Annotated in this window: 215 protein-coding genes, 7 tRNA genes and 3 pseudogenes (1 of these 225 cut by a window edge); 105 read left to right on the forward strand and 120 right to left on the reverse strand. The window is 36.4% G+C overall.

The window, feature by feature from the left end; genetic code table 11:
• Nucleotides 1-183: pseudogene (locus C8D70_RS11170) on the forward strand (IS256 family transposase); the annotation flags it as partial.
• Between the two features lie 64 nt (nt 184-247).
• Here the strand turns inward: C8D70_RS11170 and C8D70_RS20810 are convergent.
• The 16 genes and pseudogenes from C8D70_RS20810 to C8D70_RS11240 all read right to left on the reverse strand — a co-directional run bounded on the left by C8D70_RS20810 (nt 248) and on the right by C8D70_RS11240 (nt 25,159).
• Nucleotides 248-397 (reverse strand): hypothetical protein, encoded by a 150-nt coding sequence (locus tag C8D70_RS20810; protein ID WP_181416124.1) that lies wholly within the window; start codon nt 395-397, stop codon nt 248-250.
• Nucleotides 398-484: 87 nt separating this feature from the next.
• Nucleotides 485-691: a hypothetical protein gene (locus C8D70_RS11175; RefSeq protein ID WP_262509787.1), complete on the reverse strand. Its 207-nt coding sequence runs from the start codon at nt 689-691 to the stop codon at nt 485-487.
• 244 nt (nt 692-935) lie between these two features.
• A complete protein-coding gene (locus C8D70_RS11180) occupies nt 936-1,433 on the reverse strand; it encodes a hypothetical protein (protein ID WP_146212879.1) in 498 nt (165 codons plus the stop codon).
• 64 nt (nt 1,434-1,497) lie between these two features.
• Nucleotides 1,498-2,268: pseudogene (locus tag C8D70_RS11185) on the reverse strand (RHS repeat-associated core domain-containing protein); the annotation flags it as partial.
• A complete protein-coding gene (locus C8D70_RS21060) occupies nt 2,226-2,669 on the reverse strand; it encodes a hypothetical protein (RefSeq protein ID WP_228408018.1) in 444 nt (147 codons plus the stop codon). The gene C8D70_RS21060 and the pseudogene C8D70_RS11185, both read right to left, overlap by 43 nt.
• A gap of 137 nt (nt 2,670-2,806) precedes the next feature.
• Nucleotides 2,807-3,217, reverse strand: a complete 411-nt coding sequence (locus C8D70_RS11190; protein ID WP_146212880.1) for a hypothetical protein — start codon at nt 3,215-3,217, stop codon at nt 2,807-2,809.
• An 8-nt stretch (nt 3,218-3,225) separates the two neighbouring features.
• On the reverse strand, nt 3,226-4,746 hold the full coding sequence (locus tag C8D70_RS11195) for a polymorphic toxin-type HINT domain-containing protein (RefSeq protein ID WP_317047794.1): 1,521 nt from the start codon (nt 4,744-4,746) through the stop codon (nt 3,226-3,228).
• Between the two features lie 106 nt (nt 4,747-4,852).
• A complete protein-coding gene (locus C8D70_RS11200; protein ID WP_110367372.1) occupies nt 4,853-5,248 on the reverse strand; it encodes a hypothetical protein in 396 nt (131 codons plus the stop codon).
• A gap of 11 nt (nt 5,249-5,259) precedes the next feature.
• Complete coding sequence (locus tag C8D70_RS11205; RefSeq protein ID WP_110367373.1) at nt 5,260-15,222, reverse strand: SpvB/TcaC N-terminal domain-containing protein; 9,963 nt, start codon at nt 15,220-15,222, stop codon at nt 5,260-5,262.
• 64 nt (nt 15,223-15,286) lie between these two features.
• Nucleotides 15,287-17,254 carry a T9SS type A sorting domain-containing protein gene (locus C8D70_RS11210; RefSeq protein ID WP_110367374.1) on the reverse strand — a complete coding sequence of 656 codons (1,968 nt, stop codon included), beginning with the start codon at nt 17,252-17,254 and terminating at the stop codon, nt 15,287-15,289.
• 14 nt (nt 17,255-17,268) lie between these two features.
• On the reverse strand, nt 17,269-19,509 hold the full coding sequence (locus C8D70_RS11215; RefSeq protein WP_110367375.1) for a S8 family serine peptidase: 2,241 nt from the start codon (nt 19,507-19,509) through the stop codon (nt 17,269-17,271).
• A gap of 108 nt (nt 19,510-19,617) precedes the next feature.
• Nucleotides 19,618-20,457, reverse strand: coding sequence for a cell wall anchor protein (locus C8D70_RS11220; protein WP_110367376.1), 840 nt, complete (start codon nt 20,455-20,457; stop codon nt 19,618-19,620).
• Nucleotides 20,458-21,236: 779 nt separating this feature from the next.
• Nucleotides 21,237-22,436, reverse strand: coding sequence for a multidrug effflux MFS transporter (locus tag C8D70_RS11225; protein WP_110367377.1), 1,200 nt, complete (start codon nt 22,434-22,436; stop codon nt 21,237-21,239).
• 167 nt (nt 22,437-22,603) lie between these two features.
• Nucleotides 22,604-23,425, reverse strand: coding sequence for a helix-turn-helix domain-containing protein (locus C8D70_RS11230; RefSeq protein WP_110367378.1), 822 nt, complete (start codon nt 23,423-23,425; stop codon nt 22,604-22,606).
• A 97-nt stretch (nt 23,426-23,522) separates the two neighbouring features.
• On the reverse strand, nt 23,523-24,575 hold the full coding sequence (gene thiL / locus C8D70_RS11235; RefSeq protein WP_076595306.1) for a thiamine-phosphate kinase: 1,053 nt from the start codon (nt 24,573-24,575) through the stop codon (nt 23,523-23,525).
• Between the two features lie 89 nt (nt 24,576-24,664).
• Nucleotides 24,665-25,159, reverse strand: coding sequence for an acyl-CoA thioesterase (locus tag C8D70_RS11240; RefSeq protein ID WP_110367379.1), 495 nt, complete (start codon nt 25,157-25,159; stop codon nt 24,665-24,667).
• Between the two features lie 114 nt (nt 25,160-25,273).
• Between C8D70_RS11240 and C8D70_RS11245 the strand changes: the two genes are divergently transcribed.
• From C8D70_RS11245 to C8D70_RS11260, 4 genes are read left to right on the forward strand one after another with little or no spacing between them, the layout of a single operon-like run.
• Nucleotides 25,274-26,476, forward strand: coding sequence for an NAD(P)/FAD-dependent oxidoreductase (locus tag C8D70_RS11245; RefSeq protein WP_110367380.1), 1,203 nt, complete (start codon nt 25,274-25,276; stop codon nt 26,474-26,476).
• Between the two features lie 32 nt (nt 26,477-26,508).
• Nucleotides 26,509-27,810: an alpha/beta fold hydrolase gene (locus tag C8D70_RS11250; protein ID WP_110367381.1), complete on the forward strand. Its 1,302-nt coding sequence runs from the start codon at nt 26,509-26,511 to the stop codon at nt 27,808-27,810.
• A 36-nt stretch (nt 27,811-27,846) separates the two neighbouring features.
• A complete protein-coding gene (locus tag C8D70_RS11255) occupies nt 27,847-28,485 on the forward strand; it encodes a DUF2306 domain-containing protein (RefSeq protein WP_110367382.1) in 639 nt (212 codons plus the stop codon).
• The gene (locus tag C8D70_RS11260) at nt 28,482-29,402 is read left to right on the forward strand and encodes a YARHG domain-containing protein (RefSeq protein ID WP_110367383.1); all 921 of its coding nucleotides are present in this window, start codon (nt 28,482-28,484) and stop codon (nt 29,400-29,402) included. The genes C8D70_RS11255 and C8D70_RS11260 overlap by 4 nt, the downstream gene beginning before the upstream one ends.
• A 17-nt stretch (nt 29,403-29,419) precedes the next feature.
• On the opposite strand, the gene C8D70_RS11265 is transcribed toward C8D70_RS11260, so the two are convergent.
• Nucleotides 29,420-29,821, reverse strand: a complete 402-nt coding sequence (locus C8D70_RS11265; protein WP_110367384.1) for a DUF2809 domain-containing protein — start codon at nt 29,819-29,821, stop codon at nt 29,420-29,422.
• A 466-nt stretch (nt 29,822-30,287) separates the two neighbouring features.
• Here C8D70_RS11265 and C8D70_RS20820 point away from each other — a divergent pair, with 466 nt between their 5' ends.
• Complete coding sequence (locus C8D70_RS20820; protein WP_181416125.1) at nt 30,288-30,455, forward strand: hypothetical protein; 168 nt, start codon at nt 30,288-30,290, stop codon at nt 30,453-30,455.
• Nucleotides 30,456-30,484: 29 nt separating this feature from the next.
• Here the strand turns inward: C8D70_RS20820 and mutS are convergent, their stop codons facing one another.
• The gene (mutS, locus tag C8D70_RS11270; protein WP_110367385.1) at nt 30,485-33,076 is read right to left on the reverse strand and encodes a DNA mismatch repair protein MutS; all 2,592 of its coding nucleotides are present in this window, start codon (nt 33,074-33,076) and stop codon (nt 30,485-30,487) included.
• Nucleotides 33,077-33,202: 126 nt separating this feature from the next.
• Between mutS and C8D70_RS11275 the strand changes: the two genes are divergently transcribed.
• Nucleotides 33,203-33,733 carry a GNAT family N-acetyltransferase gene (locus tag C8D70_RS11275; RefSeq protein ID WP_076595122.1) on the forward strand — a complete coding sequence of 177 codons (531 nt, stop codon included), beginning with the start codon at nt 33,203-33,205 and terminating at the stop codon, nt 33,731-33,733.
• A gap of 132 nt (nt 33,734-33,865) precedes the next feature.
• Here C8D70_RS11275 and C8D70_RS11280 read toward each other — a convergent pair whose 3' ends face one another.
• Complete coding sequence (locus C8D70_RS11280; RefSeq protein ID WP_076595123.1) at nt 33,866-34,744, reverse strand: cupin-like domain-containing protein; 879 nt, start codon at nt 34,742-34,744, stop codon at nt 33,866-33,868.
• 245 nt (nt 34,745-34,989) lie between these two features.
• Here C8D70_RS11280 and C8D70_RS11285 point away from each other — a divergent pair, with 245 nt between their 5' ends.
• From C8D70_RS11285 to C8D70_RS11330, 10 genes are all read left to right on the forward strand, one after another.
• Nucleotides 34,990-35,868 (forward strand): bestrophin family protein, encoded by an 879-nt coding sequence (locus tag C8D70_RS11285; protein ID WP_110367386.1) that lies wholly within the window; start codon nt 34,990-34,992, stop codon nt 35,866-35,868.
• A 153-nt stretch (nt 35,869-36,021) separates the two neighbouring features.
• Nucleotides 36,022-36,552 carry an RNA methyltransferase gene (locus tag C8D70_RS11290; protein ID WP_110367387.1) on the forward strand — a complete coding sequence of 177 codons (531 nt, stop codon included), beginning with the start codon at nt 36,022-36,024 and terminating at the stop codon, nt 36,550-36,552.
• A 187-nt stretch (nt 36,553-36,739) separates the two neighbouring features.
• Complete coding sequence (locus C8D70_RS11295) at nt 36,740-37,393, forward strand: CBS domain-containing protein (RefSeq protein WP_047426603.1); 654 nt, start codon at nt 36,740-36,742, stop codon at nt 37,391-37,393.
• Nucleotide 37,394: 1 nt separating this feature from the next.
• Nucleotides 37,395-38,261: an NAD kinase gene (locus C8D70_RS11300; RefSeq protein WP_076595126.1), complete on the forward strand. Its 867-nt coding sequence runs from the start codon at nt 37,395-37,397 to the stop codon at nt 38,259-38,261.
• Nucleotides 38,262-38,331: 70 nt separating this feature from the next.
• Nucleotides 38,332-39,402, forward strand: coding sequence for a class II fructose-bisphosphate aldolase (gene fbaA / locus C8D70_RS11305; protein WP_076595127.1), 1,071 nt, complete (start codon nt 38,332-38,334; stop codon nt 39,400-39,402).
• Between the two features lie 89 nt (nt 39,403-39,491).
• Nucleotides 39,492-40,346 carry an acetyl-CoA carboxylase, carboxyltransferase subunit beta gene (gene accD, locus C8D70_RS11310; RefSeq protein ID WP_047095043.1) on the forward strand — a complete coding sequence of 285 codons (855 nt, stop codon included), beginning with the start codon at nt 39,492-39,494 and terminating at the stop codon, nt 40,344-40,346.
• 54 nt (nt 40,347-40,400) lie between these two features.
• Complete coding sequence (locus tag C8D70_RS11315) at nt 40,401-40,910, forward strand: DUF6973 domain-containing protein (protein ID WP_110367388.1); 510 nt, start codon at nt 40,401-40,403, stop codon at nt 40,908-40,910.
• Nucleotides 40,911-41,201: 291 nt separating this feature from the next.
• Nucleotides 41,202-42,605, forward strand: coding sequence for a nucleoside recognition domain-containing protein (locus C8D70_RS11320; protein ID WP_110367389.1), 1,404 nt, complete (start codon nt 41,202-41,204; stop codon nt 42,603-42,605).
• A 55-nt stretch (nt 42,606-42,660) separates the two neighbouring features.
• Entirely contained in the window at nt 42,661-43,026 is a 366-nt protein-coding gene (locus tag C8D70_RS11325) for a four helix bundle protein (RefSeq protein WP_110367390.1), read from the forward strand.
• Between the two features lie 62 nt (nt 43,027-43,088).
• Nucleotides 43,089-43,481: a hypothetical protein gene (locus C8D70_RS11330; RefSeq protein WP_110367391.1), complete on the forward strand. Its 393-nt coding sequence runs from the start codon at nt 43,089-43,091 to the stop codon at nt 43,479-43,481.
• 15 nt (nt 43,482-43,496) lie between these two features.
• On the opposite strand, the gene C8D70_RS11335 is transcribed toward C8D70_RS11330, so the two are convergent.
• The 4 genes from C8D70_RS11335 to C8D70_RS11350 form a co-directional block, all read right to left on the reverse strand.
• Nucleotides 43,497-44,387 (reverse strand): ferric siderophore ABC transporter substrate-binding protein, encoded by an 891-nt coding sequence (locus C8D70_RS11335; RefSeq protein WP_110367392.1) that lies wholly within the window; start codon nt 44,385-44,387, stop codon nt 43,497-43,499.
• Nucleotides 44,388-44,422: 35 nt separating this feature from the next.
• On the reverse strand, nt 44,423-44,821 hold the full coding sequence (locus C8D70_RS11340; RefSeq protein ID WP_076595132.1) for an ExbD/TolR family protein: 399 nt from the start codon (nt 44,819-44,821) through the stop codon (nt 44,423-44,425).
• A gap of 11 nt (nt 44,822-44,832) precedes the next feature.
• Entirely contained in the window at nt 44,833-45,537 is a 705-nt protein-coding gene (locus tag C8D70_RS11345; protein ID WP_047426580.1) for a MotA/TolQ/ExbB proton channel family protein, read from the reverse strand.
• A 168-nt stretch (nt 45,538-45,705) separates the two neighbouring features.
• On the reverse strand, nt 45,706-46,167 hold the full coding sequence (locus C8D70_RS11350; protein WP_076595133.1) for a hypothetical protein: 462 nt from the start codon (nt 46,165-46,167) through the stop codon (nt 45,706-45,708).
• 169 nt (nt 46,168-46,336) lie between these two features.
• Here C8D70_RS11350 and C8D70_RS11355 point away from each other — a divergent pair, with 169 nt between their 5' ends.
• Genes C8D70_RS11355 through C8D70_RS11365 form a run of 3 tightly spaced genes read left to right on the forward strand, consistent with a single transcriptional unit; the run spans nt 46,337 to nt 49,152 of the window.
• Nucleotides 46,337-48,133, forward strand: coding sequence for a DUF885 domain-containing protein (locus C8D70_RS11355; protein ID WP_110367393.1), 1,797 nt, complete (start codon nt 46,337-46,339; stop codon nt 48,131-48,133).
• Between the two features lie 7 nt (nt 48,134-48,140).
• A complete protein-coding gene (locus C8D70_RS11360) occupies nt 48,141-48,698 on the forward strand; it encodes a hypothetical protein (RefSeq protein WP_146212882.1) in 558 nt (185 codons plus the stop codon).
• 7 nt (nt 48,699-48,705) lie between these two features.
• The gene (locus C8D70_RS11365) at nt 48,706-49,152 is read left to right on the forward strand and encodes a DinB family protein (protein ID WP_110367395.1); all 447 of its coding nucleotides are present in this window, start codon (nt 48,706-48,708) and stop codon (nt 49,150-49,152) included.
• Between the two features lie 151 nt (nt 49,153-49,303).
• On the opposite strand, the gene C8D70_RS11370 is transcribed toward C8D70_RS11365, so the two are convergent.
• Nucleotides 49,304-49,924 (reverse strand): endonuclease III domain-containing protein, encoded by a 621-nt coding sequence (locus tag C8D70_RS11370; RefSeq protein WP_076595135.1) that lies wholly within the window; start codon nt 49,922-49,924, stop codon nt 49,304-49,306.
• 33 nt (nt 49,925-49,957) lie between these two features.
• Between C8D70_RS11370 and bcp the strand changes: the two genes are divergently transcribed.
• The gene (gene bcp / locus C8D70_RS11375) at nt 49,958-50,407 is read left to right on the forward strand and encodes a thioredoxin-dependent thiol peroxidase (RefSeq protein ID WP_076595136.1); all 450 of its coding nucleotides are present in this window, start codon (nt 49,958-49,960) and stop codon (nt 50,405-50,407) included.
• 92 nt (nt 50,408-50,499) lie between these two features.
• On the opposite strand, the gene C8D70_RS11380 is transcribed toward bcp, so the two are convergent.
• Genes C8D70_RS11380 through C8D70_RS11400 form a run of 5 tightly spaced genes read right to left on the reverse strand, consistent with a single transcriptional unit; the run spans nt 50,500 to nt 54,696 of the window.
• Nucleotides 50,500-51,033 carry a GNAT family N-acetyltransferase gene (locus C8D70_RS11380; protein ID WP_110367396.1) on the reverse strand — a complete coding sequence of 178 codons (534 nt, stop codon included), beginning with the start codon at nt 51,031-51,033 and terminating at the stop codon, nt 50,500-50,502.
• A complete protein-coding gene (locus C8D70_RS11385) occupies nt 51,002-51,664 on the reverse strand; it encodes a hypothetical protein (protein ID WP_110367397.1) in 663 nt (220 codons plus the stop codon). Before C8D70_RS11385 ends, C8D70_RS11380 begins: the two co-directional genes overlap by 32 nt.
• Before the next feature lie 32 nt (nt 51,665-51,696).
• Nucleotides 51,697-52,779 (reverse strand): mannose-1-phosphate guanylyltransferase, encoded by a 1,083-nt coding sequence (locus C8D70_RS11390; RefSeq protein WP_228408019.1) that lies wholly within the window; start codon nt 52,777-52,779, stop codon nt 51,697-51,699.
• Nucleotides 52,780-52,781: 2 nt separating this feature from the next.
• Complete coding sequence (locus C8D70_RS11395) at nt 52,782-53,372, reverse strand: SprT-like domain-containing protein (protein ID WP_076595139.1); 591 nt, start codon at nt 53,370-53,372, stop codon at nt 52,782-52,784.
• Nucleotide 53,373: 1 nt separating this feature from the next.
• Nucleotides 53,374-54,696 (reverse strand): TolC family protein, encoded by a 1,323-nt coding sequence (locus C8D70_RS11400; RefSeq protein WP_110367398.1) that lies wholly within the window; start codon nt 54,694-54,696, stop codon nt 53,374-53,376.
• 183 nt (nt 54,697-54,879) lie between these two features.
• Here C8D70_RS11400 and C8D70_RS11405 point away from each other — a divergent pair, with 183 nt between their 5' ends.
• The 4 genes from C8D70_RS11405 (at nt 54,880) to C8D70_RS11420 (ending at nt 57,586) form a co-directional block, all read left to right on the forward strand.
• Complete coding sequence (locus tag C8D70_RS11405; protein WP_110367399.1) at nt 54,880-56,124, forward strand: bifunctional folylpolyglutamate synthase/dihydrofolate synthase; 1,245 nt, start codon at nt 54,880-54,882, stop codon at nt 56,122-56,124.
• Between the two features lie 42 nt (nt 56,125-56,166).
• Nucleotides 56,167-56,241 (forward strand) — tRNA-Val (locus tag C8D70_RS11410).
• 33 nt (nt 56,242-56,274) lie between these two features.
• Nucleotides 56,275-56,349: transfer RNA gene (locus C8D70_RS11415), tRNA-Val, on the forward strand.
• 115 nt (nt 56,350-56,464) lie between these two features.
• Entirely contained in the window at nt 56,465-57,586 is a 1,122-nt protein-coding gene (locus C8D70_RS11420) for a hypothetical protein (RefSeq protein ID WP_076595142.1), read from the forward strand.
• Here C8D70_RS11420 and C8D70_RS11425 read toward each other — a convergent pair.
• The 4 genes from C8D70_RS11425 to C8D70_RS21065 are packed head-to-tail and all read right to left on the reverse strand — an operon-like array spanning nt 57,576 to nt 60,335.
• The gene (locus C8D70_RS11425; protein WP_110367506.1) at nt 57,576-58,499 is read right to left on the reverse strand and encodes a glycosyltransferase family 9 protein; all 924 of its coding nucleotides are present in this window, start codon (nt 58,497-58,499) and stop codon (nt 57,576-57,578) included. The two genes, C8D70_RS11420 and C8D70_RS11425, sit on opposite strands and share 11 nt — an antisense overlap.
• Before the next feature lie 50 nt (nt 58,500-58,549).
• Complete coding sequence (locus C8D70_RS11430) at nt 58,550-58,969, reverse strand: SufE family protein (RefSeq protein WP_076595143.1); 420 nt, start codon at nt 58,967-58,969, stop codon at nt 58,550-58,552.
• 44 nt (nt 58,970-59,013) lie between these two features.
• A complete protein-coding gene (locus C8D70_RS11435) occupies nt 59,014-60,111 on the reverse strand; it encodes a glycosyltransferase (protein ID WP_076595144.1) in 1,098 nt (365 codons plus the stop codon).
• Nucleotides 60,111-60,335 (reverse strand): uroporphyrinogen decarboxylase, encoded by a 225-nt coding sequence (locus tag C8D70_RS21065; RefSeq protein WP_076595145.1) that lies wholly within the window; start codon nt 60,333-60,335, stop codon nt 60,111-60,113. Before C8D70_RS21065 ends, C8D70_RS11435 begins: the two co-directional genes overlap by 1 nt.
• 151 nt (nt 60,336-60,486) lie before the next feature.
• Between C8D70_RS21065 and C8D70_RS11445 the strand changes: the two genes are divergently transcribed.
• A complete protein-coding gene (locus tag C8D70_RS11445; RefSeq protein ID WP_076595146.1) occupies nt 60,487-63,024 on the forward strand; it encodes an ATP-dependent Clp protease ATP-binding subunit in 2,538 nt (845 codons plus the stop codon).
• A gap of 113 nt (nt 63,025-63,137) precedes the next feature.
• Here C8D70_RS11445 and C8D70_RS11450 read toward each other — a convergent pair whose 3' ends face one another.
• Nucleotides 63,138-63,665 carry a hypothetical protein gene (locus C8D70_RS11450; protein WP_076595147.1) on the reverse strand — a complete coding sequence of 176 codons (528 nt, stop codon included), beginning with the start codon at nt 63,663-63,665 and terminating at the stop codon, nt 63,138-63,140.
• Between the two features lie 192 nt (nt 63,666-63,857).
• Here C8D70_RS11450 and mnmA point away from each other — a divergent pair, with 192 nt between their 5' ends.
• Both mnmA and C8D70_RS11460 read left to right on the forward strand, forming a co-directional pair.
• Nucleotides 63,858-65,045 (forward strand): tRNA 2-thiouridine(34) synthase MnmA, encoded by a 1,188-nt coding sequence (gene mnmA / locus C8D70_RS11455; RefSeq protein ID WP_110367400.1) that lies wholly within the window; start codon nt 63,858-63,860, stop codon nt 65,043-65,045.
• A gap of 123 nt (nt 65,046-65,168) precedes the next feature.
• On the forward strand, nt 65,169-65,378 hold the full coding sequence (locus tag C8D70_RS11460) for a hypothetical protein (RefSeq protein ID WP_076595149.1): 210 nt from the start codon (nt 65,169-65,171) through the stop codon (nt 65,376-65,378).
• Between the two features lie 63 nt (nt 65,379-65,441).
• Here C8D70_RS11460 and C8D70_RS11465 read toward each other — a convergent pair whose 3' ends face one another.
• Entirely contained in the window at nt 65,442-65,792 is a 351-nt protein-coding gene (locus C8D70_RS11465; protein WP_076595150.1) for a hypothetical protein, read from the reverse strand.
• A 14-nt stretch (nt 65,793-65,806) separates the two neighbouring features.
• Nucleotides 65,807-66,535, reverse strand: coding sequence for a glycine-rich domain-containing protein (locus C8D70_RS11470; RefSeq protein WP_110367401.1), 729 nt, complete (start codon nt 66,533-66,535; stop codon nt 65,807-65,809).
• Between the two features lie 113 nt (nt 66,536-66,648).
• Here C8D70_RS11470 and C8D70_RS11475 point away from each other — a divergent pair, with 113 nt between their 5' ends.
• Nucleotides 66,649-67,545, forward strand: a complete 897-nt coding sequence (locus C8D70_RS11475) for a hypothetical protein (RefSeq protein WP_110367402.1) — start codon at nt 66,649-66,651, stop codon at nt 67,543-67,545.
• 188 nt (nt 67,546-67,733) lie between these two features.
• Nucleotides 67,734-68,960: a DUF6051 family protein gene (locus tag C8D70_RS11480; RefSeq protein WP_110367403.1), complete on the forward strand. Its 1,227-nt coding sequence runs from the start codon at nt 67,734-67,736 to the stop codon at nt 68,958-68,960.
• A gap of 91 nt (nt 68,961-69,051) precedes the next feature.
• On the opposite strand, the gene C8D70_RS11485 is transcribed toward C8D70_RS11480, so the two are convergent.
• The 10 genes from C8D70_RS11485 to C8D70_RS11530 all read right to left on the reverse strand — a co-directional run bounded on the left by C8D70_RS11485 (nt 69,052) and on the right by C8D70_RS11530 (nt 76,548).
• Nucleotides 69,052-69,795, reverse strand: coding sequence for a LytR/AlgR family response regulator transcription factor (locus tag C8D70_RS11485; protein WP_110367404.1), 744 nt, complete (start codon nt 69,793-69,795; stop codon nt 69,052-69,054).
• 60 nt (nt 69,796-69,855) lie between these two features.
• Nucleotides 69,856-70,131 carry a 2TM domain-containing protein gene (locus C8D70_RS11490; protein ID WP_110367405.1) on the reverse strand — a complete coding sequence of 92 codons (276 nt, stop codon included), beginning with the start codon at nt 70,129-70,131 and terminating at the stop codon, nt 69,856-69,858.
• Nucleotides 70,132-70,162: 31 nt separating this feature from the next.
• Nucleotides 70,163-70,459: a 2TM domain-containing protein gene (locus C8D70_RS11495; protein ID WP_110367406.1), complete on the reverse strand. Its 297-nt coding sequence runs from the start codon at nt 70,457-70,459 to the stop codon at nt 70,163-70,165.
• Between the two features lie 122 nt (nt 70,460-70,581).
• A complete protein-coding gene (locus tag C8D70_RS11500) occupies nt 70,582-71,151 on the reverse strand; it encodes a methyltransferase family protein (protein ID WP_110367407.1) in 570 nt (189 codons plus the stop codon).
• A gap of 45 nt (nt 71,152-71,196) precedes the next feature.
• Nucleotides 71,197-71,502, reverse strand: coding sequence for a 2TM domain-containing protein (locus tag C8D70_RS11505; RefSeq protein WP_076595156.1), 306 nt, complete (start codon nt 71,500-71,502; stop codon nt 71,197-71,199).
• Nucleotides 71,503-71,506: 4 nt separating this feature from the next.
• The gene (locus C8D70_RS11510; RefSeq protein WP_076595157.1) at nt 71,507-72,820 is read right to left on the reverse strand and encodes a 2TM domain-containing protein; all 1,314 of its coding nucleotides are present in this window, start codon (nt 72,818-72,820) and stop codon (nt 71,507-71,509) included.
• Nucleotides 72,821-72,963: 143 nt separating this feature from the next.
• On the reverse strand, nt 72,964-73,623 hold the full coding sequence (locus C8D70_RS11515; protein ID WP_110367408.1) for a hypothetical protein: 660 nt from the start codon (nt 73,621-73,623) through the stop codon (nt 72,964-72,966).
• Nucleotides 73,624-73,672: 49 nt separating this feature from the next.
• Nucleotides 73,673-75,919: a TonB-dependent receptor gene (locus C8D70_RS11520; RefSeq protein WP_110367409.1), complete on the reverse strand. Its 2,247-nt coding sequence runs from the start codon at nt 75,917-75,919 to the stop codon at nt 73,673-73,675.
• A gap of 92 nt (nt 75,920-76,011) precedes the next feature.
• The gene (locus tag C8D70_RS11525) at nt 76,012-76,290 is read right to left on the reverse strand and encodes an AraC family transcriptional regulator (RefSeq protein WP_110367410.1); all 279 of its coding nucleotides are present in this window, start codon (nt 76,288-76,290) and stop codon (nt 76,012-76,014) included.
• Nucleotides 76,291-76,323: 33 nt separating this feature from the next.
• Nucleotides 76,324-76,548 (reverse strand): hypothetical protein, encoded by a 225-nt coding sequence (locus C8D70_RS11530; protein ID WP_110367411.1) that lies wholly within the window; start codon nt 76,546-76,548, stop codon nt 76,324-76,326.
• A 244-nt stretch (nt 76,549-76,792) separates the two neighbouring features.
• Between C8D70_RS11530 and C8D70_RS11535 the strand changes: the two genes are divergently transcribed.
• Nucleotides 76,793-77,296: a superoxide dismutase family protein gene (locus tag C8D70_RS11535; protein WP_076595161.1), complete on the forward strand. Its 504-nt coding sequence runs from the start codon at nt 76,793-76,795 to the stop codon at nt 77,294-77,296.
• Nucleotides 77,297-77,351: 55 nt separating this feature from the next.
• Here C8D70_RS11535 and C8D70_RS11540 read toward each other — a convergent pair whose 3' ends face one another.
• The gene (locus tag C8D70_RS11540; RefSeq protein ID WP_110367412.1) at nt 77,352-79,481 is read right to left on the reverse strand and encodes a carboxy terminal-processing peptidase; all 2,130 of its coding nucleotides are present in this window, start codon (nt 79,479-79,481) and stop codon (nt 77,352-77,354) included.
• Between the two features lie 342 nt (nt 79,482-79,823).
• On the opposite strand from C8D70_RS11540, the gene C8D70_RS11545 reads away from it, so the two are divergent.
• Both C8D70_RS11545 and surE read left to right on the forward strand, forming a co-directional pair.
• On the forward strand, nt 79,824-79,994 hold the full coding sequence (locus C8D70_RS11545; protein WP_047426491.1) for a lmo0937 family membrane protein: 171 nt from the start codon (nt 79,824-79,826) through the stop codon (nt 79,992-79,994).
• 288 nt (nt 79,995-80,282) lie between these two features.
• Nucleotides 80,283-81,071, forward strand: a complete 789-nt coding sequence (surE, locus tag C8D70_RS11550; RefSeq protein ID WP_076595163.1) for a 5'/3'-nucleotidase SurE — start codon at nt 80,283-80,285, stop codon at nt 81,069-81,071.
• A gap of 53 nt (nt 81,072-81,124) precedes the next feature.
• Here surE and C8D70_RS11555 read toward each other — a convergent pair whose 3' ends face one another.
• Genes C8D70_RS11555 through C8D70_RS11565 form a run of 3 tightly spaced genes read right to left on the reverse strand, consistent with a single transcriptional unit; the run spans nt 81,125 to nt 83,512 of the window.
• Nucleotides 81,125-82,528, reverse strand: a complete 1,404-nt coding sequence (locus C8D70_RS11555) for a radical SAM protein (RefSeq protein ID WP_110367413.1) — start codon at nt 82,526-82,528, stop codon at nt 81,125-81,127.
• Nucleotides 82,529-82,538: 10 nt separating this feature from the next.
• A complete protein-coding gene (locus C8D70_RS11560) occupies nt 82,539-82,772 on the reverse strand; it encodes a hypothetical protein (RefSeq protein WP_110367414.1) in 234 nt (77 codons plus the stop codon).
• Nucleotides 82,769-83,512 (reverse strand): prolipoprotein diacylglyceryl transferase, encoded by a 744-nt coding sequence (locus tag C8D70_RS11565; RefSeq protein ID WP_181416126.1) that lies wholly within the window; start codon nt 83,510-83,512, stop codon nt 82,769-82,771. Before C8D70_RS11565 ends, C8D70_RS11560 begins: the two co-directional genes overlap by 4 nt.
• A gap of 61 nt (nt 83,513-83,573) precedes the next feature.
• On the opposite strand from C8D70_RS11565, the gene C8D70_RS11570 reads away from it, so the two are divergent.
• Nucleotides 83,574-84,614: a GMP reductase gene (locus C8D70_RS11570; protein ID WP_076595167.1), complete on the forward strand. Its 1,041-nt coding sequence runs from the start codon at nt 83,574-83,576 to the stop codon at nt 84,612-84,614.
• A gap of 34 nt (nt 84,615-84,648) precedes the next feature.
• Here C8D70_RS11570 and C8D70_RS11575 read toward each other — a convergent pair whose 3' ends face one another.
• The 5 genes from C8D70_RS11575 to C8D70_RS11590 all read right to left on the reverse strand — a co-directional run bounded on the left by C8D70_RS11575 (nt 84,649) and on the right by C8D70_RS11590 (nt 89,668).
• Nucleotides 84,649-85,968 (reverse strand): DUF6056 family protein, encoded by a 1,320-nt coding sequence (locus C8D70_RS11575; protein ID WP_110367416.1) that lies wholly within the window; start codon nt 85,966-85,968, stop codon nt 84,649-84,651.
• 3 nt (nt 85,969-85,971) lie between these two features.
• Nucleotides 85,972-86,715 carry a 3-oxoacyl-[acyl-carrier-protein] reductase gene (fabG, locus tag C8D70_RS11580; protein ID WP_076595169.1) on the reverse strand — a complete coding sequence of 248 codons (744 nt, stop codon included), beginning with the start codon at nt 86,713-86,715 and terminating at the stop codon, nt 85,972-85,974.
• Nucleotides 86,716-86,991: 276 nt separating this feature from the next.
• The gene (locus tag C8D70_RS21205; protein ID WP_262509788.1) at nt 86,992-87,123 is read right to left on the reverse strand and encodes a hypothetical protein; all 132 of its coding nucleotides are present in this window, start codon (nt 87,121-87,123) and stop codon (nt 86,992-86,994) included.
• A 389-nt stretch (nt 87,124-87,512) separates the two neighbouring features.
• Nucleotides 87,513-88,187, reverse strand: coding sequence for a 16S rRNA (cytidine(1402)-2'-O)-methyltransferase (gene rsmI, locus C8D70_RS11585; RefSeq protein WP_110367417.1), 675 nt, complete (start codon nt 88,185-88,187; stop codon nt 87,513-87,515).
• Nucleotides 88,188-88,189: 2 nt separating this feature from the next.
• The gene (locus tag C8D70_RS11590; protein ID WP_110367418.1) at nt 88,190-89,668 is read right to left on the reverse strand and encodes a hypothetical protein; all 1,479 of its coding nucleotides are present in this window, start codon (nt 89,666-89,668) and stop codon (nt 88,190-88,192) included.
• Between the two features lie 61 nt (nt 89,669-89,729).
• Between C8D70_RS11590 and C8D70_RS11595 the strand changes: the two genes are divergently transcribed.
• The 6 genes from C8D70_RS11595 to C8D70_RS11620 all read left to right on the forward strand — a co-directional run bounded on the left by C8D70_RS11595 (nt 89,730) and on the right by C8D70_RS11620 (nt 98,490).
• The gene (locus C8D70_RS11595; protein WP_062672824.1) at nt 89,730-90,317 is read left to right on the forward strand and encodes a thymidine kinase; all 588 of its coding nucleotides are present in this window, start codon (nt 89,730-89,732) and stop codon (nt 90,315-90,317) included.
• A 194-nt stretch (nt 90,318-90,511) separates the two neighbouring features.
• On the forward strand, nt 90,512-92,959 hold the full coding sequence (locus C8D70_RS11600; protein WP_110367419.1) for a bifunctional UDP-N-acetylmuramoyl-tripeptide:D-alanyl-D-alanine ligase/alanine racemase: 2,448 nt from the start codon (nt 90,512-90,514) through the stop codon (nt 92,957-92,959).
• A 2-nt stretch (nt 92,960-92,961) separates the two neighbouring features.
• Complete coding sequence (locus C8D70_RS11605; protein ID WP_110367420.1) at nt 92,962-95,121, forward strand: patatin-like phospholipase family protein; 2,160 nt, start codon at nt 92,962-92,964, stop codon at nt 95,119-95,121.
• Between the two features lie 4 nt (nt 95,122-95,125).
• Nucleotides 95,126-95,545 (forward strand): rRNA maturation RNase YbeY, encoded by a 420-nt coding sequence (gene ybeY / locus C8D70_RS11610; RefSeq protein WP_110367421.1) that lies wholly within the window; start codon nt 95,126-95,128, stop codon nt 95,543-95,545.
• A 147-nt stretch (nt 95,546-95,692) separates the two neighbouring features.
• Nucleotides 95,693-97,555 carry a tRNA uridine-5-carboxymethylaminomethyl(34) synthesis enzyme MnmG gene (gene mnmG / locus C8D70_RS11615; RefSeq protein WP_110367422.1) on the forward strand — a complete coding sequence of 621 codons (1,863 nt, stop codon included), beginning with the start codon at nt 95,693-95,695 and terminating at the stop codon, nt 97,553-97,555.
• Between the two features lie 113 nt (nt 97,556-97,668).
• Complete coding sequence (locus tag C8D70_RS11620; protein WP_076595176.1) at nt 97,669-98,490, forward strand: class I SAM-dependent methyltransferase; 822 nt, start codon at nt 97,669-97,671, stop codon at nt 98,488-98,490.
• 1,559 nt (nt 98,491-100,049) lie between these two features.
• Here C8D70_RS11620 and C8D70_RS11625 read toward each other — a convergent pair.
• On the reverse strand, nt 100,050-101,240 hold the full coding sequence (locus tag C8D70_RS11625; RefSeq protein WP_076595177.1) for a phosphoglycerate kinase: 1,191 nt from the start codon (nt 101,238-101,240) through the stop codon (nt 100,050-100,052).
• Between the two features lie 643 nt (nt 101,241-101,883).
• Between C8D70_RS11625 and rpiB the strand changes: the two genes are divergently transcribed.
• From rpiB to tsaB, 8 genes and pseudogenes are all read left to right on the forward strand, one after another.
• Complete coding sequence (rpiB, locus tag C8D70_RS11630) at nt 101,884-102,318, forward strand: ribose 5-phosphate isomerase B (protein WP_034694035.1); 435 nt, start codon at nt 101,884-101,886, stop codon at nt 102,316-102,318.
• Between the two features lie 339 nt (nt 102,319-102,657).
• A complete protein-coding gene (gene rnr / locus C8D70_RS11635; RefSeq protein ID WP_110367423.1) occupies nt 102,658-104,811 on the forward strand; it encodes a ribonuclease R in 2,154 nt (717 codons plus the stop codon).
• A gap of 244 nt (nt 104,812-105,055) precedes the next feature.
• On the forward strand, nt 105,056-105,322 hold the full coding sequence (locus tag C8D70_RS20665; protein ID WP_146212883.1) for a hypothetical protein: 267 nt from the start codon (nt 105,056-105,058) through the stop codon (nt 105,320-105,322).
• A 245-nt stretch (nt 105,323-105,567) separates the two neighbouring features.
• Nucleotides 105,568-106,254: a LysE family translocator gene (locus tag C8D70_RS11645; RefSeq protein ID WP_076595182.1), complete on the forward strand. Its 687-nt coding sequence runs from the start codon at nt 105,568-105,570 to the stop codon at nt 106,252-106,254.
• Nucleotides 106,251-107,180 carry an LD-carboxypeptidase gene (locus tag C8D70_RS11650; protein ID WP_110367425.1) on the forward strand — a complete coding sequence of 310 codons (930 nt, stop codon included), beginning with the start codon at nt 106,251-106,253 and terminating at the stop codon, nt 107,178-107,180. Before C8D70_RS11645 ends, C8D70_RS11650 begins: the two co-directional genes overlap by 4 nt.
• Nucleotides 107,181-107,209: 29 nt before the next feature.
• Nucleotides 107,210-107,587, forward strand: a pseudogene (locus tag C8D70_RS11655) (YraN family protein); the annotation flags it as partial.
• A gap of 82 nt (nt 107,588-107,669) precedes the next feature.
• The gene (locus C8D70_RS11660) at nt 107,670-108,419 is read left to right on the forward strand and encodes an SDR family NAD(P)-dependent oxidoreductase (RefSeq protein ID WP_110367427.1); all 750 of its coding nucleotides are present in this window, start codon (nt 107,670-107,672) and stop codon (nt 108,417-108,419) included.
• 81 nt (nt 108,420-108,500) lie between these two features.
• Nucleotides 108,501-109,181: a tRNA (adenosine(37)-N6)-threonylcarbamoyltransferase complex dimerization subunit type 1 TsaB gene (gene tsaB / locus C8D70_RS11665; protein WP_110367428.1), complete on the forward strand. Its 681-nt coding sequence runs from the start codon at nt 108,501-108,503 to the stop codon at nt 109,179-109,181.
• 17 nt (nt 109,182-109,198) lie between these two features.
• Here tsaB and C8D70_RS11670 read toward each other — a convergent pair whose 3' ends face one another.
• The 4 genes from C8D70_RS11670 to C8D70_RS11685 form a co-directional block, all read right to left on the reverse strand.
• Entirely contained in the window at nt 109,199-111,778 is a 2,580-nt protein-coding gene (locus tag C8D70_RS11670) for a tetratricopeptide repeat protein (protein ID WP_110367429.1), read from the reverse strand.
• A 148-nt stretch (nt 111,779-111,926) separates the two neighbouring features.
• Nucleotides 111,927-112,490, reverse strand: a complete 564-nt coding sequence (locus tag C8D70_RS11675; RefSeq protein ID WP_110367430.1) for a Maf family nucleotide pyrophosphatase — start codon at nt 112,488-112,490, stop codon at nt 111,927-111,929.
• Between the two features lie 8 nt (nt 112,491-112,498).
• Nucleotides 112,499-113,017 carry a KdsC family phosphatase gene (locus C8D70_RS11680; protein ID WP_034694018.1) on the reverse strand — a complete coding sequence of 173 codons (519 nt, stop codon included), beginning with the start codon at nt 113,015-113,017 and terminating at the stop codon, nt 112,499-112,501.
• Entirely contained in the window at nt 113,007-113,756 is a 750-nt protein-coding gene (locus C8D70_RS11685) for a Rossmann-like and DUF2520 domain-containing protein (protein WP_110367431.1), read from the reverse strand. The genes C8D70_RS11680 and C8D70_RS11685 overlap by 11 nt, the downstream gene beginning before the upstream one ends.
• A 181-nt stretch (nt 113,757-113,937) precedes the next feature.
• Here C8D70_RS11685 and C8D70_RS11690 point away from each other — a divergent pair, with 181 nt between their 5' ends.
• From C8D70_RS11690 to lepA, 5 genes are all read left to right on the forward strand, one after another.
• Entirely contained in the window at nt 113,938-114,489 is a 552-nt protein-coding gene (locus C8D70_RS11690) for an RNA polymerase sigma factor (protein WP_076595191.1), read from the forward strand.
• Nucleotides 114,490-114,505: 16 nt separating this feature from the next.
• On the forward strand, nt 114,506-115,048 hold the full coding sequence (locus C8D70_RS11695; RefSeq protein WP_110367432.1) for a hypothetical protein: 543 nt from the start codon (nt 114,506-114,508) through the stop codon (nt 115,046-115,048).
• 6 nt (nt 115,049-115,054) lie between these two features.
• Complete coding sequence (locus tag C8D70_RS11700; RefSeq protein WP_076595193.1) at nt 115,055-115,564, forward strand: hypothetical protein; 510 nt, start codon at nt 115,055-115,057, stop codon at nt 115,562-115,564.
• A gap of 97 nt (nt 115,565-115,661) precedes the next feature.
• A complete protein-coding gene (locus C8D70_RS11705) occupies nt 115,662-116,699 on the forward strand; it encodes a hypothetical protein (RefSeq protein ID WP_076595194.1) in 1,038 nt (345 codons plus the stop codon).
• A gap of 130 nt (nt 116,700-116,829) precedes the next feature.
• Entirely contained in the window at nt 116,830-118,626 is a 1,797-nt protein-coding gene (lepA, locus tag C8D70_RS11710; protein WP_076595195.1) for a translation elongation factor 4, read from the forward strand.
• Nucleotides 118,627-118,682: 56 nt separating this feature from the next.
• On the opposite strand, the gene C8D70_RS11715 is transcribed toward lepA, so the two are convergent.
• Entirely contained in the window at nt 118,683-119,327 is a 645-nt protein-coding gene (locus tag C8D70_RS11715) for a DUF1579 domain-containing protein (protein ID WP_110367433.1), read from the reverse strand.
• Nucleotides 119,328-119,450: 123 nt separating this feature from the next.
• Here C8D70_RS11715 and C8D70_RS11720 point away from each other — a divergent pair, with 123 nt between their 5' ends.
• The 16 genes from C8D70_RS11720 (at nt 119,451) to C8D70_RS11795 (ending at nt 131,568) form a co-directional block, all read left to right on the forward strand.
• On the forward strand, nt 119,451-120,146 hold the full coding sequence (locus tag C8D70_RS11720) for an NUDIX hydrolase (RefSeq protein ID WP_076595197.1): 696 nt from the start codon (nt 119,451-119,453) through the stop codon (nt 120,144-120,146).
• 436 nt (nt 120,147-120,582) lie between these two features.
• Nucleotides 120,583-121,125: an NADAR family protein gene (locus C8D70_RS11725; RefSeq protein ID WP_110367434.1), complete on the forward strand. Its 543-nt coding sequence runs from the start codon at nt 120,583-120,585 to the stop codon at nt 121,123-121,125.
• Between the two features lie 29 nt (nt 121,126-121,154).
• Nucleotides 121,155-121,703, forward strand: a complete 549-nt coding sequence (locus tag C8D70_RS11730; RefSeq protein ID WP_076595199.1) for a 2OG-Fe(II) oxygenase — start codon at nt 121,155-121,157, stop codon at nt 121,701-121,703.
• 77 nt (nt 121,704-121,780) lie between these two features.
• Entirely contained in the window at nt 121,781-122,116 is a 336-nt protein-coding gene (locus C8D70_RS11735; protein ID WP_076595200.1) for a hypothetical protein, read from the forward strand.
• 2 nt (nt 122,117-122,118) lie between these two features.
• On the forward strand, nt 122,119-122,973 hold the full coding sequence (locus tag C8D70_RS11740) for a hypothetical protein (RefSeq protein WP_110367435.1): 855 nt from the start codon (nt 122,119-122,121) through the stop codon (nt 122,971-122,973).
• A 63-nt stretch (nt 122,974-123,036) separates the two neighbouring features.
• A complete protein-coding gene (locus C8D70_RS11745; RefSeq protein WP_110367436.1) occupies nt 123,037-124,167 on the forward strand; it encodes an adenylosuccinate synthetase in 1,131 nt (376 codons plus the stop codon).
• Between the two features lie 32 nt (nt 124,168-124,199).
• Nucleotides 124,200-124,628 (forward strand): ADP-ribosylation/crystallin J1, encoded by a 429-nt coding sequence (locus tag C8D70_RS11750; RefSeq protein ID WP_110367507.1) that lies wholly within the window; start codon nt 124,200-124,202, stop codon nt 124,626-124,628.
• Nucleotides 124,618-125,433: a TIGR02452 family protein gene (locus C8D70_RS11755; RefSeq protein WP_110367437.1), complete on the forward strand. Its 816-nt coding sequence runs from the start codon at nt 124,618-124,620 to the stop codon at nt 125,431-125,433. The genes C8D70_RS11750 and C8D70_RS11755 overlap by 11 nt, the downstream gene beginning before the upstream one ends.
• A complete protein-coding gene (locus C8D70_RS11760) occupies nt 125,430-126,065 on the forward strand; it encodes a DUF4291 domain-containing protein (RefSeq protein WP_110367438.1) in 636 nt (211 codons plus the stop codon). The genes C8D70_RS11755 and C8D70_RS11760 overlap by 4 nt, the downstream gene beginning before the upstream one ends.
• Complete coding sequence (locus C8D70_RS11765; protein WP_110367439.1) at nt 126,062-126,568, forward strand: O-acetyl-ADP-ribose deacetylase; 507 nt, start codon at nt 126,062-126,064, stop codon at nt 126,566-126,568. The genes C8D70_RS11760 and C8D70_RS11765 overlap by 4 nt, the downstream gene beginning before the upstream one ends.
• A 5-nt stretch (nt 126,569-126,573) precedes the next feature.
• Nucleotides 126,574-127,260: a Sir2 family NAD-dependent protein deacetylase gene (locus C8D70_RS11770; protein WP_110367440.1), complete on the forward strand. Its 687-nt coding sequence runs from the start codon at nt 126,574-126,576 to the stop codon at nt 127,258-127,260.
• A complete protein-coding gene (locus C8D70_RS11775) occupies nt 127,260-128,201 on the forward strand; it encodes an ADP-ribosylglycohydrolase family protein (protein ID WP_110367441.1) in 942 nt (313 codons plus the stop codon). The genes C8D70_RS11770 and C8D70_RS11775 overlap by 1 nt, the downstream gene beginning before the upstream one ends.
• A gap of 10 nt (nt 128,202-128,211) precedes the next feature.
• Nucleotides 128,212-128,754 carry an RNA 2'-phosphotransferase gene (locus C8D70_RS11780; protein WP_110367442.1) on the forward strand — a complete coding sequence of 181 codons (543 nt, stop codon included), beginning with the start codon at nt 128,212-128,214 and terminating at the stop codon, nt 128,752-128,754.
• Nucleotides 128,751-128,963 carry a hypothetical protein gene (locus tag C8D70_RS11785; protein ID WP_110367443.1) on the forward strand — a complete coding sequence of 71 codons (213 nt, stop codon included), beginning with the start codon at nt 128,751-128,753 and terminating at the stop codon, nt 128,961-128,963. Before C8D70_RS11780 ends, C8D70_RS11785 begins: the two co-directional genes overlap by 4 nt.
• Nucleotides 128,963-129,691: a metallophosphoesterase family protein gene (locus tag C8D70_RS11790; protein ID WP_110367444.1), complete on the forward strand. Its 729-nt coding sequence runs from the start codon at nt 128,963-128,965 to the stop codon at nt 129,689-129,691. Before C8D70_RS11785 ends, C8D70_RS11790 begins: the two co-directional genes overlap by 1 nt.
• A 152-nt stretch (nt 129,692-129,843) precedes the next feature.
• A complete protein-coding gene (locus tag C8D70_RS11795) occupies nt 129,844-131,568 on the forward strand; it encodes a hypothetical protein (protein WP_110367508.1) in 1,725 nt (574 codons plus the stop codon).
• A gap of 61 nt (nt 131,569-131,629) precedes the next feature.
• On the opposite strand, the gene C8D70_RS11800 is transcribed toward C8D70_RS11795, so the two are convergent.
• Nucleotides 131,630-132,511, reverse strand: a complete 882-nt coding sequence (locus C8D70_RS11800) for a cupin-like domain-containing protein (RefSeq protein WP_076595207.1) — start codon at nt 132,509-132,511, stop codon at nt 131,630-131,632.
• Nucleotides 132,512-132,959: 448 nt separating this feature from the next.
• Here C8D70_RS11800 and C8D70_RS11805 point away from each other — a divergent pair, with 448 nt between their 5' ends.
• Nucleotides 132,960-135,662, forward strand: coding sequence for a TonB-dependent receptor (locus C8D70_RS11805; protein WP_110367445.1), 2,703 nt, complete (start codon nt 132,960-132,962; stop codon nt 135,660-135,662).
• 56 nt (nt 135,663-135,718) lie between these two features.
• On the opposite strand, the gene C8D70_RS11810 is transcribed toward C8D70_RS11805, so the two are convergent.
• Nucleotides 135,719-136,216 carry a DinB family protein gene (locus tag C8D70_RS11810; protein ID WP_110367446.1) on the reverse strand — a complete coding sequence of 166 codons (498 nt, stop codon included), beginning with the start codon at nt 136,214-136,216 and terminating at the stop codon, nt 135,719-135,721.
• Between the two features lie 170 nt (nt 136,217-136,386).
• Here C8D70_RS11810 and C8D70_RS11815 point away from each other — a divergent pair, with 170 nt between their 5' ends.
• The 4 genes from C8D70_RS11815 (at nt 136,387) to feoB (ending at nt 140,673) form a co-directional block, all read left to right on the forward strand.
• Nucleotides 136,387-137,286 (forward strand): GLPGLI family protein, encoded by a 900-nt coding sequence (locus tag C8D70_RS11815; protein WP_110367447.1) that lies wholly within the window; start codon nt 136,387-136,389, stop codon nt 137,284-137,286.
• Between the two features lie 678 nt (nt 137,287-137,964).
• The gene (locus C8D70_RS11820) at nt 137,965-138,279 is read left to right on the forward strand and encodes a hypothetical protein (protein ID WP_110367448.1); all 315 of its coding nucleotides are present in this window, start codon (nt 137,965-137,967) and stop codon (nt 138,277-138,279) included.
• A 106-nt stretch (nt 138,280-138,385) separates the two neighbouring features.
• Nucleotides 138,386-138,640 carry a ferrous iron transport protein A gene (locus tag C8D70_RS11825; RefSeq protein ID WP_110367449.1) on the forward strand — a complete coding sequence of 85 codons (255 nt, stop codon included), beginning with the start codon at nt 138,386-138,388 and terminating at the stop codon, nt 138,638-138,640.
• The gene (gene feoB, locus C8D70_RS11830; protein WP_110367450.1) at nt 138,640-140,673 is read left to right on the forward strand and encodes a ferrous iron transport protein B; all 2,034 of its coding nucleotides are present in this window, start codon (nt 138,640-138,642) and stop codon (nt 140,671-140,673) included. Before C8D70_RS11825 ends, feoB begins: the two co-directional genes overlap by 1 nt.
• Before the next feature lie 165 nt (nt 140,674-140,838).
• Here the strand turns inward: feoB and C8D70_RS11835 are convergent, their stop codons facing one another.
• Nucleotides 140,839-141,630 (reverse strand): hypothetical protein, encoded by a 792-nt coding sequence (locus C8D70_RS11835; protein ID WP_110367451.1) that lies wholly within the window; start codon nt 141,628-141,630, stop codon nt 140,839-140,841.
• A 3-nt stretch (nt 141,631-141,633) separates the two neighbouring features.
• Nucleotides 141,634-142,437, reverse strand: coding sequence for a hypothetical protein (locus C8D70_RS11840; RefSeq protein WP_110367452.1), 804 nt, complete (start codon nt 142,435-142,437; stop codon nt 141,634-141,636).
• Between the two features lie 242 nt (nt 142,438-142,679).
• Here C8D70_RS11840 and C8D70_RS11845 point away from each other — a divergent pair, with 242 nt between their 5' ends.
• From C8D70_RS11845 to C8D70_RS11855, 3 genes are all read left to right on the forward strand, one after another.
• Nucleotides 142,680-143,675 (forward strand): DUF4421 family protein, encoded by a 996-nt coding sequence (locus C8D70_RS11845; protein WP_110367453.1) that lies wholly within the window; start codon nt 142,680-142,682, stop codon nt 143,673-143,675.
• A 66-nt stretch (nt 143,676-143,741) separates the two neighbouring features.
• Nucleotides 143,742-145,124 carry a phosphoglucosamine mutase gene (glmM, locus tag C8D70_RS11850; protein ID WP_110367454.1) on the forward strand — a complete coding sequence of 461 codons (1,383 nt, stop codon included), beginning with the start codon at nt 143,742-143,744 and terminating at the stop codon, nt 145,122-145,124.
• Nucleotides 145,125-145,502: 378 nt separating this feature from the next.
• Nucleotides 145,503-146,885 carry a tetratricopeptide repeat protein gene (locus C8D70_RS11855; protein WP_076595218.1) on the forward strand — a complete coding sequence of 461 codons (1,383 nt, stop codon included), beginning with the start codon at nt 145,503-145,505 and terminating at the stop codon, nt 146,883-146,885.
• Nucleotides 146,886-146,931: 46 nt separating this feature from the next.
• Here the strand turns inward: C8D70_RS11855 and C8D70_RS11860 are convergent, their stop codons facing one another.
• The 4 genes from C8D70_RS11860 to C8D70_RS11875 are packed head-to-tail and all read right to left on the reverse strand — an operon-like array spanning nt 146,932 to nt 149,802.
• Nucleotides 146,932-147,798, reverse strand: coding sequence for a hypothetical protein (locus C8D70_RS11860; RefSeq protein ID WP_110367455.1), 867 nt, complete (start codon nt 147,796-147,798; stop codon nt 146,932-146,934).
• 48 nt (nt 147,799-147,846) lie between these two features.
• Nucleotides 147,847-148,725, reverse strand: coding sequence for a DMT family transporter (locus tag C8D70_RS11865; RefSeq protein WP_076595220.1), 879 nt, complete (start codon nt 148,723-148,725; stop codon nt 147,847-147,849).
• Nucleotides 148,712-149,365 (reverse strand): leucyl/phenylalanyl-tRNA--protein transferase, encoded by a 654-nt coding sequence (gene aat / locus C8D70_RS11870; protein ID WP_110367456.1) that lies wholly within the window; start codon nt 149,363-149,365, stop codon nt 148,712-148,714. Before aat ends, C8D70_RS11865 begins: the two co-directional genes overlap by 14 nt.
• A 59-nt stretch (nt 149,366-149,424) precedes the next feature.
• On the reverse strand, nt 149,425-149,802 hold the full coding sequence (locus C8D70_RS11875) for a DUF3127 domain-containing protein (protein WP_110367509.1): 378 nt from the start codon (nt 149,800-149,802) through the stop codon (nt 149,425-149,427).
• A 178-nt stretch (nt 149,803-149,980) separates the two neighbouring features.
• On the opposite strand from C8D70_RS11875, the gene C8D70_RS11880 reads away from it, so the two are divergent.
• The 6 genes from C8D70_RS11880 (at nt 149,981) to C8D70_RS11905 (ending at nt 151,460) form a co-directional block, all read left to right on the forward strand.
• Nucleotides 149,981-150,062, forward strand: a tRNA-Leu gene (locus C8D70_RS11880).
• A gap of 4 nt (nt 150,063-150,066) precedes the next feature.
• Nucleotides 150,067-150,142: transfer RNA gene (locus tag C8D70_RS11885), tRNA-Gly, on the forward strand.
• Between the two features lie 6 nt (nt 150,143-150,148).
• Nucleotides 150,149-150,232 (forward strand) — tRNA-Leu (locus tag C8D70_RS11890).
• 121 nt (nt 150,233-150,353) lie between these two features.
• Nucleotides 150,354-150,435 (forward strand) — tRNA-Leu (locus C8D70_RS11895).
• A 76-nt stretch (nt 150,436-150,511) separates the two neighbouring features.
• Nucleotides 150,512-150,595: transfer RNA gene (locus C8D70_RS11900), tRNA-Leu, on the forward strand.
• A 160-nt stretch (nt 150,596-150,755) separates the two neighbouring features.
• Nucleotides 150,756-151,460: a hypothetical protein gene (locus tag C8D70_RS11905; protein WP_076595222.1), complete on the forward strand. Its 705-nt coding sequence runs from the start codon at nt 150,756-150,758 to the stop codon at nt 151,458-151,460.
• Nucleotides 151,461-151,589: 129 nt separating this feature from the next.
• On the opposite strand, the gene C8D70_RS11910 is transcribed toward C8D70_RS11905, so the two are convergent.
• From C8D70_RS11910 to C8D70_RS11960, 11 genes are all read right to left on the reverse strand, one after another.
• Entirely contained in the window at nt 151,590-153,797 is a 2,208-nt protein-coding gene (locus C8D70_RS11910; RefSeq protein WP_110367457.1) for a peptidase domain-containing ABC transporter, read from the reverse strand.
• Complete coding sequence (locus C8D70_RS11915) at nt 153,794-156,895, reverse strand: lantibiotic dehydratase (RefSeq protein ID WP_110367458.1); 3,102 nt, start codon at nt 156,893-156,895, stop codon at nt 153,794-153,796. Before C8D70_RS11915 ends, C8D70_RS11910 begins: the two co-directional genes overlap by 4 nt.
• Complete coding sequence (locus C8D70_RS11920) at nt 156,876-157,823, reverse strand: LLM class flavin-dependent oxidoreductase (protein ID WP_110367459.1); 948 nt, start codon at nt 157,821-157,823, stop codon at nt 156,876-156,878. Before C8D70_RS11920 ends, C8D70_RS11915 begins: the two co-directional genes overlap by 20 nt.
• 1 nt (nt 157,824) lies before the next feature.
• The gene (locus C8D70_RS11925) at nt 157,825-158,982 is read right to left on the reverse strand and encodes a lanthionine synthetase LanC family protein (RefSeq protein ID WP_110367460.1); all 1,158 of its coding nucleotides are present in this window, start codon (nt 158,980-158,982) and stop codon (nt 157,825-157,827) included.
• Nucleotides 158,982-160,154 (reverse strand): lanthionine synthetase LanC family protein, encoded by a 1,173-nt coding sequence (locus C8D70_RS11930; RefSeq protein WP_110367461.1) that lies wholly within the window; start codon nt 160,152-160,154, stop codon nt 158,982-158,984. Before C8D70_RS11930 ends, C8D70_RS11925 begins: the two co-directional genes overlap by 1 nt.
• Before the next feature lie 81 nt (nt 160,155-160,235).
• A complete protein-coding gene (locus C8D70_RS11935; protein WP_174774463.1) occupies nt 160,236-160,406 on the reverse strand; it encodes a class I lanthipeptide in 171 nt (56 codons plus the stop codon).
• A 62-nt stretch (nt 160,407-160,468) separates the two neighbouring features.
• Nucleotides 160,469-160,648 carry a class I lanthipeptide gene (locus C8D70_RS11940; RefSeq protein WP_076595229.1) on the reverse strand — a complete coding sequence of 60 codons (180 nt, stop codon included), beginning with the start codon at nt 160,646-160,648 and terminating at the stop codon, nt 160,469-160,471.
• Between the two features lie 53 nt (nt 160,649-160,701).
• Nucleotides 160,702-160,881, reverse strand: coding sequence for a class I lanthipeptide (locus tag C8D70_RS11945; RefSeq protein WP_076595231.1), 180 nt, complete (start codon nt 160,879-160,881; stop codon nt 160,702-160,704).
• A 53-nt stretch (nt 160,882-160,934) separates the two neighbouring features.
• On the reverse strand, nt 160,935-161,114 hold the full coding sequence (locus C8D70_RS11950) for a class I lanthipeptide (protein WP_076595230.1): 180 nt from the start codon (nt 161,112-161,114) through the stop codon (nt 160,935-160,937).
• Nucleotides 161,115-161,202: 88 nt separating this feature from the next.
• Nucleotides 161,203-163,599, reverse strand: coding sequence for an outer membrane beta-barrel family protein (locus C8D70_RS11955; protein ID WP_228408021.1), 2,397 nt, complete (start codon nt 163,597-163,599; stop codon nt 161,203-161,205).
• A gap of 66 nt (nt 163,600-163,665) precedes the next feature.
• Nucleotides 163,666-164,310 carry a hypothetical protein gene (locus tag C8D70_RS11960; RefSeq protein WP_076595233.1) on the reverse strand — a complete coding sequence of 215 codons (645 nt, stop codon included), beginning with the start codon at nt 164,308-164,310 and terminating at the stop codon, nt 163,666-163,668.
• Nucleotides 164,311-164,436: 126 nt separating this feature from the next.
• On the opposite strand from C8D70_RS11960, the gene C8D70_RS11965 reads away from it, so the two are divergent.
• Nucleotides 164,437-165,195 carry a response regulator transcription factor gene (locus tag C8D70_RS11965; RefSeq protein WP_076595234.1) on the forward strand — a complete coding sequence of 253 codons (759 nt, stop codon included), beginning with the start codon at nt 164,437-164,439 and terminating at the stop codon, nt 165,193-165,195.
• A 19-nt stretch (nt 165,196-165,214) separates the two neighbouring features.
• Here C8D70_RS11965 and C8D70_RS11970 read toward each other — a convergent pair whose 3' ends face one another.
• Together C8D70_RS11970 and C8D70_RS11975 are read right to left on the reverse strand one after the other, a co-directional pair.
• Nucleotides 165,215-165,961 carry a ThiF family adenylyltransferase gene (locus C8D70_RS11970; protein WP_110367462.1) on the reverse strand — a complete coding sequence of 249 codons (747 nt, stop codon included), beginning with the start codon at nt 165,959-165,961 and terminating at the stop codon, nt 165,215-165,217.
• A 195-nt stretch (nt 165,962-166,156) separates the two neighbouring features.
• Nucleotides 166,157-166,789, reverse strand: a complete 633-nt coding sequence (locus C8D70_RS11975; protein WP_110367463.1) for a helix-turn-helix domain-containing protein — start codon at nt 166,787-166,789, stop codon at nt 166,157-166,159.
• A 123-nt stretch (nt 166,790-166,912) separates the two neighbouring features.
• On the opposite strand from C8D70_RS11975, the gene C8D70_RS11980 reads away from it, so the two are divergent.
• From C8D70_RS11980 to C8D70_RS12000, 5 genes are all read left to right on the forward strand, one after another.
• Nucleotides 166,913-167,308 carry a molecular chaperone Tir gene (locus tag C8D70_RS11980; RefSeq protein WP_076595237.1) on the forward strand — a complete coding sequence of 132 codons (396 nt, stop codon included), beginning with the start codon at nt 166,913-166,915 and terminating at the stop codon, nt 167,306-167,308.
• Between the two features lie 19 nt (nt 167,309-167,327).
• Nucleotides 167,328-168,029, forward strand: coding sequence for a PspA/IM30 family protein (locus C8D70_RS11985; RefSeq protein ID WP_110367464.1), 702 nt, complete (start codon nt 167,328-167,330; stop codon nt 168,027-168,029).
• Nucleotides 168,030-168,032: 3 nt separating this feature from the next.
• Nucleotides 168,033-168,689, forward strand: coding sequence for a hypothetical protein (locus tag C8D70_RS11990; RefSeq protein WP_076595239.1), 657 nt, complete (start codon nt 168,033-168,035; stop codon nt 168,687-168,689).
• A gap of 126 nt (nt 168,690-168,815) precedes the next feature.
• Entirely contained in the window at nt 168,816-170,837 is a 2,022-nt protein-coding gene (locus C8D70_RS11995; RefSeq protein WP_076595240.1) for a flotillin family protein, read from the forward strand.
• A 154-nt stretch (nt 170,838-170,991) separates the two neighbouring features.
• Entirely contained in the window at nt 170,992-175,791 is a 4,800-nt protein-coding gene (locus C8D70_RS12000) for a DNA repair ATPase (protein ID WP_110367465.1), read from the forward strand.
• 53 nt (nt 175,792-175,844) lie between these two features.
• Here C8D70_RS12000 and C8D70_RS12005 read toward each other — a convergent pair whose 3' ends face one another.
• Nucleotides 175,845-177,137 carry a DUF389 domain-containing protein gene (locus C8D70_RS12005; protein WP_083688786.1) on the reverse strand — a complete coding sequence of 431 codons (1,293 nt, stop codon included), beginning with the start codon at nt 177,135-177,137 and terminating at the stop codon, nt 175,845-175,847.
• A 204-nt stretch (nt 177,138-177,341) separates the two neighbouring features.
• Here C8D70_RS12005 and C8D70_RS12010 point away from each other — a divergent pair, with 204 nt between their 5' ends.
• The 3 genes from C8D70_RS12010 to C8D70_RS12020 are packed head-to-tail and all read left to right on the forward strand — an operon-like array spanning nt 177,342 to nt 179,668.
• Complete coding sequence (locus C8D70_RS12010) at nt 177,342-177,710, forward strand: hypothetical protein (RefSeq protein ID WP_110367466.1); 369 nt, start codon at nt 177,342-177,344, stop codon at nt 177,708-177,710.
• 42 nt (nt 177,711-177,752) lie between these two features.
• Entirely contained in the window at nt 177,753-179,168 is a 1,416-nt protein-coding gene (locus C8D70_RS12015) for a PLP-dependent aminotransferase family protein (protein WP_110367467.1), read from the forward strand.
• A 14-nt stretch (nt 179,169-179,182) separates the two neighbouring features.
• Complete coding sequence (locus C8D70_RS12020; RefSeq protein ID WP_110367468.1) at nt 179,183-179,668, forward strand: GNAT family N-acetyltransferase; 486 nt, start codon at nt 179,183-179,185, stop codon at nt 179,666-179,668.
• A gap of 76 nt (nt 179,669-179,744) precedes the next feature.
• Here C8D70_RS12020 and C8D70_RS12025 read toward each other — a convergent pair whose 3' ends face one another.
• The 6 genes from C8D70_RS12025 to C8D70_RS12050 all read right to left on the reverse strand — a co-directional run bounded on the left by C8D70_RS12025 (nt 179,745) and on the right by C8D70_RS12050 (nt 189,068).
• Nucleotides 179,745-181,598 carry an alkaline phosphatase family protein gene (locus C8D70_RS12025; protein WP_110367469.1) on the reverse strand — a complete coding sequence of 618 codons (1,854 nt, stop codon included), beginning with the start codon at nt 181,596-181,598 and terminating at the stop codon, nt 179,745-179,747.
• Between the two features lie 410 nt (nt 181,599-182,008).
• Complete coding sequence (locus C8D70_RS12030) at nt 182,009-182,677, reverse strand: phosphonatase-like hydrolase (protein WP_110367470.1); 669 nt, start codon at nt 182,675-182,677, stop codon at nt 182,009-182,011.
• 7 nt (nt 182,678-182,684) lie between these two features.
• Nucleotides 182,685-183,839 carry a TIGR03364 family FAD-dependent oxidoreductase gene (locus C8D70_RS12035; protein WP_110367471.1) on the reverse strand — a complete coding sequence of 385 codons (1,155 nt, stop codon included), beginning with the start codon at nt 183,837-183,839 and terminating at the stop codon, nt 182,685-182,687.
• Between the two features lie 11 nt (nt 183,840-183,850).
• The gene (locus C8D70_RS12040; RefSeq protein WP_076595248.1) at nt 183,851-185,155 is read right to left on the reverse strand and encodes a DUF5690 family protein; all 1,305 of its coding nucleotides are present in this window, start codon (nt 185,153-185,155) and stop codon (nt 183,851-183,853) included.
• 9 nt (nt 185,156-185,164) lie between these two features.
• The gene (locus C8D70_RS12045) at nt 185,165-187,990 is read right to left on the reverse strand and encodes a TonB-dependent receptor (RefSeq protein ID WP_110367472.1); all 2,826 of its coding nucleotides are present in this window, start codon (nt 187,988-187,990) and stop codon (nt 185,165-185,167) included.
• Nucleotides 187,991-188,498: 508 nt separating this feature from the next.
• Nucleotides 188,499-189,068, reverse strand: a complete 570-nt coding sequence (locus C8D70_RS12050; RefSeq protein ID WP_110367473.1) for a helix-turn-helix domain-containing protein — start codon at nt 189,066-189,068, stop codon at nt 188,499-188,501.
• 195 nt (nt 189,069-189,263) lie between these two features.
• On the opposite strand from C8D70_RS12050, the gene C8D70_RS12055 reads away from it, so the two are divergent.
• From C8D70_RS12055 to C8D70_RS12100, 10 genes are all read left to right on the forward strand, one after another.
• Complete coding sequence (locus C8D70_RS12055) at nt 189,264-189,971, forward strand: response regulator transcription factor (RefSeq protein ID WP_076595250.1); 708 nt, start codon at nt 189,264-189,266, stop codon at nt 189,969-189,971.
• 3 nt (nt 189,972-189,974) lie between these two features.
• Complete coding sequence (locus C8D70_RS12060; protein WP_110367474.1) at nt 189,975-191,387, forward strand: sensor histidine kinase; 1,413 nt, start codon at nt 189,975-189,977, stop codon at nt 191,385-191,387.
• Nucleotides 191,388-191,633: 246 nt separating this feature from the next.
• The gene (locus C8D70_RS12065) at nt 191,634-192,128 is read left to right on the forward strand and encodes a hypothetical protein (RefSeq protein WP_076595252.1); all 495 of its coding nucleotides are present in this window, start codon (nt 191,634-191,636) and stop codon (nt 192,126-192,128) included.
• A gap of 30 nt (nt 192,129-192,158) precedes the next feature.
• A complete protein-coding gene (locus C8D70_RS12070) occupies nt 192,159-192,986 on the forward strand; it encodes a YoaK family protein (protein WP_076595253.1) in 828 nt (275 codons plus the stop codon).
• A gap of 314 nt (nt 192,987-193,300) precedes the next feature.
• Complete coding sequence (gene mutL, locus C8D70_RS12075) at nt 193,301-195,097, forward strand: DNA mismatch repair endonuclease MutL (RefSeq protein ID WP_076595254.1); 1,797 nt, start codon at nt 193,301-193,303, stop codon at nt 195,095-195,097.
• Between the two features lie 5 nt (nt 195,098-195,102).
• A complete protein-coding gene (locus C8D70_RS12080) occupies nt 195,103-195,858 on the forward strand; it encodes a rhomboid family intramembrane serine protease (protein ID WP_110367475.1) in 756 nt (251 codons plus the stop codon).
• Between the two features lie 213 nt (nt 195,859-196,071).
• On the forward strand, nt 196,072-196,860 hold the full coding sequence (locus tag C8D70_RS12085) for an endonuclease/exonuclease/phosphatase family protein (RefSeq protein WP_083688790.1): 789 nt from the start codon (nt 196,072-196,074) through the stop codon (nt 196,858-196,860).
• A 73-nt stretch (nt 196,861-196,933) separates the two neighbouring features.
• Nucleotides 196,934-197,905: an endonuclease/exonuclease/phosphatase family protein gene (locus tag C8D70_RS12090; protein ID WP_076595257.1), complete on the forward strand. Its 972-nt coding sequence runs from the start codon at nt 196,934-196,936 to the stop codon at nt 197,903-197,905.
• A gap of 4 nt (nt 197,906-197,909) precedes the next feature.
• Nucleotides 197,910-198,272, forward strand: coding sequence for a hypothetical protein (locus C8D70_RS12095; protein ID WP_110367476.1), 363 nt, complete (start codon nt 197,910-197,912; stop codon nt 198,270-198,272).
• 28 nt (nt 198,273-198,300) lie between these two features.
• Complete coding sequence (locus C8D70_RS12100; RefSeq protein ID WP_110367477.1) at nt 198,301-198,711, forward strand: hypothetical protein; 411 nt, start codon at nt 198,301-198,303, stop codon at nt 198,709-198,711.
• A 70-nt stretch (nt 198,712-198,781) separates the two neighbouring features.
• Here the strand turns inward: C8D70_RS12100 and C8D70_RS12105 are convergent, their stop codons facing one another.
• The 18 genes from C8D70_RS12105 to mraZ form a co-directional block, all read right to left on the reverse strand.
• Nucleotides 198,782-200,296 (reverse strand): GH3 auxin-responsive promoter family protein, encoded by a 1,515-nt coding sequence (locus C8D70_RS12105; protein WP_110367478.1) that lies wholly within the window; start codon nt 200,294-200,296, stop codon nt 198,782-198,784.
• 105 nt (nt 200,297-200,401) lie between these two features.
• Nucleotides 200,402-200,812, reverse strand: coding sequence for a BrxA/BrxB family bacilliredoxin (locus C8D70_RS12110; RefSeq protein ID WP_027372869.1), 411 nt, complete (start codon nt 200,810-200,812; stop codon nt 200,402-200,404).
• 456 nt (nt 200,813-201,268) lie between these two features.
• The gene (locus C8D70_RS12115) at nt 201,269-201,715 is read right to left on the reverse strand and encodes a GatB/YqeY domain-containing protein (RefSeq protein ID WP_076595261.1); all 447 of its coding nucleotides are present in this window, start codon (nt 201,713-201,715) and stop codon (nt 201,269-201,271) included.
• Nucleotides 201,716-201,805: 90 nt separating this feature from the next.
• Nucleotides 201,806-203,713, reverse strand: a complete 1,908-nt coding sequence (gene ftsZ / locus C8D70_RS12120; RefSeq protein WP_076595262.1) for a cell division protein FtsZ — start codon at nt 203,711-203,713, stop codon at nt 201,806-201,808.
• A gap of 122 nt (nt 203,714-203,835) precedes the next feature.
• The gene (gene ftsA, locus C8D70_RS12125; RefSeq protein WP_110367479.1) at nt 203,836-205,221 is read right to left on the reverse strand and encodes a cell division protein FtsA; all 1,386 of its coding nucleotides are present in this window, start codon (nt 205,219-205,221) and stop codon (nt 203,836-203,838) included.
• 64 nt (nt 205,222-205,285) lie between these two features.
• On the reverse strand, nt 205,286-206,254 hold the full coding sequence (locus tag C8D70_RS12130; protein WP_110367480.1) for a cell division protein FtsQ/DivIB: 969 nt from the start codon (nt 206,252-206,254) through the stop codon (nt 205,286-205,288).
• A 43-nt stretch (nt 206,255-206,297) separates the two neighbouring features.
• Entirely contained in the window at nt 206,298-206,675 is a 378-nt protein-coding gene (locus tag C8D70_RS12135) for a GxxExxY protein (protein WP_076595265.1), read from the reverse strand.
• Nucleotides 206,676-206,868: 193 nt separating this feature from the next.
• Nucleotides 206,869-208,227 (reverse strand): UDP-N-acetylmuramate--L-alanine ligase, encoded by a 1,359-nt coding sequence (murC, locus tag C8D70_RS12140; protein ID WP_076595266.1) that lies wholly within the window; start codon nt 208,225-208,227, stop codon nt 206,869-206,871.
• A 133-nt stretch (nt 208,228-208,360) separates the two neighbouring features.
• Nucleotides 208,361-208,654: a GIY-YIG nuclease family protein gene (locus tag C8D70_RS12145; RefSeq protein ID WP_076595267.1), complete on the reverse strand. Its 294-nt coding sequence runs from the start codon at nt 208,652-208,654 to the stop codon at nt 208,361-208,363.
• A 107-nt stretch (nt 208,655-208,761) separates the two neighbouring features.
• The gene (murG, locus tag C8D70_RS12150) at nt 208,762-209,862 is read right to left on the reverse strand and encodes an undecaprenyldiphospho-muramoylpentapeptide beta-N-acetylglucosaminyltransferase (RefSeq protein WP_110367481.1); all 1,101 of its coding nucleotides are present in this window, start codon (nt 209,860-209,862) and stop codon (nt 208,762-208,764) included.
• A 1-nt stretch (nt 209,863) separates the two neighbouring features.
• A complete protein-coding gene (locus C8D70_RS12155) occupies nt 209,864-211,102 on the reverse strand; it encodes an FtsW/RodA/SpoVE family cell cycle protein (RefSeq protein ID WP_076595269.1) in 1,239 nt (412 codons plus the stop codon).
• A gap of 64 nt (nt 211,103-211,166) precedes the next feature.
• Entirely contained in the window at nt 211,167-212,492 is a 1,326-nt protein-coding gene (gene murD, locus C8D70_RS12160; RefSeq protein WP_110367482.1) for a UDP-N-acetylmuramoyl-L-alanine--D-glutamate ligase, read from the reverse strand.
• Between the two features lie 62 nt (nt 212,493-212,554).
• Nucleotides 212,555-213,796, reverse strand: a complete 1,242-nt coding sequence (gene mraY / locus C8D70_RS12165; protein WP_076595271.1) for a phospho-N-acetylmuramoyl-pentapeptide-transferase — start codon at nt 213,794-213,796, stop codon at nt 212,555-212,557.
• Between the two features lie 77 nt (nt 213,797-213,873).
• Nucleotides 213,874-215,334 carry a UDP-N-acetylmuramoyl-L-alanyl-D-glutamate--2,6-diaminopimelate ligase gene (locus tag C8D70_RS12170; RefSeq protein WP_110367483.1) on the reverse strand — a complete coding sequence of 487 codons (1,461 nt, stop codon included), beginning with the start codon at nt 215,332-215,334 and terminating at the stop codon, nt 213,874-213,876.
• A gap of 58 nt (nt 215,335-215,392) precedes the next feature.
• A complete protein-coding gene (locus C8D70_RS12175) occupies nt 215,393-217,384 on the reverse strand; it encodes a penicillin-binding transpeptidase domain-containing protein (protein ID WP_110367484.1) in 1,992 nt (663 codons plus the stop codon).
• Nucleotides 217,368-217,733, reverse strand: a complete 366-nt coding sequence (locus C8D70_RS12180; protein WP_002981890.1) for an FtsL-like putative cell division protein — start codon at nt 217,731-217,733, stop codon at nt 217,368-217,370. Before C8D70_RS12180 ends, C8D70_RS12175 begins: the two co-directional genes overlap by 17 nt.
• Nucleotides 217,734-217,807: 74 nt before the next feature.
• Nucleotides 217,808-218,701, reverse strand: a complete 894-nt coding sequence (gene rsmH, locus C8D70_RS12185; protein ID WP_076595275.1) for a 16S rRNA (cytosine(1402)-N(4))-methyltransferase RsmH — start codon at nt 218,699-218,701, stop codon at nt 217,808-217,810.
• Between the two features lie 51 nt (nt 218,702-218,752).
• On the reverse strand, nt 218,753-219,211 hold the full coding sequence (gene mraZ / locus C8D70_RS12190; protein ID WP_041461948.1) for a division/cell wall cluster transcriptional repressor MraZ: 459 nt from the start codon (nt 219,209-219,211) through the stop codon (nt 218,753-218,755).
• A 272-nt stretch (nt 219,212-219,483) separates the two neighbouring features.
• Here mraZ and C8D70_RS12195 point away from each other — a divergent pair, with 272 nt between their 5' ends.
• The 3 genes from C8D70_RS12195 to C8D70_RS12205 all read left to right on the forward strand — a co-directional run bounded on the left by C8D70_RS12195 (nt 219,484) and on the right by C8D70_RS12205 (nt 221,377).
• The gene (locus C8D70_RS12195; protein WP_076595276.1) at nt 219,484-220,245 is read left to right on the forward strand and encodes an alpha/beta fold hydrolase; all 762 of its coding nucleotides are present in this window, start codon (nt 219,484-219,486) and stop codon (nt 220,243-220,245) included.
• 63 nt (nt 220,246-220,308) lie between these two features.
• Nucleotides 220,309-220,932, forward strand: a complete 624-nt coding sequence (yihA, locus tag C8D70_RS12200) for a ribosome biogenesis GTP-binding protein YihA/YsxC (RefSeq protein ID WP_076595277.1) — start codon at nt 220,309-220,311, stop codon at nt 220,930-220,932.
• Complete coding sequence (locus C8D70_RS12205; RefSeq protein ID WP_110367485.1) at nt 220,925-221,377, forward strand: GNAT family N-acetyltransferase; 453 nt, start codon at nt 220,925-220,927, stop codon at nt 221,375-221,377. The genes yihA and C8D70_RS12205 overlap by 8 nt, the downstream gene beginning before the upstream one ends.
• 56 nt (nt 221,378-221,433) lie before the next feature.
• Here C8D70_RS12205 and C8D70_RS12210 read toward each other — a convergent pair whose 3' ends face one another.
• From C8D70_RS12210 to C8D70_RS12270, 13 genes are all read right to left on the reverse strand, one after another.
• A complete protein-coding gene (locus C8D70_RS12210; protein WP_076595279.1) occupies nt 221,434-222,333 on the reverse strand; it encodes a hypothetical protein in 900 nt (299 codons plus the stop codon).
• A 10-nt stretch (nt 222,334-222,343) separates the two neighbouring features.
• The gene (locus C8D70_RS12215; RefSeq protein WP_110367486.1) at nt 222,344-223,684 is read right to left on the reverse strand and encodes a DUF4200 domain-containing protein; all 1,341 of its coding nucleotides are present in this window, start codon (nt 223,682-223,684) and stop codon (nt 222,344-222,346) included.
• A gap of 6 nt (nt 223,685-223,690) precedes the next feature.
• Entirely contained in the window at nt 223,691-224,098 is a 408-nt protein-coding gene (locus C8D70_RS12220) for a hypothetical protein (RefSeq protein WP_110367487.1), read from the reverse strand.
• Between the two features lie 7 nt (nt 224,099-224,105).
• Nucleotides 224,106-224,504: a DUF6804 family protein gene (locus tag C8D70_RS12225; RefSeq protein ID WP_110367488.1), complete on the reverse strand. Its 399-nt coding sequence runs from the start codon at nt 224,502-224,504 to the stop codon at nt 224,106-224,108.
• An 11-nt stretch (nt 224,505-224,515) separates the two neighbouring features.
• Nucleotides 224,516-224,731, reverse strand: a complete 216-nt coding sequence (locus C8D70_RS12230) for a TM2 domain-containing protein (protein WP_076595283.1) — start codon at nt 224,729-224,731, stop codon at nt 224,516-224,518.
• A gap of 3 nt (nt 224,732-224,734) precedes the next feature.
• On the reverse strand, nt 224,735-225,361 hold the full coding sequence (locus tag C8D70_RS12235) for a PH domain-containing protein (protein ID WP_110367489.1): 627 nt from the start codon (nt 225,359-225,361) through the stop codon (nt 224,735-224,737).
• A gap of 15 nt (nt 225,362-225,376) precedes the next feature.
• Nucleotides 225,377-225,913 (reverse strand): SH3 domain-containing protein, encoded by a 537-nt coding sequence (locus C8D70_RS12240; protein ID WP_110367490.1) that lies wholly within the window; start codon nt 225,911-225,913, stop codon nt 225,377-225,379.
• Between the two features lie 11 nt (nt 225,914-225,924).
• A complete protein-coding gene (locus tag C8D70_RS12245; RefSeq protein ID WP_110367491.1) occupies nt 225,925-226,995 on the reverse strand; it encodes a type I restriction endonuclease in 1,071 nt (356 codons plus the stop codon).
• A gap of 4 nt (nt 226,996-226,999) precedes the next feature.
• Nucleotides 227,000-227,338, reverse strand: coding sequence for a YegP family protein (locus C8D70_RS12250; protein ID WP_110367492.1), 339 nt, complete (start codon nt 227,336-227,338; stop codon nt 227,000-227,002).
• Between the two features lie 10 nt (nt 227,339-227,348).
• A complete protein-coding gene (locus tag C8D70_RS12255) occupies nt 227,349-227,555 on the reverse strand; it encodes a hypothetical protein (RefSeq protein WP_047426254.1) in 207 nt (68 codons plus the stop codon).
• A 139-nt stretch (nt 227,556-227,694) separates the two neighbouring features.
• Entirely contained in the window at nt 227,695-228,360 is a 666-nt protein-coding gene (locus C8D70_RS12260; protein ID WP_076595287.1) for a response regulator, read from the reverse strand.
• A 114-nt stretch (nt 228,361-228,474) separates the two neighbouring features.
• The gene (locus C8D70_RS12265) at nt 228,475-229,137 is read right to left on the reverse strand and encodes a DUF5932 domain-containing protein (RefSeq protein ID WP_076595288.1); all 663 of its coding nucleotides are present in this window, start codon (nt 229,135-229,137) and stop codon (nt 228,475-228,477) included.
• 10 nt (nt 229,138-229,147) lie between these two features.
• Nucleotides 229,148-230,686, reverse strand: partial view of a tetratricopeptide repeat-containing sensor histidine kinase gene (locus C8D70_RS12270; RefSeq protein ID WP_110367493.1) — the 3' portion only. It continues 99 nt past the right edge of the window; 1,539 of the gene's 1,638 nt are visible here — the last part of the coding sequence; its start codon lies beyond the right edge, outside the window; it ends in the stop codon at nt 229,148-229,150.

The raw sequence follows: 230,686 nt of genomic DNA on the forward strand, positions 1-230,686 counted from the left end.
CTCAACGGAAAAATCAGAAAATACACCAAAAACAAAATGTCTTTTCCTACAGATGATGCCGTCATGAAATCAGTGTATCTCGCTTTAAAAGAAGCGACTAAAAAATGGACAATGCCAATTCAAAATTGGGGTATTGTTCTTAACCAGTTTATGCTTATTTTTGAACAAAGGCTCAGATTATAAAATCCAAGCCCTAACTTTTTAACTTACACACTTTGTGGGATAGTGTCCATTCATCAAATAAAATTTAATTCCATCCATCATAGTTGTTGCTTTGCACCAGATTTTTAACAATAATAAAATTATGAAGCAGCAATTTAGTTAACGTCCCTATTCCGGCATCTATTGAGCCTTCTATAGCTCCTACTCCTGCAGCAACAGTAATCAATTGCATCATCCCATCCTAGTCTTTATTGGCTTGTGTAAATGTCATATGTTCAAATAACATTTTTGAACCTACAATTCCAATATATTCAGTAATTGCTCATATAGCTGCACCCGAAGCAAGCTGAGCAACTGTCTGTTTTCCATTTGGATCTACATACTTAGCTGGACTCTGGTAACAATAAATATAAGGATTCAGGTTTCCTGCATTGTATACTCCTCCATTATGTTGCCCATCAATATAATGCTCTGAGTTATAGAAAGGATTATAGTCCGCCAGTGGATCCACATTCAACCATAAACTCACCCTAGGATTATAATATCTAGCTCCATAGTAATAATATCCTGTTTCACCATCCAGCTCCTTGCGTTAAATTTATAAGGACTATTATTACTTGCCTTATTATGATTCTCTACAAATACCTCGCCACTTGGGAAATATTCTATTAAATAAGTTGTCTTTATAAAAGAACCGCTACAATGTTGTGGCGGTTCTTTTTTATTGCTTAAAATTTATAAACGTCTCATATTAAATACGTCTTTCTAACACATCAATGCTCGTTAACATCAACTATTTTGTATTTTCCATATTTTGATAAAATAGATGTTTGAAAATCGTCAACATTAAAATTAGAATAATTTACAAAAATTGCAGATCTAGGATCTAGCTCATATATTTTATTAATTTTAATATTATAGGGATCAATACAATTTTTAATTTTAATTTGTTCTATCACATAGTTCATTTTTATAGAATTTTTGAACCTTACTAATTCACAATAAAAAACATTATCCTTTTTATCGTTGAATAAATTAACCTCCTTCTCCAAATAATAATCATCTTCTCTACAATCAATTTTACAATATTCTGTATATATTTTAACAAAATTTAAAGGGTCTACATTACTTGAGTCAACAAAGTAATTCTTATGATATTTCTTATAAATGTTAAAACTAAAATCTTTATACTCTACTTTTTGAAAGCTATTCTCTTTTACATCTTTACAAGACATAAGACAGACAAAAATTAGTAAAACGTATTTAATCATTATTTTGTTTTTTTATACTCTAAGTTATCAATTCTTGCTCCCATATCTTTCGCACCTGTATTGCTTACACTCTTTCCATCGATCTTTTTTGACCTGAATAGTATTTAGCGGCACTAATATAGAATTCTTGAAATTTAGCCTCTAATCCCCTAGCTGTAAAAACTCTAGCACCCCCAATATCTTCAATAAAAACAAAAATTGGGTTTGTTTCACTGGAAGTATATGTTATATTATTTGCGTTGTCTCTTATTTTTGTTCCATCATTATATGCTGTTACTATCGTACTGTGATAACCATTCGCTATACCAACACCAAAAACATAAACTCCTTTGTTTCCCTTAAGCTGATCCATAAGGTTATCAACAATTCCGGTATTAAAATTTTTGGATGAAAAGTCTGCAACAGAATTATTACTATTAAGTATTTTTCCGTTTAAAGAAGGATGTGCAATTTCTCTATCACCTTGATATCCTAATTTACCTATTTGCTGAATCATTTTATCATAATTATCCAATCTCTTAAACCCAGAACTATATAATCTTCCTAAATTTGTTTCCAAAGCATTAATGCAACACATGCTGCAATTATATCCAGACTTATCTTTCTTATCACTATAAAGTTTATTATTCATAGCGAAATAATATAACGTGTTAAATATTGTATGTCCAGCTTTTGCCCAATTAGAAGAAGGTTTGATTCTTCTACCATCAGGATCTATATATTTGATTGGATTATTTGCCACATAAATATATGGTGATAAAGAGGGGTAATCTTCCGCAAGCGGATCCACATTCAACCACAATGAAAGCCTAGGATTATAATATCTAGCTCCATAATAGTAGTACCCTGTTTCAGCATCAAGTTCCTTGCCATTAAACTTATACGGACTGTTATTACTTGCTTATTATGATTCTCTACAAAAACCTCGCCATTTGGAAAGTATTCTATATTCTGGGTTACTTCACCATCTGCTCCGGTAATATAGCTGCTGGAGCCTAAGTGATCCGGGTGGAACCAATAGATCTGCTCTTCTTTCGGTCCTGTGTAATTATTGACACAATTTCCAGTGTACCCTCCATTTTGTCCATAGTTAGGCGGTGGAGTAATGCTGTTCAGCTGCATGACATTCAGGCTGCTTTGGGTAGCGGTTTGCAGAATAGTATTGGATACATTTACCGGGTTTATTGGTGGAGTGGTTCCTCCTAACGGAATGATCAGCCAATAACAATCAAACATCCCGATATTCTGGCTGGTTCCCCTGCTACCGCACTTGCTGTAGTAAAACAAAAGCCACCGCTATTGCAGTGGCTTTTGTTTTACTACAGCTCAAAGTCACAGACTTTGCGTAGCGGGCAATCAGTAAATTTATTATTTTATTTATACCTTTCTTTTAATTCTTCAGAATATTTTCTATCAAAAATTAAATTAACTTCATCAAATCCAAGAACCAAACCCAATAAAAAAGTATCTTCATTCCCTAAATATTCTATCAAATAATTATAATTCTGATCTTGATAATATTTTTTTTCAGAGATAATCTCGCCATAATGACCTTCACAAATAACTTTAATTCCTATTGAATATTCCTTATCAGAATCCCAAATTAGATCTATATCTTTTAAAAAATTAATCTTTTTTATCTTTAATTTATTATCTTCAATTTTTAAATGATAATAGTTCTTTTCATGATCTAATAATATAAAATCATCTGTTTGAAAACATTCTTCTTCAAATACATATACTTTATATATCCCTTTTAGTTTTAAACCTATCAATGTATTCATTTGCATAATTAATGTGTTAAAGGTATTGCTTTTGTTGATTTAGAAACTACTTGCTCATAATGTTCCAACAATTTTTTCCCTTGCGTTGTTCCAGTTGTAAGGTGTGTAACAAATTCTCCGTTTGCTTTTCTTATAACAATAGATTCACCAAGCTTGGACCAAATTGCGTCTTGTACTGTCATATAATCACTAACATAAGATTCACCATTTTTAACCACATGCTGCATGTATCCTTTAAAGGCGTTTTGTGTTTCAATGGATGAGACTCCCTTTGGTAAAGCTATGCCATTTTTTCTAGCAGCCCCAATAATTTCTGCAGAATGTTTCTTAAATTTAGTAAGCATGTTACTACCGTAGGAAACAGCACAAGGATTTCCATTATGTACTAAAATTTTATTCTTACCTACAAAATATGAATGATAATCCTCTACCTCAAAATTGTAAACATTAAAATTCCCTTTAGAAATAAAATTTATTCTGTCAATTCTTTTGGTAGTATTATCATATAGTGTTACATAATCTCCTTCTTTTAACTGATCTGCATTAAGCCACTTTCCTCCTATAAAGAATGGATGTTCATGAGTTGCTTCTATTACTTCATCACCAATATAAATTTTGAAGATTTGAGAAAAATTTAAAGCATAAGTTTTTATTACTCTTTTAGCTTTTAGATCACTAGTTTTTTCATCATATGCCCAAACTAAGTCACCCTCTCTAATATCTTCAATATTTTTATATCCATCCTCTGTCAAAACTTGAGTTCCTGAAATAAAACATCCACAAGGTTTATATTTCAGTAAGCCTCCTGCTGCTGCTGAAACTCCATAAATAGACAAATTCTTAGTAGCATCAGCACCTTCTTCTTCATATTTTTTAGCCTCCGTTGTTTTCCCTTTGCTTCTCCAATAAGACTGCATTTCCATGCTATGATAGGCACTTCCTGCCTCATAAGCAACTAGAGATCTAGTTGCCCACCCTTTTGTCACATAAACATCTAATATTACTGCTCCAAGATAAACTGTAGCTTGTCCATAAGGCTTATACGTTTGGTTCATCCCCCTTACTACATTTTGTCTCTGATTGGCAGGAACACTACTCATACCATACCCCCATGTTTGCTTACCGTTTGGATCAATTAATACTACAGGACTGTGGTAGCAATAAATATATGGATTAGTATTGTAAGAATTATAAACACCATCATTATGTTCACCGTCTATATAATGCTCAGAATTATAGAAAGGATTATAGTCCGCCAGTGGATCCACATTCAACCATAAACTCACCCTAGGATTATAATACCTAGCTCCATAATAGTAATACCCTGTCTCTGCATCGAGTTCTTTAGCATTAAACTTATAAGGACTGTTATTACTCGCCTTATTATGATTCTCTACAAATACCTCGCCACTTGGGAAGTATTCTATATTCTGGGTTACTTCACCATCTGCTCCGGTGATATAGCTGCTGGAGCCTAAGTGATCCGGATGGAACCAATAGACTTCCTGCTCTTTTGTTCCTGTGATGATACAAAATTTAAAATTTTTCTAGAAAAAAAGCCACTGCAATATGCAGTAGCTTTTACGTCTACTCAAAGTCGCAGACTTTGCATAGCGGGTTTATTATAGCTCAAAGTCATAAAATTTTTGTGTCGCGGGGATAGTTTTTTACTATATAAAGTGCTTTATTACTAAAACTATTTAAAATAACTTCCATTACTTCGATATAATGATCAATAGAACTATATGAAAGCCCAGCTGTAAATATTATTAATTTATCTTTTATTTTCAATAAATAATAAGTGAAGACTAAAAAATTTTCTATCGCCTCTTTAGAATCTAAATTTGGATCTGAAAAACCTAGAATCTCTTCAATTTCCGATTTTAGTTTTAATTTTTCTTTATACTTAATTTTATCATAGTCTGAAAAAATTTTCATTGACTTTTTTATAGGAAAATTTACCGCGACTATATCCTGCCTTTCGAGGAACTGTTGATAATTGTCATCTACATACATCACTGATATTTTCATATTTACATTTATTATTTTGTATGAAAGTTTTTTATTTTAATATTATATGTTTTCAAATCAACATTACGTGTAAAGTTACCACTCAGAATCCGTTTTATGTATTTAACATCTCCTGTTTCGAGTGCATATCTAATAGCAGCATTCATGCTATGATTTCCCTCTGTCAAAACTATTTTTCCATCTTTAGTAACAAACCCTGCACCTTGTTTATTAAATTTTCCCGCCTTCATTTCCTGATAATAAGCTTCAATTATTGCTTTCCCATTTTTCTTATCTAATCCTAACTGTCCACTATAAATATTCGCTTTTTGTGCAAAAGTTGCAATTTTACTTTCCATAGAAAGATTTTTTGTCGTACTATTAAAAAGCTTAATGGATTTGAAAGCATTAGCATTACCCAAAAACATTGTAGACAAATCAATGCCACTTGCTAATAGCTCAGCATTTTTCTCGCCTGCACCTGCTTTCTTTGCTACATATTTTGTACCCTGATGCAATGCTGTTTGAGTAGACTCACCCGTCCATAATTGTGTTGCTCCTGCTACTGTGTTATCGATACCGTTTATTAATACTGCGTAACCAACAACCGCCCCAACTCCTGTTTCTGCGGTAACAACACCTCCAACACCTCCAATAACTGCTTCTACAGCACCACCTACCATTTGAACTCCTCCCCAAGTTCTAGTCCAGAATTTAGATTGTTTCCCATTTGGATCGTAATATACGATAGGACTCTGGTAACAATAAATATAAGGGTTGTTATTCCCAGAATTATAAACCCCTCCATTGTGCTCACCATCAATATAATGCTCTGAGTTATAGAAAGGATTATAGTCCGCCAGTGGATCCACATTCAACCATAAACTCACCCTAGGATTGTAATATCTCGCTCCATAGTAATAATATCCTGTTTCACCATCCAGCTCCTTGCCATTAAATTTATACGGACTATTATTACTTGTCTTATTATGATTCTCTACAAAAACCTCGCCACTTGGGAAGTATTCTATATTCTGGGTTACTTCTCCATCTGCTCCGGTGATATAGCTGCTGGAGCCTAAGTGATCCGGGTGGAACCAATAGATCTGTTCTTCTTTTGGTCCTGTGTAATTATTGACACAGTTTCCATTGTATCCTGCATTTTGCCCATAATTGGGTGGTGGGGTAATATTGTTCTGCTGCATTACTATCAGGCTGCTTTGTGTTGCCGTCTGCAGAATAGTATTGGATACGGTGACAGGATTAATAGGCGGCGTACTTCCTCCAAACGGAATGATCAGCCAATTACAATCAAAAACTCCAATATTATCGCTTGTTCCATTTTTAGTAACTATTCTCTGGCTTCCTGCATAATAATGTTTGGTATAACGGGGTTTTAAAACCGTTCCTAAATCATCAAATGATACACTCATAGTCAGCAATCCATTTGGATATATAGTCGCAGCATGAGAAACGAGAGGTGGTGGAAGAGGCTGTGCATCTCCATTAGTTCTCAGTACGACTCCGGAATACATGACATCTTTAATAATTCTTTCACCTCCTGCATCATAAGTATAGATTGCAGCACCATCAACTTCAGGTGTAGATGGGTTGGTATCTACGAAACGAAGACGGTTTTCCTCATCCCACTTATATCTTGCTTTTTTCTCAGTATAAGTACATGTCTCCTGATTAATCGCAGTAGGGTTCCCTTTTGCATCATATACATAATGCTGGAATTTTACTCCCGGATCATCAGGATTACAACATGTAGAGGATGGTACTAAGTTCGGTTCATCAATAATTCTTGATGGTGCATGCGGATGTGCAGCATCTTCATACTTATAGTTCAGTCTGTACGACGTTGGTTCCATTGCTGTCCAGTTATTATTGGTTGCACCGGTAGTCCATTCGTGCTTCTGGGTTTTGCTCATGATATTATGCATATTATCATAAGACATGGTAACCGTATAGCGGTGGCGTTCTTCCTGCGCCTGGGTATTGATTCCTCTCCAGTTTCCTGAAGCAGAGGTAAGACGGTACAGGTCATCATAGCCATAAGCATAGTTTGTGCCTCCTCCTAATAATCCGTTGACAATAGGTGCGTTATTATGCACCTGCATCACATTGGAAATCACATCATACTGATAGGTATTCTGCATAAAGTACCTGCTGCTGTTTTTCGCATACATTTTAAGCAGCCTTCTGCGGTTGGTTTCATATTCGTAAGTGGTTTCCGTTCCGTTTCCGTTAGCCAGGTATACTCTTTGCTCAAATTTATCATAGCCAATTCCATTGATCATTTTATAATGATTACCATCCTTATCAGAAGAAACATTATTCAGGTTACCGGCTTTGTTGTATTTATAATTCACCACTTCACCATCCGGATAGATAATAGACTTCACACGGTTCCATGTATCGTACTTCCATTCGGTTCCAAACCAATACACTCCTGCTCCCGGCACCGCCACTGAACGTCTCTGGTAAGTAAGCTCGCCCAGTCTTCCGTATTTCAGGTACTGTGTTCCTGTAGCGTCTGTCTGATACCATAATCTTCCTACCGCATTATTATCCATTGCTGAAGCATCCAATGCATTTCCGTAGTAATATTTTACATTATTTTCAGGATATAAAGGATATGTAACTTCTTTGAGCCTTGAATAATCATATTTATATTCTACGGTTTCATTAGCCGCATTGGTTTTGGAAGTCATATTATTGGCCGGATCATACTTATAAGTGGTAACTCCACTGTCCGGATGGGTATAAGAAATTCTTCTTCCCAAATCATCATAAACTGATGTTGTAATATTATTATTTACATCTTTTACCTGAAGGATCTCTCCTATAGCATCATGGGTGAATTGGGTTTTAATATCTCCGGTATTGGAAACTTCATGAACAGAGGTTGTTCTGCCTTTGATATCTGTAAAGGTTTTCTTAACACCTCCCAATTCATCTGTGAAAATAGTTTCAAACATATTTCTCCCCTGAACATCCGTTCCGAAACCATACTTAATGGTTGAGAACAGGTTTTCTCCCGGCAGTTTTGTATACACTACCCTGTCTAAAATATCATACTGACTGATGGTTGGCTCAATAGTATCTACGCCAGCATTATACAGCATATTAGATGAGCTGACATCTTCCACCGTTGGGTAGTATGTTTTTATTGCTCTTCCGAACGCATCCTCTTCTACTTTACCTGTTACAATATATTTCAATCCCTGATTATGAACATCTCCGGTTTTCTTCACCTGAACGGCTCCCCCGAAACCATCTGCAATGGTAATGGTATTGATGGTGCTGTCCGTATATTCCGGGTCATAATGTTTCGTAACGGCAAAAGACTGTGCATTGGAAGCATTAAGCGGTGCATTGGTAATCGGGCTGTACTCGAACTTAATCGTCCACGGAATATTGTTAAAGAGTTCATATGGCCCGGTAATTTCCGTAGTTCTTGCTTTGGCGTCATATACATACTTCATAGGCTGAAGGTTCATATCTTCAGTATAGGTAGGTACTCCGAAACGGAAGTCATACTTCGTTTTGCTGCTGTACCCAAAGGCGTCCTGAACTTTTACCGGATACGTTTTCACATTATCATCATAGGTATACTGATGGAAGAATCTTTGGTTCTGAGCATTTGCAGGCCCTGTAGATTTTGTTATATTTCCATAGGCATCATATTCAAAATCGTAAACTGAATAATTAGTCCCCTGGCTAAGAATGGTCATTTTTGAAAGATTTCCTTTGGAATCATATTCTGCTTTTTTCTCTCTGGTAACCCCTTGTGCTGTATTTTTCACTGATGTAGGCATCATAATGTATAGAGATGGGTTAACTAATGTATAGGTGACTTTACTTGTTACGATTTCTGATGCTCCTATATCTGGATCTCCAGAATCTTCTACTTCCACAGCATTCCCCCATTGGTCATAGGTTTTCATCTTCGTAAGGGTAGTTTTCAAACCAATCTCTCCTTCTGTAAACTGAGAATTGGTATTATCTAATGCTACAAAACAAGCATAATTCTGATATGTTTTTTCATCTTCTTTTTCTTTATATACAAATGCATCGTTCGTACTTTGTATCTTTCTTAATGAATAGTTATTGACTTTAATCGTCCATGCTTTATCATTAACATCCATCAGCCTTTCAGTAAGCAATGCCCCTTTCAGGTAATAATTACTGTTATTAAATCTTTGGATTGTTTTTCTATACACTACATTTGAAGAAACTCCCCCTTGCTTTGTGTCAATCTGATTGACTGTAACTTGCCTAAATCCATAGAATGCTCTTTCTCTTCTGCTGTGGTAAGGCTCTTCATAGTTTACTGTAATTTTAGATACATCCGGACTATACGCATTATCTCCTGTGAAACCGTCATTGTTAATAACACTTTTTAATACATATTTGCTCTGAGGCATATCATAGGTGTTTCCAACTCTCTCATAAGAAACTTCCCATGAGCCACCCATTGGGGTTGTTACTTTTTTCAGGAGGTTGGTGGCACCTATGGTAGAATATTTTACGAGTGCGGAATTGTTAATAAAATTCCCGTTTCCGTCTACCTGTGATTTTACTAAATCCGGATAGCCATCTCCGTTCATATCCATTATCTGCTGCTGAACGTTGCTGTCTCCTTCTCCAAAGCTCGCACTTGGATTTATAGAAATTTTAAAAGAATTTCCTGTAGTTCCAATAGGGATAAGAATGGATGCCGTAGCTCCTATATTCATATTATATCCTCTGGAAACATCCTGCTGGATTGCTGAAGAAGCATTCCACGGTGTAGCAACAAATCTGTTCCCCGTATTCAGCTGTACGCTAAGGTTTCCTCCGGAGCTGCTGACTAAATCTGCTAATCCGTCATTATTTATATCTACCAGTGATGTTTTCTGATCAGAAAGGGTTTCAGATTTTCCAGCTCCAAAAGATATACTTGCATTAAACATGCTCAGCCCTTTAGGTAAATTATCTGTTATTGTCCCTCCTATCGAAGCTCCTATTCCAAGGTTAGAAGAAGTAGTTTTTCCTTCTCTGAATTTATCGTATGAAAGGGTTTCCGGAGCAGCATAAGAATATCCTAAATTAAGTAGAACCTGTCCGTTCACAGCAACTTTATCCAGCAAGCCGTCTCCGTTAATATCTATATAGCTGTAGTCTGAATGGTCTGTTCCGTTAGACGTACCCGCAGAGAAATTAATTCCTGCTTCGGCAGCCTGTTGTGCATTCTTATTGCTAGTATTATTAGATTTTCCTGATAGCGGATAATTTTGCCCCATTCCAAACCCAGAATTAGAATGTTCTGTTCTATGTGAATTATCATTAGCTCCGGGAAGTGTATTGCCTGAAAGCATGCCGATCATATTGGTAAACTGAATACTATTCCCGTTCAATACATCCGGATATCCATCTCCGTTCATATCGAAATAGTCCAGTACATTGATTGTTTCACCTGTAGATGTTGTTTTGTTCAATGAAAAAATGAAGCCCCCCCCCGAAGTTCCTGTATTCCCATTCTTGGCTTTTGACTGTTTAACAGGTGCATTAAAAATTCCTGGAGTGCTTGCCGGAGTACTTTGTGAAAGAATTCCCATATCAGCCATTCCCATCCTGGAAGCAGAAACATCCTGGCCTTCTACATAGGCTGATTTACTGATTCCGATCAGCCTCTGCACATAATCCGTGTTGGTCTGGGCATTAAAATCTTTTCCATTGTAGGCGTTCATCATGATAAACATCCTTTCATTTAAAGGGGTGGAATCATTGGGATTATTCGGAGGCACTAATTTGCTTTGGTCTATTGCCTGGCTTCCATAATCTGTCAACTGGCTCTGTAACTGGCTGCAGGCAGTGGGTAAAGTTCCATATCCGCCATGATAAATAAATTGTCCCCAGTTTCTATACATTGTCCCAAATCTTGCATCATCTTTGGAAAGATTAGTAGATCCTTCCTGATATATATTATCTTTGTCTCTCCCATAGACATTGATACCAAAAGTACTAAATACGTTAGGAGCAGAAGGATTTGACGCTGCAGACTCACGAATTTCTACCTGCATACCCGGAATAGGCCCTTCCAATCCTTCATCAGAAATAAGATCCGAGTAGCATTCTACATAATAATCCATGTAAGAGCCCATATTCTGATAAATAGAAAGGTCTTGAATAGAGTTAACACTCCCGGTCCAATTTATAGTCGTAATCGTCTTGTCAAAAAAGTTCCCCTGCTGTCTTGCGCTTTTTCTTACTACATAGGTGTACTTTCCTGCCGGCTTGCCTGTAAGCTTTGCATAGATGCCATAAGGACTTCCATAATTTCCCCAAAAGTAATATCCCTTAAATGTGGAGGCTGTATTTGTTCTTAAATTGAAAAACTGAAAATCAGGGATGACGGGCAGCTCTATATCACTTCCACTATAATTGATAGTAAGTTTTAAATTATTAAATTTTAAATTTTCCCACGTCTCATTAACATCCGATTTTACCCGGAAATACAGAATATCTCCTTCGCCCAAAACTCCTGTATTAAAAACAACAGGCAGGTTTCCCGTATTAGCCGCCGCATACAGCTGACTACCTATCGTGGTTACGGTACCATTTGATTGTTTTCTTACAACATCAACCTGAATGTCTCTTACTGTTACCGGCTTAATGAATGTTCCTGAAATTATTCCCGAGTTTACATTTACAGGGATTCCTGTTCCTCCTTTAGAGCTTACAAGATTCACATTACTATACTGCCCCAGTGAAGTCTCGGATGAGTCTTTATACCATTGGGTACCGCCCGGATATGGATATAATAAATCAATATATGTGTATTTAATATTTATTGGTAACTCCACTATGTCTCCAACACCATTATCTATCGAATTAACTCTAAAATAAATATAGTCACCTGCCTTCACTGCTACTGTCGGCTGGTAAACTGAATAGCTGCTGCTTACACCATTAAGTATAGTAAACGGAACTAAAACAGAAGATGTATTTGTTTGAGATTTATATTGCTGTATACTTATCTTTACTCCATCAGGACTTAATGATGGATTCTTTAATTTGATGATTCCGCTTAAAGAAACCGTCCCGTCAAAAGGAGCTTTCCATGCCTTCACCACATCATGAAGCGGTGAGTTTTTATAGTCTTCCAATATATCATTACAATCCACACTTGGAGTACTTACAGCAGCTCCTTTTTGAATAGGGTTTGGGGTAAGTGATACATCTGTCGTATATTTTAAAACTCCGTTGTCTACCCTTCCAAAATATACCTGTCCGTTATTTACAATATCCTGTATACCATCACTATTGGCATCCGTAAAATAATTATAGGTAAAGTCTTTGGTTTTAGAAGTTCCAGATGAAAATGATGCACTAACCAAATCACCTGCTGTAGCCTGGAATCCCACAGCATTTGTATAGTTTTTTGAATAAGAAAATGCTTTTGAGTTTTCAGGGGTTATTAAGCTGCCTCCAAAAGGACTGACATCCGGTCCTTTCTTTCTATACTTGAAAACCGTATCCGGTGAGTTCCAGTCATTCTTTAAAATTTTATCCGGCAAGCCGTCTCCATCAATATCTGTGATAGAGAGTCTTCCTCCACCTTGTCCCTCAGTATATTGATAATCTCCACCTAGAGTAGCGCTTTTAATTAAAGGGTTATATCCTTTCGTATCTCCTGCCAGAGCAATTCCAAATGTAAGAGCTCCTCCTACCGTTGTATTTTTAGAGTCTCCGTGTCCTAATAAAGATGAACTGTTAATTCCGGCATCATTCGCAACGGCATCAATAGTGGTCTCAGGAGCATATTGGGAGGTTTCTATATTATTAAAATATTCTATTTTATTGGTATAAAAAATATTATCAGCAGCATCTTTTTCGGTAATACTTTCCAAAAGAGATTTAGAAAAGGCTCCGGTTTTATACTGAAAATCATAGCTTCTTACCTTTGCCCCATCATACAAAACCTGAAGATTTCCTAGTCGTTTTGAAGTTACCTGTACAAATCCTAACCTTGCATTTACCTGTACGTCTTCTCTCTGTTGAGCATCATAGCCAAAATTAACTGTGTATTTTTTTAAAGAAGGATTAGCATCATTAATAGTATATTCTATTTTGCTGGGATACATTTCTTTTCCCCCGTTTCCAAGTGCTCCGGAAGAGCTGTATGCGTTCTTATTATATTCATACTTTACATAGTTTCCATTGGTATCAATAGTTTTATACAATGCCCAATATCCGATATTTCCGGAATTATCTGGAATAGGTGTATCTCTTAATACCGCATTCTCAATCACATTTCCATTTTCATCACCTCCGAAACAAGAACGAGTTCCGTCTTTAAAAGTTACAATCCACACATAATTTGTAGGGTTAGTTCCTTTTCTTATAATCCTGTTATAAGCGCCCTCGATTCTAGGATAAAACTGTCTGTCTGACAACCTTCCTTTTTCAAAGCCTTCGTTTCTGTTCGGCATCGCAAAAACACCAGGACTTACTTCAAAAGTCAGTTGTTCTCCTCCTAAAGAATAAATTTCAGTTTCCTTTCCGCTATCATATCTTGGCACTCCCCATCGGGTATCAATAGAAACGGCAGGTATTGACATATCCCATCCCATCCCCATCCAGCCATTTCCGCTTTCACTACTATAACTTACATTTAATGAGGGCTGTATTCCTGCTCTTCCCGCAGGAAGTTTAATGGGAAAATTTGTTGTTACGCTTCCCATACTGTTGGGTGCAGGAGGAGCAATGCTTACAATTCCTTCTGAAGGGTTTGCCGCTTTTATATCTTTAATAGAATTGGGAGCATAGCTTCCTGTTTCAGGAGACTCAGGAACTTTCAGAATTCCGTTTACCATATCGGTGAAATGGGTGGTCTTTGAAATTAAAGCACTTTGCTGGTGATTCAAAGTATCTTTTTCCAAAGCAATCCATTTTTTTTGCTGCTTGTCAAAATAATAGGTTCGTACATCCTGCTCAGTATATCCTGTCGGGATCTTACTTTTATCATATCCTATTGCCACTTTTGCAGGAGCCGAGAAATGCTCACCATGAGGAAGAAACCGATATCCTGCATTTTGTGAGGTTACATTCACCATTTCCGGTGATAAGGCGGGCATATCTATATCTCTGAGGGCAGTAATAGAAAAGCTTTCCGAACTCTTCAACGATCCTTGAGGAATGACAAGCTCTGCCGAACCCAAGCTTATTTTTTCTATGCCTCCGATATTCGCTATAAACTTTGAAACAGTGGCAGCATTATATTTTTCATCAATACTTCCAAGATTTTGTTTTTTTTCAGAAACTCCTATTTGAAGATTTCTTACTTTATAGCTGTATTTCGACAGATGAGGTATGGTAAAGATAATTGTGTTAATCCCCTGATGAATACAACTTACCGATATAGGTTCGGATTGACGCATCCATCCTTCAGCCTTTTGAAGGTGATTTCCGCCTGCCGCTAATTCATCATTGACAACTTTACTTACTTCTTTATAACTCGCTGCTCCATATAAATCATATTCCAAGGTATATTGGTAAGCTGGATTGATTTTTTCATTTAGCGAAATGGTGAAGATATTATCATACACCTGGTCTATCGGATGATCTGCATCTGTTCCAATAATTCCTTCTTTAATATCTGAAGGGTAATATCTTGTTTTCCCGGATGTTCCTGCATGAACAAAATCATTTTCATATAATGTAGTAATTGCAGGAGCTATATTGGCTGGTTGAATTTTATTTCCGTGTCCCGTTTTTCTCTTTGGATTAGAAGAGTCTGGTATATCTTTGCTTTTTTCCGGCTCTTTATTTTTAATCTTTCTATCCGGAGAGGATGAACCCCCCATAATAGGAGCTACATTGTCTCCTTTATTCAGAAAAATTGAATTGGCATGAGCGTGTAATTGAGACCAACAGGTAAAAAATATAATTGAATTAAGCAATTTTGTGTTTTGTCTCAAAACACTTAATAGTGGCTTTCTCATTATTTGTGTGTTTTTTAAAACCCAAGGATTTCCTGATGATTTTCAGGAAACCTCAGATGGCTATTTAGCTTGTTACGATCAGTTTGAAAACTTTGATTTCAGAAGAGGTTTTTACGATAATCAGATATACTCCTTCTGTTGGTAAAGTATCCTGGATTTCATAATAATCTTTCCCTTTATCCTGAATGGCTTTTACCAGCCTTCCGGAAGCATCATGTATTTTGATATCGATGTTTTCCTTTTTATCGGAGATAATTCTAATGGTAAACGGCTGCCCTTTTGGTACAGGGTTAGGATAAATCACAATACCGTTTTCTCTTTTTCTCGTCACTTTCACTGTATCTTTTTTAGTACAGTTATCCGAAGTGGTCACAGTTACAGTATACTCTCCCGGTTCATACACAGATATTGACGGAGAATTACTTGTAAAGCCGTTATCAGAAGTCCATGAATAGGTTGCATTCGGATCTGTAATCTGTGAAGATGCATTAAACTGTGCGGGATTTCCTGAGGAAAGGGTCACATCAGGTCCCAGATCTAAGTTGATCGAATTGAAATCATTTACGGTAAAGTCATAAGAAGTCACATTATTATCCGCATCCTTAATATTAAGATGATAGTTACCAATTGTTAAATTAGGAAATGATATTTGTGACGTTTGCACCGTAATGTTCTGTGATGTTCCATTTCCGGAAAGCACTACATTAAACGGAGCTCTTCCTCCTTTTATATTTAAATCAAGTGTTCCTTTTAAAATGGTACAAGTAGGCTGAATCAAATCATAAATTGAGAGAATTTTGTCTCCTAAAGCAAATGAAAACACATCAGTTCCGGAAAGATCTTTGTCAAAAATCACATCTTTGAAATATACATTCTGCTGTCCGTCAATGTGATCCATCGGATAAGCATCCATATTGGCAGAACTGAAATTTCCCTGTCCGGTTTTATCCACCAAAAGCCACAGCTTTTTATCTGCGGGGATCTGCGCAATGATATTTTTAATAGAGAAAACCACTTCTGTAGGAATGGTCTGAGAGGTTTCAGAAGTATATCTTACTTTCCATTTTCTTTTCAAAAGTCTATACCCCAAAGTAATATTATCCAATTCCAGCGGCTTTTTATTATCCCCCCAAATCAAAAAGCTCTGATCCGGGAACTGCGCATCATTGGATCTGTTATCAACAGCTAATTTTTTGGCTGCAATGACCAGTCTTTTTTCTTCTGATGAACTGGTAGCCTGCTTCTGATATAAATCTGAATATCCATCTCTGGCAATTCCTGTAACTCTTGCAGGATAATCTGTAAAATCCTCCTGTTTCCAGATTTTTTTATTTTTAGAACTTAAATATTCTGTATAAGGCATCGTAATGGCATATTTAACAGCCATATAGGAATTTACCCTGTTTCTTTCGTTCTGGGTAAGTATTTTTTTATATACAAAAAACTCAGGAAGCTTTCCTTTGAAATTCTGCCATTGATGACTTCCGGCATCTTTGCCAACATACATAGATGAAAGCCCTGTTTTTCCGATCACTTTTGTAATCTTACTTGAAGGCATTCCGAATTTAGAATATAGGCTGAATGAGGCCAATGTATCAATGGTAGCAGTATTGATGTAATTGATCTGATCATTATTATATCTGAACACATTTTTCGTTCCGTAAAACAGTTCTTTTTCATCAGTATTATCAGTTGTAAACAGTGCTGTTTCAACATTTGCTGTCTTGTTTTGATAAGCGGTAAAAAAGTTCAGCTTATCCATTGTTTCTATGACAAAAGGGAACTTCAAAAAATCATCTGTCCCGTCAAAATTTAAACATTCATTATAATTAAGTAATGAATAGGTGGGCTTATTAACTGCTGTTAAGGCCTGTATTTGATGCTGATTACCGCTATAATCCTGATACAGTAAAGAAGGAGTCTGAAGAGAATTGGTTTTATACCAGACTCTTATACCACCTACCCCGCCGGGAGACTGAGCATTTGATATGCAGGCCAGTAAAACGCTGAGGACTGTAAATATTTTTTTCATGTATTGAGCGTTTTTTATTTTATAATGAGTTTTTTGGTTTCCTTATATTCATCAGTGTCTATTGAAATCATATAAATTCCTTTAGAATAATTCCTTGTATCTATTGTCTTTATAAACTCTCCTTTGGGAAATTTAGTTGAACTCTGTCTAGTGAATATCAGCTTACCTGAAGCGTCATACACAGAAATTGTAATTGCTGATTCATTCTTTAAGAAGAATCTGATATTCACTTCTTCTTTTGCTGGATTTGGAAATAGAGTAAAATGATCAATTGCCGAAGAATTTTCTAACACCGAAAGAACCTCTGTCCCAACCCTTTGCTGTGCCCTGTATGTAAAGGCAGAAATAACATCAAAACATGGTGTTATAAAAGCATGAAAGTCCGTTCCCTGCTCAGCATGAAAGCCAGGAATTAAAACAATATCCTTTGAGGCAATATATTCAACATTCTGTACTGGTGCTATAACCTTATTACTTGCAACAATTTGTTTTGCTAGAATTGTTTGAGTTGTCGTGATATTATGTGTTGGATTTACTAATGTTTTCAAATCTTCTTTGTAACAGAAATCCACATTTGAAACTACAATTGAAAACACCTGATTTCCATTTGGTAACAAAGGAGTTGTATTTGTCTTTGGTGAAACAATGATTTTATAAGTTACTTTTTCAGGATTTATAATATCAACTCTTTCTATAGTATCTACATTGTTTGTTGATGTATTGGTAGCGGCTCCCGTCAGATTGCTCATTCCTCCTAATTTCCATGGGTAGTAAGTACTTTCCGTTCCATTAGCATTTATTTTTACGATCTTTAAATCCAGATCATTAACTACGTCTGGATTGCTGAAATCTACTATATTATTTACAATATTTCCCTGAGGGTCTGTCCATGAAATGGTAGCAGATAAAGGCTGAGAAGTTTCATAAGGAACTACATAAAGAGTATATTTATTTCCCTGATTTAAAGTAACTTCTTTTATTAAAGTCGATTTTTTTTCATTATTGATAATTCCCTCAATATTATCATGAATGGCTTCAGATGCTCTTTTTGCATCCACCAGTCCCCAGCCATATATATAATCCGGTCCTTCAGAACCTTTATCATTTGCAGTATGAGCAAGCAATGCGCGTACTGTGGAAGAACGCATATAACTTTGGGAAGCACTTACAGATTTATAATACTGTTGAAGCAGTGTGATAATACCTGAAACTACAGCCGCTGAAGAGGAGGTTCCTCTATAAGTACCATATGCAGCGTCATAAGTTTCAATGGATGAATACATATTTTCTCCGGGAGCACAGATATCTGGTTTTATTCTTCCATCATCCGTAGGTCCATAGCTGCTGAATGATGAAACATCAAATGCTTCATCAGAATTCATATTCACATTTTTCTTTGCTGATGCAACAACCAAAACATTTTTGGCAATTCCTGCTCCTTCAAGTAAATCATATCCGTTTTTGATAGAAACCTGAGGCACAATGGCAGGATCTATCTCTCTTGCATTTCCCGCTGCTTTTACTATTTGCAGATAAGGTTTCAGATACATCAGATTATCCCAGGATTGTGCAGTCATATTATATTTACCAAACTGATACGGCTGAAGATACATAGGATCAAAACCATAGCTGTTATTGGCCACTAATACCCCATTGTTTCCCGGCACATAAGCCTCTGACAGCATTTCATTAACATCATTATTCCAGTCATAAGCATTGATGACAGCCCCATAAGCAATTCCCCTTGCATCCGGATCTCCGTTATTTCCCGCAAGTGTTCCTGCTATATTCGTACTGTGCCTCGAAATAGTTTGATTTTGTAAAGCATCATAACTTATTTTTCCTGCCAATAATTCGTGTGATGTTCTTGGCTTTGAATAATCCCACTGTCCTATTTTCATACCACTTCCGGTGATATTGAGTCCTAAACCACCACCGGTATAAAGATTGTCTGCTTTTGTCATCTTTGCAGCACCCGCATTAAGAGTAGTGTAATACATGGGTCTCTTATTTTCATCTGACCCTATAAGTTGTTTTTCATTCCCGTTTGCGGAGATGAATTCTTTATGTCCTAAGCTTTTAAGTCTTTGAACTTCTTTTTTTTGATAGTCTTCATATTGACTGATTTTATTTTTAAAAGCCAATAGGTCTCTTTCTTTTTGTTTTGCCTTTATAGTATCTCTTATTTGAGCTTGGGATAACAGAAAGAAAAAAACAGAAGCTGCCAATATAGATTTATGATAGATTTTCTGCATTTGATATAAAATGTTTCAGTTGGATTAAAGATTCTGTATTATGAAAAAATACGCAGTGCTCTAGTCGGCAAAATGTATCCTCATAATTTCATCAACGTTCCGGATCTCTTATCTGGTTACCGTTCCAATTTTTGCCTTAAGATCTGCATTCTCGGCTCTAAGTTCTTTCACTTCTTTGTTTAATTGAATGACGTATAACGTAAGCTCTTCAATTTTCTCCAGAAGCTTTGCATCCATTTCTCCCAGATTAATACCGTTTTCCTCCACTTCTTTAGCAGACGGAATATTGGGTAAGTGCCCTTTTTCTTCAATATGCTTTTCAACTGTTTCCAAACTATTAAGTTTATAATCTTTGTTGAATACATAGTCGGCCCAGCCATTTGCAGCAGGATTTTCAACTTTGACTTGTTCTGCCTTTATCCCTTTTCTTACATAGAAAATATAATTAGGGTCATTATCATACTGATCTGTACCTACTGTTACTTTTCCTGTATTGAATACAACAAGATTACTTTTATGAACACTATCTGAAAATTTTATTTTTGTAATTCCCGATGAGTTAGGAGTAGTTACATCCGAATTAGGATCAACTGCATTATTGTTTGGCATATGGAACTCCATATTTCTACTGTTCAGATTCCTGATTACAATATCAGACGCTGTAGACCAGTTAGATGCACAATGATCACAAAGCACACTCGAAATTTCCAATCTTCCACTTGCCGTCCCTGTTGCATTAATATTTCCTATCAAAATACCGTTACCATAGGGACCTGAAAGAAACCTCAGCCTTTCCATGTTATTAGTTTTAAAGACAAGGTCTTTATCATCAATTGTGCCTATAAAATTGGTCGGAGGATTTGTGCCCGAATTTCCGGTTATATTCCAGGATTGGGAAAAATAAAAATTGTAAAAAGAGGCTAAAGCCAATAATAGCATTTTTTTCATTATATGTGTTTTTGTTGATAATTAAATTATAATATGTATTTTTCTCTTAGAGAATTAAGTAGTAATTCAGATGGTTTTTTTTACTAGTAATAATTCAAATTGGTTACAATCTGAACACTAAAAAGAAAAAGTTTCTATTAAATAAATGATAAAAGTCTCTCCACTAATATTGATCATTAGGGATGAAACAAGAAGAGTCAACAATTCTCTATTTTTAGACTGATACGCATTATCTGATTTCGGAACAGCTATCCTATGTGTATAAAATGTCTGAAATCTTCAAAGTTAAGGCTTCATTAATGGCTTCAACTCATAAGATCTGCAGAATATTTTAAATTTACATCATTGTCGAATTTCATGGCAATTCTAATTTAAAATATCCTTATTCTTTGGTATTATTTATTTTTATTACCAAAATTATAAGTATCTTGTCCCGAAAAATTCGTGAAATCTGTGGATATGAAAATCCTGAAAAATTCCCACTATGAGATTTGTTGGTGGAGATAGTAATTTGTTTTCATCTGTTGGTTTTATTTTATTTGTGTTTTTATATCGTGAAATTAAATAAAAATATCTTATAGGAGGGAAATATTTTCAAAATAATATATGCGTAGCATAATACGTGAAAATACTAAAACCTCCTCTTCTTCCGGCGGCTCATGAAAACATCTCTTTCATCAATTCCTGTAACCTCATATGACAATAAAGTTCGTTTGAATGAAAGTCATCAAACATCATTTATTACTAATACATTTTTTTTATTTCTTTATATTTTCAATTTATTTTTTACTCTTATTTGTTTTCTTAACAATATGATACCCAAACCACACTGCAATCAATGCCATTGCAGAACGGGTTATCACCATCGGAATAATAGAATCTGCTTCCAAAAAACCTAGCAGTGCTGACATTAAAAATGTAACCATCAGCTGCATAAAACCAAGTAATGCCGCAGCTGTTCCCCTTCCTTCCTTGAAGGGTGATAAGGCATGGGCTGACGTGATGGGAAACAAAATACCAATAGCCAGTAATGACAGATACAGCATAGCAATTTCCAATCCTACAGAAAGGTTTTCAGCAGCAATCAGAATATGAAGTGTACATACGATCAGTAAAACAATGGTAGCAGCGAATAAAAGGGTGGCATTGCTTATTCTTTTGATCAGTTTGGGCGTAATATAAGCAGCCGTTATCAAGGCCAATGAGTTGAAGGCAAAAATGAAACTGAATGTACTGCTCGAAAACCCATGGATCTCCATGAATAAAAACGGAGCATTGGAGATGTAAATAATCAAAGAAGCAAACGCAATACTTCCTACCATCGTACTGTTGATAAAATCTCTGTTGGAGATGATCATTTTCAACTGGTCTTTTAATCCTTTTTCATCCAGTATCTCATCATCAGAAAGGTTAATTCTGGTATTGGTTTCCGGTACATATTTGTAGACCATGAAAAATGTGATCAGTCCCATGATGCATAAAAAAGCAAAAGAACTGTTCCAGCCCCAGAATTTAAGAAATACACTTCCCAGTAATGGGGCTGCAATGGGTGCAATTCCACTGATCTGCGACTGTTGCGAAAAGATAGTGACTGCTTTATGCTTATCATACAGGTCTATAATGATTGCTCTTCCTATCACAATCCCGGCGCTTCCTCCGAACGCCTGCAGAAAACGCATCGCCCATAATACATAAATATCCGATGTAAAATAGATGGCTGTAGCTCCTATAATGAAAAGTAAAAGCCCACAGTACAACATGGGTTTCCTTCCTTTTTTGTCCGATAAAGGTCCCCATAAAAGCTGTCCGAAAGCAAATCCGGCAAAGAATACCGAAATAGATATCTGAATATGCCCGATATCCGTCTTAAAGATTTCGGCCATACTTGGGAAAGCGGGAAGATAAAGATCTATACTTAACGACTCCAGCGTGTTGAGCAGTGCAAGAATAAACACTACAATACTTAAATTCTTCTTCATAAATCACAATAAGCCTTTGCAGGCGTTTTTTCAGCTGCAAAATTGCTGTAAAAACAATCGTATTTCAATAAAAGAATTGAAGAAAGTATAGGACAAACTGAAGATTAAAAATGCAATAAAAGATGAAAATATTAATTTAACCCTATTATTATGGTAAATATTGAGGATTATCTTTTTTCATTATTCTTAAAATTATCAGGATTCTGACCCGTATGTTTCTTAAAAAACCTTGAAAAATATGAAGCATCGTTAAACCCGAGTTTAAAAGCAATTTCCTTCACCGTGAGCGCTCCAAAGCTAAGCTCTCTTTTAGCCTCAAGGGTAATACGCTGAGAAATCAACTTTTTTACAGTTGTTCCTCTCAGATGGCGCACAATATCATTAAGATGATGGGTACTTATCTTTAACTGATCAGCATAGAAACCCGTCTCTTTATGCACTATATAGTGTCTGTCAATAAGTCCTACCAGTTCCTGAATACGCTGGCGGTCATTCAGTAAAGGTTCCTGAGGGATAATCTGCTCTCCGATGATGATGCAAAATGCCTTCAGATAGGCCTTTAAAAGGTCTGTCCTGGAAGCGGCTTTATATTCCTGCTCCATCAGTGATATGATGGTACTGCAGGTTTTTTCATTTTCCGGATTTAAAAAAAAGGGAATCTCACCTCCGTTAAGTACTGATTCGATTTCACATGCTTCGTTGAAAATTTCTCTGCTTATTGCCATTGCATAGCCTTCCTCTCCTTCCAGTTTCATATTGAATGCCTGTCCGGGTGCAATGATGCAGATCTGATTGTTTTCAAGTTGATAGCTTTCAAAATCCAGTTCTAAGCAGCTGTTTTCATACACTTGTCTGAACCAGATAATTTCAAAAAAATTATGCCGGTGAACATCATGAAAGTTTTCAGGACCTGCTGCACTCAGTGTACTCATCTGAAATTCTTCAGAGGTCAGATGGTGAACAGGAATTTCTTTTTCAGGCGTAGTCATCACTAAAGTGTAAAATAATTAACTGGAAACAAAAACCACAGCAAAAAAATGCTGCGGTTCTCTTACAATATTTAAAATTAAATATAATTTTTCGGATTTATTGGTTTAAAAAAGCATCCCATCCCTGAGCGGTGAGCGCTACCAGCTGGTTGGATCCTCTTGCCACCATAAAGTTTCCATCTTCTTTTTCTACGGCATGTCCTATAATGGTAAAATCCGGATGGTTTTTAATTTTATCAAAATCATTCGGTGAAATAGTGAACAGAAGTTCATAATCTTCACCACCGCTTAAAGCAGTCATTACCGGATTTAAATTCATTTCATCTGCCGTAGAGATGGTAAGATTATCCAATGGAACTTTCTCTTCATACAATCTGAAACCTACCTTTGACTGATCTGAAAGGTGAAGGATTTCGGAAGCCAGACCATCTGAAATATCAATCATAGACGTTGGTTTAATATCCAACTCTTCCAGAATTGTTTTAACATCGGTTCTGGCTTCAGGCTTCAGCTGCCTTTCAAGGATATAATCATAGCCTTCCATTTCAGGCTGCATATTCGGATCAGCAAGATAAACAGCGTGCTCTCTTTCCAGAATCTGTAAACCCATATAGGCTCCGCCTAAATCTCCTGTTACTACAAGAAGATCGTTTGGTTTTGCTCCGCTTCTTTTTACGATATTTTCTTCATTTTCAATTCCTACAGCCGTAATGCTCATGACCAGCCCAGAATTGGAACTTGTGGTATCTCCTCCTATCAGATCTACTTTATATCTTCCACATGCTGCCTGAATTCCGGAATAAATTTCCTCTAAAGCTTCTACCGGAAAACGGTTGGATACCGCAAGGGAAACCAATATCTGTGTAGGTGTTGCATTCATCGCAGCAATATCGCTTAGGTTCACAACCACCGCTTTATAACCTAAATGCTTTAAAGGAACATACCCCAGGTTAAAATGTACTCCTTCCGCCAGTACATCTGTTGTAAGAACTACTTTTTTGTTGCCGGGATTAATGACTGCCGCATCATCTCCTACTCCAAGTTCTGAAGATTCATTGGATAACGGAAAATACTCTGTCAAATGTTTAATAAGACCAAACTCTCCTAATTTTGAAATGGGCGTCAGCTCCTGTGATTTATCTTCAAACATAAATTTCTTTTTATAAGTGATGATTGATAAATGATAATCGATATTCATGAATACAGATTTTTATTCTGCATCAACCATCATTCATCATTTTATATATTAATTTCTGCCGGGTCAATATTGTGTGGGTGGAAAGGAAACTTCTTGAAGTCTTCTTTCGATAATATAACAGTGTCCGGGGTTTTATATTTATTCATTGCTTCCACTACATCATCCGGTGGAGTGGTCATTTTTCTAAGCATCATATCAATCCATACCCCTGTAGCTTCCGCTGTAGCGCAGTGCATTCCGTCCGGAGTATAGAATTTGTGTACGAAACGGTAGATGGAAGAATCCTCTGCACATCCGTCTATTTCAACACTTACAATAACAATCTGATCTGCATAGATTTCTTTGAAGAAAGAATATCTTTCATGCAGGATTACCGGGCCTATTCCCCATCTGCTCAGCTGGGTAACTCCCATTTTTTCTTTAGTCATAAAAGCCATTCTGGCTTGTGCACAATATTGTACATATGATGAATTGGCTAAGTGCTTGTTGGCATCAAGATCGCTCCATCTTACTTCAAATTTATGGTAGAAAATCATTTGAAAATCGTTTTTGGGTATTATAAAATAATAATCTTCAAAAATACTCAAATAAGATGGTTTATAAAAATTGTACTTTTGAAAAAATAATCTTCCGCATAGGATTACATATACATGAAACAGATCATCATTATCGGAGGCGGTGCTGCGGGCTTTTTCTGCGCATCTAATCTTGACGAAAAGAAATATACAATTACGATTTTAGAGCAGAACTCAGATGTCCTTCAGAAAGTTAAAATTTCCGGAGGCGGACGATGCAATGTGACTCACGCATGCTTTGATCCAAGGGAACTTGTTCAGTTTTATCCCCGTGGAAACAAGGAACTGCTAAGTGTCTTTACTAAATTTCAGCCCGGTGATACAATGGAATGGTTCGATCAGCGTAACGTTCCTTTGAAAATTGAAAATGATAACAGAACTTTTCCTGAAAGTAATTCTTCCCAGACCATCATCAATACTTTTCTGAACGAAACTCAAAAGAAAAATATATCAGTAAAGACAAAATGTACGGTAAAAGAGATTGAAAAACAGGATACAAAGTATATTGTGAAAACCAATTCCGGAGATTTGGAAGCAGATTATATTGTTTACACAACCGGAAGTTCTCCAAAATCGTTGAAAATTATCGAAAATCTGGGTCATAAGATTGTAGACCTTGTTCCTTCCCTTTTTACATTCAATATTAAAGATGAATTGCTGAAAGATCTTCCTGGAACCAGTTTTGAAAACGCTGGTATTTCAATTCCAAAGCTTAAAACAGAAGAAAGCGGACCCTTGCTTATTACGCATTGGGGTCTTTCCGGACCGGCTGTTCTGAAAATCTCTGCGTGGGAAGCGATAAGCCTGGCAAAGCTGAAATACAACTTTGAAATTGAAGTTAATTTTATTTCCATAGATATAGATGAAGCGGAAGAAATGTTCCAGAATTTCAAGCAAAGCAATCCTAAAAAAACGATCGGGCAATCTAAGATCTTTGATATTACCAACCGATTCTGGCAGAAAATTTTAGAGATCTCAAAGGTCGATCTCAACAAACAGGTAGCTAATATTTCCGGAAAAGAAATGCAGAAAGTTCTGGAAAATCTTTGCCAAAAGAAGTTTCAGGTAACCGGGAAATCGACATTTAAAGACGAGTTTGTAACCGCCGGAGGCGTTGATTTAAAGGAAATTAACTTTAAAAACATGTCTTCCAAATTACTTCCTAATTTCTATATTGCCGGAGAAGTTTTGAATATCGATGCCGTGACGGGAGGATTCAATTTCCAGGCTTGCTGGAGTGAAGGATGGCTGATTGCACAGGATCTCAACAGCTTGTAAAAAAATTATTACTTTTAATAAAAACTAAATACATGAAAAAAAATTTCGGTTTCTTTCTTTTACTCTGGTTCTTTTTAGGATACAGCCAGGAAAAAACAATTGTCTCTGACTGGACATCATTCACACAAGCTGTCAATATAGAGCATAAACAGAATTGGAACTTCCGTATAACTGCAAAAATCAGAAAAGATAATGAGGATAATGGTTCCAATTGCGGGCTATGGTGCAGAATAGACAATAAAGACGAGTCTACTAGTTTCTTTGAAAACCAATATTATGGAATCCAAGTAACCCATGAATGGAAGACCTACGAAATAAAGGGAACCATCAATTCATCTGCGAAAACCATGAATATTGGAGCTTTTGCACAAAGTAACGGGGATTTCTATTTTGACGATTTTAAGCTGGAAGTCAATGATGGAAAGTCAAAAAAATGGACTGAAGTTCCGCTGGAAAACTCAGATTTTGAAAAAGAGATTGCCTCTTCAAATGGCTGGTTTGAAGGAATCCATTTTCAGAACATAAAGCACGTAAAGCATTTTACCATTGAAACTTCGGATTACAAACCATTCAGTGGCAGAAAGTCCTTGTTGATCAAAGGTCGTGGTATTATCGGAGCAATGCCGGAAGGAAAATTTATGGATGTTAATGGCATTAAATTATACTATGAAGTATATGGAGAAGGCGAGCCGGTTCTTATGCTTCATGGCAATGGCCAGTCTATCAGTGCCTTTATGAACCAGAAGGATACATTTGCTAAAAAATATAAAGTGATTATTGTCGATTGCCGCGAAAGAGGAAGATCTACGTATGACAAAACAAAAGAACTTACTTTTGACATTCAGACAGAGGATCTTAAGCAATTTTTAGAGAAACTGAACATCAAAAAAACAAAAATTCTGGGTTGGAGTGACGGAGGAATTCTCGCACTGTCTATGGCCATGAAATACCCCGAAATGGTAGACAAAATTGCCTGTTCAGGAGCCAATATTTATCCGGAAGGAGTTAAAGATGATGAGTTAAAATCCATAAAAGAAATGCTCTTAAGTCTTATTAAAGAGAATAAAGACCATAAAAATGATGTTTTTATAGACCTTTTGAATCTTGATTTGAAATATCCAAACTGGCAATATGAAGATCTTAAAAAAATTCAGTGCCCATCATTGATTATTGCGGGTGATAAAGACCTTATAAAAACAGAGCATACTGTAAAAATAGCAGAATCGATACCCAATGGGCAATTGGCTATTATACCTAATTCAAGCCATTATGTTCCTGAAGAAAAACCGGAATTGTTTAATGAATTAGTGATTGATTTCTTTGAAAATAAATAATACTCTAAAGCGTCAGTATTTAAATTAAAACAGACAATGCTCTCTGCCAAAAGAAATATCTCTTCTTTTTTTAAAACCCTTTTAGTTTTAGGGTTCGGATATTTCTTTTGGCTGATGCTGAAAATCACCTTAGAATATATTCCCTTTAATCCTGAAGTGAGTTTTCTGATGATCAAACAGACGGAAGTAACAGAAAAGCCGGAATATCTTTCGTTTTTCTATACTCATGTTTATACGGGTATTTTTGTACTTCTTTCGGGCTTTCTGGCTATATTGAGAAAAGATTTTGGACTCAAAAACTTCCATCGGAATATGGGAAAAGTATATATTATTCTCATTCTGATCTTTGCTGCACCTTCAGGTATTTATATGGGTATTTTTGCCAACGGAGGCCTTCTGTCAAAGATTTCCTTCGTTATTTTAGGCTTTTTATGGTGGTTTTCAACGTTGAAAGCTTATCAGCTGGCCAGACAGAAAATGTTCAAAGAACACAAACAATGGATGTGGCGGAGCTTTGCTTTTACATTATCTGCTATTACCCTGAGAATGTGGAAGGTAATTATTGTATATTTATTTCATCCCAACCCGATGGACGTTTATCAGATCATTGCCTGGCTGGGCTGGATTCCCAACATCCTTATTATTGAATATTTAATCACAAAAAAACTTATATGAAAATTCTAAATTATACCCTGATTTCATTGCTGACAGTTTCTCTGTTAAGCTGTAAAAAAGAGGGAAAGATTACTGAATCGGGAAAAGATTCTCTGACCGCAAAGAAGGACTCTCTGGTAATCCCCGAGGTTCACAAAGAATATTACGGAATTTATACCGGTGAATTTGCCGGAATGGAAAAGGTTGTTGACCCAACCGATGGCTCAGAATATGATGTCAGTAACTACAAAAGAATTTCTTTAAAGATCAACAGAATCACCAAAGACAGTGTTTACGGACAAAGTATCGTTAATGGTAACCAGCGTCCGTTCAGAGGAGTTTTCAATGAATCAACCGCTTCTTTTGTTCTGGATGAACCCGGCAATGACAAAACAGACGGAAGGTTTGAAGTAAAACTAAAAGGTGACAGCTTAACCGGAAAGTGGAATGCCTTTGATAAAACAAGTGTTAAAGCTCCTTCAAAAACACTTAAACTGACTAAAAAAGAGTTTGTTTACAATCCGAATTTCATGCTGGATAAGGATTCTGATCTGGTAGACTGGTCAAATTCCAAAGAATTTACCGAAAAATATACAGATGAAGAAACCGGAAAAACGGAAAGCTATAAAACGACTAAAAACCGTTTCGCATCGGAAGCCATCTTTAAACTGAATGCATCGAAGCAAAAGCTTACGGAAAAAGACCTTAAAAACTTAAGAAAGCTGGATCTTGAGATCATCAAAAACTCAGTATTTGCAAGACATGGATATTCCTTTAAAAAAGAAACCTACAGGAATTTCTTTGAGCAAACAGACTGGTATATTCCTGTTTCCAGCAATGTGGATAATGATCTTTCGCCTATGGAAAAGGAAAATGTGGCTTTACTGAACCGTTTTACCAAATATGCGGAAGATAAATATGATAGTTTTGGGAGATAGAGAATAGGTTTTAGGGATCAGGGATTAGGGGTTGAGGTTAAGCCATCACGGTTTGTCATTCTTACGATAAGATAGAGAATCAGACATCCTACAGCGTAGCACAGATTATCTATCCACGAGAAAGAATTTCCAATAACAATATAAATCAGGCTTCCAGGACGGAAGCCTAGTTTTTCTGCAATATTGAAATACTGAGCAAATTCTACCATTAATGAAAAAATCAGAATTCCCAGAATCAGTTTCTGATCATTCATTTTTACAAAACTCTTTACAAACGTGTAAAGAAGCATCACCACAATCACATCTCCGAGATAAGCTCTCACGAAAAAAATATTACTTAGTTTGGTGGCAATCAGCACTTCTACAAGAAAAATAAATAGAGAAAAAATAAGATATTTCAGACTGAATTGGAGTTTCATTTCAAGTTGGGATTAAGGCATAAAAAATTGGTATTTAAGGAACGCTAATTTTATTTTTATAAGAGCAAATATATTATTTCTTTACTTTGATTGTACACCTTATGCCTGCAGTTTCCGTCGTTTTACATTTCTCCCTTCATCAGACAGAGCATTTAAGACATCCTGTACATAATATTCTGATCCATCATTCGGATAGATAGCTACTACCGGAGCCGGAAGTACTGAATGGGGAACCTTTATATATTTTTATGAATAAACACAAACAATTTCAAAACGTGCTGTAATAAAGGCAGGAACGGGTATTACAAATATTGAAATGTATACTTACGAAATAATCATTGTAATACAGGTAAACGCTTAAAGCACTCTTTTTATTTCCATTAATATATTGTGTTAATTTTATCACGATGAATAGAATTATATGAATGATTTTGTATATTTGGGTTGAATCAAAAACTAAATTACCATGAAAAAATCAAACATTCAGAAAAGAAAATTAAACAAAATGGAGCTGAAAAAAATCAGCGGCGGCGCTAACAGGCCTGTCTGCCCAAGAGTAATAAGCTGTACAGATCCTCATACCGGAGAAGAACGGTATGGAGTTCCGGGGATGCAGGATGGATTTTGCTGCTAATACAGAATAACCGTAAAAAAATGATTGGATTATCCTCCAATCATTTTTTTTATCGCATTCAGCTTCATTAAAGCTTCAATGGGTGTCAAAGTATTGATATCTATTTTCGTCAGTTCTTCACGGATATTCTCCAGAACAGGATCATCCAGCTGAAAGAATGAAAGCTGCATATTTTCCTCAGTCACTCTTTTGATACTCTCAGAAGTACTACCGCTTCCCTGCGTTCTGCTTGCTTCAAGAGTTTTAAGAATCTCATTCGCTCTGTTGACCACTTTGGCAGGCATTCCGGCCAGTTTTGCCACATGAATACCAAAGCTGTGCTCGCTTCCACCCGGAACTAATTTTCTCAGGAAAATAATATTCCCTTTGTTTTCCTGAATAGAAACGTGGAAATTTTTCACCCTTTCGAAATTCACTGTCATTTCATTCAGTTCATGATAATGCGTTGCAAATAGAGTTTTAGCCTGCGTTGGATGCTGGTGAAGATATTCTGCAATGGCCCATGCAATAGAAACCCCGTCATACGTGGAAGTTCCACGGCCGATTTCATCCAATAAGATCAGGCTTCGTTCTGAAATATTATTCAAAATATTGGCTGCCTCGTTCATTTCCACCATAAAAGTAGATTCTCCGGCAGAGATATTATCGGTAGCTCCTACCCTTGTAAAGATTTTATCCAGCAATCCGATCTCCGCATGTTTTGCAGGCACAAAACTTCCGATCTGAGCCAAAAGGCATACAATAGCTGTCTGACGCAGGATTGCCGATTTACCCGCCATGTTAGGTCCTGTTACCATGATAATCTGCTGGGAATCTTTATCCAGGAATATGTCATTCGGGATGTATTTTTCTCCTAGCGGAAGGGCATTTTCTATAATCGGGTGTCTGGCTTCTTTTAAATCTATAGCATAGCCGTCATTCAGAACAGGCTTTGTATAACTCTCAGAAACAGCCAGTTCAGACAATCCTGCAGCCACATCAAGTTGGGCAATGATATTGGAATTCCCTTGAATCTGATCAATATAAACCATGGTTTCCGCACATACATTTCTATATAGGGAAGTTTCCAGAACGCCTATTTTTTCTTCGGCTCCTAAGATCTGATTTTCGTATTCCTTCAGTTCTTCGGTAATGTATCTTTCAGCATTTACTAAGGTCTGCTTTCTCACCCAGTCATCAGGGACTTTATCTTTATGGGTATTCCTGACTTCAATATAGTAACCGAAAACATTGTTAAAATCAATTTTAAGGCTGGTGATCCCTGTTCTTTCAATCTCTCTCTGGCACATTTCATCCAGGAAACCCCGTCCTTTGCTCTGAAGGTTTCTCAATTTGTCAAGCTCTTCAGAAACCCCTTCTTTAATGATATTTCCTTTCGCAATACTTACCGGAAGCTCTTCATTAAGGTGATTCTGCAAAAATTTAATCAGTTCTTCAAGATCAAATAAAGGATCTAACCAAGCCAGCACATCTGCATAAGGGTGCAATAACGCCTTGATTTTATGAATATTAATTAAACTTTGGCGTAAATATCCCAGTTCTTTAGGTGAAATTTTCTCTGCAGCCAGTTTTCCCATCAATCTGTCAAGATCAGAAATGGATTTTAAAAGCTGGCAGATTTCATATTTAAGAGCATCATTTTCGTTTAAAAAGTCAATCAGGGAAAGTCTTCTCATAATCTCGTACACAGATTTTAAAGGAAGAATGATTCTCCTTCTCAATAATCTTCCTCCCATTGGAGTAGAAGTCTTATCAATGATATCCAGCAGAGATTTCCCTTGTGGATTGCTTGGATAAACGATTTCAAGATTTCTCAGGGTGAAATTATCCATCATCAGATAATCTTCCTGCGGAATGATCTGCAGTTTGGTAATATGGGCAAGCAGATTATGATGGGTATCTTCTACGAGATACGCAAAAATAGCTCCTGCAGCTGTAATCGCCAAGGGAAGATTTTCCACACCAAAACCTTTTAAAGAATTGGTTTTAAAGTGATTGGTCAGTTTTTCGCAGGCAAAATTATACTGGAAAGCCCAGTCTTCAAGCTTAAAGGCATTTTTATTTTTGATCTGTTCCGGAATCTGTGTGCTTCTCTGGAAAATAATCTCACTCGGATCAAAGGTATTGATAATATGCAGAAGCTTTTCCAGGTTTCCTTCACTTACCAGAAACTCTCCTGTAGAAATATCCACTAAAGCAATCCCATACTTCTCTTTTTCTTTGTGTAATGATAGAAGGAAGTTGTTCTTTTTAGAATTCAAAACCTGATCATTGAAAGTAACTCCCGGAGTAACCAGCTCAGTGACACCACGTTTCACAATTCCTTTCACCATCTTAGGGTCCTCCAGCTGATCGCAGATGGCTACCCTCATTCCTGCTCTTACCAGCTTGGGAAGATAAGAATCTATGGAATGATGTGGAAATCCTGCAAGTTCTACACTGCCTTCTCCATTATTTCTTTTGGTAAGAACAATACCCAGAATCTGGGATGTTTTCACGGCATCCTGCCCAAAAGTTTCATAAAAGTCTCCCACTCTGAAAAGTAAAAGCGCATCCGGATATTTACCCTTGATGGTATTATACTGAGTCATTAGCGGAGTTTCCTTCTTCGTTTTTGCCATAGTAAAAAATGAACCCCAAATTTAAAAAAATAAATTCAGGGTGAGGGAATTGTTTGCAGGTTAATCTTCCCGGCTTTTCTTTATCAGTAATTAATTGTATTTTTCACCCATCAAATCACATTATTTATGGAATTTCCTGTCTTAGAGACTGAAAGGCTTATTTTACGCCAGCTAACTTTTAATGATACCCAGGACCTGTTTGAATATTTTTCTCTGGATGAAGTTATGGAATATTATGATCTGGAAACCTTCAAAACAGAAGAAGACTCAATACATATTATCAGGCATTTTAACAGTGAATTCGAGCAAGGAAAGGGTTTAAGATGGGCTCTGGAGCTGAAATCCAATGGAAAAGTTATCGGAACCTGCGGCTATCACAACTGGCACAAAGAGCATTTCCGCGCTGAAATTGGTTATGAACTTAATCCCAAATTCTGGCAGCAATCCTATATGAAAGAAGCCATTCTTCCCATTTTAACCTATGGATTTGAAGCCCTGCGGCTTCACCGTGTAGATGCTTTCATAGACCCTTCCAATATTTCTTCCGAAAGGCTGCTGTCTTCTTTAAATTTCAGCAAAGAAGGAACGTTGAAAGATTATTTTTTTGAAAAAGGAAAATTCGTGGATGCAACGATCTTCGGGCTTATTAATAAATAGGCGTGAAGTTTGAAGATGGGTGATGGAAGTTTATATTGGTCGTTTAACTACTGATCACCTTTAAATAAAAGGTAATCTGTTGATAATAGGCCGTAAACAATCTTCCAGCTTCCAGCCTCCTTCTTCCTTCCTTTATTTTCCTGCTTTCATATGTTTTTCCAAAGCCTCTGAACTTTTCCTATAGGCCCATTTCTGTTTGTAATTTACCCATTTGGCTTTGAAAAGTTTTCGCATCAGCTTATCCGTATACCTCATAATAAAGACATGGTACAGCATACTGGCAAAAACATTGGGTTTATTGGGAAGCGCTCTTAGTGAAAGAGAAAAGCCAGGCTCCAGATATCTGTTGAAATGCCAGAATGCACCTGGAATAAAGAGGGCGTCGCCATGCTCCATGAAAATTTCGTATCCCCTGGCATATTTCAGTGCCGGAAACTTTTCGTAATCCGGATTTTCATAATCGATCTCGTAAACGGTGTGTACAGACAAAGGCACTTTATATAAAAACGAAGACTGTTTCTGGTCAAATAATAAAATTCGTTTCTTTCCTTCGAAATGAATATGCATAAAATCACCAAGATCCACATCATAATGCATTAAAACATGTGCCTCACTTCCCCCGAAAAATAATGTAGGAAGCCTTTTAAAGAACTTTATTCCAAGATCAGGATAAGTGAAGTTTTTAAGCAGCTCAGGAAGCCTGTCCGTAATGATATAAAAGAAAATTCGCAGATCTGAAGGTTTGCTTTTGATGGTATCAATATAGTCCTTCATTTTCATACGGGTAACCGGAGCATCGGAACTTTTGGAAGCATCAGCCGGTTTGTTGTCATACAACGGAACTTCCTGATCTCCTGCCTTTTCTTTGATATAGGCAAGATTCCATTTATCAAAAGCGTCCCATCGGCTGGCAAAATTCTTAATCAAAAGAGGTTTCTGCTTTTTAAAATAATTTTTCTGAAAATCTTCTTTACTGATATCATTTACAATATCTACGTTTTCGAGGATCATGTATTTTGTATTTAATGCGAAATAAAAATAGTGTTTTTTTAAAACCTGAGAAAATAAGATTAAAAGAGCCGGAAGCTGGGGGAACGATGCCGGGAGTTAAGATTTGCCTGCAAACGCCTGTAGATCAATCCATAAAATCTTTTTACAGAAAACTTAGACATCATCTGCTTCAATAGCTTCAGACTTCCATACTTTATTAGCAAAGCTCAGATGAAAAATTTATATTTGTGGTAATAAGTGAATTTATGAGAGTCTACAATACCAAACATTTCATTAAAATCCTTTTCAGTTTACACAAAAGTGATACCTTAAAAATTCTTTTCCCGAGTATGATTCTTGTGGGATTGTACTCCTGGGGAATTCAGTATCTGGAAGTCGAATATCTGCACCTTACAACAAAATCAGGGGTAAGTAATGTAGGGATGATTCATTCTCTGCTGGGCTTTGTTCTTTCGCTTTTATTGGTTTTCAGGACCAATACCGCTTATGACAGATGGTGGGAAGGACGAAAACTTTGGGGAAAACTGGTCAACGATACCAGAAACTTTGCCATAAAAATCAATACAATTCTTGGTGACAACCGTCAGGATATGGAGCAGATTTCCAGATATTTAAAATTCTTCCCCCACTTTTTGGCCAAACATCTTTCCAAAGAGTCTACAAGGCTCGCTTTGGATGAAGATTTTTCTGAAATTGAACGTTCTTTAAAAAACCATGGTCCAAGCGAAATAATTATCCTGTTAAGCCATAAACTGAATCAATTAAAAAAAGAAGGGAAAATTTCTGAAGTGGAAATGCTGTATTTAGATACCCAGCTTTCAGGCTTTCTGGATGTTTGTGGAGGCTGTGAAAGAATCAAAAACACTCCGATTCCTTATTCTTATTCTTCTTTCATCAAGAAATTCATTATTCTGTATGTTTTTGCGCTGCCCATTGCTTACGTTATTACGATTGGGCTTTTTATGATTCCGCTTACTGTTTTTGTCTATTATGTTTTGATGAGTCTTGAGCTTATTGCAGAAGAAATTGAAGACCCTTTCAACAATGATGAAAATGATATTCCAATGGAGGCCTTAGCTCAGAATATTGAGAAGAATGTTCATCAGATTACGAGCAGAAAATAAAACCTTGTCTAAATGTTTTTGTCTATATTTTGAACCCAAAAAACTATTTACTACTTTTGAATTAAGATAACGGAAAATGTCTTAATACTTATAAAAATAGCAAAGACAAACATCAGCAAAAAGAAAAAAAATAATCTCACAAATAATATACAATTGGTACAGAAACTAAAACTGGAAGAACTGAACAGAATAGATGTAGAAACATTTAAGAAGGCTGAAAAAATTCCGTTGGTCATCATTTTAGATAATATCAGAAGCATGCACAATGTGGGGGCAGCCTTCAGAACGGCAGACGCTTTTTTAGTTGAAAAAATAATCCTTTGCGGAATTACACCACAGCCACCCCACCGTGAAATTCATAAAGCGGCATTGGGAGCAACGGAAAGCGTAGACTGGTCTCATGAAACTGAAACCAATACAGCCATTGCTGATCTGAAAAGCAACGGGTACGAAATCATCGGGATTGAGCAGACTACCGGCAGCCAGCTTATTACGGATTTTACCATTGAGCGGTCAAAAAAATATGCTTTGATTTTAGGAAACGAAGTAGAGGGAATCAGTGATGAGGTGCTTCCAAATATTGATGTATTTTTAGAAATTCCACAGCTTGGAACAAAACATTCTCTTAATGTAAGTGTGTGCGCCGGAATTGTGATGTGGGAATTTGCAAAAGCATTAAAATAAAAAAACTGCATATGTCCTTAGTAGACAGTGCAGTTTGAAATAAATCTAATAAAAAGTAAAAATGAAAGGCGACAAAGGTACTTTATTTTTTTTTACAAACAAATTTTGACGGCATTTTTTTTGTTTCATCTTAAAAAAAGTCGGGTTTTCAGAAAAAGTTTCGTTTAATTTTTTATAAATTAGCACAATGTTTATCAAGGACTATATCTCAAAAGACTTTCCATGTTTTAGCCTTTCTGACTCCATAGAGTCGGCCAGAAACATATTGGAAGATTTCGGATATTCCCATGTTTTCATCAAAAAATCTCATCACTTCTACGGAGCTATTGCAATGGACTTTCTGTATGAGGAAGATGGCGGAACACTGAAGGATCTGGAGCACCAGATTGAACGGTTTGCGATTCTGGAGGACAACAATGTTATGGACAGCATCCGTCTGTTTTATACTTTCAGCTCCAATGTGATTCCTGTGATTAATAAAAATGAAAAATATCTGGGGTATATTACCTGTGAAGATGTTTTTCAGGACCTTTCCCGTTATCCTTTGTTTTCAGAAACAGGAGCTATTCTTACCGTAGAAACTCCGGCCAGAAAATATTCAATGACGGAAATTACCAATATTGTAGAAAGCAACAACTCAAAGTTTTACGGAGGGTTTATCAGCTTTATGTCTGAGGAGGTAGTTCAGGTCACAATAAAGATCAGTAATGAAAATCTGGCCTCGATAGATGCTACATTTGACCGGTACGATTACAGAATTGTTGAAAAATATTATTCTGATGAGAAATCCGATCTGTTTAAAGACCGTTATGGTTTTTTACAAAAATTCATAGAAATATAACATGAAGGCAGCCATATATTCTCAGAAAAAAGATCTTGATACTTTTTTATATTTAAGTAAGTTTATCTCTGAACTTGAAGCAAGAGATGTAAAATCTGTTCTGTATGATGAAATGGCTGAAGCACTTCAGTTTTCAAAAATATTCGAAACTTTCAATTCTAAGCAGGATCTTCTGGATAAAAAAGTGGATCTTTTCTTCACTTTCGGTGGAGACGGAACAATTGTAAATTCTTTAACCTTCATTGAGGATCTTGAAATTCCGGTGGTAGGAGTAAATACAGGAAGACTTGGATTTTTGGCCTTTTTCACAAAAGAAGAAGCTTTTAAAGAACTGGATTCCATTCTAAAAGGCGATGTAAAAACAAGCCGCCGTGCTGTAATTGAAGTGGTTTCGCCCAAACTGGAAGGAGCTTTCCCTTATGCGCTAAACGACGTTACTGTTTCCAGAAAAGAAACAACATCAATGATTACAGTAGATTCTTATATCAATGATGAGTTTCTGAATGTATTCTGGGGTGACGGTGTGATTATTTCAACCCCTACAGGTTCTACTGCTTACTCTCTGAGCTGCGGAGGACCAATCATTTCTCCCAATAACGAAAATTTTGTCATTACTCCCATCGCTCCACACAATCTGAATGTGAGACCTTTAGTAGTAAATGATAAAGTAGAAATAAAATTCAGGGTGGAAAGCCGTGTACCACAATACTCTCTTTCTTTAGACTCCCGGCTGATACACATAGAAACCGACAAGGAAATCATCATTAAAAAGGCAAAATTCCAGCTTCTTCTGGTGCAGCCCAACAGTTTGAGTTTCTATGAAACCATCCGTCAGAAGCTTCTTTGGGGCCGAGATAAAAGAAACTAGTAATTTCTTAAAAATGATTACCTTTACACGAAATTAAAACACCTAATAAATTTATAATAAAAAGTAAAACATGAGCAGAATTTTTCCGGCAGGAGTTGCCACAGGTCAGTTAGTTACTGATATCTTTCAGTATGCTAAAGAAAACAAATTTGCATTACCTGCAGTAAACGTAATTGGATCCAGCAACGTAAATGCTACAATGGAAACTGCAGCAAAATTAAACGCTCCTGTCATTATTCAGTTTTCAAATGGAGGAGCTGCTTTTAATGCAGGGAAAGGATTAAACAATGACGGGCAAAAGTCTGCAATCTTAGGAGCAATTGCCGGTGCAAAGCATATTCACACTCTGGCTGAAGCTTACGGAGCAACGGTAATTCTACACACAGACCACTGTGCAAAGAAATTACTTCCCTGGATTGACGGATTGATGGATGCTAACGAAGAATTCTTCAAGCAGACAGGAAAATCTCTTTACTCTTCTCACATGTTAGACCTTTCTGAAGAATCTTTAGAAGAAAATCTTGAGATTTCAGCTCAGTATTTCGAGAGAATGGCAAAGCTTCAGATGACTCTTGAAGTAGAAATCGGGGTTACAGGAGGGGAAGAAGATGGTGTTGACAACTCAGACGTTGATAATTCTAAATTATATACCCAGCCTGAAGACGTAGCTTATACTTATGAAAAATTAAAAGCTATTTCTGATAACTTCACAATCGCTGCTGCCTTCGGTAACGTACACGGAGTTTACAAGCCTGGTAACGTAGTTCTTACCCCGAAAATCCTTGACAATTCTCAGAAATATGTTCAGGAAAAATTCGGAACATCTGCTAAACCTATCAACTTCGTATTCCACGGAGGCTCAGGATCTACTTTAGAAGAGATCAGAGAAGCTATCGACTATGGAGTAATCAAAATGAATATCGACACCGACCTTCAGTTTGCTTACACAGAAGGGGTAAGAGATTATATGGTTAACAATATTGAATATTTAAGAGCTCAAATCGGAAACCCTGAAGGAGAAGAAAAACCTAACAAGAAATTCTACGACCCAAGAGTTTGGGTAAGAAAAGGTGAAGAAACATTCTCTACAAGATTGGTGAAAGCATTTGAAGATTTAAATAACGTAAATACTTTAAAATAAGAACTGTAAATTTGTATCAATGTAAAAAGTATTCATAGAAATACATTTACATTGGTGCATTTTACATTTATACATTAATACAAACAAAAATGGCATTCGACTGGTTTAAAAGAAAAGCAAAAAACATTACCACTTCTACTGATGAGAAAAAGGACGTTCCCAAAGGGCTTTGGCATCAGACTCCATCCGGAAAAGTAGTGGAACATGATGAACTAAAGAGGAATAACTATGTTTCTCCTGAAGATGGATTTCATGTGAGAATAGGAAGTGCAGAATTTTTTGACATCCTTTTTGACGGTGGTAAATTTACCGAACTGGATGCCAATGTTGAAAGTATTGATATCTTAAACTTCAAAGATACAAAGCCTTACAAAGACCGTTTGAAAGAAGTAAAAGCTAAAACTAAGCTTACAGATTCTATCAGAAATGCTGTAGGAACCGTAAAAGGAACTGAAATGGTAGTTTCTTGTATGGATTTTGCGTTCATCGGTGGATCTTTGGGTTCTGTAATGGGAGAAAAGATCAGACGAGCAGTAGACTACTGTATCAAGCATAAACTTCCGTATATGATTATCTGTCAGTCCGGAGGAGCAAGAATGCAGGAAGCCACTTACTCGTTGATGCAGCTTGCAAAAGTTCAGGCTAAATTGGCTCAGCTTTCTGAAGCAGGCCTTTTATACATCGCTTACCTTTGTGATCCTACATTCGGAGGAATTACAGCTTCTTTCGCAATGACTGCCGATATCATTATGGCAGAGCCGGGAGCACTGATCGGTTTCGCAGGACCAAGAGTCATCCGTGAAACAATCGGTAGAGATTTACCGGAAGGATTCCAGACATCAGAATTCTTACAGGAAAAAGGATTTGTAGATTTCATCGTAAAAAGAACTGAAATTCAGGATACTGTTGCCAAAACAGTCAATTTATTAGCTGTAAAAGCATAGTATCTGTAACAAAAACAATACAATCTCTCTCTAATTAGGGAGAGATTTTTATTTATGAGGACTTTTAAGATATTTTTCAATACCATCAGAAGTATGAGTTTTAAAAAGATTATCCGTCTTTTATCACTTGTCCTTCCCCATCCTCTTTTCGCTTTACTCAGTTTTTATGCCACGGTAAAGGCATTTACCATTGCACAGAAAAAATTTCCTGAAACAGCCTCCAATAACGGAATTGGAAATGCTTTCAGACACGCGCTTTGGTGCTGCTTCATTATGATGTACTGCTGCAAAATCTCTTCCCCTAAAAAAGCGCTGGATTTCTGCAAAAGAATAACAGATATGCACGAAGAACTTTTCCCTAATGAACCCTTGGAAACCAAAATGGATCTCCATAACAACAAAATCGGAATGGATTATTTTATGGAAATTCTCCCCGGAATTCACCGCCAGTTTTTTGAAAAGAGTTTCTTTGTTAATGCATTAATCAAAAAAATGGATGACGCAAAGGTTCTGAAAAATCTTGATGATGATTTTGAAGGGCATCTTGTTTATCTGGAAGAGTAATTTTATTCTTTAACGCAACGAATACGCTAAGAAAATATAAAAACTCAATGCCTATTTTCGTCCGCAAGGGCATTTCATTCAGCAATGTTTTCTGAGTGTAGCTGTTTGCTTATTGCTAACGCCTTCGTGAACGAAAAAAGCTTCACTATTAGAATCCTTGCGGACTCTGCGTTATAAACTCTAAAATCAGAAGTTATCATTACTTTTCCTTCACATCGGATAAACAAAAGACTTTAGTTATTTTTGTGGTTTAAAGTATTTTTGATAAGTTTAAACAATTAAATCAATCAGATGGTTCTCAGCAGAATTTGGTCGGCTTTCATTATCATTGCCATTGCCATTGCCAGTATAAAATACGTATCGTCAGGTCACTACAAAACCATCTTCAATGATATGGTCGTAGGAAAAGGAGGTGATACAGTGAAGATTGCATCCCAGCGTATGAACAGCCTCTCTCCTCTTGTAAGAGACAGCCTGATGAAAAAGAATGATTTCGCAGACAGCAGAATTCACTATAAAACAGATTCTTTAAAACAGAATGTAAATGTTTATCGCATTCAGGAAGCTGACGGAGTCATCGGAACCTCTGAAACTGCGGTGAAGATCTGTCTTGGTCTTATCGGAATCATGACCCTTTTTATGGGATTCATGAGTATTGCTGAAAAAGCAGGAGGTATTAACCTTCTAAGCCGTCTGATTCAGCCCTTTTTCTCCAAATTATTTCCCGATATTCCCAAGAATCACCCTGCTTTCGGGCATATGCTGATGAATTTCAGCGCTAACCTTCTGGGACTGGATAATGCTGCTACTCCTTTTGGACTTAAGGCAATGGAAAGTCTCCAGACCTTAAATCCCAATAAAGATACCGCCAGCAATTCACAGATTATGTTCCTGTGTCTTCATGCCGGAGGAATGACGTTAATCCCGGTCTCTATTATCGCCATCAGAGCCTCTATGGGATCAAAGACCCCTACAGATATTTTCCTGCCCTGTATGATTGCCACTTTTGCCGCTACACTGGCTGCAATGATCATCGTTTCTTTGTATCAGAAAATCAATCTTCTTCGTCCGGTAGTAATCGCTTATGTAGGTGGAATTTCAGCCCTTATTGCTTTATTGGTATTGTATCTGGTACAATTGAGTAAAGATGAATTGGATGATTTCAGTAAAGTATTAAGCAATGGCCTTATTCTATTTATTTTCCTTGCGATTGTATTGGGAGCTGTTTATAAAAAGATCAACGTTTTTGATGCTTTTATTGAGGGTGCAAAAGAAGGTTTCACCACCTGTGTTAAGATTATTCCTTATCTGGTTGGAATGCTGATCGCGATTTCGTTATTAAGAACTTCCGGTGTATTCGATGTAATCATTGACGGTATGAAATGGGTGGCCAACGTTGCCAATATGGACCCGAGATTTGTGGACGGACTTCCGACAGCCCTAATCAAGCCTTTATCTGGTTCAGGAGCCAGAGGAATGATGGTGGATACGATGTCAACATTTGGGGCAGATAGTTTCCAGGGAAAACTGGCAGCGGTACTTCAGGGAAGTTCAGATACGACATTTTACGTAATTGCAGTATACTTTGGTGCCGTAGCCGTTAAGAATACAAGATACACGGTAATTGCTATGCTTCTGGCCGATTTAGTCGGTGTTATCACTGCAATTGCATTAGCATATTTATTCTTTGCTTAATAATAAAGTTGCTGGTTGACAGTTGCTGGTTTTTTAATCGTTAAAAAAGATATTAATGAGCTACGAAAAACTTGATATTTATAATATTGCTTTTGAGTTGTTTATTGAAACACATGCACTTTCACTCAAACTGCCAAACTACGAATTATATGAATTGGGCAGTCAGTTGAGACGATCTGCCGATTCCATTGTTACAAACATTGCAGAAGGTTATGGAAGAAACAATTACAAAGGTGACTTTATCAGATTTCTTACTTACTCTCAGGCAAGTTGTGATGAAACAGTTTGCCACTTATCAAAAATCAATCGCCTCTATCCGGATTTAAGCTTAGGCTTTAAAGAAAAATCAGAACAATATAAACTCCTAGGAGGAAAAATCAATAACTTTATAAAATACGTCCAATTAAACTGGAGAACATAAACGCAACCAGCAACTAGCAACTAGCAACTAGCAACTAGCAACTAGCAACAAAACTATTCATTATGATCACAGATAAAGAATTTACCCTAAGACTCATCCGCCAATTAACCCAGGCATTGGAAAAACTTATTCTGGATAAACCTGAAGAAAGTTTAATGCAGAAAGAACTGGATTTTGATACGTTGATGAGAGATATCTTTAAGATGAGTTTCACAGAGGTTGCTTCCAAAACCAAGGAACAGATGATTGCCATCGTTAATGAAAGACAGGAAAGAGATCACAAAGATTATTATGAAATGTTGGGAAATCTTTTCTATTTCAACAGCAAACATGAAAATAACAAAGATTTTAAGGATAAAGCAAAGACATTCTATGAGCTATATCTTCAGACCAGTGGAATCTTTGCTCTCCCAATTATCAACAGAATAAATGAATTAAAAAAAGCACTTGAATAAAGTGCTTTTGTATTTTTAGAATGTAATTTTATAAGTTCCGGTGGAAGAAGTATTGGCTTTCTCTGCCTTTACATACTTCTTAACCCAGGCAACAGATGTAGATGCTACACAAGGATCTGAAATTCCTCCGGCTCTTCTTGCGGAAACCACATTTCCTGCTTTATCTACAGTATAAGCAATGGTAATTGATCCGCTTGCCGTGCAGCTGTGAGAAGGCTGTGCTCCTCCTCTTCCCATTGTTCCGGGAATATAGCCTACCAGTTTTCTATCGATTCCTACTTTACTGTCTCCGTTTCCGTCACCACCTAAAGGATCTCCTGCATTTCCAATTCCTTCACCTGTTCCCTGGCTTCCTGCTTTGGTTCCTCTTCCTTTGATCAGGTTTCCGATAGCAGCATTTCCTTTTCCGTCTCCATTCCCTGTTTTTGAGTTTGCCGTAGCTGCTCCTGATTTTTTTGTGTTTTTTGAAGCACTCGTGCTGGTGGCTTCTTTTTTCTCAGCTTTTTTAGATTCCTCTTTTTTAGGAAAAGCAGCTTTTGAATTATTTCCTGTAATGACCTTCTCTTTAACCTCAGTTTTCTTTGGTTCCGGAGTAGGAGCTGGTTCTGGTTTTATAACTGTTTTTGTTTCCGAAACCGGAGTTTCTGCAGGCACTGGTGTTACTTCTTCTGTTGCAGCAGCAAGACTTCCAGGCTGTTCAGCTGGCTCTTCAATCCCCTTTCCATTTCTGTTGTCTCCGAAGTTCACCAGCATGGTAGTAACCACTTCAGGATCTTTGTCCAGTTCAGGTTTTAATTTATACAAAAAAACAAAAAGCAAAATAGCAGCCCAGATAAGAATAGAAAGCAGTGCGCTCTTTACTCTATCTTTATTTTCTTCGTTTCTGTTTGCTGTATAGCTTTTCATCTTAAAACGTAATTGTTTCCGGAAATCCGGATCTGTTATTTATCTTTAACGGTTGCAATGGCAATGTTAAATTTATATTTCTCAGCAATTTCCATTACAAAAACTACATCTTTATGTAATGTGTTCTCGTCTGCTCTTATCGTGAATGATTTATTGGTCTGGCTGGCCAATTTATCTACAATAATCCTCTCCAGTTCTCCTTTATTTACAGGATTGTCATCCACAAAGAATGAACCATCCGGTTTGATACTTACTGTCACAGGATTCGGAATATTATCATCAACGGCTCCGGCTTTCGGCAGATTCACATCAATAGCGCTTTGATTGGCTGCTGAAGAGGTGATCATAAAGAAAATCAGCATCAACAGGATAACGTCTGTCATCGCTGCTAAACTGAATTCCGGATTTGCTTTATTTCTTCTTTGAATTTTCATCGTAAGAAAATTTATAAAGGTTTGTTGATAAGGTCTAAAAATTCTCCTGACATATTCTGAGCTTTAAGGACAAATTTATCAATCCTTGTCAATAGAATATTATAGCAGAAGTTAGCCGGAATTGCCACAGCAAGACCTACAGCGGTCTGCCCCAAAGCAGTATAGATACCTTCAGAAAGTGTTTTCGGAGAGAAAGATCCTGTGGCATGGGAAAGATTAAAGAAGGCAATAATCATCCCGATTACCGTACCTAAAAGGCCCAACATGGGTGCTATACTTGGCACTACAGCCAAAAGGTTCAGATTTTTTTCCATATTGGCAACCTCTACCTGTGCCTGCGATTCCATAGCACTTACAATATCAGAAACAGGACGTCCTAATCTTGAAATTCCTTTTTCTAAAATTCTTCCTTCAGGAGAGTTCTGGGTTTTGCAGTAATCTGCCGCTGCCTCTATTTTCCCAGCCTTGATGAAGTCTTCGATATTGTTCATGAAGTTGGAATCGGTTTTTGATGTCAGCCTTTTGATAAAGAAAAATCTTTCAAAAAACAGATATAGAGAAAACACTCCCAACAGCAACACAGTGACCATCACTATTTTAGCAAAAGCTCCTCCGTGGAACATAATCTTCCAGAATGAGAACTCTAAGTTGTCCGCAGCAACTGCAGGAGTAGCGATTTGTGCAAATAAAATCTGAGAAAGTTCCGTTAACAGCATTAAATGTAAATTTTATTAAATTTCAACGACAAATGTAGGAGAATATTATGAATTGAACTCTTAAAAATTGCTTAAAAACAACTTAAATTTTGTTACAATTTTACAAACAGCAAATTTCTTTCCAAAATTATTTGAAAAGAAATCCGGTACTAAGAATGAAGGTATCGGCTAATCTTCGTCTACCTCAATATCATCCTGCTTAAATTCGCATTTTAATCTAAAAGGAATCGGTGTATCTGATCCGGTATAGAAATCATCAATGGTTCCTTTCCAGATCACCTGAAGCTCCCCTTCTTCATTTTTTTCAAAAAGAAGCTCATTGTCATAGATATAGGCATCTTCGTCATCGAAAAGGTCTACTTCTGTATAAGTTTCTTCTTCAGAATCATTGATTTTGATAGTTTTTCCTTCTATTTCCGGCGACTCGATAGGGAAATCGAAAATTTCAAGTGAAAGCTGCGGAAAGTTGTATTGTAATGAATCATCCTCTACGTGATCCAAGCTGTCATCCGTAATCACTTCAACCTCTAAAAGGTGTTGTTGGTTGCTGTAAACTGCCTTACAATAAGTATTTCTGATATTGTATTTTAGCGTTTCGTCCGGATGGTAAATTTTTAAAATCCCTTTCATTTTTTCTTAAAAAAGAACTGTAATAATATGATTGCTAAATGTTTTAGACAAAGATAAAAAATTGATTCAAAGTTGAAAGGATTTTGAAAATAATTTTTTAAAATCAATGCAAACAATAAGTCTGAATCTCCCAATAATACTTACTTTTGCTTTCATAAAGATTCTGAAAATGAAAAACATTGTATCAAAAAGTATTCTGGGATTAGGACTGATGATTGGTCTTGCATCCTGCAAAAAATCGGATTCTCCCCTTACAAAAGTAACGCCCAGCAACCTGGATTCTATTGCTTCCAATTATTACGAGCAGTATCTGAAGCTATACCCGTTAGATGCTACAGCACAGGGAGATACAAGATATAATGACCAGCTTCCTATCAATATTGATAAAGATTTTATCTCAGGAGAAATAGCATTCTACAATTCTGTGCAAAAACAGCTGGAACATGTAGATTATAAATCTCTTTCTGATGAAGATAAGGTAGTGTATGATGTTTTGGATTATACTTTAAAAGATAAAACTGAGGCCTATGCCTACCATCCGGAATATATTCCTTTTACTCAATTTGGAGGACTTCCGCTTACTTTTCCTCTGTATGGGAGCGGACAGGGCAATCAACCTTTTAAAACAGAAAAAGACTACAGCGACTGGCTGAAAAGAATGGAAAAATTCCCGGAATGGATGAATGCCGCGGCAGACAATTTCCGCGAAGGAATCAACAATAAGATTGTACTTCCTAAAAAACTGGTTGTCAAGATGATTCCTCAGATGAAAGCAGAGGAAATCACCACTTCTGACATGGAAAAGAATATTTTCTATGGTCCGATAAGAAATTTTCCGAAAAGCTTCTCTCAGGCTCAGAAAGAAAAATTCTCGGCACTTTATAAAGAGGCTATTACCAAAAAAATTATCCCTGCTTATACTAAAATGGGAATATTTTTAGAAAAAGAGTACCTTCCGAAAGCAAGAGATACAGACGGATACAACAGTCTTCCAAACGGAAACGAGATCTACAACTATTATGTAAAAAGCTGGACAACCACTAAAAAGTCTCCTGAAGAAATTAATAAGATCGGACTTCAGCAAGTAGCTATGCTTCGTGCAGAAATGGAAAAAGTAAAGCAGCAGGTAGGTTTTACAGGAACTCTTGAAGATTTTATCACTTTTGTTAAAACGGATCCAAAGGCAATGCCTTATAAAACGTCTAAAGAGGTTTTAAATGCATTTAACGGGATCTTAACTAAAATCACTCCGAAGCTGAAAACCATGTTTAATGTAACACCTAAAACAAAGTTTGAGATCAGACAGACGGAGAAATTCAGAGAAGCAAGTGCCAGTGCAGAATATATGCCGGGAACTCCGGATGGTAAAAGAGCTGGAATATTTTATGTCCCGTTACCGGACCCTGCCAAATTTAATGTTACTTCAGGAATGGAGTCTCTTTTCCTTCACGAAGCCATTCCGGGGCATCACTATCAGATGTCTCTTCAACAGGAAAATACTAAACTCCCTAAATTCATGAGATTCGGATGGTTCGGAGCTTACGGCGAAGGATGGGCTCATTATTGTGAGACTTTAGGCCCTGAGTTTGGTTTATATACAGATCCTTATCAGAAAATGGGTTACCTGAGCGATCAGATGCTGAGAGCGGTAAGACTTGTAGTAGATACGGGACTTCATACCGGAAAAATGACAAGAGAAGAAGCGATCAGATATTTCTTAAGCAATATTTCTTATGATGAAGGCGCTGCCACTGCAGAAGTAGAAAGATATATGGCGATGCCGGGTCAGGCTTTAGGGTATAAGATAGGGTCTTTAAGAATCCGTGAGCTGAGAGAAAAATATCAGAAAGAACTTGGGAACAAATTCAATCTGGCAAGCTTCCACGATGAAGTGTTAAGCCAGGGGTGTCTTCCTCTGGATGTTCTGAACAGAAAAATGGAGCTTTGGGCTCAAAAACAAAAATAGTTTCTTTATGAGACTATTTTTGTTTTTTACCTGTATTTCATTGGTGTTATTGAGCTGTCAAAAGAATCAAAATTTTGAAAAATTCACGGTTAATAAAGACTTACCACATTATGACACGATTCAACTTCTCACAAAATATCCGGAGCTGAAGCTCTATAACAGTGAAATTGTTGAAAGCCGGACCAGAACAGCTTGTATTGTTCAGAAAGCATTTTATTATGAGGGTCTTCTTAAAAGATCATTTCTTTTCGAGGACTATAAATGTAAAGCTCAATATCAAAAAGATACTTTAAACATTCTATTAAACAATTATAATGGGTATTTTGGTAATGGAGTTTTGGTAAAGGTATTTGACAATAGATTTTATATAAAAGATATTGATCCCAAAACATTAAAGGGTGAGCTGAAATTTATAAAATCAAAAATCTCGGAACAGAAGTTTGTTTTAAACACTAATATATTCAAAAAAAACGACAGCATTTATGGTTTCGTAGATTATAAATGCAGTATTGACAGTTTGGTTTACAAGAATTTCAGGGGATATTTTAGAACTAAAATACAGTAAAATTAATATGATCACAGAAAGCCTCAGATCTCTTTTTAACAGAGATTTAAATAAATTAAAAACAGAGATAGAAGCCTATCAAAACGAAGAAAACCTTTGGAAGATTGATAAAAACATTGCTAATTCTGCGGGTAATCTAACCCTTCACTTGGTGGGAAATATCAATCATTTTATAGGAGCACAGCTTGGAAACACCGGATATGTAAGGCATCGTGAGCTGGAATTTTCATTAAATGATGTTCCTAGAGCTGAACTTATTGAAAAACTTGAAGCCACCATAGCAATGATAGATTCCGTTCTGCCGCAATTGTCTGAAGAAGATCTTAAAAAAGAATACCCATTGGTTGTTTTTGAGAGAGCCATGACAACAGATTACTTTCTGATCCATCTGGTTGCTCATCTTGATTATCATTTGGGACAGATTAATTACCACAGAAGGTTATTGGACATTTAATCCATCAATTAACAACTAAAATAACGCAACGATCACAAAGTAATTGTTGCGTTTTCTTTTTCGTTCGCAAGGCCTTTTCACTCAGCTAAGAAAACATTGTCCTGGCCAAACGAAGTACCTCTTTGCGATATTTGCATTAAAATACAACGGGTTACTTCTCAAACATCATTTTCGTAATAAAATCCTTTTCTCCTTTTCCTCTTGCCGGAGAATATTCTCTTCCATAGAAAATGATCTGAAGGTGAAGCTTATTCCATACTTCTTCAGGGAATAATTTCTTGGCATCACGCTCCGTTTCCACCACATTTTTTCCGGAGGTAAGTTTCCACTGTGTCATCAGCCGATGAATGTGAGTATCTACAGGAAAAGCAGGAAATCCGAAACCCTGGCTCATCACTACTGATGCAGTCTTGTGCCCTACGCCCGGAAGCGCTTCCAATTCTTCATAAGTTTGCGGAACAATACCGTTATGTCTTTCCAGCAGAAGTTCTGCCATCCTTTTAAGGTTTTTGGCTTTGGTATTGGATAGTCCGATTTCTTTAATTAATTCCTTGATCTCAAATTCTTCAAGTTTAGCCATTCTTTGTGGCGTTCCTGCTACCGCAAAAAGATCTGGGGTCACCTGGTTAACTTTTTTATCTGTGGTCTGTGCGGAAAGTGCTACAGCTACCATTAATGTATAGGGATCGGTATGATCTAACGGAATAGGTGTGGTGGGATATAATTTATCCAGTTCTATCTGAACAAGCTCAGCTCTTTGTTTTTTTGTCATGTATGCCTTAAATTTGAACAAAATTAAATCATTATGCTGAAAGTTGGAGATAAATTACCTGAATTTGAAGGATTCAATCAAGACGGAGAAACGGTAACCTCATCAAAGTTAATAGGAAAAAAACTGGTGGTTTTCTTCTATCCGCAAGCGAATACACCAACCTGTACTGTGGAAGCCTGCAACCTGAGTGATAATTATTCCAGGCTTGAAAAAGCAGGATACCAATTACTGGGAGTAAGTGGCGACACTGTAAAGAAACAGAAGAACTTCCACAGTAAATTTGCATTTCCCTATGATCTTATTGCAGATGAAAACCGCAATATCATTGAGAAATTCGGGGTATGGCAGGAGAAAAAAACGTTTGGAAAAACGTATATGGGAATTGTAAGAACCACTTTTATTTTCGATGAAAATGGTATTTGTACAAGAGTGATTGAAAAAGTAACGTCAAAGACTGCTGCTGAGCAGATTCTGGAGGGATAGCTTTTTTTTAAAACACAGATATCACAAATATTTTCACAAATAACACAGATATATTATTGTGCTATTTGTGAAAATATTTTTTTATAGATTTATTATTCTGTTTCGTAATAATTTAACTCTTCTGTTTCACCAGGAAGTGTAACGTGCTTTTTAAACCTTAATCCCAGCTTTTCAATGAGCTTTTGGGAAGAAACATTATCTTTTGAAATGATGGCGGATATTTTTGTTAATCCAAACTCATCCATTCCAATAGATTTAACCTTCTGAGCAGCTTCAAAAGCATATCCTTTACCTTCGAACTCTTCCAGTAGAGAATATCCTATATCCACAATATCCAGCCCTTCTCTTTCGAAGATTCCTACTGCCCCTACTTTTTTATTTCCCTCTTTAGTTACTAAAAGATAGTTTCCAAATCCAAGTCTTTCAATTTGGGGAGCAAATCTATTGAGGATATAATTTTCGGCGTCTTCCACAGAATTAACATTCCGGTTTCCGATATGTTGAATGAATTTGGGTCTGTTGTAAAGCTCAAAGACGAAATCTTTGTCTTCACTGGACATGGGACGAAGGATTAATCGCTCTGTCTCATAGGTATTATCTGCGTTTGGGTGTTTTTTGGGGTTCATCTTTCTTTGGTTCTTCCTTTTTTTCGATTTTTAAAAGTCTCGGGTTATTAGCGCATTTTTTATTGTAAAGCTCAATATAGGTTCCATTGTCTTTGACATTGCTTACAGCACCTGTAGATTTATTTACTGTAACTGTATAATGCGTTTTCTGGTATGGACATTCCTTTGAGGTGAGTTTTCCAAGGTCCAGATAGTAATTCGACTTGTCTTCATGATAATTACCTGCAAGGTCCTTAAACTCCTCATCTATCATATATCCGTCAGCAGCTAATACAACAGCAGCTTCCTGGGCATTATCAATTCTGTCTACAAACTTCTTCAGTCCTTCGACATCCGTAACGTAATTTACTTTACCTCCTTCTGAATAAGCGATATAATAAAAGCTGTCTTCACTGGGAAAAAGATTAAATCCAGAGAATTGAGGAGTATAATTTACCTTACCCGAAATCTTTATTTCCTGACCTTTACCATAGCTGTTGTAGACCAACACCCATGAATCTACCCTGCTACCCGGGTTGATTTGCTGTAAAACAGCAGGAATGCTTGAAAACTTTTTCTTCTCCTGGGCAAATCCTAAGATTCCCAAAAGTAAAAATGTAAGAATTGTAAATCGGGTTGCGGTTTTAATCATAATTTAAAAATCAGCAGAAAATATAACAAATATTACATGAACTTCTCGCCCTTCTTAAAGCTCTTCAAATCAAGAACATAATCTTTAATGAGCTGATCATTATCCCGGGGACAGATAAGAAGTGCCTTATCTGTGTCTACAACAATGTAGTTTTCAAGGCCATCAATGATCACAGCCTTATTATTATTCTTTAACCGGATGATATTCCCTTTTGAATTATAAGAAAGTAAATGTTTCAGTTTTACAGCGTTTCCGTCTTTATCTTTTTCCGTATTTTCATATACAGAGGTCCATGTCCCAAGATCACTCCATCCTAAATCTGAAGGAATTACATATACATTCTTGGCTTTTTCCAAAATCCCGTTATCAATGGAAATTTTCTGTACCTTCGGATAGATGGTTTCAATACAACTGTTTTCTTTTTCTGAGTTGTACTCACAAGCCATAAAATGCTGCATCATCTCAGGAAGATAAAGATTAAATGCGTGGTGAATGCTTTTTACATTCCAAACAAAAATCCCTGCATTCCAAAGGAAATCACCACTTTCCAAGAAGCTTTGGGCTATTTCAAGAATAGGTTTTTCAGTGAATGTTTTCACTTTAAAATATTCAGATCCCTTTTTTTCTACAAACTGAATATAGCCATAACCTGTATCAGGTCTTGTAGGAGTGATTCCTAATGTTACAAGATAATCATTTTTTGAAGCCACCTCAAACGCAAGCTCTACTTTTTCCAGAAATGTATCCTCTTTAAGAATAAGATGATCAGCCGGCAATACAATCATGGTGGCATCCGGATTAATCTCAGCAATTTTGTTCGCCATATACAGATTACAAGCTGCTGTATTCTTCATAAGCGGCTCACCCACAATATTCTCTTCAGGAATCTCCGGAAGCTGCTGATGGGAAACATGAACATATTCTTTATTCGTAATCACGAATATCTGCTCTTTAGGAATTACCTTGCTGATTCGGTCATAGGTCTGCTGAATCATAGTACGCCCGGTTCCTAAAATATCCTGAAACTGTTTTGGAAATTTCTGCGTGCTCATAGGCCAGAACCGGCTTCCGATTCCTCCAGCCATGATAACACAATATCTATCTGATTTTGACATTCTTAGCTACATTTTTCTACCCTCGCTAAAGGCTTAAAAGAATACTTCCTTCCAGTAGCCAGGTTCCTACAAAGATAGTTTTTTTTAACCAGACCTTCTAATAAATACTTTTCGTTGCGATAGATAAAAAATTCGCCCTTTTTAAGTTCCTCGATAAATTGCAGAGTATCATCCTGCTTCTCAGTATGGAAATATCTTACCAGATCAGGGCTTGCCATAAAATTGGCTTTGGGTGATTTTGAAAATTTTATGATGATAGGCTTCAGCTCTTCATCATAAATTTCAAGACTTTCCAGAAGCATATTTCTGAAAGTTTCTTTCCATTCGTTGCCATGAGGCGAGATTCTTCTTCCATATTTTTCGAAAGCAATCAGATGTGCCAGCTCGTGCGTAAGCACAAAGAAAAAAAGCTGCGGAGTAAGAGTAGAATTTACCGTAATTTCATGAGAATTGTCCGGAAGCTTTCTGTAATCCCCAAGTTTTGAATTTCTGTTCCTTGTAACTTTTATATGTATATAGTAATCTGCAAACCAGATTCTTAAATATTTAAGTGTATTTTGAGGTAAGTATTTTTCTAATGATTGAATTGGCATTTTACAAACTTAATGGAATTCCTGCATAGAAATTCAATAGTTTAAGACTAAAAAGATAATTATATTTTGCCTGCGCTACTGATCCCCGTGCATTTGCATAATTATTTCTCGCCACGTTGACGTCATAGATAGTGGTTTTACCGGCAGCATAACTTTTATCTGCAAAATCAAGAGCCAGTTTAGAGCTTTTTTCAGCTTCCACTGCCGCCAGATAAGTTTCATAATTGGCATCAGCATCAAACTGAGCTTTCTGAACATTTTGTCTTACCGTCTGTTTCTGTTGCTCTAAGGTATTTTTGGCTATGCTTTCGTTGATTTTGGACTGCTCTACCTGAAGTTTTGTTTTCCCTTTATTGAAGATAGGAATATTAAGTGATACCCCTACATTTTGTCCGAACTGATCTTTATATTGTTCAAAAAAAGTTCCCTGCACAACACCCGGCATAGCATCAAACTGCCTGTTATAAAAAGTATTAAGACCAGCATTGGCTGTCAACGTAGGCCAGAATGCCGTTTTACTTACCTCAGTTTGCGCTTCTGCAGATCTTATCCGGCTTTCGGCCGCTTTGATCTGGGGTTGTATATCATACGCCGTTGCAAGCACTTCATCTACAGTATTAAGCTGTAAATCAAGTTTTTCCGGAACATTCACATCTTCAACATCAAAACCCTTATAATCTGACAGTTGTAATAGCTGAGCAATAGCAAACAAAGCGCGTCCAACATTTACTTCTGCTGTTTTAAGGTTTTGTTTTTCTCTTGCCAATGCCGCTTCAGCCTCTGCCAGAACCGTCTGCGCAGTTGTTCCAACCTGAGTTGTGATCTTAGCTCTGTCAAACTGTTTCTGAGCATTATCCACGGCACTCTGAGAAATTTTAACGATCTCTTTATTCAATAAGGTGTTCAGGTATTGTTGAGCGATCTGAAGAGAGATATCATTTTTAATGGTTTCAATGTCATATTGACTTGCTTCTACATCAAACTGGGCTTTTCTTACATTTTTCTCTAATCTCCCATTATTATAGAGCAGAATATCGGCTCCCAGACCAACATTGTTATTGAATCTATCGTTTCTAAAGCTTCCTGCTCCTAATGAGCCTTGCCCAAAACTTACTCCATTTGTAACACTAGCTGATACAGAAGGTAAATACTCTTTTTGGGCTGCTTTAAGATTATATTCCTGGTTTTGTTTGTTATACTGATTTTGGATAACCTGAAGATTATGCTCCACTGCATAGCTTACACATTCTTTTAAGGACCATTTCTTCTGAGCACTTAAACCCAGATAACCTAATCCAAAAACGATGATCCAAACTTTTTTCATATTGTATATGTTTATTTGTTTTTAATGGCCATATGGAATCGCATCATATTAAGCAATATTTGTATTTACAAATCAGAGCGATTTCATATTAAGATTTTTCAATATTAGACGAATTAAATATAAAAAAGTTACAGATTGAAAAATTATATTTTATTTTAAAAAAACTTTTGGGAATTTTGTACCATGACAAATGAACAATATCAGGAAGCTATCGATTGGCTTTTCGTACAGATGCCCAACTATCAGATAGATGGACAGAAAGCTTATAAACCTGGGCTTGACAACATAACAAAGCTTTGTGCTTTTTTTGGAAATCCTCAGGATAAAATAAAGTGTATTCACATTGGCGGCACCAATGGAAAGGGTTCTTCAAGCAATATGCTGGCATCGGTTCTTCAGGAAGCTGGTTATAAAACCGGATTGTACAATTCCCCACACCTTATAGACTTCACAGAGCGCATTAAAGTGAATGGAAGAAATTGTAATAAAGAATTTGTCTTTGATTTTATTCAAAAGCTGAAAACGATTCCGGAATATATCCGTCCCTCTTTCTTCGAATTTACAACCATCATGGCTTTTGAATATTTTTATCAGCAGCAGGTAGATTTTGCCATTATTGAAGTAGGATTGGGAGGAAGACTGGATTCTACCAATATTATTAAACCATTGATTTCGGCTATTACCAATGTTCAGCTGGATCATCAGAATATTCTTGGAGATACCATCGAAGAAATTGCCACGGAGAAAGCTGGGATAATTAAAAGCAATATCCCAATTGTTTCCGGGGACGAGAACGAAGCCGTTAAAAATATCCTTCAGGAAAAAGCAACGAAAGAAAATGCTCCATTTGTAGATGCTACTCTTATTAATACAGATCTGGAATCTGATCTGAAAGGAAACTATCAGAAAAAGAACATCAGAGTTGTAATGGCCGCGGTAGAAGAATTAAGAAAACAAGAAATAGAGATTGCTGACGGAGCATTGGAAAAAGGACTTCTCCATGTGCATCAGAATACAGGATTTATTGGCCGTTGGTTTGAATTTTCACAACATCCGCTTACGATTTGTGATACGGGGCACAATCAGGCAGGTTTGGAGTATGTTTTTTCACAATTAAATTCAATTGAGAGGCACAAGCATGTCATTTTGGGATTTGTGAATGACAAAAAAATAGATGATGTAATGAAAATACTTCCTGAAAATTCTGAGTTCTATTTTGCAAAACCGTCTGTCCACAGGGGAAGACACCCGGAAGATTATGAAAACATGCTTCAGGAGGCGAAAATTTTTTATAAAATTTTCGATTCCGTGCAGGAAGCGTATCTCGCTGCAAAAGAACAATGTACAAATGAAGAAATGATTTTTATTGGCGGAAGCAACTTTGTAGTGGGAGATTTTTTGGAAAAAAATTTGGAGATTAAAGAATAAGTCGTATATTTGCACCACTCTAAACAAGAGAACAAGTATAGAGGGTTCTTAGCTCAGTTGGTTCAGAGCATCTGGTTTACACCCAGAGGGTCGGGGGTTCGAATCCCTCAGGACCCACAGAAAAGGAAACGAAACCTTTCAAAAAAATTCGGGTTCTTAGCTCAGTTGGTTCAGAGCATCTGGTTTACACCCAGAGGGTCGGGGGTTCGAATCCCTCAGGACCCACAGAAATCTCTCTTTTTTAAGGGAGATTTTTTTATTTTTATCCCTAAGCATTTAAAAGCGTCCTGCGCTTTCCTTATATTTATTTACCTTTGTCTGCATTTGAATTTCGCCTGACGTGAAGGAACTCCATCTCATATCATTCAATTATCCCTACCCTCCTTCTTATGGTGGGATCATTGATGTATTTTATAAGATTAAGGCCTTGTCTGATCTGGGAATAAAAATTCACCTTCACTGTTTTGTAGATCAAATCCCTCATAAGATTGATCCGGAGGTCAAAGCGATTACGGAAAATCTGTTTTTTTATCAAAAGAGAAAGAATCCACTCCTCTATTTTTCAGGAACACCTTTCGCAGCAGCTATCAGAGATTCTAAAGCCCTTCTTAAAAACCTGGAAAAGAATAAAGCTCCGATCTTGTTCGAGGGTTTACAGACAACGCATATTATCCGGTTTCTGAAAGAGAATAACCAAAAACTCTATCTTCGCCTTCACAACAACGAAGCTGAATATTATAAAGGCCTTTCCGGGTCAGAAAAAAATCTATTCAAAAAGATCATCTACACCATTGAATCTTTAAAATATACAGGATATCAGAAAAAGCTTTTAAAGAAATTCGAAGCCGTATTCTGCTTGTCTGAAAAAGAGTATCATGAAGTTGAATCCTATTCAAAGAATGCACATTTGATTCATATTTTCCACGGCAACCCATCCGTAAAGCAACTGGATAAAAAAGGAAGTTATTTTCTTTTTCACGGAGATCTCACCACTGCGGACAATAAAAGAGCATTGAATGAGACTATTGAGTTATTTAAAACGCTTCCCCAATATAAACTGGTTGTCGCCTCAGATCGGGCCAGTGAAGATATTAAAAGCAAGATTTCGGCAGTTGAGAATATCAGCCTCACTCCTATTGAAACTACAGAAAACCTTTATCGTCTTCTGGAAGCTGCTCATGCCAATATTTTGATTTCTTACCAGAATTCAGGAACAAAGGTGAAGCTTTTCAATACGCTTTACAACAGCCGTTTTGTAATTATTAATGGTAATATTACGGATGATCCTGTTTTAACAAATTTATGCCTGTATGGTACTGATATGAGGCAAATCCGCCAGCATATTATTACCTCAGCTGAAAAAGACTATCATGAAACGGAAAAAAGAAAGAATATTTTAGAAACAAGCCACTCTGATAAAGCTAAAGCCGAAGAAATAATAAAGCTGATTTTTAAAAATTAACCCTGTCCACAACTTTCTGAATATTAAATTCTTCAAGACAGGCCCAGTCGCCTCTGTAACATTCTTTATCTCCAAAAACGGAACATGGCCTGCAGCTCAGATCTTTCACCTGAACCGCATCTTCTTCGCTCTGTCCAAATCCTAAAAATCCGGCATAAGGGTGAGTTGCTCCCCAAATAGAAACACATCGCGTTCCTACAAGACTTGCAAGGTGCATATTGGCAGAATCCATGGAAATCATCAGTTCTAATCCGGCAATATAATTAAGTTCTTCTGTAAGATTTAATTTTCCGGCAAGGTTTTTTGTATTAGGAATCTCTTCTTCCCATTTTTCAAGGGTTTCGGTTTCTTTTTTACCTCCTCCAAAGAAGTACACCGTATGTTTCCGAGCCAGAATTCTTACCAGCTCATACGACTTCTCCAAAGGAAGCATTTTTCCCTTATGCTGGGCAAAAGGAGCGAACCCTATTCCTGATTTCTGCTCCGAAACCGGCCTTAATTGATGAGAAAGTTCAATCCTGAATCCCATTTCACGAAAAACATCAGCGTAACGTTCCACCGTTTTTTTAAGCTGAACCTTTTCCAGATTCCATACATCCGTAAGATGTTCTTTTTCCTCTTTCCCTTTATTTATTTTGAAAACCTTAAGTCCTTTCCGTCTGTATATTCTGTCTAAAACCTTGGTTCGGATTACATCATGGAGGTTGGCAATACAATCAGGATTAAATTCACGGATCAGTTCATTACTCAGTTTTCTCAATCCAAAAAGACCTTTGTAATCATCCAGATCAATTCCCTTAAAAGTTACATTGGAAATTCCCGCAAACAGAGACTCAAAGTTTTTCCTGGAAACCATAATAATTTCCACACCGGGATTCTGCTCCAGAAATTCTCTGAAAACAGGTACTGTCATTGCAACATCTCCGAATGCGGAAAAACGATATGCTAAAATTCTGGTCACGATTATGATTTCAGCTGGTAAGCAACTGCATAAAACTTGATCTGCTTTGTCATCGCCATCAGCCCGTTAGCTCTTGAAGGTGAAAGAAATTCCTGTAGTCCTATTTCTCCGATAAAATCAAAATCAGAATCCAGGATTTCCTGAGTGGAATGTCCACTGTAAATACTCACTAATAGAGAAACGATACCTTTGGGTAAAATACCATCAGAATCTGCATTAAAGAAAAGTTTCCCTTCTTTAAATTCAGCATCAATCCAAACTTTGCTCTGGCAGCCTTTAATAAGATTTTCTTCTGTTTTCTTATCATCCGGTAAGCCTTTCAGTTCTTTTCCAAGATCAATGATGTACTCATACTTTTGCTCCCAATCGTCAAGAAAAGCGAATTCGTCTATTATTTCCTGCTGTTTTTCTTTAATGGTCATTTTAAATCAAATTTCTTTTGCAAAGATAACCAATTTTGTAAAAATTATTTACCGGATGCTTTTTCAAAAAGCTGCAGGATTTTTGTTTCTTCATTCTCCCAGCAAAAAACATCTGCTGCCTTATTTAATTCACTTTGATAATACTGTCTTCCCCTATGAAGAACAAGATTAATTGCTTTCTCAATGGTTTCAGGCTGATGATCCGGAATAATTTCTCCTACATTAAATTGATTTTTTATCCTTTGCATCTCCGGAAAATTAATCATCACAAGCGGTACTCTAGACTGTATGTAATCACAAACCTTATTGGGAAGCGAATAATAGTAGCTTACCCCGTTGTTTTCTTCAAGACTGAATCCCGCATCAGCAGTTTTGGTTATTTCCCTAAGATTTTCCGGTTTCAGCTTACCCAGGAAAAATACTTTATCCTGCAGTTTTTCCTGAATAACAAGTTCCTCATATTCTTTTTTCTTTGGTCCGTCACCTGCAATTTTCAGGACAGCATCTTTAATATGATGCATTGCCAAAATCATTTTTTCTATACCTCTGGATTGATTAATTGCTCCCTGATACAGAATAATTTTAGGCTTATTATCGGGAATTTCCGGTGCAGAAAGAATTTTTCTCGGAATATTTCTAACCACTACCGGATTCACATTGTATTGTTCATGAAACCATTCTGCGTAGCTTTCACTTTCTGTCATCATCAAATCCATGTGAGGAACGAGCTTTCTCTCTAGCACTCTCCAGAATTTTTGCGAAAATCTGTTCTGAACCGATGGCATTTCCGTGAAAATTTCATGGCTGTCAAAGACTAGCGGAATGTTCAGTTTTCTGGCAATGAGATAATTTGGCAGAAGTGCATCAATGTCATTGGCATGAAGGATCGTATCTTTGTCCGCTTTTTTCTTCAGCTCTTTATATAATTTCCAGTTGAATTCAAAATAAGCGGTCTTTAAACTTTTAGACTTTAAGCTGATCCTTGAAAAAGAGTAAGGACGCTCCATTTTTTCATTTCCTTCCCAGTCGTTACCGATCAGTTCTATAGAATATCCGTTGTCAAAAAGGGTTTTGCATACCTTCTCTATCCGTTGGTCAGTATACAGATTACTAAAAGCAGAAGTAATTATTTTTTTCCTCATCAATCTTTCTTATCTAGCATTAAATAATAGATTTGAATGAAACAAATAAGCCCGTTTGGTATAATAACCGGCCAAAGCATTCCATTAAAGATACCATAAATGACAAAACAAATACAGCCAATCATATTGACCACTCTTATTTTTCTTACATCTTTCAGTATGAAACTCAATACGATAAAAAGAGAAGCAGAATAGCCGATGTAATTAGTAATTTCAGTATTCATGGGGGAAATTTAGGGAGAACAAACTTAATCATTTTCAATAAGATAATAAAATTTTTTCTGCCATAAAGTCATTAATTGTTTTTTGGTAAAATATTTGTAATTTAGATAATGAATAAAAGGTAATGCTGCCTTTGTTCTAATGAGATATATTATGGATTATAAGTTTTCACAAGGTTTGAGCCAGGTGTTCAAACAAAGCAAAAGCGAAGCTAAAAGGCTGAAAAGTGAATTTCTTAATACAGAACATCTACTTTTAGGTATTATAAAAACGGAAAACTCTGCAAAAGAAATCCTTCAAAACCTTAATGCGGATTTAACACAAATCAGAAGAAAAATTGAAACTTTAAATACAGCAAGTCTAAATCCTATTTCTGAAGAGGTTACCAATATTTCTTTCACCAAGATGGCAGATCATGCCATTAAACGTGCAGAGTTAGAATGCCGCCAATATAAAAGCAATGAAATTAATACCGTTCACCTGCTTTTAGGTATTCTTTATAAATATGAGGACCCTACTTCAAATATTCTGGGAGCTTATGACATCGACTACGAAGGAGTTTCAAGAGAATACCAGACTATGCTTAAAAATTCAGGCCAGTCTCCTCAGATGAGTGCTTATGACGATGATGATGAGAGAGAAGAATTTGAGCAAATGAGAAAGCCTACAGGAAATCTAGGTTCTGCAAAAAGTAAAACGCCTACTTTGGATAACTTTGGTAGAGACCTTACTTCTTTGGCCAGAGATGGAAAACTGGACCCGGTGATCGGGCGTGAAAAAGAAATTGAGAGAGTTTCTCAGATCTTATCGCGTAGAAAGAAGAACAACCCTCTTCTTATCGGGGAGCCGGGAGTTGGTAAATCTGCCATTGCTGAAGGTTTAGCATTAAGAATTCAACAGAAAAAAGTGTCCAGAGTTCTTTACGGAAAACGTGTGATCACTTTAGATCTGGCAAGTTTAGTGGCCGGAACTAAATATCGTGGTCAGTTTGAGGAAAGAATGAAGGCCATTATGACGGAGCTGGAGAAAAACAGAGATGTCATCTTATTTATTGATGAGCTACATACCATTGTAGGTGCGGGAAGTTCTACAGGAAGTTTAGATGCTTCCAATATGTTCAAACCGGCTTTGGCAAGAGGAGAAATTCAATGCATCGGGGCCACTACACTGGATGAATACCGTCAGTATATTGAAAAAGACGGAGCTTTGGAAAGAAGATTCCAGAAAGTAATGGTGGAACCTACTTCTATTGATGAAACTGTTCAGATCCTGAACCAGATCAAAGATAAATATGAAGAACATCATAATGTAATCTATACTCCGGAAGCAATTCTGGCTTGTGTCAATCTGACATCGAGATATATTACAGACCGTTTCTTACCAGACAAAGCGATTGATGCAATGGACGAAGCCGGATCACGTGTTTATATCAAAAACATGAAAGTTCCTACAGAAATCATTGATTTTGAAAAGAAAATCGAAGATATCAAAGAACTGAAACAAAAAGCAGTAAAAGCTCAGGACTATCTGGAAGCCAGAAAGCTGAAAGATGAGGAAGAACGTCTTCAGATGGAACTGAATTCGGCGCAGGAAAAATGGGATAAGGATGTAAAAGAGAAAAAAGAAACCGTAACAGAAGAAAATGTAGCGGAAGTGGTTTCTATGATGAGCGGTGTTCCGGTAACGAAAGTTGGTAAGAACGAGCTTGACAAATTGGCCCAAATGGATGAGAAGCTGAACGGAAAAGTAATCGGTCAGGAAGATGCTGTGAAGAAAGTCGTTAAGGCTATCCAAAGAAACAGAGCAGGTCTTAAAGATCCTAACCGCCCTATAGGTACCTTTATTTTCCTTGGAACAACAGGGGTTGGTAAGACCGAATTGGCTAAGGTAATGGCAAGAGAGCTTTTTGAATCCGATGAATCTCTGATCAGAATTGACATGAGTGAATACATGGAGAAATTCGCGGTTTCGAGATTAGTAGGTGCGCCTCCGGGATACGTTGGATACGAAGAAGGTGGTCAGCTGACAGAAGCAGTAAGAAGAAAGCCTTACGCAGTGGTTCTTTTGGATGAGATTGAAAAAGCTCACCCGGATGTATTCAATATTCTGTTACAGATTCTGGATGAAGGACACGTTACAGACAGCTTAGGAAGAAAAATTGATTTTAGAAATACCATCATTATTCTGACCTCAAACATCGGAACAAGAGATCTTAAAGATTTCGGAGACGGTGTAGGATTCGGAACTTCTGCGAAGAAAACCACTTCAGACTCAAGAGCGAGAAGTACTATTGAAAATGCCCTTAAAAAAGCATTTGCACCAGAATTCTTAAACAGAATTGATGATATTGTGATCTTCAACTCTCTTGTACAGGATGATATCAAGAAAATTATTGATATTGAACTGAATAAACTTTATGGCAGACTTGAAAAACTAGGATATAAAGTAGATCTTACTGAAGAAGCAAAAGACTTTATTTCTGAAAAAGGATGGGATAAAGATTTCGGAGCAAGACCATTGAAACGTGCCATCCAGAAGTATATTGAAGACTTATTGGCAGAAATGCTGGTAAACAAGCAATTGAGCGAAGGAGAAACCGTAGTTCTTGACCTTAATGAAGCAAAAGACGGATTGATCGGGAAAACGCAGAAAACGAAAAAATCAGCTGCGGAGAAATCTTCTCAATCTTAATTAAATAAGAAAGTAAATTTCAAATAGAAAATCCCTGGGAAATTTTCCCGGGGATTTTTGTTTTTCTAAGTTTAGGCTAAAGCCGAATGAATTTTGGTTTCTGATTAAACGGGCTAAAGCCCTACCACAAAACCAATATTCGGGATCAGGCCGCTGGAAAATACGCTGGAATTCTGCTTCCATAGCACGTTATACATTAAACCCAGCTGCATAAAAGAGTTATTTCCAATTCGCTGCATATATCCTCCGCCCAAATACAAGGCATTCTCTTCTGTATTATATTTATAATCGTAGTATTTATCTTTATAATCAACAAAATAATGCTGATAGTTGGCTCCTACATAAAATGATCTGGCGAAGTAGTAATTCACAAAAGGACCTACTCCAAACATGGTGGATTTATAATAATCAGAAGTCTGCCACGAAACACTCCCTAAGACTCCGCCTTCAAAATCATTCGTAAACCTGTAACCTACTCTTGGTGATGCGGACAGATTAAACGCGCTGTTGCTTCCAAATCCTAATCCAATGCCACCTCCAAATGTCCACTTACTGTTTTCCTGCATCGGCGTACCTGCTGAAATTTGGGAAAAAACTGACCCTGAAGATATCAGCATCATAGAAATAATAAACTTTTTCATATGTTATATTTTTGGTCTTACAATTATGCTCTCGTCTGTTTCCGGCTGCAGAGAGGTTGATAAAAAAGGGCTTAAGACGCTATCGTTTTTATCAATGTTTAAAATTATGGTTTTTTTACGAATCTATTTAGTTGTATTTTTGCCGCATCAAACTAAGAACTCCCGTTAAGAGTTTCGTAAAATTGAAATACAATGAAAATAGTAGTAGGCCTCTCCGGAGGTGTAGATTCTAGTGTTACAGCATATTTGCTGCAGCAGCAAGGCCATGAGGTAGTGGCTTTATTCATGAGAAACTGGAACGATGCTTCCGTCACATTAGAAGATGAGTGTCCATGGATTGAGGACAGTAATGATGCTCTCATGGTAGCACAAAAGCTTGGAATTCCTTTCCAGGTGATCGACATGAGTGAACTTTACAAGGAACGCATTGTTGACTATATGTTTGCAGAATATGAAAAAGGCAGAACTCCCAACCCTGATGTATTGTGTAACAGAGAAGTAAAATTTGATGTTTTTATGAAGACCGCAATGTCTTTAGGAGCAGATAAAGTAGCAACAGGACATTATGCAAGGGTAAATTCTACTTTTGATGAAAACGGTAAAGAAATCTTCCACCTTCTGGCAGGAAAAGACAACAATAAAGACCAGTCTTATTTCCTTTGTCAGCTAAGTCAGGATCAGCTTTCAAAAGCGTTATTCCCGATTGGAGAACTTACAAAACCTCAGGTAAGAGAAATTGCAAAAGAAATCGGGCTGGTAACAGCAGATAAAAAAGATTCTCAGGGGTTATGTTTTATCGGAAAAGTCAGTCTTCCTCAGTTTTTACAACAGCAATTAAAACCTAACGAAGGGGAAATTGTAGAAATTTTCAAAGATTCTCCTTTATTTTCGGAAGAAAAACCTGAATTCACCTCCAAAGAAGAAGAACTTGAGTTTTTATCAAGAAAAATCAATTATAAAAAATCTGACGGAAAAGTTATCGGGAAACATCAGGGAGCCCAGTTTTTCACGATCGGACAAAGTAAAGGTCTTGGTATAGGCGGGCACAAAGAAAGCTGTTTTATCATCTCCAGAGATATGGAAAACAACATTCTTTTCGTAGGAGAAGGAAGCCATTTTCCTGGACTTCATAAAAAAGCTTTGAAAATTGACAATTCTGAACTGCACTGGGTTCGTGAAGATATGAGACTTCAGAACGGAGGATCTATGGAAGTAATGGCAAGATTCAGATACAGACAGCCTTTGCAGAAAGCGACGTTATATCAGTTTGAGAATGCTTTTTATATTGAATTTGATGAGCTTCAGTCTGCTATTGCCGAAGGACAATTTGCTTCATGGTATATCGATGAGGAATTGATCGGTAGCGGCGTGATTTCATAAGAGGTTTTGAATGAAGAGGTTTTAACTACATCGAAATTGTTTTTTAAAGAAAATAATTTTTTTAAAAATTTTCTGTAACGTTTTTTTTGTTCTCATACTTACTGAGTAAATAAAAATACTACTATGAAAACATCTGCAAAAAACCAGTATGCTTATGTAAACAATATTCTGATTGCACTTGTATCCGCTATTTTCGGTTATAATTTTTATCAGGCCATTGTGCATCCGGAAAAATCCAATATCGCGATCAGTCTTATTTTAGTAGTCCTGACTTCCGTTATGGTTCGAAAATATGGCTATCAGCAGGTAAAAGAAGAAAAGAAAGATATTTAATATCAAACAAACATTATAAAGCCCGGAACATTTTTGTTTCGGGTTTGTTTTTAATAATGAATTTTACTTTATCTTTTCATTGACATGACTTGAGATAAAAATCAATGTAACAATACATTCTGTTATTAAGATCATCAAAAGAAATCCAACAGGCCTTCCCAGCATAACTCCTCTGATAAGCTTGATAATTCCTAAGAGGAAAATAAATCCTGCGAAATAATGTGTCGTACCTGAAATAGCTCCTTTCAAAGTTTTTAGAATGAAAAGCGAAGCATAAAATCCTGGAACCAGAATGAGATAGAACTTCAAAAAATCAGGTCCTTTAAGAATAACCGGATTAAATGTCTGATGGACTGCCATAAGCCATATAAAGCCTATCACAACCGGAACTGAATGAATGATGAATTTTTTCATAATGGTTAGTTTTATTATCCTCCACAACCACCGCAACCAACGCAGCCGCCTCCACAAACATCTCCTCCGCTGCAGCTTGAGCCACCACAACTTCCTCCGTCATTATTTTGCTTATCTTTTCTGTTAGCGTCAGAAAACTCCTGATCTCCTATAATTGAAACAATAGTTCCCAGAATGAAAATAATCCCGAATACAACTCCAATAACCATTAACCCTGAAAAGTTATCTCCTTCTGTACACGACAATAAAAGCAGTGACACAAATATTGGGGCTAAGAAGGCCATTTTTCTCAGCCAGGATTGTACTTTAGATTTTTTCTTAATTTCTTTCCAGATTTCTTGGGGCGCTTCTTGCCGGAAAACCTGCCGATAACTTGCTAAAGTATCTTCAAACCATTTCTGATGTTTTTCTTTCTCTGCGAATCCACCTTTCGAAGGATGATGATGAAGCGGTCTTTTTAAGATGTGGGGACAAAATTCCTCCCAATAATTCTGGGTGTAGATCAGATGCATATGCCATACTTTATCCACAATTTTACTGGGAGAAGCTCCATGGGGAAGAATACAGCAGAGATACAGGAACTTTTTGTATTCTTCAATTGCTTTTCTTGCGAAATCAAGACTCCAGCGTTCTTCTTTGGCCAGCTTTTTTGAAAAAGGGAAATCAGCCCCGGGAGCATCAAGGGAAAATGCCTGTATCCGGCTCCAGAGGCACTCATCTTTTACTATCATTTTTGTTTCCATTGTTTTGATTTTTGTTTTTCTATTCAAATATCAATGGATTATACAATATAAAAGTCTCTCAAAAGTCTTTTTTGGTTTGATAAAAATCTTAAATTAGTCTTATAATACATACCATGAAAAAGGAAGATATTCTGCATCTTGAGAAGCTCATGAATTTCTTAAGCCGGCAATTTTTAAAGAAAAACCATTGGGAAGATGTTACAAAAACTGAATGGTCTTATATCAGTGCTGAACTGAATGATCTGATTATCAAGGATCATTCAGAAAAAGAGATCAAAAAAGAGCCAGATCTTCTGGGAACAAATTATCTGTATGAGCATCTGATCATCAATAAACTGAAAAAATTCAGACAGAACGAAAATGCAGTTCTGAGCAGGCCCAATCTCGCCAAGCTGAGTTTAATTGTGAAAGTTCTGGGGTATTCCAATTATATCGATTTCATCAATTCTAATACAGAAGCATTCAATTTTAACGATCTCAGAATTGACATGAATAAGATTAATCTGAACACCGCTCTTTTAGACCGTTTAGTAGGCTGCTGGTATTCTTATAACAGAAATCTGCCCGATAATCCTTTGATGGCAAAAGAAGACCGTATATGGCGTTCTGCGATGGAAATTTACAAGTCTGAAACCACCGGAGAATATTTTATTGAAAGAAGCGGTGGTGATCACCATAAGTATTTCGGAAAGGTAACCGCTTATTCAGATTATGTTTTTATCATAATGAACAGCAATACATTTATCCGCCAGAGACATTTCATTTCAAGGATAAAGGATAGTAAAGAAAAACTTAAGAACCCGGATTATAAACTCCACGAAATCCACTTTATAAGCACCTGCATTAGCTTCAATCAGGAGCCGATTGCCTTGTTTGAAATTTTCAGAAAAGCCGACAGAAAAAGCTTTATTTCTGATTCCATCAGTTTTCCTATTGACAGTGATGAAATCCCTGAATCTATCATTAAACAACTTGAAGATACGGAATCTAACCGGATTGATTACAGATAGTTTTTAAAAAAAACTCAACAATAAACATCATCATCAATCTATATATAACGCCCCTGAAATATTTTTATTTCGGGGTTAATTATAATTCTTCTATGTCTAGAATACATTTAACTCTTAAAAATCAATTGATTACCGCAATTTTTATCTAAATTGATAGTTCTAAATATGAACCTTTCAATCGCAGTGCTATGGAATATTATGAATTGTATGAAGTTTTGAAAAAGCATTTTGATTCCGGAAAAAGCAGTCCTAAACTCAAAGAACTGAATGTAAGCATTGAATCAGTCCCTTTTGAATCCAAGGTTTGTGACCTTCTTTATGGCTCAGAAAATCAGCATTGCAGCAAACATCAGCAAACCCTCGAAATCAACAAAAACGGCTATCTCTTTTACAACCAACCTGCTGTAGACATCAAAGATTATGATATTGAATGCAATAAAAGGTTTGAGTATCATATTCTGAAGCGGGCAGATACTGAAACAGCCGAGGAAGCTCTGTTTTTCTTTCATGGACTGAATGAAAAGAAGTGGGATAAATACCTGCCATGGGCATATGAACTGGCTCAAAGAACACAAAAGGCTATCATTTTGTTCCCCATTGCATTTCATATGGACCGTGCAGACCCTATCTGGAGTGACCGCCATCATATGATGGAAGTGGTTAATTTCAGAAAGAAAAAATATCCGGAAAACATGAATTACTCTTACGTGAATGCAGCCATAAGTTCCAGACTGGAAGCGCATCCTCAAAGAATTTTCTGGTCCGGACTTCAGACATATTCGGATATTACTGAGGTGGTAAAAAGTATTAAAAACGGTAAAATCAAAAGTATTTCTCCAGAAGCAAATCTGGATTTATTTGGCTATTCTATAGGATCATTTCTTTCTTTAATTATCAAAATGGCTGATCCGAATCAGTATTTTACCCGTTCAAAAGTGTTTTGTTTTTGTGGAGGAATGACGATCGACAGGATGTTTCCGATCTCAAAATATATCATGGATACCCAGGCAACCGTTAAAATGCAGTCTGTTTTTACGGAATTGCTGAGCGCTGATTTTAAATCGGATCCACGTCTTAAACATTATCAGAATGAATCGTTGCATCCACAGGAAAGCTGGTTTAAAAAAATGCTGCGCTACAATTATTTTCAGAAAGAAAGAGAAGAAAGAATTCAGGAAATCCAATCTCAGATCAAAGCTTATGTTTTGGAAAAAGACAGTGTTGCTCCTCCTATAGAAGCTCTCAATACGCTGCGGGGCGGCTACAGGAATATCAATGTAGACATTGAAATCAAAGATTTTCCGTTTGAGTATTCCCATATGGTTCCGTTTCCGCTTACCCATAAACATTCAAAAGAAGTTACGAAAGCATTTCACCAGTTTGTACAGTCCGTCAGTGATTTTTATAATTCCTGATGATGGATTTTTCAGGGATAAAAGAGGGTAAGGAATAGTTTAAAGAATAATAATATGAGATCCATGGTGTATGTTTTTAGGTTAATACTTATCAACTGACCAGCCAGTCTTTAAAATCCTTCACACGGTCTCTGCTGACCGTAATTTCCTCTTCCGGCTGAAATTCAAGATCCACTTTGTAGTACGGTGAAGTATGAATATTTTTGATATAATCCGAACTGATAATGAACTGTCTGTTCACCCGGAAAAACTTTTTCGTATCCAGAACATCTTCCAACTCATCAAGCGTAAAATCTGATGGATAAGTACGGTCTTCCGTCTGAAGATAAACGATTTTATTTTCACTGAAAAAGCAGCTTATTTCGTGAGTCTGTACAATTTTAAGGTTATATCCTATTTTAACCAGAACTCTGGAAAGGGTAGATTTTTCTTTTCGGATTAACTGTTTGATATCCTGAGAACCATTGGTGTCATTGGCAGGAATGAAGGATTTAAATTTCTCCACTGCTCCTTCCAGGTCTTCATCAAGAATGGGTTTTAAGAGATAATCAATGCTGTTCAGCTTAAAAGCTTTCAGGGTATATTGGTCAAAGGCTGTCGTATAGATGATGAAACCTTTGGTAGGAGCTTTTTCAAAGATATCAAAAGACAATCCGTCACCTAAAACAATATCGGAAAAGATCAGCTGTGGATGTTCGTTTTCAGAAAACCAGGCAACTCCTTCTTCCACTGATTCTATTTTAGCAACTATCTCTATTTCAGGAAAGTTATTCAGCATTCTCTCCAGTTTCCTTGAAGCAGGTTTTTCGTCTTCTATAATGACAGTTTTGATCATTGAGTTTAAATTTTGGTTTTCAGATTTTGGAAAATAAAGGTAGATAAAAGTGGATACATTTTAATACTTTATCGTTCTTTTATCTTTCCTGAGTTCTTTTTCAATCATATTATTTTCCCATTCAGAATCAAAAAGAAATAGTTTTGCTGCTTTTACGAGAATAATAAATGCCCAGATTGCAAGGATGGTATACCTGTCAAATAAACTCAAATGAATAATTTTTTCACCAAAAATATCATCAGGAATGATCAGAACGGCAAACAGGGCAAATATAAAAATGCTTTTATAGAATTTTCTGATACTATTCGTTCTTTCAGAGGCTGTTTCGTAATCCATGATTGTATATGTTTTTAGTTATGATTATTGTTTATAGTGTTTTTATTTTCTGTTTTTCATCTTTCTCCATAAGCTCTCTTATTTTTCTTTCTTCCCAGCTTTTACCAATTCCGAATACGCTTATGGCATGAAATGCAATTCCTACTCCCCATCCCAGTGCAGGCCATAAAAACCATAAATATCCGGGAGCAGTTATAATGTTCAGTATTGCTAAAAAAGGAATAATGATGCAGTAAGAGGTAAGATTTCCATAAAATTCTTTCAGATCTTTCACTCTTCTTGAAGCTTTTCTGTAAGCAATTGTTTCTTTGTCAGGTAAAATTTCCATAATGTTTTTTTTAGAGGTTGATTTGTTTTTTCTTGAGTCAAAGGTAGCTCAGGAAAGTACCACAAATCAATTTTATATGACCGAACGGTAGATTATCCTATCTGAACTGTAAAAACCTGTCATTAATAGATAAACGGAATTAATTTTTTAGTACTTTTTCTGTATTCAATATACTCATCTCCAAACTGTTCTGTCAAAGCCTGTTCTTCAATCTTAATCCTGTAGGCGAAGGCCAAAAACGGAGGTAAAAAAGCAAAGATCAATGAAAGCCAGTTATTTAAATACAAACCGAGACCCAAAGAAGTCAGTAGAGAAAAAGCATAGGAAGGATGTCTCAGATATTTATAAAATCCCTCTTTTTTAATTTTATGATCCTGTCTGATGGTAACATCTACTGTAAAATATTTTCCCAAAGATCTGATGATCACATATCTGACAAGAATCCCGATAAGAATAAAAAGTTCACCCAGATAAAGAATCCAGACCCCATCAGCCATCGGAAAATGAAAATTATAAGACATGAAAATTGCGCTTACAATGGAAAAAGGAATGGCCAGCCATAAGATATTCAGTGTAGATTTATCTTTGTTTTTCTGATCTTCTTTACCGGATTTCAACATGTTCTTGTAAAGGAATTCCGTGATAAACCAAGCGGCCATTGAAATGTAGAATAGAATTGATAAAGCATTCATTTCAACAAATTTAAAGTTAAAAGTATTTTGAAAAAGATAATTTATTTAGTGATCTTTCTGTTTATCCATCAGTTCCTTGATCTTCTTATCTTCCCATTTTTTAATAAAATTAACACGGGGCAGAAAAACGGTAACCGCATGTGCAGCAAGCCCTATTCCCCAGAAAGTTGCCGTAAAAAAGTTTTTAAACTGAAAATAGCTTTCGCCGGGCTTCAGATGCATACAATTATAGACAACAATCAGGGCATTCACTGCGATATAAGCGAATAAATGTCCGTAAAATCCACGCAGTCTTTCTACCTGTCTTCTTGCCCGTTGATAATCCATATCGTTTTCGTCAAATGTTTCCATAAGCCTATTTTTTTTGTTTGTTCATAATTTCACGAATCTTCTTTTCCTGCCATGATTCTCCTACTCCAAACACCTGAAATGCATGAGAAGCAACACCTATTCCCCATCCCAGTACAGGAAACCAGAACCAGTGATTTCTACTGCTTGTAAAAAGGTTAATAAAGATTAAAAAAGCGCTTACCGTACAGTAAGAAATCAGGTTCATATAAAAACTCTTAATCTCTTTTACTCTCTTTTGTGCCCGTTTATAAGCAGCTGAATCATCCTCTGGTTTCGAGCTGGAAATATGCGGCTTAGTTATCAGCATTGGAAGTTTTACTTTAAAATGATCTTCGGATTTTTCGATGAAGACATTTCGTTCTGTAAGAAGGGAATAACGCTGTACGATATTAGCAAGACCAATTCCCGAGCTTTCCTTGATCTGTTCTCTTGCCTGAAGATTATTTTCAATACAGAGGGTATTTCCATCTGAAAAAATTCTAATGATCAAAGGTCTTGATGATGTTGCAAAATTGTGCTTGATACAGTTCTCCAACAATAGCTGCAAAGCTAATGGAACAACGTATTTCTGATAGTCTTCTTTGGCAACATCAAAACTAAAGTCCACACTGTCTTCAAACCTTGTTTTCAAAAGATCGCAATAGGTTTTTGCAAATTCTATTTCATCTTCTGCCGTTACCAGTTCTTTATCTTTTTGTTCAAGTACATATCGGTAAATCTTTGACATTGAAGCCGTAAACTTTTGTGCCTGTTTTGGATTTTCATCAATCAGAGAGCTTAAAACATTCAATGAATTGAAAAGGAAATGGGGATCCAGCTGGTTCTTTAAACTTTCAAACTGGGCATTAGCAGATTTGGCGATAAGCTTCTGTTCCACTACTTCTTTTTTGGAAGTCTTTTTCAGTTCTTCCATGAAACTTCTGGCATGAAGAAATGCGGATATCAGCAATGCAATATTGATGGTAAACCAATTCAGGAAATTATATTTTCCAAGGAAAAACTCTTCTGTAGTAGCCGCTTTCTGAATAAGTACAAAATTGACATAATTGCAAAAATAGACCAGCACAAAATTGGCCACAATAATTGAAATGATACTGATAACGGCCCTTTTGGTGGTAGCTTCAGACCACGGAATTTTCTTATTCAGAAAACTGTTCAGCAATCCATTTCCTCCTCCCAGCACAAAGGAATAAATAAAAGAAATGAGTATTGTATACAAAAAGTTTTCAAGGTTCTTTTCTTCTGTAAAGACAAAAAAGAAAAACATGGAGACTGCAAGTGATATCCAGAATAGTACGATAAAGTTTTTCCGTTTCATGATCTGTTTTCTTGACTCAAAATTAGTTTTTATTAAAGGTATCAAAAATTAATTGTTACCGAAGGGCTGATTTTCCTTTCCGAATGGTATTAAAAAACCTTCACGCGAATGAAGGTTGGTTTGTAAGTGAAATATGGAGAAAACTATTTTGCTTTTTCTACCGGTAAGCTTAAGAAATAATCAGCTTCTCCCTTTCCCCAGTTTGGATCTAAAGCCGTTTTGGGTTTATAGGTGTTAAATTTTGCCTGAGCCGCTTTAAACATCTCCAATCCTTTGGTTTTGCTGCCTCCGTACTGTTCGGGAGTAAAATAGACATCTTCTGCTTTGATCAGCGCAATTCTCGGATTCGAAGGATCTAATTTCTCTGCAATATTCATTTCCTCAGCAGCTCTTGCGCCATCTGTCATATAACGCTGTGCTGGATTCACCATCATTCTCAGAGAATAAGACATTTTTCTCAGCAGGTGAATTTCGGCATTATCAGTTCCTGCAAGATTCTGAGCCATTGAAAGATGCTTCTCTGCCTGGTCCGCAATACCATCCAATTCCTGCATTTTTCCGTCTCTCATCAGGGTTCTTCCTTTTTGGATATAAGAAAATGCAGCATAGTAAGCCGGAAGCCATTTTGTACTTTCTTTACTGCCTATTCTCTGAAAATCATTCGCCAGAGTCTGGAAATCTTCTGAGGTTTTGCAGGTTTCAATTCTGGCTATTTTTTCAGACATTATTTTGTCATAATCTGCCTGTGCAAAAGCAGTTAAACTTACAAAAGCTAAAGCAAAGCTTAAAAGGTATTTTTTCATGATATTAAATTTTAAAAGTGAGTTATATTTTTTGTTCTAAGGTATGTTTTTATAAATTATTATTGATGGCATCATCTGTTTTATCTACTCCGAAGCTTATAAATGCTCCTATGAATACAAACGTATTGACTGGCGGAACAATGGCAGAACTTCTGGAACCATTGGCTGAGAAATTATAGCCATATATATTCTTTGATCCTAAGATATTACTGATACTCAATACAAATACCGGAAAAGCTTTCGCATCTTTTTTACCGATATTCGGAAGATAATTAACACTGAAGTTTAATGCGTTATAATCTTTTAATCTTCCTTCATTTCTGGTATAATTAATCACTTCCCCATTTTCAATTTTAGAAGCTATGTCATAATAAGGGCGTCCTTTTGCATACGTGTAAGATAAATTTACCCCAAGTTTCCATTCCGGAATAAATCTTTTTGCGACTGCTGAAAGCGTATGTTCTGCTGCAAAACTCGGCTGCAGGCTTACCGGATAATTCAGAAAATCTCTTTTTGAATCCAGATAGGAGTAGCTGATCCAATAGTCAATATTTTCAAATGTTTTTTTATTGTCTCTCCAGAAAAATTCCAGCCCTTTTGCATATCCGTATCCATCATTGTTTAAAGCCGTCTGAATCTGCTGATTTTGCTCTTTATTCTGGGTAATATTGAACGTCTTAATCAACTGGTCATATTTCTTGTAAAACGCCTCAAAACGTAAAGTTCTGCCCTCTGAAGCTCTCTGAACCTGGAAAATATAATGTTGTGATTTCTGGAAACCAAGATTTGCAGGGCCATTGATGTATTTACTTTCCGGATTCTGATAAAAAAGTCCGTAAGCCAAGGAAGTGGTCCAGTCTTTTGCAAGACGATAGGCAATAGCAAAACGAGGCGCAATATTATCCTTTCCTAAAAAAGAAGAATGCTCTGCTCTTACTCCTATTTTTGCTGATAAAGCATTGCTGAAGCCAAGATCTGTTTCCACGAAAGCAGAGGAGATCAAATCTTTATAATGTTTCTGTACTGCTTCAAAATTCAGATTTTCATCGGTATTATTCAATTCAATTCCTCCTCGTACTGCACTGATTCTGTTGATTTTTCTTTCAAGAACAGCTTTGAAATTCAGATAATTTCCATCGGTAAGAAGCTGGCTTCTGTTGGATTCAACATTATTGGTTTCTGTAGAAAAATGAAGATCCGATCTGTTGTAAGAGTAAGAACCTCCTACATTCAAAAGATACTTCCCGAATTTCTGTTTAAAAGAGAGGTTATGAAATGTATTTTTACCGTTAAGCTTTACCAGACTGAATTCGGGTCCGGGTTCAAGACTTTCTGATCTTACCCCCATTTTATTGGAATTGAACATTCCGTAATATTTGAAAAAGCCTCCTGATTTTGTTTTAAATCTGAAATTCAGATCTCCGTTAAGACCTTGCGGAGCTTCTATAAAGTCTGTATTAAAATTAAAGACTTTCTGCATCAGGCTTAAAAGAGAATATCCTGCTGTAGCTCCGTAGGAATAGTTTTTATTATCTCCTAACTTTTGAAATCCCGCACTCAGAAAAATGGGTGAAATACCAAAATTATAGGAAGTTTCATCCGGAAGATCAACGCTTTCCAGCATTAAAGCACCGGAAAGAGCCTGCCCGTACAATGCAGAATAACCACCACTTGAGAAGATATTTCCTTTAAAAAGAGAGGTATTGAACTGGTCTCTTCCTGCAATCCCCGGAACAGAATTAGAAAAATAATTGTTGATAAGACTTCCGTCCATAAAGATTTTAGACTCCGTTCCTGTTCCTCCTCTGATGAAAAGACCTTCAGTTCCTCCTACTTTTTGAACTCCAGGAAGGTAGGTCAAAGCGGAAGAAATCTGTCCGTCTGCTCCTGCTGTGGTATAAATATCAATGGGGGTAAGCAATGCTGTTGCTCTTTTTTTATCGCTGGCTTCAATAGATCCTGCAGAAACTACTACTGCATCTATCTCACTGATCTGTTCTTTAAGATCAACATTCAAAGAAACATCCTGATTCTCAATAGTAACAGTTCTTTCAATATTTTCATATTTTGGATGGCTAAATGTTATGATGTGAGTCCCTTTTTCTGAAGTTTCGAAGGTAAAATTCCCCTGAGCATCTGTTGTAGTGCCATCATAGGTATCTTTCAGCGTTACATTTACTTCAGTTACTCCTTTGTTTTTGTAGAATACTTTTCCTGATATTTTCACCTGGGAATATCCCATGATGGAAGTGAGAAGGAGAATCAGAAACAGTATGTTTTGTCCTTGTGTTTTCATTTTTATTGTTTTCTGGATCAAAAATAGCACAAGAAATGCCTTTCTGTAAAAAATTTATTACCGAAGGGCATTCTTTTGCTACCGAATGGTAATTAATGAATCGGAATGCAAAAATCCACGACCATCTTCCCTTCCGGATGTTCCTTAAAATTGGTGTGATAGATTTCATAGGTAAAGGTTCTTCTTGTAGAATACGCAATGCTTTTTGAAAGTTTTGCAGAAAGCCGAGTGACTGGAAAACCCGAGATCCCAGTAGTAACAAGCTTAAATATTCTGTGGAAATGAAACGGAGAATAGGCACTTACCTCTGAAACTTTTTCCAGAGAAAGATCCTCATCAATATGACTATCAATATATTGAATTGTTTTCACAATCCGCTTTTATACTCTTCCAAATTACATGTGTTAGCTCACAAAGATATTTTTCCATGCTGAAATTCTGTTGTCTATTATTGTTATTGTAAGAAAGTCATTCCGTTTTTTGTCACAGGATATCCTCTTCAAAATGGTATAATAAGTCTTCAAACCATATTGCAGAAGAACTTTTCCCAGTAAAGAAAGCAGGCAGATATTGGTGTCAACGAGACTGATGTTTTTCTTTTTGCTGATGGAGGTATACAGAATAATCATTTTCTATTTGTTTGCTGCCTTCGGGATTTGATCTATGAATGGCTTTCTATCCACTAAAAATAAGTTTTTTCACCTCGTTTTAAATACATTTAGCCTCCAGAGCTAAGTTTCAGAATTTAAGGCTAAAACAAGCTGTATTACAGTTGTTACTCAAGCTTGTTTTTTTAAAAAAGAGTGAGATCATAAAGCGCTTTGGAAAATCTTTTTTAAATTTATCCTAAAATCACTATAAATCATTTAAAAAATGAAAGTACAAACATTAGCATTATTGGCGGGATTTGCCGTTTTTGCAGTTTCATGCGGAACCACAAAAACGTACTCCGTAAATGCCAAAAGCGGAACACAGACAGGAGGAACGGCGAAGTTTACTCAAAATGGAAATGAAGTAACAATGAAGCTTGACATCACCAACCTTACTCCTGGAATCCATGCAGTACACATTCATGAAAAAGGAGACTGCTCTGCAGCAGACGGAACCTCTACGGGAGGCCACTGGAATCCTTCCAAGAATGATCATGGTAAATGGGGTGCCGAACATTTCCATATGGGAGATATAGGAAACCTGGTTGCTGATCAGACCGGAACGGCAACATTGACTTTCAAGACAGATAAATGGTGTCTGGGTTGTACAGATGAGTCTAAAAACATCATTGGAAAAGGTCTTATTGTACATGCCGCTGCAGATGATTTCCATACCCAGCCTACCGGAAATGCCGGAGGAAGAGTGGGATGTGTAGAAATTAAGTAATCTACTTTATTCAATAAAAAAACCGCTAATCTTTTAATTAGCGGTTTTTTTATGTTTAGGATTTAGCTCCCATATCTGATACAATATTCATTGCTTCCTGCAGGTAAAGATCTTTTTTCAGATTCTTGATCCACATTTCAGATTTCTTCCTGAAAGCTTCGTCTTTTTTCTCTCTTTCAATTTCACTTGGATACATGATAAACTGAAGTCCGTTTTCAAATTTTGTCAAAGCCTTGAACTTTTCAATCTGAGATTTTCTGTTCTTCATCAGTTCATTAAACTTCGTAATATTCAACGTGATATTTTCTTCTTTATCCAGTTTTTCTCTCCATTGAGCAGATTCTAATAACAACTGATAATTGCTGTTTTTAGCCATTCTTTCTGCACTTGCTTTTTCCAGTGCCTGAATATTGAAGTAATTCAGCTTCTGGAATTTTGTAGGTGGAATTTTATCCCAGGCCAGGGCATAATCATCATATCGCTCTCCTACTTCAGCATACGTAAAGAAATCTTTCATCTGAATATCAGAAACAATTCCTTTTCTCTGTGTAGATTCTCCTGTAATTCTGTAGAATTTCTGGATTGTCAGTTTTAAAGATCCAAAATCATCTTCCGTGTTCAGGAATCTGTTCAGATCCACAAAAGTCTGAACGGTTCCTTTCCCGAAAGACTGTGGAGATCCAATGATCATCGCTCTGCCATAATCCTGCATTACTCCTGCAAGGATTTCTGAAGCTGAAGCTGAAAGTTCATTTTGCATAATAACAAGCGGGCCTGTCCAGATTGGCGTTTCATTTTTGTTCTTAAGCGTCTGAATTTTTCCGTTTCCGTCTTTCACCTGAACGTAAGGACCAGCTTCCATGAAAAGCCCCATGATATCTCCTACTTCAGTTAAAGAACCTCCACCATTATTCCTAAGGTCCAGAATGATTCCCTGAATATTCTGTTCTTTAAGCTTAATGATTTCATTTTTGATATCATCAGAAGCATTTCTTCCTTTTGCGTTTTCAAAATCAGCATTAAAGCTTGGAAGGTTGATAAAGCCGTATTTCTTCCCATTTGGAGCGTTCACTACAATACTTCTTGCAAAAGTATCTTCAATAGCAACCTCTTCACGGATCATGGTTACATCTTTAATGGTACCATCTTTTTTCTGAACCGTTAATGTTACGGGCGTTCCTTTTTCTCCTCTGATGAGTCTTACCGCTTCGTCAGAAAGCATTCCCACCACATTTACAGCATCTTCTTTCGGTTTTGATCTTACTTTCAGGATTTTATCTCCTTCTGAAAGCTGCTTGGATTTCCATGCCGGTGCACCAATGGTAAGAGCTCCTAAGTAAAGGTTTCCTTTTTTCTCCTGGATCAGTGCTCCGATACCAATTACTTTTCCGGTGAACTGGGTATCAAAATCTTCTTTATCTTTTGGAGAATAATAGTTGGTATGCGGATCGAATACTTCGGTATACGCATTCATATACACGGTAAACCAATCCATTTTCTTTCTCTTTTTGAATCTTGTAAAGGTATCTTTTACAAGGTCTTTTACTTCATCAGTTGCTTTTTTGATTTTTTCGTCCTGAGTAAGGGGCTTAAACTTAATGGTATCTTTCAGTTTGTATTTCTGAACAGAGTCTTTCTTTTCTTTCTGAGCTTCTTCTTTGCTGTTCATCGACTCAACTTCCTGAAGGATATTGTATTTGATGAATTTTTTCCACTCATTATACTGTTCCTGTTTGTTGGCAGGTACTTTTTTAAGTTTTGGCTCAAGAGTAAGTGTTTCATCTTCCTGAAGATTGATGGGCTTACTGAAAATATCCTGAGTGATTTTATCAATCTCATCCACTCTTTGGTAGAGTCTGTCGATTGTAAGCTTATAGAATGTAAGATCACCTTGTCCGATATAGTCATCCAGTTTGGTTTCATGCTTGCTGAATTCATCCATATCAGATTGCAGAAAATATCTTTTTGCCGGATCTACCAACTCGAAATAATGCTTATAAACGTCCTTTGAATAGGCATCATTGATAGATTTCGGGCTATAATGCAGATAAGAAAGTGTATTTTTTACGCTCACCATTATCGTCTGCATCTTTTCATCGTCATTCTGTGGCGAGTTGAAACAAAACATTAGACTGGTTAATGGAATCAGGAGTAAAAATTTATTCAGTTTGAAATTTTTCCACATAAACTGTCTTTATTTATTAATTTTTTTAAAATAAGTATACTATTAGTAGCAGTAAGTTTGGTACTGTTACAAATGATCAAATTTAATACCTTATTTACAAATATCGTCAGTTTTGGCCATTTTTATTTAAAGAGATTTGCAAATAATCAAAACAATGTTAGTCATTTCCTATTATCAGGCTGTTTCATTACAAAATTATACAGATCAGTCTTTTTTCTGACGTATCCTAAGTTTTATTTTTTTAATTAAAAAATAAAAAACACATACCACAAAAACTAATTTTCAGACATAAAGGCATAAAATATGCAGAGAATTAACCATACAAATTCAAAATATTAAGTTATGAAAAGTTTACTATGGTTAGTAGCAGTCATCTGCATCGTTGTTTGGCTATTGGGGATGTTAGGAATAGTTCCCGGAATGAGCACAGGTTATTTAATTCACGTTTTACTGGTCATTGCCATTATTGTTATTCTTTATAATATCATATCCGGCAGAAAACCTCTCGACTAGTTTAATAGTTGTACAACCACTTCAATTAAAACTGAAATGAAATTCATATTAAATTTCCTTCATTTCAGTTTTATTTTTTCTCCTATGTACTTTTCCTTATCTACACTTGGTTCTTCATTCTATAAGTCAAAGTACAAGAATCTTATTTATCTTTTCGCAACAGCCAATCCCAATCTGGTATTTTATTGCGTCTGATTTTTACCTACATTTGATGTGTTGAAAATCTATTGGTTCAATTCTGAAAATGAACAAACTCACTCTATTTAAATAAAAAATTAAAGATAATTTATGGAAAGACCACTTATTCTGGTGACTAATGATGACGGAATTACAGCTCCAGGTATTAGAAATCTTGTCAGTTTTATGAATGAAATCGGAGAAGTAGTGGTTGTAGCCCCCAACTCTCCTCAAAGTGGAAAAGGCCACGCTATTACCATCAATTCAACCCTAAGTTACGAAGAAGTTACGCTGGACGGCCCGCAGACAGATTTTTCCTGCAGCGGAACTCCTGTTGACTGTGTAAAAATGGCTCTTGATAAAATTCTGACCAGAAGACCTGATATTGTGGTTTCAGGAATCAATCACGGAGCAAATTCTTCTATCAATGTAATCTATTCAGGTACCATGTCGGCAGCTGTAGAAGCCGGTGTAGAAGGAATTCCTGCGATTGGATTCTCTTTACTGGATTTCAGCTGGGAAGCAGATTTTACCCAAGCTAAGGAATTTATTCAGAATATTGTAAGAAGAACATTGGAAAATCCAATGCCTAAAGGTGTTGTACTAAATGTCAATATTCCTAAACTTCCTGCATCAGAAATAAAAGGAGTAAAAGTCTGTAAACAGGCCAATGCAAAATGGGAAGAAAGCTTTGATGAAAGGATTAATCCACATGGTAAAAAATATTACTGGCTTACGGGTTATTTCAACAATATGGATGATTCTGAAGATGCTGATGAAACGGCATTAGCTAACGGATATATTTCTATCGTTCCGGTGAAGTTTGACCTTACAGCTTATGAATACATGAAAACATTGGAAGATGTAATGACTTTTGAAGATGTAAAAGAAGTAAAATAACAAGGAGATAATAAAAGCGTGAAATCAGATTTCACGCTTTGCTTTTTATATGGCTAAAATAATACTTTATCTTCTTTTCTGAGTTCTTCCAGATAAGCCCTTTTTTCATCTCTGTAAAAAAGGTTCATCGTTTCAAAAGGGATTAACTTCAGGTCTTTATTGACAATATGTACGCACGACTTCTTCACTGCCCGTACATCAAAATCATGAGCATCCATAAAGTTCATGATAATTATTCTGAAAAGGTTATCATAGTCGAGATCCGGGGCACACACTTCCGGCAGACAGCACAGTAACTGATTGACTTTAGGCTGAACTTTATCTACTGAAATTCCGGTACTGAAAATATCCAGCAGCTGCATATGCAAACCCTTATCCTGTTCGTAAACAATGGTATTCCTTGATTCATTATTCAGAAGATCAGCAGGATTGATATATCGGGTCAAAGGAATTGTTTCCCCCTGAAGTTTTAAAATATATCCCATAGCCAGGGAATCCGGGTTACATGGAACCGGAATGATATCATCAGAGTTTAACAAAGGAAACTGATTGATTATTTCCTGTCTTACCTCAGTTAAGGTAATTTTTTCATGAGCAGAATCTTCCCGGTTTCTTCCGGCGATTTCAACGGGCTGGAAGGTAATGCCTCTCACACATTTCTGTTTCAGGGCAAACTCTATAATTTTTCCAATTTCATCAATATTTTTATCTTTTTGAAGGACGATAACCAATGTAGTAGAAAGGTTAAGCTCATTGAGCTTTTCCAGTGCTTTCATTCTGACTGCAGTAAGATCCTTGCCTCTGAAATCTTCCAGTATTGCAGGTTTAAATGAATCAAACTGGAGGTATATTTCAAACTCAGGAGCATAGGTTGCCAACTGTTCAGCAAATCCAGGATCATTGCCTATTCTGATTCCGTTGGTATTCAGCATCAGATGTTTGATAGGTTTTGACTTGGCAATATCCATAATTTTGAAAAAATCCGGATGAATGGTAGGTTCTCCCCCACTGATCTGGACAACGTCCGGCTCCCCTTCATTTTTCACAATAACATCAAACATAGCTTCAATCTCTTCCAGACTTCTGTGACTTCCATAATGAGGTGAGGACATCGCATAACAGGTTGGACAGGTCAGGTTACAACGATCTGTAACTTCTACGATAGAAAGACAACTATGCTGTTCATGATCTACACAAAGCCCACAATCATAAGGACAGCCATATTCCACATCGGTCCCGAAATGGAGCGGCATTTCAGAGGCTTTATTATAGTTTCTTATATTTTTATAATAATGTACATCAGAAGCTATTTTTGTTTTAAAAAATCCATGATCCGGACATCTTTTTGTCATAAAAACAGCTTCATCCTCTATGATAATCTTTGCTCCCACCCTTTTCAGACATTCCGGGCAGAGACTTATTGTATAATCGTAATAAGTATAGTTTCTTACTGGCATAGCAAAATTTTTAAAGTCCTCCGCAAATATAGCCGCTGATCAATCCACAGATCAGAAGGGATATAAGCATTGTTTGAATAAATTGTTTTTTGCTGAATTTCCGGGCTCCTTTCCTTTCATAAATAAGTTTTGTAATAAAAGCGACGATGAGGGAAAAAACCAGTGCAACCAAAATAATCGCACCTACAATCATTACAACTACCCCAGCCAGATTTCCTACTTCCAAAATAGTTAAGGTTTTCATTTTAAATATAAAATTTTGGTGTTTATAGTATAAATATAGTAAATAATTACACAGATACAGACCATTTGAATCATACCAAGATTTCCTATGAGCTCAACTCTTGGTTTTATAAAATCTAAAAAGAATCTGAAAATAAAATAGCCAAGCATAAACAATTGAAAAATAAAACCGGAAGGATATTTCTTAAGGTTCTGAATATATTTTAGTCCTATCCAAAGAACAATTAAAAAAGCTATTTCATACAAAGCAACAGGATGCCTGAGGTATTGATCTCCCAAATGCATTCCAAAAACAGAATCAGTAGGAATGCCATATGTTTCTTCATCAATCCCTGTAAGAAAACACCCTATTCTGCCTATAATCATGGCCAATATCAGGGGAAAAACAATAAGATCTCCCGTACTTTCTTTGTGATGCACTATCTTTTTTGCCATCTCTACTCCCAATAAGCCAAAAGCCAGCCCTCCCACAATGGTGTTGTTTGACCAGAACTTTCTGATAGAAAAGTTTTCAAATAATGCATAAGGGTTTTCAAGATTACCGATTAGCTTGGAACCTATCAAAGCTCCGGCAGTAGCTCCTATTAAAACCGCGGCAGAAGTATTGAAAGAAAGCTTTTCTGTTGACTTACGCTTCAGATAAAAATAATATCTCATTCCCAAAAACATTCCAACCGCCTCAAAGAGAGGATGTGCAAGGATTGTTTTGCCAAAAATGTTAAAAGTTACAGGAAAATCCATTATTTCAAAAATACACTATTTCATATTATTCACTACCTTTATTCTGACAAATAATTACAAAATGCGTATAGAATATGACATAAAACTGGGGTTCAAGGATGTAATGTTCCGCCCTAAACGTTCTACTTTAAAATCCCGTTCGGAGGTTGATTTGAAAAGAGAGTTTACTTTTAAGCATACTAAGAAAAAATGGACTGGAATTCCCGTAATTGCCGCCAATATGGACACCGTAGGAACTTTTGAAATGGCGGTAGAACTAGCCAAAGAAAAAATCATTACTGCTATTCATAAACATTATACTCCTGAAGAATGGAGTAAGTTTCTGGAAAGCCAGCCCGAAAGTATTTATCAATATATTGCATTAAGCACAGGAACGGGAAAGCCAGACGAAGAAAAGATAAAACAGATTCTCGAAAAGCACCCCAAAATTGAGTTTCTCTGTATAGATGTAGCCAATGGTTACTCTGAGCATTTTGTCGATTTTGTGAAAAGAGCAAGAGCGAATTTTCCAGAGAAAGTTATTATAGCCGGAAATGTAGTAACCGGAGAAATGGTAGAAGAACTTCTTTTGGTAGGTGCAGATATCATAAAAGTAGGTATTGGCCCGGGATCAGTTTGTACTACCAGAGTAAAAACAGGAGTAGGATATCCTCAGCTTTCTGCGATTATTGAATGTGCGGATGCTGCGCATGGGCTGGGCGGACAAATCATTGCTGATGGAGGATGTAAAGTACCCGGAGATGTAGCAAAAGCCTTTGGTGGCGGCGCAGATTTTGTAATGCTGGGCGGAATGTTTGCCGGACATGACGAAAGTGGTGGCGAAATGATAGAAGAAAACGGTAAAAAATATCGCCTTTTCTATGGTATGAGTTCTAAAACAGCAATGGATAAACATTCCGGAGGCGTAGCAGAGTATCGTGCTTCTGAAGGAAAAACCGTGAAAGTGCCCTATAAAGGCCCGGTAGCAGATACTGTAAAGGATATATTGGGAGGTGTAAGATCTACCTGTACTTATGTAGGTGCTTCGAAGCTTAAAGAGCTGTCCAAAAGAACAACCTTTATCAGGGTTCAGGAACAGGAAAACCAGATTTTTAAGGAATAGAAATAAAAGGCTTTAGAACATTTATCTAAAGCCTTTATTCTTTTGTTCTGATATATTTTTTATTGAAATATTTTTGAAGCTGATCATTTACATAAGTCTCCTGTTCTTTTACAGAAGCCATTTCATCCATATATAAAACTCTTGGAACTTCTTTTATTTTGTCTACTACCACAGAGTCCTGAGAGGAGTTTTTAATATTATCTATTCTTTCATTCATCTCTCTTTCATATTCGTTAAGATCTGTAGTCAGAAGCTCCTTGACTATATTTTCACCGTTGAAATCAATATTAAAATAAGAATATTTTGCCGGGAAAACCTTTAGTTCAGGTAGAAAAACAATGAGCAGAGAAACCCACCAGAATCTTTTAATTCTTTCAAATTTAAAATATAATAACAGTGAAGAAGTAAGCAGAAAATAAAAGAGTATACTTTCAAACTGTCTTGCGATAGAGGTAAGAATATAACTTGTAAACAGTAAAGGAAGAAAGGAAACGTACCAGAATAAAGCTGATTTTTTACATGTTATCTGAGTGGTGATTTTTTTCAGATCTTCTTCAAAAACCTTAATAAACAATGGAAGTACGGCAATAACCTTAAGTCCCACATAGGCAGTATCAGCACCCAAAAGAGCAATTCTCTTCAACCATTTTACCATTCCATTTTCCACTTCTCCCATCCTGTTAAAATTTCCTGGTGCAAGAAAACATACAAGTAAAAAAGCTGTTCCCAACATCATCAAAAAGAGATTTTCTCTATTCCGTTTCTGATAATAAGAGAGTACTAAAATTCCTTCAATTATCAATGCCAGAATTTCATTAGACCCCATGAGAATAATAATAAGCAAAGATGAAAGATAAAACCATATTTTCTGCTTTGAATCCTCATATTTTTTGAAAAACCAGAGTAAAATACCGGACAAAATAACAGGAACAAAATAGATATTAGAACCTGTGATCCAGAAATAATGTTCTGGTAGACTTACCAATAGCATTGTGTAGAAGAAAAACAATAGAAATCCTTTTTTTAGAGACTCTTTAGTAGAATAGTTGAAATATTCTTTAAAGTTTAATGCTGAAACTCCAATAAAAGAAAGCATCAGAAAGACAGGATATATTTTCGGAACAATATTTTTACTGTCATAAAATACAGGATTAAACATATTGAGAGAATATCCGAAATATCTGCCTCCCCATGTTGTATAGGTATCTATAAAACATTGTACCAGCCCAAGTTTTCTGGCGGCATAAGAGCAAAAATAATCATCGGTCTGATATACATTAAATCTACTAATGTATGCCAGACCGATGAATAGTAAAACGGACAAGAATAATACTATATTCTGTGCTTTTTTCATTTTCTAAGTTAACATTCCACCGTCAACGTTTAACGTCTGTCCGGTAATGTAAGCAGACATCTCACTGCCTAAGAATACACAAGCATTGGCGATATCTGCGGGCTGTCCTCCTCTCTTCATTGGAATTTCTTCTCTCCATCCCTGAACTGTTTTTTCGTCCAGCACAGCTGTCATTTCTGTTTCAATAAATCCAGGGGCAATCGCATTACATCTGATATTTCTTGATCCTAACTCCAGTGCCACAGATTTTGTAAATCCGATAACTCCGGCCTTTGAAGCTGCATAGTTGGCTTGCCCGGCATTACCTTTCACTCCAACTACAGAAGTCATATTGATGATAGATCCTGATCTTGCCTTCATCATCGGCTTAATTACTGCTTTTGTAAGGTTAAATACTGAATCTAAGTTTACTTTGATTACTTTATCCCAATCTTCTTTGGACATTCTCAATAAGAGATTATCTTTGGTAATCCCTGCATTGTTTACCAAAATATCAATCTGCCCGAACTCTGCCATTACATCATCCACCAATTTCTGAGCGGCATCATAATCTGATGCATCAGATTGATATCCTTTAATTTGGGTTACAGAACTTAAAGCTGCTTCTAATTCTTTTGCTTTGTCTACAGAGCCAGCGTAGGTAAATGCTACTTTTGCCCCCTGCTGGGCAAACATTTCAGCGATACCCTTACCGATTCCTCTTGTAGCTCCGGTAATTAGTGCTACTTTTCCTTCTAATATTTTCATATCTATTGACAATTATTTTCTTTTATAACTCGTTCAGCCAGTGACAGCTGTCTCTTCATGTTTTTACAATTCCTTTCTGGAATAAAACGGTTTGCAAAGATATTATAAAATGTTATTCAACCCATTGAATTTGTCAAAATACTGACTTTTTTTTGAAGATTATCAGGATTTTTACTAAAGTTAACCGGAATTATTTTTAAATCTGGTGAAATAAATAAAATCTTTTTTCTTACTTTTATCTAATCTCAATACTTCTTTTTGCCAGAAATATGTATCCTAAATAATATCTTTCAAAGGTTCATTCTGAAAATTGCAAACCCCGAATTTTCCTTCTTTTTTACCATAATATTCCGGGGTGATATCGTTAAAGGTTTCTTCAGCAATCGTACTTTCTTCTGCATCTATCAAGCCGTACTTTCATGTCCTTTTATTCTGAATAATCAGATAAGGATAAGCATTGATGTTTACGATCTGTTTTGAAAATTTATGCAGGGTCTGACCATTGTTTCCAATGATTTTATTTTCATTATTTTCATTACTGATCAGGGCTTTTCCGTCTTCAAAGTTATAATCTTCTTTAAATTCCCGGGTGCTGAGCTGCTTTCCGTTAAAATCATACAGAAATCATTTTTTATCTTTTAAAACAAAAAGCCTGTTCTTCCCTGAAAAACGGATCTTTTCAGAATAAGGAATGATTTCCTTCCTTGTCTTTTTCGAAAGGATCACCTTCATATATTGGTTAGTCTGCGCTGTACAGACTATAGAACACAATATAAAACTAATGTCTTCAAGAAAAATTAAATAGAATTATTGACAATAAGAACGATCTCCCCTTTTAAAGTTTTACTCTTTGAGAACTCAATTAATTCATTGATTGTTCCTCTTTTAGTTTCTTCAAACTTTTTAGAAATCTCACGGCTTAAGCTTACTTTGGTTTCTTCTCCGAAGAATTCTTTAATCTGCTCCAAAGTGGTATTAATTTTATGAGGACTCTCGTAAAGAACGATGGTCTTTTTTTCTTCAGCAAGCTGCTTCAGCTTTGTTTGTCTTCCTTTTTTCTGTGGCAGAAATCCTGCAAATAAGAATTCATTATTGGGAAGTCCTGAAACCACCAGTGCCGGGATAAGCGCTGTTGCTCCCGGAAGGCAGATCATGTCAATATTATTGCCCGCTCCTGCTTTTGCCAGTAAATATCCGGGATCCGAAATACCAGGCGTTCCTGCATCAGTAATAATAGCGATATTCTGGCCGTTTTTAAGGTCTGTAATCACTTTCTCTGTTGCCTGGTGCTCATTGTGCAAATGATAAGATTTTAAAGGCTTTGATATTTCAAAATGTTTTAAAAGTACACCGGAAGTTCTGGTGTCTTCGCATAGAATATAATCAACTTCTTTCAGTACGTTTACCGCTCTGAAGGTCATATCTTCAAGGTTCCCGACGGGTGTGGGAACAAAATATAGGATTCCGCTCAAAATTATAAGAATTTATTTTCTACCAATATCCAAAGTCTCTGAGCGTATTCATCCACTTTATTCCATTTTCTTTCATAATACAGATCACTAAGATATTCTTTAGCTTCTTCCAGTGTTCTGAATTTGTTCAGCTGATATACGGTATCATTCAGATCTGTCTGGCTTCCTTCAAAAAGCATTTTTGTGAAGGCAAGTCTGTCATTAAGATCCAGCTTAAATTCTGGTTTCAGCTTATCTGCTTCCATGAATTGGGTTGGAATATTGGATTTCAGAATGCTTCCTGCGTCTTCTTTTACAACCGGAGAAGTTTTCTCTTCTTTGGAAAGCTCCAGGTGGTCGTCATCAAAAAGTGACTGAACAGCCTTCATTCCTTTGATACTGGCAAGTTTTATTTTTTTCTCCCGATGGTATTCTTCTAAATTTTCGAAGCTCTCATCAGAAGGATGTTTATCTGTTTCTTCACGAACAGGTTTATCGATTTCAACAATTTTTCTTCGGTCATAGACTTCAGCCAGAATGCTTTCTTCTTTTGTTTCTTCTGAATAATCATTTTTAATATCGCTCAGAATATTCTCCACATTGGAAGTTTCTGTAGCCATTTCTCCCTGTTCTATTGAAACATTTGAAGCGACAAACTGTTCTTCATTTTCTTCAATCAATATTTCATCATCAAGTGTTTCTGTATCAAAAATACTTGGAATGGTTTCTGTTACAGAAGATTTTGCATCGTCTGCTAAAGCAAAATCATTTTCTTTTTCAGATTCCGATTCAGTAGCTTTTTCTTCCTGTTCTTGTATTTCATTAAGCTGATTATTGAAAATACTTTCTTCCTCCGTCACTTCATGATGAAACAAGTCTTCATTGAGATCTTCATCCGAATCCGGTCTGGAATTAGCCAGAATTTTATCTTCATCTACAAAGCTCAACACAGCTCTCTGTTCCTCTGAAATTTCATTTTCATCAATTTCGTTCAGTTCATTATTGAAAGCAGCTTCTTCTTCCAGCGTTTCATTACCAAAAGACTTTTCCTGACTTTCAGAGGCGTTTCCAATCTTATTTTCTTCTACAAAACTTACGATATTTTCGTGGAATTCGTTTTCTACAATTTCATTCAGCTGATTATTGAAAACAGCTTCCTCTTCTTCAGATCCGTCTGAATAAACTTCATTTTCATCAATTTCATTCAGTTCATTATTGAAAATAGCTTCCTCTTCGGTCACTTCATTTCCGTTATCATGATGTTCTGCTTCTCCTGAAACAAAAGAGATATACTGATGATCCGGATTCTGTGCCGGATGGTCTGCTGCGAAGTATTCAATATTTTTTTCCAGCAGTTTCAAAAAAGAAATCCTGTTAGCAAGCTCATCTACAAGATCTTGCTTGGAAAGTAATTCGTCTATATTGCTTATTTTGTCCAGATTATCAATGATATTCATGGATTCAAAAAAAATCTTTTCCTTTAAATCTTGGATATTCTGCATAATAAGATTCTTATTAAAATTGCTTACTTTTGATGTTAAAAATATACGGCTAATTTAACAAATGTTTTTAGAAAATACAATTAATCATTCCAAACAAAGTGGTTGGATGGAAGTGATTTGTGGCTCTATGTTTTCCGGCAAAACCGAGGAACTGATCCGCAGATTGCGAAGAGCGGAAATGGCAGGGCAGAATGTGGAAATTTTTAAACCAAAGATGGATGTACGGTATTCTGAAGAGGATGTAGTGTCCCATAATCAGAATAAAATCCGCAGTACAGCAGTAGAAAACCCTAATGAAATTCTTCTGCTGGCTTCCAATTGTGATGTAGTAGCCATTGATGAAGCTCAGTTTTTTGATGAAAGTATTGTGGATGTGGCCAACCAGCTTGCCAATAGCGGGATCAGAGTGGTGATTGCAGGATTGGATATGGACTTTTTGGGACGGCCGTTCGGACCAATGCCTAATTTGATGGCGACTGCCGAATATGTTACAAAAGTGCATGCTATTTGTAAGAGAACAGGTAATCTGGCCAACTATTCCATGAGAACTTCCCAGGGAGATAATCTGGTAGAATTAGGAGAAACAGAAAGTTATGAAGCAGTAAGCCGCCGTGTTTTTATTGACGAAGTACTTTCAAAAAGAAAATAATAAATGGATAAAGGCAAAACAGAGAAATAAGCTGTTTGCATCAAAACATAATATTCACTTAATATAAAATGAAAAGCGGAAAAGCTTTATCGTAAAATATTAAAAAGGAAAAAACAGATGATCTCATAAATCTTTAACCTTTTACTATTTTACCTTTTTGCTCTTTCGCTGAAAATAAAGCAGAAAGGGTACCAATGAATTATACAGTACAACACATTGCAGAGATTACCAATGCACAGGTCATTGGAGACGGAAATCTATTGATCAAAAATATAGCATATGACAGCAGAATTATTTATTCTACCAGGAACACTGCTTTTATTGCGATCAATACACATAAAAATTCCGGTGAAAAATTTATCGAATCTGTAATGGACAGGGGTATCAATGTCATTATTTCTGAACATCATTATCCTGAGTTTGAAAACATAACCTGGATTATTGTTGAAAATTCCGTAGAATTTCTTCAAAAATTAGCAAAGTATCATTTCGAACATTCTCATTTACAATCCATCGGGATTACGGGAAGTAATGGTAAAACTATTTTAAAAGAATGGCTCTACCAATGTCTGTGGAATGAATTTCCTACCGTTAAAAGCCCTAAAAGTTTTAATTCTCAGATCGGTCTTCCACTTTCTCTTCTTCAGATCAACAATTCTCATCAGCTGGGAATTTTTGAAGTGGGAATTTCAAAACCTGATGAAATGGAAAAGCTTGAAAATATTTTCCATCCTCAGATCGGATTACTAACTCATATTGGAACCGCTCATGCTGCCAACTTTTATTCCGAGGAAGAATTGATTGATGAAAAAATTATTCTTTTTAAAAATTCCGAAGTCATCATTTATAATGGTGACAATTCTCTGGTTGATCTAAAAATAAAAAAATCCTATTCTGACAAAAAATTAATTGCTTACGGTTTTAAAAAAGAGAATCAGGTTTTCATCAAAAATAATATTTCTAAGGATGATAACATCATTGTTGAATATTTGGGTGAAGAAATCAGTTTTCCGGTTCATCAGAGAGACGAAGCTACATTAACCAATGCTATGGCGCTTATCTCTGTGCTTAAGGAACTGAATATCGGAAATAAAAAGATCGTTGAAAAAATCAACCTTTTAAAAGCCGTTGAAATGAGGCTTGAAGCGATTGAAGGAATTAAGGGCAATATTGTAATCAACGATTCTTTTAATCTTGACCTCGATTCTTTGAAGACTGCTCTTCAGTTTTTGAATGAATACAACAAACCTAAAAAATCATTGGTCCTAACAGACATTGTAGGAGTGAACTCCAATGCCAAAGAATTGTACGAAGAAGTTTCTGAACTGGTGAATGAGCAGCATTTTGATTCTGTATTCTTAATCGGTGATGAAATATCAAAATTTAGTGAATTATTTAAAGCTAAAACCTATACTTTTATTGATACCAAAGAGCTGATTGAAAGTAAGTACCTTACTGAAATAGAAAATCAGATTATCTTACTGAAAGGAGCCAGAAAATTTGAGATTGAAAAACTGAAAGATATTCTTGAACTCAGAAAGCATGATACGGTATTGGAAGTAAACCTTAATGCAATTCTTCACAATATCAACTATCATAAATCATTGCTGAAGCCCGGAACTAAAATGATGGCCATGGTAAAAGCCAATGCCTATGGCTTGGGAAGTTTTGAAGTATCAGAATTTCTTCAGCATCACCATATAGATTATCTTGGGGTAGCTTATGCTGATGAAGGAGTTGAACTTAGAAAGAAAGGGATCACCACTCCTATTATTGTGATGAATCCTGAACAGCACAGCTACCAGACGATTATTGAATATAACCTTGAGCCTGAAATTTACAGTTTCAGAGTATTGGAATTATTCTATGAAGCAGTTCAGAAATCCGGTTATGATAAAAAATATCCTATTCATATTAAACTGGAAACAGGAATGCACCGCCTTGGTTTTAAGGATTTTGAGCTGAATCAGTTAAGCGAAACTTTAAGAAGAAAAAATGTAAAGGTTCAAAGTATGTTCAGTCATTTATCATCTTCTGATATGCCTGAAGAAAAAGAATTCACGCTGAAACAGCTGGAGGTTTTCGAGAAAAATTCAAGCTGCCTCATTGAAAAATTAGGCTACACTCCTATCCGCCACATTCTTAATTCAGCAGGAATCACGAGCTATAAAGATCATCAGCATGATATGGTAAGAATTGGCATCGGTATGCTGGGAGAATCTGCAGATCCTGAAATTCAGAAACAATTACGATCTGTGGTAAGCTTTAAAACCGTAATTTCACAGATATCAACCGTTGAAAACGGAGAATCTGTAGGCTACAGCAGAAGGTATAAAGCAGATCATCCTACAAGAATTGCAACGATTCCTGTGGGATATGCAGACGGAATTCCAAGACTGATCGGAAACCAGGTAGGAAATGTAGGGATAAATAAAACACTGGCTCCTATCGTAGGAAATATCTGTATGGATATGATGATGATCAATGTAGACTATATTCCGAATGTAAAGGAAGGCGACACGGTAACTGTTTTCAACGCCAAACCAAGTTTAAAAGAATTCGCAGGCTACTGCAAAACGATAACCTATGAAGTATTAACCTCCATTTCACCACGGGTGAAACGGATTTATATAAAAGATTAACTATGAGAAAACTCCTGATTCTGCTTTTCATATTCCAACTGTTATTGATCCATTCTCAGGTAAAAAAAAATCTGGTAATTCCGGAGAATCCCAAAATAGGACTATCGCTTGCCGGTGGTGGTGCCAAGGGTTTTTCACATGTAGGAGTTCTTAAAGTACTGGATTCGTTAGGAGTGAAAGTGGATTATATCTCCGGGACAAGCATGGGAGCCATTGTGGGCGGATTGTATGCCGCCGGATACTCCGGAAAAGAAATAGAAAAAATAGTCATGGATACCGATTTTTATTCTCTGATTATGGATCCGAAGTCCCGGCAGGAAGCCAGCTTTTTTAACAAATCCGTAGACAAATATCTTTTATCCATTCCGCTTAAAAACGGAAAAATCACTCTTCCCTCTTCTATCAGCACCGGCCAAAGAAACGTTTATCTTCTGAAAGAACTTTTCAAAAACGTTTCCAATATTGAAGACTTTTCTAAGATGCCCATTCCATTCTTATGTGTTGCTACCAATCTTGAAAGCGGAAATATGCAGATCTTTGAGAAAGGAGATCTCGTGCAGTCTATTATGGCAAGTTCGGCATTTCCTTCTTTAATGGATCCTGTAAAAATTGGCGACAGCATTTATATTGACGGAGCAATGACGGTAAACTATCCGTCAAAGCCTTTAAAGGACAAAGGAATTGATATCGTCATTGGTGTGGACCTTAACCAGGATCTCTCGAAAAGAGAAGATTTGAACAATATTATAGCCATTCTTAACCAGGTTATTGATTTCGGAATCAAAAGAGATACCCGCAGACAATACAAATACACAGACATCAATATCAAACCCAATCTTAAAGGCATGTCTGCCACAAGCTATGATGACAAAAAGAAAATTTTAGATAGCGGATATGTGGAAGGTTTAAAATATTCCAAGATATTGGATCAGCTGCCGAAGAGACCATTTGACCGTCTCAGACAGCAGGTAAATCCAATATATTCCAACGTTTATAAAATAGACAGTATTTCCATCGAAGGAAGTAAAATTTATGGAAAGAACTATACGCTGGGAAAAATGGGATTGCGTCTCCCTTCTCTGCAGACGTATGGAAATATTAATAAAATGATCGATAAACTGGTTGCTACCAACAACTACAAATTCATCAATTATGACATCGTTCAGGAGAATAATACTAACTATCTGAAGCTTTACGTGACTGAAGATGATACCCGTCATTTTTTAAAATTTGGCCTCCATTATGACGAGGTTTTTAAAACAGGACTTCTTTTGAATTATTCTGCAAAAAGACTTTTATTCAAAAATTCAAACCTTTCTCTGGATGTTGTTGTTGGGGATCGTCTCAGATATTACCTGAATTATTTTGTAGATAACGGATACATTCCGGGAGTTGGCCTTTATTCCTCCGGAATGAGCTTCGATATAAAGAATATAGATAATTATGTAGTAGACCGCTGGGAATGGATCAGAAACGAAGCTTATATACAGTCTATTTGGAAAGATAAATTTGCCATTGGCGGCGGTATAAGCCATGATTATTTCAAAGCAGAAAACAGCAGTGGAGATAACAGGCGGTACAGCCGTTTTCTGAACCCTTATGCCTTTATTAAAACCGATACTCAGGATGATAAGGAATTTCCTACAAAAGGGGTTTATTTTGCTGCAGAAGGAAAGGTTATAGATCTTTTAAAGTCTGAAGTTGATAAAAGAATCATTCAGATCAAAGCAGACCTTAAACTCAATATTCCACTTAATAAACAATTCAGTTATCGTCTCAATCTGTTTGGAGGAATTACTATCGGTGAAAACCTTCCTCCCTACTATCAATATAGATTGGGAGGAATTTTTGAGCAGAATCTCATCAATTTTAAAAGTTTTGGAGGATTCTATTTCGCCCAGCTTTATACAAACAATGTCATACTGGCATCTAATGATATCCAGTTTAAGTTTAATAAAAACTATTTTATCAGTGGAAACTTTACCTTTGCAAATTTATCAAACGATATCAAGTTTGAAGAAGCAGTGAAAGTAAATTATAGCTCACTGGGAATAACGGCAGGTTACAAATCTCCTTTCGGACAGATCAAAGTAAACTTCAGCCACTCACTTAAAAATAACCAAAAAGGTATATTCAGTGTTATTTTAGGACACTGGTTTTAAAAAAATGATACAGTTCTTTTATGAAAACTTACCAGAGTCGGTAAGTGCAGATTACAAAAAATGGCTGGAAGATCTCATTCTTTCAGAAGGAAAAAAACCAGGAGAAATCAATTACATTTTCTGTGATGATGAATATCTTCTTAAGATCAATCAGGATTATTTGCAGCATGATTATTATACAGATATCATCACTTTTGATTATGTAAAAGGCAAGACAATAAGCGGTGAGATTTTCGTATCTTTGCAGCGCATTTCTGATAACGCCTCTAGCCTTTCCCGAGATTATGAAGAAGAATTAAGAAGGGTTTTAGCGCATGGTATTTTACACCTTGCAGGCTATAAAGACAAGACGGAAGAGGAAGAAAAAGAGATGCGGAGAATGGAAGAACTGTATCTGGATAAATACAGGGATTCAAAGTTTTAAAATTGAAGAATCACTTAAGGTCCGGCACCTAAAGTACTCTATTCTAGCAATAATATAAGTTTACCTAGAGTGCATTCTCCAAAAATGTTTCACGTGAAACATTGGTTATAAAGATAAGGTTTAAAGCTTAAAACAAGCGAGATAAAAATGATTTCAGAAATATATGATGTAATAGTGGTAGGTGCAGGACATGCAGGTTGCGAAGCCGCTGCGGCAGCAGCTAACCTCGGTTCAAAAACACTACTTGTTACAATGAATATGCAGACCATCGGGCAGATGAGCTGCAACCCGGCGATGGGCGGAATCGCAAAAGGACAGATCGTAAGAGAGATTGATGCAATGGGAGGATATTCCGGAATTGTAGCAGACAAATCTGCTATCCAATTCAAAATGCTGAATCTTTCAAAAGGTCCTGCGATGTGGTCTCCGAGAACCCAAAATGACAGAATGCTTTTTGCTGAAGAATGGCGCTTAGCATTAGAGAATACTCCCAATCTTGATTTCTTTCAGGATATGGTGAAACAACTGATTGTTGAAAATAATAAAGTAGCCGGAGTGGTTACTTCTTTAGGAATTGAGATTAAAGCAAAATCTGTAGTTCTTACCAACGGAACTTTCCTTAACGGATTAATTCACGTTGGAGATAAACAATTAGGCGGAGGAAGAATGGGTGAACCAAGAGCTTTTGGAATTACAGAACAACTGGTCACTTTAGGTTTCGAAGCAGGAAGAATGAAAACCGGTACTCCACCGAGAGTAGACGGAAGAAGTTTGGATTATTCAAAAATGGAAGAACAGAAAGGAGATGAAAATCCTCAAAAGTTCAGTTATCTTGATACTCCGAAATTGACAAAACAGCTCAGCTGTCATATTGTATATACCAACGAAACCGTACATGATATTTTAAGAGAAGGTTTTGACAGAAGTCCAATGTTCAATGGTACCATTCAAAGTTTAGGCCCAAGATACTGTCCAAGTATTGAAGATAAAATTAATCGTTTTGCAGAAAGAAACAGACACCAGCTTTTTGTAGAACCGGAAGGATGGAAAACGGTGGAGATCTATGTAAACGGATTCAGCTCTTCTCTTCCTGAGGATGTACAAATCAAAGCAATGAAACATATTCCAGGATTCGAAAATGTAAAAGTTTTCCGTCCGGGTTATGCTATTGAATACGACTACTTCCCTCCTACCCAATTAAAACATACGCTCGAAACCAAATTAATTGATAATTTATATTTCGCCGGACAGATCAATGGAACAACCGGATATGAAGAAGCAGCAGGTCAAGGATTAATTGCCGGAATCAATGCACACAATAAAGTTCATGAAAAAGGAGATTTTATCTTAAACAGAGATGAAGCTTATATTGGAGTATTGATTGACGACCTGATCACAAAGGGAACGGAAGAACCTTACAGAATGTTTACTTCACGTGCAGAATACAGACTTCTTTTAAGACAGGATAATGCTGATATCAGATTAACAGAGAAAGCATACCATTTAGGATTAGCAAAAGAAGACAGATTAAGACGAGTTGAAACCAAAATATCTGAAAGTCAATTACTTGAAGAGTTTCTTCGAGAAACTTCTTTAAAACCAGGTATTATCAACCCGGTTTTAGAATCTATTGAAAGTAGTCCTGTAGATCAGGCCTACAGAGCAGCTCAAATCCTTACAAGACCTAATATGACATTAGAAAAGCTGGACGAAATTGATTTTATTAAAGAAATTTCTACTCAATATAATGAAGAAGTAAGAGAGCAGGCAGAGATCAATATTAAATATAAAGGATATATTGAGAAAGAAAAGGAAAATGTAGCTAAACTGAATCGCCTTGAAAATATTAAAATCCCGGAAGACTTCGATTATACAAAACTAAGCAGTCTTTCTGCAGAAGCAAAACAGAAGATGACAAATGTTCGTCCGAAGACAATTGCCCAGGCAGGAAGAATAAGCGGTGTTTCTCCGGCTGATATCAATGTATTACTAGTTTATTTAGGACGTTAATAAAAAATGTTTCACGTGAAACATTAAAGACAAAAACAAAAATTAAGGTATTTAAAAGCGTAAAAAACTTCTGGATATCTTAATTTTTTATCATATTAAAGATATTTACTTCAATGAAAATAAAAGATCATTTTCTTTCACAGGAAATATTTGAAATTAAAGAGACAGAAACAAAAGGTGTATTTAAAACCACTCCTATCCCATCCAATATTTCCAGATATTATGAAAGCGAAGATTATATTTCTCATCACCAGGATTCCGGAAGTATGAAAGAAAAGCTTTATAAATTTCTTCAGTCTTTCAATCTGCAGTACAAAAAGAATATACTCGTAGACAGAATAAAAAAAGGATCAAAAGTTCTTGACTACGGATGCGGTGCCGGAGAGTTTGTAAAGTATATAGAAAATGATTTTGAAACCTACGGATTTGAACCGGATTCTGATGCAAGAAAAGCAGCAAAAGGAAAAATTACAAAGGCTTCCATCTTAGATAATATAAATAAAATTGAAGAAAAGACCTTAGATGCTATTACGCTCTGGCATGTATTTGAGCACATCGAGAATCAGGATGAAATGCTTGCTATTTTCCATGGAAAATTAAAAGAAAAAGGAATTCTTGTTATTGCTGTTCCTAACCCTACTTCTTATGATGCGAAACATTATAAAGAGTATTGGGCAGCTTATGATGTCCCAAGACATATCTATCATTTTTCAAAAAAAGGTATGGAAAACTTAATTTCTAAAAATCCTGACTGGAAAATGAGAAAGATCAAACCTTTGGTTCTTGATTCTTATTATATCTCCATGTTGAGCGAAAAATATAAAAAATCACCGCTATTTTGGATAAAAGCCATGGTTTACGGAACAATTTCTAACGCAAAGGCCTTATTTTCGAACGAATTTTCAAGTTTGATATACATTATCGAAAAAAGATAGAAAATCGATTTTTGACCCATTTATGAAGGTCAATTTTCGGCATCTTTAGCTTAAAAATCAAAAACTCAGGAGAAAAATCCTGAGTTTTCTTTTTTCCGGAATACATTTATATTTTAAATCCTACATCTATTTTGTAAAGACTTAAAAATAAAATAGAAATTTACCTTCCTTACCTATCAATAAAAAATATCTCCCCTACTCCATTTTAATAATAAAGAAAAATATAGATCATCTCCTCAGTAATTTATGTACTTAAAGCTTTTATTTAACTTTCTAACTTAGTATTCAATAAAACCATAAAAACAAGCGAAAAAAAGAAGAAATTTAGTTTTAACAAGATAAATTACCACAAAAACAGCTTCAATTTAACTTCAAAATAAAATAAGATACAAATACTCTAAAAAAGATAGAAAATCGATTTTTAAACTATTTATGAAGGTCATTTTTCGACGTTTTATTGAAAATAAAAAATTAAAGCTGAACAGGTAAATATATTTCTGGCCACAAGCAAAATTGAAAATCGAATTTCCTCTTAAAATAATTCTTCCACTATATAAAAACAAAAAAGAACTCCCCTACTCCACTTTATAATTTTTATTAAAATAATTTTTCTCTATTTAAAAAAAAAATTGATGAAAATTGATTGGTTACTATTTTTTGAGAAAATCGGAATAATAAAAATTAATAATCCTAGAGAATTCAAAACTCAATACTCAACAAAAAATTTGAAAATAGAAGGCTATAAACTTCATAGCAAATTTTTCAGTCTAAAGAAATAAAAATCAAAAACGAACTAAAATTTATCCTGGAAAAAGTTCTAAAAAAAACAAAAAGGCATTAACTTACTCATTTTATTGCACTTACGCACTTATTTCTAATATTATGGAAAATGATCATATGAAAATGATAAGGAATAAAACAGTTAACAAATTAGTTTAATCATTAATATACAATAAGATACAAGATAGTCACTTATATGTGAAATAAAAAAAATAAATTTAAATCTCCAGGATTCACAAAAATTTGTATCTCTACTTTTATAAAAGAAATTTAAAATTAAAACAAGCAAAAATACTATTTCCAGAAATCTTTCATTTTTAAATCAATCTATCATATTTTTTCCAAAAAAAGATGAATAAAGTCTTATTCCAATTAGAAGAAAAAATCACAAATCCTCCTTCCAACTTTCTAATAATTTTCATAAAATTATATCAATTTCTCTTTCTATATTTTTCGAAATACAAGGTATAATTTATAGAAGAAACACCTCTCTTTATATCAATAGTATTGCAAAAATCATGGTCATTTACCAAATCAAAATGAGAATAAAAACAGAAATAAAGTCTCCTATATACATAAATTTTACAAGAATATTGTGATCATAAAATTCCTGAAAAACATAAGTCACTGAAAGAGAATTCAACCTATCTATATATAACTACAAGTTATATCTAAAATAGTATTAAAACACCGATCAATAAAGGATTTTAATTAAATCTAAGAAATAAAAAAAGCCTGCTAATATAATTAGCAGGCTTTAAAATATATTATATTTCCTATTAATTATTGATGGCAGCTACCCCTGGTAATTCAAGTCCTTCAAGACTTTCAAGCATTGCTCCCCCACCGGTAGAAACATAACTAACCTGATCAGCATATCCGAATTGCTTCACGAAAGCAACACTGTCACCGCCTCCCACTAAAGAAAAAGCTCCCAATCTTGTTGCTTCTGCGATACTCTCTCCTAATGCAACTGTTCCAGCAGCAAAATTTGACATTTCAAAAACTCCAATCGGGCCATTCCAAAGAATTGTGCGTGAATTCAGCAATACATCATTAAACTGATCTCTTGATTTAAGACCAGCATCAAGTCCCATCCATCCTTCAGGAATAGCATAAATATCAGCTTCTTTTATTTCTACATCATTACTAAAGCTTTCAGCGATGATAGCATCAGACGGAAGATATACTTTTACTTTATGTTCTTTGGCCTTTCCTAAGATCTCAAGGGCCAAAGGAAGTTTATCTTCTTCTACAAGAGAAGTACCGATTTTTCCTCCAAGAGCCTTAATAAAGGTAAATGCCATACCTCCGCCAATGATCAGATTATCTACTGCAGGAAGAATATTTTCTATAATGGTAATTTTAGTTGAAACTTTAGAACCTCCCAGAATAGCTGTAACAGGTTTTTCACCACTTTTTAAAACCTTATCGATAGCCTGAAGCTCCTTAGCCATTAGTAAACCGAAATATTTAGTTGATGGGAAATACTGAGCTATTACTGCTGTGGAAGCATGAGCTCTGTGCGCTGTACCAAACGCATCATTTACATAAGCATCTCCTAATTTAGCAAGCTTCTCAGCAAATGCAGCATCTCCTTTTTCCTCTTCATTATGAAAACGTACATTTTCCAATAGTAAGATCTCCCCTGGTTTCAAATCTGCAGCTGCCTGCTCTGCTTTTTCTCCGATACATTCGTCTACAAACTTTACTTCCTGTCCTAAAACAGAAGAAACTTCACCTACAATATGTTGAAGGGAAAATTCATCCTTAACCTCTCCTTTTGGTCTTCCAAGGTGTGTAATCAAGATGACAGAACCACCATCATTAAGAATCTTTTCCACTGTAGGTTTCACAGCAACAATTCTTGTGTTGTCTGTCACTTTCAGTTGATCATCCTGCGGAACATTGAAGTCCACTCTTACCAGAGCCTTCTTATCTTTAAAATTAAGATCATTGATTGTTTTCATAAATAGATTTATTTTTTACTTAGCCTTATGAGACTGTTCTGCAGAAATCCGTTTTAGTTTTTGTAAAAATCTCGCAGGAACAATTTCATAAACCTCATTGAATTTTTGTTTCACAAATGTAAGGTTTTAAACTTTTTCAACAGTTTGATTAAAATAAAAGTTTTCAAAAACTTTCCCCGAACCCAATCACCCATTAATCAACAATTCTTTCTCTTATAAAAAAAAGAATGATGTAGTTGTTGTTGAGTATTGTTAGTTTCGGGGATAAGTTTTAGGCTAAAAATTGATAACATTCAACTTTTATTCAACTCATATTTAACTCACATTATAAAACTCTGTAAACCTGCAATTTCAAATACTTATTAACAAATGTTGATAACTTTGAAACAAAGCCATTATTAGTTATTTTATTATGGAAAAATCTGGGGATAGCTGAAGAAAACATCTGGAAAGTTGTGGGAAAAGTTTGAGGAAAGATTTTCTATTACGAAATAAATTCATCTTTAAAAATAGAAAGTTGAGAAAAGTTTTCCACAGTTATTCACATACCTTTTCACAATTAACTCAGGGTTTACTAACACGAATTGTTATTATTCTTACCTTTGTAAGGAAATAGAATCTAATAAAGCTTAATAAGAGTATTATGAAAAGAAAAATTGCTATTGCAGCGGACCATGCAGGCTATGAATATAAGGAGATTGTTAAGAACTATCTTTCAGAACGTTTTGAAGTACAGGATTTTGGAACGTTTTCCACAAACAGTGTGGATTATCCGGACTTTGTACACCCTGCTGCAACCTCTGTGGAAAACGGAGAAAATGAGCTTGGAATTCTGATCTGCGGAAGCGGAAACGGAGTTCAGATCACTGCAAACAAACACCAGAAAATTAGATGCGCTTTGTGCTGGATGCCGGAGATTGCAACACTGGCAAGACAGCATAATGATGCCAACATGATTTCAATGCCGGCAAGATTTATATCTAAAGAGCTGGCGCTTGAAATTGTAGATAAATTTCTTTCAACAGACTTCGAAGGTGGAAGACACCAGAACAGAGTTGATAAAATTGCAGTTTGCTAAATACTATAATAAGGCTTGTAAATTACTTTGCAAGCCTTATTTATTTTTTATTCGTACATTTGCAGTGTCCAATAGAAATTACACTCTATTATTCCCCAAAGCCTTTCTTATATTTGAAATATATTTAATAGAAGGTTTTTCTCTTTTCTTCTCCAGAATTGTATTAAATTTATACAAAACTAAAGCTCCCGTTGTAAGCAAACTGAAAGATAATTTCTGATGATTTACGGAAAGATTCTAATGATGAAATTGAATGACCTTATAGAAAGGAACGGATAAGGAAAATTTAGAAAAAGGTCTTACCTGGGATAAGACTAAATTAATTAAAAGAAAATTAAAATGCCAAAAAAAAGAAAATATATAAGTCATAAAAATGATTTAAAAATGATGGAGATCGGAAGAATGATCCTCCGTTTTATGAATGCAAATTCATCCAAAATTTATAATTATAAGCAGATCGCTGATGGAATAGATTACAAAAATCCAAGACAAAGAGAACTTGTAATCCAGGCACTGCATAAACTTCAGGGATCTGAAAAGATCAAAGAAGTAGAAAAAGGAAAATATATAGTGAACCTGAAAATTGCAGGAACGCTTACCGGAATAATAGATTTCAACCAAAGCGGAAATGCATATGTAAATGTGGAAGGACTGGAAGATGATGTCTTCGTTCATTCCAAAAATGTAAAGGATGCCCTGCAGGGAGATAAGGTTCTTATTATAACTTATCATTATAAAGGAAAGAAACTGGAAGGTTCCGTTCTGGAAGTTTTGGAACGAAACAGAACAGAGTTTGTAGGAACCTTTCAGAAGGTTGCCCACAAAGATTTTGGGTTCGTAGTTTGTGATAAAAAATCAATCAACACAGATATCTTTATTCCGAAAGGAAAATTCAGCACTGCAGAAGATGGAGATAAGGTAATTGTAAAAATGACAGAATGGAGACCCGGGGATAAAAATCCGGAAGGTGAAATTATTCAGGTATTGGGTGCTCCGGGAGAACACGAAACGGAAATCCACTCTATTCTCGCAGAATATGGCCTCCCTTATGAATTTCCATCGGAAGTAGAAGCTGATGCAGATAAAATTGACAGAAGCATCACAGATGAAGAGGTGGCAAAACGTTGGGATATGCGTAATATCTGTACATTTACCATTGACCCTAAGGATGCAAAAGACTTTGATGATGCTTTATCCATCAGAAAACTGGAAAACGGAAACTGGGAAATCGGAGTTCATATTGCAGACGTATCTCATTATGTAGTGCCGGGAACTATTCTTGATGATGAAGCCTATCAGAGAGCTACTTCAGTATATCTGGTTGACAGGGTTGTGCCGATGCTTCCGGAAGTGTTGAGTAATGATGTTTGCTCCCTTCGTCCACACGAAGATAAATATACTTTTTCAGCTGTTTTTGAATTGAATGACAATGCTGAAATTCAGAAACAGTGGTTTGGAAGAACCGTTATCCATTCAGACAGAAGATTTACTTATGAGGAAGCACAGGAACGTATTGAAACCGGACAGGGAGATTTGGCGGAAGAAATCAATACGCTTGATAAGCTGGCGAAAATAATGCGTAATGATCGTATCAGAAAAGGAGCGATTACTTTTGACAGAAGTGAAGTAAGATTTAATCTTGATGAAAATAACGAACCGATTGGTGTGTACTTTAAAATCAGTAAAGATTCCAATCACCTGATCGAGGAATTCATGCTTTTAGCCAATAAAAAAGTATCAGAATTTGTATCGCTTTCAAGAAAAGGTGAGATCACCAACAATACATTTATTTATAGGGTTCACGATGATCCGGATCCTGCAAAACTGGAATCTTTGAGAGACTTCGTTGCTACTTTCGGATATAAAATGGATTTGGCCAATACCAAAAAGGTTGCCGCATCTTTGAATAAACTTCTTCATGATGTGAAAGGAAAAGGGGAAGAAAATATGATTGAAACTCTTGCGATGAGAAGTATGAGCAAAGCAGTATATTCCACAGAACCCATTGGCCACTATGGTCTTGGTTTTGAATACTACAGCCACTTTACCTCTCCTATCCGCCGTTACCCGGATTTATTGGCTCACCGTCTTCTTCAGCATTATCTGGATGGAGGAAAATCTCCAAACAGAGGTGAGCTTGAAGACAAAGCAAAACACTGCAGCGCCATGGAAAGACTGGCAGCAGATGCGGAAAGAGACTCCATCAAATTCATGCAGGTGAAATTCATGGAAAAGCATCTGGGAGAAACTTTCAGAGGTGTAATTTCCGGAGTGGCAGAATTTGGTTTCTGGGTTGAGATTCCTGAAAACGGAGCGGAAGGATTGATCAAGTTGAGAGACCTTGTAGATGATTCCTATATGTATGATGCAAAAACCCATGCCGTATACGGAATAAGACATGGAAATAAATATCAGCTTGGAGATGAAGTTCAGATCAAAGTGGTAAAAGCCAATCTGATTCAGAAACAGCTTGACTTCCAGATCGTGAAGTAATGACGAGAATAGATAAATACATTGTATTTAGTATTTTAAACGCAATATTATTGGTAACAGTAATTTTAATACTGTTATCAATTTTTATCTTTTTGTATTGGTTCTGATTGTTCTTGTTATATTATGTAATATTCTAATTAAAAGAAATATTATCAATATCAATAAGCAAGGAAGAAAATATTTTTTTGGAGTCACTTTTCCATTGATAATAAATGGATTCTTTCTTATCAATTACGTTACAGGAATGAATCCTACCAAAGAAACATATTGTTTCAGAAACATGGTTTCAGAGGTTGGAAGCGTACACAGCCATCAGAAAGGAAAGACAACTTACGTTTATTTGAGTGGAAACGCCTACGAATATTCTTACATGACCAGAAGTTTTTGGATTGATTATAAAAGAATGCTTTTTAAAAATCAGGTTATTTATACCTTTGAAAGGGGTATTTGTGGTCTTAAAATCAGAAAAGATTTCGAATTTGTTCTCAATGAAAACTGTTTGGAAAAATAAAAAAAATTGCTGAACATATTCAGTAAAATTATCATATAAAGGAGGTTGTTTCTAAGCGGAATGACCTCTTTATTTTTTTAGCAAAAAACGTATAATAAACGCTCCTCTCCTATTTCTTAAAAAAATTACATTAAACTCTGATTAAAATCCACTTGATATATCACAACTTTATTGAATAATTAAATCATAAAGTATAACTTTGTATTAAACGAAATGAATTTATTTTCATTTTAAAACACCACTTAATGCTAGAACTTGTACTATCTGCCATCATATTAGGATTTATGCTGAGCCTGGTTTTCATAGGACCTATATTTTTCCTGTTAATTGAAACCAGCTTTTCCAGAGGCCCCAGACATGCCCTGTCATTAGATCTTGGTGTCATTACAGCAGATTTATTATGCATTGTAGCGGCGTATTATGCCAGTACAGATATTGTAACATTAATAGATAAGCATCCGGGGTTTTACAGAATTACTTCCATTCTTATTTTTATCTATGGGATTGTGATGCTGGTTACCAAAACCAAGATGCATCTGCCCGGTGAAGAAAGGATTATCGGCCAGAATTATATTAAAACATTTTTCAATGGTTTTTTCTTTAATCTTCTCAATGTTGGAGTCATCCTTTTCTGGCTGGTAACGGTAATTTCCGTAAGGAATCAATATCCGGACACCAGCAGTTTTATTTTATACATCAGCATAGTACTGGCTACTTACCTGTCTATAGATCTTGCCAAGATATTTCTCGCCAAGCAGTTTCACGATAAATTAACACAAAAACTGGCCAACCAGATCAGAAGAGTTGTTGGCTGTATTCTTATTATCTTCAGTTTCTTTATTTTCCTGCAGAGTTTTAAAAAGTTCAATCAATTTGAAAAACAGCTGGAGGAAGCAGAAAAGAAAGAAGTAAAATATCAAAAAGCAAAATGAAAAAAATGATCTTTCCAAAGTCTCTTAAAAAAGGAGATAAAATAGCTGTTATTTCCCCTGCCGGAGCGGTAGATGTCCCTCAATTGGAAAAAGGAATAGAAATGATTAGAAGCAGAGGTTTTGAACCTGTTCCCGGGGAACATCTCTACACTAAATTTTCAAACGGATATAATTATGCCGGAACAGAAAAGGAAAGAGCAAAAGATATCAACTGGGCTTTTAATGATACGGAAATAAAAGCGGTATGGGCTTCCAGAGGAGGTTATGGATGCCAGCATCTTCTTCAGCATCTGAAGCTGAAAAAGTTTATGGAAAACCCGAAATGGTATATTGGATATTCCGATAATACAGTCATACAAAGTTATCTGTTGAAAAAAGGTTTTGTTTCCATCCATGGACAAACCATCAAGACATCCAGTTTTGGTGTGACAGATGAAAGCTATGATCTGATCTTTGATATCCTTAAAGGCAAAAAGCCTAAATACGGCCTAAAATCTCACCCTTTGAACAAAAAAGGGAATATCCAGGGAGAATTGGTTGGAGGGAATTTAGCCCTTATCTACGCTCTTCTGGGAACAAAATATTCATTCGAATTTAAAGACAAGATTCTGTTTATTGAAGATATCGGAGAAAACTTCTATGCACTGGACCGTATGATCATGAGTCTGGAGCTTGCCGGGGTCTTCAGTAAGATCAAAGGACTTATTGTGGGTGGAATGACCAATATGGGAGATGAAAAGGAAAATAAAAGTTATGAAGAAAGCTTTGATGAATTTGCTTACAAACTGATCTCAGACAGAATTTCGAAGTATAAATTCCCCGTTGCATTTGCTTTTCCTAATGGGCACATTAAGGACAACAGACCACTTTTAATCGGAGCCAATGTGAAAATGAATGTGGACAGCAGTGTTAAGATTGATTTTTAAAATACCACTACTCCCCCAACTCTAAAACTTACAGTATGGCCCATCATAATGATTTTGGAAAAATAGCAGAGAATCTTGCTGCTGATTATCTTCAGAAAAACGGCTATACAATTAAGGCCAGAAACTTTCGCTTTAAGCAGAACGAAATTGATATTATTGCTGAAAAAGATAATCTGATTATTATCGTGGAAGTGAAAGCAAGATCTACCGATATCTTCCTCCTTCCTCAGGAAGCTGTAACCAAAACAAAGATAAAATCTATTGTTTCCGCAGCTAATCATTATCTGGAAGAATTTAATAAAGATCAGGAAGCCCGATTTGATATTATTTCCGTTCTTCCTGATGATAATAAAAACTTAATAGTTAACCATATCAAAGATGCTTTTCAGGCCTTTGATGCGAACTAATAAATCAATACAACAATGTTTGAATGTATCAGGATCATGACATTGACAGTGTACAGCATTCGGACATTTAATAACCAATTTTATGAAGACAATATTGATCACCGGAGCAACTTCCGGTATAGGTAAAGCCACTGCAGAGCTTCTTGCAAAACAAGGAAACAGAATCATTATTTGTGGAAGAAGAAGTGAGGTGCTGGAATCTGTGAAAACAGAACTTTCTGATTATACCGAAATATTTAGTTTGAAATTTGACGTAAGGAATCTTGAAGAAGTAGAAGCAGCCATTAATTCCCTTCCTGAAAACTGGAAAGAGATTGATGTTCTGATTAATAACGCAGGGAATGCCCACGGGTTAGATCCTCTTTCTGCTGGTAAGACAGATGACTGGGATTCTATGATCGACGGAAATGTAAAGGGATTGCTCTATGTTTCTAAAATGATCATTCCGATTATGAAAACTAAAAATTTAGGTCATATAGTAAACATCAGTTCTGTAGCAGCAAGACAAACCTATGCGAATGGAGTAGTGTACTGTGCAACGAAGAAAGCAGTAGATGTTATTTCGGAAGGAATGAGGTTGGAGCTCACCGAATTTGGAATCAAAGTAACCAATATCCAGCCGGGAGCTGTAGAAACGGATTTCTCTCTGGTGAGATTCAAAGGAGACAGTGAAAAAGCTTCAACAGTGTACGCAGGCTATGATGCCCTGAAAGCGGAAGATATTGCTGATGCCATTGCTTACTGTGTAAATGCACCGAAACACGTTACTGTTTCTGATATGACCATCTATCCAAGTGCTCAGGCTGAGCCAAGAACGATTTATAGAAAATAGTCCAAAATAATGGAGTAAATTTGCAGAGTATTAAAAGCAATTCTGCTCTTGCAATGTTGCTGTTTAGCTTAAAACAAAAAAATGAAAATTCTATATCTTGAAACATCATCTAAGAACTGTTCAGTAGCAGTATCAGACAATGAAAAGCTTATATGCCTTTGTGAAGAAGTTTCTGAAAACTATAAACAGTCCGAAAGCTTACACACCTATGTGGAGTGGGCGTTGGAAGGAGCGGGAATTTCACTTAAAGATATCGAGGCAGTTTCTTTAGGAAAAGGTCCCGGATCTTATACCGGTTTAAGAATTGGTGCTGCCTCTGCGAAAGGCTTTTGTTATGGACTCAGAGTTCCTTTGATTGCAGTGAATTCTCTTGAAAGCATGGTAGAGCCTTTTTTAGGCGATAACTACGACTTTGTTATACCTTTGATCGATGCAAGGAGAATGGAGGTGTATACGGCTGTTTATGATGGTGGGACAGGGAAGGAGTTATCTGATACGGAAGCTAAGATTTTAGACGAAACTTCTTTTGAAGAATTTAAAGATAAAAAAGTTCTGTTTGCAGGGGATGGTGCTAAAAAGGCAAAAGATATTCTGAATCTCCCTGATGCCGTTTTTAAAGAAGATGTTTATCCTTCTGCACAATATCTCATCAGAAAGACACTGGAAAAAATAGAAAACAAAGAATTTGAGGATATGGCCTATTTTGAGCCTTTTTATCTCAAAGATTTTCATGGAGTAAAGAAAAAGAAAAGCGAAGAGTAAATCTTCGCTTTTTTATGTTATTGAGGTTTTGATGGAACCTGTGAAGTTGGTCTTTTCACACCAGGGTTTTTATCATTTTTATCTTGCTTCTGTGGGGAAGGATTTGTCTGTAACGGAGTAGTACTTTGCAGATCTACATTTTCCAGTTTCTGTACTTTCCCGCTGTTCATTTGTGGAAGTCCCGTATTTTGAGTATTAGGCTGTAGGGGTACTCCTGACGGCTGTTGAGGAATAGAATTTCCTTTATTATCCGTTGCCTGGAAGCTCAAATCACTTTTCAGGTAATTCAGCATTTCTTTGGCTCTAATTCCTTCAGATGTTTTAGAATAATTCAGGGCAATCTGCTCAAGCTGGAGAATCATTACTTCCTTTCCACTGGATTTTCCTGCATTGAATGCATTTAAAAGGTACAGCTTAGGAACCAGCGCATCTTTGGGATACTTCTGAATCGTCTGATCGATCACATCCTTACTTTCTGCAAATTTTTCAGATTCAAATAGAGCATATGCCTTTTTGTATTCGTTTTCAACTTCTTCGGTTGATTTTACAAACGATTTATTCTTGGGATTTCTGGCGAATTCTGCATAAGAAGTATATGGATAATCTGCCAGGAGAATTTGTTTTGCTCTTTCAGAAGCTTGTGGATTTTTCTCATAATTCATGGCAAAAATCTCATACAGCGCCTGTAACATCACTTTTTCTTCCGGCTTTACATCTACAAGGTCATAAAGCGTTTTTGTAGCCAGTGGGGTATTGGTAAAATAATTCTGATACATAATTCCCAGACCTAGTGAAGCAGTATCTCTGTCCTTTTTTAACTGAGACAATTTCCCCTGATCTGTAGGGATCTGTTCAATATAATACGCAGGCTCAAAACGTCTTGGATTAGGCGCTGAAGTTACTCCTAACGCTTCATTCTTCATATCTTCAATAGTGGCCATTTTCTTGGAAGAACGCCAGTTATCGGCCAGGGCACGGTCTCCCCAGATTTGCTTAAACGAAGAGGTTCCTTTGCTTACCGTTCCTGAATTACTGAAATAAAAACCTTTTGTAGTTACGCCAAAGTCCTCAAAAGAATTGGCACTATTGGCAAAAATAGAATTGGCGCTGTAATCACCGGTATCAAAACCTTTACTTCTTTCTGCACGTCTTCTTTCCTGTTCCTCTTTCTCTTCTTTAATCTTTAATTTTGCAATATATTTTGTGAAATAATCTGTTTTCTGACTGTCATTCATCTTCGCCAGGGAAAGAATACTGTCATTCTTTTTAATCAGATAATAGTTTTTAGAAATCTTCTTAATGTATTCAGACTGGTCTTTTAAAAGGATTTTTGAAGGCTCATAAGTCATTACAGCAAGCGCAGAATCATAATAACTTCCGGCTCCGATATAATCATTCTTATCAAGGTAGCTTTTACCTATTTCATAATATGCCAATCCACGGATCTGAGGATCAGAAACCTTTTCAAAAAGAGATTTTCTGAAAAATTGCTGTGCTTCATCCTTTTTGCCTGCTTTATTGGCCATTAGCCCTAAAGCATAATAAAATTCATTCTTTCTGGAGCCATACATCCCTTTTTTACTGATTCCTTCCAGGTAGTTTTTTGCTCCCGCATAGTCGCCTTTACCGTTAAAAGTTTTGGCAATGGCAACCTGAGATTTTACTTCAAATTCGAAATCACTGGCGTATTTATATGCTGCAGCATAGCTTTCCCTTGCTTTATCATTCTGGTTAAGATTTTCCAGCACCTGACCTCTCAGATAAGCGATTCTGCTTTTCAGTTTTCTGTCCGAATTCAGTTCAAAAGCATTATCAAGTTCTTTAGCCGCTTCCTCTTTTTTACCAGCATCAAGAAGAGATTCAGAATAATAAATGCTCAGTAGTTTTGCATAGCTTTTACTGATATCTTCACTCTTCAGTTTGGCAAATGTTTCATGCGCTCTGTGATAATCTTTGATTTTATCATATGCAAGCCCCTGATAAATTCTTGCGAGTGCAATTCTTTTATCATCTTTCATACGGGTGAAAACATAATTGAGGGCATCCAGGGCTTCAAGAGATTTACCACGATAAATTCTTGCCTGCGCAAGGATCATATAGGCATCAAAAATCTGCTTGTTTTTCTCTTCACCATTTCTGGTAACAGAATATTTATTAATTGCTTTTAAAGCTTTTGCTTCTGCAATTTCCAGCGTAGTAGCTCCTTTGGCTTGCTCACCGTCAGGTCTTGAAGGTCCATTTCCCTGAGGTCCGCCAGGAATATTCGGAATTACTGAATTGCCTCTTCCTGAAGGTCTGTTGGCTACTTCTGCCATCTTCATAGAGTTTTCTGCAAAAGCTTCAGTTTGCCCAAGATCACTTCCCAAAGGTTGTTCTTCGTAAGTAAGAATAGGGATATAAGGCGCATAGAAGTTATCCTTATGTCCTTTGTCTCTGGATGTAAACTCACTGTTTAATGCATCTTTCGCATTAAAGAGAGTGTTGTAATATGTGGAAAATCCTTTCAATACTCTTGAACGCTGCTCCGGCTTTTTTGTTTTGGTAGCACATGAAGCAACAAGACATATGACTAAAAGGAATAATATATTCTTTTTCATTATTCAATATAACTCGCTAATCTGCTTTTTATTATCAGCAGTTTGATGATTTTGTAAAAATAATAAAATTTTATAATGAATAATATTTATATTTCTTGCTGAAATATTTTATTTCTTCTTTAATGAGCGCCTCAAGTCCGATCATCTTTTAAATCAGAGAAGATTCTTTCAGGATTTTATAAACAAGATGGGTAGGAAGCCCCATAATGGTATAATAGCTTCCTGTAAGGCTTGTGATCTTCGCCATTCCCAGCCATTCCTGAACACCATCACTGCCAGCTTTGTCAAAAGGCTTATAGTTTTGAATATAATAAGTTATTTCTTCATCCGAAACCTTGTCCAGAGTAACGTCGGCTACATCCGTTTCGGTAATCGTTTTTTCAGCTGTTTTGATGGTAATTCCCGTATACACCTGATGCGTTCTTCCGGAAAGATTTTGAAGCATCTTAAAGGCATCCGCTTCATCTTTAGGTTTTCCAAGGATCAGATTGTCGATAGCAACTACCGTATCAGCAGTCAGAAGCACTTCACCTTCTTCCAGGTTTCTGAAGGCTTCAGCCTTTAAATCAGAAAGGTAAGCGGCAGATTCCTCTATTTTAATATTTTCCGGGATAATTTCTTCACAGTCTATTTTTACGACCTCAAAATCAAAACCAAGGCTTGAAAGAAGTTCTTTTCTTCTTGGGGATTGTGATGCTAAAAGTAATTTCATACAGATACTTATACGGATTGAGTATTATCGTCATGCCAGTTCCCCTGAACTTTCATTACCTGTTCAATCACATCACGAACAGCACCCGTTCCTCCTTTTTTCGGGGAAATATAATCGGAAATTCCTTTTACTTCAGGAACCGCATTTTCAGGACACGCCGCAATAGCTGAACTTTCCATGATATGAATATCCGGAAGATCATCACCCATCGTCAGAATTTCTTCGTTTTTAAGATTATATTTCTTCTTAAAATCTTCAAAATCATCTATTTTATTATGAGACTTCGGATAGTAATCCTGAATACCCAGATAATTGATTCTATGCTTTACCATTTCATCATTTCCTCCGGTAATAACACCGATTAAATAATTGTTTTTTAAAGCTTTTACTACCGCATATCCGTCCAGAACATTCATTACCCTGCACATATTGCCTCCGGGAAGCAGATATACACTTCCGTCTGTGAAAACGCCGTCAACATCAAATACAAATGCCTTAATATCTTTTAATTTCTCTTTATAACTCATACATTTTCTGAATAGAATGATTCATTGTTTTATAAATGTCAAGACTTTCGTCTTTCAATAACTGCTCATGCAGCTGTAAAATCCTTACATCATTTCTTACGGCTGGCCCTGTTTGTGCCATTTTAGGTTCAATTTCATGAATTTTATGAACCGTTTCATCAATCAGCGGTAAGAAATAATCAAACGGAATATCCTGGGAATCTGAAATTTCTTTAGCCCTTGAAAAAAGATGATTCACAAAATTGCAGGCAAATACAGCTGTCAGGTGAATATATTTTCTTTTTTCGTGATTACTATCCATCACCCTTTCCGAAATCTTTGAAGCAAGATCAAACAATATCTTTTGATCTTTTTCATTTTCCGCTTCTATAAAAAACGGAATTTTTTCATAGTCAAGTTCCTTGGATTTTGAAAAAGTCTGCAAAGGGTAGAAGCTGGATTTTCGATAGTCTCCTGCAAGAACTTCTTTTGAAAGTGATCCTGAGGTATGGGCAACCAGACAGTCTTTTTCGGTTATCATCTTCGAAACTTCCCCCACAGAATGATCACTTACACAGATGATATAAAGATCTGCTTTTTCCAGATGATCTGTAGCGGAAGGAATATTTAATTCTTCAGATATTTTTTTCAATTCTTTTTCGTTCCTCCCAAATAGCTGGGCCACAGGAATGCTTTTCAACGTGAAAGCTTTTGCCATATGATAGGCAACATTTCCGGAACCGATGATTACAATTTGCATATAACAAATATAAGATTTTAAGCTGAGCCGGGAAAGGAAGATTGCTTCAGAAATCCTCTTCTTCAATATAGGCACGTTTATTGCGTAAGTGTCTCATATTATTTTTAATATTTACATTGAAAATTGAATTTTTAATTTAACTTTCAGCTATTTTTGTAATCCAAAACAATGAAGGCATCTTATGAAGATTAAGGACGCGGAAATTATTTCGTTGATGCAGAATCCACGAACCCAGGATAAAGGGGTTCGTGCCTTGATGGACGCCTATCAAAGCAGATTGTACTGGCACATAAGAAGAATTATTGTGGACGGAGATCTTGCACAGGATACTTTGCAGGAAACTTTTATTAAAGCATATCAGAATTTTCATCAGTTCAAAAATGATAGCCAGTTGTATACCTGGTTGTACAGGATCGCTACCAACGAAGCACTACAGCAGGTCAACAAAATGAAAAAGATGCAGAAAACTGATGAGGATCCGGAGTATCATATGCAGAATCTCGTCGCAGATAATACAGAAGGAGATGCTGAAGAGATACAGGTTTTACTGCAGAACGCTATACACAGCCTGCCCGAAAAGCAGAAACTGGTATTTATGATGCGGTATTATGATGATTTGCCCTACGAAGAAATATCAAAAATTGTAGATATGTCTGTAGGGACTTTGAAAACAAATTATCATTATGCCAAACAGAAAATAGAAGATTATATTAAAGAAAATTACGAAAAATAATTTTTGACCAACAAAGATGAAAGAGTTCGACATAGAAAAATTAGAGCGTAAAAATATTTACACAGTTCCTGATAATATGTTTGAAAATATTCAGGAGAGCGTTATGAATGATATAAAGACAAGTAAAAAAGCACCTGTCTTTAAGCTGAACTGGATGTATGCAGCAGCGGCATCGCTGGCTTTGATTTTTGGAACAACGTATGTTTTTAATTCAGATAACGATTCCACAGAACAGATACTGAACTCTAAAACAGCTTATGTTGCCAATAACGAAGCGCCGAAAACAGAAAGTGAGCAGGCTTATGAAACTTTAAAATCTGATTTAACTTCTGTTGAAAATAATAATCAAACAGTTGAAAATCAAAAAAATAACAATGTTTACGCTGCTAAAAGTGTAAGCGAAACTAAAAAAACAACAGAGAGCCCTAAACCGGTGAAAACTGTGAAGAAAAAAGAAGAAACACGAATGAATGAATATCTGGACTCGTTTTCTAATTCTGAAATTGCAGAGTTAGCAAGTAATTCGACTCAGGACGTTTATTTGGATATTTATAATTAAAAGAAAATGAAAAAGATATTATTGACGTTTTTGATTATTTATGGCTTTGGATTAAATGCCCAAAGAACAGATTATGATTGGAAAAAGATGGATCCTAAACAAAGGAAAGAAGTCATCAATAATCTTTCTCCGGAAGAGAGAAAAGAACTTCTGAAGAAATTCAGGAACAATATGATCATGGATAATCTGAATGTCGATCCGGATGATAAAGCCGAATTTACACAATTGTATAACGAATATCTGGATAGCCAGAAGCAGATAAAAAGTCAGTTTAATTCCAACTTTGATCCCGAAACTTTATCGGATGACGAAGCCAAAGCTAAGTTGCAGCAAAGTTTTGAAGTAGGGCAGAAGCTATTGGATAACAGAAAAAAATATGCAGATAAAATGCAGCAGGTAATTCCCTGCCAAAAAGTTCTGAAGCTGTTTCAATCCGAAAAGATGATGAAGGATAAAATGGATGAAAGAAAACCTCACGGAAATCATAATGCTTCGGGATCCAAACAGAACCCATAATAGTTTATTTTTTTAATGTTGGACGGCTCTTACAGATCTTTCTGTGAGAGCCGTTTAATTTTACTATAAATTCCTATTTTTGCCGAAAATTTGCAAGATGAAAAAATTATTTTTCTTTTTTTTTCTTTCATCCTTATGGCCAGCTCAAAAGACTGAAATAATTAAGCTTAATGATAATCTAAAAGACAGAAAAGTACTTACAAAGTCACTTACTTTTATTGATAACAGATCCAATAAAAATATAGGAAGTATTCCAGACAAAAAAGATATAGTTGAACTGAAATTTGAAAGTAACGACCTTCCGGGATTTATCGAAAACAAATTTAGAGAAGACAATAAAACACTGGGAAATAATGATATTGTTCTGATGCTGGAAGACCTGAAAGTTTATGAAGAACAGGATAGTAACCGTACATTTAGTTATGCAAAAGCAAGAATTAAACTTTCTAGCTTTATTAAAAGAAATGATAAATACTATTTTATTGGAAGATATAATAACGTAATTGTTTCTAATCCAAAAATTACCGTACATCCTTCTATATTTTTGGCTGGACAGATCTCTGAGATATTTACCCAGTTTATAAAAGCGTCTTATTATCCAAATATCAATCCCGGATATTATATTCCTGAAAATGAAATAAACAGATATGAAGAATATTTAAACAAGGAGTATAAAGCATTTAACAATACTGTTCTTAAAGATGGTATTTATACAAACTTTCAGGAATTTCGAAACCAGAATCCAAATCCTGAGTATTCCCTCAAAAAAAATAAGAAAGGAAAAGTAGTACAGTTAATATATAAAGGTCTTGAGACTTCGCTCTCTAAAATATATTGCTACGTAGAAAACGGAATAGCTTATAAAACGACACCTGTGGGTTTTGATGAAATGAAGAAAGACGATAAAGGCTTTTGTATCTATTCTTCCCGAACCAATCTTTTTGCTTCAGCCCAAACTGGAGGCTTATTCGTTGGAGCAGTGGCAGGAGGTTTAGTAGGAGCTTTAATAGGTGCAGCAATTGACTCTTCATCCAATACCAATGCGGGAGCTGTTCATGGTGTCGGTTTCAGATCTACTATGGAATCCAATGTTTATCTTGATTCTTTAACCGGAGGATATATTTTTGAAAAATAGGAATATTTCCGGAAGGGTAAATTAGAAAAACAAAGGTTTTCAATGGAAATTAAATAATTTTATACAATAAGATAATGAAAGACAATAATCTCTCGCTTTTTTTTATCTTTGCAAATTACAAGATTCTTAAATGAAAAACATACGAAATTTTTGCATAATCGCTCATATCGACCACGGTAAAAGTACCCTGGCAGACCGTCTTTTGGAGTATACGAATACCGTTACCCAAAGAGAATTACAGTCTCAGACGCTTGATGATATGGATTTGGAGAAAGAACGTGGGATTACAATCAAGTCACACGCCATCCAGATGGATTATGAGTATAAAGGAGAAAAATATATTTTAAACCTTATTGATACCCCGGGACACGTTGACTTCTCTTATGAAGTTTCCCGTTCTATTGCTGCCTGTGAAGGTGCTCTTCTTATTGTAGATGCTGCACAGAGTATTCAGGCTCAGACTATTAGTAACCTGTATCTTGCATTGGAAAATGATTTGACAATTATTCCTATTCTGAATAAAATTGACCTTCCGTCTGCAAACCCTGAAGAAGTAACCGATGAGATTATGAACCTTATCGGGTGTGAATATGAAGATGTATTAAGAGTTTCCGGAAAAACAGGTGAAGGTGTTCATAACCTTCTTGAGCAGATTGTGGAAAGAATTCCTGCACCCGTAGGAAATCCTGATGGTCCGCTTCAGGCTTTAATCTTTGACTCCGTTTACAATCCTTTCAGAGGTATCGAAGCTTATTTTAAAGTAGTGAACGGAAGTATCACTAAAAATGAAAAAATCAAATTCTTCGCAACAGGAAAAGAATACGGAGCTGATGAGGTGGGTACCTTAAAACTGAAGCAGGTGCCGAAGAAAACAATCCATTGCGGCGATGTAGGATATCTTGTATCGGGTATTAAAGATGCCCGTGAAGTAAAAGTAGGTGATACCATCACTTCTTTTGAAAAACCTGCTGATGCACCGATTGATGGATTTGAGGAAGTAAAACCAATGGTATTTGCCGGGATTTACCCAATCGATTCGGAAGATTTTGAAGAATTAAGATTCTCTCTTGAAAAATTAAGACTGAATGATGCTTCTCTGGTTTTCGAACCGGAAAGTTCAGCAGCTCTTGGTTTTGGTTTCCGTTGCGGATTCTTAGGAATGCTTCACATGGAAATTGTTCAGGAGCGTCTTGACAGGGAGTTCAATATGAATGTGATCACTACGGTACCGAACGTATCTTACTTTGGATATACTAAAAAAGAACCTGAAGTTCCGATTCTGATCAATAACCCGTCTGAAATGATGGATCCTTCAACAATGGACAGAGTAGAAGAACCTTTCATTAAGGCTTCTATTATTACAAAATCCGATTTCGTAGGAGCGGTAATGACTTTATGTATCGAAAAGAGAGGAGAAATTGTTAACCAGAGTTATCTGACATCAGAAAGAGTAGAGTTAATTTTCAATATGCCGCTTGCTGAGGTTGTATTCGACTTCTATGACAGATTAAAATCTATCTCTAAAGGATACGCTTCATTTGATTATCATCCAATAGGATTCAGAGCTTCCAAGCTGGTAAAAATGGATATTCTTATCAATGGTGACATGGTAGATGCCTTATCTTCATTGATTCACGATTCCAACGCTTATTACATCGGGAAAAGAATGTGTGAAAAACTTCGTGAGCTGATCCCTAGACAACAGTTCGATATTGCTGTTCAGGCTGCATTAGGGACGAAAGTAATCGCAAGAGAAACTATTAAAGCCTTGAGAAAAGACGTTACCGCAAAATGTTACGGAGGGGATATTTCCAGAAAACGTAAGTTATTGGAAAAGCAGAAAGAAGGTAAAAAGAAAATGAAGCAGATTGGTAGAGTAGAAGTACCGCAATCAGCGTTCATGGCAGTGTTAAAGTTAAATGATTAATTATTAATCTATTATAAAGTAAAAACCGCTTCATCAGAAGCGGTTTTTTTATGGATTTATTTTTTACGGGTATATTTTATTTCCATGGTTTTGTACTCTTTTCCTGTTTTGGAATCAGGTCCGTACATTTCAAGCTTTTGAGTATTGTCATCTACAAACGTGAATACTTCTCTGAAATCACAGTCTTTTCCTGGTCTTGAAGGATCTGTCATTTTTCCTTTAAATTCAACCGATTTTGAGGAAGGATTCCAGTCGCCTTCGCTATGCATGATTCCGGTTCCCATATTGTCGATCCATGTACTGACAAACTTCTTTTTTGAATTATCGTATCCTACAATGCTCATTCCTTCAAAAGGCATTCCCATAAAGTCACCTTTATGATTAGTGATCTGATAACGTCCGCCAAACATCATTTTATTCGTAGCCTCAGATTTGCTCATCATAGGTTTTGCTCCGTTTTCCATCCACATAGTGGTTTCTCCGTTCCAGATTCCATCAGACTTGGCAAGCATTTTCTGCATTTCTCCCGGAGTTGAGTACGCCATCCAATCTTTCATGGCAGTTGCTGAATCTACAGGTTTCCACTCAGAGTTTGCAGCCGTAGAATCTGCTTTATCGGTGCCATTGGCTGCAGGTGTTTTTCCTTTTTCACAAGCTATTAATAAAAATGCTGCAGAAAGAATTGCTAATAAATTTTTCATAATAATTTAGTTTTAAGATGGTTAGAATGATGAATTAAATATAAGAACTTTTATTATAACGGAAATTATTTTTTAATACAGGCATAAATTGTAACTTTGTGTATTCATAACGCAAATCAATTTATGGAGTCTCCAAAAAAATTACAGGATATAAAAGTGGCTGTAGATGCCGTTATTTTCGGATATTTTGATAAAAAAGACCTTCAGATCCTTCTGATTAAAAGAAATATTGAGCCTTTTAAAGGTGGCTGGGCTTTACCGGGAGGTCTGGTTCTCGATGATGAAAGTGTAGATGATGCAGTAAAAAGAGAATTGTATGAAGAAGCCGGCATAAAGCCCGATTTTTTAGAGCAACTCTATACATTTGGTAGTCTGGGTCGCGATCCGAGAAACAGAGTGGTTTCTGTGGCTTATTTAGGGCTTGTAAACCCCTCTTATCATGAGCTGTTTGCCGATTCAGATGCCGAAGAAGCCCAATGGTTCAGTATCAATAGACTTCCTTCTGTGGCTTTTGATCATAAAACAATCATTGAGACTGCTCTAAAAAGGCTTCGTACAAAAATTCAATACCAGCCTATCGGCTTCAATCTTCTCAATGAAGAATTTCCTTTTTCAGACCTTGAAAACCTTTATAAAACAATTGTCGGACAGGAAATTGACAGAAGAAATTTCCGCAAAAAAATCATGAGCTACGGACTGCTTAACGAAACCAACAACGTTAAAAAAGAAGGCAGTGGCAGACCCGGAAAACTTTTTACATTCAATAAAGAGAAATATAAAGAGCTGGAAGAACAGGGCTTTTATTTTGAAATTAAATAGTTTGTTTTAAACACAAATTTCACAAATGTCTTGCACGATTATTCGCTAATATTTATAGGCGTTTTCGGAATGCACATTATACAATATTAATTGAAAGACATTCAATAGGAAATATTTGACTCCAGATTGTATTATCGGGCTTCTGTCATTCTGATGGAGGAAGAATCTCGTAGTTGTTTAGATTCATCACTATACTGCATTTCGTTCAGAATAACATTGATGTAATAATAATTTTTAAGATCAAATTCCATTGGCTTTAGCCTAAACGCATCAAATTTGTGTCATTTGTGATCAAAATTTGTGTTATTTATGTTGATTGAAATTAAATTTTTATCTCTGAAAATCAATCAATTATATTTATTAGTGTAAAATTAACACAAATAAATTTGGTGCAAAGACTGATATTATTTTAAATTTGTGTCAAAATAACGCAATCATGAAATTCACCCTACAAAATATTACAGAACGCTTTCAGAAAAAAGAAAAGATAAAATTTCTTTTTTTCTGGGGACACACGGCAAAAGATGAGGTTACCAAATCATGTTTCAGTCAGTGGTTTCCGGGAACTTTTGAAGAGAATGGAATTACCTATAGAACGGCAGAACATTATATGATGGCTGGAAAAGCCAGATTATTTAATGATGCTGAAATGGAAAAGGAAATTTTAAGAGCCACTACTCCTAATCAGGCAAAAGCTCTTGGCCGAAAAGTGAAAGACTTTGACCCGAAGCTTTGGGATGAACATAAATATCAGATTGTAACCCAGGGAAATCTTTTAAAATTCTCTCAAAACCAGAAATTTAAAGACTTCCTGCTGTCAACCGGAAACAAAGTTTTAGTGGAGGCAAGTCCTTATGATAGAATCTGGGGAATTGGGATGCTGGAAACAGATAACAGAGCTGAAAACCCTTTATTATGGAACGGAGAAAACCTTTTAGGATTTGCTTTGATGGAAGTAAGAGATGAATTAAGAAGGTAAAAACACAAACCAGACACAAAATATTAATTATGGAAAAAATAGAATTACATCCACAGATATTCCTGATTGAAGATTTTCTGACTGAAACGGAATGTGATCATTATATCAGTCTTTCTCAGGAAAAAGTCTTTGAAGAAGCAAAAATCAATGTATTCGGACGCCAGCAGATGAATAAAGGAATCAGAAATAATGACCGGCTGATGATTTTTGATACTGCAATTGCTGAAGAGCTTTTTAATAAGGCTGCAGAGTTTCTGCCTCAGGAATATGATGGATATCAGCTTCTTAACTTTAATGAAATGCTCAGAGTTTATAAATATGCTCCCGGACAGCAGTTCAAAATGCACAGAGACGGAAGTTATATCCGAAATGAAAAGGAGAAAAGCTTTTACACCTTTATGATCTATCTGAATGATGATTTTGAAGGAGGAGAAACAGAATTTGAAAACCTGTTTACAGTCGCTCCAAAGAAAGGGACTGCCCTTGTTTTTCATCATCTATTAAGACACGAAGGAAAAACACTGATCAGTGGCTTGAAATATGTTTTGAGAACAGATATAATGTATTCAAAAGTATAAATCAACCGGATCAGAGACATATATTGCTATGTCTTGTTTAATTAGCGTAATATTAACACAAATGAAAATATTTGATCATGGAAAATGAATTAAAACCCAGATTTATCAAATCATTACAAAGAAATAATGATCAGATCAGAGAAGACCGTGCTAGAATCATCGGAGCAGATTCCGAACTGATTTACATGCGCAGAGTGGAAGATATCGAATTAAAAATTAAAAGACTCGAGCGCGAACAGGAAGGGCTTATTGATATCAGTCCTTTAGACAGAAACAGTCTGACTTTTGCGGATTTTAATCCCGAAGCATTCGTTCAGAAAGATATGGAATTATCATTAACAATCAGAAATCTGAATATTCAGCTCGAAGTGACCCAAAAGAGATTTGAATATTTATTTGGAAAAACATTGTAGTCATGGGAAGTACAAGATACGATTTAGGCGCTCGTTATGACAGAGCAAGCAAAGCAGGTTACGGAACAAAATCCGCGGGAGAAATTTTCACCCAGAATGCCAAAAGAATGGCTCACGAATCGATGAATCCTCACGGTATTTCTTTCAGAGAATCCAGAGATTCGGAAGTTCATCCCAATTCAGTTCCGATTATTTTAGGATTGGATGTTACCGGAAGTATGGGACATATTCCTCATGAGCTGATCAGAGAAGGATTACCAAAACTCATGGGAGGAATTATCCAGGGAGGAGTTCCCGATCCGGCCTTATTGTTTCTTGGAATCGGAGATCATGAATGTGATGGCTATCCGCTTCAGGTGGGGCAGTTCGAATCGGGAGATCAAGAACTGGATATGTGGCTCACACGAACTTATATTGAGTCCGGAGGAGGTGGAAATGCAGGTGAAAGTTATCTTTTAGCGTGGTATTTTGCCGCTTTTCACACCAGAACAGATGCGTTTGAAAAAAGAGGACAAAAAGGATTACTGTTTACCGTAGGTGACGAACCCTGTTTAAAAACACTTTCTGCATCCGCGATCAGAGAGATTATGGGAAAAGGACAGCAAACCTACACTCATTTTGAACTGCTGGAAGAGGCAAAGAAAAAATATGAAGTATACCACATCAGTGTTTTGCATTCCGATCAGGCATTGAGAGCAGACAGAGGCTGGAAAGAATTATTAGGACAAAACTGTATTTCCATAGCAGATCACAGGGAAATTCCGGATGTTATAAAAAACATCATCTGTGATAAGTTTAAAAATCAAAGCTTCGGAACAAGAGGAACAGGAGGATTAGATCAGTTTCAGATGCTTTAGAAATCTGTCAATGTCATCATAAAATATGAATGGCAATACTAGAAACCTCAAAAATTAAAAGACATGAAAAAGGCGCAAATAGTAATAGGACTTGGTTTTGGTGATGAAGGAAAAGGGATTACCACAGATTTTCTGGCTTCTCAGAATCCGGAGGCTGTTGTGATCAGATTTTCAGGGGGGCAGCAGGCGGCACATACCGTAATGATTGATGAAAGAAAGCATGTACATTCCAGTTTTGCAAGCGGTGCACTTCGCGGTCTGCCTTCTTACTTTACCGAGCATTGTACCATTCATCCGGTTTTTCTACTCAAAGAAAGAGAAGAGTTAAAAGCAAAGAACGGAAACATTGAGCTGCATATCCATCCATTGGCAAAAGTTACAACTCCTTTCGATGTATGGCAGAACAGAACAAATGCCCATAATCTGGAACACGGAACCTGCGGAAAAGGAGTGGGAGCCACGATGAAAAGAAACGAAAGTCCTTACAAACTATTTGCTATAGACCTGATTGCGCCGAGGCTAATGCTGATGGAAAAACTGAAAGGAATTGCTTATTACTATGGTTTTGCAGATGAAAAAGAAGTTGCTGAGCTTTTACATCCTTTTTTAGAAGCTGTTGACAGCATTGACTGGAAAATAAATGATTATACCTGGCTGACTTCATTCGATCACCTTATTTTTGAAGGAAGCCAGGGTATTTTACTCGATATGGATCATGGCGTTTTTCCTAATGTAACCTATGCTCATACCACTTCTAAAAATGCATACGAAATCTGTAAGCTTTTAAAAATTGAAGATATTGAAATGTTTTATGTCACCAGAAGTTACTCAACCCGCCACGGAAACGGCTGGATGAGCAATGAAAAAGAAATGAACCTGAGAAATAATGAAGAAGAAACCTGTACATTTAATGAATTTCAGAAGGAATTGAGGACAGGAGAAATAGATTACAAACTGCTGAATTACGCCTTAAAGCTGGATGGAGCTTATGTATTTCCAGTTAAAAAGAAGCTGGTCATTACCTGCCTGGATCAGGTTGATGAGCAATTTAAATTAGAAAATCTTGATGTAAAATTTGATGCTGTCTACGGATCTTATTCTCCTTATTCGAAGGATTTTAAGCCCTTTTTAATTTCAAAAGAAGTTATAAGGCATAGAGTAAAAGCATTATTTTTATACTTAATAAGAGATTAGAGGAATGATTTAAAGATTGAAAAATAATGACCATGAAAACAACAACATTATATAGACCAGTAGGAGAAAAAGAAATGATCCTGATTATAGAAAGCGGATTTAAAGAATTTCCTCCAAGACTGGAATGGCAGCCCATTTTTTATCCTGTTCTCAATGAAGAGTATGCTTCAGAGATTGCAGAAAAATGGAACACCAGAGACGAAGCCGGAAACTATCTTGGCTTTGTAACCCGGTTTGATGTACTGGAAGAAGCGGCTGCTCAATATCCTGCTCAGAATGTAGGAGCCCAAAACCATAACGAACTATGGGTTCCATCAGAAGAACTGGATAGTTTTAATAAAGCTATTGTAGGAAACATCAAAGTAACCAAAGTGTTTATAGGCAAAGATTTTAAGAAGACTGGAAGTATTGAGTTGGAAAACCTGATGTTAAACATAAAAAAAATTAATTATGACAAATAAAGGAATGGCAAAAGATACCTTAGATATTCTTGCCAAAAAATATTATATAAACGAAAACAACGAAAAAATAAATATAGAAAACGAACTGGAAATCAGTAAAAAAGAAACCGTTCTTTTCACTCCGGAGCAACTTTCTGAAATGAAAGAATCTCCATTGCCGGAAATCAGTTTTGAAACAAAAATTGAAACATGGAAATGCAGTTCTTTAAAAGCAATTTTGCAATTAGCCGAAGAAGAAAATCAGGAGAAAATCATGTGTCTGAATTTTGCATCAGCAAAAAATCCGGGTGGAGGATTTATCAATGGAGCGGAAGCACAGGAAGAAAGTCTGGCAAGAACTTCCGGACTGTATGAAAGCTTACTTCAGGCATGGGATTATTATACCATTCACCGTGCAATGGAATCCTGTTTTTATACGGATACAATGATTTACAGTCCCAAAGTTCCGGTTTTCAGGAAAGATAAGGGAGAGTTGCTTCCTAAGCCTGTTCTGTGTAATTTCATCACGTCTCCGGCAGTCAATGCAGGGGTGGTAAAACGTCAGGAGCCGGAAAGAGAACATCAAATCCTTGATGCAATGGATCTCAGAATGGATAAAATGTTCTCACTGGCCTTACATCAGAGAAATGAAGTTCTGATTTTAGGAGCCTGGGGATGCGGTGTCTTCAAAAATGATCCAAAAGAAATTGCAGGATTATTCAGGAAACATCTTCAGGGGAAATATAAAAATAAATTTAAAAGAGTGGTTTTCGCAGTGCTTACGAAGAAAGAAGAAATGTTGAAACCATTTGAAGAAATACAATGAAAATCAAATTAAAAAAATATAAAGAACAACTGCAGGATTGGCCTGAGCAAGGATATCACATCATGGCTCAATATGATGATGAGAAAATTGTAGTGTATCAGTCTTATAGAAAAGAAATTGGAGAATTTGCAGTTAAAAATCAATTCTTAGGCGGAGGTTTCAGCCTCGAAAGAATGACTTGGATAAAGCCAAATTTTCTTTGGATGATGTATAGAAATGGCTGGGGGAGAAAAGAAGGTCAGGAAAGCATTCTGGCTATTCATTTGAAGAAAGCTGCTTTCATAAAATATCTGGAAAATGCCTTATATTCTTCTTACAATACAAGTTTTGGGATTTCCAGAGAGGAGTGGCAGAAACAGATAAAAGAATCTTCAGTGAGACTGCAATGGGATCCGGATCATGATCCTTATGGAAATAAACTGGAACGAAGAGCCATACAGATTGGCTTAAGGAATGAATTTATTCGGTCTTTTTCTAAGAATGATATTCTTTTCATTGAAAATATTTCAGATTTTGTGAAAGATCAGTATCAGTTTGTACTGAATGATGATTTAAATAATCTGATTGTTCCTGAAGAAAAACCTTTATTATTTGATGATGAGGTTTTAAATAAAAAACTCAATTTAAGATGAAAATTGAACTAATAAAAGGAAACATTACAAAGATCCATGCAGATGCTATTGTCAACGCAGCCAATTCTTCCTTACTTGGTGGGGGCGGGGTAGATGGAGCTATTCATAGAGCAGGCGGTCCTCAGATTTTGGAAGAATGTATTGCGATCAGAAATAGACAAGGAAAATGCAAAACGGGAGAAGCAGTAGTAACAAATGCAGGAAATCTCTCTGCAAAATATGTTATTCATACAGTAGGACCAGTTTGGAACGGTCACGAAGAAAAGGAATCAACTCTTCTGGCAAACTGTTATCGTAATTCTTTGAATTTAGCAGAAAGCCTTGGTGTGAAGACGATTGCTTTTCCTAATATTAGTACAGGAGTCTATAGATTTCCAAAAGTACTGGCAGGAAAAATTGCGGTAGATGAAGTCAGAAAATTTAATTCAGATATTATTGAGAAAGTTATTTTTGTTTGTTTTGATGATGAAAATGAATTGATTTACAAAAAACTATTATATTAAAAACAATGAAAAAACTAACCATATTAAGCGGCGCAGGAATCAGTGCCGAAAGCGGAATAAAAACCTTCAGAGACGGAGACGGGCTCTGGGAAAATCATAATGTAACAGATGTGGCGAGTCCGGAAGGATGGCGAAAAGACAGAGCTTTGGTGCTGGAATTTTACAACCAGCGAAGACGCCAGCTGCATGAAGTACAACCCAACGAAGCACATCAATTACTGGCGGAGTTGGAAAAATATTTTGAAGTTCAGATTGTTACCCAAAATATTGATGATCTTCACGAAAGGGCAGGATCCACCAATATCCTTCATATTCATGGTGAACTGTTCAAATCATGTTCTTGTAATAATAAAAGCCTGATTTATGAACAGAAAGAGGATATCAATATTGGTGACAAAGCCGAAGATGGAGCACAATTGAGACCTTTTATCGTTTGGTTCGGAGAAGATGTTCCTTTGTATCAAAAGGCAAAAGAAATTGTAAAAGAATCGGATATTTTACTGGTTATCGGCACTTCTTTGCAGGTTTACCCGGCTGCCGGGCTTATTCATGATATCAAAGATGACTGTCTTTTAATCGTCATCAATCCTCATGAAACGGGGTTTGGTTACGGACAAAGAGCTGTAGTGATGAAAGAAACAGCCACTCAGGGAATGAAATTATTGTTTGATAAATTAGTCAACCTTGCCTGATGGAAAATAAAGTAAAAGCCGGAATTATGGGTGTCTGCATTGGAGATGCACTTGGTGTTCCGGTGGAATTTAAGAAAAGAGAAGACTTAAAACGTTTTCCGGTAACAAAAATGCTGGAATATATGTCCTGGAACCAGCCCAAAGGAACTTGGAGTGATGACAGCTCACTTACTCTTTGTCTTGCTGATGAACTTACCAAAGGTTACGATCTGGAAAAAATCGGACAAAGTTTTGTGAAATGGAATAAATATGGTCATTGGACTGCCCATGGAAAACTTTTCGATATCGGAGGAACCACAAGACATGCTCTGGCAAGATTAATCAAAGGCGAAAGTGCTAAATTTTCAGGAAATATTTTTGAAGAAGACAATGGGAATGGTTCTTTAATGAGAATTCTTCCCCTTGCCTTTTATCTTGAAAATGAAGAGGATATTCAGAAAATTTATTTTACAGTAAAAGAGGTTTCGGCGATAACTCACGGTCATTTCCGGTCTGTTTTTGCCTGTTTCATCTATGTCATTTTTGCCATTCAATTGTTGAAAGGAAAGAATAAAAAAGAAGCATATGAGCTAACACAGAATATCACTTTAAAATATGCTGAAGAACAAGGTTTTAATCCAAATGAAATTGAGCTTTTCAGTAGAATTTTAAAGAATGATATTTCCAGATATCCTGAAGATGAAATTAAGAGTGGCGGATATGTTCTTCACAGCCTGGAAGCTTCACTATGGTGTTTTCTCAATTCAGAAAGCTATTCTGAAGCCGTGTTGAAAGCCGTCAATCTCGGAGAAGATACAGATACTACAGGAGCCATTACCGGAGGAATTGCCGGAGTTTATTACGGATATGAAAATATTCCGCAGGAATGGATTGCTGAACTGGAGAGAAAGGATGATATTGAAGCATTGTGCGAGAAATTATACCAAAAATTAATGAATTAAAACACAAACCATGAACGAAATAGAAAAGAAAAAGATAAGTAAATTTTTAAGCCTGATCTTACGGCATCAGCCGGAAAGTATAGGAATTAAACTGGATGAAAACGGTTGGGCAGATATAGAAGAGCTGAGAGCAAAATCAGCCAAAAGGCGGGTGTATTTCACTCCGGAGGAATTGGATGAAGTAGTAGAAACTAACAACAAAAAACGTTTTGCCTTTAATCAAGATAAAACCATGATAAGGGCGAGTCAGGGACATTCTATTGATATCGACCTGTCTTTGGAAGTCATACAGCCGCCGGAATTTCTTTATCATGGAACTGCAGAAGCTAATATTGCTTCCATTTTAGAAAAAGGAATTGAAAAAAGAACCCGCCAGCATGTACACTTAAGTGCTGATAAAGAGACTGCTGCAAAGGTGGGAATGAGACACGGTAAACCTGTGATTCTCACCATCAGAACCGGAACCATGCATCAGGAAGGATTATCTTTCTATCAGTCTGCGAACGGAGTATGGCTGACCGATTTTGTAGATGCAAAATATATTTCAAAATGATAATGTTGGCAAACTGTCCCAACTGTAAGAGTGTATTTGAATTTTCAGATTTGGATATAAAAAGAAGAGCAACAGTTAGGGTTGATGGAAAACCTTATGCTGCATGGGACTATAGAAAGAAGTGCCCTCATTGTTCAGTAGAATTGCTAAAAAAAGGAGGATTTTATCAAAGAGAATGGGTTGTATTTGGGCAAAATGAAAATAAATAATGAACAGAAAACTTGTAATAGGTGACATTCACGGAGGATTTAAAGCCTTACAGCAGGTTCTTGAAAGAGCAGGAGCCACACCTGATGATCAGCTGATTTTCCTCGGAGATTATGTAGACGGTTGGAGCGAGTCCTCCCAAATTATCCAGTTCTTAATCGAACTTTCTGAAAAGCAGGAATGTATTTTCATCAAAGGAAATCATGACGTATGGTTTGAAGATTGGCTGGCATTTGGACAAAAACCTGATGTATGGCTTTTCAATGGAGGAAAAAGTACCGTAGAAAGTTATGCGGATTATTCTCTTGAAGACCTGGATATTCATCTCGAATTCTTTCAAAGGATGAAAAATTATCATATTGATGATCAGAACCGGTTGTTTATTCATGCCGGATATGCTTCCATGCACGGCCCTGAAAGAGAGGTGTATTCCAGTAATTACCGTTGGGACAGAACTCTGTGGGAAACAGCTGTCGCAATGGATAAAAAATTACAGAGAAACTCGGAATTGTATCCTAAAAGACTGCTTCTGTATAAAGAAATATTCATCGGACATACCCCAACGCTGGATATTGGGATCAAAATACCCGCCAATAAAGCCAATATCTGGAATATGGACACCGGAGCCGCTTATACCGGAGCTTTATCCATCATGGATATTGATACTAAAGAATTCTGGCAAAGTGATCCGCTTCCCTCCTTATATCCTGAAGAAAAGGGCAGAAATTAATACTATTGAGAACAAACCTAACAGGTTTTCAAAACCTGTTAGGTTTCTATTTTAAAATAATTTTACCTTTTAGCCTCTTGCAATTTTGACTGCCAGCACATCCCTTTTCTCACAAAAGATGATTAATTTTAAAGTCTGAAAATATGACTTCAATGAAACTGAAATATCTTTTATTCACTCTAATCTCTACGCTGTTTTTGGCTCAAAAATCATTTCAGACTCCTTTTGAAAAAGGGAATGGTAACCAAACTGTTACCTACGATGAAATGAATAGCTATTATCACGATCTGGCTAAAAATTTCAATACCATTCAATACCTTAAAAAAGGAGAAGATGACAGTGGAAAACCCATTTATGTGGTGATTTATAATCCCTTTCCTGAAAAAGATCTTGAAAAATTAAGAAAAAACAAAGCCATTCTCTTTGTCAACAACGGAATTCACCCTGGAGAGCCTGACGGAATAGATGCTACCATGATGCTGATGAGAGATCTTGCCTCCAAAAAGATTAAACCCCCTCAGAACTTTATTATTGCTGCTATTTCAGCCTATAATGTAAGCGGAATGTTGAACAGAGGATCTTACTCGAGAGCCAATCAAAACGGTCCTGAACAGTATGGTTTTAGAGGAAATGCAAGGAATTACGATCTGAACAGAGATTTTATCAAAGCAGATTCCAGAAATGCCAGAAGTTTTCAGGAGATATACCAGTGGCTGAAACCGGATGTCTTTATTGATAACCATGTCAGCAATGGAGCAGATTATCAATATACGTTCACCTATATTTCTACCTTTAAAGAACGCTTGGGAAATACCCTGGGAAACTATTTCTACAATGATTTTCAGGCTAAAAATCTTGAAGATATGAAGAAATTGGGCTATGAAAGTACGCCTTATGTCAACATTCACGGAGATGTACCGGAAGTAGGATTTGCCTCCTTTGAAGACTCTCCCAGATACTCTACGGGATATACTTCCCTTTTCAACTCGTTGGGAACCGTTCCGGAAACCCACATGCTGAAGCCTTATGACAAAAGGGTGGATGCTACCTACAAATATATGCTGGTGAATCTGCAGAATTTAGATAAAGATTATCAGAAAATAAAACAGCTTCGTATTGAAAATTTAAAACAATATCAGGCAGGAAAACAATATGGCATCCGCTGGAAAATAGATTCCACAAAATTCTCTACGATGGATTTTAAGGGCTATGAAGGAAAATACAAACCCAGTGAAGTTTCAGGGAAGCCAAGGCTGTATTATGACAGAAACAAGCCTTTTACAAAAAATATAAAGCTTTTTACAACAGCAGTTCCAACCGGATATATTACCATTCCGAAGTATTATGTCATTCCACAGTCGCAATATCGGGTGATTGAAGAATTTAAAAGAAATAAAATTCTGATGAAACCAATAGAGAAAGACAGTACAATAGCCGTTGAGTCTTATAAAATCAAAGATTTTAAAACCGTTAAAAACCCGTATGAAGGCCACTATCTGCATTTTGAAACAACAGTGGACTCTGCTCTGAAAAACATGACATTTGCTGCCGGGGATTATCTGGTTTCTACCGATCAGCCTGGTGTAAAATATATCATAGAAACACTTGAACCTGAAGCATTAGACTCATTTTTCAACTGGAACTTTTTTGACGGAATTCTGGCTCAGAAAGAATATTATTCCGCCTATATTTTTGAAGATACCGCTGCCGAACTCCTGAAAAAGGATAAAAAGCTGAGAGAATCCTTTGAAACAGCTAAAGCATCGGATAAAAAATTGTCTGAAGATGGAGAAGCACAACTGGATTGGATCTACAGATATTCTCCTTATTTTGAAGAGAAAACGTTTAGACAGTATCCGGTTTACAGGGTATTGTAATGAATTGATTTTAAATAAATAAACTATAAAAAAAGACGTTTCAAACGAAACGTCTTTTTATTTATCTTGGTAAACCTCTCTTCAGGGCTAATTCTGCTCTTTTAATTGCCATTTTCTCTTTCCAGTCCATATAATTTTTTTTGAAATTGGACTTCATGATGTCGTCGAATTTACGCTGTACGGTAAGATTCCACAGTGAATGTGCTTTTACTGCCCACGATTTGTCCCAGGCTCTTAAAGAAATTGAGAAACTTCCGTCCAGGTATTTCATCCAGTGCCACCATCCTGTAGGCATGAATAAGGTATCTCCATGTTCCAGAAAACACTCAATTCCTTCTACACCATCTAGTGCCGGAAACTTGGTGAAATCAGGATTTTCAATATCATAATCTTCCAGGGCATAGGTTGCATATGGAATCTGATAAAGTCTTTCTTTCCATTTATAATCAAAAAGAAGAATGTGCTTTCTTCCGTTGAAGTGAGTATGGAAAATATGGGCCATGTCAATGTCAAAATGAAGGAACGTTACCGATCCTTTTCCGCCAAAGAACATATTGGGATATTTATCCAGAAAACCTCCCATTAATTCCTTGGGAGAAATATAATCTTCCAACAATTTTGGGGCATATTTTATAGGATCGAAAAGAAATATTCTGAGATCAGTAGGCTCCCGCTGGATAAGATCTATATAATCTCCAAACTTCATTTTTGCTGCCGATGCATTGATGGGAGCAGAAGGATCTGCCTTTGAACTGTCATATAACGGAACCTCCACATCTCCTACAACTTCCTTCATATATTCCATCGTCCATTTTTGATAAGCAGGCCATTTTTTTGCCATATTCCTGATGACAACGGGCCTTCTTGGCTTCAGATATTTTGCGTAGAATTCTTCTTTTGAAATGTCTTCTACAACATCTATAGGCTTTAAAATAATTCCCATTTTATAAATTTTATGTTACAAAATTATTAAATATATATTTATGTAATAGCGTTTAATTTTTTTTTAATCTATGATTCAAATCAGATTTTACTATTTAGAATAAGTAAGAATATTAATTCCTTTACTTCCTTTTAAAATTGTTCTTTATGTAATAAAAAAAGACAATATCTATCCGGATAATGTTACAGAAATTTAAAAATAATTTCCTACTCCTTTTGCATATTTTTTATGCCAAACATGATCTTATGATGAAATAAATATTGGAAAAGAAACCTTCAACTGTTTATGTTTTTGTTTGAGAATATTTCTTTTTTAAACAAAAATTCAAAAGCTTGAAAATTATAACTATGTTTGTAGTGATACTGATTTAACCTTTGAGGGTAAAATTGATCTTTATAAAAGTGTAACAAAAAACCACAATGATTAACTAATTGAGCAAATAATAAGTATGAAAAAAAATATTACTTTATTTCTGATGCTTTTCTTTACTGTGCTTACTTTTGCTCAGAAAACGATTTCAGGAAAAATTACTGATGATGACGGGGTGGCAATACCAAGTGCCAGTGTTACTATAGAAGAACCCGGCAAAGATGCTATTCTTGCTTACGGAATTACCAACTCTAAGGGAGAATATAAGGTAACTTTCACTTCCGGAGAATCCAATGTGGATCTGAAAGTGAAAGCATTCAATCAGAAACCTCTTACCAAGCAAATCAATAACAGCGATCAGACTCTGAACTTCAAAATGCAGTCTGAAGCCACAGAAATTAAAGAAGTACAGCTGAAAACAAAGATGATTACCGCAAGAGGCGATACCATTTCTTACGATCTTAAAGCATTCAACAGTAAAAATGACAGAACCCTTGCAGATGTTATGAGAAAGATTCCGGGGATTGAAGTCAATAAAGACGGAACAATTCTTTATCAGGGAAATGCCATCAATAAATTCTACGTCAATGGAAAAGACCTTATGGAAGGTGGTTATGGAACCATCAACAACTCACTTCCTAAAGATGCCGTACAGAAAGTAGAAGTTCTTGAAAACCACCAGCCGGTAAAAATACTTCAGGATAAAGTACCTTCAGATCAGGCTGCCATCAATATCAAACTTAAAAACTCTGTTACCATGACCGGTAGAGGCGAAGTAGGAACCGGTTTCGGAGATCCATGGCTTTGGAATGTAAAGCTGACTCCCATGTTTTTCGGGCAGAAAAGCCAATGGGTAGTCAATTATAAAACCAATAACATGGGGGAACAGGTAGAAAATGAAGGGAATATTCTGGCTTTCGGAAATAGATTTGAAGGAAAAAGAATCAATGCTTCTCAAAATGATTGGCTAAATGTAGAAAATGCAGATACTCCTAACCTTCCGGTGAAAAGATATCTGATGAATAATGTTCATTATTTATCTGCCAACTATCTTACCAATATTGATAAGAAAAAGGAATGGGAGCTTAAAGCGAATGCAAATTATACCAATAATGCCGTAGAAAGAGAGTCTTATAGCCAGACAGATTATTTTGGTGGAGCTTCTACTATTATAAAAACCCTGAATAATTTTTATACAGATAGAGCAAAAGGAGAATTAATATTTACAAAGAATGCCAAAAAAGGATTCTTTAAAAACACCACAAGCTTCTCTCAATATTGGAATGCAGATAGAGGAAGTGTTGACAGAACAGATGCAAAAACCGGTATTCAAAGAAATGCTAATGAGGGAGTTGAATCACCTACAACATCATTCCAGAACTCATTGAGTACGATTATTCCATGGAAGGAAAAGATGGTAAATCTCTTATCTTATGTGAGTTACCAAACAGATAGACAGACTTTGGAAGTTTCTCCTTCATCTTATTTGGATATCCCTGGATTTAAACCAGTACCTAATACAGAGTTTGCTATACAGAGTTTAAGGCTTAAAACTTTTGAAGCTAATCATTCTGCTAATATTGGTTTTTCTGCCAAAGGATGGACGTTTACTCCAGAAGTTGGATTTAATTTTAAAAGTACGGGTTTGATGTCCGATTTGTCAAATGTGAAAGCAATTCCATCTACAAATCCTGATATTCAAAATCCCAAACCAGAGGCATATAGTAATGATTTAAATTACACCATAGCTACACCATACGGAAGTTTAGGGATAAATTATAAAAGTGAATCATGGATGATCTATGCCAATCTTCCGGTAAACTCAAACAATATTAAAGCGGATGATCCATTGAGACTCGTTTCAAAATCTGTAAATAAAGTAACATTTGAACCTAATATTTTTGCACAATATTCATTTGCTTCATTCTGGAAAGCATCTGTAAATGCTAATATTAATAATAATTTTGGAGAAATAAATACAGCATATTCAGGTTTCTTAATGACATCACCTGAGGGAATTAGAGCAATGGATGTTAACAACCCAATTCCTCAGAATAACAATAAATCTGCGGGAACAAGAATAGAATATAGAAATCCATTGAATAATTTATTCTTTAATGTTAATTACAGATATTCTGATGCAAAGAGAAACTTAATTTCAAATCCGGAGATCAATGGCGGTGGATATACAATAATGAAATATAAAGAGCAGGACAATCATGTATTAAATAATGGATATAGCGTAGAAATTGGAAAATATTTTCCAAAGTTTAAAACGAACGCATCTCTTAGCTATAGCAACAATACGACAGAATCTGATGCCTTTTTGAATGATAAATCCTATACCAATAAAAACAATGGCCAGTCATTTGGAATTAAATTTAATAATACCTATTTCAGTTGGATGAGCGTTGATTATAATGCAAGTCTTACCAGAACAAAACAAACAAGTGTTGGTGAATTGAACTCTAGTGCTTCAAGAACAGGATTTACTCATAATCTGGGAGTTTTTTTCTATCCTATGGAAAGTCATACTGTTGGATTCAACTGGGATCAGGTAAATACGAATGCAGCAGGTCAAAAATATCATAATGGATTCTATGATGTATCATATCAGTTTACTTGGACCAAAAAGAAGATTGATTTTGAATTGAAATGGATGAATATTGCTAACAAAAAAGTTTTTGAAACCTATGATATTAATACCACAGATATTAGGTATACCAAATATCAACTTCGTCCTAGTCAAGTCATGTTTACCGTAAAATTCAATTTTAAATAAAACAAGAAACCAATCCACTCGGATTGGTTTTTTGTTGAGATATACTTAGATAGTAATTAAAAGCTTTGCTGGTCTGCTGAAGGCCCATAGCTTCCTGGCAAAGGAATATTGTTCAGTCTGTAATACACTCCCAGTTGAGCCCTGTGATGGGTGATCTGATTTAAAGCATGGCGTATTGCTCCGTATTTGCTCCAGCTTGCCAGCTCATGACCATCATTTTTAATCGTCCAGATGGGATTCAGATCATCTTCTGTACTATTTTCCAATGCCGTTTTGGCCAATTGGTAGTCCTCCTCCAGCTTTTTCATGAGTTCACCCCTCGTAGAAAGAACGACAGGTTTGTAGTCTCCTTTGGCAAAATCCAGTTCGGAAGTTTTTAAAATAGTGTTTGGCCATTCAAAAACTTCTACCAGATGAGCGGCAAGGGGCATCATTTTCATGCTTTTTTCATGAGGAGCATAATCGTTTTTTCCTTCCGGGAACAGTTCAATAAATTTTTTCGTGGTTTGAAATTCTCCCTCCAGCTCGGATTTTAATTGAGATAAAGTGTCCATAATATTTTGTTTTTTAGAAACTTAAAGGTAAGCGTTTTGAAAATGAAACCGTTTTAAGAGAATCATAATTTTTTAATTCTTATAACATTAAGGATAAATGATAAATAAAATTTGAAAAAAACTGTAACAAAATAAAACATACGATTACTAATTATATAAAACTTGCTATAATGAAAAAATTATTCTCCCTATTTCTTATCGCTCTTTTTGCTTTTGCTGGCGCTCAGGAATCAAAAGAGACTGCAAACCGTTTCTTTTATGAACTTACTTTTAAGCCGAAGAAAGATTCAGCAAAACTAGATAAGATCATTACTATCCTTGATATTACTCCTAAAAAATCAATCTATCAGGATTATACAATGCCTGCCCAGGATTCTATCATTAAAGTTCAGATAGAAGAAATGGAGAAAACCAAATCTTTTAAGGATATGACTAAGCTGATTAAGTGGCCGAAATTTTCCTATAAGATCATCAAGACTTATCCTGACATGAAGGTACAGTATGTAGACAGAATCAGCAGAAACCTGTTCTCATATGAGGACGACCCGAAGCTGGAATGGAGTATTCTACCAGATAAACAAAAAATAGGAGCATACAATGCTCAGAAGGCAACTACTGACTTTGGAGGAAGAAAATGGACGGCATGGTTCAGTTCAGACATCCCTTTTCAGGATGGTCCATATAAATTTAAAGGACTTCCAGGCCTTATTGTAAAAATTGAAGATGCTGATAAAAACTATTCATGGCAGTTGAGTGGAAACAAAAAGATAGAGAACTATGATGAATTGTCTTATGCGGATAAGATCAATGCTAAAATGGGAATGATGAGCAATACAATAACGCCTACATCGAAAGAAAAATTCCTGAAATCTTACGAAGGTTACAAAGCAGATCCTTTTGCCGAATCGAGACCTTATATGACCGCAGAAAATATGAGCAGACCAATGCCGGGAACAGATGGAACCGTAGGAGACTTTATGAAGAGATTGGAAAAGCAGGTAAAAGATTTCTTCGGATCTAATGATAATCCAATAGAAAAAGAACAAGCTTCTGATAAGAAGAAAAAATAAGCATTCATATCAACTAAATTATATTTTGAATCAACCCAGATACAGCAATGTGTTTGGGTTGATTTCTTTTTATTGAAAATATTCCATTATGGATTATATAGGATTGAAGAAAACACTATTTTGAACTGATATTCAAGAATAAACAATTATTTTTCATTATATGTTTGTTTTACAACAAATTAAAATACTATGGGTTAATAGTCAAAAATAGTTGGTGAAATTCTTTATAATGCCGATTGTTACTTATGTTACAGGAAGTTTATTGAAACAAAGTTCAATAAACTTTTTTATTTCTGAAAATTCAAAAAAATCGTTGTTGGGACTGCTTTGGTTGCCAAAAAAAATTTTAAGAATGAAAAAGCAGAAATAAAAATAATTAAAAAATTGGATCAGGCAAAGATGAATTTGGAGGGATGTATTGCAATTGCATCTTATGTTGGGAGTTACAATCCTTCATATGGGCTGCAATGATGGCAGAATGTGTACACAGATGATTAAAATATTAGAATAATATTCATATGAATCAGCCCAAATACATCACTGTATCTGGGCTGATTTCTTTTAGGATAATAATTTCTCATACTTAATGAGAAGAAATTTTAAAAAATTATTCAAAAAAAATTTGATTTTATTTTTTATTCTTATATGTTTGTTAAAACTAATTTAATTTATTAAACCATGAAAAAAATTATTATTGCATCACTATTGATGACATCAGCGGTTGTATTTGCTAAAACAGAAAATCCAAAATTAAATACAGTCGAATCCAAAAGTAAGACAGAAGCTGTTCTTAAAGCAAAAAAGAATTTTAAAGATGAAAATGTGGTAATAAAAATTGCAAAAGCAAAGGTAATGAATCCCTTCCAGCAATGTGTATTCAACAATTCAATGTCTATTTCCTTAATGTATATATCTATGGGAATTCCTACTGCAGAAGGCTTTGCTGAGGCAGCAGCAACAGCTAGCTGCATGGCTAGTTTTGGAGGTCTTTAATTAACTAAATATTTAAAAATTATAAGGTTCAGGAAGTTTTCTTTCTGAACCTTGTTATTTAGATTAAATTTAAATAGCGTATATTTGCAAGACTAAAAATCAGGCTTTGAAAGAGAAAGGATTACATAAATTAAGTGGATTCCCTAAAAATAAAATGGGGAAGATATTGGGGTATGATAACGACCATCTTAAAATGCCCAATAAAATTATTGAAATGGGACTTCTTCCGGATACCCTTTTCAGGATTTTGCATCAGGCTCCGTTCAGCGGGCCAATGTATGTAGAATTTGGAGCAGAAAAAAGCCGGATTGCTCTTCGTGAGGAAGAAGGAGATTACATCATTGTTGAAGAATTGAATTAATGCAGGAAAACAAGAAAAAACAGATACTTTTAGTCGGGAATCCTAATGTAGGAAAGTCAACGGTTTTCAACACGCTTTGCAACAAAAAGCAGAAAACCGGAAACTACGCCGGCGTTACCGTTGCAAGTCATTCGGGGAACTATGTTTACAAAAATGAAGAAGTTGAGGTGATAGATCTTCCAGGTTCTTACAGTGTATACCCGAGTTCAGAAGATGAGGCTATTTTTTCCAAATATCTTATCGATGAGCAGAAGAACTACGCAGGAGTTGTTTATATTCTTGAAGCATTAAGTTTAAAAAGAGGGCTGCTGTTGTTTCAGCAGATTCAGGATCTTGGTATTCCTATGATTTTGATTGTCAACCAGATTGATCAGGCGGAAAGAAGAGGGATTACGATAGATATTCAAAAATTTTCCGATGCATTAGGTATTAAAATTATTCAGACCAATGCCAAGGAACAGATCGGGATTGATGAAGTAAGGGAAGCTGTTTATAACAGTGAGTTTGTAAAAACAGACAAACTTTCTTTTGAAACCCCAAATGAACATAGAGACTTTATTCAGAAACTGGCAGCACATAAAGGTTTCGATAACGAATATAAAGCATGGGTGAGCCTTTCCCTGGGAACAGATCTTGGAAGAATCGGCTCAGTAATGGAACAGTTGAATGAATCAGATTCTAAAAGCCTGGTGCCTAAAAGGTTGCAGGTTCAGGAAACCGTTAGAAGATATCAGAATGTAGACAAAATACTGGCTGATGTCATTTCTAAAAAAGCTCAGTTCAAAGAATTGTTAACCGAAAAACTGGATAAAGTTTTAGTTCATAAATTCTGGGGTTATGTTGTCTTTTTAGCTATTCTGCTGGTTATTTTCCAAAGCGTTTTCTTCCTTGCAGAATATCCGATGAGCTGGATTGAAGAATCCTTCTCATGGCTGGCAGCATTCACCAATGAACATCTTCCGGAAGGACCAATTAATTCACTGATTTCAAATGGAATTGTTCCGGGAATAGGAGGAATTGTGGTTTTTGCACCACAGATTGGAATCCTGCTGTACTTCCTTTATTTATTGGAAGATTCAGGATATATGGCAAGAGTGGTATTCCTGATGGACAGGCTGCTGCGCCCCTTCGGGCTTAACGGAAAAAGTATCGTTCCCCTTGTATCAGGAACTGCCTGTGCGATCCCGGCGGTGATCTCTACAAGAAATATTGAAAATGTAAAAGAAAGATTGCTCACGATATTGGTAACCCCATTTATGACATGTTCTGCGAGACTTCCTGTTTACAGCATCATTATCGGACTGATTATCTCAGAAGGAACATTCCTGGGAATAAAATATAAAGCACTGGTCTTGATGGGAATGTATCTTCTAGGATTTTTAGTGGCTTTATTCTCAGCAGCAATTCTTAAAAGATTTATTAAAAGTAAAGGAAAAACATACCTGGTAATGGATCTTCCTGCCTATAAAAAACCACTTTTCGGATATGACTTTAAAATGGTTTTAGGAAAAGTATGGGACTTCATTACCGGAGCCGGAAAAATAATTTTCATCGTAAGTATCATTATCTGGTTTTTAAGCTATTTCGGGCCAAGCCAGAAAACAAATGAATTTGTAGCAGCAGATGTTCATCTGGATCATTCTTACCTTGCTAAAATGGGTAAAGGAATAGAACCCGTAATCGCTCCGCTCGGCTACGACTGGAAAATGGGAGTAGGAATCCTTACAAGCTTCGTGGCAAGAGAAGTTTTTGTGGGAACAATGTCTACACTTTACAGCCTGGAAGATGATGCCCCGGAAGTAAAAGTTATTGATAAAATGAGAAGAGATGTAAAACCCAACGGAGAAAAAGTCTTCAGTTTTGCAACCGGAATTTCGGTGCTTCTTTTCTACGCATTTGCAATGCAGTGTGTTTCTACACTAGCAGTAGTCTACAGAGAAACCAAAAGCTGGAAATGGACCGGCTTTCAGGTGGTCATGATGACAGGTTTGGCCTATTTTGTGTCGATGATCGTATATCAGATTTTAAAATAATGGATTCATCATTAATTTTTCAATACGTACTTGTTCTGTTAATCGTAGCATTCGCCTGCTACTCTTTATTTAAAGTACTTAAAAAGAATTTCGCACCAAAGAAATTCAGTTCCAAAAGAACCAATTGTGATAAAGATTGTGGCTGCAGTTAAAAAATATTCTTATTTATCTTGTTCTAAAGCTTTTGAAAATATTAAATCCTTCACTTCTGCCCGTACCGGTACTTGAATCAACCTGCCGGTAAACAAGATTTCCGCCGGTAACTTCAAAAATAAGGTCATCACCCGTTTGAACATCAAAAGTAAGTGTATTGGTTCCTGAGCCTTGAACCGTTAAAGAATTAGAATTGTTATTTGCGAAATCGTGACCGTTGGAACTTATGATAAAACCTGAACCCCTGGACCAGGTAACCGTAGCATATTTAACGACACCCGTACCGCTTTGTCCTTGAACAAACCCTGTCAGTACAGTAAAACCGAGAATACTTCCTGAATTCACAGAGCACAATGTCTTATTCGTGGCTCCTGAAGTCGTATAAGATCCGTCAAAAGTTAAGGAATTACTGTTAGCTGTTTTCAAATCAAACTGTTTCACCAAATTCCCATTTTCATCAGAAATGAGTGGAGAAAAGAGATTATAATTAATCCCCGTATTTTGTCTCCCATTTGTTGTACTTACCGTATTGATCTTTAATACCGATTTTGTATTCGTTCCTGTATTAATGCCTAGTTGTGCGTCTGGCGATGTAGAATTAATTCCCATATTGCCGTTATTTAAAAGCGTAAATTTTTCCAGGAATCCGGAATCAGATATTCTTAATGCCTTTGTAGAAGAATTACCGGTGGATACAATATCAACCTTTGAAGTTGGGGTATTCGTATTGATTCCAAAGTTCCCTGTCTGTGCAAAAATGCTATTTCCTGTTATAAGACAGCTGATAATAAGACTATTTTTCATAAATTATCTGGATTTAAAGCTATAGTAAACATTAAAAGGGACGGAGGTGGCTCCAGAACCGGTAATATTATAATTTAAAGTTCCCATATTAGAGCCAGCCCCTACACTTCCGGTTAAGTTTACGGAAAATGTCAAGTCTGTTCCATTGGTAAAATTAAATATAAGAGTGTTGGTTCCAAGACCATTAATCACCATTGGATTAACCGTTGCAGAAGAACTGTCATATCCATAATTAGATACCAAAAAGCCGGCATTACGAGTCCACATAACATCAGCATACAAAACGTCTCCGGTTCCTAACGTGAAATCAGGAGTAAGTATTTGAAAACGGACAACATTTCCTCCGGAAAGATTGGTAAGAGTTGTGTTTGTTGAGGTTGCTGTATAGGATCCGTCAAAGGTTGAAGCCGTTCCACTGGTTGTTTTGATATCAAATTGCTTAAATACATTTCCGTTATTATCCACTACCAGGCTGCTGAACTGATTATAGTTAACTCCTGAAGCAATAGTCTTATCTTTAGTATTGCTGAGGTTATCTAATTTTAATACAGATTTTGTAGCCGATCCTGAATTAATGTTTAATTGGGCTGTATTGGCTGCTGCCGAAGAACTGTTTATCCCCACATTACCATCATTTTGAATAGTAAAGATTTCTGTAGGATTTGAATTGGTAATTTTTAAAGCCTTCGTTGCATTGGTATTTCCTGATGATATAATATCTAATGTGGCGATAGGCGTAGTATTATTGATCCCAACATTCTGGCAGAAGAAAATGGAAGGAGTAAATAATAAAATAATTTTTTTCATTGAATAGTAAATTTTTATTACACAAATTTAAAAAAACATAAATTAATAAAGGAATCTGAAAAATGAGAACAAAATGTTAAAAATAATACATTTATGTTGATTATGATAGAGTATTTTTCTGTTAATTAAAAATAAAACACAAATTGCTTTGTTTTTTCTTCAGTATTAATAAAAAAAATAATTATGCATTAAAATAAATTGAAAAAATCAGTAATTTCATTTTCTAATGTAAATTACTCGATTTGAATTTCTTTAAAGCAGGATTATCCATTTTATTTTCTTTATTTGTTCTTCAGGTAAAAGCACAGTCAGATACCTTAAACATCAAGTCTTATGCAGAACAGGTGATGATTCGCCTTAATCTTGATACGAATCTTGAAAAATACATTCTTTCCCAGGGAAAAAACGATAAAATAGAACTGTCTATCAATAACAAAACTAGAACATCTGTATCCGTTGACTATCGTGTTATAAGTGCTACAATTTCTTTTTCTCCCAAATTTATCCCGGGAAATAATGAGGATGATTTGAAAGGAAAAAGCTCCTATACAGATTTGAGCTTCAGGTTTTTCCCCAAAAGATTTATCCAGAATCTTTATTATAAAAAAGTAAAGGGATTTTATGTGGAAAATATGAAAGATTTTATTCCGGACTGGAAGGAGACAGATGCTTATTTACAGTTTCCGGACCTAAAAGTACTGAGTTTTGGTGGAACAACATCATACGTACTCAATAAAAATTTCTCAGCCAAAAGTATATATACTCACAGTGAATGGCAGAAAAAAAGCAGCGGAAGCTGGATTCCCTATCTGGATTATGATGTTAGCTTTTTTACCAACACAATCAATGAAGTGAAAAACAAAGAGGTTCAGTATAAGATAGGCGGTAATATGGGATACTTTTATAATTGCATTATAAAAGATAAGGTAAATATTGCTCCTTATCTTTCTGTAGGTCTTGGGGGACAGTTTTCAAGCTCCATTGAGGAGAATAAGAAGAAAGAAAATGAACAGTTTGTAACCCTGAGAATGGAAGGAGGACTCCACGTCGGATATAATTCGGAACATTTACTTTTTGGAGCAAGAATGAGCTTTAAGACTTATACCTATCAGAAAAACCAAGAGGCAGTAGAAAATAATAATCTGTACGGACTTATTTATCTGGGGTATCGTTTTGCACCACCGAGAGTTGTGAAAAATACCTATGATAAAGTCCAAAAAAAGATTCCTGTTTTATAAGTTGAAGGGTCTTTTAAGTATCTTTGCGTTGGAAAATTCAGAAAAACAAAATAAATTAAAAACATCATGTCATTAATAAAATCTATTTCCGGAATTCGCGGAACCATTGGTGGTAAAGTAAATGATAACTTAACACCGCTGGATGTTGTAAAATTCGCATCTGCATTCGGAAGCTGGCTTCAAAATAATAAAAACAAAAAAGATCTTACGCTTATCATCGGTAGAGATGCAAGAATCTCCGGTCAGATGGTGTCTTCTTTAGTAACCGCTACATTGCAGGGATTAGGAATTAATGTGGTAGACCTGGGGCTTTCTACAACGCCTACAGTAGAAGTAATGGTTCCTGAGCTGAATGCAGACGGAGGAATTATCCTTACCGCTTCTCATAATCCAAAACAATGGAATGCTCTGAAGTTATTAAACGAAAAAGGAGAATTCATTAGTGGTGAAAACGGTGCTGAAGTATTGGCCCTGGCAGAAAGTGAAGACTTCAACTATGCAGAAGTAGATGATCTTGGAAAATATGAAACAAGAGATGATGCTTTTGATATCCATATTCAGCAGATTCTGGATTTACCAATGGTAGATGCAGAAGCCATCAAAGCAAAGAATTTTAAGGTTGTTCTTGATGCGGTAAACTCTACAGGAGGAATTGCCATTCCTATGCTTTTGGATAAATTAGAATGCGAAACGATTAAATTATACTGTGAGCCTACAGGTCACTTCCCACACAATCCTGAACCTTTAAAAGAACATTTGGGAGATATCTGTGAATTGGTGAAGAAAGAAAATGCAGATTTAGGAATCGTTGTAGATCCGGATGTAGACAGATTAGCTCTCATTGATGAAAAAGGAGAAATGTTTGGTGAAGAATACACATTGGTAGCGGTTGCAGATTATTTATTGAAAAATAAAAACGGAGCAGCTATTTCCAATCTTTCTTCAAGCCGTGCACTGAAAGATGTGGCACAAACCCATAATTCAGAATACTTTGCAAGTGCTGTGGGAGAAGTAAACGTAGTCACCCTGATGAAAGAGAAAAATGCTGTCATCGGAGGAGAAGGAAACGGAGGAATTATCTACCCTGAGTTACATTACGGAAGAGACTCTTTGGTAGGAGTTGCGCTTTTCCTGACTCATTTAGCCAAAGAAAATAAAACCGTTTCTGAACTGAGAGCAGGATATCCGAGCTATTTTATGGGGAAAAAGAAAATAGAACTTACACCAGAGATTGATGTAGATGCTGTCTTAAGTAAAATGGAGCAGGAATATCAGAATGAAGAAGTTTCTACAGTAGATGGTGTAAAAATAGACTTTGAAAACAACTGGGTCCACCTTAGAAAATCCAATACGGAGCCGATTATCAGAATCTATACTGAAGCTAAATCTCAGGAGGAAGCAGATCAGTTAGGTGATGATATCATTAGCAAAATCAGAAGTTTAATCTAAAAATACAGGAAGAACGGACAATGAGTCTGTTCTTTTTTTATATCAGAAATGTTTCAGGCAGCTGTGGATGGAAAAATTAAAATGGAGACACAAGAAATAGATAGTAAAGATATCGAATCGGCATGAAACGCTGAGATACAAAGCGGAAAACACCTTGTTATAAGAATTTAACCCCAATTTCCGGTTTTTTATCCACAATCCTTTTATCGGTTTTCTTTTTTTACTATTTTTATAATAGAAATTTATGAAATGGAAAATTCAAAAAAAAGTTGCAACTTTGCATAAATATTTGAATATCAGTTTCAGATATATTATTAATTAAACGTTTGCCGAGGTTTGTAAGCAAATTCAAACGTTGGGCCGACAAAGAGGACACTATTGGAAGAGTATTTTGGAAATGAACTTGTAAAAAAGTTCGAGGAAATGATGGAAAACAATGACGAATTCTACTTTGATACAGAAGAGTTGGAAGACATTATTGTTTATTATTTGGAGCTTGGGGATTTTAATTACGCTGACATGGCTGTTAATTATGGACTAAAGCTTCACCCTAATTCGTTGGATATTAAGATTAAAAGACTTGAGATCCTTCTGGAGTGGGAAGAGTATAATACGGCGAAAGAACTTATTGACGAACTGAAAGGCGCTTCTATGGAGAATACAGACTTTTTGGTTTGCTACGCCAAGTATTATTCGAACCTAGGAAATCCCAGAAAATCCATTGAAATCTGCAAAAAAGCTTTAACATTAGAGGAAGAAGAAAACTTTCTCCACAACTTTATTGCGGATGAATATGTGAATCTCGGAGATCCTTTTAACGCTCTTAAACATTACAGAAAAGCACTGAAGGAAGATCCTACGGATGAATATTCGCTGGAAAATGCTATGGTATGCTTCAGTGACCTGAATAAGAGTGAGGAGGCTATTGCCTTTCTTAATGAATATTTAGATGAATTCCCTTATTCTGAAACCGCATGGTTTGAATACGGACAATTCTACTTCAACAGAAAAAATTATGACGAAGCGATAAGAGGCTACGACTATTTGCTGGCAATCAACTCAAACTCTGTAGGAGTATATGCCAATAAAGCAGCTTGTTATGAAGCTTTGGGACAATACCAAAAGGCGATCGAAACTTATGAAGAAATGCTGGAGCTTGAATATACAAAAGCATTTACTTTTTATAAGATCGGATTGTGCAATAAGGCCCTGAAACAGCCTATTTTAGCATTAAACGCATTCCAGAAATCACTGAGAGAAGATCCTCAGTTCTATCTTGCCATGATGGAGCAGTCTTATCTTTATGAAGAGATGGGCGGAATGTCTGAAGCATTGCATTTTGCCAAAGAAGCTACCCAGCTCAATGAAAACAATCTTGATTATCAAAAGAGACTGGCATTCCTGTTCATTGATTCAGGGAAGTTTGAAGAAAGCCTTTCCTGTCTTAAAAAACTGGTGGATGCAGAGCCGTCAAGATTCTATAACTGGTATGCCTATTCAGAAGTTTTGATGTTGGTAGGAGAGTATGAAGATGCGGTAACGGTTTTGAACAGAGCCATTAAAAAGCATTACAGAGCAGAGCTGTTTTATCAGCTTAGTAATTGCTTTTACAATCTGAAAGACCAGGATAAAGGAATGGAATCACTTCAAAAAGCACTTGAACTTGATCCTTCTCTAGCTAAGGATATGCAGAAAAAATATCCTTTCATTAAAGACGAAGTGAAAAAGGTAAAAGCCAGCAAAGTGAAGAAAAAGAACTAGAAGAATCTAAAATAAGAGAAAAAACCTGCAGAAATGCAGGTTTTTTTTATTGATAATTGTATTCGTAGAAAAATTTATCCGGAGCGCTGGTGTTTGCATTTCCGTTCATATCAAGAGACTGTCTGCTTTCTTCAGATGGATAACCTGCAGTATTAAAAGTGGTGGTATACTTATGAGAGGTAGCTCCGGTAACTGTTCCTCCTCCGGCTGTAGCATGGGTGAACTCTCCTTTATAAGTACTTAAGCTGTTTTTTATATTCGAAAATAGCATGCTTACCCCGTCACTGTTCTCATTTCCGTTGAATATGATTTTGTCAAAGCCTTTTACATTTTTAAAAGGATAGTTTTTTTCTGTGTAAGTATAAGTCTCTTTTTCGGTATAATTAACGGTATTTCCATTAACAGTTCCGGTTCCTGATCCTGCGCTGCTTACCATATTTCCATTGTTATAAGTAAATACACTGTTGATGGTGGAAGAACCTGCAATTCCCGAATTTGTCTCTCTTTTCACCTTGATTTCCGTATTACTGGTGTAGTTATAGGTAAATGTAACCGTATTTTGAACAGTTCCGGTAGTAGAATATTCCTTAACAACCGCTGAAGCCATACGTCCATTGGAATATCCATATTCCACAGCACTTTCAAGAACATTATTTTCGTAATTCTTAATGCCCGAAACATAATCATCGGTATAAGAAAACTCCACTCTTTGTCCATGATTAATGTTGTTCATCATACTGATGATTTTGGTTCCGTTGTAATTGATTTTCATTACAATACCGTCCATGGTCATCTTCGTGGGAAGAATTACACTTTGATTAGACGGATCACTGTTGTCAAAAGGAGTGTCGTCAGAATTGTAACAGGAAAGTACAGATAAGGCTACAGACCCCAAAAGTAGAAGTTTTTTCATAGTTATAAGTTATAATCAACCAAATATAATTTAATTTATAATATGATTTTATTTTTTTGGATTTGTTCTTAAAAAGATGAGTCCTGCGATAATAATTCCAGCACCCGTAAATTGTAAATAAGTGAGTTTTTCACCATCAATTATTCCCCAGATAATAGCAACAATAGGCATAACTAAGGTAACAGTGGATGCGAAGAGGGGAGAGGAAACTTTTAATAGACGGTAGTTCATCATCATGGCCAGGCCGGTCCCGAAAACAGATAAAAGGCTGACAAACATAAGTCCCATCAGATTATCCTTCGAAAAACTGAATTCCGAAAAGAATCCTGTACCTGTGAGTGCAATAATGGATGGCAGCAACAAAACAAAGGAAAAAACAAAAGCAGATAAAACCGTAGAAGAGACATCCATCAGCTTTGATTTTACAGTTGTGGTACTTAGTGCATAGCATAAAGTAGCCAATAAAAGGAGCAGAATAGGGATCATTTTCAGCTCTTTGCTGTCTCCTCCTCCAAATGCGAGTATGCATACTCCGGTAAAGCTTATTAGGGTTCCTGTAATCTGTTTTTTCGTGGTTTCAAACTTCCAGACCAGTGCACCTACAATAATCACAAAAATGGGCATCATGGAGTTGATGATTCCGGCAATACTACTGCTTATTTCCGTTTCAGCAATCGGAAACAGAAACATGGGAATGAAATTTCCGGTGAAGGCAGCCAGAATTAACCATTTTAAATGTTTTTTAGGGAAAAGTTTGTAATTGGAAATAGCCACCGGAAGAAGAATAATCCCGGCAATAAGAACTCTTAAAGACCCAACCTGAAACGGATTGAAATGCTCCAGCGATTTTTTGATTAAAATAAAGGATGATCCCCAGATAATACTCAGAACCACCAGAAGAACCCATTTTTCTTTATCTGCGTTCATTATTTTCGTGTAAGATTTTTAGAAATTCTTTTTTAGGAATCATTTTCGCCCCCAGACTCTCCAGATGTTCTGTATGTGATTGGCAGTCAATTAACTCAAGGTTGTCTTTGTTGCTTTCTACAAAGTTGATAAAACCTGCTTTTGAAGCATTATTTACCCTGGCAAACATACTTTCTCCGCAGAATACATTTCCAATCTGCAATCCGTAAAAACCGCCAACAAGTTCTTCACCCTGCCATACTTCAATACTTTTGGCCAAGCCGTATTGATGAAGCCGGATAAAAGATTCCATCAATTCATCAGAAAGCCATGTTCCTGACTGTCCTTTTCTTGTAGCCTGCTGGCAATTCCTGATCACTTCTCTGAAATTCTTATTCTCGGAGAAAGTAAAAACATTTCTGTTGAGTATCTTTCTCATAGACTTGGAAACTTTTAATTCTTCAGGAATAAGAACAAATCTTGGATCGGGACACCACCAAAGGATTTCCTCACCGGGATTGTACCAGGGAAAAATACCGAGCTGGTAAGCAAACCAAATACGTTCTACAGACAGGTCGCCACCAAAAGCAACCACTCCCTCGTGCCCATCATACAGCTCAGGGTCAGGAAATGAAATCTCGTTTTCGTCTAATCGGACCATTTTTAGAAAAAAAATCCCACTTCAAAAAGCAGGATTTATATTTGATTTTTATTCTTTAATTAAAAAGGCAAATCGTCATCATCGTCTCCGGCAAACGGATTTTCGTTAGAAACTGGAGATGCTGATTGCTGAGGCATAGCCTGAGTAGGTTCTGAAGTATTTTCAGAAACTTTTTCTATTCTCCACCCCGTAATAGAGTTGAAGTATTTCGTTTCACCCTGAGGAGAAACCCATTCTCTTCCTCTGATGTTGATTCCTACCTTTACGTTTTCTCCTTCTTTAAGGTTATCTAATAAACTGATTTTATCAGACAAAAATTCTATGTTTATCGGCTGTGGATACTGTTCCTGGGTCAAAATAACCATTTCTCTTTTTTGAAACCCGCTCGCAAATGTTTGAGCATCAAAAAGTTTCTTTACCGTTCCTTGTAATTCCATATCGTAAATATTAACGATGTAAAAGTATGAAAATGAAATGTAATAAAAGAAGGCATGAAAAAAAAATATGGAAATTTTATTTTTTTTTCCTGAAAAGTTTGGTGATAAAGGAAATTGTCCTATATTTGCACTCACAAAAACGAAGCAAGCTCTTTAAAACTTACAATATAAAAAACCAGCGGATGTGGTGTAATTGGTAGCCACGCCAGACTTAGGATCTGGTGCCGTGAGGCGTGGGGGTTCGAGTCCCTTCATCCGCACTATGCGAAAATAGCTCAGCTGGTAGAGCACAACCTTGCCAAGGTTGGGGTCGCGGGTTCGAATCCCGTTTTTCGCTCCACACCATGCCCTGGTGGTGGAACTGGTAGACACGCAGGACTTAAAATCCTGTGTCCGCAAGGACGTACGGGTTCAAGTCCCGTCTGGGGTACAAGACCCTCTGTAATATCTTACGGAGGGTTTTTTGTTTTAATAGAGAGCGTTCTTTAAATAAAAATCTTATATTTGTAAGGAAATCAGGTTGAATCTGAGTATTCAGATCAGCAAAACCAGCGGATGTGGTGTAATTGGTAGCCACGCCAGACTTAGGATCTGGTGCCGTGAGGCGTGGGGGTTCGAGTCCCTTCATCCGCACTATTCTAAAAGGTTTTTTAGAATCATTAAGAAGGTTGGAACCTCTGGTTCGAATCTTTTTTTTTGCCCACACCATGCCCTGGTGGTGGAACTGGTAGACACGCAGGACTTAAAATCCTGTGTCCGCAAGGACGTACGGGTTCAAGTCCCGTCTGGGGTACAAAGCCCTCTGTAAGAGATTACGGAGGGCTTTTTTGTTTTCAATGCAATAAATCCCTGTCTGTTTTTTATATTTAATTCATTATAATTTAAAAATAGTGAATCAAAAAGGAAAACTATATCATGTCTTTTGGTACATTTGCCACAGAAAAAATAAAACCATGAAGTTATTCAATACCATTGTAGTCGTTGGCATGATCGCTGCCTCTAACCCGTTATTCTCACAGACATCCAGCGAAAGCAAAGCCAAAGAAATTATTGAAAAAGCCATCCAGGCAGAAGGCGGAAAAAAACTTCTGAGCAGCATAAAAACGCTTTATTCCAAATCTGAAACGGTAATGGACGGACGAAATGTGTATTGGATTACCAAAGAAATGGTACCCAATAAAGGAAGCTTTGAAATTGAATACCAGGGAAGAATTGTTTACAAATCATGGTTTGACGGTAAAACAGGTTATGAACTGGTCAACGGTGAGAGAAAGCTGGCTGATCCTGCTGAATTTAAAGATAAGGCCGACAGAAAGTATATCATGAATGAACTTGCTTACATAGATCCAAAATTATACAAGATTGAACTTATTGACGAAAATCCGGATAAGATCTATTATAAAATAAAAGCAACCTATATAACAGGAAAGGTGACCTATCTGTATTACGATGTAAAGTCATTCTTTCTAAGCAAAGAAGAAACGGTGGAAAATGGTGAAAAGAATACATTCTCTACAGTTTTACAAAGCGATTATAAAAAATTCGGGGATCTTTGGTATGCTACCAAATCTACTTTTGTTTCTGAAGATGGTAATCAGGAAGCAACTCTTGTAGATTTATACTACAATAAGAATATTGAGGATAAAGATTTTAAATAATTGATTTACAATCTCTCCAGACTAAAACAAAAACCTTTGTAAATGCATTACAAAGGTTTTCTTTTTTAATAAGCTGCATAAAAAACCGCCTCACAAGCTGCGAAACGGTTAAAATATATTGAGAGGTGATTAGTTGCCTAATTCAAGCTGATTTTTTACAAGACTGTAGTAATCTGCTTTTCTGTTGACCAATTCCTGGTGGTTTCCTTTTTCAACAACAGCTCCGTTTTTCAGAACGATAATCTGGTCTGCATTTTTTACGGTACTTAAACGGTGGGCTACAATAATTACCGTTTTTCCTTTGAAGAATTCCTGTAAGTTATCATGAATGATCTTTTCATTTTCGGCATCCAGCGCAGAGGTGGCTTCATCGAAGAGGATAAAATGAGGGTTTTTGTATACGGCTCTTGCAATAAGAACCCTTTGTTTCTGCCCTCCGGAGATTCCGTTGCCGGCTGCCCCGATTTTGGTGCTGTATCCTAACGGAAGATTATCTATGAAAGAAGAAATATTGGCTACTCTTACGGCATTTTCCATCTTTCTGGTATTGATTTCCACTTCGCTGGTGGCGATATTTCTTTCAATGGTGTCGGAGAAGATAAACCCATCCTGCATTACCACTCCGTAGTTTTCTCTGATGCTTTTAGGGGAAAGGGTAAGAATATCATCTTCGTTATAATGAATGGTACCGTGAGTAGGATTATAAAACTTTAATAAAAGCTTCATCAAGGTTGTTTTTCCGCTTCCGCTGGCTCCTACAATGGCTGTCACTTTACCTTCAGGGATAAACAGGTTCACATCTTTTAAAACGAACTGAGATTTGGGTCCTTCATACTGAAAAGAAACATTATTTAAAGTAATTCCTCTCTCTTCGTCTTTTGAATGGTTATTGCCTATTTCCAGGGCTTTCATTCCTTCTTTTTCTTCTTCTTCGTGGTTCTGAACTTCATTTAATCTTGAAAGACTCAGTTTCGCATCCTGTAAAGAACGGAAGAAAGAAATCATCTGGTTAACGGGAGAATTCAATTGTCCGATGATGTAAGAGATGGCCAATAGTTCGCCGATGGTCATATTTCCTTTCACAACCTGCAATGCCGCAAAGAACGTCACGAAAATGTTCTTTAATTGGTTAAGAAATTCAAATCCTGAAAACTGAAACTGATCTACTTTTAAAATCCGAAGGGTTGTTTTAAAAAGCTTATTCTGAATCCCTTCCCATTCCTGTCTTTTGTAATCTTCAAACTGATTTAACTTCATTTCAGAAACTCCGTTCAGGATCTCATAAACGCTTTCCTGGCTTTGTCCTTTTTCGCGGAATCTGTAATAATCCAGAATTTCTCTTTTTTTCAGCCAGTATTGAGCCCAAACCAATGATAATGCCGTCAATGATGAGTAAATAAGCACAATTGTAACGTTATAATACCAAAGCACTCCGAAAAACACTAGAAAAGTAACCATAGAGAAGAAAGTCATAAGGCTCTGAGAGGTAAGAAAATCTTCTATTCTCTCATTATCCTGGATTCTCTGGGTAAAATCTCCCTTCATTTTGGTATCAAAAAAGCCCATTGGAAGGAGAAGCATTTTCTTCAGAAAGTCTGAAATAATGGAAATACTGATTCTGGTCCCGATATAAAGCATCAGCCAGTTTCTGAGAATTTCTATCGTGATACTTCCTAAATATAAAACGACCTGAGAGACCAGAATGATGGTAATAAGATCTACGTCTTTTGTGTTAACTCCTTTATCAATAAGTGTTTGCGTAAGGAATGGAAATACAAGGCTCAGGCAGCTACCGATAAGCAGCATTCCGGATAAAAAGAGGAATTTGTTTTTGTGCTCTTTGAAATATTTCATGGCAAAAGAAATACTCAGTTTATCTTCTTCCGGGAAGGTTTGCTGGTAAAAGCTGTTGGTAGGGCTTACAAAAAGGGCAATTCCGGTTTCTCCGTCAGACAGCCAGCTTTTAAGAAAGTCTTTTTCGCTCATCCAGATCATTCCGTGGCTTGGATCTGCAATTTTGTAGCGTTTTTTTCCTGAAATAAGGCTTTTATTTACATCAATAAGTACCACGAAATGATTTTTATTCCAGTGAAGAATACAAGGCAGGCTGCCGTTTTCATCCAGGGTCTGTAATGTAAGCTTGGCAGGATACGTTTCAAATCCAATATCTTCGCACAGTTCACTGATGCTCAGTAAGCTAACTCCTTCTCTGGATAGGTTGGCATTTTCTTTCAAAAAATGTAACGGAATCTGCTTGCCGAAGTAGGAAGCCACCATTGCGATACATGCAGGACCGCAGTCCATTTGGTCGTGTTGAGGGATAAATTTTAGCTTCATGATACTAGATATTTTCTTTTGCCGATTTTCATTTTGTAATACTTTTCTACGATGCCGTAGATGATCAGTTCATGCATTCTGTGTCTGGATCTTATCAGCCTGTTGATATGCATGTGAATAAAACTGCTCACTAATCTTTCTTTCTGAATGGTCCTGAGCTTTTCTATTTCCTTACAGTTTTCTGTGACCGCATTAACAAACTCTGAGAAGTATGGATTGCCATCCGTTTCTACAATTTCGCTGATGATATTCAGGTTGCTTCTGTATTTAAGGTCAAGCTGCTTTTTCAGGTTGCTGTCTACATTAAACTCTTTCTGAAACTGGGTATAGATTTTACTGATCACTTCATGCCGTTTATCCAGATCCATTCTGAAGACATCAAAATAGACGTCAATACTTTTGATGGCATATAACCAAAGATCATCGTTGTTCGGAATATTCTTTAACAGATTCACTGTCAGTTTACTGTCATAGTGGAAGATATGTTCCGCAGTGTCAATAAATTCACCTTCATATCTTTCATATTCTCTGTCGTAGGTTCCCATTTCCACTTTATTAATGATTCCTTCGCTGATATATTTATCAAAATAATCGTTGAAAGTTGTAATGATCTGCGCTGTATTGGTAAGGTCATTATCATTAATTTCCAGCCTTAGTCTGATATGATTATCAGGATCACTGTACCTGATGTAGAACCATTTTTTGATCAGATCTTCTTCATTAAGCTGTTCTAAAAGCTCCGGAAACACATCCTGTAATATTTTGTCTGAGAACTTGTTTCCGCAATAAATTTTATAGTAAAGCCATTTATTTCCCGGGATGAACTTATGATCAGCAATACTGGCATTGAAAAGATGCGGGTCAAGCTCAGTTTTAAATGCTGTATAATTTCTGTTGATCATGGGAATGATAATCTCATTGTTGAATTCATCTGCTTCAAGATCATAAAGACATTCTGTAAGTGTCACCATTTCTTTGGATCTCAGTTCATCCACAAGGAATAATAAAAGGTTATCATTTTCCGTATCGATCAGTAATTTGTTATCTCCCTGAGCAATAAAGAAATATCGGTTAACTTTTTTATCTGATAGATATTCTTTTAATTTTTTAATGCTTTCCGTATTGTTTTTGGCCTTTATTCCTGATACTTCGTTCTGGTATACTCGCCATAATGCCGGCGTAAAGATGATATCATTACCAAAGGTGATGCGGGGAATATAATCATACATCAGGTAATTGGTATCCCCAATGTTTAAAACCAATGCAGTGGAAATATCCTGATGCTGGAGGTCACATAAAAACTGGTATACCGGCAGCGAATTATAATCAAAATTATGAGCGGTAGAATGGAAGATTTTTACTTCTTTATTCTGTTCTTTATGGAATAAAACGATTCTTTTATCTATCATTTTAATGTAAAGGTCCGTCAGGCTGATGGTATTTTCCGACGCAGAAGGTTTCGTAAGATAAGAAAGCTGGTTTCCTCTTTTTACCTGTCTCAGAAGGATATTTCCGGCTCTGTTATCAGGTAGGTGAAGCAGTTCTGCGTAAATAAAATGATCATCGTTCTGTTCTTCTTTAATGATTCTGTTCATCGGGGCAAGGATTTCTTCATCTTCATTGGAAAATCTGGCGATAAGGTTGGCTCCGCTGGTACCTCCTACAGAAGAAATAGCAATTTTATCAGAAACCTTTTCTATCATTACTGCAAGAGATCTTGCCAGGCTTACTTCTTCCGTATTCTGAAGATTGCTGATATCATGCTGGCTGAGATCTATAGAAGTCTCTCCGTTAATGTTGGCTTTATTGATGAGTCTTCTCCAGAATTCATGAATCTTTTTATTGTAAGTGATGGAAAAAGAATCCGTGTTAGAATTGGGCCAGCTTAACGTATCTAAAAGAGAAGAAAAATCGTTTTCACTGTTTTGTTCCTGAATATACCCGATGCCGCTTTCATTGTCCAGCACTTCTACCAAAGGGACCAGGCTTTCTTCATATCTTGTGTAAAAAGCTGTTTTAAACTTTTCTAAGTTTTCATTCACCGTTTCGCTTCCTTTGTCCCAAAAACAGGCTAAGGTATTGATTCCTTTTTTGATTTTGGAAAGATCTTCTCTGGTAACCGGAGAGAAATCAAGGGTTCTTTTTAATGAAGAATTAATCAGGTATTTTCTGTCATATAATATGGAGAACTGGTTGGCAAGGGCAAATATTTCACTGTAATATTCCTGAGGCTGTCCTACTCCTGAATTAAGCAGCTTCATATAGTCGTCCATTCTGATGAGGGTATCAAGGTAAGCATCCAGTTCAGGAGCAATGCCTTTTTTCGAATGTAAATATTCAATGATCTGGCATAGTGGAGAATGCTCATTCAGGCAGATATCAAAATTGCTTTTAAAGAACTGGGCATCTATCAGGCTGAAGATATAATATTTAGCATCTTCTTCAGAAACTCCTTCTACGTTTTCTGCTACCAGAGCCACCAGGCCGTCGAATGAGTAAGACTTATTGGCTGTGTTTTCAACCAGAAAATCCAGAAGCTCGTCTTTTTCCAATGAGCTGAGCGTGTAAACTCTTTTTTCATTTTGTACTGTAGTTTCGATATATCGGTAATAATCACCCAGCTTATAGACGGAGTCATTAAGCTCATATTCGTGAACTTCCGGAAAGTCTCTGTTGATCAATGCGATAACCTGAAAAAGGAAAGACAGGTCCAGCGTTGTATACCGGTGGATAGAATCCATATTTCCGGCTTCAATATTTTTATGTTCTGCGTTCAGTTCAAAAGCGGAATGAGAAGCAAATGTTCCGAACGGAGTAGACCTGGTGGTAATTCTGATATAGTATTTCAGGATAGAATTGTTAATTCTGTTTCTCTTTACCTGGGATAAAGATGAATCGTTCTGGCATAATCTTGCCCATTCGTTATACAGCTCATAAGATGCTAAGAAAACAGATTCTCTGAAGACCTCATCATTCCACAGTTCCAGAACAAAATGATCAAGATCTGCTGTATTTTTCGGTATGTTGTTATATTGTCTGAATGAGTACAAAGCGTTTCTCATAAAGCCAATATTAATGTTATCTAACTGCGTTTTCATGTTGAATAGATTGTAAGTTGTAATGATTGCTTATCGTTTCAGCGTTTTCTATTTTCTTATCACTGTCGGGTTCCGTATCATATAAGATGAATTCATCTACGGCCAGTTGATCATCCAGGTTTTCAATGAGTTCAAAAAGCTCTTCAAAGCTGAGGTGTAGAATTTTGAACGCTTCGGATTCATCTGCGTCAGACTTTATTTCACTGATTTCTGAGAGGTTGATTGCCAGAGCAAGTGATGTTTTGGGTTCAAATCCGTTTTTCTGTATAAATGTTTCTTTATATCTGTTGATCTCTTCTTTTTTACCTTCAAAACTGTCAAGGAATTTTCCGTTTCCGTGAAATGCTGATACACAATAATTTGAGTATAAACTGACGGCGTCATCCAGATTGTTCAGGGAAGAGGAAAGATACCATAGATCCGGGATCAGTCCGCCGTAAGGAGGGATCAGAATGCCTTCTTTTTCATTCTTTTCTGCTTCAGAATAAAAAAGTTCATGAATCATGCGGGCATTTTCTTTGAAGACCACTCCGGAGCCTCTTTCAAGAATGTCCGGGTTTAAAAGGTTTTTCGTATGATTACTTTCAGGGATGCCTTTGGACAGGCCAAGGTCTATTCTCCCGTTGAATATATTGTTGATCAGCTTATAATTGGTAGCCACAGCATAAGGAGAATAGCTCGGTACTGAAGTTCCTGCGGATCCTACTCTTATTTTTTCCGTCATTCCGGCAATCATGGCAATCACGATGTCCGGATTTGAAAAGGCAAGATTCTTAAGATGGGAATAATGATGCTCTGCCAGCCAGAATCTGCTGTATCCTAATCTCTCTGCATGAAGGGCATAATCAACTACATCGTTAAGAGCAGTGATGGAATCTTTGCCGCTTCTGTATCCTAGTTCTAGTAATCCTATGCTTTTTGTTTTCATGTTACAGTAAAAATTTTAGGTATTTCGTTTGGTCTATTTTGTCATTCAGAGCAATCAGGGCTCCTGTTTTTCCGAAGAGTAAATTGCTGTCTTCCAATGTGAATGGCTGATCCAGTTCGTTTTCCAGGATTTCCAGCGATCTTTTTGTCCAGAAATTTTTAGCTTTTTCATACTCAGGATGGCTGTCTTTTTCATGAAGCTCATGGTAAAGCTGTACAAGTCCTGAGGTTCCGTGGCAGTACTGGATAAACTCTACTCCTGTGTTGGCCATTACTTTCCTTTTGGTTGTTTCCAGACCCAGTTCGCGGGCCATTTCTGTGTATCTGTTTTCCTGTAGTGTTTCTCCTGTTTTATAAAGAAGATAAGAGAAGGAAAGATCACTGTTGCACCAGCAGAGTCTGTTATTATGAAAAGGCTTCAGCCGGTTTTGTGCTATTTTGTAATTGTATGGTTTATATATTCTGGCATTTTCTACTTCATGAACATCAAAATTGGAGATAATGAAATCCAGGCATGAGTTAATAATATGTTTTGCTTTTTCCGTTATTTCCGGAAGGGCCAAAAGATTATTAACAATAGAAAGATAGCCATAATTGAATCCTAAGTTGATACCATCTGCATAGCTGTCGTTCAGCTTGTTTTCAAATGGAGTGGGGTGAGAAATACATTCGTCATAAAGTATGTTTACGATTTCGCTGCTGTATTTTTCGTTTCTGATGGTGTTGAAATAGTGAAGATTTCCTATGGGTCCATCAAAAAAAGTGTAATTGTTTTCGTTCAGCATGGTGACAGACTGTTGGAAGATCAGTTCTCCGATGTCTGCAATCTGTTCATCAAAATCATCCTGAATAAGTCCGTCCTGTTTCAGCAGGTTCAGAATAATGCCCAGTCCGGTCATTCCTTTGGATAGATTCGGGAGGGTGTATACGTTGTTTTCTTTTTGCAGGTTGCCATTTTCAAATACTTCTTCCAGGATAGCGCCTACTTTGTTCACATAGATATCATTTCCGGAGATCTGATACTGTGCAAGAAAATAAAGCAGAAGTCCCAGTTTTCCATAAAGCAATCCGTCCGGTAAATTTCCATAATCAAAATCCAGCAGTTTCTGATCATATTCCTGAAGAAGGATTGTTATGTTTTGAGATTGTAGAGTTTCCATTATAGATCGTAATTATAGAATGAAACATAATTGTGATGGTTTGTAATGATATTGCTCATCAGATTAATACCAATTCCTGCTATTCCCTGGCCTAAAGCCATGTTGATATTGTCATATTCTGCATTGTAGTAGGCATTGAATCCTGCCCATTGCTCATTTTCATTTTTCTTAGACCGAAGAAGATGCTGGTGCCAGTAGTCTTTGGCTTCCAGAAAGACATCCTGTTCGGTAAGATGATAAAGGTTTTTGTACAAAGCGGATAATCCGGCAGAACCATAAATTAATCCCGGTTCCAGGATGGCAGACTGATCAGGATCTTTAAATTTTGTGGTATTGATCAGTATTTGCAGTCCTTTGTCACAATAATCTTTATTGTCTAAAAGAATTCCGGCATTGTAAAAAGTATAGCCAATTCCTATTTCCCCATAAGCCAGATTATGATAATCTATATAAACATCTTCAAAGGCATTGAACGGGAAAAGAGAGATATGGTCTGTAGTGCTTTCTTTACAGCTCCAGATGAATGAAAGTCCGGAGTGAATAAGCGCTAAAGATTCCGGAGTGTAGATGTTATTTTTGTAAAGGAATAACAAATAGTTGATGACTCCTGTAGTTCCGTGCCCTAAGCCCAGTTCTACATATGGATTTTCTTTATTGCGAAGATCAAATTTCCAGTAGCTTCCGCTTTCGTGAGTTTGAGTAAGCTCAATGATTTTATCCAAGGTATTGTTTATCAGATGTTTTTTATCCTCAAGATTTCTCAAAACGAAATACTTGGCAAAGCTCGGAAAACCGCTGGTAAGGTCAAGATCTCCGTTTTGTGTTTTCTGGATCAGAATTTCTTCCAGAATGTCATCTATATTCTCCAGTAAAGAATCTATTTCATTGTCTAAAACTTCCTGCTGTTTCAGGAATATAAGATATAATCCCAGCTCTCTTATTTCATCATTAAAATGAAGACTCTTATAATCCTCTGTTAAAACAGACAGAGACTTTTCAATATAATGGGTTACCAGTTCTAAAGATTCCGATTCCCGGGTCATCAGATAATGATAATAATAGAACATTGAAGCACTTAGAATCCCGTTATTAAGACCTATTCCGGTAAGGGATGTCTCTTTTTTACGGATACATTCTTCTATTTCTGAGATGATTAATTTTTCTTTTTGCATGATGTGAGAGCTGTGAGATTATATAATTTTTTTTAAAAGAGGGAGACTGATGAACATCTCTCCCTCTTTTATAGGAGAAGATTACTTCGCTATTCTTGTTTGTACCACAGTGTTTCCACCGCAAGAACACTGTCCGCAAGACTGGGCCGCTGCCTGAAGGCTGTTAACCCCTCCTTTTAGGCTGTTCATTTGCTCTTCCTGTAATTTGCTGATTTGCTCTTTGTTGATTTGAAGACCCTTAGTTAGTTTCATTTTGTTCATGATGTTTAATTTTAAATGTTATTGTTTATTTTAAATGTGATTGGGAGTGCTGATTATTGAGCTGCTCTTGTTTTTACCACAGTGTTTCCACCGCAAGAACACTGTCCGCAAGACTGGGCCGCTGCCTGAAGGCTGTTAACTCCTCCTTTTAGGCTGTTCATTTGCTCTTCCTGTAATTTGCTGATTTGCTCTTTGTTGATCTGTAGACCTTTTGTTAATTTAATTTTGTGCATGATGTTTGATTTTGATTGTTATTGTTTATTTTAAATGTGATTGGGAGTGCTGATTATTGAGCTGCTCTTGTTTTTACCACAGTGTTTCCACCGCAAGAACACTGTCCGCAAGACTGGGCCGCTGCCTGAAGGCTGTTAACTCCTCCTTTTAGGCTGTTCATTTGCTCCTCCTGTAATTTGCTGATTTGCTCTTTGTTGATTTGTAGTCCTTTAGATAATTTCATTTTGTTCATGATGTTTAATTTTAAATGTTATTGTTTATTTTAAATGTGATTGGGAGTGCTGATTACTGAGCTGCTCTTGTTTTTACAATTGTGTTTCCACCGCAAGAACACTGTCCGCAAGACTGGGCCGCTGCCTGAAGGCTGTTAACCCCTCCTTTTAAGCTGTTCATTTGCTCTTCCTGTAATTTGCTGATTTGCTCTTTGTTGATCTGTAAACCTTTTGTTAATTTAATTTTGTGCATGATTTTAAAATTTTTAGAATAGTTGATTGTGGTTATCTTTTCAAGTCATAAAACCTTTATTGGACCCTACTTGCAAGTATATAGTTGATTAATTAATTCTGTTTCTTTCGTCCTCGTTCCCGAAATTTCTCTGCTGTTCAGATTTCAGGTTCTTGTTCCCGAATTTGTAGCTTAAAGAAACCCTTACCCCTCTGGTGTCGCCATAGCTGGTGAAGTCTGTTTTCACTCCGTTAGACTCATAAGTGATCACAGGTCGCTGGCCATTCAAAAGATCCATACCGGTAACCGTAAGCGTCAGTTTTTTATCCAGAAGCAGGAACTTCATAGAGACATCCAGAATATTCATCGTTGAGATATGAAAGATCTGATAACGTCCCGGAAGCTGAAGCCCGTAGTTCGCACTGAAGAAAAGGGTTTTAGATTTATTCAGTGTAAAATCATTATTTGAATAGAAATAGGCATTATATCCGTCTATTGAACTGATGAAATCTGTTTTGGACTTTACCTTCTGATAATTCACATTAAACCCTGTAAAGCTGTTCCACCAGGACCACTTATTAAAATTGTAATAGGTGGAAACTCCTACCTGATACGTATTGGCATAGTTCAACGGTGTACTTCTGGTGATATTCGTTTCAGGATCCAGAATAGAAAGATCCTGGCTGAAATCTGATACCTGAGAATAATACACAGAGGATACCCATTTTTGGTTTCTCACATAAGAAAACTCTAGATTATCAATAATAGAAGGCTTTAAAAAAGGATTTCCTTCCGAATAATAATAAGGGCTTGTACGCACCACAAACGGATTCAGATAATCGAAATTCGGTCTGCGGATCCTTCTGCTGTAGTTAAGTGAGAAAGAGTTTTTATCATTCGGATTATACGTCACATAGGCAGTGGGAAATAATTTCACATAATCATTTTTGTTGGTCTGATTAAGATTGTGAGAATAGCCCGTTGTCTGCGTTGCTTCCATTCTCAATCCTGCCTGGGTTTCCCATTTTTCACCCAGTTTTTTGCTTGCAGAAACATATAGAGCTTCATTATGCTCCTTATAATTAAAAATATTCGACTGATCTGTATTGAGGACTGGTGTTCCGGTTTTACGATCTATAACCACAAGATCGTTATTGGTATTCGTATAAGTGTATTTCCCCCCGAAGCTTAAAGAAGCCCATTTCAACGGCATTTCCACATCTACTTTTCCGGAATAGTTCTCAATACGGTTCACATTCGTATTCGTTGCCGAGAAAAAGCTTCCCGGAAGAATATTTTTCAGGGGATCCAGTTCATTTCCTGCATAAAAGTTGTAATCACTTTTTCTGTAATGGAAATAATCAAAATCTGTAGTGATTTTTGTGCCGGCAGAATCTAACTTAAATGTATTATACCAGTTAAGAGAATTCATATTGGGTTTATTGTTGGCATCCATATCAGATGTAATGTAGGAGTTGACAGCTCCTGCCGGATTAAATCTTGAGGTGAAAGGACTGTTGGATGAGGTATTTCTGGTAAAACTCCCCAGATATTTGGCTCCTGTTGTCCATTTTTCAGATATTTTATAATCTACGCCAAGTCCCAGCCCGAGATTGTTCTCTTCAGACTTATTTTTTACATTCAGAATCCAAAGCTCATCCGGATAATAGATTTTACTGTCTGAGGTAGTACGGAGTCTCTGAGAATTAGTATTAGCTGTAACCTGTAATGAAAGTCTGTTTCGGTTGTAATTAAATGCTCCCTGAAGTCCGCCTCCTGCATAGGTTTTCTGAGTATAATTACCGCCGATGTTGGCATTCCAGGAATTGGCTTTTCCTTTTTTAAGTTTGATATTGATTAGTCCGCTGTCTCCTTCTGCATCATACTTTGCTGGTGGGGTAGTAATCACTTCAATAGACTGAATATTATCTGAAGGGATAGATTTTAAGAAACTTGAAAGATCATCGGGAGACATTCTCTGAATACGGTCATCAATCATTATCAGAACTTCACCTTTTCCTACAATGGATACTTTCTCATCCTGAATACGAACCAAAGGAGTTGTTTTTAAAGCATCTATTGCTGTCCCTCCCGTAGCCGCAACCGAATTTTCCACTTTGAAAACAAGACGGTCTATCTTTCTTTCCACCAGTTTTTTCTTTTGGGTTAAGCTGATCGCCTGGATTTCCTGGCTTTCCGGCTGGCTCTCTTTTATAATATAGCTTTTTGTCACCTCGCCTTCTATATTTTCACTTCCTTCGTATACCTTGCTTCCGTTCAGGAAAAATTCCATTTTATAAGAATCTGCTTTGGGAAGTTTAATAGAAAACAGTCCGTTTTCATCTGTAATTGCAGAGAACTTATCATCTCCTTTCAGCAAAATAACCTCTACGTAAGAAACATTTTTTGCCTTTTCATCAGATACTTTACCGGAAATACTCTGAGCATTAAGTTGAATGCCCATTCCTATGAAGGATAATAAAGGTATTAAGTATTTCTTTGTCATGTCTTTTATTTTATGTTTCAAATGTAGAATGTTGTATTTTGAACGATGCTACACGGAAGTGTAGTTTTAGGCGGTTTGTTGTAATACTACACTTTGGTGTAGAGCACTTATTTCCTGTGTTGACATCAGGTGATAATTCTTGTCCAGGAAATTTTTCAACCCGCTATAGGTAAGCATTACGGGGATAGTTTCTGAACCCAGATAATGAATAGGTTCGGCCAGTGTAATGGCTTCAATTCCCATAAGCTTAAGAACTTTCAGAAGCTTCGCATCACATTCCGCAATAGCAACAGAGTTTTTATTGCAGCAGACTTCATTGATTGCGTAAGCCATTAATGTTTTGAAAATTCCAAACCCCGTTTTATCAATTCCTTTTTTAATAGCAAATCTTCCGATATGCCAGATGTGGGTCTTTTTATTTTTGATAAAAGAAGATGGGGTAATCTGGAAAAGTTTCTCCAATGGAAGAACATCCTTGTGGTTCCATTTAAAAACTCTTATAGAACCATTGATCTTACCTTCGTGATCTCTGGAGACAAAAATTTTAGACTTTTTAAAGTTCTTTTCTTCATGATATATATCCTCTACTTCAGCTTTAAACTGATCCGTATCAGAATAACTTTCATGATGATTAAAATTTTCGGTAACAACAAATTCTGCTAATTCGTATAAGTTTTTATTACTTAAAGAGTAAAAGTTAAGATGTCCCATATTTTTTTTATCTTTATAGTAAAATTATTACACTGAATAGTGGGATAGGCTACACTTTAGTGTAGATTCCTTAAAGTCTACACTAAAGTGTAGTAACCTAAAAACTGTACCCTTAAAAACTAAACTATGGAAGAGATTGGAAAATTCTTTTCAAATAAAAACAGCATTGATTCGATCTCAGAGTCAGAGAATACTCAGACTTCTGACTACCTTGAGGTCATTAAAGCCTTTGCAAGAATCACCTATATGAGTCTGTATGTCATCGACTATCAGAAGCAGAATTTTGAGTATGTATCGGATAATCCGTTATTTCTTTGTGATCATACCCCCAAAGAAGTAGAAACAATGGGCTATGCTTTCTATTTCCGGCACGTGAAAAAAGAAGACCTGGACCTGTTGTTTAAAATCAATGAAGTAGGATTTGAATTCTACGAGAACCTGCCGGTAAATGAAAGAAAATTATACACCATTTCTTATGATTTTCATTTAGTCAATGCAAGTAAGAATACCATTCTTATCAATCATAAGCTGACCCCTCTTTTCTTATCTTCAGAAGGAAAAATGTGGAAAGCAATGTGTATTGTTTCATTATCGCATAACCACGCTTCCGGAAATATCTCTATTGTAAAGCAGGGAACTGATGAAATCTGGAATTATGATCTGAAAGATAGCAGATGGATTAAAGAAGAAAAGGTGAAGCTCTCAGAAAGAGAAGCCGAGATTCTGCGGTTATATGCACAGGGACTTACCATTAATGAAATAGCGGATAAAATTTTCGTGACAGGAGATACCGTAAAGTTCCATAGAAGAAAGCTTTTCGACAAAATGGGAGTAAGTAATATTACGGAAGCGCTGTCCTATGCCACCAATTACAAACTGATTTAATCATATAATGCACAAATAGCTATTCGGAAATAGCATTCATATAAAACTGAGGAAAAGTTTTGTAGGGCTTTCCTGTGGCTATTTTGAACATTATATGGGTACACATTCCGGCAACAATCCACGATGCGATCGCTAATTGAGGAGGAGGAAGATTTTCTTTCTCCTTCTTATATTCATCGATGATATTTTCCAGCCACTCATTGGGTGTTCTCCAAAACCGCAGATAACCCGCAATGTACTCTACCATTTTCAGTTCATTAAAATTTTCATCGGAAAGAATATCTAGCGGAAGACCGCCAGGTTCCAGAACGGCGACTAAACCTCCCCAGCCAAGATTATAGGGATGCAGCACATGTATCCCTCTTTCCTGGCATATTTTGTCAAACACTACAGGAATATTGCTTGAAAAGTCCAATGCGTTAATCGCAATATCGTGATCTCCGATTATTTCATGAACATTTTCAGGCGTAATAAATTCACTTCGGTAGCGGATATTGGCCTCCGGATTAATGCTTTTCAACCGGTGGTATAAGGTTTCCGCTTTGTAGGAAGAAATATCCTGATGCGTATAGTTTTGTCTGTTCAGATTAGACTGCTCAATAGTATCGCCATCCACAATGGTAATATTTTCAAAACCAAAACGAAGGGCACATTCAGCAATATTACTGCCGATTCCGCTTCCTGCAAGCAAAATAGAAAAATTTTTTATTGCCTGCTGCTCTTCCTGCTGTACGTATAACCTGTTTCGGGAATATTTTGTTTCCATTGTTTCTATTTTAATACAAAAATAGGTGTCTTTATTCTGATTTTGACTACACGATAGTTTAGTTTTTGTTCTGAGAATCAAAATAAAAGCATGCGAAACATAGATTAAATATAGGATTTTTTAAAATCCTGAATTATATTATTCAATAAGTGGTGATTAAAATGAGATTAAAGGCTTAAACATTCTTTACTGCTTTTATCCGTTAATTTTGACTTTATCTTCGAGTTTTTCCAGCCTTTCAAAAATATCGGTGAAAATATTTTTATCTGCGGTAGAAACATAGCCTACAATCTTATAATACTGCTGGTATTCAGCGTTTTTAATTTTAATGTTGGATGGATATTGCAGACGGCTGTCTTTATATAGCACCAGACTTGATAAGGCTTCTTTTTCCGGATCTGTCTTATTTAAAAATAAAATGTCTCCGTAGTGATAATTAAAAAGCAATTGTTTTTCTGCAGTAAATTCATAAATCAAATCAACGGATGCTAATATTTTTTGCAATATAGGCGAATTTGGATTACTATCTTCCGTTTTAGCCTGTGTTTCCTTGCTGTTTTGTATAGCCAGTTCCGGAAAAAGCATAAGCTGATCAATATCGGAAACGCTTACCAATTGGTTTACCTGGATGATTTCAGTCAGTAATTTATCCAGATTAAGGTTAAAATGATTGGCAACCTTTAATATTGTCTCAATCTTAGGTTCTGCACGTCCTTCCTCATAAGAGCTTATTACCCCTCTGTTTAAATCAAATAAATCAGCAAAAGCCTTCTGGCTCAGTCCTTTTACCTGTCTTATTTTCTTAATATTAGTTCCAAAGAAGCTCATTTTGTCTAATCATTTTTGCAAAGATAGAGAATCTGGAATAAATAATTGCTAATAATATTTGCATTTTGAAAATTTTATTTTATATTTGTGTAGACGAAAAAATAAAACACTAAACCAGCCATCATGAGAAATCAAATATTCAGAACGGTCAAAGAGTGGTTGTTAGATTATGAGTTTAACATCACGCTGGAGGATGAAGCTCAGAGAATCTTAATCATTGAAAAAGAATCCAACGGGATAAAAAACATGATCCTTATAATATCAGATTCTATTCTGATTATGGAACAGTTTCTTTTTGAAATCAAAAACCCGTCAGAAAAAATATTCCTGAGACTGCTTCAGAAAAACAGGGACATTGTTCACGGAGCATTTGCATTGGACGGTACAGGAAGGCGTGTGATTTTCAGAGACACACTTCCTACCGATAATATGGCACAAAACGAAGTAATGGCTTCCATCAATTCTCTGGGAATCCTTGTGGGGGAATTTACAACAGAAATGCTAGAAATGAGTAAGTAATTCACAAAAGATATTTAAAATGAACATTTTCAAAAGATTGTTAACAATAGGAAAGGCAGAGATCCATTCTGTGATCGAAAACTTTGAAGACCCAATCAATTTAACGCAAGAGGGAATCCGTGAAATGAAAGAACAGCTGGCAAAAAGCATAGAAGCACTTGCACAGTTAAAAGCGCTTGCCATCCGGAAAAAGAATGAAGCGGAAACAGAAGGGCAGACGGCCAAAGATTACTATAATAAAGCTATAGTCATTGTTCAGAGAGCAGAAAAAGGAGAGGTAGGAACGGCAGAAGCAGACCGTCTTGCTAAAGAAGCCCTGAAAAGACAAACTGCTTCTCAGGAAAATGCAGATGCTCTTCAGAAAGAACATGAAAAACTGTACGAAGAATGCGAAAAGATGCAGGGAAATATCAATCACCTGAAATCAAGTATTACCAAATGGGAAAATGAATTGAAAACCCTGAAAGCAAGAGTTCAGGTAAGTGAAGCTACGAAAGATATCAATCAGAAGATGACCCAGATGGATACCGGAAGCACGGTAAGCATGCTGGAAAAACTGAAAGATCGTGTTGTACAGCAGGAAGCCCTTGCTGAAGCCTATTCTGACCTTTCAAAATCAGGAAAAAGCGTTGATGAAGAAATAGATGCTATAGTGAACAATAGTGATAAAAAGGCTGAAGAAGCCTTAAACAGATTAAAAGAAACACTTAAAAAAGGCTAATATATGACCTTTCAGGAATTTTTAAATGTAGCATTTTCTCCGGTGAATACGGTGCTGACAGTTCTTCTGGGGCTTTCAGTGGTGTATTGGCTCTTTACCATTCTTACAGGGCTGGATATCGATGTTGGGATTCATTCCGATCTGGATACAGATGCAGATATAGACGTTCCGGATGGTCATCTTCACACCCCTGATCACGACCCTTCGGCATGGATGCATTTCCTGAAATTTCTTAATCTGGATATTGTTCCGGTAACGTATTTTCTTACCCTTTCATTGCTGATCACCTGGCTGGGATCATTTTATCTGAATTATTTCATTCCACTTCCTACCTGGGCAGGAATACTGATTCTCTTTCCATTAATGATCGGAGGAATGCTATTAACAAGAATAATTTTAAAGCCTCTGAACCCTTTTTTTAAGGAAATCAATCATAAAGGTGAATTATCATATGCCTTTTTAGGAAGAGAAGGACGCTTAAAATCAAGCATTCAGGATGATAAAATAGGCATGATGGAAGTCTTTATCGGAAGTGATCCTATGACGCTGATGGTAAGAAGTAAAGACGGAAGCAGACTTGAACATGGAAGCCGTGTTATGATTGTAGATGAAGAACCCGAAAAAAGGATTTACTATGTACAGCGGTCAATAAGATATTAAAAATAAGAACTAATAACCATGATAACTATTTTTTTGATTCTGATGAACTATATCCTGGATATCATCTGTCAATTTCTATAAAAACAAAAAACACAATCTATATATAAACTATAAACTTATAAAACTATGAACTTACCTTTAATTGCTGGAATTGTTGTTGCTGTGGTAGCATCAATCGGATTGATTTTCTGGATTTTATCGATGTATAAAAAAACCGTTCAGGGAATCGTTATTTTAAGAACTGGTTATGGAGGTACAAAAGTCTTCTTTAATGCAGGTATTGTCATTCCCATTATTCATCGTATGGAATCTATGGATATCTCTGTAAAAAAACTGGAGATTTCGAGAGAGGGAAGAGCTGGATTAATCTGCAAAGACAATATGAGAGCAGATATTCAGGTCGCATTTTTTATCCGCGTCAACAAATCAGTGGATGATATTGTGAATGTAGGTCAAACCATTGGCTGTCAGCGTGCTTCTGATGCCCAGACGTTGAGGGAACTCTTTGAAGCAAAATTTTCAGAAGCCCTTAAAACGGTAGGAAAGAAATTTGATTTTACAGAATTATATGAAGCAAGAAGCGAATTCCGTCAGGAAATCCTTGATATCATCGGAACAGATCTTAACGGATATGTGCTGGATGACTGCGCCATAGACTACCTTGAGCAGACTTCCATTGATAAATTAGATAAAGACAATATTCTTGATTCTGAAGGGATTAAGAAAATCACAGAACTGACAGCGACCCAAAATATTAAAGCCAATCAGGTTCGCCGTGATGAAGAAAAAACCATTACAAAACAAAATGTAGAAGCCAGAGAAGCCATTCTTGAGCTTGAAAAACAGCTGGCAGAAAAAGAAGAATCTCAAAAAAGAGAAGTCGCCAATATCAAAGCCCGTGAAAATGCAGAAATTCTGAAAGTAGAAGAAGAAGAACGTCTGAGATATGAAACTGTTCGCATTGCTACAGAAGAAAAACTGCAGATTGCTGAAGAAAATAAACTCCGTCAGGTCGTTATCGCTGCTAAAAATAAAGAACGTGCAGATCTGGTAGAAACCGAAAGAGTATTGAAAGATAAAGCCCTTGAAGCTACAGAAAGAGAAAGAATTGTCTCTCTTGCCCAGATTGAAAAAGAGAAAGCCATAGAGCTGGAGAAAAAAAGTATTCAGGATGCGATCCGTGAACGTTTGACAATGGAAAAAACCGTTGTAGAAGAGCAGCAGGGAATCAAAGATCTGGAAGCCTTCAAAACAGCAGAAAGAAATAAGCAGGTAGAAATTACTGTTGCCACTCAGGAAGCAGAGAAAAAACTGATCGAGGAAACAAGAGCCGCAGAATCCCGCAGATTGGCAGCAGAAAAAGATGCGCAGAAATATGTCATTGAAGCACAGGCGAAAAGAGATGCCGCAGAAAAAGAAGCAGAAGCCCGTAAGATTATTGCAGATGCTAAAGCAAAAGAAGAAGCAACCGTAGGATTGTCAGAAGCTCAGGTAATGCATGCAAAAGCAGATGCTGCAGAAAGACAGGGAGTTGCAGAAGCTACAGTGATTGAGAAAAAAGCAGATGCCAATAAAAAAGAAGGAATTGCCCAGGCAGAAGTCATCAAAGAAAAAGCATTGGCAGAAGCAGCAGGAATCACAGAGAAAGCAGAAGCCATGAAGAAACTGAATGATGCCGGTAAAGACCACGAAGAATTCCGTCTTCAGCTTGCCAAAGAAAAAGATGTGGAACTGGCTCAGATCGCTATTCAGAAAGATATCGCAGAAGCGCAGTCTATGGTATTGGCGGAAGCTTTCAAATCTGCAAAAATTGATATCGTAGGAGGTGATAATACATTCTTCGACAATGTTATCAGACAGGTTTCTGCAGGAAAAGGACTGGATAAATTCATCAGCCACAGCGAAAACGCGCAGATTGTAAAAGAAAACCTTCTGGGTGATGGGGAAAACATCATCGGAAAAGTGATGGGAATGGTAGATAAATACAAAATCTCATCTGATGACATCAAAAATATGAGCATTGCTTCTTTGATCTTTAAACTGAACGGCGTTGCCTCTCATCAGGAAAAAGGAATTCTGGAAAGAGCGCTGGATATGGCGAAACACCTGGGCGTGGAAAACAAGCCGGTGAACAATAACCATATATAATGCAAGAGTGCTTTAGATACTTTAAGAGATTCTAAGCCTCAAACCTTATAGGTTTTAAAAACCTATAAGGTTTATATCAAAAAATTTTCAAAGTACCACAAGTTATACAAATATCTGCTGTGAGACAGCAGTGATGACAACCTAAATAAAAACGATGTCAGAACAACTTAATTCCGGAACTTACGAAATTATTCAGAACCGTTTAAATGAGCAGAAGAATAACCTGATTCAGAGACTTCAGCAGCTTAATGAAAACCGTAAAAATATATTTGGCGGGGTAGATTTTTCACTCATTGCCAATGAAAGAATTTCAACGGATCACAGCTGTATAGCCAAAGATATCTATTCACTGGGTGATCACCTGATATTCGGGTTTAATGCCCACCTGGGACTTCAGACGGAGATCAATATTTCGGACGTTTTTTCAATATATACAATTAATAATGACCGGTTTGAACCTCAGCTTCAAACCCTGATCAATGATGAGGTTTTCATTGATGAGTTCAAAAACCTTTACAAATATTACAGAAATACTTTCTTTGCCAGGTTTACCTTCACCGAAAACTATCTGTATATGGTTTTCCAGCTGTCCGAAAGTACCACAGATATCAAAGCCTTTAAATGGCTGGTCAAAGAAAATCAACTGGTCTATGTAGACTCAAGAAGTGCTTCCGAGACCTCTTACCCTCAGCAGCATGGTTTTGTATGGACAAAGGCCACGAGAGATATGCAGAGATCTGGGAAACATCCTCATATTTCTTTAGCAGATAAAGTTTTCGTAGAAAGTATTGGTGGAGATATTACCATCAAAGTAGAAGACAATACAGATACAGGAAAAGGAATTTACTCTGAAGATGTTATTCATAAAGATCAGAATCTGGACGATGCTGAGATTCATTTCTGTGATCTCGATAATCTTGTTTTGTTTAAAATAAAACCCTATCAGGAAACAGAACGCTATTTTATTTATAACCACAAAGAAAAGACCGTTTCCAGAGCAGATGCCCTTAAATATTCAGGGCTTTTGCTTCCGGAAAATCAAGGGGTATTGTTTTCAAACGGATATGCCCTGCAGACCGGTGGATTAAAAGTAATTTCTCAGGATCAGAACAGACTTTACTATCTCAAAACAATTATTGAGCCTAACGGAGAAAATTTTTTATACGTTTTCTACGATGATAAAACCAACAATTATCAGTTGATTTCTTATAATATCATCACCCAAACCATCGAAATACCAATCCGATGCAGTGGATTTACGTTTCTCAATGATGGAAAACTGATCTATCTCAGAGAAAGTATTGAAACCACTAAGCATCATTTGGCTCAGATCTGGCAGACTCCTTTTTCTAAAGAACTGCTGCCTAATGCGGATAAAGCTGACAGTTTACTTTACAAAATAGGAAATAAAGATATTGTAAGAGTAATGGCAGAGAGCCAGGAGCTGATCACTCTTCTGAACAAAAAAGACTCTTACAGCGGTTTGTATGATGATATTGTAAAGCTTTCCACCTTTATTCTGGATACTTATTATTTCCTTGGTGAAGATGAGGTTCAGAAACTGGATCAGCCATTGAAAGAGATCAGAGCGATTGCGCATTCGGCCATCAATGAGTACGAAAAAGTAGTAGAACAAAGGAAAAATACAGAGGAAACTTTAGAAAAAATAAAGTTGTCCTGTGATAAAATTCTTGATGATACCAAAAGGCTTCACTATTCTCAGCTTACTGAATATATTGATGCTCTTTCTCAGATCAGAGCCTTAAGAGGAGAAGTGACGGGAGCAAGAGCGCTTAAATATGCAGACACAATTTTGCTGGATGCGTTGGAAAAATCTCTTGCAGACCGTTATACAGAACTGTCAAATGCCTGTGTGGAATTTCTGCTTCAGGAGGGAGCATTATTACCTTATCAAGAAAGAGCTGAGAAGATTTCCGAAGATATTATTGGACTGCAGAAAGCCATTGATGCCAAAACAATTGAAGAAAATATCAATCTCCTTTCCGGGCAGCTGGAATTGTTGGTGGATATTGTCAATAACCTTAAAATTGAAGACACCTCCCAGTCTACCCAGATTATTGAAAACATATCTCTGATTTTTGCGAGGCTGAATCAGGAAAGGCTGGAGCTCAGCAAAAGAAAAAGAGAGATTTCAGGAAAAGAACTCGCTTCAGATTTTCAGGCTCAGATTACCCTGTTTGACCAATCGGTGATCAATTTTCTGGAACTTTCGCAAACTCCGGAAAAATGTGATGAATATCTCACCAAACTTTCCATCCAGTTGGAAGAAATGGAAACGAAATTTATTGATTTCGAAGAATTTATCCAGCAGATAGGAACTAAAAGAGAAGAAGTTTACGGACATTTCCAGAATAAAAGAGTACAACTTACCGAAACACGAAATAAAAGGACTCAGAATCTTTTTGATGCTGCGCAGAGAATCCTGAAATCTGTACAGACCAAAGCAGAATCTTTTGACTCTGAAAATGAGATCAACGGTTACTTTGCAGCTGATCTGATGGTGGAGAAAGTGAAGGATCTTTCAAGACAGCTTGCAGAGCTGGAAGATTCAGCAAAATCTGAGGAAATTCAGACGCTGTTAAAAACATTACAACAAGAAGCGGTAAGAAAGCTTAAAGATAAAAAAGAGATCTATGCAGACGGAGAAAGCGTCATTGCATTGGGAGACTATAAATTTGCAGTCAATCAGCAGAAGCTGGATCTTACTTTGGTGCTTAGAAATGCCCAATATTACTATCACCTTACCGGAACAAGCTTTTATGAACCTTTGAATTTCACAGCAGATGAATTCAAAGAAGTCTGGAATCAGGAATTTGTATCAGAAAATAGCACGGTAAAAAGATTTGAATATCTTGCCTGGAATGTGTTTTCCGCTCACAAGGAAATAACTTCAGAGATTGAAAACGAAAAGGCTGTACAGCAGTTTACAGCAGAGCATTTCGGAGAAGGATTGGTAAAAGGAATTCATGATAAAGATGCTGAGACAATTGTATTGAAACTTCAGCAGATGCACAATGAATTGGGACTGATGAGGTTTACTGCACAGGAAAGAGCACTGGCACAGCTTTTCTGGTTTTTCCTGGAAAGTGAAAGAAAAGAATATTATACCAAACAGTTTGAAGCAGCCGCTATTATTGCTCAATCATTCACTGTAAAACAGGGATTTGAGTATTTAATCAGAGAAATTTCGGAGGAAATGAAATCTTTTGCATCGGCCCATGGTGTTTTTAAAGAAACGGATTGTATCAATGCTGCCATATACCTTAAACAGGAAGACAAAGAAAACTTCCTGATCTCAGAAAAAGCGGCTGGATTATATGAACTTTTCATGAAAGAACTGAAGGAAAAAGGCAAAGACCTGGAGTTTATCAGCCAGTTGCAGGCAATGTATCAATACCCTCAGGCATGTTATTATATTGCAGAAAGCGCGCTAAAAGCCTTTAATTCTGGGGCTGGCCAAGATATTATACAGGAGGCAGCAGTATTTATCATCAGTCAGAAGTTTGATCCGAATAATATCAAATACATTTCTTATGAAGTCACCATAAAAGAACTGAAGTCTCTTGAAAAAGATACGGAATACCATCTTAGCTACTTTGAATTTGTATCCCGTCTTAGTCATTTTAATACGGTTACCGTTCCTAAATACAAACGGCTTCAGGAATTGAAGTACAGCTGGGTGGATGAAAAGAAAAAAGCGATGAAACTTGATACTTTCAAACCTCAGGTATTGAGTTCATTTGTGAGAAATAAACTGATCAATGATGTCTATTTCCCTCTGATCGGTGCCAACCTTGCCAAGCAGCTGGGAACTGCCGGTACCGATAAAAGAACAGACAGAATGGGAATGCTTCTTCTGGTCTCTCCGCCTGGATATGGAAAAACTACCCTGATGGAATATATGGCCGAAAGAATGGGACTGGTCTTCATGAAGATCAACGGACCGTCGTTAGGATATGATATCGTATCAACAGATCCATCCGAAGCCAAAAATGCAGGGGCGAGACAGGAACTTGAAAAACTGAATCTCGCCCTGGAAATGGGAGATAATGTCATGCTTTATCTTGATGACATTCAGCATTGTAATCCTGAGTTTTTACAGAAATTTATTTCACTGGCAGATGGACAGAGAAAAATTGAAGGAATCTACAACGGAGAAAGTAAAACATACGATCTCCGATCCAAGAGATTCTGTCTCGTAATGGCGGGGAATCCTTATACGGAGAGTGGAGAAAAATTTAAAATTCCGGACATGCTGGCCAATCGTTCAGATACTTACAACTTAGGAGAAATATCCGGATCAAAAACAGATCTTTTCGACCTGAGCCTTATTGAAAATGCCCTGATGTCCAACGAATATCTGACCAGACTGACCAATCCGGGAATTGAAAACCTGTATGAGCTTTATGATTGTGTGATTACAGATCATCCTGCTGACAACCTGAAAGGAAACTTCAGCTCCAGTGAAATATCGGATTTCAGAGCAGTACTGAAAAATACAATCAGGGTAAGAAATATGGTGCTGAAGGTAAACAAAGAATATATTGCCTCTGCAGCCATGTCAGACGATTACAGAAATGAACCCTCATTCAAGCTGCAGGGATCTTACCGTAATATGAATAAACTGATAACACAGATACAGCCTATCCTGAAAGACAATGAAGTTATCCAGATCGTCCTGGATCACTATCAGAATGAATCTCAGACGCTGACAACAGGGGCAGAAGCCAATATGCTGAAACTGAAAGAGCTGATAGGAATTCTCTCAGAAGAAGAAACCGAACGCTGGAATGAGATCAGAAAAACCTTTGTTAAAAATAAAACCTTAAAAGGTCTTGGAGAAAATGATAGAATGTCCCAGATTGTAGCGCTGCTTGCCCAATTTGGAGATGGGTTGGAAGGCATTAAAGAGGTTCTCAGAAAAGAAAATTAACCCTGTGAAGAATAAAAATAAACTGCATCCATTAAGTGATGCAGTTTATGTTTTTATTGACGGATTACCTTGGCATTTTTATCAGAAAGCTTCTCAGAAATCCATTTCTTCATTTTTTCTTCCTGCTCTTTTTCTTCTTTTTCAGATTGATAGAGAACAACGGTACTTACATTGGCACTGTCTGTATTCGGAAAATTGGTTACTTTACCAATAGAAATATGGTTAAAGTCAGGAAATAGAATATTGATTTCTTTTATGAGACTGGAGTCCTTTATGGTATAACGATCCAGTTGCTGCCTTAAACGATTGATAATAAGATCTTTTTCAGATACTGCACTATTTCGCTGGCCAATTTCATTCAATATTTCGGATTTCAGATCTGTAGCATCCTGTTTTATAATAAGTTCAGTATTGGATATTCCAAGATTTTTAAGTTTTTGATTAATAGAATCCAATTCTTTCTTATCAAACTTTTTGGATAAAAAAGCTAATTCTATTTTCTTCGGTGAAGAATTATAGTTTACTTTTTTATAAATCATAGTATATCCCTTCTGTGTAAACTCATTATTGATAAAATTATCAACACTCTGGCTAAACTTTTTTTCATTCAACAGGTTATAAGCCAGATATGAGCTGGGAAGGATCATAATGATAATTAATGCGCTGATCCCAAACCGGATCTGTCTTTCATATTTTCGATCAACAAGTTTTACCGGTTGATATCTAAGGTATTTGATAATAAGAAACGTAGCGATGCAAATAAAAAAACAATTGATGGTATAAAGATAAAAAGCACCTATAAAGTAACTCCATTTAGCCACAGAAAGCGCATATCCTGCAGTACAGAGAGGAGGCATCAAAGCCGTGGCAATGGCCACTCCCGGAACAGGATTTCCCTGTTTTACCCTTGTAATGGCGATAACTCCAACAAGTCCTCCGAAAAAGGCAATAAGGACATCGTAAATGTTTGGGGCTGTACGGGCCAGAAGCTCTGATTGAGTTTCCTTAAACGGGCTTAAGGAAAAATAAATGAAAGAAACCAATAAACTGACCAGAGTGGCTATCAATAGGTTTTTCATAGATCTCTTCAGCAATTGAAAATTATAGGTTCCCAATGCAAATCCTGCTCCTACTATAGGTCCCATTAAAGGAGATATAAGCATGGCCCCGATAATGACGGCAGTGGAGTTTACATTAAGACCCACGGAGGCAATCACTATTGCACACGCCAAAATCCATAAATTGGAACCGCGAAAAGAAATGTTTTCGGTAACGTTTTCAAGAACTTTCTGCTTGTCTTCCTCTCCAAAATGAAGATTGATAAATCTAAAAAATTTTCCCACCATTATATTTTTGATCTTTTTCTGAAAATAAAAATACATAATTAAATGTAATCTTTACCTTCTGTCTGTTCTATAAAATAAAAACTTGGCATACAAATCTGCTTGAGAAGAGAACTCATTCATAATCTGTATCCATAATATTAGATACTTCTGTATCTGTATCCAAAATTAAATACGCCATAATTTTGTTTAGCTAAAGAAGAAAATATGGAAACAATTACTCAACATCAGAAACAGTTTCAATATGCTGAAGCTTATATATCAGACATGTTGATGCTTAAAAATATCTTTCTGGAAACACAGCATCTGAAAAAAGCAGACCACAGTTTCGGACTTCCTTTTCTTTTGGCTAAAAATGATAGGGAAGTCATTGCTTTTGCCAGTCTTATCGTCAATGAAAAAGAAAAAATATCTTTTAAAATCTATGATAAAAACAGCATGACAGAAGCAGAAAAAAGAAACTTTTCTTCCCGGGCAGAAAGATATTGCAGAAATAATCAAACACCCAATTTTCAGGATCCGGAACAATTGAAAAGTAGTATCAGCAGTATGATCAGCTGGCTGAATCCTGAATAAAAACAGGATAAAATTGTACATTTACTTAAAACCCCTGATTCTATGTCTAAAGATGTGCTGTACCTTAAAATAGCCAATTCTGTCACAGAGCAGATTAAAAGTGAAACCCTGCAGTTTGGAGACAGGCTGCCTTCATTGAGAAGTGCCCAGAAATTATATAATGTAAGTCTGAATACCATAAAACAGGCGTATATGGAACTCGAAAGCCGTTCTCTGGTAGAATCACGTCCTAAATATGGATATTATGTAAGCCAGACTTCCCAGCGGAAACTGGCGCTGCCTTCTGTGACTCAGATGAAGGTTTCAGAAGGGAACAACACCCCTCAGGATCTTATTGACAAGGTGTTCGGGAGTATTGGTGGTACAGATGTTACACAGTTTGCCCTTGGAATTCCGGGGAAAAGTCTTCTTCCGGTAGCGAAGATGAAGAAATGCATGATTGACGTGATGAAAAGGAAAAGCGACAGCGGAACCAATTACGAACCCGTGCAGGGGAGCGAAGTTCTGCGTCGGGAAATTGCCAAATGGTCCATGGTCATGGAAGGGAAAATCACAGAAGATGATCTGGTTATTACTTCCGGAGCGATGAATGCCGTTTATAATTGCTTAATGGCCGTGACGCAACCGGGAGATTCGGTGGCGGTGGAGAGTCCGGTGTATTTCGGAATTCTGCAGGCCATTCATTTATTAGGGTTGAAGGCAGTAGAAATTCCAACTCATCCTATCACAGGAGTGGATCTGGATGCTCTAAAGAAAGTGCTTCCAAAGCTGTCTGCATGTTGTTTTGTAGTAAACTATAATAATCCACTTGGATTCCAGATGCCGGATGAAAACAAAAAAGAATTGGTGAAAATGCTTACCGAACACAATGTTCCTTTGGTAGAAGATGATGTCTATGGTAACATCTATTTCGGAGCCGGAAGACCAAAACCCTGTAAGTTTTATGATGAAGCAGGAATTGTGATGTGGATAGGCTCGGTTTCCAAAACATTGGCTCCGGGCTTTAGAGTAGGATGGGTTGCCCCCGGAAAATTTAAAGAAAAAATCATCCGTCAGAAATTGGTTCAGACGGTAAGCGGACCATCTTTGTTTTCGGATGTGATTGCTGATTTCCTTGCTCACGGACGGTATGACCACCACCTCCGAATGTTCAGGAAAAAGCTGTATGCAAATTATCTCCAGATCCAGAAATCGGTGATTGAATATTTTCCCGATAATACAAAAATCTCAGAGCCTAAAGGCGGTTTTATGCTTTGGCTGGAACTGGATAAGAGAATCTGTACAGAAGATCTTTATGATTTGGCTGTTAGTCAGAAAGTAAACTTTGCTCCCGGAAGGATGTTTTCACAATATAATCAGTATCAGAACTGTATGCGTCTGAACTATGCATTAGAGTGGACAGACAGGGTGGAAAGTGACCTGGAGAAGCTTGGAAAAATGATAAAAAACAGAATTTAATAAACCTTATAGCGATGAATGATAGTAAAAATGATGTAAAAATTGTGGCCTATGAATCTCAGTATAAAGAAGCTTTCAAAGCTTTGAATGAAGAATGGATCAAAATGTTTTTTGTAATGGAAGCAGGTGATTATAAGCTGCTGGATCATCCGGAAGAGGAAATTTTAAATAAAGAAGGACACATTGTCTTTGCTTTGCTGGATGAAGAAGCGGTAGGAACCTGTGCATTGGTAAAAACGGAAGATCATCCTCTTACTTTTGAGCTGTCAAAGATGGCCGTAAGTCCTAAGGCTCAAGGAAAAAAATTAGGCTATCTGCTGGGAAATGCTTTAGTAGAAAAAGCAAGAGCATTAAATGCAGAAAAAATCTTTTTAGTTACCAACTCTATTTTGGTTCCGGCCATAAAACTGTACGAAAAATTAGGCTTTATCCATACCCCTATCGGTCATGCTGAGTACGACCGTGCAGATGTCAGAATGGAGTTGACTTTCAATACGTAAACAAAAAAAAATATTAGAACCCGGATAGGAATATCCTTGTTCTAATATCAAATTTAAATCTAATTGCTTTACTGTTTTATTTCTTGATAAAAGTCTTTGTCAGTGTTTTTTTGCTTCCGTTGATTTTAATGAAATACACTCCGGACGGAAGATTTCCAATGCTGATTTTTTCATTATAAAAACCTCTTGAAGACTGCAAATGTGATGTGAAAACAAGAGCCCCTTTACTGTCAATGATATCTGCTTTAATTTGCTTATCCTCAGATTGATACTGAATTCCAATGAATGTTGAAACTGGATTGGGATATATTGTAAACTCATCAGTAATTACCTTCGTCTCTTTTGCCGCCAATACTTCGTTGGTACATGCCGGAATCCTGTTAACTCCATCTATTCCCCATGAAGACTGCACCGGAATACAAAGCCAGTTCAATACAGTAGGGAAATGATCTGTTTCTCTTGTTGTTGAGGTATAATCATACACCTTGAAGTTATTAACTGTCACCGCATTATAAGAAGGAGAACCCGTTACAGTCATATCATTGGTGTTCGGACTAGAGTCTGCCAACGTATTTCCTGATGTGCCATTACATTTCCAATTGGCTAATAATTGAGAATAATAAGGATGTGAAGGGGTAATGTCCTGATTAGCCCAGTTCACGATGACATCATTGGGAAGGGTCGATTTCCAGATTCTTACATCTTTATAAGAAGCCGCCAGATTGATTCCGTAAGTATTTGTTCCATCCTGATTTAAGGTCAAAGGAAGTCCGGAATCAATATTTCCGATCGTATTCATTTTAGCAAAAGTTACCGGAACACCATCTTCATACAATGTTACAAGACCATCTCTGTCAAAGCTTGCTGCAATATGTTTCCATTTATTGGTTTCTACTTTTCCGCCTACAAGGTCAATTCTGTTAGTTCCGTCCCCAATATTCATCTTTAAAGTCTGACCTGAATAACCAGAGAAAACAAATCCTTTATTTTTTCCGTTAGCCCAGTTTTTATTACTGATCATTACCGGATCACTGGAGTAAGCTGCATTAGGCTTTACCCAAAATTCAATGGTAAAATCCTGATTCGCGCCAAAATTAAAAGGAGTCTGATTGGCTGGTTTTGCATAAGTTCCTGCAGGGAAATTCAATTGATTAAATGTTTTATTGGATTCCAGCACTGTTTTGCTGATCTGCTGAGGAGTAAATCCGGGATTGGAATACACCGTAAAAATATTTCTTTCAGAAAGATTTCCGCCTCCGTGAGAGCTGTCTACCGCACCGTGGTCTGTAGTAAGAACTACCAGCCAGTCTTCATTATTATAAGAAGGCCTGCTTTTCATTGCAGTTACAATTTCACCAATATAAGTATCTGTTGTCTTAATAGAATTTACATACTGAGGAACAGTGGATGAGAACCCGTAAGAATGTCCTGCATGGTCTACATCATCAAAATCTACAAAGAGGATGTCAGGATTGTCGTTCTGCAGGGCATTTACGGCAGCATTTTTTACCGCAAGATCTGTTGCCAGATTAGTCTTTACATCAGCGTTTTGAATAATTTTATCGTTGATGGGCGACCAGTGAGCCAGAGAAATGGTTCTCAAATTAGCGTTGTAAGTCTCTGCTCTTGTTAAGAAATCAGGGTAATTAACGAAGTTCGGACTGGTAAAATTATTGTCCTGAACATTGTGTTTGGTGTGCCATACTCCGGTAAGCATAGTGCTCCATCCGTTTCCGCTCCAGGTAGTAGCAGCGCAAAGTCCATCAACAGAGTAAATGGACTGATTGATGAGGTTTTGAATGTTAGGAGTAGGCGTAGACATCATGACATCTGCACGGCATCCGTCAATTCCGATAAAAAGGACTTTTTTAGTCTGTGCTCCAAGGAAACAGCTCATAACAACAGCCATTGAGAATAGTTTTGTTTTCATGGGAAAATAAGGTTTTAGAATTATAAATATTTACAAATAGTAATTTATTTTTAAATATTGTAAAATTAGTTTACTATTTGTAAACATTTGTGAACTGAAAGTTAATTATTTGATAATTAAAAAGTTTAGAAAAAAGAATTCTAAAACCTTCAATTGGCCATACTAAACCGAGACTGTTTCAAAAGTGTTATTCTGAACGAAATGAAATGTAGTGAAGAATCTAATATTGGGAAGATCAGTAAGATTCTTCCTTCGTCAGAATGACAAAAGCCAAATCACTTAGCTTTTGTGTAAACCTCTGTGAAACTTATAATTTGGCGGGATGGTTAAAAACACAAACATTTTCAATAGAAGTATCCATGAAAACGTTTGTGTCAAGAAGTATTAAAAATAATTTGAAAAAGATGTATTTAAAGAAGATCTTCAGCCTCAGAAATAGTATTCAGAATATAATCAGGTGACGCCTTCTCAAGCTCTGATTGGGTTTGAGCTCCTGATAGAACAGCTATTGTAAGTCCGCAGCCTGCATTTTTGCCCTCTTCAATATCAATAACGGAATCGCCTGCCTTTAAAACCTTATTGGCTTCCGTAATATTGAATTTCTTCATTGCGAGATGAATCATTTCAGGGCTTGGACGGCTTTCCGAAACGTCGTCCGCAGTAATCAAAGCATCAAAATGAATGCTTTCCTTCCAGTTAAGTTTGTTCAAAAGCTGATGCGCAATCTCTGATGTATATCCTGTATTTAAAACGATCTTTTTGTTTTGAGACCTCATGCTCAGCAGAAAATCTTCTGTTCCGTTGATGGGTTTTACCTCAAGGTTTTTATAAGATTCTTTTAGCTGATCGGAAAAATTCTCAAAAATGGCAGGAGCATCCTCTTCATTTCCATTAATTTCTTTTAAAAGACTTGTGATGGCTTCCAGTTTTTCCATTCCGGCACAGCTGGATAATACTTTTTCAAGGCTTACTGTATAACCGTAATCATTCACAGCATGGGTAAGTGTTTTGTAGACTACATTATCTTCATCAACGGTTGTTCCGGCCATATCCAGAACTAATAATTCTATATTTTTCATGTAAATGTTATGCGTAAATTTTTTCAATATTAAACTTAGAGAAGCCACCGCTTCCCGTCATTCCTTTTCCCCCGATACCCGTTACAATATGAATGTTGGAAGATGGGCTGTGCTCAAAAATATCCTTTGTCTTGCACTGGGAATAGATCCCAAACCATCTTCTCTGAATTTCATACGTAGGAAGATCAATGATTTTCTTCGCTTCATGAATCATAAATTCATCAATCTCCATATTAAGATCATATCCCAGATCATCCGCATTTTTAGCATCCGCATACTCATGAGAATCTCCTATGATCACAGAGCCGTCAAGGGCCTGCTTGAATAAAATATGCACTCCGTATTTCTTTTCAAACGAATTAGGATCTTCCAAAGCCTTGATTTTCTGAAAAGAAGGACACTCGCTAAAAGACTCATACCTTCTCACGGAAAGTCCGGTAAGAATATTTCCCTGAAGTGAATAGATTCCCTGGGGTTTGGTCTGAAGCATCTGAAGTTTGCTCACTTCCAGATCGCTGTCATTGAATACTTTAGGATATAAAGTTTTGAACTCATGCCCGCCGCAGATGATGATTTTAGATGCATAAAATTCTATTCCGTCTGCAGTTACAGCGGTACATTTCTGATCATTTTCATGGGTTTCCAGCACTGTAGTATTATAGAAAATCTGCAATCCCATTTTTTCCTGAAGCAGCTTGTGAAGCTTTACAATCATATCTGCAGAATCTACAGAAAGTTCCTGCGGAAAAAACAGACCTCCTTTGCAGTAATCCGAACGGAGACCGTCAAATTTCTTGATGCAGTCGTTTTTGGATAATAAAACAGATTCATAATCATTATTTCGGTTGATTTCATATAGTTCTTCAATCAACTGAAGCTCCTCATCATTGGATGCGATATAGACAGATCCGTTTTGCCTGATGGTAAGATCTGCCTGATCATGAAGTTCATTGTATATAGTCAGGCTTTCCCTTCCGAAATTCTGCCATTTCAGATCCATTCCGGAAGGGACTACCTGTCCGAAATTCCTTACTGTGGCTCCCTGAGGAACAGAATTTCTTTCCAGTAAAGCTACTTTAAGATTTTTCTTCAGCGCATGATAAGCATGGAATGTTCCTAAAATTCCACCTCCTACAACGATTAAATCAAATTTTGTTGTCATTGTTCTATAATTTATAAAATTTTCGACGTATCGAAATTGATGAATTGATTAGAGTTTGAGTTTGATTTCGGCTTTGATTTCTTCCTGAAAGCCAGAAATGCAACCACCGAAAGAACGAAAACTGTTATGGTGATGATATAATTCAAGTTGATATAAAAATGTAACCACGAAGTCTGAGCCGATCCGAAGTTTTTATACAGCAGGATCAGCACACTTCCCAGATATCCGAATGAATCTACAATATAGATCAGAAAACCAACGTTTCCTTTGATTTCAAAGGCCGCGATCATCCGGTCAAAATAGATTCCATTGAAAGGAATATAACAAATGTACATTCCAAAACCTGAAATTGTCATCCATAAAAAAGGTGCCATATAACCCTGCTGAAACAGATAGGTAGAAAGTCCTACCGTAAGAATTCCTGCAAAAAGAATATAATGATAGCAGGCAAACGCTTTTTTATTGTTTTTCACTTTCACCATAAAGCTTAAAATCACAAGTACCATCACCGCAATAGGAATTTCTGTTAAGGTGAAAATAGAACTGTCTAAATTAAAATGCAGTCCGTCCCAGATTTCCCGGTTGAAGTTATCTCTGAAATCTCTTAAAACGGTTAAGCTGATATAAAGAAATATGATACACACGATCGGAACAAAAAACTTTTGAACCAGTGCTTTTCTTTCTGCACCATTCAACGGCTGTCTTTTATTTTTAAGCAAAATGTCTTCTTCCGAAGGTTGGGGAATTCTTTCAAGAAGCAATCCGAATAAAATCAATGGAATAATAAAAATAAGTCCGGCAGAAAATGGCATCCAGAATTCGGAAATGGAAAATGTATCCATTAAAAATTTTCCTGCTGACTTTGTAAATCCTGAAGAAACGACAAAGCTTGAACATAAAAACAAACCAATAATTTCCGTGGTTTTTCGCCCTTCGATATAGGAGAAAACAATTCCCCAGATCATTCCCAGCGGAATTCCGTTGATGAACATAAACAGAATATTGTAAGGAGCAGGAACGGCTGCAAACCCCAACAACGCAAGCTCAGCAATAGCAATGAAAGTAAAAAGATAAGTAATTCTTTTCTGGGGTTTTAGTTCAGAAATAAATTTGATCCCGATGAATTTTGAAATAAAATAGCCTACTGCCTGTGCAATGATAATCAGTATCTTATAATCTACCCCGAAATAAGAAAGTCCCTCGAAAGAAGCTACAGTAAAGGGTTTCCTGAAGCCGTACATGCAGAAGTATACACCGAAAGCGGCGAAAGCGGCCTTCAGTGTTACTAATGTTTTTTTATTGATGGTTCTGGCCATGATAAGGGTTTAGAAGTTCAGTTTTACTCCAAGATTGAATCGTACTCCGTAATATTCTACCTGTTCAGGACGGTCTTCACTTTTTCCGAAGTGATAGATCAGCGGTTTGTTCAGAATATTGTTCACATCCGCGTATAAAGTCAGATATCTGGTAAACTGATAAGAACCTCCGAAATCAAGATTGCTGTATTTTCCATAATAAGAATCGTTGATATCTTCCTCGGCATATTCTACTGCATATTTCCCTTTGTAGTTGTAAGCAAGCCTTGCGTTGAATCCTTTTTTCTCAAAGAAAAGCTGCGCATTGTATAACTCCTTTGCCTGATAGGGAAGGGCTACCGTTCTTCCGCTTGGTTTTTCCATTTCAGAAGTCATGAATGTAGCATTCAGTTGTACCCCGAAATATTGTAGAAGCCCTGGAAGGAAGTCAAATCTTTTATTAATTCCCAGCTCAATTCCTCCCAGCCATGCCGCTTTTCCATTATTAGGAGCGGTAAATTGTACGCCGTTGTTTCCGTTATAGTTTCCGATAAAAGAATCCTGGAAAATAGGATCTGTAATGGATTTATAGAAAACACCGCCACTCAGAATCCCTACGTTGGAGAAATAATATTCTCCCATCAGGTCAAAATTCAAAGAATAGGTAGGATTAAGATTGGGATTTCCCCCTTTGAATTCGTTATCTGCTTCACTATAAGTTCCTCCCGGAGTCAGATCTCCAAAATTGGGCCTTGAGAAAGTTCTTGTTGCTGCAAAGCGAAGATTAGCTTTATCGTTTAAAGTATATTTCAAGTGAATCATCGGAAGAACGGCCAGATAGTTTTTGGTATTTTCTACCGGTGTCAGTACATTATCATTTACGCTGTAACCTTTCACTTTTGTATTGGTATTGGATAATCTGATTCCTCCTAAAACGGTGATCTTGTCATTCAGTTTATAGGTTGCCATTCCATAAGCATCTGCATGTTTTTCAAACACATCAAAGTTCCTTCCCAGAGCTTTATTGTATTCCAGCGCTTCGGAATCTGCTGTGTTGATTTTCAGATTTCCCTGATGGTCATACCAGAACTGGTTCATTCCTGTGGTAGAAAGTACCGGACCAAATGTATTTCCGATGTGAGCATTCATTTCACTTAAATATTTCGGCCCATTAGGCTGTGTTGTGATGTATTGGGAATAATCAGACAGAAGAGGTGCTGTTCCGCTGCTCCAGTTGTAGAAAATATCGGAGAATCTTGCATTACGCTCTTTATCACGGTATTTAAAACCATATTTTAAAGTCAGTTTATCAGATGCATTGATCTCATGGTTGAAAGCCGCTACGATTTTATCCTTTTCCTCTACAAAAACCTTGTAAAATTCAAGATCTGTAAATCTCATTTGGGAAGCATCCATTTTAAAGTTCGGATCACTGTAAAAACCGAATAAAGCATCCGGATTTTTATAATCTAATTTCCCGCCATCTGCTTTCCAATACGCTCTAGGTCCATTTCCATGATTGGAAATATAATCAGGATTGATGCCTACACCGGATTGAGTGTACTTGATGACATAATAAGAATTGTTCTGTTTGTCTGGGATGTTTCCATACTTGAATTTGTTGTCATAATAAGAGAGATCCCAGTCAATTTTTCCTTTGTTTAATTGATGAACCGCTCCCAGGGAAGCAGACGTAAGTTCCGTTATCAATAAATTGTGAATGTTCTGAAGCTCCACTCTTGCCGTATTGTTCGCACTGCTGAATTTATCAAAACGGATTCTATGCTTGTAGTGGGTTTCATCGTCTGATAATGTCCCATACATTCCTTTTAAATAGAAAGTTGTCTTTGGAGAAAGTACATATTCAAAAGCCGTATTAATTCCTGTTGTCTTTCTCACCCCGTTATAATCACGGAGTTCCAGTCTGAAAACGCCTTCATCACCACTTCTTCTGGCCTCGAAATTGTCTGTAGACCAGTTTCTTATGAAGTGGGCGAAATTGAAAAGATACCCGAATTTTTTGTCTTTTGTTCTTCCGCCATATAAAAATCCAAGGTTGTAGACCCCTTTATCGGCTTTGACATTATATCCGCTTCCAATCGTTGCTTTAAACTCTGTTTTCATGGGTGGTGTTTTGGTGATGAAATTCACACCGCCGCCAATTCCGTCGGCCTCCATATCCGGAGTAAATGATTTGTTTACATGCACATAGGAGATCAGTTCCGTAGGGAAAAAGTCAAATGCAGTAGCTCTGGAGGTTGTCTCCTCTTCAGCCGTTGGAAGTCTGTTTCCATTAATGGTTGTGGATGCCCAGAATGGCGGAAGTCCTCTGAGGGAAACAAACCTTCCTTCTCCCTGATCTCTTTCAATAGAAACTCCCTGCACACGCTGTACGGTTTCTGCTGCATTTCTGTCCGGTAATTTTCCGATTCCGTCTGAGGCAATTACATTGGTAATATTGATTGCATTTTTCTGAAGATTCAACGCTCTCGCTTCCGTATTTTTCAATGTTCCGGTCACTACTATTTCATCAATGTTTTTTCGGGGCTGGGAAAGTTTAATGATTCCCAGATCAACCGTTTGCTCCGGTTTCAGATCAATAGTAATGTCTGAAGATTCATAACCAATATAACTGATTTGTAATGTATATTGACCTTCTTTGATATCATTGATGGCAAATTTTCCTTCAATATCGGTTGTTATATTTCTGGATAAGCCTTTTATTTTGACTGTTGCCCCAGGGAGAGGCTGGCTCTCATCAAGAACAGTTCCTATAATTAACTGTTTCTGCGCTGAAACAAAGACCATGAAACAGACAAAAACAAGGGTAAGTAATTTCTCTAATTTTGTTTTCATTTTTACATATATTAAATTTTTTATGCAAATCACGCTAATAATTTTAATATATATAAATATTTTATGTTAAGTATTGTTTAACAAATAAACGCCATTTGTTACAGCTATTTTAGTTTGAAAAGCATTGAATCTGATCTTTGAAAATTGGATAAAACAGGTTTAGAGATCACTCATACAACGTTTTTTGTAAATAATATCATATACTTATGAAATAGAGAATTGCTTCAAAACAGGAGTGTTTTGGTTAATATTTCGTTCATCTTGGAAGAAAACAGAAAAATAAAAGTTGCATATTTGTAAACTTTCATGTGTGCTTTAATTCAAAAATTGAAGAATGATGTAAAAATAAGATGATTATTATATGGATGTCTATAATGAATCTACACTACATTTGTCATTTTGAATGTTATGAAGAATCTCAAGTTATTGAATGCAAATAAGAGATTATTCCTTCGTCAGAATGACAAAAGCAAAATAATAAAAACTTTGTGTTAAAAAAATGAGATAGTTAAGCCGTATAAAAATAAAGAACAAGCATCACACAGCTCTCATTGCTGATGCTTACCGGAACGTGAGGAAATTTTCCGTTGAAATACAAAGAATCACCCTCTTTTAAGATGATTTCTTCATTGTCAATCATATATTTCACTTCTCCTTTCAGAATATATTTGAATTCCCAGGCATCCGTAATAACCTTTTCCCTTTTAGAATTGGGTTCGAGAGTCAGCAGTACAGCTTCAAACCCTAAAGAATGAAGACTTTTGCTGAAGATATGCATGTATTTGAACCCTTCAGCTTCCACCTCCTTTTCGATGACTTGCTGGCTTTCTTTCGGAACATAGATGAATTTGGCGTTGGATTTTTTCTCAACTCCTTCAAAAAAATAACTGGCGTCAATCTCAAGCGACTGAATCAGATCCAATAAAACAGGAAGTGAAGGAATAGTCCTTCCATTTTCAATTCTGGAAACAAGGCCGTTGCTCACGTTCGCTTTAAAAGCCAGTTCGTTAATGGTTAAATTATTCTTTTTTCTAATATCCTTTAATCTTTTGCCGATACCTATTAAAAAGTCATTCATACTGTGTGCAATTTAACCTGAATTATTTTTTCATCATTATATTCAAAACAAAGGTAATATTATTCTATAGAGTTTGGATATAAGAGGGAATCAATTCATTGAAAATTATTATTGCGTTTCCCGGCTTTCTCAGATTCTTTCGTCTTTTCTCTCCGGCAAAATTTCCCTATTTTTGTAAAACTCCTTATTTCATCTATGAAAAAAATTATTCTTATCGAAGACGAAACCAGTGTTGTCTCATTTATTAAAAAGGGACTTCAGGAAAATGGGTATGAGATTTCTGTTGCTTTTGACGGGCGTACAGGAGTGCAGCTGGTGCGGGCTAACGATTTCGATCTGGTTATTTTAGACATTATGCTTCCGGAAATGAATGGTCTGGATGTATGCAAAGAAATAAGAAAAACCAATCAGAGCGTTCCTATTTTATTTTTGACTGCTTTGGGAACTTCTGAAAATATCGTTCTTGGGCTGGAAAGCGGCGGAGATGATTATCTTGTAAAGCCTTTTAAATTTATTGAACTGGTGGCACGCGTGAAATCTCTGCTTAGAAGAAGCAATAACAATGGTCCACAGGAAATTGCCGAACCGGAGCCGGATAATGAACACGTATTTCAGTTTTCGGATCTCATGGTGAATGATTATACCAAGAAAGTAACCCGTGCCGGAGAAGATATTTCCCTTACTTCCACAGAATATAAACTCCTGTTGTATTTCCTGAATAATCCTGAAAAAGTAATTTCAAGAGCAGAAATTCTGGATGCGGTCTGGGGCGTAAACTATGAGCTGGGAACCAATGTGGTAGACGTTTATGTCAACTATTTAAGAAAAAAACTGGATAGCCAGGACGATAATAAGTTGATTCATACCGTGATAGGAATGGGGTATGTGTTGAAAAAAACATAATGAATGTTTAATAAAGTCATTACAAATCAAACCAAAACGATGGTGCTTTTGATGCTGGTTTTTACCGCCATCATTTTGCTGTTCAGTGGTTTGGTGTACTTTTCTATTGTTAATTTTTCGCATCAGAGGTTTTATGAGCTGCTGAAGATCAGAACGGCAACCATCGTTCAGATAGAAAAAAGCAAAGATCATCTCGATCTTCCGGAAAACTATGTTCTCAACAGTTTAAATGATGAGGAACTTCCGATGGAAAAAGACTATGTTTTTGCTGTTCCCAGTGATTCCAATTTCAAAAAAATATCTCAGGAAGTTCATATTCCTTCATATTTCTTTAAAAATATTATCAAAGAAGGAGAGTCCAATTATAATGATGAAGAATTCTATTATATAGGACAAAGCTTCAGATATGATGATAAAGATTATATTGCCATTGCTTCAGCCAAAAACCATTATGTGGTTTATTATCTGGGCTTCCTAAAAAGAACACTGCTTACCTGTATCGTACTGTCTCTGTTCTTTAGTATGATTTTTTCTTTTTATCTGTCCAAAACTTTATTCAGACCCATCTTAAAAATTACAGGAAAAGTAAAGGAAATCAGTTCCGAAAACCTTCATTTAAGGCTGGAATCACAGCCTGATAATAAAGAACTGAATGAGTTGGTAGACACCTTTAATGATATGCTCAACCGTATTGAAACGTCTTTCGAAACCCAGAATCACCTGATCGGAAATGTTTCCCACGAATTGAGAACTCCTCTTACCTCCATTATGGGTGAGGCGGATGTGGCACTTTCCATCAGCAGAACGGCCGATGAATACAAAGAAACCCTGGGAATCATTCTGGATGAAGCTGAAAAACTTGATAAAAAGATCAAAGCACTGCTTATGATTGCTCAAACCGGATTTGATGGAAAGATCCAGAAAATGGATAAGGTAAGAATCGATCAGCTTCTTTGGGATGTTATTGAAACGCTCAGAAGAATTGATTCCAGAAACAATATTTACCTTGATATCAGCATGCTTCCCGATAACCCGAAGAAACTGAAAGTACAGGGAAATGAACAGTTATTGCATCTTGCCGTAGCCAATATCATCAGTAATGGCTGTAAATATTCTAATTTCCAGCAGGTTAAAGTTTCGCTTGGAGCTACCAATGCAGACGTTTATATTATTGTAAAAGATAATGGTATCGGGATTCCGGAAGTGGAAATGAACAAAATCTACGATCCGTTTTTCAGGGCTTCGAATACCAATAATTACGAAGGCTACGGAATCGGGCTTCCGCTGGCAAGAAATATTGTAAGAATGCACCATGGTGAACTGATTGTAAGCTCGCACGAGAATCAGGGAACAACAGTACAGATGCGTTTTCCTAATTTCTACAGCACTCAGAAGAGCGAAGAAATCAATAAATAAGAATCTCTGTTCTGACTTTTTTTACTTGTTTTTAATTTTATTTTGTTTTGAAAATCAGTATGTTATATTGTTGATTTGGTTTCTTTTCGATTTTAGTTTATTGGGGTATGAACTCCTGTTAACAATTTTCTAATCTCATTTTAATCTCTTTAATCACATTTTAATTCCGTTCCAAAGATCTTCTAATATGGTCGTTCTAGTTTTGTATCATCAAAAAAGATAAACACAATACAAAATAATAAGAACATGACTAAAACAATTTTAATTGCAACAGATTACTCTCTTGAGTCATTGAACATATTGAAAAAAGTACTTAAAGAGAAAGATGCAGCAGAAGATCAGAACCAATATAATATCCTTCTGACTTCCGGATATGATTCCGGAGATTCTATCAGAGATCTTTTATTCAGTACCAAAACATCGATATTCAATAAAATCAGGCCTACGGAATTCTGTGATGCCTACGGAATCATCAGCAATAAATATCCACACCTGGTCAATAAAATCATATGTGATGTCTTTACAGGAAGTTTTCAGAGGACATTCAATCAGTACGTTAAGGCGGAAAATATTGTGGAAGCTTATTATTCTCCTGCTATCAAAAGCAAAGGAAATGGCAAGTTTGATCTGATTCCTTACATCAAAAAGTGTAAAGATCTGAAGTCTTATGAAATCCCTGTTGAAGTAAGAAAAAGACTTCCGGAAAGAGGAAGACTGGCAGAGATCTTTGTGGAAGCCTAAGAAGTTAAACACTATTTAAAAAGATAAAAAATGTTAAGAAATTATAGTAACAGCAGGACACTGGGAGACAATATCAGGTTGGGGACGCTGACTGCCTTTACGGCAGGTACTATAAATATAGCATCCCTATTGATATTTCTCTCTTTTACGTCGAATGTAACGGGGCACTACGCTATTTTGGCGGCGGAAATCAGTAAAGGAAACTGGACGCAGGTGGGAGTCGTAGGAGGATGGATCTTTTTGTTCTTCTTCGGAAGTTTCGTGTCCAACTTTATCGTTATCAATTTTAATAATAAAAGCAAATATTTTGCCCATGCCATGCCGATTGTGCTGGAAATTATATGTCTTCTTTTTGTGGGAATATACGGGCAGTTTTACTATCAGAAAACACTAGAAGAAACAGAATATTTAGTAGCATTAATGCTTTTCGCTACCGGACTTCAGAACGGTCTTACCGCAAGTATTTCCAACTTCTCCGTAAAAACAACCCACCTTACCGGAACTACTACTGACCTTGGAATTCTGACATCGATGTTTACCCAGAAAAAGTACAGAAAAAACGGAGAGCTGATTGGCAGAGCAAAACTTCTCATGAGTATTATGCTTGCCTATGTAATGGGAGCCGTATTTTCAGGATTAACTTACTACTATCTGGAATTCAGGGTGTTCTATGTCATCAGTATATGTCTTCTGATTGTCATCGGGTACGATGCCTATAAAATTCATATCCGTCACTTCAATACAAAATACAGATACAGCAGAATCTATAAAAAGCCCAATCTTTTTGCTTACCTGTATGATAAAATCCATGGAATTCCTAAAAGAGAAAAGAAAAGAAAATTGGTCTTTGAGGATTAAATTAGAAAACACACTATTAATTTTTTGTATAAACTAGCTGTAAATGCCCTTATTTTATTATAAAATAGGGGTGTTTTTCTTAAAAATGATCTTACTAATCAGTATTTCTGTTGTTTTTTGCCCTATTTACTGGCTGCTGAAATGAAAGTTTCCTGATCATAAAAATAAACCTGCTAACGCCCTTCATTACAAACATTAAAAAAATCAGTTGGGGATAAATAGGCAAAAATGTTGATAATTAAATATTAAATCACGATTTTAGTATTTTAATTCCCGTTTTCATTAACTATTTTTGTAAGTTGATTTACGTTTTTATGTCAGATATTATTCAGCTTTTACCGGATCATGTAGCCAACCAAATTGCAGCGGGAGAGGTGGTGCAGCGGCCTGCATCCATTGTGAAAGAACTTTTGGAAAATGCTATTGATGCAGATGCAACGAAAATTGAACTGATCATCAGAGATGCCGGGAAAAACCTTATTCAGGTGGTAGATGACGGAAAAGGAATGTCTGAAACAGATGCCCGCATGGCTTTTGAAAGACATGCTACCTCCAAAATAAAAGGAACAGAAGATATCTTTAAGATTGCCACAAAGGGATTCCGTGGGGAAGCACTGGCTTCGATAGCAGCGGTTTCACAGGTGGAGCTGAGAACGAAACAGAAAGATACTTCCATCGGAACCAATATCTATATTGAAGGAGGAGTTTTCCAGTTTCAGGACCCGGTTCAGACAGCAGACGGATCAAACTTTCTGGTTAAAAATCTTTTCTATAACGTTCCTGCAAGAAGGAAGTTTTTGAAAAATAATAATATTGAATTCAGACACGTAATTGATGAATTTCAACGAGTTGCGCTAGCTCATGAGAACCTTGAGTTTTCCCTGTTCCACGATGATGAAGCTGTTTTCAGGCTGAGAAAAGGAAGTCAGATGCAGCGTATTGTGGATGTTTTCGGAAGAAAATTACAGCCACTTTTAATTCCCATTAAAGAAGATATTATCTGGTGTAAGCTTCACGGTTTTGTTGCCAAGCCGGAAGGAGCAAAGAAAGCAAGGGGAGAACAGTTCCTTTTTGTGAATGGAAGGTATTTCAGAAGTCCATACTTCAATAAAGCAGTACAGGAAGCATTTGAAGGGCTTCTTCAACCGGGATATGTGCCTTCGTTTTTCCTTTTTCTGGAGCTTGATCCGGAGAAAATAGATGTCAACATCCATCCACAGAAAACAGAAGTGAAATTTGAAGATGAACATCTTATTTTTGCTTTGCTTCGTTCAACCATTAAAAGATCTTTAGGAATTTATAATGTTTCTCCAAGTCTTGATTTCGACAGAGATCCTGAACTGGATGAAATGATGAATAAACCGATTCCCAGCAAAGGAAATGGAGGCGGAACCGGTGGCGGTGTTTTTAAAATGCCTGAAATCATTGTAGATAAAGACTATAATCCGTTTCTGGAGGAGAAAAATGTAGTACATCCGGAGGAAATTCAGAACCTTACAGAAATGTACCATCAGAATATTACGGCAGAACCTTCAAAGATCAATCTTTTTGAAGATGAAGATTTTGACGAAGACCTGATGAGACTTCCCAATGGATACTGGCTTTTCAACAAAGGAGATGTCACATTAATGCTGGATTTGGGAAGAATGCACAGATTATTGGTTTCTGAAGGAAATAAATCCACCAGAAAATCCAATACAAACAGCCATGCTCTTCTTTTCTCTCTGGAATATCATATGAATGAAATCGAAAAGACAAAATACAATTCGATAAAAAAATATCTTCCGGAATTAGGGTTTGACATGAAAATTGCTCATGAAAGTGTACTTCGAATAGATTCGCTTCCTGAAGGACTGAAAGAAACCCAGGCCATGAAATTTCTCGAAAACCTTTTTGAGATCCTGGACTACAAGACGGAAGAAGAATTTATGCAGTATTACCATAACCAATGGAGTAAAATGCAGTCGAAGTCAAGATTTGACTTTATTTATAAAAAAGATGCGGAACAGCTTATTAAAGACTTTACAGCATTAGGCTTCCCGGAGTTTTTACCGGATGGTAAAAGATGCTTTTATGAAGTTCCGTTTAACGACTTTAAAAACAAATTTTAAAGAATATGTTTAACAATATACCACCCATCACAAAGAATATCATTATCATTAATGTTATAGTATACCTCATATCTAATTTTATTTTTAAAGGATTGTATGATTCCTTGGTAGGCTATTATCCTTTTTCTCCACTCTTCAAATCATGGCAGGTAATTACACATATGTTTATGCATGCTCCTCTTGAAGAACCTGGAGGGATAATGCATATTTTATTTAATATGTTTACTTTGTTTAGTTTTGGACCTGTTTTGGAGCAAACGCTTGGAGATAAAAAATATCTGATATTATACTTTGCAAGTGGTCTTGGTTCCTTTTTCTTGTTCAATTTGTGGAATTTTGTTGAAATTCAACAAATTGTTTCTGGTCTGGAAAGCTTAGGAGTAAATGCTTCTGAAATTTATTCAAGGGTATCTCTTAACACCGCAGATTATTTATCATTCCATGCGTCTACTCAGGAAGCACAGAATTTGTCAGATCAGCTTTATACAGATTTAAGATCACGAATGTTGGGTGCTTCGGGAGCGATTTTCGGAGTAGTAGCTGCATTTGCAACATTGTATCCCGATTCTAAAATTGGAATCATGTTTATTCCTGTGCCTATAAAAGTAAAATATCTTTTGCCTATTATTGTTATGGTTTCCATATATCTTGGGGTGTCAGGAAATGGAGGAGGAGTTGCTCATCTGGCTCACGTGGGTGGTGCTTTGGTAGGATGGCTGCTGGCAAGAATTTGGAAAAAACATTTGTACAGATTCAACTAAAGCAGCATTGTGAAGGCTTTCCGACTTATATTGTTCATAATCCACCTGGGAATTTTATTTCTACTGTTGGGTACTTTATTGAACGCTTACGTTCCACCAAAGATTTTTCCATGGTTTAATCTGCTTTCCTTAGGTTTTCCTGTGCTTATTATAGTATATGTTATGCTAACGGTTTTCTGGGTATTCAGCTGGAAAAAACGAGCTTTTGTATTTATGTTTGCAGGTTTAGCGTTTATAAATCCTGTAAAACGTTGGGTTAATTATTCTTCGCCTGAAAGTGGGAATTCTGATATAAAAATAGTTTCTTTCAATACGAGAGCTGGCGGAAGAGGAAGTGCGGAGACAGGACCTTACCTGAAGTCTCTGGATGCGGATGTTCTTCTTTTACAGGAGGATGCCGGTATAATATATCGATTTGATGGATATCAGAAAGCAAATCCTGGTGGAGGTTTGACGATTTTAACCAAACACAGAATTGTTAAACAGCAGCTCATAGATCCGCAGGATGAAAATGTAAGAATTCCCGGATTACAGGTTGATATAGAAATTAAAGGTAAGGTATACAGATTCATTGATGTCTATCTCAATCCTTTTCGCTTTCAAAAAGATATGGTGAGACTTAATGGAAATACCGATACCGATGAACAAAAAATAAAAGATGTTGTTAAAAGGCTGATTCCCACCTTTAAAAAACATCAGGATCAGGTAACACTTATTCGTGAGGCAATTGACAATTCTCCTTATCCTGTAATTCTAGCGGGCGATTTTAATTCTGTACCCAATTCTTACGAATATTATCATTTATCAGACGGGCTTGAAGATGCATTTGTGGAAGCAGGAAGAGGAAGTGCAACCAGTTTTCACGATTATAAATTTCCTATCAGAATTGATTATATTTTTTCTTCACAATCATTAAAGGTAATATCTTATAAAGTTGACCGTTCTGTAAGTATTTCAGATCATTATCCTGTCATAGTTAAGTTTTCTACGGAGAACAGGTAATCATAAAAATAGTTAAAATTATCTGCTTGGTAGGATTTTTGTTGAAAGAAAACCGTACCAAGACCGTTTTTTCATGAAGTCGAACCAGATATTACTATTTATACATATCGTTGTTGCTGTTTTGCTGTTATGCACATTGGGGAATGCATGGATTCCGCCCAATATTTTAGGCAACCTGAATCTTCTGTCTCTTGGTTTTCCTTATCTGATCCTGGCGCATGTGGTTCTTACGCTGATCTGGATCTTTAAAAAAGAAAAAATTGCTATTGCTTTTGTATTAGGGACATTTATTTTCTATAATCCAATCAGAAGATGGATCAACTTTTCTCCCAAAACAGAAAATTTAAAAACAATACGGGATATCAAGGTATTGACATTTAATGTGAAATACGGAGAGTATGGCTGGGATAAAGTAAAGGACTACATCAAAGCACAGGATGCTGATATTATTCTGGTACAGGAAAAAGATACCAATCGGGTTATAAAACGTGATCTTATAAAATATCCGTCAGTTATTCTTAAAACTAAGCATAAAATTGTAAGACAAGCGGAACTTATTGATGAAAAGGCTCGCGGAAATTCATTCTATGCTGATATAGACATTAATGGAAAAGTAATCAGAATTATTAATGTATATCTTGAGCCCTTCAGACTTCATAAATCGATGTTTACGAAACTAGATGGATTTGGTTTGGGAAATGTTTCAACATTACTTTCTCATATGACTCCTACATTCCAGGCCCACGAAGATCAGGTAAAAAGAATCAGAAAAATGGTAGATTTATCTCCTTATCCTGTTATTCTGGCAGGAGATTTTAATTCTGTTCCCAATTCTTATGAATATTACAATCTTGGAAAAGACCTTCAGGATGCCTTTCTGGTAGCAGGAAAAGGTAGTGCGAGCAGTTTTCACGATTATAAAGTTCCTTTGAGGATTGATTATATTTTCACTTCGAAATCCATCATTCCGTTAAGCTATAAAGTAGACCAGTCTGTGAAATTATCGGATCACTATCCTGTAATTGCAGAATTTCTATTAAATTAGTTCCATGAAAAATTTACTGACTGCGATTTTTATTTATACCGTTCTTTTTACGGCTTGTTCCAAGAAAGAATCTCCGGGCTTCGTAGCTGAACAGGAAGTAAAAATACGTTATGATACTATCGCTATCGACTCCTTTTCTACAGGAGCTGTTTCAGTAGATATTGCACGGAAAATAAGAATGTCTTCTCCTCAGTATATTGATTCTGTAAAACAGGCTAAAAAATTACAGGATGAAGAAAATAAGCTCAAAGCAGAGCTTGAAAAAGAAAACAAGGCAAAACAGGAAGAAGAAAAGAAAAAAGCAGGGGCTGAAAAGAAGCTGAAGACAGCAGAAAAGCCGTCAGCCCAGGAATCCAAACCAGAATAAATCCGAATTCCATTAAAAAATAAACAATATGAAAAAACAAATTCTAGCTGCAATCGTGATCTCAGTATTCACTGTAGCATGTACAAAATCAACAACAAAAACAGAACAGGTAGAGAATCCTGATGGATCTACTACCACCACTACCACTACCACTACTGAAACACCTAACGTTGTGGATAGTGCAAAGATCAGCAATGCTAAGGAAGATGTGAAGGCTAAAGTAGATGAAGCAGGTAATAAGATTGATGCTGCTGCCCAGAAGGCAAAAGATAAAATAGATGCCACAGCTGATAAGACAAAAAAGGATCTTAACAAAGCAGGTCAGGATATAAAGACTGAAGCTAATAAAGTAGGGCAGGATGCAAAAGAAGCTGCGAAAAAAGGAGCTTCGAAAATAGAGGAAGCCGCTAAGAAAGTGAAAGAAGATTTAAGCAAATAATTTAAAAGCCGTAGTTCAGTAGAATTACGGCTTTTTTAGTCTGCAGTGGAGAGGGTTAGGAATCTCTCTCTTATTTATTCATTTCCAGGAGTGGATCAATATATTCTCTGTCGTTGCTTAATCTTGGCACTTTATTTTGTCCGCCTAGTTTTCCTTTAGCTTCCAGCCAGTGATAGAACAGATTTTCTTTAGCGATATGTACAATCGGCCTTTTTAGAGTCATATTATTGTATCTTTTTGCTTCATAGTCTGAATTAATGGTCTTTAAATGCTTGTCAAAAGCATCAATAAAATTGTCAAGGCTGTCAGGCTGCCGGCTGAATTCAAAAATCCATTCGTGGGCACCTCCTTCATTTCCCTTCATAAATACAGGAGCTCCTGTAAAATCCGTAATTTGTGCTCCCGTTGTTTCACAAGCTTTTGAAAGGGCAGATTCCACATTGGTGATCATGAGCTCTTCTCCAAAAGCATTGATATAGTGTTTTGTTCTTCCTGTTATTTTTATTCTGAAAGGATTGATCGAGGTAAAGACAACGGTATCACCAATCAGGTATCTCCAAAGCCCTCCATTGGTGGTGATCACCATGGCGTAATTTTTTCCTGTTTCCACATCTTCCAGACTTACTACCTTCGGATTTGAAAAATGAAACTGATCCATCGGGATAAACTCATAAAATATCCCATAATCCAGCATCAGCAGCATCTCATCACTGTCTGATCTGTCCTGGATCCCAAAGAAGCCTTCGGAAGCATTGTAAATTTCGTAGTAATTGATGTTTTTTCCGATGATCTGTCTGAATTGTTCCCTGTAGGGCTTAAAGCTGATTCCGCCGTGAAAAAACACCTCTAAATTAGGCCACAGCTCAGAAATGCTTCCTACATTGGTTTCTCTTAATACTCTTTGCAGAAGAACCATCATCCAGCTTGGTACTCCAAGGATACTTCCTACATCTTCATTTTTTACTTCAGAAGTGATTGCTTTAAGCTTGCTTTCCCATTCTCCCATTAAAGAAACTTTCTTACTCGGAGTGGTGGTAATTTCTACCCAAAAAGGAAGGTTGTCAATTAAAATAGCAGATAAATCTCCAAATTTTGTATTAAAATCTGCATATAGCTCGGAGCTTCCTCCTAAACGTAAATTTTTATAATTAAAAAGCTGGTTTTCGGGATGGTTGTTGGCATAAATGGAAACCATGTCCTTTCCGGCTTTCATGTGGCAGTATTCAAGGCTTTCAGCAGAGATAGGAATGAATTTGCTTTTAGCATTGGTTGTACCCGATGATTTGGCAAAATGTTTAATAAGACCAGGCCAGCTTACATCTTTATATCCCTGTCTGGCTTTTTCAATAAAAGGCTCCATTTCTTCATAGGTAACAATAGGAACTTTGTTTTTGAAATCCTGATAGCTTGAGATAGAATTGAATCCGTATAACTTGCCATATTCTGTATCCTCCGCATGAAACAGCTGAGAAAAAAGTATACCTTTCTGGGTTTCAATAGGATGGTCCATAAAATTCTGTATCTGGTCAATCCTTTGACGGATGAACCAGTTGACTACTGTATTGAAAAGTGCTTTGGTTGCCATTTCAACAAATATAATGATATTTGAATTTTCAGAAAATTTTTTACGTGATTAAATAAAAAAACCGTCACAAAATTTGTAACGGTTTGATATTTATTTGATTGCTTGTTAGCAATATTCATCGTATGCTGCCTGAAGGTTTGCTGCAATGGCCCCTGCAGGGTTTCCTTCGATGTGATGTCTTTCCAGCATGTGAACCAATTCACCATCTTTGAAAAGTGCTACACACGGAGAACTTGGAGGGAATGGAGCAAGGTGTTTTCTTGCCTCTACTACTGCTTCAGTATCAAATCCTGCAAATACAGTTGTTAAATGATCTGGTTTTTTGTCTCCAGTCAAAGAGTAAACTACTCCCGGTCTTGCAGCACCTGCAGCACAACCACATACGGAGTTGATTACCAATAATGTAGTTCCGGACTGCTTCAATGCATCTTCTACCTGAGCCGGAGTTGTTAAATCCTGGAAACCTTTATCTGTAAGCTCTGCCTTCATGGGCATTACTAAATCTGTTGGATACATATATTTTGTTTTTTATCTCTACAAAGTTAAGCAATTCTTTGCGTTTGTTCAATATATAAAAACTATCAATTGATTAGTCATATAAAATTAACCAAATATTAATACTGTAATAATATGCTATAAATAATGAAATAATACTAGGAATATTAAAATATTATTATTAAATTTGAAATGATTCTGAAAAACAAACGATCATGAAAAAACATTTATTGCTTTCCCTCGAGCAATTAATAACTTAAATACTTTCTGAAATATGGTAGTAGCTTAATTCTTTTTTCAGTTTAGAATCAAAACTGATTAACAAACTTTAATATCCAAAGAAATGAATCCCGGAACTGAAGAGCTCCGGGATTCTTTAATCAAATCGATATGCAAAGGTTGTATATCCTTAGTTATGGAATGAGATATGTGTTTGCGAAATTAAGATCAACTCAAAATCCCGAAACCCGAATCACATTATGAAAGGAGCTTTTTAGCCATCTCGGAAATACTTTTTCCGTCTGATTTTCCGGCTAATGCTTTTGATGCCACTCCCATTACCTTCCCTAAATCTTTAGCAGATTCAGCTCCGGTTTCAGAAATAATATTTTTAATTTCTGTTTCTAATTCTTCAGCCGTAAGCTGTTTGGGTAAAAACTGCTCAATAACTTTCATTTGAGCATCTTCTACTTCTGCAAGGTCATTTCTTCCCTGTGCAGTAAATTGATCGTAAGAATCTTTACGTTGTTTTACCATTCTCTGAAGAATAGCAATTTCCTGTTCTGCGGTTACTTCGGCTCCGATAGCTTCAGTTTTAAGCAGTAATATCTGGGATTTCACAGCACGCAGAGAATCCAAAGCCACTTTGTCTTTGGCTCTCATTGCTGTTTTTATAGCTTCGTTTATTGTATTTTCTAAACTCATGTTTATATGCTTTAGGCTTTAGGCAATAAGCAGTAAGCTTTTTGATCCGGCTGGGATAGCCTATGGCTTACTGCATACTGCTTATAGCATTTAATCAACGTCTTTATTTAAAAATCTGTTTTCTCTGATCTGCATAGATCCATTGTTATCAGACAGGTAAGTGTTGATGTTCTGGTCTGATGCATTGTTTCCGTCGATAGAAATATTTTTTCTTTTAAAAGCAGGAATAGATTCGAATTCACTTGTGCTGTCAAAATTTTGGTAGCGGGAGTTGAATTCTTTTAATTTATTTCTTCTTTCAATCACTCTGTCCTGATCTGCCGTTTTGTTCACGAACGTGAATTCTGATTCTTCAGTTTTTGGAGTTTCAATTTCAGTTTTGTTTTCAAAAGTTGATCTTACTTCAAATTTTGGTTCTTCCTGTTTCTGGTAGAAAGTTTCAATCTTTTGAGTGGGTTCAGCTATCGCAGCATTTGCAGGTGTATTAAATTCTGCTTTTGGCTGTCCAAAATCCGTATTTGGTTCGTTTCTGATAGGCTCGTTTACGAAGAAACTGAATTCAACAGGTTTTTCATTTGAAAATGAGTTGTTGAATGGAGTTCCGGATTGTGGTTCCTCTTTTTTGTTTTCAAAATCAAATGAGAAAGACTGGATTTCAAGATCATTAGGATCTTCATTTTCTTCATCAATAGATAATAAGCTGTATTCCTCTTCTTCATCATTTCTCCAGTTTTGTTCCGGGGTGTTTACCGTATCTTCCTCTTTATCAAAGAATTTTATTTCAGTTCTGGGCTGCTCTTCTTCAATAATCATTTTTTTTTCAGCAGACGTCACATTGAACGGAGTGTCATGCTCTTCGTCATCCAGTCTGAAAAGATTTTTTCCACCAAAATCATGGGCTGCTCCAGGAGCTGATTCTCTTTCTTCTCTTGTTTTGAAAGGAGAATTTTTAGGAGTCTCAAAACTGTCGTTAAGACTAATTCTGATTTTTTCTGTAGGCCCTGCAAACTTTTTATTATCGTTAGAGAACCCCGTTGCGATTACAAGAACGCTTACTGCATCTCCTAATTCTTCATCTGCTCCCACCCCGAAAATGATATCTGCAGTATTTCCTGCTTCTTTCTGGATGTGGTCCATGATGATACCGATTTCATCCATGGTAACTTCTTCAGCACCACTTCTGATCAATAACAGAACGTTCTTAGCTCCTGTAATCTTATTGTCATTCAATAACGGAGAATCAAGGGCTTTTCTTACAGCTTCTTCGGCTTTATTTTCACCTGAAGCTGTTCCTGTAGACATCAATGCTGTACCAGAATTCTGAAGTACAGATTTAGCATCTCTAAAGTCAATGTTTACATCAAAGTAACCGGTAATAACTTCTGCCATACCTTTCGCGGCATTGGTTAACACTTCATCGGCCTTTGAGAATCCCTGTTTGAATCCAAGGTTTCCGAATTGCTGTCTTAGTTTATCATTGTTGATCACAATAAGCGAGTCAACATTATTTCTTAATTTATCAAGACCGTTTTCTGCCTGTTCCAGTCTTCTTTTCCCTTCAAAACTGAAAGGAACGGTAACAATACCTACGGTAAGAATTCCCATGTCTTTTGCCACTTTAGCAATGACGGGAGCGGCTCCGGTACCTGTACCACCACCCATTCCGGCGGTGATGAACACCATTTTGGTGTTTTGTCCCATAGCAGCCTTGATATCCTCAATACTTTCAATCGCGGATTTTTCTCCAACTTCAGGATCGGCACCAGCTCCAAGACCTTCTGTGATAGAAGTTCCCAGCTGAACTTTATTGGCTACCGGGTTATTATCTAAAGTCTGAGCATCCGTATTACAGATCACGAAATCAACTCCGTGAATTCCTTTCTCGTACATGTGCTTCAAAGCGTTGTTTCCACCGCCCCCTACACCGATTACTTTTATAATGGATGAATTTCCTTTTGGCAAATCAAATGAAAATCCTTGTGTACCTATATTTTCCATAACTATACTTTTAATAATTGATAAGTGATAGATGATAATTGATGAATGATATTCGTTATTAAATTAATAAATATTAAATTATTTCCAGCTATCATTGACCATTAATCTTGTATCATTTATATTTATTCTACTTCTTCAAAGAATTTTTTTACTTTTTCCATAAGCGACTGTCCGAAGGTCAGTTTCGCCTTTCTGTTCTCCTGTCTCTCATTTTCAAAAGACTGCTGCTCCTGAACGGGTACTGCCTGTTGAATAGCCTGAACCGTTTCCGGCTGTGCTGAAGGCGTTTCCTGCTTGAGCTGCTCAGTAACAATCTCTCTCTCTTCATCAGCATTCTGCTTTTTGTCTCTGATCTTTAAACTCTCCATCAGTAATCCGATAGAAGTAGCAAATTCAGGACCTTTCAGGTACTGATTTTTGTCGTTGGCGATATATTCATTCGCAAAACCGATTCTGCTGTCAAAACCTGTCGTATAATTGGCCAGCTGACGAAGGTGTTTCAGATTTGAACCCCCTCCAGTAAGAACGATTCCGGCAATCAGTTTTTTCTTTTGTTCAAAAGCACCGTAAGCTTTCAGTTCTGTATTCACCATTTCCAAAACTTCTTCTACTCTCGCGTTAATAATCTGCGCTAAAGTTTTTAAAGAAATCTCTTTGTCCGGTCTTCCGTGAAGTCCGGGAATGGTTACAAAAGTACTGTCTTTTTCTAATTCGGGAACAGCCGAACCAAACTTTACTTTCAGTTGTTCTGCGTGTTTCTCTATAATGGAACAGCCTTCTTTGATATCTTCGGTAATAATTCCGCCTCCGTATGGAATCACACAGGTATGACGGATGATATTATCTTTAAAGATTGCAATATCTGTTGTACCACCACCAATGTCAACAATTGCCACACCGGCTTCTTTTTCTTCTTTTGTAAGTACAGCTTCTGAAGATGCCAATGGCTCTAAAGTAAGGGCTTCCATTTCTAATCCGGCTTCACGAACGCATCTTGCAATATTTCTGATACTGCCCATTTGCCCTACTACAACGTGGAAGTTGGCTTCTAAACGTTTTCCATGCATTCCGACAGGTTCCTGAATTTCACCCTCGGAATCTACTTTATATTCTTGAGGAAGTACGTGGATAATTTCTTCTCCGGGAAGCATAACCAGCTTTTTTACCTGATCTTTTAATGCTTCGATGTCGTCGTCTGTAATAAATTTATCAGGATGTTCACGCATAATATAATCGGAGTGCTGCAGAGAACGGATGTGTTTTCCTGCAATACCTACTGTTACTTTGCGGATAGGAACTCCGGCACTGGATTGTGCTTCGGATACTGCAGCCTTGATTGAATTAATAGTTTGTGAAATGTTATTCACAATACCTTTATGAACACCAAGACTTTTAGCTTTTCCTACACCGAGAACTTCTATTTTCCCGTGTGCATTCCTTCTTCCGACAATCGCGACTATCTTCGTTGTCCCGATGTCCAGACCTACTGAATACTCTTGATTTTCCATTTTATATCGATTTGATTTTTTCTACTTTTTTATCTATAAGGATAGTTTCCTATTTGTGTATAACTTATTCTATTTTAACTTTTGCCTTAGGCTTGGACTGGGCCTTGACGGGTGGCTTTTTCTCTGCTTTTTTTGTTTCTTTTGTTTGTCCTTTCGGTTTTGTGCTCTCTTTCGGCTTTACCGAGGTGGAGCTGGTCTTTTTTACCTCTGCTGTTTTGGGTTTCGTCTCCGTCTTTTTAGCGGTTGTTGGGGAAGGAACTTTTGCCAATTCCATCTTTCCTGCCTTTAAAATACTGTCGTTTTCTTTAAAATAAGGGTTTAAAGTAGTGACAATCTGATTCTGATATTTCACAGAAACCATACTGTATTTCTGAGGGTCCTGATACACCAGGTATTTTTCCACAAACGTTTTAAATCCTTTTACTTTAAAATCAATATTATCAAGATCTCCGATCTCAACTCTGTAGTTTCCTTCGCTTGTCAGAAGATTATAACTGTCTTTATTTTTAGAGATTCCGATAAAGTATTTCTTACTGAAATCATCTTTATCAATTTTTTCTACCAGTTCTGCCAGCTTCTCATATTCATCAGGCTTTACGTTTCCGGTTACCAGCATACATGGATGTGAGTAGGTTCTTGAAATAGGGAATTCAATTCCTTTTTCATCCACATAAAAGTCTTTTCCGTCTTTATTTAATCTGAAAACAGGTACTCTCTGTTTGATATCCAGATTCAGCTTTCCATTCAGGTTCAAGTAGACGTTGGCACTGTCTACCGCCGGAAGAGAATTTATTCTTTTTTCTAAAGAAGGGATATTAAGGTCTCCTACTTTTCCTGATGGATTTTCTTTTTTTACTAGTTCCCTGATGTCTTTTTCATCCACGAAATAGACCGGAGTTTTCTCACTCATTTTTACAGAAATCTTATTGTCTGTAATCTGTTGGTGGCTGAATCTCTTCAATGAGAAACTCAGTAACAATCCAAGGATGATTACCGTGACAACAATTTTTAATATTCTGTATTTATTTTTCATATTTTTCTTTAATCACAAAGGATGTAAAGCAGTTTTATTTTCTTTATAATTTATTTACAACTCGTTTTACTCCATTTTTGAATAATATTGAATGGAAGTTCAAAATCATTCCAAGTTTTATATCTGTTATTCTTAAATAATTTAAAAGCTGGAAAAAATGATAATCATTAATCTCCTGAATTGCCTTTATTTCAATTATTACTTTGTTTTCAACTAATAAATCTACTCTGAACGCTTTAGAAATTTTTAATTCTTCATATTCAATGTCGATATTTTTTTGACTTTCTACATTCAATCCTCTATTTTTTAGTTCATAAACTAAACATTCTTCATATACATTTTCATAAAGCCCAATTCCAAGCGTACGATGTATTTTCATTCCAGCATCGAAAACAATTTCTGAAATTTTATTTTCAATCATACATTTTGTGTTTTTATTTTTAACGCTATGATCGCAAAGCAATCTTTTTATTTTTTCCGTTCGCGAGGGCGTTTCACTCAGCTACGGCTATATTTTTATAATTTGTTTTAATAATATAATTTGTTTTCTCATTTGCTGAGTGAAACGCCTTTGCGAACGATTTTATACTTTTATTCGCGAACGCAGCGTTTAATCAAACCTTTTCTATCCATTCACAAATAGGATCATACAGGGTGTCTATATTTCCTGCACCTACCGTAAGAAGGATATCAAAATCTTTTTCTTTTATTTTTTCAAAAGCATCGGATAATGTGGATACTTCTTTTTTATCTAATGTTACCTTATCCAACAGCCAGCTTGAAGTAATTCCTTCAAAATTTTCCTGAAGCTCTCTTGCAGGGTAAATGTCAAGAAGGATCAACTCATCTGCTTTGCTTAAACTTTCTGCAAATCCGTCTGCAAAATCTCTTGTTCTGCTGAAAAGGTGAGGCTGGAAGGCTACCAACAGCTTTTTATCAGGATAAAATGTTCTGATTGAACTCATTACAGCATTGATTTCTGTAGGGTGGTGAGCATAATCATCAATGTAAATTTTACCGTTTTGATAAATATGTTTGGTATATCTTCTTTTAATTCCTTTAAAATTGGCAATTGCTTTTTTCAGCGTATCAAAATCTGCGCCTAAATTATGCAGAATAGCCAGTGCTACAGTGGCATTTTCCACATTATGGATCCCCGGAATTTCCCAGACAAAATCTTTAACTGTTTCGGTTGGGGTATGGAAATCAAAATAAATTTTATCATGATCCATACGAAGGTTGTCTGAATAATAATCTGCAGGCTCATTTACCGCATAAGTCTGATGCCCTCTGCCAATTTCCAGACCTTTTCTTACAAAAAGTTGTTTGTCTTGAGGAACTAACGCTGCGAATTGTCTGAATCCTTCTTCAATATGATTTATATCTCCATAAATGTCCAGGTGATCAGCATCTGTAGAAGTTACTACTGCCCAGTCTGGAGACAGGTTCAGGAAGCTTCTGTCATATTCGTCTGCCTCTACCACGGAATATTTGGAACCGTTGTACAGGAAGTTGGATTTAAAGTTTTCAGAAATTCCTCCCAAAAAACATGAAAATGGAAGATCTGCTTCTTTGCATAAGTGAGCCACAAGGGTAGACGTGGTAGTCTTTCCATGAGTTCCTGCAACAGCTATACAATCTGTATTTTCTGTGATTAATCCTAAAACTTTAGCACGTTTCAACACTTCAAACTGATTTTGGTTGAAGAAATCAAGGATTCCCAGTCTTTTAATGGCTGGCGTATAAATAACTAATGTATCTTCTTTTTTAAGGGAAGTGATCCTTTCATCAACAAGGTCTTCAAAAACAATATCAATCCCTTCATTCATCAGATTCTGAGTCAGTTTTGTATTGGTTTTGTCATAACCCAATACTTTTTTTCCGGATGCATTGAAATAGCGTGCTAACGCACTCATTCCAATACCTCCGATTCCAACGAAGTAAAAAGTCTGATATGTTTGTAAAATGTTCATTTTATATTTAATCTTTAATAACTTCTGAACCAGTTCAGAGTTTTATTTTTATTATAAAGCTTTCATCAGCTAACATTCATGACCCTTAATAAATTATATTTTAACGGTGTCAGGCTGAGCTTGTCGAGGCCTTCTAATCTTTCATCCTATTTTTTGATAACATTGGTAATAAGTCCCAGTTATCATTTATTATTGCTTCCTTCTTTTTTCTACTCCAACCTTTAATTTGTTTTTCAAAGCTTATAGCTTGAGTAGCATCATTAAATTCATGATAGAAAACAAGTTCTACAGGTTTTCTTGTATACGTGTAACTTTCAGGATTAAATCCGTCATTATGTTCATTAATTCTTCTTTCCAAATCGTTGGTAAAGCCTGTATAATAAGAATTATCAGAACATTTTACAATGTATACATAATATATTTTCATTCATTTGTGTTTGCTTACTGACCCTTCGACAAGCTCAGGGTGACAGATCTAATACTAACTGTTTTATTGTATTTATGTCAGGCTGAGCTTGTCGAAGCTTTTCCTGATTATTTTATTACTTTAAAAATCTCGTTTACAATCTCTTTTGCAGCATTTGGCTTAGCAAAATATTTCAGATTGTCGGACATTTCTTTTCTTACATTTTCATTCTCGCAGATCTCTGATAATGTATTCCAGAATTTTTCCTGCATTTCAGAGTCTTTTACCATTCTGGCTGCATTTTTTTCAACCAGATTCATGGCATTTTTAGTCTGGTGATCTTCCGCTGCAAAAGGGAAGGGAACCAAAAGGACCGGTTTCTGTGCTACAGCCAGCTCAGAAATGGCAATGGCTCCGGCTCTTGAAACGATGATATCCGCTGCAGAATAAGCCAGTTCCATATCTTTAATGAATTCAAGGATCTGAATATTTCTGGTGTCTGTATCTTTTGTTTCTGCTAAAATATCTTTATAATCAAGCTTTCCTGTCTGCCAGATCAGCTGATAATCTTTATCTACAATTTGTTTTAAATGAGACTTCCATGCATTATTCAGAGTTCTGGAGCCTAAAGAACCTCCTACAGAAAGAATCGTAAGTTTATCTTTATCCAATCCCATTTTTTCTTTTGTATGAGATGTTTCCTGCATTCCTGAAACAATGTTTTCACGGATCGGATTTCCCAGGAATTTTATTTTCTCTGCCGGGAAGCCTTCTACTTTTGGATAAGCGGTGAAAACGGCTTTAGCTTTCTTGCTTAAAATTTTATTGGTTACTCCTGCATGGGCATTCTGTTCCTGGATGAAAATCGGAATTCCCATTTTGCTTGCTTCATAAAGAGCGGGTCCGCTGGCAAATCCTCCTGTTCCTACAGCAAAGTCGGGAGTGAAGTTTTTGATAATCCTTTTAGATTTTGATAAACTTTTCAGAATCTTAAAAGGAAGTCCCAGGTTAGACAACAAATTTCCTCTGTCGATTCCTGCGATATCAATTCCTTCAATTTTATAGCCTGCCTGTGGAACTTTTTCCATTTCCATTTTGCCGTTGGCGCCAATGAACAAAAATTCTGCATCAGGAAATCTTTTTCTGATCTCATCTGCAATAGCGATGGCCGGGAAGATATGTCCTCCTGTTCCTCCGCCGGATAATAGTATTTTTAATTTTTTGTCCATTTTAAGCGATATCGTTTATTTCTGCTATACTTTGTTTTTTACCCATTCCTTCTTCATCATAAATCTGAATCCTTGAGCTTATATTTAAAATAATGCCTAACTGTAAATAGGTTACCAGCATTGAGGTTCCTCCGTAACTGATCAAAGGCAGCGGCTGCCCTGTTACCGGGATCAGGTTTACAGCAACGGCTATATTTACCGAAAGCTGGATAAAGATCATTACCCCGAGACTGAGCACAAGCAACGATCCGAAGAAGGCTGGCATTTTACTGGCAATCATTACAATCCTTATCATCATGATCAGGTATAAACAGATCAGGAAAGCCGCTCCTATAACTCCATACTCTTCTACGATGACCGCGAAAATAAAGTCGGAGGCCGATTGCGGAAGCATTTGTTTTAAGGCACTTTTTCCTGGTCCCATTCCGGTAATTCCTCCGTGAACAATGGCTGCCTTGGCCTGCATTACCTGATAATTTTTCGCTTTTACGCTTTCATCATCTACATCAGCTGATTTTGCTTTGCTTGAGGTAAATGTTTCGATCCGGCTCATCCATGTATGTACACGGTTTCCGCCAATCATGTTCGTATTAAGGGCAATTAATAAAAATAACACAATGGCAACAAATGACGCAGAGATAAATCCTGCAATGTATTTCCAGTGAAGCTGTCCTATAACGAGAACGATTACGGATACCATCAGAATCATTAATGCCGTTGAACCGTTATCTTTGGCTACCAGTACAAAGACAAGCAGAATAGGCCCGAAAATATACATGATATTCTCTATCGGAAGCCTTTCTCTGGTGATCTTCTTGGTTAAATATCTGCACAGGTAGATGATCAGCATTAAAAACGCAAATGATGAAGGCTGGAAAGAGATCGGTGTTCCCGGGATTTTCAGCCATCTGGAAGCACTGGCTCCGTCAATGGTCTGTCCGGTAAACATGGTAACGATCAGCAGAATAATCATCAGGCCGAGCAGAATACTGCTGAGCTTTCCGATGTATTCGTATTTTATAGTTCCTACCAGTCTCATAATGGCTAGCCCCAGGACTACAAAGAACATGTGTTTGATAACGTGGCCTGTTGTGGTCCCGTTATTGACAATGTATTCAAGATTTGAACTTGCAGAGTATACGGGGAAGATAGAGAAAATGGAGATCACAAGGATGACCATCCAAAGTACTTTATCGCCCTTTAGAAATTCAAATCTGCTTTCTGTGTTCTGTTCGTCCATAATTTTGTATTGATGTATGATGTACAAAGTAAAATGTACTTTTTACATCTGACATTTTACATTTTTACTTTAATACCTGCTCTTTAAACTGGCGTCCTCTGTCTTCATAGCTTTTGAACAAGTCAAAGCTTGCGCAGCATGGAGATAATAAGACCGTATCGCCTTTTTTAGCCAGTGATTTTGAAATTTTCACGGCTTCTTCCATGCTTGAAGTATCATAAATAAACTCTTTCTTATCTTTAAAGAAATCGATGATCTTCTTGTTATCTACTCCAAGGCAAACAATTGCCTTTACTTTTCTTTTGACTAAATCTTCAATTTCGGTATAGTCGTTTCCTTTATCTAAGCCACCAACAATCCAAACAGTTGGCGTTTTCATACTTTCTAAGGCGTAGTAAGTAGCATTCACATTGGTTGCTTTACTGTCATTGATGTATTTTACGTTATCAATTTCAGTAACGAACTCTAATCTATGCTCTACGGCCTGGAATGTCATCAATGAATGTCTGATACTTTCATTGTTGATTTTTAAGATCTTACCGGCAATGGATGCAGCTAAGCTGTTGGCCACATTGTGATTTCCCAGCAGAGACAATTCTTCAACTTTCATTGAGAATTCGTCTTTCATTTTTACTACAATTTCATCATTATTAATGAATCCTCCTTCCGTCAGCTTCTCTTTGATAGAGAAAGGAATCATTTTAGCCTTTATTTCAAGCTTTTCAAGAAGATTTTTACTCATTTCGTCATCTTTGTTATAGATGAAGAAGTTATCATTCTCCTGATTTTCCGTGATTCTGAATTTGGCCAGAGCATATTCTTCATAGTTGTAGTTGTACTGATCCAGGTGATCCTGAGAAAGATTCAGCAATAAAGAAATATATGGTCTGAAATTCTGAATATCATCCAGCTGGAAAGAGCTTACTTCCAGTACATAATATTCATGATTTTCATCTGCAACCTGCCTGGCAAAGCTGTATCCTATATTTCCTCCCAAACCTACATTCAATCCGTCATTTTTCAGGATATAATAGATCAGGGACGTGGTGGTTGTTTTTCCGTTGCTTCCGGTAATGGCAATGATCTTTGCATCTGTAAATTCAGAAGCAAATTCAATTTCAGAGGAAAGTCTGATTCCTTTTTCATGAATTTTATGAATGATGTCTGCCTTTTTCGGAATTCCCGGGCTTTTTACGATCCAGTCGGCATTTAAAATTCTTTCTTCATCGTGGTTTCCTTCTTCAAATTCAATTTCATTATCCGTAAGAAACTGCTTATAGTTATCCTTAATGGCTCCTTTATCTGAAAGAAATACTTCCAGACCTTTTTTCTTAGCCAGATAAGCAGCTCCGCATCCGCTTTCTCCACCTCCTAAAACAACTATTTTCATATTATAAAAGCTTTATGCTATAGGCTTTAAGCTTTATGCTTATTGCTTACAGCTTTTAATTTTTATCTCATTTTTAGTGTGATCAGACATACAATCGCCAATATTACTCCAATGATGATCATTCGGTTTACGATTTTGCTCTCGTGGAAACCTTCTTTCTGATAATGATGGTGTAGTGGTGACATTTTGAATAGTCTGTTGTTTTGAGCATATTCCAGCCCGAATTTTCTTTTTCTGTATTTGAAAACAACTACCTGAAGCATTACGGACAGGTTTTCAATTAAGAAGATTCCGCACAATACAGGAATCAGCAGTTCTTTTCTTAAAATAATGGCCAAAACGGCTATCACGCCTCCCAGCATCAGACTTCCGGTATCTCCCATGAAAACCTGCGCGGGATAGGTGTTGTACCAGAAGAATCCGATCACGGCACCTACCATTGCCACGGCGAAAATGGTGGTTTCCCCCATGTTGGGAAGGAACATGATATTGAGGTAGTCTGCAAAGATGATGTTCCCTGAAAGGTAAGCGAAAAGAGCCAGTGTAAGTAATATAATGGCACTTGTTCCTGCTGCGAGACCGTCAATTCCATCGGTGATATTAGCTCCGTTTGAAACGGCAGTTACAATGAAGATCACGATAGGAATAAAGACAATCCATGCCCACTCATGGGCATCTTTATCATTCATCCAAAACAAAATTCCACTATAGTCGAACTCATTATTTTTGGCAAAAGGAACGGTGGAAACGGTGATTTTTTCTGTAGGCATAAAGTTTTGCTCTACATTATTTCGGTTCACCACCTTGGCATCTGCATATTTTCTTTTAACGGTAATGTCAGGGTGGAAATACATTGTAATTCCGACAATTAGCCCTAAACCAACCTGTCCTACAATTTTAAATTTACCACTTAAACCGTCTTTGTTTTTTTTAATTTTCTTTAAGTAATCGTCCAGGAAACCAATAGCACCCATCCAGAACATAGAAACGAGCAGCAGAACAATGTACACATTGGTAATTCTTGTAAACAGCAATACCGGAATGATGGTTGCCAGAATAATAATAAGGCCTCCCATGGTAGGAGTTCCCTCTTTTTGTTTCTGCCCGTCCAATCCCAGATCTCGTACCAATTCTCCCATTTGTTTTGTTCTCAGGTAATTGATGACTCTTTTTCCGTAGACAAGAGCAATAATCAATGAGAATAATACAGCCATTCCGGCACGAAAAGAAATGTATTTCAACATTCCTAATCCCGGAACGTGAATTCCATGGTTGGTTAGATATTCGTATAGATAGTATAGCATAGTTTCAATTGTTAATAAATGATCATTGATAATTGATGAATGATTGAGCAATTATTCTTTCAGTTATCACTTGTAATTTATTTGCTCATTAATTTCCAAAGCTCATTAATTACTTCTTTGTCATCAAAATGATGTTTCACACCATTGATCTCCTGATAGGTTTCGTGGCCTTTGCCGGCAACTAAAACAATATCTTTGGGTTCTGCAAACTTGATGGCCATTTTTATGGCTTCTTTTCTGTCCGGAATTGAAGTGTATTTGCTGAAATTCTGAGGTTCAACACCTGCTTCAATTTCTTTGATGATCTGTGCAGGATCTTCTGTTCTCGGATTGTCTGAAGTGATGATTGCCAGGGTTGATTTTTTAGTGGCAATATTTCCCATTTCAGGTCTTTTGGAGTGATCTCTGTCTCCTCCACAACCGAATACAGTAATTAATCTTTCGTTTTTGGTTCTGATATCGTTAATGCTGTCCAGGATGTTTTCCAAAGCATCCGGAGTGTGTGCATAGTCTACGATAAAGAATATTCCGCCATCAGATTTGAAGGTTTCAAATCTTCCGGAAACTCTTTTTAACTGGCTGATAGCCTGAAGAATTTCATCCTGCTGAAAGCCGAGTTCAGCAGCAATTCCGAAGACAAGCAGTAAATTATATACATTGAATTTCCCGGTAAGGGTCGTCCAGAATTCTTTTCCGTTGAAATTCAACAGCATTCCGTTGAAATCCACTTCCAATAATTTCCCGTGATAGTCTGCCATGGTTTTCAAAGCATAAGACTTCTTTTTAGCCTTGGTGTTCTGAAGCATGACGTTACCATTTTTATCATCTACATTGGTGATAGCGATGGCGGTATCTTCTAATTGATCGAAGAATCTTTTCTTCGTCTTTAAATATTCTTCGAACGTTTTATGATAATCTAAATGATCATGAGTAAGGTTGGTAAAGCCTGCTATTTTGAAGTGTAATCCTTCAATTCTGTTTTGGGCAATTCCGTGGGAGCTTACTTCCATGAAGGCAAATTCACATCCTTTTTCTACCGCTTCAGCCAAAATTCTGTTGATGGTAATAACATCCGGAGTGGTGTGGGTAGCCGGAATAACCTCTTCACCAATTCTGATTTCAACAGTAGAAAGTAAAGCAGCCGGATATCCAAGGTTTTTGAAAACATCAAAAAGAAGTGTGGAAACGGATGTTTTTCCGTTAGTTCCTGTAACTCCTATCAGTTTTAACTTCTGAGAAGGGTTTCCATAGAAATTAGAAGCAAGGTGGCCTAAGGTTTTAGATGAATCTTTTACCTGAATATACGTTACATTTTCAACCAAAGTTTCGGGAAATTCTTCGCAAACGATTGCTGCAGCTCCTTTTTCAATAGCAGATGCAATGAATGAGTGACCATCCACCACCGTTCCTCTCATCGCAATGTAAAGAGCGTTTTCTGTAACCTTTCTGCTGTCGATCACCAATTCAGTAACCTCACGGTTGTTGTCTCCGTGGATTTCCATTACTGGGATTCTGTTTACTAATTCTGTTATAATCATCTTTATCAATAAGGCTTTGCCTTATTCTGGTTTAAATGGTCCTTCCGGAACCTTGGTTTTAATTTTGCAGAGACAAATAAATTCTCTGGTTTTTACTGATTGTTGTGCCTTCCAGAGGGAATTGTTCTTTAATTCTTCCTACTCCTTTATAATCGACACGGTAACCTAAGTTTTCCAGCTGCGGGATTACGTTTTTCCCGATTAATCCTACTACATTAGGCATTTGCTTATCATTGACGGCTACTTTAACATTAGGTTCTACCATTTTGCTCAGGTTTACCTTTTTGTCTACCAGCATTTCTTTTTCAATATTCTGAGGTGTTTTCAGGAATGTTTTTCCTGCAATTTCTTTAAACACCGGTGCTGAAACGGAACCTCCATAAAATCCTTTTGCGGTATTAGGCTCACTGATCATTACATAGCACGTATATTTTGGGGCATCAGCCGGATAGAATCCTGCAAATGATGCACGGTATTTCATTGGGCCAGGCAGCCAGTATTCAAATCTTGCAGTACCTGTTTTTCCTGCCATTTTCAGGTTAGGAGTAAAAATACTTCGTCCTGTTCCTTTTTCTACAGCTTTGGTTAAAGCGCTGGTCATCATTTTAATCGCTTTTTCAGAAGCCATTTTGTTTACCATTACTTCAGGTTTTGCGCTGTACATTACTTTTCCGTCTTTCATGATTTTATCAATGAATAAGGGCTTAAGCATTTTACCTCCATTGGCAACTCCGTTGTAGAAAGTTGTCAGCTGCAGCAGGTTAATGTTGGAAGAGTACCCGTAAGAAATGGAAGCCAGCGTTGCTGCATTCCATCTTTTATTTTGTGGAGTTACGATCTTCGGTTTTGTGATTCCCGGAAGTTCTATATCCATTTTATCGAATAATTTCCAACGTTTCAGGTGGTCAAGGAAAATCTGAGGCTTTTCTGCATAATACTTTGTAATCAGCTTTGAAGTTCCTACGTTACTGGACTTTGCCAATACATCACTGATATCATATGTTCCTCCTCCGTGGCCGTCAGAGATTCTCTGTTTTGCATATACCCAGACTCCGTTTCCTACGTTTACCGTTGTGTTTTCATCAATGAATCCGTCGTCCATTGCTGCTAAAAGCGAAATGGTTTTAAAAGTAGATCCAGGTTCGATATTATCTTTCAGCGCATAGTTGTAAGAGTCTTCGTAATCTCCTGATTCTGTTCTTCTTAAATTGACAAGAGCACGTACTTTTCCGGTTTCAACTTCCATGACAATTACGGTCCCGTGTTTTGCCTCAAAATTAATCAGCTGTTTCTCAAGAGCGGAGTGCGCAATATCCTGAATTCTAAGGTCTAAAGTGGTATACACATCTTCTCCGTCTACCGGTTCCTGCACCTTCCAGAAGTCGATAGGCTTCCATTGGGAAGAATTTATTCTTTGCTCCAGTCTTTTTCCGTCTGTTCCGGTTAAATATTTTGAGAATGCACCTTCCAGCCCGGATTTAAGCTCGCCGTTATCCATACCGATAGTTCCGGCACCGATTTCCGAAGTAGCCAATTCTCTTTTATAGTTTCGGTCAACGATAAATCCTCCTTTATTTTTCCCTTTTTTGAAGATCGGGAACTTTCGGATTCTGTCGTACTGATCGAAATCAAGACCTTTTACTAAAGTATAATACTGGTTTTTCTTTTTCTTCTGCTCGTCAAACTTCTGTCTGAATTCTCCTCTTGATTTTCCGAACATTTTGCTCAGAGAATCAGTAAGTGCTCCGATGTTGTTGGAATACACCGTATCTTTCATTGTTTTGAAGTCAAGATAGATGTCATATCGCATTACAGTGGTAGCGAGAATTGAGCCGTCGGACGCAAAAAGGTTACCGCGGGCAGCTTTTAAAGTGGCTTCACGATAGTTTTTATTAATGTAATCATCCTTTATTTCCTGAACATTGGTATTCTGAAGGACTACAATTCTTGCCAGGAACATGACAAACACGCACAAAGCTACCACTGCAAAGAGGTAGCCCCATCGTAAGGTTTTCTTACGTTTATTGTCGTATTCATTTTGCTTTTGCATCTGTACTGTCCAGTTTTATTAGCAATTTGTGAGGATGGTTTTCCAGGGTCATTAGTGAATCCCGGGCAACCTCTTTCCCCAGCTCTGATTCCATTTTTACTTTGATCAGCTTACTCTGGGCGTAAGCGTTTCGTGATTTATATTCTTCTGTTTCCTCCTTTAAGGCGTTTACAATTTTTATTTTTTTATTGACGAGATGGTTGGTATAAATCATGGCCATCATCAGAACAAACAACAAGAGAAAATACTTATAATGTATTTTGATCTCATCACGATTCAGAAAGTTTCCTTTTATAATGTCTATAAAAGTGAGTCTTTTCTGGGGGCGATTTGTTGTTCTTTTTGCCAAAGTTTTGTTTATAATTGATTAATGATAAATGATGATCGATATTTTAAAATCATTTATCAATTATCTGTTATCATTTATACTTTTATTCCTGTTCTCATCTTGGCACTTCTTGCTCTTGAGTTTTCTTCAATTTCCCGGTCATCAGGAATGATTGCTTTACTCTTTATCAATTCAAATGCCTTTTTATAATTTCCGTAGATATCTCTTTCCGGTTCTCCTTCAAACATTCCGTTTTTCAGGAATCTTTTTACCAAACGGTCTTCTAAGGAGTGATAAGAAATAACCACTAATCTTCCTTCCGGTTTCAATACATTAAAAGCCTGAACCAGCATTTCTTTCAATACTTCAAGTTCCTGGTTGACTTCAATTCTTATCGCCTGAAAAAGCTGAGCATAGAATTTATTCACCTTGTGAGGCGGAATATAGCTGAACAATTTTTTCAGATCTTCCGTAGTGTCTATACTTTTTGTTTTTCTGTGATGAACAATTTCTCTCGCCAGCTTTCTTGCTTCTCTTAATTCTCCATAGTGATAGAAAAGATCTGCAAGTTCACTTTCTTCATATTCATTAATCACTCTTTTGGCATCCAGATTCTGCATTACATTCATTCTCATATCCAAAGGAGCATTGCTTCTTGTTGAGAATCCTCTGTCTGCTTCATCAAACTGGTGGGAAGACACGCCTAAGTCTGCCAAAACACCATCCACCTGTGAAACTCCATACATCAGCAATGAGTTTTCCAGAAATCTGAAATTCTGATTAACTAATGTAAACCTTGGGTCATCAATTGTATTTTTAAGGGCATCCAGGTCCTGATCAAAACTGAACAATCTCCCCTTGTCGGAAAGTCTGCTCAGGATTTCTCTTGAGTGGCCTCCGCCTCCAAAGGTGCAGTCCACATATATTCCGTCAGGATTCGTCACCAAATCATCAACACTCTGCTTCAACAAAACGGGGTTATGATACATGCTTAATTGTGTTTTTTATTTACTATATAATCAATTAATAACCTACTCCAGTTATTCTTCATCGAAAGAGCCCATTACATCTTCAGCCAGGCTTGCAAAATCAGCTTCGTTGGTAGCAATTACCTTCTCATAGGCATCTTTGTCCCAAATCTCAAAGAGCTCTCCTGCACTGGTAATCACAATGTCTTTCTGAAGATTTGCGAAAACCGTAAGGTCTTTAGAGATCTGTAATCTTCCTGCATTATCCAACTCTACTGTTTTTACTCCTGCTGTAAACATTCGTATGAAATCAGCATTCTTTTTTATGAATCTGTTCAGTTTATTAATTTTGCCCATCAGTTTGTCCCATGCATTCATAGGGTAAACTTCCAGGCAGGGTTGGAACACAGATCTTTTGACTACAAACGCCTTATCGTCGAAGTTTTCCATCTGTTTGATTAAAGATGAAGGAACTTTTAAGCGGCCTTTGTCGTCAATTTTACACTCATATGTCCCAATGAAATTTTTCATTTGGGACAAATTTATATAATAATTTCCAAAATTTCCCACTTTTTCCCACTTTTTGACTCAATGTTAATAAGTTTTATTAAAGATTGAATTTCAATAATGTAAAATACTGATATGAAGATACTTGCTAAAAGTCTTATTTAGACCATAATAAAGAGGTTTTGAAAAAAAAAGTTAAAAAGGAGAATATTATATTATTTTTATCTTAAATTAGGATAATCAAAATTTTTTTGAGGTTTAATTTGTATTTTTGCAGGGCTTTATTAAGGCGTTTTATGATATTTAGTACAAAAAAAGAAAAGAAATATTCCTATGTAGAAGCGGGAGAAGGACATCCATTGGTGCTGTTGCACGGGTTAATGGGTGGTTTGAGTAATTTCGATAAAATGGTAGATTTTTTTTCGGATAGAGGCTTCAAAGTATATGTTCCTCAGCTGCCGATCTATGATCTGCCGGTACTCAATACCAACCTTACCACTATCGCAAAATATATAATCAAGTTTATAGAAAGTCATATTGAGGGACCTGTCTCTATTGTAGGAAACTCAATGGGCGGTCATGTAGGGCTTATTTTAACTTTGGCAAGACCGGATCTGGTAAAGAATCTTGTTCTTACAGGAAGTTCCGGATTGTATGAAAGGACTTTCGGAGACAGCTTTCCAAGAAAGAATGACCGTTCATATATCAGAAAGAAAACGGAAGAAGTTTTCTATGATCCAAAGGTAGCAACAGAAGATCTTGTAGATGAAGTTTTTGCAGTGGTGAATGACAGAATGAAAGGAATCAAGACGGTAATGCTGGCGAGAAGTGCCATTAAACACAACATGCTGCACGATCTTCCGAAGATTGTGACGCCTACCTGTCTGATCTGGGGTAAACAGGATAATGTGACTCCTCCTGAAGTGGCAGAAGATATGCACAAGTTTATTCCGAATTCCGATTTATTCTGGATTGATAAATGCGGTCATGCAGCCATGATGGAAAAACCGGATGAATTCAATGAAATCCTGTACAACTGGATAAAAGATAAAGTTTAAAACATATAAGTAACCATTAAGAGCTTTTCTTAATGGTTTATTTTTCTAAAATACATTCAAAAAATGATTATCAAAACAGCAGAGTTTGTAAAGAGTAGCGGAAAATGGCAGGAATGCCCGGAACCAAATATTCCCGAATATGCTTTTATCGGAAGATCGAACGTAGGAAAATCATCACTGATCAATGCCATGATGAATCATAAAGATCTGGCTAAAACATCACAGACCCCGGGAAAAACCCAGCTGATCAATCATTTTTTAGTGAACGAAAACTGGTATCTTACTGATTTACCAGGATATGGCTATGCAAAGGTTTCAAAAGTTCAGCGAAAGGATTTCGAAAAGCTGATTACCAATTATATTCTGAACAGAAGAAATCTTGTTAACCTTTTTGTTCTGGTAGATGTGAGACATACTCCGCAGAAAATTGATCTGGAGTTCATCCAGTGGTGTGGTGAAAGTGGAATACCGTTTTCCATTGTCTTCACAAAGGCAGATAAACTGAAACCGAATGCGGTTATCAAAAACGTTGAAGACTATAAAGCCGAGCTTCATAAAACATGGGAAGATCTTCCCGAATTGTATATTACCTCAGCAGAAAAGAAGGAGGGAGGAGATAACATTCTTGATTTTATCCAAAAGACCAATGATTTTTTAAAGAATAATAATATAAGCTTCGATGAGTAGTAATATGATCTGGAAAATTAAAACATTTGATGAGTTTACGGTTCCGGAATTATATGCAGTACTGAAGGCACGAATTGATGTTTTCGTTATTGAGCAGAACTGTCCTTATCCTGATCTGGATAATTATGATCAGAAGGCAGTGCACATCTGGGCTGAAGAGGGCGGGCAGGTTTTAGCCTATTGCCGTGTTTTTGATAAAGGCATAAAATATGAGGAAACTTCTATCGGCAGAGTTCTGACAACAGAGCATGCGAGAGGTAAAAGCATGGGGAAGCAATTGATACAATATGCTGTGGAAACTATAGAAAACCGTTTTCATACTTCTGAAATCAAAATATCTGCACAGGATTATCTTTTAAGATTTTACAGTGGGTTCGGATTTGTAGATACAGGGAAGAAATATCTGGAAGATGATATTCCGCATACGGAAATGATAAGAAAATAAAAAAGCGGAGAATAAATTTCTTCGCTTTTTTGATAGTTAATTATATTGTGTTTGTTTTATTTTCCTGAAATCGCTTTTAAGATGATAGGCTCCAGATTGGAAGGAAGATCGGCAGATTTGATTTGATACTTTGTAATTTTCATTTCTTTAAACCAGTTTTCCCAATACTCTTTAATAACAGCTTCTTCAAAAGGGTTTCCTTTTTCGGGATTGATTCCTAAAACAATGACTTCGAGATTACTCAGATTTTCATTCGCTTTTACAAATCCATAACCGTTTTTTTCAATGGCATCTTTGAAGTTTGAGGTAGTTAGGTTGTTAGCTTTTACAAGTTTAGTTGTTAGATAAGACGTTTTGTGTGAGTTTTCCTTGTTTTCGTCAAACTTGGTGTTTTGATGATACATATATCCGTCTGTCAGAATGAACAGAATATTCCTTTTATCTTGTTTTATACAATAATCGTTGACCTTGTTTTTAAAGAATTCCCAAATATCTGAGCCTACAAATTTTCCGTCTTTTATAGCAGACTGATAAATGTTTAAAGGTAATTCAACATATTTTTTATCTACGGAATCAAAATAACTTCTTGGAATGTCTTTATTGAAAGAAACTTTCAGCTCTTTTGTGAAATCATTTATCTTAGGGTCAGAAGGTTCCGGATTGAAGAAAACCTGCATCTGATCATCGTATGTGATGATTTTCTTGGATTTAATATGATTGATGAATCCTTTTTCAATGGCTTTAATGTATTCCACATCTCGTAGGTAATATTCCATTGTTGGGTTCGGATTTGTTTTAGGATCAATTCTATCAGAAAGGTCAATTAAAATACTGAGATTGATGTTGCTTGAGTCAACAACAATAGAATCTTTCTTTTCTGTATTTGTTCCGTCATTCTTGCCTTTGCAACAAGAAGCCAAAGAAATAATGAATAATAAATAGAATATCTTTTTCATAATTTTTCAGTTATAAAGATGATAAATACACTAAATTCTGATTATCGGAATTAGCACCTACGGTTTCTAAATTGGTATTGTAGGTGGCAATACAGTCATCAATCATCGTTTGTTTCTCCGTTTTTGAAACGGCTATTTTTTCACCGATAAAAGTGATCCAGCCCTGTACATATTCCGAAGCATACAATTTGTAATCTTTGGTTGGAATAATGACTCCGTCGATAATATTCTGAAGTTCTTCTATTCTTCCTCGTGTTTTAATGGTGGTTTCTTTTATTGTTCCGATACTGGCAAGGATTTCTTCAATTTCTTTTTTTAGAATATTAATCTTTTCCTGAAAGAATTCAACTTTTTTCTGTCTGATTTCCTGTTCGTTTTTAATCTTATCTTTTTCACGATGTTCTTTCATCACAAAATCGAAAACCAGCCCCCAGATAATGTATACAATAAATCCGGCAAAAATAATTCCCCAAAACTGAATTTTGGTAAAAGCAATCTTAAGATCAAAAGGTGGAGAATTAAAGGTTCTGTTTAATTCATATAATTTTGATTCAATTTCGTAGGCTAAAATGCAATCAAAAATAAATGTTACGATAAATAATAATCCAAGCTTGATATAGTTGGCTCTCGTTTTATTCTCCCAGAACATATGAATCAAATAACCTAATCCAAGAAACACAAACGGAATAAGGGTAACAAAAGCTCCTTCAATAACTCCTTCGTTCCATGCCTTACTGAAAGCCTGTGCATCTAAAACACTCTGGATAATCGTACTTTTTGCATCAAAACTTTTAAAAAAGGCCGAATAAGAAGTTGAGATATAGAATGTTCCTAAATATAAGGTGATAGGAATCAAAAGAAAAAATCCGATCCAGAATTTTGCAGAAGCACCTCTTGTCGCTTTTATATTATATTTTTCCGGGTTTCTGGGAAGATCAAGAATTTCAGCCTTTAAATTTTCAATAGTATGTTGGTGATTTTTGATTTCTGAGTCTTTAGTTTTTAATTGTTCCTCTTTGGTCTCCTGTGAAACGAATAAAGCTTTGATTTCAGTTTCCCGGTTTTTCTGTTCGTTTATATAGGATTCTTTCAGGTTTTTCTGCTTTTCAACCATTTCTTTTTCTTCATTCTGAAATTTTGAATAAACAGCATCGAGACAGATGGATAGAGTAGAATGGTTTCCGTTGGTTCTTGAACTGTCTCTGTAGCCTGTTTCATGATAGGTCCTTTTTCGGGTTTCTTCCAGAGATTCATCGTTCGGATTGTTATTGTTTTTAGATAATGGTTCCGGTGTTGGTTCTATCGGAACGGATTTGAGTTTGAATAAATTTTTTATGCTGGTAGTGTCCATGATGGATTAGTTTTTTAATTCATATAAAATTTCACTTTTGTTCTTTCCGATTCTTACGGCTTCAATGAGATAATCTACAATTGCCGTTGCATTTTCTTCCAAAAAACCAAACATCAGAACGTATTTTCGCATGGCAGAATATTCATTTGGGGAAACAATTCCGTCTGCCCAGATCATAACTGTGAGATCATACAGATAATCTATTTTTTCTTCAATAGATTGGGGAACTAATGATTTAAAATTGATTGGATTTAAAAGAATTTCATCTAAATTTTTTGATGAAATTCCTCTTTCTTCAGCACATTTGTAAAGCATTTTCAATTCTAATGCACTGAAATCGTCATCACAGATTGCCATTTGATACAGTCTTAAAAAATGAGCTTTTAGATTTTCCGTTATATGATTGTTTTCCATGGGGGTATTATTCTTTTGTTTTTTCAGGATTAATGATCCTGTCTCTTGAAACAGTCCTTTGGTGAATGGGTATTGAAGGTTCTGAGGTTTCTTCGGTAATTTCTTCTTCCTTTTTCTGTTCTTTTCTTTCTATGAAACTGATCAATAGGAACAGAATTCCGGTTATGATATCAATGGGAATCCAAATGTTTTTCCGATACAGATAAATAGGGAAAACGGGATTAAAGAGAATGAAAATAACCAGAAAAATTATACTGAAATAATGCTGTTTAGAACTCAACGTATTGTATAGGACCAGTAGAGCTCCAATGGAAATAAGAATTCTGAGGAAAGTATAATATTCTATGGGAAGTCTGAAAATACCGATGAAACAGCATAACGCACAGAAGGTGAGAAATGGTTTCATGATGATGCTGTTTAAAATCCTGTGTTAAAATTATATTTACAATTGAATTGGTTTTCAGACATAAAAATAAGTACGAAGAAATCAAAAAATGCAACTAATGCAGGAATGAAAGTCCAGCAGAATACCAGATAAAGTATTCCCCTACCATTTTGACCTAAGTAAAATCTGTGAATGCCTAATCCTCCCAGGAAAAAAGCAAGTAATGCGGCGGTGGATTTTGATTTCATAATTTAAACTCTTGATAAAACTTCGTTCTTTTTTGTTTCAAACTCTTCAGGAGAAATGATTCCGTTTTCCTTTAGGTCTTTTAACTTCTGCAATAAGGCAAAAGGATCTTCATTTTCTATTAACAATGGTTTTTTTTCCTCCTGAAATTGTTGTGGTTGTGTGATAATAGGAGTAGCATTGTTCACCGTAACTCCTCCTGCTGAAGCTCTCAAAGTTTCAAGATTTTTTTCTCTTCTTACACCACGCATTCTTTCTTCTACTTCCTGTGCAAACTGGTATAATTTTCTGGCTTGGTTTTTAGGCAAATAATCCATCATATTGGTAAAGCTGTTTGTTGTTCTCATGATGAATGTAGCACCAACAATCCCTTCTTTGATGTGGCAATCGGCTATATCTACCCAGTTGTAGTCCTGAAAATCCATGGATAAGCCAAAGTTTTTCGGTCTGCAGAAAATGATTCTTCTGTTCGTTAGGGCAATACAATCGGGAGATAAATTAATTACAGGTTTTTTTTGAACAGCTATATATTCCACAGTTTCTTGTGAGGTTAGAAGGCTGTTGATTCTTCCTAAAAGCTTTTCAACAGCTTGAGGATCCTGTTCTTCATTTAAAAAATTCTTTAAGTTCATATTATTTTGTTTTGATTATTTTACATCTTTATAATAAACATATCCTTGTTTTCCATTTGATTTAACTTGTACTTTGTACCACGAGCCTTCTTTGGAAAGTTGAATCAGTTTGGCTTTTTTAGGCACTGTTGTTATTATTTTAGATTTTAAGGATGGCTTCTCATAAATATTTGTGGCTTCTATCCCTGCAATGTATCTGTTGTTGGAATTAATATTAACATTAACCTCATCAATAAAAACTTTTGGTGGTTTACTGGGTTTTGCTTTTTGGGATTTATAAGAATCAGAAGGCTTGTATTTTTCAGATTCATCTCTTTTACTGGATCTGCCTGATGAAGAACTTCTTCCTGAAGAGCCTCCTCCACAAACCCCACACGTTCCACCACCACTGCAATGCCCGCATCTTGAGCAATTGGAACATGCAGTGCAATAAGCAGAACCTGTACATCTTCCACCATGGCCTGCTATGCTGTCATTGGCCTTAAAACAAGAATTTAAAAGAAATAAGCTGAAGGTCAGTATCAGTATAATGAAAGGGATTAATTTTTTCATGACTATTAGTTTTATGAATAGTTTTCCAGAGTCTTATGAAGCTGATCTCTATAATTGTAGATCTCATCCAGAGTATTTAGTAAAACCTTTTCTCCGGCTTCTTTTCCGTTATGAAATGTTTCTAAATATTTGTTCGCTGTATTAAAGTGCAGCCTGCAAATTGGTTTTCTGTTGTTATCATCCAACAAAACTCCGAAATATGAAAGTGTATCCCTGTAAGCAATTCTGGAAGAAGCAATTTTCTCTCTCAGAATTGCTTTTACAATTTGAAATCCTTCCAATTCTTCTTCGGTTGTTACAATTTTGGAATCGTTATTCTCATCAATGGGTTGTGATGTTTTCACATCGTCTTCTCTTTTTTCTATTTGTTCATTGATGCTCAATGCAGATTTTAACCGGAAGCTGATGGATTCGTTAATAGAAGTCGTTAAAGCTTTTTTAGCATATTCTTTGAAAGAAATCATTCTGTTGGCTGTTAAAGGCTTTTCAAAGAAACGGTTCACCAGAAGTTTTACCAGTTCGTCAGATGGGTTTTCGATTTCTTTTTCGAATTCTTTTCTGATGGCTTTGATGTATTTTAATGCTTCTGCAGAATCAAGAATATTCTCCAAATTATAATCTTTCTTGGTGAAATTTTCAAGAATTTTGATGGAACTGTCTTTCAGATCTTCAATATTGATGGTAAAAAACGGTTTTTCATCCATAATATTAGGTTTTTCCAGATCTGTATAAAAGTTATATACGATACCATTGGTCAAAACTCCGAATCTCGTTTTCGAAACATGATAATACCTGTGAAGCTGTGAATTATGGGCATCTGCGCTTTCTTTCCAATGTTTACATTCGATAATGAAGATGGGTTCATCATTATTTTTGATAACATAATCCACTTTTTCTCCTTTTTTCGTTCCAATGTCACAAACATGTTCGGGAACAACTTCCGTAGGGTTGAAGATATCATAACCAAGGATTTGTATGAAAGGCATTACGAAAGCATTTTTTGTAGCTTCTTCCGTTCCTATCTGTTCCTTCAGTCCAATTACTTTCTGATGCAATTGATCCAGTTTAATTTTAAGATCCATCGTATTATTTTTTTAAAGTTTCATCAACTATTTCTGCTGTTGGAGCATTTAATTTTACGGAAGCAATACCGTTTTCCAGTCCTGATTTTGAACTGTACATTTGGCTGTTCCCAATAATTTCACCGTTTCTTGCTTTTAACACGAAATAATCTTTTCCGTTTTTCGCTACTCTTCTTTCGTATCTTGAAAGATCCTGTGAATTAACTTTTACAGATTCGATTCCTTTTTGACAAGATGCTTTCTGAACATATCCCTCGCTTGTTAAAATAATTTCGCCATTTCCCGCCTTCAGATTAAACTGATATTCGTTGTTGACTCTTTGTGTGATGATGAATTTTCCCATGATTATTGTTTTAACTTGTGTGACATTCGTTAGAACACGTTTTGCAGCCATTTGCTTTCGAATAATCCCTTTTTGCTTCTCTTACTGCATCTTTACAAGACGAAAACTGACCTAAATATTTTCTGTTATCAATGCTCGGTAGATATATACAGTTTTCATGATGTACTTCATGATCTCCATTTGCCTGAGCTTTTTTGTTTACATAGTACTTTTTCATAATAAAAATTGTTTATTGTTTTAACAGTCCAAAAATATGAGCATTAAATTCTGGTTGATTACGGAAAACCGTAAAATGGGCAAAAAATAAAAAACCTTTCAAAAAATTTGAAAGGCTGTAAGCGAAATTAATTGTGATTTTATATAATTCCTATGTCCTTGCAGAAGGCTACCAGCTGCTCGTTGCTGTTTATTTGGAGATCCTCTTTCAGGCTGTTTAATCTTTTTTCCACACTGCTGAGACTAGCCGGTTTAATATTTCTGTCTTCAAGATGTATAGGGATATTTTTCTGTAATACTCCTTTAGAAAGGAGGGAGACAAGGGTGATGTCAAACGTAGAAAACTCATAGCTATTGAACTTTTTCATATCCTGCTTCAGATCAAAAGATAAATATTCTTCACCAATGTATACTGAGGTAATTGATTTTTTTAAGTCTTTTGAATCGTTTCTGGCTTTACGAACATAACCGTTAATTTGATAATCTGAAAAAAGATTTTCTATAATCCCTGTTTTATGTTCTGCCGAAAACACAATGATTTTTAAATCGGGCTGTATCTCTTTTGCTTTTCTGATGAGTTCTTTTCCGTCTTTGAGATTTTGTTCATGATGATCTTCTTCATAATAAAGATCTGTAATTAATAAGTCATAAGGATGTTCTTCCCGTAAAGCTTTCTGGATTTTACCTATGGCATCATCACAATAAAAAACATAATCAATGTTGGGGATGACAAGATCCTCAAGGGTTTTCTGAACGGAAATATTGATGCTTTCATGGTCTTCGGCTATTAGAACTTTTTTGAACATGGTTATACGATTTAATTTTAAAAAATAGGTTAAGACCTCAAAAGTATAGTCATTTATTTTTTTACCATTACGGTTTCACGTAAAAAGAAAAAATAAATATTTCAACAGATATAATCAGATGATGCCAATATCTTTACAGATTACGATCATCTCAATATTGTTTTTTGCGCTAAGACTGTCACGAAGCTCACTCAATCTTTTTTCAATAGATCGGATGCCGTAAGGCGTCATCCGATGCTCTTTCAGATAGGTACTTATTTCACTTTGTTTGTGTCCTTTGGCAAGCAGCTCAATTAATTTCATATCATATACATCAAACTCAGAAGAAATATGGCGCATCGTATTCAGAACCTCCTGGGGAATTACAGTCTCTCCGTTAAAAATTTTGCGTATTGTGCTTTTCAGGTCTTGTCCGTCACGCCTTGCCTTGCTTACAAATCCGTCCACCTGATATGTTTTATACAGATCATCAATTGTTTTGGCTTTCTTTTCTACAGAAAATACAACTGTTTTTAATCCAGGCTGAACCTTTTTTGCCTCGAAAATAAGTTCCTGCCCGGAACGAAGCTGCTGAGGAATATGATCTTTTTCAAACGACAGATCTGCAATAAGAAGATCGTAAGGACTTTTCTTTTCTAAAGCTGATTTTATCCTGCCTAAAGCTTCATCACAATACATTACATAATCAAAATCAGGGATATTTAATTCTTTTATCGTATTCAGGATTCCCTGGTTCATTATTTCCTGATCTTCAACGATTAAAACTTTTTTGAACATGGTTATAGGATTAGGAAGCTGGAAATGAAAGATTTACTTTCAGTCCTTTTTCAATTTTTGTTTCAAAAGTAATGGTTCCGTTAATTGTTTCTATGCGGGATGCCGTATTACGCAACCCGTTTTTATAAATAAGGTCTCCGGAAATTCCTATTCCATTGTCTTTGTACTGAATATCAACCCTATTGTTTATTTTTTCAAACTTAACGGCTACATGGCTGGCATGGCTGTGCTTTTTCATATTCACCATCAATTCGCGAATCATTTGATAAACTTCCTCTTTAACGGTAGCGGAAACGGGATCCCAAATTGCAGGACTGTTCCCTGCTGTAAAGGTTTTTACCGTTTCATTATTGAAGGAAGCAATGAGTTCTGAAATTACTTTGCTGAACTCTTTTTCTTCACCAATTTTATCATAGGAAATATCCCTTGATTTTTCATACACAAATTCCAGTTCATCAAGTGCTTTATCCCGGTCAAAATCTTCCTGGTTTTCAATCTTTGTCATCACCTGGTAAATGCCGTTGGCAACTACATCATGAACCTTTTTAGACATCTTAAGCTGAGTGTTTTTTATTTCGATTTCTTTTTCTTGTTTTAATTTTAATTGTCTCCTTCTGTAACCAATTACAATAAATATAATTGCAACAATTAATATAACCACTCCAATTAAAAGTTTTAAAATGCTATTATCCTTTTCTACATTTTCTCTTTTGAATTTTTCAGAATCATATCTTTCTAAAGCAAATTGACTTTTAGACTTATTTCTGGCTGTTTCTAAGCTATCCTTCAGATTTTGATATTGCTTGAAAGGTATTTTTATATTTTCAGGTTTTTCTAATTGTATTATTTTTTGAAGGGCTTCTAATTTATCATCAGGACTATTGTTAGCTGAAGCGGTCTTGAACATTTTTTTTGCATAAAAAAGAGCTTTTATGGGATCGCGATTCTCAAAGTATTCAGTTAAGTGAGAAAAACTGGCATTTAGTCCATCTGTATCTTTTATGTTTTCTCGTATGTGTAAGGCTTTGTTCAGTTCATATTCGGCATTATATTTAGGATTTTGTTGAAATTTTGCAAAGGCAAGGTTATCATAAACTTTAGCGAAAATGATAGAGCCTTTATCGATATTAGAAGAAGATAAGATACTGTTGTAAATATTAATTGCCTTATCGTAATCTCTCAAATATACATATGAAACAGCCATATTGTTAAGAAGAGTAAACCGCTCAACGGAATCTTGAGCATACATCGAAGCCTGATTGTAAATTTCTGCTGCTCTTTTATAATCTTTAAGTTTTTGACAAGAAATGCCAAGATTATTGTAATTGGAAGCAAGGTCTCGTGAATCCTTTTTTTTATCTAAGAATTTGATGGCCGATAGAGCTGTTTCTTGTGCTCCATAATAATCTCCAGCATCACACTGGATGATTCCCATAAGCACTAAACAATTTCCGGCATAAGAAGGATATCCTTTTTGAATAAAGTCATCTTTTGCCTTATTTAAATATTTAAATGCACTGTCTTTTTTTGATGCCTCTAAATAATCATA

This window comes from Chryseobacterium sp. CBTAP 102 (assembly GCF_003201365.1).
Classification (GTDB): domain Bacteria; phylum Bacteroidota; class Bacteroidia; order Flavobacteriales; family Weeksellaceae; genus Chryseobacterium; species Chryseobacterium candidae.

Bases quoted from the DNA above. Each gene is read 5' to 3' on its own strand.
- C8D70_RS20810 (WP_181416124.1), bottom strand. From the start codon at position 397: ATGATGCAATTGATTACTGTTGCTGCAGGAGTAGGAGCTATAGAAGGC.
- C8D70_RS11180 (WP_146212879.1), bottom strand. From the start codon at position 1,433: ATGATTAAATACGTTTTACTAATTTTTGTCTGTCTTATGTCTTGTAAA.
- C8D70_RS21060 (WP_228408018.1), bottom strand. From the start codon at position 2,669: ATGTTTGATTGTTATTGGCTGATCATTCCGTTAGGAGGAACCACTCCA.
- C8D70_RS11190 (WP_146212880.1), bottom strand. From the start codon at position 3,217: ATGAATACATTGATAGGTTTAAAACTAAAAGGGATATATAAAGTATAT.
- C8D70_RS11200 (WP_110367372.1), bottom strand. From the start codon at position 5,248: ATGAAAATATCAGTGATGTATGTAGATGACAATTATCAACAGTTCCTC.
- C8D70_RS11205 (WP_110367373.1), bottom strand. From the start codon at position 15,222: ATGAGAAAGCCACTATTAAGTGTTTTGAGACAAAACACAAAATTGCTT.
- C8D70_RS11210 (WP_110367374.1), bottom strand. From the start codon at position 17,254: ATGAAAAAAATATTTACAGTCCTCAGCGTTTTACTGGCCTGCATATCA.
- C8D70_RS11215 (WP_110367375.1), bottom strand. From the start codon at position 19,509: ATGCAGAAAATCTATCATAAATCTATATTGGCAGCTTCTGTTTTTTTC.
- C8D70_RS11220 (WP_110367376.1), bottom strand. From the start codon at position 20,457: ATGAAAAAAATGCTATTATTGGCTTTAGCCTCTTTTTACAATTTTTAT.
- C8D70_RS11225 (WP_110367377.1), bottom strand. From the start codon at position 22,436: ATGAAGAAGAATTTAAGTATTGTAGTGTTTATTCTTGCACTGCTCAAC.
- C8D70_RS11230 (WP_110367378.1), bottom strand. From the start codon at position 23,425: ATGACTACGCCTGAAAAAGAAATTCCTGTTCACCATCTGACCTCTGAA.
- thiL (WP_076595306.1), bottom strand. From the start codon at position 24,575: ATGTTTGAAGATAAATCACAGGAGCTGACGCCCATTTCAAAATTAGGA.
- C8D70_RS11240 (WP_110367379.1), bottom strand. From the start codon at position 25,159: ATGATTTTCTACCATAAATTTGAAGTAAGATGGAGCGATCTTGATGCC.
- C8D70_RS11245 (WP_110367380.1), top strand. From the start codon at position 25,274: ATGAAACAGATCATCATTATCGGAGGCGGTGCTGCGGGCTTTTTCTGC.
- C8D70_RS11250 (WP_110367381.1), top strand. From the start codon at position 26,509: ATGAAAAAAAATTTCGGTTTCTTTCTTTTACTCTGGTTCTTTTTAGGA.
- C8D70_RS11255 (WP_110367382.1), top strand. From the start codon at position 27,847: ATGCTCTCTGCCAAAAGAAATATCTCTTCTTTTTTTAAAACCCTTTTA.
- C8D70_RS11260 (WP_110367383.1), top strand. From the start codon at position 28,482: ATGAAAATTCTAAATTATACCCTGATTTCATTGCTGACAGTTTCTCTG.
- C8D70_RS11265 (WP_110367384.1), bottom strand. From the start codon at position 29,821: ATGAAACTCCAATTCAGTCTGAAATATCTTATTTTTTCTCTATTTATT.
- C8D70_RS20820 (WP_181416125.1), top strand. From the start codon at position 30,288: ATGAAAAAATCAAACATTCAGAAAAGAAAATTAAACAAAATGGAGCTG.
- mutS (WP_110367385.1), bottom strand. From the start codon at position 33,076: ATGGCAAAAACGAAGAAGGAAACTCCGCTAATGACTCAGTATAATACC.
- C8D70_RS11275 (WP_076595122.1), top strand. From the start codon at position 33,203: ATGGAATTTCCTGTCTTAGAGACTGAAAGGCTTATTTTACGCCAGCTA.
- C8D70_RS11280 (WP_076595123.1), bottom strand. From the start codon at position 34,744: ATGATCCTCGAAAACGTAGATATTGTAAATGATATCAGTAAAGAAGAT.
- C8D70_RS11285 (WP_110367386.1), top strand. From the start codon at position 34,990: ATGAGAGTCTACAATACCAAACATTTCATTAAAATCCTTTTCAGTTTA.
- C8D70_RS11295 (WP_047426603.1), top strand. From the start codon at position 36,740: ATGTTTATCAAGGACTATATCTCAAAAGACTTTCCATGTTTTAGCCTT.
- C8D70_RS11300 (WP_076595126.1), top strand. From the start codon at position 37,395: ATGAAGGCAGCCATATATTCTCAGAAAAAAGATCTTGATACTTTTTTA.
- fbaA (WP_076595127.1), top strand. From the start codon at position 38,332: ATGAGCAGAATTTTTCCGGCAGGAGTTGCCACAGGTCAGTTAGTTACT.
- accD (WP_047095043.1), top strand. From the start codon at position 39,492: ATGGCATTCGACTGGTTTAAAAGAAAAGCAAAAAACATTACCACTTCT.
- C8D70_RS11315 (WP_110367388.1), top strand. From the start codon at position 40,401: ATGAGGACTTTTAAGATATTTTTCAATACCATCAGAAGTATGAGTTTT.
- C8D70_RS11320 (WP_110367389.1), top strand. From the start codon at position 41,202: ATGGTTCTCAGCAGAATTTGGTCGGCTTTCATTATCATTGCCATTGCC.
- C8D70_RS11325 (WP_110367390.1), top strand. From the start codon at position 42,661: ATGAGCTACGAAAAACTTGATATTTATAATATTGCTTTTGAGTTGTTT.
- C8D70_RS11330 (WP_110367391.1), top strand. From the start codon at position 43,089: ATGATCACAGATAAAGAATTTACCCTAAGACTCATCCGCCAATTAACC.
- C8D70_RS11335 (WP_110367392.1), bottom strand. From the start codon at position 44,387: ATGAAAAGCTATACAGCAAACAGAAACGAAGAAAATAAAGATAGAGTA.
- C8D70_RS11340 (WP_076595132.1), bottom strand. From the start codon at position 44,821: ATGAAAATTCAAAGAAGAAATAAAGCAAATCCGGAATTCAGTTTAGCA.
- C8D70_RS11345 (WP_047426580.1), bottom strand. From the start codon at position 45,537: ATGCTGTTAACGGAACTTTCTCAGATTTTATTTGCACAAATCGCTACT.
- C8D70_RS11350 (WP_076595133.1), bottom strand. From the start codon at position 46,167: ATGAAAGGGATTTTAAAAATTTACCATCCGGACGAAACGCTAAAATAC.
- C8D70_RS11355 (WP_110367393.1), top strand. From the start codon at position 46,337: ATGAAAAACATTGTATCAAAAAGTATTCTGGGATTAGGACTGATGATT.
- C8D70_RS11360 (WP_146212882.1), top strand. From the start codon at position 48,141: ATGAGACTATTTTTGTTTTTTACCTGTATTTCATTGGTGTTATTGAGC.
- C8D70_RS11365 (WP_110367395.1), top strand. From the start codon at position 48,706: ATGATCACAGAAAGCCTCAGATCTCTTTTTAACAGAGATTTAAATAAA.
- C8D70_RS11370 (WP_076595135.1), bottom strand. From the start codon at position 49,924: ATGACAAAAAAACAAAGAGCTGAGCTTGTTCAGATAGAACTGGATAAA.
- bcp (WP_076595136.1), top strand. From the start codon at position 49,958: ATGCTGAAAGTTGGAGATAAATTACCTGAATTTGAAGGATTCAATCAA.
- C8D70_RS11380 (WP_110367396.1), bottom strand. From the start codon at position 51,033: ATGAACCCCAAAAAACACCCAAACGCAGATAATACCTATGAGACAGAG.
- C8D70_RS11385 (WP_110367397.1), bottom strand. From the start codon at position 51,664: ATGATTAAAACCGCAACCCGATTTACAATTCTTACATTTTTACTTTTG.
- C8D70_RS11390 (WP_228408019.1), bottom strand. From the start codon at position 52,779: ATGTCAAAATCAGATAGATATTGTGTTATCATGGCTGGAGGAATCGGA.
- C8D70_RS11395 (WP_076595139.1), bottom strand. From the start codon at position 53,372: ATGCCAATTCAATCATTAGAAAAATACTTACCTCAAAATACACTTAAA.
- C8D70_RS11400 (WP_110367398.1), bottom strand. From the start codon at position 54,696: ATGAAAAAAGTTTGGATCATCGTTTTTGGATTAGGTTATCTGGGTTTA.
- C8D70_RS11405 (WP_110367399.1), top strand. From the start codon at position 54,880: ATGACAAATGAACAATATCAGGAAGCTATCGATTGGCTTTTCGTACAG.
- C8D70_RS11425 (WP_110367506.1), bottom strand. From the start codon at position 58,499: ATGACAGTACCTGTTTTCAGAGAATTTCTGGAGCAGAATCCCGGTGTG.
- C8D70_RS11430 (WP_076595143.1), bottom strand. From the start codon at position 58,969: ATGACCATTAAAGAAAAACAGCAGGAAATAATAGACGAATTCGCTTTT.
- C8D70_RS11435 (WP_076595144.1), bottom strand. From the start codon at position 60,111: ATGAGGAAAAAAATAATTACTTCTGCTTTTAGTAATCTGTATACTGAC.
- C8D70_RS21065 (WP_076595145.1), bottom strand. From the start codon at position 60,335: ATGAATACTGAAATTACTAATTACATCGGCTATTCTGCTTCTCTTTTT.
- C8D70_RS11445 (WP_076595146.1), top strand. From the start codon at position 60,487: ATGGATTATAAGTTTTCACAAGGTTTGAGCCAGGTGTTCAAACAAAGC.
- C8D70_RS11450 (WP_076595147.1), bottom strand. From the start codon at position 63,665: ATGAAAAAGTTTATTATTTCTATGATGCTGATATCTTCAGGGTCAGTT.
- mnmA (WP_110367400.1), top strand. From the start codon at position 63,858: ATGAAAATAGTAGTAGGCCTCTCCGGAGGTGTAGATTCTAGTGTTACA.
- C8D70_RS11460 (WP_076595149.1), top strand. From the start codon at position 65,169: ATGAAAACATCTGCAAAAAACCAGTATGCTTATGTAAACAATATTCTG.
- C8D70_RS11465 (WP_076595150.1), bottom strand. From the start codon at position 65,792: ATGAAAAAATTCATCATTCATTCAGTTCCGGTTGTGATAGGCTTTATA.
- C8D70_RS11470 (WP_110367401.1), bottom strand. From the start codon at position 66,535: ATGGAAACAAAAATGATAGTAAAAGATGAGTGCCTCTGGAGCCGGATA.
- C8D70_RS11475 (WP_110367402.1), top strand. From the start codon at position 66,649: ATGAAAAAGGAAGATATTCTGCATCTTGAGAAGCTCATGAATTTCTTA.
- C8D70_RS11480 (WP_110367403.1), top strand. From the start codon at position 67,734: ATGGAATATTATGAATTGTATGAAGTTTTGAAAAAGCATTTTGATTCC.
- C8D70_RS11485 (WP_110367404.1), bottom strand. From the start codon at position 69,795: ATGATCAAAACTGTCATTATAGAAGACGAAAAACCTGCTTCAAGGAAA.
- C8D70_RS11490 (WP_110367405.1), bottom strand. From the start codon at position 70,131: ATGGATTACGAAACAGCCTCTGAAAGAACGAATAGTATCAGAAAATTC.
- C8D70_RS11495 (WP_110367406.1), bottom strand. From the start codon at position 70,459: ATGGAAATTTTACCTGACAAAGAAACAATTGCTTACAGAAAAGCTTCA.
- C8D70_RS11500 (WP_110367407.1), bottom strand. From the start codon at position 71,151: ATGAATGCTTTATCAATTCTATTCTACATTTCAATGGCCGCTTGGTTT.
- C8D70_RS11505 (WP_076595156.1), bottom strand. From the start codon at position 71,502: ATGGAAACATTTGACGAAAACGATATGGATTATCAACGGGCAAGAAGA.
- C8D70_RS11510 (WP_076595157.1), bottom strand. From the start codon at position 72,820: ATGAAACGGAAAAACTTTATCGTACTATTCTGGATATCACTTGCAGTC.
- C8D70_RS11515 (WP_110367408.1), bottom strand. From the start codon at position 73,623: ATGAAAAAATACCTTTTAAGCTTTGCTTTAGCTTTTGTAAGTTTAACT.
- C8D70_RS11520 (WP_110367409.1), bottom strand. From the start codon at position 75,919: ATGAAAACACAAGGACAAAACATACTGTTTCTGATTCTCCTTCTCACT.
- C8D70_RS11530 (WP_110367411.1), bottom strand. From the start codon at position 76,548: ATGATTATTCTGTATACCTCCATCAGCAAAAAGAAAAACATCAGTCTC.
- C8D70_RS11535 (WP_076595161.1), top strand. From the start codon at position 76,793: ATGAAAGTACAAACATTAGCATTATTGGCGGGATTTGCCGTTTTTGCA.
- C8D70_RS11540 (WP_110367412.1), bottom strand. From the start codon at position 79,481: ATGTGGAAAAATTTCAAACTGAATAAATTTTTACTCCTGATTCCATTA.
- C8D70_RS11545 (WP_047426491.1), top strand. From the start codon at position 79,824: ATGAAAAGTTTACTATGGTTAGTAGCAGTCATCTGCATCGTTGTTTGG.
- surE (WP_076595163.1), top strand. From the start codon at position 80,283: ATGGAAAGACCACTTATTCTGGTGACTAATGATGACGGAATTACAGCT.
- C8D70_RS11555 (WP_110367413.1), bottom strand. From the start codon at position 82,528: ATGCCAGTAAGAAACTATACTTATTACGATTATACAATAAGTCTCTGC.
- C8D70_RS11560 (WP_110367414.1), bottom strand. From the start codon at position 82,772: ATGAAAACCTTAACTATTTTGGAAGTAGGAAATCTGGCTGGGGTAGTT.
- C8D70_RS11565 (WP_181416126.1), bottom strand. From the start codon at position 83,512: ATGGATTTTCCTGTAACTTTTAACATTTTTGGCAAAACAATCCTTGCA.
- C8D70_RS11570 (WP_076595167.1), top strand. From the start codon at position 83,574: ATGCGTATAGAATATGACATAAAACTGGGGTTCAAGGATGTAATGTTC.
- C8D70_RS11575 (WP_110367416.1), bottom strand. From the start codon at position 85,968: ATGAAAAAAGCACAGAATATAGTATTATTCTTGTCCGTTTTACTATTC.
- fabG (WP_076595169.1), bottom strand. From the start codon at position 86,715: ATGAAAATATTAGAAGGAAAAGTAGCACTAATTACCGGAGCTACAAGA.
- C8D70_RS11590 (WP_110367418.1), bottom strand. From the start codon at position 89,668: ATGCAGAATATCCAAGATTTAAAGGAAAAGATTTTTTTTGAATCCATG.
- C8D70_RS11595 (WP_062672824.1), top strand. From the start codon at position 89,730: ATGTTTTTAGAAAATACAATTAATCATTCCAAACAAAGTGGTTGGATG.
- C8D70_RS11600 (WP_110367419.1), top strand. From the start codon at position 90,512: ATGAATTATACAGTACAACACATTGCAGAGATTACCAATGCACAGGTC.
- C8D70_RS11605 (WP_110367420.1), top strand. From the start codon at position 92,962: ATGAGAAAACTCCTGATTCTGCTTTTCATATTCCAACTGTTATTGATC.
- ybeY (WP_110367421.1), top strand. From the start codon at position 95,126: ATGATACAGTTCTTTTATGAAAACTTACCAGAGTCGGTAAGTGCAGAT.
- mnmG (WP_110367422.1), top strand. From the start codon at position 95,693: ATGATTTCAGAAATATATGATGTAATAGTGGTAGGTGCAGGACATGCA.
- C8D70_RS11620 (WP_076595176.1), top strand. From the start codon at position 97,669: ATGAAAATAAAAGATCATTTTCTTTCACAGGAAATATTTGAAATTAAA.
- C8D70_RS11625 (WP_076595177.1), bottom strand. From the start codon at position 101,240: ATGAAAACAATCAATGATCTTAATTTTAAAGATAAGAAGGCTCTGGTA.
- rpiB (WP_034694035.1), top strand. From the start codon at position 101,884: ATGAAAAGAAAAATTGCTATTGCAGCGGACCATGCAGGCTATGAATAT.
- rnr (WP_110367423.1), top strand. From the start codon at position 102,658: ATGCCAAAAAAAAGAAAATATATAAGTCATAAAAATGATTTAAAAATG.
- C8D70_RS20665 (WP_146212883.1), top strand. From the start codon at position 105,056: ATGAATCCTACCAAAGAAACATATTGTTTCAGAAACATGGTTTCAGAG.
- C8D70_RS11645 (WP_076595182.1), top strand. From the start codon at position 105,568: ATGCTAGAACTTGTACTATCTGCCATCATATTAGGATTTATGCTGAGC.
- C8D70_RS11650 (WP_110367425.1), top strand. From the start codon at position 106,251: ATGAAAAAAATGATCTTTCCAAAGTCTCTTAAAAAAGGAGATAAAATA.
- C8D70_RS11660 (WP_110367427.1), top strand. From the start codon at position 107,670: ATGAAGACAATATTGATCACCGGAGCAACTTCCGGTATAGGTAAAGCC.
- tsaB (WP_110367428.1), top strand. From the start codon at position 108,501: ATGAAAATTCTATATCTTGAAACATCATCTAAGAACTGTTCAGTAGCA.
- C8D70_RS11670 (WP_110367429.1), bottom strand. From the start codon at position 111,778: ATGAAAAAGAATATATTATTCCTTTTAGTCATATGTCTTGTTGCTTCA.
- C8D70_RS11675 (WP_110367430.1), bottom strand. From the start codon at position 112,490: ATGAAATTACTTTTAGCATCACAATCCCCAAGAAGAAAAGAACTTCTT.
- C8D70_RS11680 (WP_034694018.1), bottom strand. From the start codon at position 113,017: ATGAGTTATAAAGAGAAATTAAAAGATATTAAGGCATTTGTATTTGAT.
- C8D70_RS11685 (WP_110367431.1), bottom strand. From the start codon at position 113,756: ATGCAAATTGTAATCATCGGTTCCGGAAATGTTGCCTATCATATGGCA.
- C8D70_RS11690 (WP_076595191.1), top strand. From the start codon at position 113,938: ATGAAGATTAAGGACGCGGAAATTATTTCGTTGATGCAGAATCCACGA.
- C8D70_RS11695 (WP_110367432.1), top strand. From the start codon at position 114,506: ATGAAAGAGTTCGACATAGAAAAATTAGAGCGTAAAAATATTTACACA.
- C8D70_RS11700 (WP_076595193.1), top strand. From the start codon at position 115,055: ATGAAAAAGATATTATTGACGTTTTTGATTATTTATGGCTTTGGATTA.
- C8D70_RS11705 (WP_076595194.1), top strand. From the start codon at position 115,662: ATGAAAAAATTATTTTTCTTTTTTTTTCTTTCATCCTTATGGCCAGCT.
- lepA (WP_076595195.1), top strand. From the start codon at position 116,830: ATGAAAAACATACGAAATTTTTGCATAATCGCTCATATCGACCACGGT.
- C8D70_RS11715 (WP_110367433.1), bottom strand. From the start codon at position 119,327: ATGAAAAATTTATTAGCAATTCTTTCTGCAGCATTTTTATTAATAGCT.
- C8D70_RS11720 (WP_076595197.1), top strand. From the start codon at position 119,451: ATGGAGTCTCCAAAAAAATTACAGGATATAAAAGTGGCTGTAGATGCC.
- C8D70_RS11725 (WP_110367434.1), top strand. From the start codon at position 120,583: ATGAAATTCACCCTACAAAATATTACAGAACGCTTTCAGAAAAAAGAA.
- C8D70_RS11730 (WP_076595199.1), top strand. From the start codon at position 121,155: ATGGAAAAAATAGAATTACATCCACAGATATTCCTGATTGAAGATTTT.
- C8D70_RS11735 (WP_076595200.1), top strand. From the start codon at position 121,781: ATGGAAAATGAATTAAAACCCAGATTTATCAAATCATTACAAAGAAAT.
- C8D70_RS11740 (WP_110367435.1), top strand. From the start codon at position 122,119: ATGGGAAGTACAAGATACGATTTAGGCGCTCGTTATGACAGAGCAAGC.
- C8D70_RS11745 (WP_110367436.1), top strand. From the start codon at position 123,037: ATGAAAAAGGCGCAAATAGTAATAGGACTTGGTTTTGGTGATGAAGGA.
- C8D70_RS11750 (WP_110367507.1), top strand. From the start codon at position 124,200: ATGAAAACAACAACATTATATAGACCAGTAGGAGAAAAAGAAATGATC.
- C8D70_RS11755 (WP_110367437.1), top strand. From the start codon at position 124,618: ATGACAAATAAAGGAATGGCAAAAGATACCTTAGATATTCTTGCCAAA.
- C8D70_RS11760 (WP_110367438.1), top strand. From the start codon at position 125,430: ATGAAAATCAAATTAAAAAAATATAAAGAACAACTGCAGGATTGGCCT.
- C8D70_RS11765 (WP_110367439.1), top strand. From the start codon at position 126,062: ATGAAAATTGAACTAATAAAAGGAAACATTACAAAGATCCATGCAGAT.
- C8D70_RS11770 (WP_110367440.1), top strand. From the start codon at position 126,574: ATGAAAAAACTAACCATATTAAGCGGCGCAGGAATCAGTGCCGAAAGC.
- C8D70_RS11775 (WP_110367441.1), top strand. From the start codon at position 127,260: ATGGAAAATAAAGTAAAAGCCGGAATTATGGGTGTCTGCATTGGAGAT.
- C8D70_RS11780 (WP_110367442.1), top strand. From the start codon at position 128,212: ATGAACGAAATAGAAAAGAAAAAGATAAGTAAATTTTTAAGCCTGATC.
- C8D70_RS11785 (WP_110367443.1), top strand. From the start codon at position 128,751: ATGATAATGTTGGCAAACTGTCCCAACTGTAAGAGTGTATTTGAATTT.
- C8D70_RS11790 (WP_110367444.1), top strand. From the start codon at position 128,963: ATGAACAGAAAACTTGTAATAGGTGACATTCACGGAGGATTTAAAGCC.
- C8D70_RS11795 (WP_110367508.1), top strand. From the start codon at position 129,844: ATGAAACTGAAATATCTTTTATTCACTCTAATCTCTACGCTGTTTTTG.
- C8D70_RS11800 (WP_076595207.1), bottom strand. From the start codon at position 132,511: ATGGGAATTATTTTAAAGCCTATAGATGTTGTAGAAGACATTTCAAAA.
- C8D70_RS11805 (WP_110367445.1), top strand. From the start codon at position 132,960: ATGAAAAAAAATATTACTTTATTTCTGATGCTTTTCTTTACTGTGCTT.
- C8D70_RS11810 (WP_110367446.1), bottom strand. From the start codon at position 136,216: ATGGACACTTTATCTCAATTAAAATCCGAGCTGGAGGGAGAATTTCAA.
- C8D70_RS11815 (WP_110367447.1), top strand. From the start codon at position 136,387: ATGAAAAAATTATTCTCCCTATTTCTTATCGCTCTTTTTGCTTTTGCT.
- C8D70_RS11820 (WP_110367448.1), top strand. From the start codon at position 137,965: ATGAAAAAAATTATTATTGCATCACTATTGATGACATCAGCGGTTGTA.
- feoB (WP_110367450.1), top strand. From the start codon at position 138,640: ATGCAGGAAAACAAGAAAAAACAGATACTTTTAGTCGGGAATCCTAAT.
- C8D70_RS11835 (WP_110367451.1), bottom strand. From the start codon at position 141,630: ATGAAAAATAGTCTTATTATCAGCTGTCTTATAACAGGAAATAGCATT.
- C8D70_RS11840 (WP_110367452.1), bottom strand. From the start codon at position 142,437: ATGAAAAAAATTATTTTATTATTTACTCCTTCCATTTTCTTCTGCCAG.
- glmM (WP_110367454.1), top strand. From the start codon at position 143,742: ATGTCATTAATAAAATCTATTTCCGGAATTCGCGGAACCATTGGTGGT.
- C8D70_RS11860 (WP_110367455.1), bottom strand. From the start codon at position 147,798: ATGAAAAAACTTCTACTTTTGGGGTCTGTAGCCTTATCTGTACTTTCC.
- C8D70_RS11865 (WP_076595220.1), bottom strand. From the start codon at position 148,725: ATGAACGCAGATAAAGAAAAATGGGTTCTTCTGGTGGTTCTGAGTATT.
- aat (WP_110367456.1), bottom strand. From the start codon at position 149,365: ATGGTCCGATTAGACGAAAACGAGATTTCATTTCCTGACCCTGAGCTG.
- C8D70_RS11875 (WP_110367509.1), bottom strand. From the start codon at position 149,802: ATGGAATTACAAGGAACGGTAAAGAAACTTTTTGATGCTCAAACATTT.
- C8D70_RS11905 (WP_076595222.1), top strand. From the start codon at position 150,756: ATGAAGTTATTCAATACCATTGTAGTCGTTGGCATGATCGCTGCCTCT.
- C8D70_RS11910 (WP_110367457.1), bottom strand. From the start codon at position 153,797: ATGAAGCTAAAATTTATCCCTCAACACGACCAAATGGACTGCGGTCCT.
- C8D70_RS11915 (WP_110367458.1), bottom strand. From the start codon at position 156,895: ATGAAAACGCAGTTAGATAACATTAATATTGGCTTTATGAGAAACGCT.
- C8D70_RS11920 (WP_110367459.1), bottom strand. From the start codon at position 157,823: ATGAAAACAAAAAGCATAGGATTACTAGAACTAGGATACAGAAGCGGC.
- C8D70_RS11925 (WP_110367460.1), bottom strand. From the start codon at position 158,982: ATGGAAACTCTACAATCTCAAAACATAACAATCCTTCTTCAGGAATAT.
- C8D70_RS11930 (WP_110367461.1), bottom strand. From the start codon at position 160,154: ATGCAAAAAGAAAAATTAATCATCTCAGAAATAGAAGAATGTATCCGT.
- C8D70_RS11935 (WP_174774463.1), bottom strand. From the start codon at position 160,406: ATGAAACTAACTAAGGGTCTTCAAATCAACAAAGAGCAAATCAGCAAA.
- C8D70_RS11940 (WP_076595229.1), bottom strand. From the start codon at position 160,648: ATGCACAAAATTAAATTAACAAAAGGTCTACAGATCAACAAAGAGCAA.
- C8D70_RS11945 (WP_076595231.1), bottom strand. From the start codon at position 160,881: ATGAACAAAATGAAATTATCTAAAGGACTACAAATCAACAAAGAGCAA.
- C8D70_RS11950 (WP_076595230.1), bottom strand. From the start codon at position 161,114: ATGCACAAAATTAAATTAACAAAAGGTTTACAGATCAACAAAGAGCAA.
- C8D70_RS11955 (WP_228408021.1), bottom strand. From the start codon at position 163,599: ATGACAAAGAAATACTTAATACCTTTATTATCCTTCATAGGAATGGGC.
- C8D70_RS11960 (WP_076595233.1), bottom strand. From the start codon at position 164,310: ATGGGACATCTTAACTTTTACTCTTTAAGTAATAAAAACTTATACGAA.
- C8D70_RS11965 (WP_076595234.1), top strand. From the start codon at position 164,437: ATGGAAGAGATTGGAAAATTCTTTTCAAATAAAAACAGCATTGATTCG.
- C8D70_RS11970 (WP_110367462.1), bottom strand. From the start codon at position 165,961: ATGGAAACAAAATATTCCCGAAACAGGTTATACGTACAGCAGGAAGAG.
- C8D70_RS11975 (WP_110367463.1), bottom strand. From the start codon at position 166,789: ATGAGCTTCTTTGGAACTAATATTAAGAAAATAAGACAGGTAAAAGGA.
- C8D70_RS11980 (WP_076595237.1), top strand. From the start codon at position 166,913: ATGAGAAATCAAATATTCAGAACGGTCAAAGAGTGGTTGTTAGATTAT.
- C8D70_RS11985 (WP_110367464.1), top strand. From the start codon at position 167,328: ATGAACATTTTCAAAAGATTGTTAACAATAGGAAAGGCAGAGATCCAT.
- C8D70_RS11990 (WP_076595239.1), top strand. From the start codon at position 168,033: ATGACCTTTCAGGAATTTTTAAATGTAGCATTTTCTCCGGTGAATACG.
- C8D70_RS11995 (WP_076595240.1), top strand. From the start codon at position 168,816: ATGAACTTACCTTTAATTGCTGGAATTGTTGTTGCTGTGGTAGCATCA.
- C8D70_RS12000 (WP_110367465.1), top strand. From the start codon at position 170,992: ATGTCAGAACAACTTAATTCCGGAACTTACGAAATTATTCAGAACCGT.
- C8D70_RS12005 (WP_083688786.1), bottom strand. From the start codon at position 177,137: ATGGTGGGAAAATTTTTTAGATTTATCAATCTTCATTTTGGAGAGGAA.
- C8D70_RS12010 (WP_110367466.1), top strand. From the start codon at position 177,342: ATGGAAACAATTACTCAACATCAGAAACAGTTTCAATATGCTGAAGCT.
- C8D70_RS12015 (WP_110367467.1), top strand. From the start codon at position 177,753: ATGTCTAAAGATGTGCTGTACCTTAAAATAGCCAATTCTGTCACAGAG.
- C8D70_RS12020 (WP_110367468.1), top strand. From the start codon at position 179,183: ATGAATGATAGTAAAAATGATGTAAAAATTGTGGCCTATGAATCTCAG.
- C8D70_RS12025 (WP_110367469.1), bottom strand. From the start codon at position 181,598: ATGAAAACAAAACTATTCTCAATGGCTGTTGTTATGAGCTGTTTCCTT.
- C8D70_RS12030 (WP_110367470.1), bottom strand. From the start codon at position 182,677: ATGAAAAATATAGAATTATTAGTTCTGGATATGGCCGGAACAACCGTT.
- C8D70_RS12035 (WP_110367471.1), bottom strand. From the start codon at position 183,839: ATGACAACAAAATTTGATTTAATCGTTGTAGGAGGTGGAATTTTAGGA.
- C8D70_RS12040 (WP_076595248.1), bottom strand. From the start codon at position 185,155: ATGGCCAGAACCATCAATAAAAAAACATTAGTAACACTGAAGGCCGCT.
- C8D70_RS12045 (WP_110367472.1), bottom strand. From the start codon at position 187,990: ATGAAAACAAAATTAGAGAAATTACTTACCCTTGTTTTTGTCTGTTTC.
- C8D70_RS12050 (WP_110367473.1), bottom strand. From the start codon at position 189,068: ATGAATGACTTTTTAATAGGTATCGGCAAAAGATTAAAGGATATTAGA.
- C8D70_RS12055 (WP_076595250.1), top strand. From the start codon at position 189,264: ATGAAAAAAATTATTCTTATCGAAGACGAAACCAGTGTTGTCTCATTT.
- C8D70_RS12060 (WP_110367474.1), top strand. From the start codon at position 189,975: ATGTTTAATAAAGTCATTACAAATCAAACCAAAACGATGGTGCTTTTG.
- C8D70_RS12065 (WP_076595252.1), top strand. From the start codon at position 191,634: ATGACTAAAACAATTTTAATTGCAACAGATTACTCTCTTGAGTCATTG.
- C8D70_RS12070 (WP_076595253.1), top strand. From the start codon at position 192,159: ATGTTAAGAAATTATAGTAACAGCAGGACACTGGGAGACAATATCAGG.
- mutL (WP_076595254.1), top strand. From the start codon at position 193,301: ATGTCAGATATTATTCAGCTTTTACCGGATCATGTAGCCAACCAAATT.
- C8D70_RS12080 (WP_110367475.1), top strand. From the start codon at position 195,103: ATGTTTAACAATATACCACCCATCACAAAGAATATCATTATCATTAAT.
- C8D70_RS12085 (WP_083688790.1), top strand. From the start codon at position 196,072: ATGTTTGCAGGTTTAGCGTTTATAAATCCTGTAAAACGTTGGGTTAAT.
- C8D70_RS12090 (WP_076595257.1), top strand. From the start codon at position 196,934: ATGAAGTCGAACCAGATATTACTATTTATACATATCGTTGTTGCTGTT.
- C8D70_RS12095 (WP_110367476.1), top strand. From the start codon at position 197,910: ATGAAAAATTTACTGACTGCGATTTTTATTTATACCGTTCTTTTTACG.
- C8D70_RS12100 (WP_110367477.1), top strand. From the start codon at position 198,301: ATGAAAAAACAAATTCTAGCTGCAATCGTGATCTCAGTATTCACTGTA.
- C8D70_RS12105 (WP_110367478.1), bottom strand. From the start codon at position 200,296: ATGGCAACCAAAGCACTTTTCAATACAGTAGTCAACTGGTTCATCCGT.
- C8D70_RS12110 (WP_027372869.1), bottom strand. From the start codon at position 200,812: ATGTATCCAACAGATTTAGTAATGCCCATGAAGGCAGAGCTTACAGAT.
- C8D70_RS12115 (WP_076595261.1), bottom strand. From the start codon at position 201,715: ATGAGTTTAGAAAATACAATAAACGAAGCTATAAAAACAGCAATGAGA.
- ftsZ (WP_076595262.1), bottom strand. From the start codon at position 203,713: ATGGAAAATATAGGTACACAAGGATTTTCATTTGATTTGCCAAAAGGA.
- ftsA (WP_110367479.1), bottom strand. From the start codon at position 205,221: ATGGAAAATCAAGAGTATTCAGTAGGTCTGGACATCGGGACAACGAAG.
- C8D70_RS12130 (WP_110367480.1), bottom strand. From the start codon at position 206,254: ATGAAAAATAAATACAGAATATTAAAAATTGTTGTCACGGTAATCATC.
- C8D70_RS12135 (WP_076595265.1), bottom strand. From the start codon at position 206,675: ATGATTGAAAATAAAATTTCAGAAATTGTTTTCGATGCTGGAATGAAA.
- murC (WP_076595266.1), bottom strand. From the start codon at position 208,227: ATGAACATTTTACAAACATATCAGACTTTTTACTTCGTTGGAATCGGA.
- C8D70_RS12145 (WP_076595267.1), bottom strand. From the start codon at position 208,654: ATGAAAATATATTATGTATACATTGTAAAATGTTCTGATAATTCTTAT.
- murG (WP_110367481.1), bottom strand. From the start codon at position 209,862: ATGGACAAAAAATTAAAAATACTATTATCCGGCGGAGGAACAGGAGGA.
- C8D70_RS12155 (WP_076595269.1), bottom strand. From the start codon at position 211,102: ATGGACGAACAGAACACAGAAAGCAGATTTGAATTTCTAAAGGGCGAT.
- murD (WP_110367482.1), bottom strand. From the start codon at position 212,492: ATGAAAATAGTTGTTTTAGGAGGTGGAGAAAGCGGATGCGGAGCTGCT.
- mraY (WP_076595271.1), bottom strand. From the start codon at position 213,796: ATGCTATACTATCTATACGAATATCTAACCAACCATGGAATTCACGTT.
- C8D70_RS12170 (WP_110367483.1), bottom strand. From the start codon at position 215,334: ATGATTATAACAGAATTAGTAAACAGAATCCCAGTAATGGAAATCCAC.
- C8D70_RS12175 (WP_110367484.1), bottom strand. From the start codon at position 217,384: ATGCAAAAGCAAAATGAATACGACAATAAACGTAAGAAAACCTTACGA.
- rsmH (WP_076595275.1), bottom strand. From the start codon at position 218,701: ATGTATCATAACCCCGTTTTGTTGAAGCAGAGTGTTGATGATTTGGTG.
- mraZ (WP_041461948.1), bottom strand. From the start codon at position 219,211: ATGAAAAATTTCATTGGGACATATGAGTGTAAAATTGACGACAAAGGC.
- C8D70_RS12195 (WP_076595276.1), top strand. From the start codon at position 219,484: ATGATATTTAGTACAAAAAAAGAAAAGAAATATTCCTATGTAGAAGCG.
- yihA (WP_076595277.1), top strand. From the start codon at position 220,309: ATGATTATCAAAACAGCAGAGTTTGTAAAGAGTAGCGGAAAATGGCAG.
- C8D70_RS12205 (WP_110367485.1), top strand. From the start codon at position 220,925: ATGAGTAGTAATATGATCTGGAAAATTAAAACATTTGATGAGTTTACG.
- C8D70_RS12210 (WP_076595279.1), bottom strand. From the start codon at position 222,333: ATGAAAAAGATATTCTATTTATTATTCATTATTTCTTTGGCTTCTTGT.
- C8D70_RS12215 (WP_110367486.1), bottom strand. From the start codon at position 223,684: ATGGACACTACCAGCATAAAAAATTTATTCAAACTCAAATCCGTTCCG.
- C8D70_RS12220 (WP_110367487.1), bottom strand. From the start codon at position 224,098: ATGGAAAACAATCATATAACGGAAAATCTAAAAGCTCATTTTTTAAGA.
- C8D70_RS12225 (WP_110367488.1), bottom strand. From the start codon at position 224,504: ATGAAACCATTTCTCACCTTCTGTGCGTTATGCTGTTTCATCGGTATT.
- C8D70_RS12230 (WP_076595283.1), bottom strand. From the start codon at position 224,731: ATGAAATCAAAATCCACCGCCGCATTACTTGCTTTTTTCCTGGGAGGA.
- C8D70_RS12235 (WP_110367489.1), bottom strand. From the start codon at position 225,361: ATGAACTTAAAGAATTTTTTAAATGAAGAACAGGATCCTCAAGCTGTT.
- C8D70_RS12240 (WP_110367490.1), bottom strand. From the start codon at position 225,913: ATGAAAAAATTAATCCCTTTCATTATACTGATACTGACCTTCAGCTTA.
- C8D70_RS12245 (WP_110367491.1), bottom strand. From the start codon at position 226,995: ATGGATCTTAAAATTAAACTGGATCAATTGCATCAGAAAGTAATTGGA.
- C8D70_RS12250 (WP_110367492.1), bottom strand. From the start codon at position 227,338: ATGGGAAAATTCATCATCACACAAAGAGTCAACAACGAATATCAGTTT.
- C8D70_RS12255 (WP_047426254.1), bottom strand. From the start codon at position 227,555: ATGAAAAAGTACTATGTAAACAAAAAAGCTCAGGCAAATGGAGATCAT.
- C8D70_RS12260 (WP_076595287.1), bottom strand. From the start codon at position 228,360: ATGTTCAAAAAAGTTCTAATAGCCGAAGACCATGAAAGCATCAATATT.
- C8D70_RS12265 (WP_076595288.1), bottom strand. From the start codon at position 229,137: ATGTTCAAAAAAGTTTTAATCGTTGAAGATCAGGAAATAATGAACCAG.